Below are 222,710 nucleotides of genomic sequence, written 5' to 3'. Positions count from 1 at the left end.
GAGCACCATGACCTGCACGGAATCCAGCCCGTAAAAGATCAAGTTCTCTTCCGGGTCGAGCTCGGTCTCGTCCTCGACCAGTTCGAGCACGCGCGCCTGCAGCCATTCGCGCGTCGCCTGAGGACGTTCCGCCACGCCCGCCACGCTTTCGGTCGAAACCAGCGCACCGCAGCGCGTCGCGACATAGCGCAGCGCCATCAGATGCTCGGCCTCGGAGAAATCGGCGACGGCGTCACCGACCAGGAAGGGCTGGATATCGCTCATGAAGGCGTCGACCGCCGTCACCATGCAGCCGATATGGGCGTAGACGCCGCCGATCACGAGCTGATCGCGACCGAGCGAGCGCATCCGTTCCAGCAGGTCGGAGCGCTTGAAGGCGCTGTAGCGCCATTTGGTCAGGACGATGTCCTCCGGCCCCGGCGCAAGCTCGGTGACGACCTCCCGAAGATCGGGCGCAGCGACCGTGAGGCCCGGCCCCCACATGTCGTTGAGCAGAGCGCGGTCACCGGCCGGCTGCTCATGCGGCTGGGCCGTATAGACGACCGGCACGCCATTGGCCCGCGCCCAGTCGCGCAGGCGTACGAGATTGCCGACCAGCTGCGGCAGCAGCCGGCCCTTGGCATCGTAGAAGCGCAGGAAATAGCGCTGCATGTCGTGGATCAGCAGCACGGCGCGCTTCGGATCCGGCCGCCATTGCGTGCGGTTGGCCGGAAAGGCGCTCGCCGGCGGCATCGGATAGTCGGTGATCTGCGGAATGGCCATGGAATCTCTCGTGAACTGGATGAGGAGGATCAGACGAGCTCGGCGCGCAGGCGCTTCTTGTCGATCTTGCCGACAGGGGTGAGTGGCATCGTCTCGATGAAGCGGACGCGATCCGGCAGCTTGTATTCGGCGACGCCGAGCTCCAGCAGGTGGCGCCTCAGAACCGGCCCGCGCAGGGCCGCGTCGCGGGCGACGATAAAGGCGCAGCTCTTCTCGCCAAGCAGTACATCCTGCATGGCGACCAGCGCGGCATGCGTCACCTCCGGATGGCGCAGCAGGAGGTTCTCGATCTCCTCGGCCGCGACCTTCTCGCCGCCGCGATTGATCTGGTCCTTGACCCGGCCAACCACGCGCAGATAACCGCCGCGGACACGCTGCACGACGTCGCCGGAGTAGTAGAACCCGTCCGCGTCGAAGACCTTGGCGCTGTGCTCGGGCGCACGGTAATAGCCGCGGAAGGTGTAGGGACCGCGCGTCGCCAGCTCGCCGCTCTCTCCCTCCGGAACGGGGTCGCCATCCTCGTCGACGATCTTGACCTCGTCATCCGGGCTGATCGGCCGCCCCTGGGTGGTTAAGACGATCTCGTCGTCATCGCCGAAGCGGGTGTAGTTCACCAGCCCCTCGGCCATGCCGAAGACCTGCTGCAGCGCGCAGCCGAACACCCCGGGCACCTGCCGCGCCAGCGCCTCGGCGAAGCTGGCGCCGCCCACTTGCATCAAGCTGAGCGAGTCGAGCTTCGGCTTCTCTCTCCCCGCCGCCTCCAGCCAGAGCGCCACCGCCGTCGGCACCAGCGCGACCATGTCGACCTGGTGCTGCTCGATCAAAGCAAAGCAAGCGAGCGGCTCGGGGCTCGCCGCCAGCACGACGCGGCCGCCGGCATGGAAGACGCCGAGCGCGCCTGGGGACGAGAGCAGGAAATTGTGCCCGGCCGGCAGCGCACAGAGGAACCGCGTCTGCGGCGACAGCCCGCAAATCTCGGCGCTCGCCCGGACGCTGTAGTCATAGTCGTTATGGGTGCGCGGGATCAGCTTCGGCGTGCCGGTGCTGCCGCCCGAGAGCTGGAAGAACGCAACCTCGTCGGCGGGCGATGGCGAGCCTGCCGGGGCGGCGCTGGTCTCGGACGCCAGCCAGCGCTCGAGATCGTTGTAGGCGCGGTTGCCGCCGAGCAACAGCACGAGCGACAGGCGCGGCGAGAGTGTGCGCAGCTCGGCGGTGAAATCATCGTCGGCAAACAATTCGTGCGCGCGCGCTCCGATCACCAGCCGCGGCTCGATCTGCTGGGCATAAGAGGTCATCTCCAGCTTGCGGTGGCTGAAGAGCGCATTGATCGGAGCGACCCCGATCTTCAGCAGCGCGAAGAAGACGATGTAGAATTCGGCGCAGTTCGGCAGCTGCACCAGCGCCGTATCGCCTTGGCCAAGCCCGGCTTCGCTCAGTCGGAAGGCCAGATTCGAGGCCCGCCGATCGAGCTCGGCATAGCTGATCTGCCTGTCGCCGCAGATGATCGCGATGGAGTCTGGGCGCTCCTGCCGCTGCGTGTCGAGGATGCGGGTCAAGGGCTGGTCGAGCCAGTAGCCGCGCGAACGATAGCGCGCGGCGAAATCCGCCGGCCAGCGCTGGAAGTCGATGGTCATGCCATGGTCCTTCGATGTCAGGCGGCGAGGCCGCAGGCGCTGAGCATGGTGCCGAGCTTGGCCTGCACTTCCTCCCATTCGGAGGCGGGGTTGGAGGCCTCGACGATCCCCGCACCGGCGAAGAGTTGCAGCGTATCGCGCCGCGCGATGCCGCAGCGGATGGTGATCGCCCATTCGCCATTGCCCTGCGCATCACACCAGCCGACCAGGCCGGTGAACAGCCCGCGCTCGAAAGGCTCGACGTAGCGGATCAGCTTGTGGGCACTCTCGGTCGGGAAGCCGCAGACCGCCGGCGTCGGATGAATGATGCAGGCGAGCTGGAGCGCGGTCATCGCCGGGTCCTTCAGCGCGCCCTCGATCCGTGTCGACAGATGCCACATCGCCGCCGTGCTCATCAGGGAGGGCGCGCCCGGAACATCGAGCTCCGCGCAGAGCGGCGACAGGATCGAGCGGATGTTCTCGATCACCAGCCGGTGCTCGTACTGGTCCTTCTGCGAGCGCTCCAGCTGCTCGGCCGCCGCGCGATCGGCCTGCGGATCGGGCTGCCGCTTGGCCGAGCCCGCCAGCGGGTTCGAGACGATCCGGCCGCCCTCCTTGCGGATCAGCAGCTCGGGGCTGACTCCGACAAGCTCGCCCTCGTCGGGCAAGGGAACCCTGAACAGATAGCCCTGGCTGTTCTGGGCGCGCAGGCTGGCCAGCAGCCGGCCGACATCCATGCTCCCGGCGAAACGCAATTCGCGGATCACCGACAGCACCGCCTTGCGGACATCGCTGTGGCGGAAATTGACGATGGCGTGCTCGACCGCCTTCTTGAAGCCGTCCTCATCCGGAAGGCTGCGCTGGTCGAGCAGGTCGGGAACGTCCAGATGCCCGCCCGCCGCCTCCACCGGAGCGGCCTGCTCGCGCCATTCATAGGCTGCCGGGACATAAAGGCAGGACGGCTCGCGCACATCGAAGGGAATGGCCCCGATCAGGATCGGATTGCCCTGCCCTGCCCGCCTGGCCCGCTCGAAAGCAGCCTCAACCGCCGCGTGCAAGCCCTGTCCGCGATCTTGCCCACCGCGGGCCGGCACGGAAATCCATTCGTGGATTCCAGATGACAACAACTCTCGGCCACTTGATGCGAATAAAGCACCAAATTTGAACTTAAAGTTCTGTTTCAAGGCTAAATTTTCCAGCATTGAAGTTATCCTACTTCTAAAGAGGCTTCATTCACGATGCTGATCGCAAGCATTGACAGCTTCTTGCTTTCGTAAGAAGCAATGTCAACCGAAATCAACTTAAGCATTCCGATTATAGATTTTCAAAACAAATGCCATGAACATAGAACAATTGACCCCTATGCAGGCCGCTTATTGGGTTGGCCGCCAGTCTTCTGACGCTCTCGGCGGGGTGGCGGCGCATCTTTATGGCGAGTTCGACGATTTTGGCCTCGAACCCGAGCGGCTGCGCGACGCCGTTTGCAGGCTCTGCCGGCTGCATCCAATGCTGAGGCTGCGGATCGATGCCGAAGGCTGCCAGCATCTCGATCCGGCAGCCGATCCATTGCCGCTCGATGTCGAGGACATGCGGGAGCTTTCGGCAGATGCGCGGGAAGCCCGCCTCCTCGCCAAGCGCCGGAGCTGGAGCCATCGCCGGCTCGATCTCGCCCGCAGCGAGGCGGCGGCACTCGGCCTCACCCTCCTGCCCGATGGCGCCTGCCGGCTGCATGTCGACACCGACATGATCGCGATCGATCCGAACAGCTTTCGGCTCGTCATGGAGGATCTCGCCCGGCTCTACGAACATCCGGATCAGCCGCAAGCGCCCACCTCTCATGGCTTCTTCGACTGGCTGAACCTGGCAGCTGGCGGAGCCGAAGGCGCAGAACGGCGCGAGCGCGACAGGGCTTGGTGGCGCGCCCGTCTCGCTGACGTCCCCCCGGCGCCCAATCTGCCCGCAACACCTCATGCTTCGGCAGAGCCAGCAAGCGAGCGCCTGGCCGCCTGGCTTTCGCCCGACGAGCGCCGCGCTCTGGAAAGACGCGCCCGCGATCTGCGGGTGACGCCATCCGTATTGGCACTCGGCCTCTTCGCAGCCGTGCTCGGCCAGTCTACGGGGCAGGCCCGCTTCCGCTTGAACGTGCCGAGCTTCTGGCGCGCACCGCTGGTTCCCGAGGTCGAGCGGATCGTCGGCGAATTCTCGAACGTGCTGATCCTCGGCGTCGATCTTGCTGCCGCGACGACGTTGGCCGAGCTGTGCCGCGACATCGGCCGCCAGATGGCCGAGCTCATTGCGCATGACGGCTATCCCGGCGTCAGCGTGATGCGCGACCTGTCGCGATTGCACGGCTCGGTGCAGACCGCGCCGGTCGTCTTCACCGCCGGCCTCGGGATTTCCGGCGGCGAGCTCTTCAGCGAGACCGTCAGGCGCGTCTTCGGCGCGATTAACTGGGTGATCTCGCAGGGGCCGCACGTGGCGATCGATGCCCAGGTCGCAGCCTGCGACGGTGGTATCCTGATCAACTGGGATGTCCGTCTCGACGCGCTGCCGGAGGCCTGGGTCCGCGAGACCTTCGAGGCCTATGTCGCGCTGCTGCGCGAGGTCGTAGCACGTCCAGAGACACTCGACGCCGCGGCGAATGCAGGGCCGAGCCGAGAGCCCGCCAATCCAACCGAAGACATGCTGATCATCCTGCTCGGGCGCCTGTCACCCGGCGAAGCGGTGCACGAGGGCAGCGTGATCAGCGAAGCCGCCCATGCCGAGATCACCCGCTTCCTCGACCGCTATTGCCCCACCGGCGCGCCATCGCGTCCGGATCTCGACGAGGTGGTGACGCCTCGCAGCCTCGCCCGTCTCGTCCGCGCCCGATCGGGCGGCGCCTCCGATGAGATCGCGCGTATATTCCTGGAGACGATCGATGCGGGATGATTTTTCCGATGCCGCGCAGGGCGGAGCCTTCGGCCGGGACGACGCGCCGCTGACCGACCTGCAGCAGGCCTATCTGCTCGGCCGCGAGCGGCATTTGCCGCTGGGCGGCGTCGCCATGCAGGAATTTCGCGAATATCGCGGCGCGATCGATATCGAGGTGCTGCCGCAGCGCCTTCTGGCGTTGGTCGGACGGCATCCCGCCTTGCGCACGCATATCGACGCGCAGCGCCGGGTTTCGTGGGTCTCGTCAGAGCCGGGCATCAATTACGACCAGATCGACCTGCGCGGCCTGTCACAGGCAGAGGCGCTGGCCTGGATCGATGGGCAGCGCGAGGACTACGCCCATCGCCTGTTCGATCTCGCACGCTCGCCCTGGAATTTGACGGTGTTCCGCCTGCCGGAACCGGAAGCGGATGATCCCGACCCGACGACCTGCGTGCTGTTCGCCCGCTTCGATGCCTTGATCCTCGACGGCCGCGCCATCGCTTCGCTGCTGGTCGAACTGCTGGGCGGCGAAGCACCGAGCCTCGGGGCCGCGGCCCTGCCACCGCCGGCCAATGAGGCGAAGCGGCGTGAGGACGCCGCCTATTGGGTCCAGAAGCTCCAGCCCGTCGAGGGGCCACCGCAACTGCCGTGGACGAAGCCGCTGGAGGCGATTCCCGCCTCACGCTACGAGCGCGAGAGCCTGACGATCTCCCGCGAGCGTTTCACCACGATCTGCCGCCTCGCCGCCAGGGAACGCCTGTTCAAGAACACGGCGGTGACGGCGGTCATTCTCGAAACCTTGTCGCATTGGCTGGGCGAAGGCGCGCTCTGCGTCGGTATTCCCGTCGCCCCCGCCACCTCGGCCGAACTCGCCAACCGGTCGAGCTTCATCGCCGTCAACTGGGATGCCCAGCAGGGCGGCTTCCGCGAGCGCGCACAATCCCTGCAGGGCGATGTACTGGAGGGGCTGGAGCATCTTTCGCAATCCGGCGTCCAGATCAGCCGCCTCCTGATGAACGCCCATCCGGGAGGGCCGGCCCTGCCTGTCGTCATCACCAATGGCCTCGGCTGGCCGAAGCTGGCGAAGGATACCGGCATCCGCCGCCATGCCGGCCTGACCCAGACGCCACAGGTCGCCGTCGATATCCGCTTCCGCGACGATGACGAGGGCAACCTTGTCGTCGACATCGACTATGCCCGCGAGGCGATCGACCGCGGAATCATCAGCGACATCCTCGCCGCGCTCGACCGGCAAACCGCCGCGATCTGGGAGCGGAGTGCCTTCGAGATCGTGCGAAGCGAGATGCTCGATCTCGGCCACTACCGGCTCAACGGCTCAGAGGGCGATTTCGCCTGCAGCCGCTTCCTGCAACGCATCGCCGACAATCTCTTCTCCGGAGACAAGGACAAGATCGCCCTGATCTCCGGCGCCAGCCGGATCTCCTATGGCGAGCTCGGCGCGGATGTTGGCAAGGCGCTGGCGGCGCTGCGGCAACGCGGTGTCGGCAGAGGCGATGTCGTCGCGATCTGCCTGCCGCGCGGGCCCGAGCACACCGCGATCACGCTCGCCTGCGCGCTTTCCGGCGCGATCTGGGTGCCGATCGACGCGGCCTCGCCGCCCGAGCGGCGGGACTATCTCCTCGCCAATTGCCGACCGGCACTGGTGGTATCGACGGCCGCGGTCTCGGATCATGAGGCGGCGACGCCCGAGGCCTTGCTGGCGGACGAGCCACCAGCCGATCCGCTGGCGTTGCTGCCGGCGCTCGATGCGCTCTCGGCCAGCGACGAGCCCGCCTATTACCTCTACACCTCAGGCACCACCGGCCGGCCGAAATGCGTGGTGCTCTCGAACCGGGCGACCTCCAACGTCATCGGCCGCACGCTGGAGAACTGGCAGGCCAACGAAAGCGACGTCTTCATCTCGGTGACGCCGCTGCATCACGACATGTCGATCTTCGACGTGTTCGGCTGCCTGACGGCGGGCGCGACCCTGGTCCAGCCGGCGCCGGGCGAGGAGAAAGACGCGATCGCCTGGAACCGGCTTGTCGCCGAGCACAAGGTCACGCTCTGGTGCTCCGTGCCGGCGATCCTGGAGATGCTGCTGTCCTGCCGGCGCGGCGACGAACTGCGGTCGCTGCGCCTGATCGCCCAGGGCGGCGACTACATCAAGCCGGCGGTGATCGCCGAACTGCGCCGTCTCGATCCGACCCTGCGGCTGGTCTCGCTCGGCGGGCCGACCGAGACGACGATCTGGAGCATCTGGCACGAGATCGCGCCTGAGGACATCGGGCAGGTCCCCTATGGCCGGCCGCTGCCGGGCAATCGCTATTTCATCCTGAACGAGCGTGGCGAGCATTGCCCGCCCGAAGTCGTCGGGCGCATTCACACCGCCGGCGTCAATGTCGCGCTCGGCTATCTCCAGGACGGCGTGCTCGGACAGACCGATTTCGTCACCGTCGCGGATGAAGCCGGCAAGCCGGTGCGTGCCTTCCGCACCGGCGACCGCGGCCGCTATCGCCATGACGGCAATATCCTCTTCGCGAGCCGGGTCGACGGCTACGTCAAGATTCGCGGCGTGCGCGTCTCCTTGCCCGATATCGAGGCGGAGCTCGGCGCCCATGCCGGGATTCGCCAATTGCTGGTGGCCGATTGCGGCGTCGAACAGCGCGGCGAGGCCGAGATCGGCGTGATCTATGTGCCGGCGCAAGCAGGCAAGCCGAGCGCCGCCGAATTGCGCGCCCACGCCCGGCGCGTCCTGCCGGATTCGCATGTCCCGACCCGCTTCGTCGAGGTCGAGGCGCTGCCGCTTTCGGCGAACGGCAAGCCCGATCGCCGAAAGGCCCGCGAACTGCTGGCTGCCGCCGCCGAGCGCCGCGAACCGGCCGTGGCTGCACCGCCAGCCAACTCGCGCAGCCGCAGGATTCTCGACCTCTACCTCGCCGTGCTCGGCCAGCCAGCCTCACCGGACATCGACGACACCACCGATTTTGTCCGCCTCGGCCTGCTACCCTCCCACCTCAAATCCGTGACGAGCCGCATCCGCGACGAGCTCGACGCCGATCTGACGCCGCATCAGCTGCTGCGCTGCCGCAATGCCGGACAGGTCGCGCTGCTGCTCCGCGACCAGGAGCGGTGAGGCAACTCGCCGCCGCCCGCATAGTCCGAACAGGAGATTCCTATGTCGCAGGCCGATTCGCGCCGCGCCCTGATGCCACTCACCCTGCCGCAGCTCGATTTCTGGGAGGAGTTCACCTTCCATCCCGATGAGCCGATCGCGACCGTGGCGCATTGCCTCGACATCGACGGTGTCACGGACGAGCAGGCATTGGTCGCGGCCATCACCCAGACCATCGCCGAATCCGACGTGCTCTGCGTGCGCTTCCGCGTCGAGCAGGGCCGCGAGACGCCGCTTCAGAGCTGTGATCCGCAATTGCGGCCTGTCCTCCAGCAATATGACCTGAGGAGCGTCGCCGATCCCCTGCAGGATGCTCGGCTGCGCATGGAAGCGGATGTCGCAGCACCGCTCGACCTGCGTGGCGACGGCCTTGCGGCGACCTGGCTGCTGCGCGTCGATGAGCGGCGTTATCTCTGGTACATCCGCGCCCACCACATCGTCCTCGACGGCTATGGCTTCACGCTGATCGAGCAGCGCTGCGGTCAGCTCTATTCGCAAGCCCTGGCCGGCGGCAAGGCTGGCCCGGCCTTCCACCCCTTCGCCAGCTTCATCGCCGAGGAGGAGGCTTATCGCGCCAGTCGTCGGCACGAGAGCGACCGCGCCTATTGGAGGGACGAGTTCGCCGCGCACTCCCCGCTGCCGGTGCTGCATCGTGGCGACAAGCAGGCCGGCGACGCGCCGCACGAGGTCTATGGCACGCTGTCGGCGGATGTGAGCGCGGGCTTGCGCCGCCTCTCGCAGGAGACCGGCATCGGCTGGCCCGATCTGCTGGTGCTGCTCTCCGGGCTCTATCTCTCGCGCAGCCTGCCACGGCAGCGGATCGACGGGCACGAGGTCCTGGCCTTCTGGCTGCCCTTCATGAGCCGCTGGGGCAGCCTCGCCGCGCACACGCCTGCCATGGTCGTCAACATCCTGCCCTTCCATCTGTCGTTCGGGTCGGAGGAGAGCCTCGAAGACGTCCTGCGCGGAAACGCCGCCACGCTGCGGACGCAGCGCCGCCATGGCCGCTACCGGATCGAAGAGATCGCCATGGACAACGGCATGCCGGAGGGCAGTCGTTATTTCTTCTCGCCGCTGATCAATGTGCTGCCGTTCAGCGCCCCGAGCTTCCATGCCTGCAAGGTGACGCGGGAGGTCATGGGCAGCGGCCAGGGCGAGGGCATCGACCTGACCTTCCGCGGCGAGGACGATGGCAGCGAGCTGTCATTCGCGATGTCGGCCGACCCGGCCATGTTCGCCAGGGAGCCATTCGAGCGGCATGGCGAGGAGCTGCCCCCCTTTCTCGCGCGGGCTCTCGCACTGGAGGCGCTGGCTCGCCCGGTTGCGGAGCTTCTGGAAGAGCTGAGCGAGGATGTGCTCGGCCTAGTCTGAGCGCGACAGTGCCGTCATGCTCGCCCTTGTGGCGAGCATCCACGTCTTGAACACAGCGTAGCTCGAAGGAGACGTGGATGGTCGGGACAAGCCCGACCACGACGAAATGGCGGTGCTGGCGGACGCTCACTGCTCCTGCAAATGCGCGCCCAGCTCGGCCAGCTTCACCTGCGCCCCGCCAGCCTGGCCCATCAGCGTGAAGACAGCGCTGGTCGTCGCCCTGATCCGCTCGACTTCCTGCGGCCCGTAATGCTCGGAGCGATAGCTCATCAGCACGCGGATCGAACGTTCGCCGGCGAGATCGGCCTCCTCCATCACCTCGAAATGCAGGCCGAGCATCGATTCGTGCCGCTCGGGATCGACCTGCCGGAAGGCGATGCTGCGCCCGTCCGGCAGTGCCAGCTCACCGTTCAGCTTGTTCTTGGCGTGGATCTGGATGAAGACCTCGAAGAGATGGTCGCGGCCCGGCGTCATGCCGAGCGCCTCCTCGACCAGGTCAATCGGAATCTCGCTCGACGGCAGCGATTCGTTGATCGTGTTCCTGACCAGGCCGACCAGCCCGCCAAGGCTCATGGTCTCATCGAACCGGATGCGATGGGCGACGACGGTGGTGAAATAGCCGACCGTATCGAAGAAGGCGGCCTCACTGCGGCCCGAAGCTGAGGTGCCGATCACCAGCTCCGGAAGCGAGCCGAGCTGGCGCAGCGAGGCGGCGATGCCGGCATAGACCACGTTGAACAGCGAGGCGCTGCTCTGCCTGGCGAGGGCATAGAGCCCTGCCGTTGCCTCCCGGTCGAGCTTGAACTCCACCCAGCCGCCGGCGGCGGAGGCCGCCTCGCCCGTGGGCTCGGATCGGTCCTGACGCTGCAGGATCGGCTGCGGCTGCGGCGCGCCGCGCAGCATGTCTGTCCAGTAGCCGAGATGCTCCTGGTCGACACCGGCCGCGGCCTGGAGGCGTGCGAATTCGTGGAACGGCGCCGGCGCATCCGACCAGACCGGCATGCCGCCGGCTGCGCGCACGCGGTAGCAATAGGCGATCTCGTCCATCATCAGGTTGACCGACCATTCGTCGAGCACGACGTGATGGAACAGGAAGGACAGCACCTGCCGGCCAGTTGCCGGGTCGATCAGGAAGCGCAGGCGGAAGGGCAATTCCTTCGCCAGATCGAAATGGTGCAACGCCTCGTCTCGCCGATCGACGCCTGCGCTCTCGGCGCTCGTCCAGAACCACTTGTATTGCGAGAGCTCGGCCGCCGGCACGACCTGCTGGACCATGTCCTTGCCTTCCTGCCGGAACAGGCTGCGCAGGCCGGAATGGCGTTCGAGGACATCGGTGAAGGCGCGCCCGTACAGGGCTTCGTCGACCGGTTCGAGGAAATCGAGCGCGAAGGGCAGGTTGAAGATCTCGTTGAAGTCGAAGGCGGCATAGGCCTTCCACAACGAGGCCTGCGCCAGCGACAGCGGCGCGCTCAGCGTCTCCTCGATTGCTGCCGTACGCACTGGCTCCGGGCTGGCCTCGCCAGTGCGGCGCGCCTTGAGCGCTAGTGCGGCGGCGCTCGGATAGCTGAACAGGTCGTTGAAGTGCAACTCGATGCCGTGCTGGCTGAGCAGGCGGCCGATGATGCGCGTCGCGATCAGCGAATGGCCGCCATGGTCGAAGAAATCATCATCCGGCCCCAGCTCCGGCGCGTTGAGCGCGGCGCGAAACTCGGCGAGGATGAGGGCTGCCACGTTGTCAGTTTCCGGCTCCTCGGCTGCGGCCGGGCTTCCGCCTCGCGGCTTGTCGAGGGCAACAGCCGGCGAGACATCCGGCGAGGCGACCTCGCCTTCGTTAAGCCAGCCCAGGAACCGCTCCAGCAGGACGGGCCCGATCCGTGGCGAGAGCCCCTGCCCCGTTACGATCTCGATCGCGACGCCGCCCTGTTTGCTGCGTCCGACGGCGAACGTCAGATCTGGGCGCGTCTCCGGGGTCGGCAGCGGCAACCGTTCGACCGATACGCCGGGAACTCTCAAGCTGCCTGCGGGATCGCCGAGCCAGCTGACGAACAGCACCGGCCGCTCCGCTTTGCCGATGCGTCGCGCCTGCGGCATCGGGGAATTCGCCGTCCGGCCGAGACCGCCCCGGATAGCGGAAACGATCGCCTCCGCCGGCGCCTGTGCGTCCACCGTCAGGACGACAGCGTCTCCACCCGTGACGGATGACGGGGGGTCGCCGATCTGCGCGGCCAGCCTGTTTGGGATCAGCAGGTCGATCTCCCGCTTGCCGGACAGAGCGGACAGATAGCGGGCGAACTGCGCGGCAAGATGGATGAAAACCGCCTGATCCGATGCATCCTGCGCGAGACCGCTCAAGGCCCGAAGCCCAACCGTAGTGCCGTACCGACCAGCCAGCGCCCGCTCTGATCGTGTGGCGCGGAGATTGCCGAAATCGACGATCTCCGAAGCTGCGATCCCAGTCCGGCGCATCCAGCCCGGCAGCATAGCCGAGACTTCACCCGCAGCGAGCAGAGGTGTACCGGCAGCACGTGCCACAAAAGAGGCGGGCGGTATCGGCTCGCCCGCATAGGCCTTGCCCAGCGCCAGCAGGAGTTCGGCGGCGGGGTGAGCCGCATCGAGGACGCGGTGCAGGACCAGCGCGAGAATCGTCTCTTGCGGGCAGTTGATCAGGAGCACCTCGAAAGGCGGCTCGCCATCGCTGTCCCAGCTCGCTCCTTGCCGATCGAGGATCGCCGCGACCGCCTGCTCCAGCGTCTCGGCCCGGATCAGGCTGACGACGCGCCCCTCCTCGCCGGCGAAGCGCTTATGCAGTTCGCCATCCTCGCTGAAGCGAAAACGGGCATTCAGGCCGGGCCAGGCGCGCACGACATCGCGAACGGCGCCGACGAGGCGTGCCAGATCGGGCTCACCGATCAACCGGCAGGCCATGACATGCTTGAGCACCGCGTCGGGAACCTGCTGCTGTGCCAGCCAGACATGCTCCTCGTACTCGCTAAATGCCGGCGCCGCCGCCTCGGTTCGCGCCGCTAACCCTGAGATCTTCTGCAACGCGGCATCGAGGCGCCGCTGTTCGGCGTGCGTCAGCACATGGTCGAAGTCGGCAGCCATTGCTGGTCTCCTCTGGGCTTCGGCAGATGTCGATGGATGGCGGATCGGCCGCCTCACTCGTCGAAATCGTCGTGCACGGCGACGGCGCCGCGGCGCCAGTAGCCGTGGGCGCGGACCCATTTGCGATTGGCGCCGCGCTCGTCGACGAGGACGCTGCGCAGCTGCTTGGCAGCGCCTGATTCACACGCGAGCCAGGCGAAGTAGTCGCCATCGGGGAAAGCCAGGGCCGGCAAGGCCGCGAGCAGCGCCGCACCGGATTGCGCCCCGGCGGCACGATGAGCCCAGATCACCTCGATGCCGGCGGAGCGACGCAGGGGCAGCTCCTCGTCCGCTCCACCGACCTCGACCAAAGCGAGCGCCCGGCTGCCCTGCGGCAGCTCTTCCAGGCGCCGCGCCAAAGCAGGCAGCCCCGTCTCGTCGGCGACGAGCAAATGCCAGTCGAACTCGAAGGGGACGATGAAGGAGCCGCGCGGACCGACGATCCAGGCGGGATCGCCCGGCTTGACCTGCGCCGCCCAGTTGCTGGCCGGCCCGTCATGCAGCAGGGCGAAGTCGATATCGAGTTCGCCCTGCTGCGGATCATGCCGCCGCGGCGTGAAGTCGCGCGCCAGCGGCCGCGGGCCGCTCTCGGGGAAGGCCAGCCCATCCGGGCCGACGATCGGCAGGACTGGTTTCGTCTCGCCGGGCACTGCGAAGAACATCTTCACATGGTCGTCGAAGCCGAGGCTGACGAAGCCCTCGAGTTCCGGGCCGCCCAAGGTCACCCGGCGCATCGACGGGCTGAGATCGGTCACGCGCAGGACGTCGAGGCGGCGCAGCGCTACCTTATGGCGCTGGCGCTTCGGCAGGCGCTCGTCCGGCACGCCTGTTTCAATGGCGTTGGTCATGGTTTCGATCCCTTGCGGTTGCAGGCCCGTCCGCGGCATGGCCGGATCGAGCCGTTACGGCCGCGCGACGCGGCCATGTGTCTGCGGCCATCTGCCAGCGGCGATGCCCCGAGGGCAGACGTCATTTGGTCAGGATCAGCTTTCCCTGCCGCGTGATCCTGAGGCGATAGAGCTCGCCATGATGCTCGATGCCGATCTCCGTCTCGCCCTTGAAGACCGCCGCGCTGGCGACCGTCCTCGCCGGGCGCATCGCCACTGGACGGGGCAAACCACGGGCCCGATCGAGGCATACGGGGCCGGTCAAGACTGACAGAAGAGGCTGGCTGTTCATGGAAAAAGACTCGGAACGATAAGCTGTGGCGAATACGCACCCAGCTTAACCGAGATCAAAAATCCAAGCAATTACAATAGTTTATATGTATAATCGTTCAAAACTCCGGATGAGGCGAGCAAGCACGTCTCATCCGCTGAAATCACGCCCACCTCTGCTCGGCGGGCTGGCGCGACATCGTCAGGCCGTCGCGCGGCGCCCGGCCGCGAGGGCCAGGATCGCAACGAGCAGCGGCGCGAAGGACAGCATCAACACCATGTTCCAGCCGAAGGCGGAGAGCAGGCCTCCGGAGAGGAAGGAGCCGATCGCCATCGTGCCGAACACCGCGAAATCGTTGAAGGACTGCACGCGGGCCTTCTCCTCCGGGCGGTGGCATTCCAGTACCATGGCCGAGGCGCCGACGAAGCCGAAATTCCAGCCCAGGCCGAGCAGGATCAGCGACGCCCAGAAATGCGCGACGTCGATGCCGAACAAGCCGACTGTCGAGGCGGCGCCAGTCAGGACGAGGCCGGCGGCGACAACCTTTGCGGAGCCGAAGCGCGTGATCAGGCGTCCGGTCCAGAAGCTCGGCCCATACATGGCGACGACATGCCATTGCAGCCCGAGATTGGCCGATTCCTGCGAGAGCCCGCACAGCTTCATCGCCAGCGGCGCAGCCGTCATCAGGAAGTTCATCAAGAGGTAGGAGACGACCCCGCAGATCACCGCGAGGGTGAAGCGAGGCTGGCGCACGATGACGCCAAGCGGCCGCCCGCCCGCCTGTTCCGCGGCGGTCGGCATCGGCAGCTTGACGCCGAGCAGGATGAATGCGGACAGGGCGGCGACCACCGCCTGGCCGACATAGGTGGCCGCGAAGAGATAGGGCGGCCAGAGGTTCATCGTGTGCGTCACCAGCTGCGCACCGATGATCCCCGCGAAGACGCCGCCTGCCATCACCGCCGACAAAGCGCGCGGGCGTCGCTCCGGAGCGGCGCAGTCGGTCGCGGCGAAGCGGAAGGAGAGGACGACCGCGGCATAGACGCCGGCACAGAAGGTGGCGAGGCAGAACAGCCAGAACGATGCGACCAACATGGCGAGGCTCGCCAGCACTCCGGCGAGAACGCCGCTGCCGGTGCCCAGCATGAACACCGTGCCGCGGCCTCGGCGCTGCGCGATGGCGCCGGCTGGCAGCGTGCAGAGCGCCATGCCGACGACGAAGATAGAGACCGGCAGCGTCGCAAGGGCCTTGCTGGGCGCGAGCATGTCGCCGACGACCGCGCCCGTGGCGAAGACGACGGTGGCATTGGCGCCGGCGAGCGCCTGGCAGATCGCCAGCCGCACGACATTGCTGCGCTCCTGCCGAAGTGCACTCGCCGCTTCGGCATCAGGAAGAGTCGATATCGTCGTCATGCAGCGACCTGGTGTTTCCAGAGAGCCAAGTGGCGCGGAGGGCCGATGCAGCGTCCCGCTCCCGCATATGCGAGCGGCGAACCGGTTGCAGCAAGCGCATCAGCCCCACCGTCCATTCCCATCGCCTATCAGAAAGCCGGCTGACCTACTTTCGATGCTTTGCCAAAAAATGTAGAACATCAGACAAAGCAGGGAGCGCCATGAGCTGGTCAACCATTACGACCCCGCCGGATGCCCTGCCGCCACGACCGATGACGATGCGGGCGCAATCGATTCCGCCCCGGCACCATTTCCTGGAGCACGCCCATGACTGGCACCAGCTGGTCTATGCGATCGACGGCGTGCTGACCGTCTCCACGGTCGGGCAGACCTTCATCACCTCGCCCGATCAGGCGGCCTGGCTGCCGACTGGCGTGTCGCATCGCGTCGGCTCGCTGCTCGGCGCGGAATTCCGGAGCCTCTGGATCGCGACCGAAGCCGGAAGCGGCCTGCCGCTCGCGCCGACCGTCCTGGCAGTGTCGCCGCTGCTCAAGGCCCTGATCATCGAAGCGGCGGCGATCGAGGGTCAGGGCGACAGCGACGGCTATGGCGGACGGGTGGTAGCCCTCATCCTCGACCAGTTACGGCGGGCCCCGACCTTGCCGACAGCCCTGCCCTGGCCACGCGATGGCCGCCTCGCCGCGCTCTGCGAGGCGCTGTATCTGGACCCGGCCGACGAGCGCAGCGCTGATGACTGGGCCCGGGAACTCGGCCTGTCCGGCCGGACCCTGACACGCCGGTTCGAGGCCGAGATCGGCGCGCCGCTGCGTTCATGGAAGCGCCGCCTGCGCCTGTTCAGGGCGATCGAGTTGCTCAGCGGCGGGATGTCGGTGACGCAGACCGCGATGGAACTGGGCTACAGCTCAGCGTCGGCCTTCATCTTCGCGTTCAAGGCCGAAATGGGTGCGAGCCCGCATGCCTATGGCCGCCAGGCCGGGCGATAGCCTGGTGCTCGAGGCAGCCCACGGCGAGCGTCAGCCCTTCTTCGCCGTCAGCACGAACATCGGCACGTCGCCCGGATAGGGCGAGGCCGAGAACAGGTGCTGCCAGCTCCGCGCCGTGCCGAAGCCGGCTTCGGCGAGCATCGCCCTGGCATCATCCTCGGTCAGCCCGTCATGGCGCGGCAGGCTGGCGGCCAGCGTTTCGGGATAGGTCGAGCGATATTGCGGCGCGATCGACCAGAGTCCGTCCGAGACGAAGACCACCCCGCTTGGGCGCAGGAGGAGGTGAGCCTTGCGCAGCGCCGCCATCGGATCTGGCAGCGTCCAGAGCACATTGCGCAGCGTCACGATGTCGGCCGAACCTGGAGCGAACGAAGCCTCCTCGATCAGCGCCTGTTCGAAGATGACGTCGAGCCCGGAGGCCTCGGCCGCTTGCCGGGCCACGGCGAGCATGCCCGCGGAGCCGTCGCATGCCCGCACGCGGTGTCCGAGCGATGCGGCGATCAGCGCGCAGGCGCCGGTGCCGGTGCCGAGATCGACGACGTCCTTCGCCTCCTTCGCTTCGAAGGCGGTTTCGAGGATGTCGCGCCAGAGCGAAGCTTGGGCGACATGGGAAGCGACGCCGTCGAAGGCCGGCGCGCGCCGGGTCCAGTAATCGGAAACCTCTGCCTGCGCCTCAGCCGCCTTCATGACTGCCTCCGTTCCGGTTCGATCAGATATTCGATGTGCCGGCGTCCCGACGCGCCCTGACGGGTCGAGACCGCAACGCCGAAAATGCGCTGGATCGCCTCGGCGGTGAGGACCTCGTCCGGCGGCCCCGCTGCCTGCAGCTGCCCCTCGTGCAGCAATGCGATCTCGTCGCAGAACATCGCCGCGAGGTTGAGGTCGTGCAGCGCCATGATGCAGGTGATGCCGAGACGGCGGACCAGCCCCAGGATCGAAAGCTGGTGCTGGATGTCGAGATGATTGGTCGGCTCGTCGAGGATGAGCTCGCTCGGCTCCTGCGCCAGCGCGCGGGCGATATGGACGCGCTGGCGCTCGCCGCCGGAAAGCGTGTGCCAGAACTGGTCGTGCCGTTCCGTAAGCCCGACCCGCGCCAATGCCTCGTTCACTGCCGCCTCGTCGGCGCCGTTCCACGATGCCAGCGCGGCGCGATGCGGCGTGCGACCGAGCCGGACGACGTCGCAGACGGAGAGCTGAATCTCGGTCGTCGCCTGCTGCTCGACGAAGGCGAGGCGGCGGGCGAGCTCGCGCCGCGGCACGGCGGCGATATCGCGCTCGTCGAGCGTGACGACGCCGCTCGCGACATTGCGTAAGCGGCAGAGCAGCCGCAACAGGCTCGACTTGCCCGAGCCGTTCGGGCCAATCAGCCCGAGCACCCGGCCGGGCGCGGCCTGCAGCGTCACCCCGTCGACGATCATCCGGCCGGCGGCGCCCCAGCGCACCTCACGCATTGCGAGCGTCATGCCGACCGCCTCGCCCGATAGAGGATCAGCGCGAAGACCGGCGCGCCAAACAGCGCTGTCACCACCCCGATCGGCAGGATCTGCTGCGGGATCAGCACGCGCGACAGGATGTCGGCGAGGATCATGAAGATCGCGCCAACGACGAGGCAGGCCGGCAGCAGACGGGCATGGCCGGAGCCCACAAGGAAGCGGGCGGCATGGGGAATGATCAGCCCGACGAAGCCGACCGTGCCGACGATCGAGACCATCACTGCGGTCATCACGGCGGTGGTGGCGAAGAGCACGACCTTCACCCTTGTCACGGCGACGCCGAGCGAGGCGGCGGCATCGACGCCGAAGGTAAAGGCATCGAGCACCTTGGCGTGCAGCATGCAGATGCCGAAGCCGATAAAGGCGACCGGCGCGGCGATCCAGAGATCCGGCCAGCGCACGCCGCCGAAATTCCCGAGCAGCCAGAACATCACACCGCGCGCCTGCTCGGCGCTGGCCATCGTCGTCACGATCGTCGCGGTCGCCGCGTTGAAGAGCTGCGAAGTGGCGACGCCGGCGAGGATAACGCGATCGCTCGCCCCGCCCGCCCCCGTCGCCAGCAGAGCGACCACGGCGAGCGCGGCGCAGGAGCCGATGAAGGCGCCGGCCGAGACCGTCAGCGCCGTACCGCCGATGCCGACACCGAGAATCAGCACAGCGACGGCGCCGGTCGAGGCGCCGGCGGAGATGCCCAGCACATAGGGCTCAGCCAGCGGATTGCGCAGCAGTGCCTGCAGGATCGCGCCCGAGAGCGCCAGCGCACCGCCGCAGAGCCCCGCCATCAGCGCCCGGCTCAATCGGTAATCGAAGATCACGCCCTGCTGGATCGCGCTGACCGGAAAGTCGAGGCTGAACAACCCATTGCCGAGCGCCCGCAGCGCCGTATCAAACGGGATGCGCATCTCGCCGATCGTCACCGCCAACGCCACCGAGACGGTGAGCGCAGCGAGCGAGGCCAGCGCGATGGCGATCCGCGCCGGCCAGTTCGGGCCGTGGGCAGCGTGACTCAAGGAGAAAGGCCGAAGCCGGCGATCGCCTCGGCGAGCGTCTCGATGCCGTCGACCGTGTCGAGCCCGGCGCGGGTCGCGCCGACGTCGAGGATGACGACGCGCTGGTTCTTCACCGCATCGAGCTTGCTGGCGACGGGGTCGGTCTTGAGGAAATCGAGCTTCTTCTCGATGTCATCAGCCGGGAAGCGGCGGCGATCCATTTTCACCGTGACGATCACCGCGGGGTTGGCGGCAGCGATGCTCTCCCAGCCGACCAGCGGCCATTCCTCATTGGTGGTGATGATGTTGCGGGCGCCGAGCTTCGACAGGATGTAGGCGGGCACGCCGTTCTTGCCGGCCATGAAACCATCGCCCTTGATATCCCGGCTGGAGAACCAGACCACGACCGACACGTCCTTGGCCTTGACGTTCGCGACCGCCTGGACCGCCTTGTCCTCGCGCGCCTTCAGCTCGGCGACGAGCGCATCGGCGCGATCCGAGACGTCGAAGATCTGCCCGAACTCGCGGATGTTGCGGTAGACCAGCTCCATCGTGAACATCTGGGTGCGTACGCCGTCGCCGGCGCCGGAATTGTCCTTGCCGACGCAATCGGTCGGCGAGACATAGGTCGGGACCTTGACCCTCGCGAACTGGTCGCGCTTGCCGACGATGCCGTTCGGCCCGACATGCCATTCGAACATCGCGGTGACGAGATCGGGCTCCTGGGCGAGCACCGCCTCGAAACTCGGATCATTGTCGGCGAGGCGCTTCACCTTGGCGTTGACGGCTTCATAGGGCTTGGCGACCGGCGAGAACCAGACCGCGGTGCCGACGACGCGATCGCCGAGACCGAGCGCATAGAGGATCTCGGTCTGGGTCTGGCCGATCGCGACGACACGCTTGGGCGGTGCATTGAAAGTCACGCTCTCCCGGCAATTCTCAAGGGTCAGCGGATATTGTGTCGGCGCCGCCATGGCGGCACCCGCGATCAGGGTGCCGAGGAGCGCCGCGACGGGTCCCTGCAGCAGGCGGACGAGATGGCGGGTAGCCGGCACGGGACAAGCCTTTAATGTAACAATGTTGCATTTCTGATAGAAGGGTCGGCGCGCAGCCGTCAAGCTCTGCGCGACGGCGCGGACGGTGTTCATGAACATGGGTCTCATCGCTCCCCGAGATGGCAGGCGGGGAACTGCGCAGGGGCGTGGATGGATGGAGGGCATCGCCGCCATCGACACACAGCTCCGGAACACCCCGTCCGAAAGACGTCTTCGACGACCGGGGCAGGTCTCCTGGCTCGCGGGTCGATGCCGGTTCCGCCCGGCCTTCCCAGCGCGATCAGCGCCAGTGGACGATGGACGGAGAGCTCGCCGCTTACAGTTGCGGGGGCAGCCTCGGCTTTGGCGGAATGCGCCTCACCGAATTCCCTCTTAGCTCCGGGAGCAACCCGGAGAACCTCGATCGCGGTCACCCTATAAGGCCGGGCCGCGAGGTCAAGCCTGCCAACCGTGATGGCTCAGGCGAGCCAGGCGGGGAGCCGCGCGGAAGCAGCACCCGTCAGTGCAGCCTCAATGCAGTCGTCGAGCGTCCCCAGCCTGACGGCGCAGCCGGAGAGGCCCGGCCCGTAATGGGCGTATTTGCCGGAGTTGGTCAGCACCACCTTCGCCTGCTCCGGAAAGACCGGGCGGGTGATCGAGCACCAGCAAAGATCGGGGATGACCGCGACGCCGCTCCGCGCAAGCCTGGCCATCGTGCCATCGACTTCAGCCGCGGCGACGACCTCCCGCCCAGCCGTGATGATGACGGCGAGCGCAGCCGCGACGGGGCGGCCGTCGAGCCGTTCTGCGAACGCCCGGCATTCGTCGAGCGAGGCGTGTGGGCTGCCGATAGCGACGAGATCGACATCCGGGGGCCCCTCGCTCAGCTTGCGCCAGCCCGCGGCCAGGTGCTCGCGCGTGATAGCGACTTCGTCCTCGGGAGCGCCGCCGAGGCTGTCCGCTTCCGGCGTGATCCCCTCGATATGGAGCATCGCCGCCGCCGAGGTCGTGCCGAAGGCGGCGCAGAGCGCCTTGAGATCATCTTGCGTCGGCTGCGCCTTCGCCAGGCCCCTGATCAGCGGAATCCGGTCGGGCGAAGCCAAGCCCGTGAGATAGCCGATCAGCGGCCAGGCAGCGCTGTCTGCGCCACCCGGCAATTCGATCCGGACCGCGCGGCGCGCCCGGCGCCCCTCGTCGAGGAAGGCACCAGCGAGCGGGGCGCGGCCGGTGACGGCGATGCAGAAATCGAGGAAGTCCGGGTGTTTGGCGGTGCGGGCGCCGAGCACGGAGTTGGCGAAGATCACCGCATTCGATTCAGACCAGCCGATCGGCTCGCCGAAGCCCGGCGGCTCAGGCAGGGCATAGGGCGCGCAGGTGAAGCTCGCCTGGCAGCCCATGCGGACATAAGCCTCGGCAAGGCGTGCTGCCGGCTCGCCGAATTCAGGCGCGACACCCTGGCGGCGCCAGTTCGCATGGTCGACGGAGATCGCGTTCATCGTCGTCGGGATGCGGACGCGCGCGCCGAGCTCCTCCATCTTCTCGGCGAAGACCAGATTGGCCGGGCCGGCATAGATGCAGCCATCGACATGCGCGCGCGTCACATCGAGGAGCTCAGTCGCTCCTTGCTGGCTCGCCATGGCGACGAGGATGCGCATGGCCTGCTGCGCCGCGATCCCGTCCTTGCCGTCGAGCATGCTGCGATCGGCAGGAGACAACTGCAGCCCGGCGTCCGCCGCCGCGGCGAGAGCGATCCGCACCCGCCCGCCATCGGCTGACACGCCATCCGGTGCGATCGTCGCATGCCGCGCCGAGGAGAGGATGGCGAAAGCCTCTTCGGCCAGGCGGATGACCGGGATGCGGCGCTCGAACATCTCGGAGGCGACGATTGCGCCGAGCGTCAGCGTGTCCTCGGAGCCAGCGAAGATCAGCGCGGCGGGGCTCTTGCCGGAGAGCGCAAGCTCCAGCAGCACGCCGGAGCCCGAACAGGAGCCCCGACTGGTCGGCATCAACACCACTGCGCCGGCGAGCGAGGCGCTATGGGCGGGATGATGCACGTCGATGACCATCCCTGTCGCCGGATCGACGCCGCCCCAGAAGCTCAGGGGCTCACCGAGGGCGACGATCGGTCCGGCGGCGGCCCCGGACACCACCGCGATCCCATTGTCCTGTCTCGAAGCTGAGGTCATGGCGCGGATCGGCGAAGGCTTGCGGGCTGGGAACGGGGCAGCGTGTGATACCGCCCTCCCCTAGGTGATATCACCGAATGGGAGGCGCGTATTGCAGCCCGCCTTTCGTCCAGAGGTTATTGGCGCCGCGCGCCAGCTTCAGCGGGCTTTCGCTGCCGAGATTGCGCTCGAACGATTCGCCGTAATTCCCGACGGCCCTGATGATCCGCACGACCCAATCCTTGCTCAGCCCGATCCCTTCGCCGGCATTGCCTTCGCTGCCGAGCAGCCGGCGGATATCGGGCACCTTGGAATCGACCATCTTGTCGACATTCGCCTTGGTGACGCCGAGCTCCTCGGCGTTCAGCAGAGCGAATTGCGTCCAGCGGACGATGCGAAACCACTGATCGTCGCCGGCCCGGACGAAGCTCCCCAAGGGCTCCTTCGAGATCAGCTGGGGCAGGATCACATGCTCGTCCGGGGCACGGAATTTCAGGCGGATCGCGGCGAGCGAGGAGACGTCGAGGCTGATGGCGTCGCAGCGGCCGGCTTCATAGGCGCCGACGACCTCGTCATTGGTCGCAAAGACCACCGGCTCGAACTTCAGCTCCTTCGACCGGAAGAAGTCGGCGAGGTTCATCTCGTTGCTGGTCCCCTGCGTGGCGCAGACGGAGCCGCCGGCCAATTGCTCGGGCTTTTCGATGCCGAGCTTTCGGGGGACCATGAAGCCCTGGCCGTCATAGTAGTTCACCGCGGTGAAGTTCAGCCCGAACAGGCTGTCGCGCGCGATCGTCCAGGTCGTGGTGCGCGTCAGCACGTCGACCTCGCCGGATTGCAGCGGCGCGAAACGGTCCTTGGCAGAGAGCGACATGAACTCTGCCTTCATCGGATCGTTCAGGATCGCGGCTGCGAGGGCGCGGCACATGTCGGTGTCGAAGCCCTTCCAGACGCCGTTGGCGTCCGGCAGCGAAAAGCCGGGCACGCCCTGGCTTGCCCCGCAGATGATCTTGCCGCGGGCCTTGATCCGCTCGAGGGTCTGCGCCTGTCCGGAGGCGGGCCAGAAACCAACGGCGATGCAGAGCACCGCCAAAGCCGGTGCAGCTTTCATAGAATCCCCCTGATGTTCTTATCTCGCAAACGGCGTGTTTCTACGAACCGTTGCTGTCGAATTTCACCGGTATCGTGGCGTTCAACTTTTCCTTGCATGCCTTCAGCAGTATCTCCCGACCGCCACATGACGATGCCCTGCACCGGCATTTGACATCCGGCGAGCGCGACCCACAAATAAAAATCCGACCGCCATCCATACGCTTCTGATATGGGATCTGCTCTCGCATGGACCTCAATCTGCGAATGATCGAGTGCTTCAAGGCGGTGATGGCGGCAGGTACCGTCACCGGGGCTGCCGAGATGCTGTTCACCTCACAGCCGGCGGTCAGCCGCTCGATCAAGCAGCTGGAAACGGTGACCCGCGCCAAGCTCTTCGACCGGGTCCGGGGGCGCCTCGTGCCGACCGCCTACGCGTTCGCACTCTCCCAGGAGGTCAACACGGTCTTCAAGGGGCTCGACCATCTGCGCCGGGCCGCAGCGAACCTCAAGGACTTCCAGAACGGCAATATCAGCATCGTCTGTGCGCCCGCCTTCTCCCAGGGCTTCATCGCCGATGTCGTCACCGCCTTCGTCAGGAAGCATGGCGACGTCAGCCTGACGGTCGAGACCCATGTGTCCTGGCGGATCGGCGAGCTGATCAACGACCAGAAATTCGATCTCGGCATCGCCGCCTACGACATGACGTCGCTGGGCGTGGAGCACGAGACCTTCTGCGCACCGACCGAAATCTGCGTGATGGCCTGCGACCACCCGCTCGCAAGCCGACGCTCGATCGATCCTGCCGATCTCGACGGCGTCAGTTCGATCTTCATGATCAACCACGACCCCTACCGCAAACGGCTCGACCGCATCTTCGAGACTGCCGGCGTGCAAAGACGGCTCGTGATCGAGACCTCGAACAGCGCCGCGGCCTGCGCGATGGCGCTGCGCGGCGCCGGCGTCGCGATCATCAACCCGTTGACGGCGCTGGACTATGTTTCGTCCGGCCTCGTCATGCGCCGCTTCTCGGCCGGGGGGCCGTTCCATTCGACGCTGCTGCGGGCGCGGCACCGCCCCTCCTCCCCGCTGATCGAGCTGTTCGTGGCTGAGCTGAAATCCGTGCGCGACGACTATCTGGCGCGCTGCGAAACCCATCTGAATGCCTGAAGCCATATCGATAGCGTATGGACTGCCTGCCATTTTCGATTGGTCTGCCGAAGGCTCGGCCGCTAGCAATCCGAAGGCCGGTAGCCGCCACGGGAAGACTTCGAGCCAAGCTCGATGATCGCGAGGCAGGACCGCGATCAGGAGAGGAAGACCATGCACCGGTCGGCATTCATCGATCTCTACAGCGACACCAAGTCGAAGCCGACCGACGGCATGCGACGCTACATGATGTCGGTCGAGGTCGGTGACGAGCAGAAGGACGAGGATCCCAATGTCCTCGATCTCTGCGCCCGCGTCGCCGACATGCTCGGCAAGGAGGAGGCGGTGTTCCTGCCGTCGGGCACGATGTGCAACGAGATCGCGCTCGCGGTCCATTGCCGCCCGGGCGACGAGATCATCGTGCACGAGAGCGCGCACATCATGGTCTCGGAAGGGGGCGGCCCGGCCGCGCTCGCCGGCGTCATGGTCCGCGGCATCAGGGGCGAGAACGGCATCTTCGAAGCCGAGACGCTGCGGCGCGCGATCAGGCCGGAAAGCCGCTATCTCCAGCAATCGCGACTGGTCTCGGTCGAGCAGACCGCGAATTTCGGCGGCGGCGCAATCTGGCCGCTAGCAACCATCCAGGACATCGTCGCCGTGGCGCGCGAGGCCGGCCTCGTCCTGCACATGGACGGCGCGCGCCTGCTCAACGCCGTCGTCGCCTCCGGCGTGTCGGCGAAGGACTATGCCGGGCCGTTCGATAGTGCCTGGATCGATCTCAGCAAGGGCCTCGGCGGCCCGGTCGGCGGCGTCCTCGCCGGTTCGCGCGATTTCATCCGCCAGGCCTGGCGCCTCAAGCAGCGCTGGGGCGGCGCGATGCGGCAGGCCGGCTTCCTCGCCGCCGCCGGCATCTATGCGCTCGACCATCATGTCGAGCGGCTGGCCGAGGACCATGAGAACGCCCGGGCCCTGGTCAGGGGCTTGGCCGCCCTGCCCGGCATCCGGCTGGCGGCGGGCGAGGTCGAGACCAACATCGTCTTCTTCGATGTCGCCGGGAGTGGGAAAAGCCCGGCCGAGATCGTCGCGGCCCTGAAGGCCAAGGGCGTCGGCATGGGCGGCGGCGGCCTCTTCGGGCCGACCATGATGCGGGCGGTAACGCATATCGGGGTGTCACGCGCCAATATCGATACGGCACTCGGGGCGATGCGAGAGATCCTGGCCGCGTAGAGGCCTGCCCTATCGACAGCCATCCCCTGGAGCAGACCTCAATGACAGTGCGTTCGATCGGTTTCATCGGCGTCGGGACGCTGACAAAGGCCATGATCCTTGGCCTGCGCAGACGCTGGCCAGAGCTCGACATCCACCTCTCTCCTCGCTCGGAGCGGCTGTCGTCGGAGCTGGCAGCGGGCGATCCTAGGATCCGTCGCCGGACCACGAATGCCGAGGCCGTCGCGGCGAGCGAGGTGGTCTTCCTCACCGTGCGACCGCCGCAACTCGAAGAGGCGTTGCGTGGAGTGAGCTTCCGGCCCGATCAGCTCATCCTGTCCTGCCTCGCCGGCATCTCGATCGCCGAGATCAGGGAGCGCTGGGCTCCCGCCGAGGTGGCGCGGGTCCTGCCGATCCCGGCTATCGAGCGCAGCGAAGGGCCGATCGTGCTATGCCCACCCGTACCACGGGCGCGGGCGCTCTTTGACGGGCTCGGCGATATCGTCGATATCCCCAATGAAGCAGCCCTTGCGGCGATCTGGCCCTGCAGCGCGTTCATGTCGCCCTATTTCGCCCTGCAAGCGGCCCTGATCGGCTGGACCGTCGAACAGGGCGTCGAGCGCCCGGCCGCCGCCACCTATGTGCGCTCGCTGCTGAAGGCGCTGGCGACGACGAGCGCGCTCACCGACCTTGCGGACCTCGACAGGCTGATCGAGGAGCATGAGACGCCCGGCGGACTGAACTACCGCATCCGGCTGCAGCTGGAGAAGGCCGGCTGGTTCGCGGCTGTCGGGGATGCGCTCGCGATGACATCACGCCTGCGCGGCGCCGAGCTGACGAACCGGGCGAAATCCTGATCGCCAGCCTGGCGACCGCCGCGGGGCCTTAAAGCTTGAACACCTCCCGCGCCGTCTCATGGGCGCGGATATAGTCCCAGTCATAGGTCACGCCGAGGCCGGGGCCGGTCGGGACCGGGAAGCAGCCATCCTTGTCGACGCCATCGAGCTGGTCGCTGTAGCCGCAGGCATAGACCGGCGGCACCGCATTGAGGCAATCGGGCCCGACCAGCGCCAGCTCGTAGAAATTGGTGTTGCGGGTAGCCGCCATGCAGTGACGATGGGCCGGGCCGCAGGCATGGATCTCGACATCGACGCCGAAGGCCTCGGCGAGATGGGCGATCTTCATCGCGCCGGTGATGCCGAGATCGTATTCCGGGTCGGAGCGCAGCGCGTCGGTGCCGCCATTGATCAGGAAATCGGCCTTGGGCTCGAAGCCGCGTAGATATTCGGTCTGCAGGATCGGCGTCTTCAGCATCTCGCGCAGCTTCTTGTGGGCGAAGGCCGAGACGCCGCAATCGCGCATCGGGTCCTCGTACCAGAAGTAGTTGCCCTCGTCGCAGGCGCGCCCGACATAGAGCGCATCGGCGAAGGTCCTGAGCTCGTTGGCCGGATCGAGCATCAGGGTCATCCGGTCGCCGACCGCCTTGGCGACATGCAGGACGTTGGCGGCTTCCTCGCGCGCATCGCCATCATGCCAGCCATGGACCTTGAAGGCGCGGTAGCCGAGATCGTAGCAGGCCTCGGCGAAGTCGACGAAAGCCTCCTTGCTGTCGAGCCCGCCATTGCGGTCGCCGTGATAGGTCGAGGCGTAGGTCTTGAGTTTCGTGCGATAGCCGCCAAGCAGTTGCGAGACCGAGGCACCGAAGCGCTTGCCGGCGAGGTCCCAGAGCGCGATGTCGATCGGGCCGATGCCCATGCCGTCATGCTGGCGCAGCTCACGCTTCATGTCGTTCCAGATCTCCTCGCGATGATCGGGATTGCGGCCGAGGATGTTGGGCGCGAGCGAGAGCGTTTGCGCCATGGTGGCGCGGGTGCCGCCCCAATGCATGACGTACTGCCCCTCGGCACCGTCCTCACTGCGGATGACGACGGCGAACTTGGTCAGCTCCAGCTCTGAATTCGGCTTGTAGCCGATATTGTAGATGGCGCGGGCATTCTCGGCCGAGCGACCGATGTTCCTGGCCTTGAACGAGAACTCGACGATCTCGACTTCGCTGATCCTGGTCATGGGAATTCCTCAGAAGCCGGCCACATGCGGCAGCCAGAGGCTGAGCGCGGGCACGTAGGTGATGATGGCGAGCGCGACGAGGAGCGCGATCAGGAAGGGCCAGAGCTCGCGGAAAAGCGGGCCGAGCCTGACTTTCGTGATCGCCATGGCGACGAAGCAGAGCACGCCGACCGGCGGGTGGACCTGGCCGATGACGAGGTTGACCAGCAGCACGATGCCGAAATGCACGAGGTCGATCTGCAGCGACATCAGCAGCGGCAGCAGGATCGGCACCAGGATGATCATGATGGCGATCGTCTCCATGAACATGCCGGCGATCAGCAAAGCGATGTTCAGGATCAGCAGCACGACCAGCGGATCGGTCGAGATCGAGCTCATATAGCTGGTGACGAGCTGGGGCGTCTGGCCGACGGCGAGGATCCAGCTGAAGGGCGAGGCCGCCGCAACGATGGCGAGGATGGCCGCCGTCTCGCGCGCCGTGCCGACCAGGATCGCCGGCAGGTCGGCGAGCTTGATCGAGCGATAGACGAACATGCCGACGACCAGCGAATAGGCGGCGGCGACGCCGGCGATCTCGGTCGCGGTGAAGAGCCCGGCGCGGAAGCCGACGATGATCAGCACCGGCATCAGCAGCGCCAGCGACGCGTATTTGAACTCCTTCCAGAGATTGCCGAGCGAGAAGGCGCCGGCCGGCCGGAAGTCGCGCTTCAGCGCCAGGATCGCGATCGTCGCCATGATGCAGCCGGCCATGACGAGGCCGGGGACGATGCCGGCGACGAAGAGCTTGCCCAGCGAGACATTGGCTTGCCAGGCGTAGACCACCATCAGGATCGAGGGCGGGATGATCGGCCCGAGCGTGCCGGCGATGGCCGAGAGTGCCGCGCCGAAGGCGCGCGGATAGCCCATCTTCTCGAGCTGCGGCACGAAGACCCGCGCCGCAGCGGCGGTGTCGGCGACCGAAGAGCCGGAGATGCCGGAGAGAAAGACCTCGCCGACGACGAGCGTATGGGCCGGGCCGCCGCGGATATGGCCGACCAGCGCCTTGGTGAAGCTGAACAGCCGCTCGGAGATGCCCGATGCGTTCATCAGCGATCCCGCGAGCGTGAAGAGCGGGATCGCCAGCAGCGGGAAGGACTGCACGCCGGCGACGATGCGTTGCGCCGCCACGGTGAGCGGGATGCCCTCCATCGAGATCGCGAGCAGGGCGGAGCCCGCCATGGCGATCCAGATCGGCGTGCCGACGACGAGCAGGACAGCGAAGGTGAGGAGAAGTGTGGTCACCATGGCCGCTAGTCCCGCGTCGTGATGTYGGACCAGAGCACGCCGGTGACGCCCTCATCGATCAGGTTGCGCAGGAGGTGCAGCAGCGAGAGCACGCTGCCGATGAAGAGCGGCGCGATCGCCCAGCCGGCGGAGATGCCGAGCATCGGCGTCAGGTTCGGCAGCTCGCGCTGGAGATAGCGCCAGGAGAAGAAGGTCAGCGTTCCCAGCACGACCGCAGTGGCTGTGAAGGCGAGCAAGCCGAAGGCGAAGCAGAGCCAGCGCGGCGCGAACAGCACGATCACGTCGATGATGATGTGAGTGCGGGCGTGGAAGGCATTGGCGATGCCGAGGAAGATCATCCAGCCGAACAGGATGAGGATGAGCTCCTCTGACCAGGTCAGCGGGTCGCTCAGCACGTAGCGGAAGACCACGGCGGCGCAGACCAGCGTGGCGATGGCACCGTGGAGCAGCGCCAGCGCAGCGCTCTCCACGCGGCTCGACCAATCGTCGAGCCGCCGGATCAGGGTGAGGCCGGTCATGATTGCCGACTAGCGCTTGCGCTGCGTCTCGATCGCCGCGAGCACGCGGTCGAGATGGGCCTTGCCCCAGCGCCCTTCCATCGCGGTCGCGACGACCTTGGACTTGGCGGCGAAGGCGTCGCGGTCGACGTCCTCGATAATCTTCGAGCGGCCGGACTTGCGGATGTCCTCCAGCATCGAGGCCTCGCGCTTCTGCTGGAGGTAGGTGTTCATCGCCGAGGCGCGGGCTGCCTCCGCGAACAGGACCTCGCGATGCTCAGGCTTCAGTCTGGCAAGGCTGTCCTTGTTGATGACGATCATGTTGTTCTGGAGCATGTGCCGGGTCATCGCGACATAGCCCTGCACCTCGTAGAACTTGCGCGAGAAGATCGTCGGGATCGGGTTCTCCTGGCCGTCGACCGTCTTCTGCTGGAGCGCGGTGTAGACCTCGCCGAAGGGCACCGGCGTCGGCGCGGCGCTGTAGGTCTTGATCATCTCGACCCAGACCGGGCTCTCCGGCACGCGGATCTTGAGGCCGTGCATATCCTCCGGCTTCTTCACGGCGCGGTCGAGCGTCGTCATGTTGCGCCAGCCCCAATACCAGATGCGGGTCACCGGCACGATGCTGTGCTTGTCGCGCAGCTCGTCGAACACGGGATCGAAAGCATCGGAGCGAATGATCGCTTCGGCCTCGCCCCAGTCCTTCCAGAGGAAGGGCGCGCTCGGGATCTCCAGCGCAGGCACCAGCGAGGAGGCCGCCGCCATCGACGGCGCGGACAGGTCGAGCGCGCCTTCCTTGACCTGCTTGAAGAGATCGACCTCCTTGCCGAGCTGCTCGGCCGGGAAGACGTTGATGGTGACCGCGCCGCCCGTGCCCTTCTTCACCCGGTCGGCGAATTCCTGGAAGAGTTCGCCGGCGATCTCGGCGGTGGTGTTGGCGTGGCCGAAGCGCAGGGTCTGCGCCTGCGCCGCGCCGGCGAGAAAGCTGCCTGCGATCAAGGCCGCGGCGGCGATGCGTCTTAAGGTCATGCGTGTCCTCCCTGGTGTTGAACCGGGCCGTTTTCGGCCTCGGGGGGCGTTGCGGCTATTTGATCAGCCGCTCGTAAGAACCTTCGAGATGCAGGCGCATGGCCTCACGTGCCGCATCGGGATCGCCCGCTTCGAGCGCGTCGACGATGCGGAAATGTTCCTGATGGGTCAGGCCGACATCCTGCTCGCGCGTCAGGTAGAGCCGCGAGATGTGCAGGTGGAAGCGCAGGTCGTCATAGCTCTTGAGCGCGACCTGGTTGCCGGCGGCCTGCAGGATGAGGAGGTGGAAGCGGTCGTCCCCCTCGGTGAAGCCGCGATGGCTGCGATATTCGCGCGAAGGCTCGCCCGCCATCATGGCCGCGACCTCCTCGCGCAGCGCCGCGATGACATCGGGGCCAGGCCTGCTCCGCGCCGCCTGCGCTGCGGCCCAAGGCTCGATCACGCCGCGAAAATTGTAGACGTCCTCGTAATAGCGCCGGTCAGGCAGCGGCGCCGTGGCGAAGCCGATGAAGGGCTCGGCCTTGACCAGCCCCTCCGCCACGAGCCGGGCCAGCGCCTCGCGGATCGGCGTCGAGGAGACCTGAAGCTCGCGCGCCAGCCCATCGACATTGAGCTTTTCGCCCGGCGCATAGGCCTGATCGAGGATGCGCTCCTTGATCGCCTCGTAGACCTGGTCGCCGAGCACGACCCGTTCGATCTTGCGTGCGCCGTTCAAAATTCTGCATCCTGCATCTTGGATCGTGCATGATTTTGAAATGAACTCTCATGGGAGTCAATCCGTCCGGTGGCGGACAGCACAGCGCCGATCGCTCGCCCAAGCACCTGAGCTGACCGGGTCGCACGATTCGGCCAGCTCAGGTCCCGTCGGCATCCATCGTCCGGAATGCGCGGACACAGGACAAAGCGCAGCATTCACAACAGCCATCGGCCCTTTCAGGGAGTGGAGGGCCGCAGCAGCGCTCATGCGGCGGGAAGTGCTTCCACAACTGCTCGCCTCGCTGCCCACAGCTTCGCGCTCCGGCGCAGCCAGCATTATATTACATTGATAATAAATGATTTTTTGGATCTCGTTCGGCATCTGGCGAGACGTTTCCTCTGGAAAGCACCCCAAGGATTTACCGCTCGTTAACCATTCGATTCCTACATCTGGGGAACCGAAAATTTACCAAGATGACCGCCGTGTTAACCCAACCCCGGCCGATCCGCCTCAAGGGGCGCTCCTATCTCGCGTTGACGCTGACACCTGAGCTGCCTTTCGAGGACTGGCTGGTGCGGCTCGACGATCTCGCCGGCCGCTCCGCCGGCTTCTTCCTGCGGCGCCCGGTCGTGCTGGATGTCGAAGGGCTGGAGATCGACCGCGCGCAGTTGCGCGACCTCGTCGGCAAGCTCGGCACGCGCAATGTCCGGATCATGGGGATCGAGGGCGCGCGTCCCTCCATGCTCGGGGCCGACCTGCCACCGGCGATGTCTGGCGGCAAGGCGACAGGCGACATCGAGGAACCTGCGGCGACACCGGTCAACGAGACCCCTGCCCCCGCTGCGGTCGAGAGCATGGCCGACATGCCCGCCGCGCCGCGGCCCACCACGGGTGCGCCGGCCTCGCTCGTCGTCACCCAGCCGGTGCGCTCGGGGCAGTCGATCTTCGCCGAGGGCGACATCACCATCATCGGCTCGGTCGCTTCCGGCGCCGAGGTCATCGCCGGCGGCTCGATCCATATCTACGGCACGCTGCGCGGGCGGGCGATGGCCGGCACGCTCGGCAACGCCGCCGCACGCATCTTCTGCCGCAAGCTGGAGGCCGAGATGGTCGCCATCGACGGCTTCTACAAGACGGCAGAGGACCTCGAGTCCAATCTGCGCGGCAAGCCCGTCCAGTTCTGGCTCGAAGGCGAGACCTTCACGGCCGGGTCACTGACCTGAAACGACAGCACGTCCACCGGAACTAGGAGAGGTCAATGGGCAAGGTCATCGTGGTCACATCGGGCAAGGGCGGCGTCGGCAAGACGACGTCCTCCGCCGCCCTGGGCGCAGCTTTGGCGCAGAGCGGCGACAAGGTTGTGGTCGTCGACTTCGATGTCGGCCTGCGCAACCTCGACCTGATCATGGGTGCCGAACGGCGGGTGGTCTACGACCTCGTCAACGTGATCCAGGGCGAAGCCAAGCTGACGCAGGCGCTGATCCGCGACAAACGGGTCGAGACGCTCTATCTGCTGCCGGCCTCGCAGACGCGCGACAAGGACAACCTCACCACCGAGGGCGTCGAAAAGGTCATCGGCGCACTCAGGACGCATTTCGACTGGGTGATCTGCGACAGCCCGGCCGGTATCGAACGCGGTGCCACCCTCGCCATGCGCCACGCCGACATCGCGATCGTGGTGACCAATCCGGAAGTCTCTTCGGTGCGCGATTCCGACCGCATCATCGGCCTGCTCGATTCGAAGACGGTGAAGGCCGAGAATGGCGAGCGCATGGAGAAGCACCTGCTGCTCACCCGCTACGACCCGGCCCGGGCCGAGCGCGGCGACATGCTGAAGGTCGACGACGTCCTGGAGATCCTGTCGATCCCGCTGCTCGGCATCATCCCCGAGAGCATGGACGTGCTGCGCGCCTCCAATATCGGCTCGCCCGTCACGCTGGCCGATGAGCGCAGCGCCCCGGCGCTGGCCTATTTCGACGCGGTGCGCCGGCTCAAGGGCGAGAGCCTCCCCGTCACCATCCCCGGCGAGAAGCGCGGCTTCTTCGGCAAGATCTTCGGAAGGAAAGCGGCATGAACCTGCGTCGTCTCTTCTTCCGCACCCAGTCGGCCCCGGCCGCGCGCGAGCGCCTTCAGGTCCTGCTGGCCCATGAGCGTCTCTCCGCCGATGGCGCCGACCTCGTGACCAAGCTGCGCGACGAGATCCTGCAGGTGATCGCCAAGCATGTGCAGCTCGACAACGACAAGGTCAGCGTCCGGATGGAGCGGGGCGCCCAGGTCTCGACGCTGGCCGTCGACATCGAGATCCCGTTCGACGCGGGCAAGAAGGCGGCCTGAGGGCCGCCTTTTCCTTTCATATTCAAGGCCTTTGCCGGCCTCACATCACCGCCGGCCCGCGGCCGTCATATTCGGCGTCCGAGACCTTATCGAGCCAGTCGACGACCTTGCCGTCCAGGGCCTCCTGCACGGCGATATGCGTCATCGCCGTCTCCGGCCCGGCGCCGTGCCAATGCTTCTCGCCCGGCGGGAACCAGACAACATCGCCCGGCCTGATCTCCTCGACAGGACCGCCCCAGCGTTGCACCCGGCCGAAGCCGGCGGTAACGACCAGCGTCTGGCCGAGCGGATGGGTGTGCCAGGCCGTTCGTGCACCGGGCTCGAAGGTGACGCTCGCGCCCTGCACGCGCTCGGGCGCATGCGGATTGAACAGCGGATCGATGCGGACGGTACCGCTGAACCAGTCGCCCGGCCCTTTCGCCGATGGCCGGGTTCCGGCGCGGATGATGTCCATGGGCTGTCTCCTTGGGCCTGCAGTCGCACTGAAAGCGAGACCGACAATCTAGTCACGCCAGGACCTGGATTGAATGGGCAGGCGGCCTCAATGGAAATCGCGGGATTTCGGCAGGATCCGGACATTGCGGGGATGGCGCGCCCGCGGGATCTGCGGATGCTGGAACTCGTCGGCGCGGGTCAGCACGACCTCGGCGCGGTGCGTGTCGGACAGGCCTAGCAAATCGGCCGAGCGGTCGACGACGCGCTTGGCCATCAGGTGGACCACGCCCTCCGGACTCTTCTGCACCCTGCCCTCGACGAGGAGCAGCCGCGCCGCCATGACCTCGCGGCGAAAGCGCTCGAAATCGCGAGCCCAGAGCACGACATTGGTGATGCCTGTCTCATCCTCCAGCGTGATGAAGATGGCATTGCCCTTGCCGGGGCGCTGGCGCACCAGCACGACGCCGGCGACGCTGGCCCAGGTCCCGTCGCGCACCGCTGAAATCTGCTCGCAACTCGCGATGCGCTCGCGGGCGAACACGGGCCGCAGCAGGCCCATCGGATGGCCCTTCAGCGAGAGCCTCGCCGTCTGGTAATCGGCGACGACGTGTTCGGCGAGCGGCATAGCAGGCAGTGCAGCGGCCTGCTCGGCGCCGAGCTCGCGCGCCTGTGCCACCTCGAACAGCGGCAGCGCCTCGTCATCCGGCAGGCGGCGCACCGCCCAGAGCGCCTCGCGCCGATCGAGCCCCATCGAACGGAAGGCGTCGGCATCGGCGAGCAGGCGCATGGCGCGCGCCGGAAGGTGGGCACGGCGGGCGAGTTCCTCGACATCGCGATAGCCTTCACTACGGGCCGCGACGAGGCGCTCCGCCCAGTCTTCCTTGAAACCATCGAGTTGTCGCAGGCCGAGGCGCAGTGCCCAGGGGCTTTTCCAACCCGGCCTTCCCGGCTCCAGCAGATTGTCCCAGGCGCTGAAGTTCACATCGATCGGCCGCGGCTCGACGCCGCCATTCTCCTGCGCCTCACGGACAATCTGCGCCGGGGCGTAGAAGCCCATGGGCTGCGAGTTCAGCAGCGCCGCGGCGAAGATCGCCGGGTAGTGGCATTTCAGCCAGGAGGAGACATAGACCAGCTTGGCGAAGGAGGCGGCGTGGCTCTCTGGAAAGCCGTAGCTGCCGAAGCCCTTGATCTGCTCGAAGCAACGCTGGGCAAAATCGCGCTCATAGCCACGCCCGACCATGCGCTCGACCATCAGTGCCTCGTAATTGCCGATGGTGCCGACATTGCGGAAGGTCGCCATGGCGCGGCGCAGGCCGTTGGCCTCGGGATCGGTGAACTTCGCTGCTGTCATGGCGAGCTGCATCGCCTGCTCCTGGAAGAGCGGCACGCCGAGGGTACGGTTCAAAACATGATAAAGCTCGTCTTTGTCTCCGTGATCTGGCGACGGTGAGGGGTAACTAACCTCCTCGATCCCCGAGCGCCGCTTCAGATAGGGATGGACCATGTTGCCCTGGATCGGACCGGGGCGGACGATCGCCACCTGAATGACGAGGTCGTAGAATTTGTCGGGCCTCAACCGCGGCAGCATGTTGATCTGCGCCCGGCTCTCGACCTGAAAGACGCCGAGCGACTTGCCCTCGCAGAGCATGTCATAGGTCGCCTTGTCGCCCTGCGGGACATCGGCGAGGCTATAATCCTCACCCTCATGCTGACGCAGCAGGTCGAACGCCTTGCGGATGCAGGTCAGCATGCCCAATGCGAGCACGTCGACCTTCATTAGCCGCAGCGCGTCGATGTCGTCGCGGTCCCATTCGATGAAGGTGCGGTCGTCCATCGCGGCATTGCCGATCGGCACTGTCTCGTCGAGCCGGCCGCGCATCAGCACGAAACCGCCGACATGCTGGGAGAGATGGCGCGGGAAGCCGAGCAGGCGCACGGCGAAGCGCACGGCCTGCGCGATCACCGGATTGTCGGGATCGAGCCCGGTCTGGCGGATCTGGCTGCGGGTGATATCGGAGCCCCAACTGCCCCATTGCGTCGAGGCGAGGCGGGCGGTGACGTCCTCGGTCAACCCCAGCGCCTTGCCGGCCTCGCGCATGGCGCTCCGCGGCCGGTAATGGATCACGGTCGCGGCGATGCCGGCGCGCTCGCGGCCGTATTTCTCATAGATCCACTGGATCACCTCCTCGCGCCGCTCATGCTCGAAATCGACGTCGATATCGGGTGGCTCACGCCGCTCGGTCGAGATGAAGCGTTCGAACAGCACATCGCTCTCGGCCGGGTTCACGGCGGTGATCCCGAGCACGTAACAGACGGCAGAGTTGGCAGCCGAGCCTCGCCCCTGGCAGAGGATGCCCCTGTTCTCGGCAAAGTCGACGATCTGGCGGATGGTGAGGAAATAACGGGCGTAATCGAGCTTGCCGATCAAAGCGAGCTCCTTGGTCAGCAGATCGCGGACCTTCTCCGGCACCCCCTCAGGATAACGGATTTCACCACGCTTCTGGACGAGGTCCTCGAGCCAGGCTTGAGGGCTCCAGCCGGGCGGAATGGGTTCGTCAGGGTACTCGTACCTCAATTCGCCCAGATCGAACTCGATACGGCCGAAGAGATGCTGCGTCTCCTCGATCGCCTCCGGCGCTTCCTTGAAAAGCCGGGCCATCTCCTGCGGCGCCTTCAAATGGCGCTCGGCATTGGCCTCGAGCAGGCGGCCGGCCTTGTCGATCGTCGTACCCTCGCGGATGCAGGTCAGCAGGTCCTGCAGGTCGCGCTGCTCGGGCGCGTCGTAAAGCACGTCGTTGGTCGCGATCAGCGGCGTGCGGGTCGGCGCCGCGCTGCTCCGGAGCCTGGCGAGGCGGCGGCGATCGTCGCCGCGGCGCGACATGCTGGCGGCGAGCCAGATTGCGCCGGGCGCGGCGGCATCGAGCCGGGCGAGGGCCTCGGACAGGCCGTCGAGCCGGCGCTCCGGCATGACGATCAGCAGGAGGTCGCGGGCATCGTTCAGGAGGTCGTCGAGGGAAAGGATGCACTCGCCCTTGGCGCCGCGCAGATTGCCTGTGGTGAGCAGGCGGCAGAGCCGGCCCCAGCCGGCGCGGTTGGCGGGATAGGCGATGATGTCCGGCGTGCCGTCGGCGAAGACGAGGCGGCTGCCGGTGGCGAGCTTGAAGCTCTTCGCCTTCGCCTGGAGCTGGGGCAAGGTGAACGGCAGATCGGCGAAGGCCGGATTCTCGACCCAGATATATTCGCCGGGGCTGCCCCCCTCGCGGATCTTTTCGGGAGCCAGCACGCCGTCCTCGCGCAGGTCACGCAAAGCGCTCCAGGCCCGCACCACGCCGGCGACGGTGTTGCGGTCGGCGATGCCGAGGCCGGCCTGGCCGAGCAGCAGCGCAGTCATCACCAGGTTCGGCCCAGGCGAGGCGCCGCGCAGGAAGGAGAAATTGCTCGCGGCAACGGGTTCGGCATAGCTGGTCATGCGAACAACCCGTGCAGATACCAGCGCGGCGCGGTCGTCTCGTGGCCATAGAGGCCGGCACGGAAGAGCCAGAAGCGGCGGCCCTGCGCATCCTCGACCCGATAGTAGTCGCGGGTGTGCTCGCCCGGCCCGTCGCGCCACCAGTCCGGCGCGATCCGCTCCGGCCCCTCAGCCCGGGCGATCTCGTGCAGCACGCGCCGCCAGCGGAAGCGCAAAGGCGGCCCATCGGGAACCTCGGCCAAGGTCTCGACGGGCTGGGGCGGCTCGAAGAGCTGGAGCGGGCGGGTTGGCGGCTCGTCCGGCTGAGCGACGGGCCAGGGCGGTGCCTCGTCCGACTTAGCTGCAGCCGGGACAAGCGCGGCCTCGCGCTCGGGCTGATGGCTGTCCTGCGCGACGAAGCGCAGCACGCGCTCGCGGCCGAAGCGGGCGACCAGCCGGTCGACGAGATCGGCCACCGCTTCCTCCTCGACGGCGCGCCCGTCGAGGCTCGCCTGCGGCGTGCCGAGCGGCTCGCAGATCGGTACGGAAAGCCTGATCGCGTCATAGCCGAAGCCGGGGTCGAGCGGGTCGGCCAGACTGTCGATGCGCTCGCGATAGAGCCGCAGGATCGCGCCGGCATCGCGCGAAGGCCGGCCGGTCTCTAGCGAAAGCCTTCGCACCGCGCCATCGCTGCGGAAGAAGCTGACCTCGAAGGCGCGTCCCCCCTCGCCACGCGCCTCGAGCAGGCGCCCCGCCTCGCCGAGCAGGCGGGCGACGATCTGCTCAAGCCCGTCGGTATCCTGCAAAGGATCGGGGAAATGCCGCTCGACCACGCAATCGGGCGGCGGCCGCACGGGCGTGATGCGGGCATCCTCATGGCCGAGGATGCGGCGCAGCTTCGTGACGAGCCCCTCGCCGAAGCGGGCGGCGAGCGTATGCGAAGGGCGGCCGGCGAGATCGCCCAATGTCTTCAGGCCGGCGCGCGACAGGGCGATCACCGTCTCCGGCGAAGCCTCCAATGCCGAGACCGGCAGCGGCAGCGTTCGTTGCTCATCCTCGCCGGGGGGCGAAATGGCGCAGCGGCCGAAGCGGGAGAGGGCGCGGGCGGCCTGCGGCGTGCCGGCGATGCTGGCGAAGACGGTGAGGCCGAGCCAATCCATGCTGCGGCCGACACGTTGGCGCAGCACCGCCTCGCCGCCGAAAAGATGGGCGCAGCCGGTGATGTCGAGCACCAGCCCATGCGGCGGATCGAGCGCGACGAGCGGGGTGAAGCGGTCGCAGAGCGCGGCGAGCCATTCGATCAGGCGCTGATCGGCGGCCGGATCGGCCTCGACCACCGTCAGTTCCGGGATGCGGGCGCGGGCATCGGCAAGGGTCAGGCCGCGGGTCAGGCCGAGCGCGACGGCGCGCCTGTCGCAATCGGCGAGGCGCAGCGCGCCGCGATCCTTCTCGACCAGGACGAACGGGCGCTCATCCTGCCCGGCGGAGCTCCGCCGGCGCAGGCGCTCGCTCGCCAGATAGGGAAACCAGAGGGCGAGATAGCGGCGCTGCATCCCTTCTGCCTCCCTCTCTCCCGATCCTGTCCTGGAAACATCGCTCGTCACGGTTCCACTCCACACGCCAATCACGCTCACCCAGGCCGCCGCGATGGCGCAGCAGCCGTAGTCCGAAGGCGGGGTCGCCCGGCGCCTCCGCCTCCCGCGCCCGCGACGGCAAAGCGCGCACCTGCCAGCGCGTGCTGGCGGCGCTGGGCTCCGGCTCGGCCGCCACCCGCAACAGCAGGGTCAGGACGCCGGAGGTCTCCGCCGCCAAAGCGAGGCGCCGGCTGGCGGTCAGGTCGAACTGGCGCGGCGCGCCCCAAGGCTCGATCAGCGCAGCTCCAAGCGCGGCGCAGCGCGCCGCTTCCGCCCCGGCCCGCAACGCCCCCTCGCCGTCCCTGACCCTAACCAGCAGGATCTGTGCAGGATCGAGCCCGAGTTCGGCCAAGCCCGGCGGGTGCAGCCGTCCGGCTTCGGCATCGAGGAAATCCTGCCGGACCCAGAGCACCGGTCGCGAGCCGGCAGCGCGCAGAGCCAGTGCCGCGGCGAAGCCCGTGGCAGCCGGGAGATCGGCCCCGGCCGCGGCGTAGACCTCATGCAAGGCAGCGCGCGCGATCCCTCCCCCCAGCGGCTCATCCAGCGAGGGCGTCCCGAACGCAACCCGCTCCACCGGCGAAAACTCGCGCGCCAACCCCGCCAGAGCGAGGCTCTGCCGCAGGGCAGCCAGGGAGCGTGTGGAGGTGTCTGCCATAGGAGTATATGTTCACTTTTTGTTCCATGCATAAAGCGACTCCAAAACGCTCCGGAGTCAAGTCCGCATCCGCTTCCGCTTGCCTGCGGGCGGCTCGCTGCTGTCATATCGCGGCAAACCGGATCGCCTATCAGCCCCGCGCCGCAAGCCCGCGGCCTCGCCTGGAGACCGCCATGAGTTCGGGACTGTTCGCCCTTCTCGACGACGTCGCCGCCCTGGCCAAGGTCGCAGCGGCCGCGCTCGACGATGCCGCGGCGCAGGCGACCAAGGCCGGCGCCAAGGCAGCCGGTATCGTCATCGACGACGCAGCGGTGACTCCGCGCTACGCGGTCGGCTTCGCGGCTGAGCGCGAATTGCCGATCATCTGGAAGATCGCGCTCGGCTCGCTGAAGAACAAGCTGCTCTTCCTCTTGCCGGCGGCGTTGGTGCTCAGCCTCGTCGCGCCCTGGGCGATCACCCCGCTACTGATGGCAGGCGGCGCCTATCTCTGCTTCGAGGGCTTCGAGAAGGTCTACGAGCTCGTCGTACCGCACGCGCATCACGACGAGGCCGCCGGCGAGGGCGGCACCGATATCCTCGACGCAAAGCAGCTCGAGGACCAGAAGATCGCCGGCGCGATCAAGACCGACTTCATCCTCTCGGCCGAGATCATGGCGATCACGCTCGCCGGGGTCACCGCCTCATCCTTCTGGATGCAGGCGCTGGTGCTGGCCGTGGTCGGCCTCGGCATGACCGTGCTGGTCTATGGCGTCGTCGCCCTGATCGTGAAGGCGGACGATGCCGGCGTCGCCCTGGCGCGCAGCAGTATCCTCCCGATCCGGCTCCTCGGGCGCGGCCTCGTCACCGGCATGCCGCCCTTCCTCAAGGTGCTGAGCGCGGTCGGCACGGCGGCGATGCTCTGGGTCGGCGGCGGCATCATCATCCATGGCCTCGCCGGCTATGGGCTCGCCGGGATCGAGCATGCCATTCATACTGTTGCCGTCGCGGTCGGAGGCGCCTGGCCGGCGCTCACGGGTCCGCTCGAATGGCTGACCACGGCGGCCGCCTCCGCGGTGTTCGGACTCGTCATCGGCGGGCTCTGCCTCGTCGGGATGCATTTCGTCGTCGAGCCGGTGCTGAAGGCGCGGCGCGGCAGCGGCACGAAGACTGCCGCCGCGGAGGCGAAGCGGCATTGAGCGCTGCCCAAGCGCAGGCCCCATGCGTCTGCGGCAGCCGCGCACATTGCTGAAATCTGCTAGCGCGACTGGACAAGCCCGTCGCGCGGGCGACCGGTCCGTTCATGCTGCAATTCCTCGCCACCAGTACGCCCTTCTTCGCCGTGATCGCGCTCGGCGCCTTCACCGCCTGGCGCGGCATGTTCGCGGCCGACACGGTCAGGGTGTTCAACACCTTCGCCTTCATGGTGGCGACGCCGGCAATGGTGCTGCGGGTGATGTCGCGCCAGCCGATCGCGGAGCTGTGGAACGGCGTCTTCTTCGCGGCACTGGCGCTGATCGGGGTCGCGGTGCTCGCGCTCGCGATCCTGTTGCAGCGGCTCCTGCTCGGCCTGCCCTTCACCAACGCCGTGTCGCGAGGCCAGGCGCTGGTCGGCGGCAATTTCGCCTTTCTCGGCATTCCGCTGATGCTCGCCTTCCTCGGCGACAGCGCCGCGGCGCCGATCGCGATCGGCCTGATCTGCGACACCGCCCTGATCGTGCCGCTCTCGATCGGGCTGATCGAGGCCGGGCGCGGCCAGGGCTCGCCGCTTGCGATTGCGCTCAGGCTCGTGCGCGGCACGATCGTCAACCCGTTCATGCTCTCGATCATGGCCGGGATCGCGCTGTCGCTGAGTGGGATCGCGCTGCCGGAGCCGGTCGACCGTTTCCTGCTCTTCCTCGGTGCCTCGGCCGCCCCTGTCGGCGTCTTCGCGCTGGGGATCGCCGCCTTCCAGTGGAGCCGCCAGGGCAGACTGCCTCTGCGCGGCGTCCTGCCGCTCGTCGTCGGCAAGCTCGTTCTGCACCCCTTGCTGACCTGGGTGGTGCTGGCGCTAGTCCTGAAGCTCGACCCGTTCTGGGTCCAGGCCGGCGTGCTCTATGCGGCGCTGCCGATAGCGGCCAATGTCTTCGTCATTTCCGAACGCTTCGACACCGGCAGCCGCCCGATCGCGGCTGCGATCGTGATCTCGACCGTAGCTGCAGCCCTCACCTTTCCCCTCGCGATCTGGCTGATCTCGCCCTGAATCGCCTGCACGGAGATGCCCATGCCAAGCCAGCTCTTCCAGCCCTTCGACCTCGGCGGCCTGCACCTGTCGAACCGGATCGTGATCGCGCCGATGTGCCAGTATTCGGCCGAGGAGGGCTCGGCGACCGACTGGCACCTGATCCATCTCGGCAATCTCGCTTTGTCGGGTGCGGGTCTCCTGATCATCGAGGCGACTGCGGTCGAGCCGGAGGGACGGATCAGCCCGGACGATCTAGGCCTGTGGAGCGATGCGAACGAAGCCGCGCTTGCGCGCGTGCTCGACGGGATCCGGCGCCATTCCGACATGCCTGTTGGCATCCAGCTCGGCCATGCCGGCCGCAAGGCTTCGGTCCATTCGCCCTGGACCGGCGGCGGACAGCGTCCGCTCGAGGATCGCGGCTGGCAGACGCTCGCTCCCTCGGCCTTGCCGATGCAGGCCAAGGACCGGCCGCCGCTGCCGCTCGATGCAGCCGGGCTGAAGCGGATCCGCGAGGCCTTCGTCGCAACGGCACGTCGGGCCGTGCGGCTCGGCCTGCAGGCGATCGAGCTGCATTGCGCCCATGGCTATCTGCTGCACCAGTTCCTGTCGCCGCTCGCCAACCAGCGCGACGATGCCTATGGCGGCTCGCTGGAGAACCGCATGCGCTTCCCGCTCGAGGTCTTCGACGCGGTGCGCGAGGCGGTGCCGGCTGCGATCCCGGTCGGCGTGCGCGTCTCCGGCACGGACTGGGTCGAGGGCGGCTGGGACATCGCGCAGACCATCGCCTTCTGCGAGGCGCTGAAGGCGCGTGGCGTCAGCTTCATCCATGTCTCCAGCGGCGGCGTCTCGGCCGCGCAGAAGATCGCGCTGTCGCCGGGATATCAGGTGCCGCTGGCCCGGGCGGTGAAGGCGGCGACGGGCGTGCCGACCATCGCAGTCGGCCTGATCACCGATTACGAGCACGCCGAGGCGGTGGTCGCCGGCGGCGATGCCGACATGGTCGCCCTGGCGCGCGGCATCCTCTACGAACCGCGCTGGCCCTGGCATGCCGCCGCTCATCTCGGCGCCAGCGTCAAGGCGCCGAAGCAGTATCTGCGCTCGCAGCCGAACCGGTTCCGGACGCTGTTCGAGAGCTGAGCGATCAACTCAACGCATGTCATCCCGGACAAGCGGCGAAGCCGCGCCGATCCGGGATGACATGAAGAAAGATTTGAAGAGTGAGAGAGCCGGGCTCAATCGCCCGGCTGCGCGCCCTCATAGCCCTCGATGATGACGAGATCGACCGGGCCGACCTTGGCGAGATGCTGCACCGCCGCCTGATATTCCGGCGAGTCGTAGCAGGCGCGTGCCGTCTCGATGTCCTTGAACTCGATGACGACGTTGTGCTTGCGGCCCTCGCCGCGGGCGAGCTTGTACTCGCCGCCGCGGACGATGAACTTGGCGCCGTATTTGGCGAAGGCGATGGCGTTGAGCGAGCGGTAGGTGGCGTATTCCGACTCGTTCTGCACGTCGACGCGGGCGATCCAGTAGCCTTTCGCCATGCTCACGCCCCTTCGACCGCAATCAGGTCGATCTCGCCGGCACCCTCGCGCAGCTTGCGTGCCTCGCCATACTCGACCGAGAACAGATAGGCCTTGGCCGCCGCGTAATCGGGGAATTCGAGGACGACGTTGCGAGACCGTCCCTCGCCCTCGCCGACCGACATCTGGCCGCCGCGCACCAGGGGGATGCCGCCATATTGCTTGATCACCTCGGAGGCTTTCGCGGCATAGACCGCCCATTGCGTCGCATTGGTCACCTTGGCGCGACCGATCACATATCCCTTGGGCATTTGCCGTATCCGTATCCGGTGGAAAGGAGGCGGAGCCTAAGCGGCTCCGGCGATCTCGTCCATGACCGCAGCCGCCGCTGCACGCGGGTCAGCCGCGCGGATGATGGGACGCCCGACGACGAGATGGTCGGCGCCGGCGCGGATCGCCTCGGCCGGTGTGAGCGTGCGCTTCTGGTCGCCGACAGCGCTGCCGGCCGGGCGGATGCCGGGCGTGACGATCACCATGTCCGGGCCGATGACGCCACGCACGATCTCGGTCTCGGCGGCGGAGCAGACGATGCCGTCGACGCCGGCGGTACGGGCCTGCTGGGCGCGCATGCGCACGAGATCGCGCACCGCGAGGCCGTAGCCGGCATCCTTCAGGTCGCCATCGTCATAGGAGGTCAAGGCGGTGACGGCGAGCAGCTTCAGCGCCGCCTCGCCGCGCCCTTCGACCGCGCCCCGCATGGTCTGCGGATAGGCGTGCACGGTAAGGAAGGTGACGCCGAGCTTGGTCAGCGATTCCACGCCCTCGGTGACGGTATTGCCGATATCGTGCAGCTTGAGATCGAGGAAGACCTTCTTGCCCTCGGTCACCAGCTGGCGGGCGAGGTCGAGCCCGCCAGCGAAGGCGAGCCGATAGCCGATCTTGTAAAAGCTCGCGCCGTCGCCGAGCGTCGAGACGATGCGATAGGCATCCCAGACCGTCGGCACGTCGAGCGCGACGATCATGCGGTCCCGGAGATCGTTGATCTTCTGCGTCATCGCCCTGCCCTCCGCCTGTTACCGGGTGAAAGGCACGATTCGAGTGCCGGCGCAAGGATTTCTCATTTTTGAGACGGATCTATTTTTCCACCCGGTAGCGAAGACGCCCTGTGGAACGCGTCACTCATCCTCGTCACTAGGCTTCGCCGCCAGCACCTGCGCGAACACTTGCGTCCAGACCTCCGGCGGTTGGGCACCGGAGACGGCGAGCTTGCCGTCGACGATGAAGAAGGGCACGCCGGTGACGCCGACCTTCTGGGCATGCGCCTCGAGCCCGATAATGGTCTCGCGCAATTCGTCATTGACGAGCTCTTCACGCGCCGCCTGTTCGTCGAAGCCCTGCTCGCCGGCGATCGCCACCAACGTTTCGAGGTCGCCGATGTCGCGCCCGTCCTGCCAATAGGCCTTGAACAATGCCGCGGTCATCTCGCCGCCGCGTTGCACGGTCGCGGCTGCGGCGACCAGCATATGGGCCATGCGGGTGTTGACGCTCTTCGTCACCTTCGTCCAGTTGAAGGTGACGCCGCTCTCCAGCGCCGCCTCGGACAGGCGCAGTTCGATCTCGCGGCGCTTGCCCGAGCCGAACTTGCCGTCGAGATAGGCGGTGCGGTCCATGCCCTCGGCCGGCATCTCCGGATTGAGCTCATAGGGCAGCCAGGTGATGGCGACGCGCTCGCTGAGATTGTGATTGGCGAGCGCGGTCTCGAGCCGGGTCTTGCCGATGAAGCACCAGGGGCAAGCGATGTCGGAGACGATCGCGAGCGGCATCTTGTCGGGGGCGGAGGGGGTCAGCATGGCCTTTTCATCCTTCGCGGAACGCCGCGGCGGGGCTGCGTCAGACCGGCGGATAGGCATGGAGGCCGCCATTGCGGTCCTCCGCGAAGCCTCGCGCGCCGGGCGTCTCGCAGCCCGAAAGAAAGGCGGGCCCGACCGGAATCTTGCCGGCGCCACCTGGGATGTCGAGGATATAGGTCGGCTGGCACAGGCCGGAAAGGTTGCCGCGCAGGCTTTTGACGAGCGCCTGCCCCTCCGCCAGCGAGAGCCGGAAATGCGAGGTGCCCGGCGCGAGGTCTGGATGGTGCAGGTAATACGGCTTGACCCGGTTCTCGACGAAGGCGCGCATCAGCGCCGACAAGGTCTCGACATCGGCGTTGACGCCCTTGAGCAGCACGCTCTGGCTGACGAGGACATGGCCGGCGTCGGCGAGGCGCGCCAGCGCAGCCTTCGCTTCAGCCGTGAACTCGCGCGGATGGTTGGCGTGGACGGCGATATAGCTCGCCTTGCCCTGGATGCGCAGCGCGCGGGCATAATCCTCGGTGATACGCTCGGGCTGGACCATCGGCACGCGTGTATGCCAGCGCGCCACCTTGATGTGAGGGATCGCGGCAAGGCGCTTCGCCACCTCGCGCACCCGCCTGCATGAGAGGATCAACGGGTCGCCGCCGGTCATGATCACCTCCCAGATTTCCGGCCGGGAGGTCAGATAAGCGAGCGCGGCATCGAGCTTGTCGCCGGTCAGCGCATCGCCACCGGGGCCGACCATCTCGCGGCGGAAGCAGAAGCGGCAATAGACCGGGCAGGCATGGACCAGCTTGAGCAAGGCCCGGTCCGGATAACGATGGACGACGCCCTCGACCGGCGAATGCGCCTCGTCGCCGATCGGATCGGCGAGTTCTTCGGGCAGGGTCGTCAGTTCGGCAGCGGCGGGAATGAACTGGCGGCCGATCGGGTCGGCTTCGTCGGCGGGATCGATCAGCGCCGCAATCGCCGGCGTCACCGAGACGGCATAGCGCCGGGCGACCTCGGCCAGTGCCTGCCGTTGTTCAGGCGCGACGAGACCACGCTCGACGAGGGCGTCGACCGTTTTCAGCGGCTGGCCGGGCAGCTGGTGGATCGTCATCGCCCTCCCCTGCCCGGTTCCGCGACCGGCGTCCAGAGCACATCCTCGATCCGGCGCGCGCCGGTGGCGAGCATGACCAGCCGGTCGAAGCCGAGCGCGATGCCCGAGGCCTGCGGCATCGCCGCGAGCGCGGCGAGGAAGTCCTCGTCGATCGGATAGCGCTCGCCATAGATGCGCTGCTTCTCGTCCATGTCCGCCTCGAAGCGCCGGCGCTGCTCGGCCGGATCGGTCAACTCGCCAAAGGCATTGGCGAGCTCGACGCCGCAGGCATAGAGCTCGAAACGCTCGGCGACGCGCGGATCGCCGGGCTTGGGCCGGGCCAAAGCCGCTTCCGAGATCGGGTATTCGCACAGGATGGTGGCACGGCCGCGGCCGAGCTCAGGCTCGACTTTCTCGGACAATACGCGGCTGAAGATGTCGGACCAGCTGTCGTCCTCCGCGAGGCGAATGCCGGCGCCGTGTGCCTGCACAGCCAGCGCCGCGCGATCGGCCCTGCCATCGTCCGCGATCGTCGCCATGAGGTCGACGCCGGCATGGCGGCCGAAGGCATCGTGCAAGGTGAGGCGCTCGGGCTCGGCGAAGGGATCGACCTCGCTACCGCGCCAGCGCAGCATCGCGACGTCGGCAGCCCGCGCCGCCTCGGCAAGCAGCGCCGCGCAATCCCGCATCAGCGCCTCACAGTCCTCTCCGGCGCGATACCACTCCAGCATGGTGAACTCTGGATGGTGCAGCGCCGTGCGCTCGCGATTGCGGAAGACGCGCGCGAAATCGAAGATGCGCGGCTCGCCCGCCGCCAGCAGCTTCTTGGCGGCAAATTCCGGCGAGGTATGGAGATAATAGGGGTGGCCGGTGCCGGCATCGTCGATCAGCATGGTCGAAAAGCCGTGCAGATGCGTCTCGTTCCCCGGTGAAAGCTGCAGGATCGCGGCCTCGACCTCGATGAAGTCGCGGGCTTCGAACCAGCGCCGCAGCGCCGCCTTGATCCGCGCCCGCGCCAGTAGCGCGGGACGCCGATCAGCATGGATGTCGGGCCGCCAGAAGGGCGGGAGCGTCAGGCTCATCACATCTCTCTACGGCGAAAGCCGTGCAAACCGGCCTGCGCGCTTCCGTTTACGTCCCGAATGCGGTAGTGGCGCGGCACAGGAATTCGCATAGCGCGCGAACGCAGCCCGCGCCAGCCAGGGAAAATCCACGTGGTCAAGGTCATCGCCTCCTCCGTCCGCAAGGGCAACGTCCTCGAGCTCGACGGGCATCTCTGCACCGTCATCTCGGCCGAGAGCTTCTTTCCGGGCAAGGGCACGCCGACGACGCAGATCGACATGCGCCGCATCTCCGACGGCGTGAAGATGACCCAGCGCTACAAGACGACCGAGCAGGTCGAGCGCGCCTATGTCGAGGATCGCGACTTCACCTATCTCTATCAGGACGGCGAGCAGTACGTCTTCATGAACCCCGAGACCTACGACCAGATCCCGGTCGACGGCGGCGTCGTCGGCGACATGGCGCCCTATCTCCAGGAAGGCATGAAGGTCTCGCTCTCGGTGTTCGAGGACCGGGCCGTCGCGATCGAGCTGCCGCAGCGCGTCACCTGCGAGGTCGCCGAGACCGAGCCGGTGACCAAGGGCCAGACCGCCTCGTCCTCCTACAAGCCGGCGATCCTGACCAATGGCGTGCGCACCGCCGTGCCACCCCATATCGGCCCGGGCACCCGCATCGTGGTGATGACCGCCGACGGCTCCTATGTCGAGCGCGCCAAGGACTGACGTCTTCTGCCGCTGACATCGGCGGGGAAAGGCTTATATCGGCAGACGCAGCGGGCCCTTTCCGGGCCCGTTTTCGTGTCTAGACCATGTCCGCATTTCTCCGAATTGCGGACATGGTCTAGCTCTTTGTTTTGTCGCATTTTCTTCACGCGAACTGGTGTCCACTTCGCTCGAAAATGCTCCAGAGGATCAGCTCATGCCGCTTTCCGCCTACGCCGCCGTCTTCCCGGGTTTCATCCAGACCCTGAAGGCGCTCGACGCGATCCTCGACAAGGCAGGCGCTGAGGCGTCCGAGCGCAAGATCCAGCCGGAGGTGCTGCTGTCGAGCCGGCTCGCCCCCGACATGCTGTCCTTCACCCGGCAGGTCCAGCTCATGTCCGATTTCGCCAAGAACGCCGCGGCGCGGGTGAGCGGAGCGGAGAACCCGCGCTTTCCCGACGAGGAGAAGAGCTTCGAGGAGCTGAAGGCACGGATCGCCAGGACACTCGACTTCATCGCCTCGGTCGACAGGGCGGCGCTCGATGCCGGGCTCGACAGGGACGTGACCTTCCCGCGCGGCCCCTCGGCGACCGTGACGATGAAGGGTGCCGACTACCTCACCCGCTTCGCTTTGCCGAACTTCTATTTCCACGCCACGACGGCCTACGACATCCTGCGCGAGAACGGCTTCCAGATCGGCAAGCAGGACTTCCTGAAGGGCGTGTTCGACGCCTGAGCCGCGACACCGTCATGCTCGCCCTTGTGGCGAGCATCCACGCCTTGAACACTGCGCTGCCTGGGGGAAGACGTGGATGGTCGGGACAAGCCCGACCATGACGACAAGGGCCTGCCCCACATAGCCGTCCGCCTCACAAATAAGGCGAGCAGAGCCAGAGCATCCGGTCGAGCAGGCGCAAAGGGAAGGGCCGTGCGCGCAGCTCCTTCAGCGTGACCGGGCGCGCGCTTGCGATCGCGGCATCGATGCGCTCCTCGATGCCGCGGGCGAAGCCTTCGTCGAGGACTTCGAGATCGATCTCGAAATTCAGTCTGAGCGAGCGCGCATCGAGGTTGGACGAGCCGACATAGGCCCAGGTGCCGTCGATCGCGAGCAGCTTGGAATGGTCGAAGGAGCCGGTAGCGCGCCAGATCCGGCAACCATCCTTCAGCACCTGGTCGAACTGCGCCCGCATGGCGCGATCGACCAGGACGAGGTTGTTGACATCCGGCACGACGATGTCGATGGCGACGCCCCGCCGCGCCGCGGTGACCAGCGCGCTGATCAGCTCGCGATCCGGCAGGAAGTAGGGCGACATGATCCGGATCGACTCGCGCGCCACCGAGAAGGCGCCGATCAGCAGCTTGTGGTTGGTCTCCAGGCTCGCATCCGGTCCCGAGGCGACGGCGCGCATCAGGACGGTAGGGCCGCGCGCTGCGACTTGCGGCGTAACCGTCCACGTGTCGCCGGCCAGTTCCTCGCCCGAAGCAAAGCGCCAATCCTCGGCCGCGACGCCGAACAGGTCCTCGACGACCGGTCCCTCGATGCGGAAATGCGTGTCGTGCCCGGCTGCATCGCCGGCAAACTCGGTGGTGAAGCCCTGGCGGATGTTCATGCCGCCGGCGAAGGCGATGCGCCCGTCGACGATCAGCAGCTTGCGGTGCGTGCGCAGGTTCGCATAGGGCAGCCTGAGGCCGATGATGATGTTGCCGTTGAAGACGTCGACCGGCACGCCGCCCTTCTGCAGGTAGCCGACGATGCTCGGCACCGAATAGCGCGCGCCGACGGCATCGATCAGCACGCGCACCGCGACGCCGCGCTCATGGGCCGCGATCAGCGTGTCGGCGACGCGCAGGCCGAGCGGATCGCGGTCGAAGATATAGGTTTCGAGAATGATCGAGCGGTCGGCCGCCGCGATCGCCGCGATCATCGCGGCATAGGCCTCGTCACCGGTCCTGAGCACGGTGATGGCATTGCCGGTCTTGAGATGGCGGCGGGTCGCCTTGTCGCCGAGCGTCTTCAGCGCGGCGAAGCGGCGCCCGACATCGCCGGCGACCTCGGCATCGGAGACCTCGAATGTCTGCGCCAGCGGAAAGGCCAGCTTCTGCCGGCGCTGCGAGACGATCGAGGCGCGGCGGATGCGGTTGATGCCGCCGACCGCATAGATCAGCGGCCCGATGATCGGCGAGAGCACGATGACGCCGACCCAGCCGATGGCGGCGCGGACCTCGTCCTTGGTCATCGCGGCATGGCTGGCCGCGACGACCGTCAGCGCCAGCGAGACGACGCCAAGGATATGAGGCCAATAAGCCGAGAGAATCTCCCACATGGCCGCGACTATCGCATGGGCAGCGAAACCGGCAACGCGGTCAGGCGCCTAAACACGTGGCCCACTTTCATGGACCTGCCCCTTGCAATGACGGGATTGCAGTCCCATATCGGGATCACGGCAATGTCGAGGGCGTTCCACCGCCCTCCGTTCCGTTGAAGACGGCCATGAACCCGAAGCCAGCGACGCCGGATGTACGCGCGCCCTTCCGGACATGGCCGTTGGCGTTTCTGCAGCCTTAACCCGCGTCATGCTCGGGCTTGACCCGAGCATCTCAGGCCGGAAGAGGCTCCAACCACCACCCTCTCGTCCAGAGATTCTCGGGTCTGCGCTTCGCTCCGCCCGAGAATGACGGCGTTCCTAGAGCGAATTCCCCTGCAGGAACGGATTGGTCTTGCGCTCCTCGCCGAGCGTGCTGGCCGGGCCGTGGCCGGGCAGGAACTGGACGTCGTCGCCGAGCGGCAGCAGCTTGCCCTTGATTCCGCCGATCAGGTCCTTGTGGTTGCCATAGGGGAAATCGGTGCGGCCGACCGAGCTGGCGAAGATCGTGTCGCCGGCGAGCAGAAAGCGCAGCTCCTTCTGGAACAGCGTGACATGGCCGGGCGTATGCCCCGGCACATGCTGCACGGAGAAGGCGATATCGCCGACCGAGACGGCGTCGCCCTCGGCAAGCCAGCGCGTCGGCGTCACCGCCTGTACACCGCGCATCTCGAACATCAGCCCCTGCTGCGGCAAGGCGTCGAGCAGGAACTTGTCGGCCTCGTGCGGGCCGATGATCGGCAGGTTCAAGACGCCGGCGAGCTCGGTCGCACCGCCGGCATGGTCGATATGGCCATGGGTCAGCCAGATCGCGACCGGGGTTACGCCGAGCTCCGTCAGCGCGCCGCGAATGCGCTCGACATCGCCGCCGGGATCGACGATCGCGGCCTCCTTGGTGCGCGTGCACCAGACGATCGAGCAGTTCTGCTGGAAAGGCGTCACCGGCACGACGGCGATGCCGAGCGGGGAGGTCATGTCGTCAGTCATTCCATCATCCCGTAGTCGTTCCAATCAAGACGCCGAAGAGCATACGCAGGGCACCTGCGCGACTGCCATACTCCAAACACCGCCTTGCCCAAACCCGTTTGGCCGGCGGGTCTTCGAAGCCAGGAGACGACGGCATTCACATCCACGAGGCGATTTGGGATGCAGGATGCGGCAACGGACCGACCCGCATCCCGGCACTTTAGCAAAAGCAGCTAAGTTTTCGGCGCAGCGATAGGGCAGGCTATCAGCCATGGTCAGCGATCGAACAGAACAGGATTATCGTGCCCGGGTGGCTCGCGTGGTCGCAGCCATCATCGCCGATCCGATGGCCGAGTTCAGCCTCGATGATCTCGCGCGCCTTGCCAATTTCTCGCCCTTCCACTTTCACCGCGTCTATGCCGGCGTCGTCGGCGAGACCGTGGCCGCCACGGTTCGCCGCGTCCGACTGGCCTTTGCGACCCGCCTTCTGACCGGCTCCCATGAAAGCATTACACAGGTGGCGCTGGCGGTCGGCTATGACAGCCCGCAAGCCTTCACACGTGCCTTTCGCGAGTTCACCGGGCAGTCACCCCGCGCATTCCGGCAACAGATGAAGCAGGCCTTCGTTGCTGCCGAAATGACGCCGCTGCTCCCGGGCGACCCAACCCTGCCGGCGGTCGCGATCGTCGAGCGACCGGCGCGGCAACTGCGTGCGCTGCGGCACGTCGGATCGTTCGCGACCATCCCCCATACGCATCGGCAGCTGCGCCTGCGCGCCGGCCCACGCGTCATCTCGGAGAAATGGGGCGCCTCATTCGGCAGTCCACAACACGCCGGCCGCTTCAGATACTACGCCGCCATCGCCTCGCCCGATCCCTGGCCAGAGAACTCGGACATCGAGACGCTGGAGATCCCCGGCGGCCGCTATGCCGTGCATCGGCTGGTCGGCCCGTACACCCGGATCAACGCCGCTGCACAGGCCATCTATACGAGATGGATGCCGGCCAGCGGCTATGAGCCGGACGACCGGCCGACGCTGGAGCACTATCTCGATACATCGTCGCGCGGGATCGCCCCCGCCGCCCTGCGCACCGATCTGTTCATCCCCATCCGCAACGCGAGCCCAACATGAATCTGCGCCGTCTCGTCTCCTGTATCGCCTTCTGCCTTGCTACCTCATCGACGCAGGCCGCCGGGTTCAAGCCCGTCGAGATTCCCGCCGAGGGAGGACTCCAGCCACTCAAGGGCGCGGTCTGGTATCCATGCAATCAGCCAGTGAGCGAGGTGCGGCTCGGCCCGTTCGTCATGTCCGTCAGCATGAATTGCCCGCTCGTTGGCGAGAAGCGCCCGCTCGTCGTGATCTCACACGGCAGAACTGGCAGCTTCCTCGGGCATCGCGACACCGCGCAGGTTCTGGCCGATGCCGGCTTCGTCGTCGTCGCGATCAATCATCCCGGCGACACCAGCCTGGACCAGAGCCGCACGCGCGAGTTCTCGGTCTTTGTCGAACGGCCGGCCGACATCAAGCGCACGATCGACTACATGCTCGGCTCATGGCCCGACGCAGCCAGGATCGATGCCGGGCGCGTCGGCTTCTTCGGCTTTTCGCGAGGCGGTTATACCGGGCTGGTGGCCATCGGCGCCAACCCTCAGTTCGGCAAGCGTCTCAGGCTCTGCGAGGGCAAAAGCGACCCACTGTGCGAGCAGATCCGAATGGGCGCGTTTCCAGAACTCAGCCATGATGCACGTATCAAGGCGGCCGTCATCGCCGATCCGCTCAGCGTCTTCTTCACGCAGGACAGCTTCAGGAATGTACGGGTGCCGGTTCAGCTCTGGGGTTCCGAGCGCGGCGGCGACGGAGTCACTCCGGCCAGTGTCGCAGACATAGCAGGTTGGCTCCCGACGAAGCCCGATTTCCACGTCGTGCCCGGCTCCCAGCATTTTTCCTTCCTGCCGCCCTGCCCGGCAGTGCTCGCCCAGTCGGCTGGCGAGCTCTGCAGCGATCAGCCCGGCTTCGACCGAGCCGCTTTCCATGCCGATTTCAACGCCAGCGTGCTCGCCTTCTTCAAGACGCAGCTCGGCCAACCGCCCGAGATCAGGTAGTCAGCGGCCCCCGCAGCGATTGGCGAGCAGCACGCGATAGTCGGCGAGCGACTGGTCCATCTGCGCGACGTTCTCCTCGCGCTGCCGGCCACTCTGGCAGGTGGCGAAGACCGAGCGCGCCTTCTGCATGAAGGCGACGTGGTCGCGCCAGGCGGCACATTGCGTCGCCTGGTCGGCAGTCGCGACCTGCTGCATCTTGTACTGGCGCTGGCGCATCGCCGCCTCGTTCTGGAACAGGTCGCGCGTGCACGTCGCCGGAACAGGGCGCGGCTGTGCCGTTGCGAGAGCAGGAGCCAGGGTCAGCAGGACGGCGATGGCAGCGCGAGCGATCATCCGAGGTTCAGCTCCTTGAAGAAGTCGTTGCCCTTGTCGTCGATGACGATGAAGGCCGGGAAGTCCTCGACCTCGATGCGCCAGACCGCCTCCATGCCGAGCTCGGGATATTCGAGCACCTCGACCTTGCGGATACAGTCCTGGGCGAGGCGCGCGGCCGGGCCGCCGATCGAACCGAGATAGAAGCCGCCATGGGCCTTGCAGGCCTCGCGGACCTGGGCCGAGCGGTTGCCCTTGGCCAGCATCACCATCGAGCCGCCGAAGGACTGGAACTGGTCGACGAAGGAATCCATCCGGCCGGCGGTGGTCGGGCCGAAGGAGCCGGAGGCGAAGCCCTCGGGCGTCTTGGCCGGGCCGGCATAATAGACCGGGTGGTTCTTCAGATAGTCCGGCATGCCCTGGCCGTTCTCCAGCCGCTCGCGGATCTTGGCATGGGCCGAGTCGCGCGCGACGATGATCGTTCCGGTCAGCGAGAGCCGGGTCTTCACCGGGTATTGCGTCAATGTGGCGAGAATCTCGCTCATCGGCCGGTTGAGGTCGACCTTGACGACATCGCCGCCGAGCTTGGCCTCGTCGATCTCCGGCAGGTACTTCGACGGATCGGTCTCCAGCGCCTCCAGGAAGATGCCGTCCCTGGTGATCTTGCCCTTGGCCTGGCGGTCGGCGGAGCAGGAGACGCCAAGGCCGATCGGCAGCGAGGCGCCGTGGCGCGGCAGGCGGATGACGCGCACGTCATGGCAGAAATACTTGCCGCCGAACTGGGCGCCGACGCCGAGCGCCTGCGTCAGCTTGTGGACCTCCTCCTCCATCTCGAGATCGCGGAAGGCGTGGCCGCTGGCGGAGCCCTTGGTCGGCAGCGCATCGAGATATTTGGTCGAGGCGAGCTTGACCGTCTTCAGGTTCTGCTCGGCCGAGGTACCGCCGATGACGATGGCAAGGTGATAGGGCGGGCAGGCGGCGGTGCCCAGCGTCAGGATCTTCTCCTTCAGGAACGCCATCATCCGGTCCTTGGTGAGGAGCGAGGGCGTCGCCTGGAAGAGGAAGGTCTTGTTGGCCGAGCCGCCGCCCTTGGCGACGAAGAGGAATTTGTAGGCATCCTCACCCTCGGCATAGATGTCGATCTGCGCCGGCAGGTTGGTCGCGGTATTCTTCTCCTCGAACATGGAGAGCGGGGCGACCTGGGAATAACGCAGATTGCGCTTGAGATAGGCGTCGTAGACGCCCTCGCCGAGCGCCGCCTCGTCGTCACCATCGGTCCAGACCTTGCGGCCCTTCTTGCCCATGATGATCGCCGTGCCGGTGTCCTGGCACATCGGAAGCACGCCGCCGGCAGCGATGCCTGCGTTCTTGAGCAGGTCATAGGCGACGAAGCGGTCGTTCGAGGTCGCCTCGGGGTCGTCGAGGATTTTTGCGAGCTGGGCGAGGTGCCCCGGACGCAGCAGATGGTTGATGTCGATGAAGGCCTGCTCGGAGAGCCGCTTGATCGCCTCGCGGGAGACGCTCAGGACCTCGCGCCCACTGAGCGTCTCGACCGTGACGCCGTCGCTGCCGAGCGAACGATAGGGCGTCTTGTCCTCGCCGAGGGGGAAGAGATCGACATGGGTATAGGCCATCGGCGGGGCTCCGCAGTTCGAAGGCGCCGCGCGCGGCGCCTCACAGCTTCGGCCGCGTCATAGCCGCTCGGGGCAAGGCCTCCAAGCCTAGATTGAGGTGGTTCCAGGGAAGCGGTCCCCTATATTGTGTTCCAATGAAACATGGGTCGTCCCGGGCGGAGCGAAGCGAAGACCCGGGACCCATTCCGGAACCTCTATCGGAAAGGCTCAGGAATGGATCCCGGATCGGCGCCGCTGCGCGGCTTGTCCGGGATGACTCGAATTGAAGAGGAAACGAACTCAGGCTGCCTTGGCGGCGGTCTCCGCCAGAATGGCGTAGATAGCGGCCGGGTCATGCGCGTGGCGCACCTGCTCCAGTACCGCCTGGTTGCGCAGCACGCGGGCGACGCGGGCCAGGGCCTTGAGATGATCTGCCCCCGCCCCCTCCGGCGCGATCAGCACGAAGATGATGTCGACCGGCTGGCCGTCCAGTGCCTCAAAATCGATCGCCTTCTCGGCGCGGGCGAACAGGCCGACGAGCCGGTCAATCCCGGCCATGCGCCCATGTGGAATGGCGATGCCGTCGCCGATGCCGGTCGAGCCAAGACGCTCGCGCTGGAGCAAGGCTTCGAACAGTTCGCGCTCGGGCAGGCCAGTCAGAACGGCGGCATGCTGCGCCAGCTCCTGAAGGGCCTGCTTCTTGGAGTTGGCGCGCAGCGGCGAGATCACCGCATCGGGCCGGAGAAGATCGGTCAGCGTCATAGGCCAATCCATGCATGTCCCGTGCCGGAGCGCGGGCGCCACCAGCATCCCGGCCGGCACCCGAACCCCATCAGCGGCGGGACTTCAAGAAAGAGAAGCCGGCGGATCGATCCAGCCGATATTGCCGTCGCGGCGGCGGTATACGACGTTCATGCGGCCATTGCCAGCATGGCGGAAGATAACCACAGGCGCGCCGGTCAGATCGAGCTCGGCGACCGCGTCGCTTACCGTCATCTGGTGCAGGGATTTGGTCGATTCCGCCACAATCACCGGGTTCTCACCAGCGTGGTCGGCCTCGTGCTCCTCGATATCCTCATCGGGAGCGGCGATCACATAGCTGGGGATTTCCAGGGCGGGCTCACGACCATTGGCGGCAGCGGCGCGATCCTTCAGCCGTCGCTTGTAGCGGCGCAAACGCTTCTCGATGCGCTCGGCCATCTTGTCGAGGCTGGCATAGGGATCATGCGCCGTGGCCGAAGCTTCGAGGGTGATGCCGGAAGAAAGATGCAGAACACCGTCGGTCTTGAAGGCGGTGCCATCCTTGCCGACGGTGACGTGGCCCTGATAGCCGCCCTCATAGTACTTGCCCAACGCTGCGGCGACCCTGGCCTCGGCCTGACCACGAAGGGCCTCGCCGACATCGAGATTCTTGCCGGAGATTCGCAAGCTCATGGAGTGCTTCCCCTTCTTGTCGCCATGGTCAGTAGCCGACCATCCTCAGGAGGTAAGAACGGCCTCATGGGGTTGTCAATGTGCGGAACGGCGCAGTTGCACGGGCGGCAGGGCAAGGTTGCGAGCATCTCATGGAACAGAAGACGATTTGTGCTGCACCGCACGCCGGGCGTGGAAGAGTTCGCCCCTCAGCGTCCCGCCAGCGCCATCGCCGCCTTCTCGCGGCGGCGCTCCATCGAGGAGGGAATGCGCAGCGATTCCCGATACTTCGCCACGGTGCGGCGAGCGATATCGATGCCGCTCTCCTTCAGCTTGGTGACGATGGCGTCATCCGAAAGCACGTCCCGTGGCGGCTCGTCGTCGATCATCTGCTTGATGCGATGCCGCACGGCCTCGGCCGAATGCGCCTCGCCATAGCCGGTCGCTGCGATCGCGGCGGAAAAGAAGTATTTCATCTCGAAGACCCCGCGCGGGCAGGCGAGGTACTTGTTCGAGGTGACGCGCGAGACCGTCGATTCGTGCATGCTGATCGCGTCGGCGACGGTCTTGAGGTTGAGCGGGCGCAGATGCTCGACACCATGGGCGAAGAAGCCGTCCTGCTGGCGCACGATCTCGCTGGCGACCTTGAGGATAGTGCGGGCGCGCTGCTCGAGCGAGCGGGTCAGCCAGTTCGCCGTCTGCAGGCATTCGGCGATGAAGGCCTTGTCCACATCGCTACGGGCCGCCTTCGTGACGCGGGCATGATAGGTCTGGTTGACCAGTACGCGCGGCAAGGTGTCGGGGTTGAGATCGACCAGCCAGGAGCCGTCCGGCGCAGCGCGGATGAAGACATCCGGTACAACCGTCTCCACCGCCGAGCCACCAAAGGCGCGCCCCGGCTTGGGGTCGAGCCGCCGGATCTCGGCGACCATGTCGGCGATGTCCTCGTCATCGACGCCGCAGATGCGCTTCAGGGCGGCAAAGTCGCGCTTGGCGAGGAGCGGCAGGTTGGCGATGAGGGCCTGCATAGCCGGATCGTAGCGGTCGCGATCGCGCAGCTGGATCGCCAGGCACTCGCCGACATCGCGGGCGGCAACACCGCTGGGATCGAAGCCCTGGACGATGGCGAGCACCTGCTCGACCCTGGCAAGATCGACGCCAAGGCGTTCAGCGATGTCGGCAAGCGGCTCGGTCAGATAGCCGGCATCATCGACGCCATCGATGATGTGGCGGCCGATCAGGCGCTCGGCCGGCGCAGTCACGGCCAGGTCGAGCTGGGCGCTGAGATGCTCGTGCAGCGAGAGCTCGCTGGTCAGCCCGCTTTCGAAGCCCTCGGGCCCCTCCTCGAACGAGCCACCAGAGCCGCCATAGGCGCCGCCGATGATCGGCAGGCTGTCGGCTCCTTGCGTCTCCAGCCGCGCTGCCTTGGGCTGCTCGTTCTGGAAGACATTGTCGAGCCCGGTGCCGAGCCGGCCCTCGATACCCTCCTGGGTGTTGAGGCTCTCGGCGCGGGCATAGGCTTCGGCATCGGCGGCTAGCGGGCTTTCGCCGGCGCCGTTGAGCGAGCCGGCATCGGGAGCCTCGTCGCCGCGCTCGAGCAGCGGATTGCGCTCCAGCTCGCCCTCGACGAAGCTCTGCAATTCGAGATGGGAGAGCTGGAGCAGCTTGATCGCCTGCAATAGCTGCGGCGTCATCACCAGGGACTGGCCCTGGCGCAGCTCCATGCGTGGCATCATCGCCATCGCGATCCCGACTCCTTAGCCTGCGGCAATTCGGCACGGTTCTTGCCTGTGGAACAGACTAACGACCGACCGTTGCCGCGTCAAAGCCCTGGACAGGCTTTTGCGCCGGGAAGTTAATGCACCGCAATATAGCCGGTGGGGCGACCGCAGGCCGGACGCCTCAGAGCCGGAAATCCTCGCCGAGATAGACGCGGCGGACATCGGCATTGGCGATGATCTCGGCCGGCGAGCCTTCGGTCAGTACCCGGCCCGAATGGATGATGTAGGCGCGATCGACCAGCCCGAGCGTCTCGCGGACATTGTGGTCGGTGATCAGCACGCCGATGCCGCGATCGGTCAATTGCCGGACCAGCTCCTGGATGTCGCCGACCGCGATCGGGTCGATGCCGGCGAAGGGCTCGTCGAGCAGGATGAAGGAAGGCCTCCCGGCGAGCGCGCGGGCGATCTCGCAGCGGCGGCGCTCGCCGCCGGAGAGCGCGATCGAGGGCGCCTTGCGCAGGCGGCTGATGTTGAATTCGTCGAGCAGCTTGTCGAGCTCGCGCTCGCGCTTCTTGCGGTTCGGCTCGACCACCTCGAGCACGGCCCGGATATTGTCCTCGACCGAGAGGCCGCGGAAGATCGAGGCCTCCTGCGGCAGATAGCCGATGCCGAGCCGGGCGCGCTGGTACATCGGCAGGTTGGTGATGTCGTTCCCTTCGAGCGAGATCACACCCAGATCGGCGCTGACCAGGCCGGTGATCATGTAGAAGATCGTGGTCTTGCCGGCGCCGTTCGGGCCGAGCAGGCCAACCGCCTCGCCATTGCGGACATAGAGCGAGGCCTCGCTCACGACATTGCGGGCGCCATAGGTCTTGCGCAGGCCGCTGACGGCGAGGATGCCGGCGCCACCAACCGCGCTCGCGATCGGGCCAGGCTGCTCGTCGTCCTCGACAGCCTGCTTGTCCTTGCCCCGGCCGAAGAGTCGGCCGAGCAGCCCCGGTGCCGCCGGCGCCTTAGCCGGCCGCGCCGGGCTGGGCTGCGCCTGCGGGCCAGCGTCGGAAGGCGGAGACGTGGATATCGTCACAGGAGGAAATTCGCGCTGCTGGCGTTCGACATGGGTCCGCTCTGGTATGCGAGGCGCGCCGAACTGGCAACGCCTTCCTGCAGCCGCCCCTGCCGAAGAGCAGGATGCGAAAAAGTGGGAACCGGTTTTCCGCTGAAATCCTGCTCTAAGCTCTTAGAACCGATCACGTTTTATGATTCAGGATCGCTTCGATCCAAAATCATCGTGATCTAGGGAAGATCAGTTGGTCGGCGAGGCGGCCGGCTTGGCGCCAGCCTTGCTGTCCTTGCCGTCCTTGTTGTCACCCGAGTTCGGCACAAAGAAGCCTTGGACGCGCCCGCTCGACGTCACGTTGGCGATGCCGGTCTGCGTGTTGTAGACGAGCTTGTCGCCGCGGGTGATGTTCGGGCCGTCGTTCAGCGCGACATTGCCGGTCATGATCACCTGATTGTTGGCGCGGTCGAAGACGGCATTGTCCGAGGTCGCGGCCTGGGTCTTCGAGACGACGGTGACCGGCCCGGTGCACTCGATGCGCTTGATCGCGCCGTCATTGGCGCCCTGCCCCTGCGCCGCAGGCTGCGCCGGCTTCGGCGTCCCACCCTGGCCCCGGCCCTCATAGAACACCGTCATCACCGAGCAGCGCACGGTCGTCTCGCCCTGCACGGCGACGACATTGCCGGAGAAGACCGCCTTATTGTCCTTGTCGAGCACGTCGAGCTTGTTCGCGTCGATCTTGATCGGCTCCTTGCTGTCGCCGCCCATCCCGCCGAAAGGCGAGCTCGAGGCGCCGCCGCGCGACTTGGCCGGCTTGGCGGCCGGCTGCTGAGCAAATGCCGCTGTCGAGAGCGCCGGAGCGACCAGAACAGCGAGAGCGAGAGCGAGAGCTTTCATCGGTGACCTGTAGCTGACCTGCATGGCTGTATGCGATGATCTCATGGCTTGCCGGCCGGGCGAAGAGCTTCGAGATTGGGCGTGCTGCCCTCGCGCTCCGGGCCGGCCAGGCTGCGGGCTGGCGCGTTCTCGATCAGGACATGCACGCGCCCCTCGAAGGTGATGAGCGCACCATTGTCCTTCACGTCAAGCGTATCGGCGTCAACCGTCGTCGTGCCGAGATTGACCTTCACCGGCTCGCGCGAGTTGACGGTTCCGGCCTTGAAATCGACGTCGGCGGTGCGCATGCGGACATCATAGCCCGAATCGGTGCGGATCTTCACGTCGTCGACCAGCTTCAGCTTCTCCTTCGTCTGGTCGAAAAGGCCGCTGCGGGCATTGATGTTGATCCAGCCTTCGGACTTCATCAGCACCCGCGCCACCATCTGCACGAGCTCTATCTGCGTGGGATTGCGGACGTCCTGCAGAGCCGATTCCGCCGTGACCTCGTAAGGGCTGTTGTCCTTGCGGTAGCCGGCGAGCTTCGGCGTTTCCATCACCACCTTGCCGCCCGACAGGCTGATCCCGCCCAGCGAGAAATTGCCGGCATGGCGCAGCGGGTTGAGGAAGGGAACGATGATCAACCCCACCACCGCGGCGATCGCCCCGACCGGAATCAGGCGCCGAAGCAGACGCACGAGCGCAGAATGCCGGCGCGCGGCCTGGAAGGCGCTCTGCCGCATCTGCGCCCGAATCGCCGCCGGACTGCGTGTCTCAGGAGTTGTGATCGCCAAGCTCATGCCCGCCCATTGCCAGCCACCGGCGGCTTTTTCATGTCGAACCGGCGCATGCCGACAGGCAGCAGCGACCGGTCCGGCGACCGCCAGACGGATGACCCTAGCCCAGATACATCAACTTTACGTATGCGCGAAGATGTCGACCTCTGGCCAACCGGCGAGATCGAGCTCGGCGCGCGCCGGCAGGAAGTCGAAGCAGGCCTTGGCGAGATGCGCGCGGCCCTCGCGCTCCAGCATTACGTCGAGCTTCGCCTTCAGAGCATGCAGATGCAGCACGTCCGAGGCGGCATAGCCGAGCTGCGCCTCGGTCAGCGTGTCGGCGCCCCAGTCCGAGGATTGCTGCTGCTTCGACAATTCGACGCCAAGGAGCTCGCGGACGAGGTCCTTCAGCCCGTGCCGGTCGGTATAGGTGCGCACCAGCTTGGAGGCGATCTTGGTGCAGTAGACCGGCGTGGTGACGACGCCGAAGGCGTTCTCCAGCGCGGCGATGTCGAAGCGGGCGAAGTGGAAGAGCTTCAGCACGCTCGCATCGGCGAGGATGCGGCAGAGATTGGCCGGCGCCGGGCCGCCCTTCGGGATCTGCACGACATCAGCGGTGCCGTCGCCGCGGGAGAGCTGCACCACGCAGAGCCGGTCGCGCTGCGGATTGAGGCCCAGCGTCTCGGTGTCGATCGCCAGGACCGGCCCCGGCTCGAACCCATCGGGAAGATCGCCACGGTGCAGACGAATTGTCATACCCAAAACCTCGCTCGGCAGCGCAGCCACGCCGCTCAGTCAACCTGCCACCCGCCGATCAAGCCGAGTGGCCTTCCTGAAAATCCGGAGAACGCTTCGCAGCTAGCGGCGCGCCCGGCCGCATTCAAGCATTTTCTCTGGCGGCACAATCGGTTCGGAGGCATTAACCTTTTATTCACCATGTGCTTCATTCGGACGCCCCGGCGTGCGAGGATATCGGATCGGAGCTTGACACATGTCCGCAATCCGCCTGTTCACCGACCTTGATGGCCGCATCGGCCTGCGCCAGTTCTGGCTCGGCAGCATCGCGCTCGCCCTCTGCCTGCTGGCGGTCCAGTGGGCTGCGCCACAGGTCGCGGACAAATATGCCGCAGCGAAGATCGTCGCATTCGCCAATGCCTTCGCTCTGTTCCCTTGGGCGGCGCTGGCAGCCAAGCGCGCCGCCGACCGGGGCGGCTCGTCGCTGTTCGGCATCCTGCTGGTCTGCGCCATCGTGCTGCCGCGGGAAGTGCAGCCGCTGCTCGGCTATGCCTGGGCACCCTCGCTGATCGCGATCTCGACGATGGCCTGGCTGGTCGCGCTGGTCGATCTCGGGCTGATGCCGGGCGTCGGCCGCGACGCGCCGCTTGCGGAGCAATCCGGGGCTGCTAAACCGGCTCGATGAGCCCAAGCACACCCGCCCCCCTTACCTTCGACCCCACCGATCCGGTCGCCCTCACCCAGGCCCTGGTGCGCTGCGCCTCGGTGACGCCGGCCGAAGGCGGCGCGCTCGCGCTGCTCGATGCCGTGCTGAGCGCCGAGGGCTTCAGCGTCGAGCGACCGACCTTCTCGGAACCCGGCCTGCCGGACATCGAGAACCTCTATGCCCGCATCGGCAGCGAGGGCCCGGTCTTCGTCATTGCCGGCCATACCGACGTCGTCCCCCCCGGCGACCTCGCCGCCTGGACGCATGATCCCTTCGCGGCGGACATCGAAGGCGGCACACTCTATGGCCGCGGCGCCTGCGACATGAAGGGTGGGCTCGCCGCCATGGTTTCCGCCGCGATCCGCTATCGCCGCGCCAATCCGGATGCGCCGGGTTCGATCGCCTTCCTGGTCACCGGCGACGAGGAGGGACCGGCCGTCAACGGCACGGTCAAGCTTCTGGCCTGGGCCGACGCTCGTGGCGAGCGTTTCGACCATTGCCTCCTCGGCGAGCCGACCAATCCGGCGGCGATGAGCGACATGATCAAGATCGGCCGGCGCGGCTCGCTGACCGGCAAGCTCACCGTGCAGGGCGTGCAGGGCCATGTCGGCTATCCGCACCTCGCCCAGAACCCGATCCGCGGCATGGTCCGGCTGCTGACAGGGCTCGAGGCGAGCCCGCTCGACGCCGGCACCGAGCATTTCGACCCGAGCAATCTCGAAATGACGACGCTCGATGTCGGCAATCCCGCGACGAACGTCATCCCGGCGCAGGCGCGGGCCGTGTTCAACATCCGCTTCAACGACCTCTGGACGCCGGAGACGCTCGCGGCCGAGATCGAGCGCCGCCTGCGCGAGGCAGCCGGCAACACCGTGCGTTACGAGGTCAGCTTCGAGCCGACCAATGCGGTGGCCTTCCTGACCCAGCCGGGACCGTTCGTGGCGATGGTCGCCGAGGCCGTCGAAGCCGAGACCGGCAAGCGCCCTGCCCTGTCCACGACCGGCGGCACCTCCGACGCCCGCTTCATCAAGAACTACTGCCCGGTGGTCGAGTACGGGGTCGTCGGCCAGACCATGCACCAGATCGACGAGCGGGTCGCCACCGCCGATCTCGTCACGCTGGAGCGGATCACGCATCGTTTACTGACGACCTATTTCGCTGCAGCGCAGCAGGCTTGACGGAACCAGCTCCGGCGCTCACAATTAGACGAAAGTCTAATGCCGTGACGTCCGGAGGGTTGGGCCATGAGGCTTGCTGCCGACGATGTGACGCGATCGCTCGCTGCCTCCTGGCGCCTACTGCGGGCCGACGCGAAAGCCCTGCCTGATCTCGACCTCAGCCGCGACGGCTTCTGGCGCTCCTATCTCGCGCTGGTGCTGGTCGTGCCCTCGATGGTCCCGGTGCTGGCGGCCGAGCGCACGCTCGCCGGCCTCTCCAACAGCGGGGGGCTGTTCGATGCGCCGGGCCTGATCGCCGCGATCGTCACCGCCGAGATCCTGGCGATCCTCACCGTGCCGGCGCTGCTGGTCGGGCTCGCGCCTGGTCTCACCCGCAATCCCCGCTTCACCAGCTTCGTCATCGCCTGGAACTGGGCCGGCATCCTCTCGGCGGCGTTGATGGCGGTGCCGGCGACAGTGTTCGCGCTGGGCTGGTCGAACCCCGGCATCGCCGGCTTCCAGAGCCTCGCCTTCGCCGCGATCGTGCTCAGGCTGCGCTATTGCGTCGCCAGAGCCACCTTTGGCGCGAAGAGCGGCGTCGCCGGCGCGATCGCCTGCGCCAGCGTGCTCGCCGACTACACGGTGCTGAAGATTTTCGGGCTGGCCGGGTTCTGATCGCTCGCCGTCATTCCGGGGCAGGCCGCAGGCCTGAGCCCGGAATCCAGAACCGATGACCTCTCCGAACAGGCGATCCCATGGTCTCGCCTCGGCGATGACTTGCATCGGTTCTGGGTTCCGGGCCCTTCGCTTCGCGAAGTCCCGGAATGACGACGGAGGTTCCGCGACAGGCCGAAAGCAATGCCGTTCAGTAATCCACGCCTGCCAGATAAAGCCCGCTGGGCGGCGCCAGTGCGGCGCATTGCGAGCGATCGCGCGCCGCCAGCACCTTGCCGACCTTGTTCTCCGGCCAGCGCCCCATGCCGACCATCTTCAGGCAGCCGACCATGGAGCGGACCTGATGATGCAGGAAGGAACGGGCATGGACATAGGCGACGATCTCGGCTCCCTCGCGCCGGCAATCGAACCGGTCGAGCGTGCGCATCGGGCCATTGGCCTGGCATTCGGCGGCGCGGAAGGTGGTGAAGTCGTGATGGCCGATCAGCGCCTTGGCGGCGCGATCCATCGCCTCATGGTCGAGCTTGACCGGGACATGCCAGACCCGGTTCGCATCGAGCGCAGCTTGAGCCCGCCGATCGAGGATGCGGTAGATGTAGTAGCGACGCGTCGCCGAAAGGCGGGCATCGAAGGTCTCGGGCACCGCCTCTGCGCTCAGCACCGCCACCGGCAGGCGCTTCAGCCTGGCATTGCTGGCGTCGCGCACGACATCGGTGCGCCACTCCTTGTCGAGATCGACATGGGCGACCTGATGGGTGGCGTGGACGCCGGCATCGGTACGCCCGGCGCAATGCAACCGCACGGCGTGGCCGCAGAAGGCCTCGATCGCCTCCTCGACGCTCTGCTGCACGGACGGCCCGTTGAGCTGGCGCTGCCAGCCTGAGAAGGGCGTGCCGTCATATTCGATGACGAGCTTGTAGCGTGGCATCGCTACAGTTTCGCTCCGGCAGACAGCCGCGCGCCACGCAGGAACTCTTGCGCGCTCATCGGCCCCTTGCCGGCGCGCTGGACCTGGAGGAGCTTCACCGCCCCGACCGCGCAGGCGATGGTGCCGTCATCGTCGAGCAGCGTGCCCGGCTCGGCCGCTCCGCCGGCGCGGGCGGTACGCAGCAACTTCAAGCGCTCCGGCCCCTTGCCGAGATCGACCTCGACGAAGGCGCCGGGGAAGGGCGAGAGGCCGCGCACGACGTCATGAACCTGCTGCGCCGGCCGGTTCCAGCTCAGCCTGGCCTCGTCATTGCCGATCTTGCTGGCATAGGTGACGCCCTCCTCCGGCTGCGGCGTAAAGCGCAGGCCGCCGCGGCTGAGGGCGGCGAGCGCCCGGACCATCAGGTCGGCGCCAAGGCCGGCGAGCCGATCATGCATGTCGCCGGCCGTGGCGTTGCCGTCGATCGACAATGTCTCGACCATGGCGACGGGGCCGGTGTCGAGCCCCTCCTCCATCTTCATCACGCAGACGCCGGTCTCGGCATCGCCCGCCATGATGGCGCGCTGGATCGGCGCAGCGCCGCGCCAGCGCGGCAGCAGCGAGGCGTGCAGGTTTAGGCAGCCGAGCTCCGGCACCTCCAGGATCGCCTTGGGCAGGATCAGGCCATAGGCGACGACGACGGCGACATCGGCCTGGTGCGAGGCCATGATCTCGGCGGCCTCCGCGCTCTTCAGCGTCTTCGGCGAGAACACCGGGATGCCGAAGCGCTCGGCCGTGACCTGGACCGGCGAGGGCCGCAGCTCCATGCCGCGACCGGCCGGCGCCGGAGCGCGGGTGTAGACGGAGACGACCTCGTGGCCCTGGCCGATGATCTCGGTCAGGGTGGGCACGGCGAAATCCGGCGTGCCCATGAAGATAACGCGCAAGCTCATAGTGTTTTGCCCCGGCCGGTCAGGCCGCGCTCTCCCGTTTCGCCGCCTTGGCGAAGCGCTTGTTGACCCGGTCGCGCTTCAGCCGTGACAGGTAGTCGATGAAGAGCACGCCGTTGAGATGGTCGATCTCGTGCTGCAGGCAGGTGGCGAGCAGGCCGTCGGCCTCGATCTCCTGCGCCTTGCCGTCAAGATCGCGATAGCTGACCTTGACGCGCGCCGGCCGCTCGACCTCCTCGTAATATTCGGGGATCGACAGGCAGCCCTCCTCATAGACATTGAACTCGTCCGAGCGCCAGGTCACCTCGGGGTTGATGAAGACCATCGGCTCACGCTCCTGCTCCTCGCCTTCCTCCGCCTTCTTCGAGACGTCGAGCGTGACGAGGCGGACAGGCTCGCCGACCTGGATCGCGGCGAGGCCGATTCCCGGCGCGTCGTACATCGTCTCCAGCATGTCGTCCGCCAGCTTGCGGATCTCCGGCGTGATGTCGCCGATCGGCGCGGAAACCTTGCGCAGCATCGAGTCGGGCAGGATGACGAGGGGGCGAATAGCCATAGGGCGCTCTAGGACGTTTTCAGGAGTTGCCGCGACATAAGCACTTGTGACGAAGCGGTCAAACTGTTCCGCTTATGTTCTAGATTTACGGCCGAGATCGTGTAGGCTTGCGGCATGAACCAGATCGCCTTCGTGCTGTTGGAACGCCCCGTGAGCTGGGCCGAGGCCGCCTTCGGCTTCGCCGGGCTGACGCTGGCTTTGCTGGCGCTGGCGCTGCTCTCGTCCTGGCGCGCGGCGCGCCGGCGCGAGATCGAGGCGACGATGGCGGCCGAGCGCGCCCGCGAGATGGACGACAAGGTCGCCGAGATGAACCGGCAGCAGGCCGAGCTCAGCGGCCGCCTGCAGACGATGGCCGAGATCCTCTCGACCCGGCAGGGCGACCTCGCCCGCATCATGGCCGAACGGATGGACGGCCTGCGCCAGCAGGTCGGCGCCGGGCTGGAGCAGAACGTCCGCCAGACCAATGAGAGCCTCGGCAAGCTGCAGGAGCGGCTGGCCGTCATCGACAACGCCCAGAAGAACCTGACCGAGCTCACCGGCGAGGTGGTGACGCTGAAGGACGTGCTCGCCAACAAGCAGGCGCGCGGGGCCTATGGCCAGGGCCGGATGGAGGCGATCATCCGCGACGGTCTTCCAGCGGCTTTCTTCTCGTTTCAACCAACGCTCTCGACCGGCAAGCGGCCGGACTGTCTCGTTACCCTGCCAGGCGACGGCCGCGGTCTCGTCATCGATGCCAAGTTCCCGCTGGAGAGCTTCACCCTGCTGCGCGAGGCGCGCGGCGAGGAGGCGAAGAAGCACGCGTCTGCGCGGGTGCGCGCCGATGTCGGCCAGCACGTCAAGGACATCGCCGAGCGCTATTTCCTGCCGGGCGAGACGCAGGACATGGCGCTGCTCTTCGTGCCGTCCGAGGCGATCTATGCCGATCTGCACGAGCATTTCGACGATATCATCCAGAAGGCGCACCGGGCGCGCGTGATGATCGTCTCGCCCTCGCTGCTGGCGCTGGCGATCCAGCTGATGCAGTCGCTGGTGCGCGATGCGCGCATGCGCGAGGAAGCGCAGGTGATCCAGTCCGAAGTCGGCAAGTTACTCGACGATGTCCGCCGCCTCGGCGACCGGGTCGACAAGCTCGACAGCCATTTCCGCCAGGCGCAGGACGACGTCGCCCAGATCAAGACCTCGGCCGGCAAGGTCACCGGCCGGGCTGAGAGGATCGGCGCGCTCGAATTCGACGATGCGAGGCCGAACGAGCCGCAGCTACCCTTCGCCAAGGCTGAGAAGCTGAAGGCGGCGGAGTGACGCGGCGCGACGCTATTCGTCCCGGTCGCCACGGCGAGATCACATTCCGGCGTTGAGTTGCGGGCCTTCCCAGACCGCGCCGGAGGCCGTGAACCTTGCTCGTCCAGATCGGAACGCTCATCGCCGCGACGAGCCTCGTGCAGCTCGCCAACGGTTTCTTCAACACGTTCCTGTCGCTACGGCTGACGAGCGAGGGCTTCGGCGCGACGCTGACAGGCCTGGTGCTCAGCGCCTATTTCATCGGCTTCACCATCGGCGCGGTCGGCTGCGGGCGGGTGATCCAGCGCATCGGCCATATCCGCGCCTATGCCGCCTTCGCCGGCATGGTCGTTGTCGGAACGGCTGCGATGCCGCTCTTCGTCTCGCCGCTCGGCTGGATCGCCTGCCGAATGGCGATCGGCATCGGCTGCGTCGGCCTGTTCATCACCACCGAGAGCTGGCTCAACGCCAAGGCCCCGCCCGAGCAGCGCGGCCGCATCTTCTCGATCTACATGGTCGGCACCTTCCTGGCGCTGGCCGCCGGGCAATTGCTGATTGGCAAGCTCCCGGTCGAGAGCGCGGTCCCGTTCAACATCATCGTCGCGCTGTTCGCGCTGGCGCTGGTGATGGTCAGCACGACACGCGCGGAAGCGCCGACGCTGCCAGCGGAGGCCTCGCTGCCCTATGGCGAGCTGACGCGGCAGGCGCCGATCTCGGTGATCGGCTGCGTGATCGCTGGCATGATCAGCAGCGCCTTCTACGCGCTGTTCCCGGCCTGGATGGCGCGCAACACCATTCCCCAGGAAACGATCGCGCTGTTCATGCTGGTCGCGGTGCTCGGCGGCTTCGCCTTCCAGGTGCCGATTGGCCGCCTCTCGGACCGCGGCGACCGCCGGATCGTCCTCGCGGGGCTGGCACTCGGCTTCTCCACGGCAGCCGTCATGCTCAACCTCGTGCCGCGCCATCTTGGCGCTGTGCTGCCGGTCGCCGCATTGCTCGGCGGCTTCATGTCGACGCTCTATCCGGTCTGCGTCGCGCATGCGCTCGACCGCATGCCGCAGGACCGCGTCGTCGCGGTGAGTGGCCGGCTGATCCTGGTCAGCGGCATCGGTTCCGCGCTCGGCCCGCTGCTCGGCGCCCAGGTGATGGCGCGGCTCGACATCAACGGCCTGATCTACTTCATGGCCGCGATCAGCGCCCTGCTCGCCGCCCTGGCGGCGCTGCGCATACGCCAGCGCGCCGCGCCCGAGCAGATGTCCGAGCGCCCCTTCGCGATCATCGATCCGATGACGGCGCCGATCTCGCAGGAACCCGAAGCGACGGAAGCGGACGGATCATCGCGCCCGCTCCCGGCCTGATCAGGCCCGCGCGAGATTGGCCGAGAGCTCCGGCTTCACATTGAGCGTCTGGAAGACGACGCAGTAGCGCTCGGTCAGCTTGAGCAAGGTATCGAGCTTCTCCTGCGGCGCGTCGGTCTCGACGTCGAAAGAGAGGCGGATCGCCTTGAAGCCCACCGCTGCGTCCTTGGCGACGCCGAGCGTACCGCGGAAATCGAGATCACCCTCGGCGCGGACCGTGCCCTTCTTCAGCTCGATCTCCAGCGCGGTCGCGACGGCCTTCAAGGTGACGCCGGCGCAGGCGACGAGCGCTTCGAGCAGCATGTCGCCGGAGCAGAGCTCGGCGCCGGAGCCGCCCGTGGCGGGATGCAGTCCGGCGAGCGCGATCGCCCGGCCGGTCTCGACCTTGCAGGCGATGTGCTGGTCGTCGAGCTCGCCCTTGGCTTTCAGCGTGATCACCGCCGCATCGGGCGCCTCACGATACTTGTCCTTGAGCGGAGCCTGCAGAGCACGCAGCGCGGTGACGTCCATGATCGTTATCCCTGGCAGAAGAGAAGCTGGTCGCGGCCTGTCTAGCCGCTTCAGGCCGCCGCCTCCACCTCCGGTGCGGCATGCCGGCCTTCCTTGTCGAGTGCCCGGCGCAATTCGCGGCGCAGGGCGACGAAGCCGACCGAGCCCTCCTCACGCGGGCGGGCGAGCAGGTTGTCGAGGCTGAAGGCGACCGGCCCCGGCTGCCGCGGCAGGACAAGGATGCGATCGGCCAGGCGCAGGGCGTCCTCGACCGAGCCGGTAGCGACGACCACGGCAGGACGCCCCTGCGTACAGAGCTCCGGCAGGAAGGCGGCGAGCCGTGCGCGAGCCTCAATGTCAAGCGCGGCGAAGGGCTCGTCGATCAGCAGCAGGCGCGGCCTGACCAGCAGCAGGCGGGCGATGGCGAGCCGCAGCAGCTCTTCCGGCGAGAGCGTCCCGGGCCGCTGCGTCGCCTGCGCGGCAAGGCCGACGCGGACCAGCACATTGGTGATCAGACCCTCGCGCTCAAACGGCGTGGCTTTGGGCAAGGCAAAGGCGAGGTTCTCGGTGAGATCGAGCCAGGGAAAGAAGCGCGGCCGGGCACAGAGCAGGCCGATCTCGGCAGTCGGCACCGTTCCTTCGTCAGCCCTCAGGCCGGCGAACCCACGCAGTACCACCGCACGCACCTCGGGAGCGCCGAGCAGCGCGACGACCTCGCCAGCAGCGGGACGTGACAGGACATGATCGAGAGAACGGGGAAGATCGTGAAGATCAGCCGACATAACTGGCTCCATCCATAGACAAGGCGGAAGGAGCGCCGACGGCTTAAGGCCGTCCCGTCGTCCCGCGCTTTAGCTGCATTTGTTTCGCGCCCGCAAGCTGAGGCTCAAATCGGCGCGTGTCCTTTCATAAGGTCTGATCGTCCGTTTTGTCAAACGGTCGATCGCGCTCGGCGAAGCCGTCCCGGGCGAGCTGATAGCGGCATTGCAGGATCGCCTCGCCGCGTGAGCGCGAGGGTCGCTCGACCCGGTCGAGCAGCCGGAAGCCCAGCCTCACCAGCACCCGGCCCGAAGCCGCATTGTCCGCCGCGTGCCCCGAACGGAGCGACAGCAGGCCGGCAGCAAAGGCGAACCGCACAACCGCCCGTGCCGCCTCGGAGGCGAAGCCCTGCCCCCAGGCCGCCTGCTCGAACCAATAGCCGATCTCGCCCTCGCTATCGGTGATCTCGTCGATGTCGACGAGCCCGATCATCCGCCCGTCCAGCATCGCGGAGAAGCGATAGGCCTTTCCCGCTGCCCATTCGCGTGGGTGATCGGCGAACCAGGCTTCGATCTCGGCCCGATCAGGCGGGAACGAGGCCATCCGCAGCATGCGGGAGACCGCCCAGTCGGATTGGATCTCGAAGGCGCGCTGAGCATCCGCCGCAGACGAGGGCCGCAGGGCAAGCCTCGTCGTCGTAATCGTGGTGCGGGGGATGGCAGAAATCGTCATTGCCGCGAGATTGCCACGGCAAAATGACGACTACCACCACATGCCGGCGCTCTCGGCTGTCTTGTGCTGGCGCGGTTCGCTGTCGGTGAGCGAGCGGTCGAGCGTGCGCAGCGCCTCGCGCTTGATCGCCTCGAAGGCGGGCGAGAGCCGGTCGCGCGGGCGGGTCAGCGGATTGTCGAGCTCGTCGAAGATGCGGCCGGGCCGCGGCTGCATCACGACGATGCGGTCGGCGAGCGTCACGGCTTCCTCGACATCGTGGGTAACCATCACCACGGTCGGCCGGCTCTCCTCCCAGAGCGCAAGAAGATGGCCGTGCAGGCTGGCGCGCGTGGTGGCGTCGAGGGCCGAGAAGGGCTCGTCCATCAAGAGGAGCTTCGGCCGGGTGACGAGGGCGCGGGCGATGGCGACGCGCTGCTGCTGGCCACCGGAAAGCTCGCGCGGCCAGCGCGCCTCATAGCCGGCGAGGCCGACGCGGGCGAGCGCGCCGGCGACGAGGCGATTGCGTTCCGCCGCTGGCAGATGGCTGAGGCCGAAGCCGGCATTGTCCGCCACTGACAGCCAGGGCAGCAGGCGCGGCTCCTGGAAGATCACGCCGACATCGGCGCGCGGTTCGGTGATGGCGGCATCGTCGAGGAGAATGCGCCCTTCGCTCGGCCGGTCGAGCCCGGCAACGAGGCGCAGCAGCGTGGTCTTGCCGCAGCCGGAACCGCCGACCAGCGCGAGGATCTCACCGGCAGCGACGGAGATGTCGATGCCGGACAGAGCGCGGGTGCCGTCGGCATAGGTCTTGGAGAGGTGATCGAAGGTCAGCATCGCGCCCTCAGAGCCTGTCCCTGGCGGTGTCCTGCCAGGCGAGGAAGGGGCGTGTCAGCGCGAGCAGGAGGCCATCCGCCAGCTTGCCGAGCACGGCGAAGGCAATGATCGCGGCGATGATGGTGTCGGGCCGGCCGAGCTGCTGGCCATCGACCAGGAGATAGCCGAGGCCCTCGCTCGCGCCCATGATCTCGGCAGCGACGACGAACATGAAGCCGAGACCGAGCCCGCCGCGCAGGGCCGTGAACCAGTCGGGCAGGATCGCCGGCAGCAGCACGCGCCTGACCATGGCGAGCCGGCCGAGGCGGAAGACGCGGCCGACCTCGACGATCTTGCGGTCGATCGAGAGGATCGCGGCGGCGACGCCGAGATAGACCGGGAAGAAAACGCCGACCGCGATCAGCGCCACCTTCGAGGCCTCGAAGATGCCGAACCAGAGGATGAAGAGCGGCACCCAGGCGATCGAGGGGATGGCGCGCAGGGCCTGCAAGGTCGGATCGAGCAGGCCTCGCGCCAGCGGCAGAGCGCCGGTCAGGGCGCCTAGCGCAGTGCCCACGGCGGCGCCGATACCGAAGCCGGCAGCGACGCGCCAGAGCGTCGCCAAGGCGTGAGTCCAGAGTTCGCCGCTGACGGCGAGCTGCCAGAGCGTTTTGCCGACCACGCTGGGCGGCGGCATCAGCCGGCCATTGGCGAGGCCGGCCCGAACGAGGATTTCCCAGATGATCGCGAGGACGACAGGCAGCAGGAAGCCGGCGAGGCGCAGGCCTGCGCGAGAAGCCGGCCGCGCTTGCGGCGCGACCGGCTTCTCGTCCACGGCTTCTGCGATCTCGATCGTGCTCATCGGCCCGCGATCATGACCGCTCAGTTGGTCGCGGCAAAGCGCTTGTCGATCAGCGCGTCGACCGATGCCTTGACGTCGGCAGTGGCGGGCAAGACGCCTGCCTGCTGCAGGGCAAGGCCCGCGGCGAGGATGGTATCGGCCTGCGCCGCGCCGATCGTGCTGTGGGTCAGTTCGGTGCGGGTGAGCTGGCGCTCGATCACCGCGTCGGAGAGCTTGGTCGCCTCGACCAGCGCCTTCCGGACCTCGGCCGGATTTGCGAGCGCGATGGCGCGCGCTTCCTCATAGGCCTTGAGCACCTTGCGGACGAGCTCGGGGTTCTTCTCGGAGAACTCTTCGCGGACGTTGAGCACGCCCCAGGTGTTGTCGGCGGCCTTGCGGTGGAAGAGCTTGGCGCCGGCCTCGACCTCGGCGGCGGCCATCATCGGGTCGAGCCCGGCCCAGGCCTCGACATCGCCGCGCTCCAAAGCGAGCCGGCCATCGGCATGCTGCAGCAGCACGAGCTTGACGTCCTTCTCGGTCAGGCCGGCCTCGGCGAGCGAGCGGACCAGGAAGATGTGCGGATCGGTGCCGCGGGTGACGGCGACGCGCTTGCCCTTGAGGTCGGCGACCTTGGTGACCTCGCTCTTGGCGCCGGTGACGAGCGCCGTCCATTCCGGCCGCGAATAGACATAGATCGACTTGATCGGATTGCCATTGATCTTAGCGATCAGCGCAGCGGCGCCGGCGGTCGAGCCGAAATCGAGCGAGCCGGCATTGAGGAATTCGAGCGCCTTGTTCGAGCCGGCCGAGAACACCCAGCGCACCTTGATGCCGTCGGCCTCCAGCGCCTTCTCGAGGATGCCGCGCTCCTTCAGCAGCAGACTGACCGGGTTGTAGCTGGCGTAGTCGACGCGGATCTCCTTCGGCGCCTGCGCCTGCGCACTGCCAAAGGCGAGCGAAGCCACGGCAAGGCCGGCGAGCACGGCACGGCGGGTCAGAGCTGAGATGGTCGGCATGACGTTCCCCTTCGATCGATTTTACGCGAAGGGATGGAGGCAGTTGCCCCTTAAGCCCCCGCTTTAGCTGCACTTGTTTCGCGCCCGCAAGCTGCTGGCTCAAATCGGCGCGTGTCCGATTGATAGGTTCGATCGTTCTCTTTGTCAAACAAAACGCCAGGAGATGTGAGACCGATATTTCCACATCAATATCACGTTGAATTATGTTTCCGCGCTTGGCCCCATTCGTGCTAGGGATCGGCTGCCGCCGCGTCTGCCGAAAGTCTCGAAGAGCCTCGTTCAGTGCCGCCCTCTCCCGACAAGCCAGCACCCCGCCTCGCCGAATTCATCGACAATCCCACGGCCGCGGTCGGCAAGCTGGCGCGACAGTTCGACGAGGGCGATCGCGACAACCTGCGCAGTGCGCTGGTCGACGCACTGCGCGACAATCTCGAGGAAGGCCGCCAGTCGGCGCGAGAGATCCTGGCGCGCACCCGCAATGGCCTCGCCTGCGCCAAGCGCCTCTCCGGCGTGATGGACAGCGTCGTCGCCGGCCTGCATGTCGCAGCGACGCGGCATTTCTACCCCGTCGAGAACCCGTCCGCCGGTGAGCGCATTGCCGTCGTCGCGGTCGGCGGCTATGGCCGCGGCACGCTGGCGCCGGGCTCCGATGTCGATCTGCTCTTCCTCTTCCCCGACAAGCAGACCGCCTGGGGCGAGAGCGTGGTCGAGGCCATGCTCTATCCGCTCTGGGACCTGAAGCTGAAGGTCGGCCATTCCGTACGCTCGGTCGACGACTGCATCCGCGAGGGCCGGGCCGACATGACGATCCGAACCGCGCTGCTGGAAGCGCGGTTGATCTGCGGCGATGCGGCTCTGTTCGCCGATCTGCAGTGGCGCTACGGCGCCGAGATCGCCGAGGGCACCGCCGCCATCTTCACCGAGGCCAAGCTCGCCGAGCGCGAGGCCCGCGTCGCCCGCGCCGGCTCGTCGCGCTATCTGGTCGAGCCCAACGTCAAGGATGGCAAGGGCGGCCTGCGCGACCTCAACACGCTGTTCTGGATCGCCAAGTATTCCTATCGCGTCGACGATCCGGCCGAGCTGGTCGAGGCCGGACTGTTCGATGCGCGCGAATTCGCGATGTTCCAGCGCTCGGAGGAATTCCTCTGGCGGGTGCGCTGCTGGATGCATTTCATTACCGGGCGAGCAGAGGAGCGGCTCTCCTTCGACCTGCAGCGCCAGGTCGCAGCCGCGATCGGCTATGCCGGCCGCAGCGGCCAGGCCCCGGTCGAGCGCTTCATGAAGGCCTATTTTCTCGTCGCCAAGGATGTCGGCGACCTCACCGCGATCGTCTGCGCGGCGCTGGAGGCGCGCCAGCAGAAGCCGCGCGCCAGCCTGACCAGCCTGATCGGCTCCTTCACCAAGCGGCGGCGCGTGCGCGCGCTCGGCCATCCCGACTTCACCTTGCAGGGCCAGCGCCTCGCCGTCATCGACGACGAGGCCTTCAAGCGCGATCCGGTCAACCTGCTGCGGCTCTACGAGATCGCCAGCCGCGACGATCTCGCCATCCATCCCGACACCAGCCGGCTGGTGACGCAGTCGCTGCGCCTCGTCACTCCGCAATTGCGGTTGGATCGCGAGGCCAACCGCATCTTCCTGGAGATCCTGACGGCCCGGCGTTCGCCCGAGGCGGTGCTCAGGCGAATGAACGAATCCGGGCTGCTCGGCCGCTTCGTCCCGGATTTCGGCCGCATCGTCGCGATGATGCAGTTCAACATGTATCATCACTATACCGTCGACGAGCACCTGATCCGCTCGATCGGCATCCTCGCCGAGATCGATGCCGGCAAGCTCGAAGCCGAACACCCCCTTGCGAACTCGATCTTCGCGACCATCACCAACCGGCGCGCCCTCTATGTCGCGCTGTTCCTGCACGACATCGCCAAGGGCCGGCCGGAGGACCATTCGGTCGCCGGCGCCCGCATCGCCCGCAAGCTCTGCCCGCGGCTCGGCCTCACCGACGCTCAGACCGAGACGGTGGTCTGGCTGATCGAGAACCATCTGGTGATGTCGACGATCGCCCAGAGCCGCGATCTCGGCGACCCCAAGACGATCGAGAGCTTCGCGGCAATCGTGCAGACGCTGGAGCGGCTGAAGCTCCTGCTGGTGCTGACCGTCGCCGACATCAAGGCGGTCGGCCCCGGCGTCTGGAACGGCTGGAAGGGCCAGTTGCTGCGCACGCTCTATTACGAGACCGAGGTCGTGCTCGCCGGCGGCCATTCCGGCATCGAGCGCAAGGCCAGGGTCGAGCGCAAGCAGCAGGCGCTTGAAGCGCGCCTCGCCGACTGGACGGAGGACGAGCGCGCCGCCTATCTCGCCCGGCACTATCCGGCCTATTGGCTCAAGGTCGAGCCCGAGCGGCAGGAGCAGCATGCCCGCTTCCTGCGCGAGGCGGAGGTTGCCGGCCGCACCACGGCGACGCGGGTCGAGACCGACCAGTTCCGCGGCGTGACCGAGCTCACCGTGCTGGCGCCCGACCATCCGCGCCTGCTCGCCATCGTCACCGGCGCCTGCGCGGCGGCCGGCGGCAACATCGTCGACGCGCAGATCTTCACCACCACCGACGGGCTGGTGCTCGACACGATCTTCGTCTCGCGCGCCTTCGAGCGCGACGACGACGAGCTGCGCCGGGCCGAGCGGATCGCCGCGGCGATCGAGCGCGCCCTCAAGGGCGAGATCAAGATCGCCGACCTCGTCGCCCAACGCCGGGCCCCGCCACCGCGCGGCGGCACCTTCCAGGTCGCGCCCGAGGTCATCATCGACAACGTCCTGTCGTCGCGGCACACGGTGCTGGAGGTGTCGGGCCTCGACCGGCCCGGCCTGCTCTACGATCTCACCACCGCGATCGGAAAGCTCAACCTCAACATCGCCTCGGCCCATATCGCGACCTTCGGCGAGAAGGCGGTCGACGTCTTCTACGTCACCGACCTCACCGGAGCGAAGATCACCTCGACCGGCCGCCAGCTGGTCATTCGCCAGGCGCTGCTCGCCGTGTTCACTCTGGAGCTCGACAAGCAGACCTCGGGCAAGGCGAAGGCCGTGGCCCGCGCTTGATTTCGCCCGGCCGAAGCCCGATATCGGCAGCGAAGCCGGTGCGCCGACAGGCAGCGCCGCAATGATGCATGACGATCAACGATTGGAATGATGGAATGACGCAGAACCCTGCGAAGGACGATCCGAAGCCGGAAACCGAGACCCAGGACGCGACCGAGGCGAACGAGACGCAGACGCCGGACCCTGTTGCCCTGCTCGAAGCCGAGCGCGACGACATCAAGGACAAGCTGCTGCGCACCCTGGCCGAGATGGAGAACCTGCGCCGACGCACCGAGCGCGAGATCTCCGACGCCAAGGCCTATGCCGTGACGAGCTTCGCCCGCGACCTGCTCGGCTCGGCCGACAATCTGCGCCGTGCGCTGGAGAGCGTGCCGGAGACGGCCCGCGCCGCAGCCGACACTGCACTGTCGGCTGTGGTCGAAGGTGTCGAACTGACCGAGCGCGAGCTCCTGAAGACGCTCGAGCGCCATGGCGTGCGCAAGATCGACCCGCAGGGTGAGAAGTTCGACCCGAACCTGCACCAGGCGATGTTCGAAGCGCCCGACGCCGGCATTGCCAAGGGTCTCGTCTCGAAGGTGGTGCAGACCGGCTACAAGATCGGCGAGCGGGTGCTGCGCCCGGCGCTGGTCGGCGTCTCCGCCGGCGCGCCGAAGCCTGTCGCCAACGGTTCGGAGAACCCGGCGGCCGATGCCGGCGACAAGCCGGCGAACTGACAGGTGCTCGAGGCTGCGGGCGTCGTCGTCTTTGCCCTGACCGGGGCGTTGGTCGCCGCCCGCAAGCGGATGGACCCGTTCGGCTTCATCCTGCTCGCCACCGTCACCGGCGTCGGTGGCGGCACCCTGCGTGATCTCCTGCTCGACCGGCGCGTTTTCTGGATCGAGGCGCCGTCCGACGTGATGCTGTGCACGGCCGTCGCTCTGGCAGCCTGGACAATCGCCTACTTCAAGCCCGGCATGCTCGACGGCTGGGGTGCCAAGCGCCTGCTGATCTGGGCGGATGCTGCGGGGCTCGCACTCTTTGCCGTGGTCGGCGCGCAGAAGGGCCTGGCCGCCGGCGTGCCGATCCCCTCCGCCATCGCCTTCGGCGCGATGACCGCGACCTTCGGCGGCATCATCCGCGACCTCCTCGCCGGCGACAGGCCGATGGTGCTGTGGAGCCGCGACTTCTACGTCACCGCCGCAGCCGCAGGAGCTGCCACGACGGTCGGCCTCGCGCAGATGGGCCTTGCCCCGATGCTGGTCATGCTGGGCGGGCTCGCTGCCGGCTTCGGCCTGCGGGCCGGCTCGCTCCTGTTCGGCTGGTCGTTCCCGAAACTGCCGGGCGACGATGCGCCCAAGCCTTCAAACTGAGGGCTTCGTCACCCGCCGCAGGGTTAGGTTGATCCGTCCGGCTTGCGGCAGCAGGCTCGACGAGCCCGCGAGGATGCGGTCGATACCGTGAAAGGCGAGCCGCGCCTCGCCGCCGAAGGCGAGCGCATCGCCCGAGGCCAGCTTCAGCGAGACGGTCTTGCCACCGCGGCTGGTGCCGCCGATGCGGAAGACGGCGGTGTCACCGAGCGAGAGCGAGAGCACCGGCGCGTCGAACTCCTGTTCATCACGGTCCTGATGCAGGCCCATCTTCGCTGATGGCTCGTAGAAATTGACGAGACAGGCCTCGGGCTGGTGCGGATAGCCCGCGAGCTCCTCCCAGGCGCGCAGCAACCGGGCCGGGATCGGGGGCCAGGGTGCTCCGGTCTCAGGGTGAAGTGGCTGGTAGCGGTAGCCGCGCTCGTCCGAGACCCAGCCGAGCGACCCGCAGTTGGTCATTTTGACGGAGAAAGGCTTTCCCGTCTTCGGCATGCGCGGCACATAGAACGGCGCCTGTCGCGCCGCCTCGCGCAGTTCGGTGACCAGCGCCACCTGCTCGGCCGGATCGAGATAACCCGGCCAATGCATCACGCCGGGCGCAACGGCGAGCGCGGTCATCAGAACTTGTCGAGGCCGAGCACGTCAGCCATCGAATAGAGCCCGGGCTTGCGGCCGCGGCCCCAGAGCGCCGCCTTGACCGCGCCCTGCGCGAACAGGCTGCGATCCTCGGCGACATGGGCGAGCTCGAGCCGCTCACCGGCGCCGGCGAAGATCACCTTGTGGTCGCCGACTACGGTGCCGCCGCGCAGCGCGGCAAAGCCGATCGTGCCGGGCTGGCGGGCGCCGACCTGACCGTCGCGCACCGCGACGCGGGCTTCGGCGAGTTCGACAGCGCGGCCCTGGGCTGCCGCTTCGCCGAGCAGGACGGCCGTGCCCGAGGGCGCATCGACCTTCATGCGATGGTGCATCTCGACGATCTCGATGTCCCAGTCGGTGCCGAGCGTCGCCGCGACCTTGCGCACCAGCGCCGCCAGCAGGTTGACGCCGAGGCTCATATTGCCGGAGCGGATGATTGCGGCATGGCGCGAGGCAGCCTCCAGCTTCGCCAGATGCTGTGGCTCCATGCCGGTGGTACCGGCAACATGGACGATGCGGGCCTGGGCGGCGAGACCGGCGAAGGCGACAGTGGCATCCGGCGTGGTGAAATCGAGCACGCCCTCGGCCTCGACGAAGGCAGCGAGCGCGTCGTCGCTGACCAGGACGCCGCTGGCGGGCAGGCCTGCCAGCACCGCTGCATCCTGGCCGAGCGCGGGCGAGCCCGGCCGCTCGATTGCGGCGGAGAGGACACAGCCGGGCGTGTCATGGATCGCTTTGACCAGCGTGCGGCCCATCCGGCCGGCGGCGCCGACGACGACGAGACGCATGTCGCTCATGGTGAAGCTCCAGATAGCCAAGGCAGGCGCCGGACGCCGGCGCTAGAGATGCCTATAGGGCGCTTCTACGCCGGCCGAAACGAAAAACGGCCGGGCGAAGCCCGGCCGTGCAGATTTCGGGTGTCGCGTCGTCGCCGGCTTACTCGACCGGCTGGATTCCCGTGACCTTCCACTCGCCGCCGCGCGAACGCACGAAGGTCCAGTGCTCGGTGACCTCGCGCGGGATCGTGGCATGGCCTTCGACGACCTTGCCGCCATTGCGCTCGACCATGGCGGTGAGCAGGCTGAAGCGCATCGCAACGGTAGCGTAGTCGTAGCCGTCCTCGCGCCAGGATTCGGCGAGGTCGCCCTGCAGCAGCTTGACCTCGGCAGCCTTCTCGATGAGGCCCTTGCGGGCGTTGTCGGCGAACTCTTCCTCGAGAGCGCCGGAGATCTCCGGCGTCGCGATCTGGCGCAGGCGCGCGATGTTCTCATCGGAGATCGCGGCCTGAACCTCGGTGAGCAGGCGCTCGAAGGTGCCGTAATCAGCGCCCTGCAACTCGAACTCGACCGGCTTGGCGGCAGCAGCCGCGGCAGCACCGCCGCCGAGACCGCCCATGGCCGGAGCAACCGGCTGCGGCTGATAGGCCTCGCGGCTCAGCGGCCCACCGGCGCTGGCGAGCTGCGGCTCGCTGCGGCGACGGAACAGGCGCAGCGCCAGCCAGATCAGGCCGCCGACCAGCGCGACCTGGAAGAGCAGGCCCAGCATACCGGCGAGGCCGCCGAAACCGGCGCCCGAGAGCAGGCCGAACAGGCCGGCACCAAGCAAGCCGCCGGCGACGCCCATCATCAGGCTGCGCGCCATGGACGGGCGGGCCGCCTGGGCGGCGGCACCCGCTGCGCCAGCAGCCGGGGCAGCGGCCGACGTGCCGGGCGCCTGAGTCGGGCTGCGCTGGAACGACGAGCCGGGCGCGGTCGGCGTCGGCGCGACCTGCGATTGGCTGCGCGATCCGCGGCTGCCCATGCTACGGCCGCCCGGAGCGGCCTCGGCGATGATCGGCACCAGCAGAAGAGCGCCAGCGATGAGGGCGATTGCACGTCCACGACGGGCGAGCGAAATCAGTGACATGGTTCCTCCCGGAGCCGGGATCGGCTCACTGGACCCGAAATATGGTTGGGTCGTACGACTTTCGCAAGGTGGGTCTGACCTGAACCTTCGACGGACAAGCCCTGATCATATTGGGTTGCCGGCTTCACTATGCTATCATTTCCGCACCGTCACGCTGATCCAGCGAACGACAGGAGCGAGCCATGGTCCGATCCCCTCGGAGGCTACCGCGCTCTGGTGCCGCAACGCTGCTGTTGTCGGCTTTTTCTGCGACGATCCTGTTACTGTCGGCCTCCCCTGTCATGGCGCAGGAGAAAGCCGTCGCCCTCGACAGGCCGCGCCTGGCACAGGCGCCCGAGCCTTATTGCTATTGCTGGAACGACGGCAAGAAGATCGCGGAAGGCAGCATGTCCTGTATCCGCACCACCGTGGGCCGCCGCCTGGCCACCTGCGGCCGCGTCACCAATCTGATGTCCTGGGAAGTGACGGAAAATCCCTGTCCGGAAAGCTGAGCGGCCTCATCGGGCCGCCCCCGATCTGACGAGCCCCAAAGGAAAAGCGCCGCGGGGCCTCTCCCGCGGCGCTTTCCAATTGGCTTATTGGTCTTTTTCGACTCGAGACTGACTTCCCCGTCAGAACGCTCCGATCACGATCGCCAGAACCAGCGCGAAAGCTGCTCCCATGGCCAACCGGTCGAGACTTAGCGTGAGGTTCATGTGAACCCTCCTTTGTCATTGACCTGACATGGAAGCTAGCAGAAATGGCGACCGCCGCAAGTGGCTGCGTCGCCGCAGCGAGCGCCGCACCAGAGAAGCGTCCTTAATCAGCGGTTAAATCATTGAACTGCTTTGTGGATAGTCCCGGACAAGACCTTCCAGGCAGAAGCTTTTAGTATTGGCAAGTGCAGCATAAATCCTTTCCGCCACAATCAAGCCGAAGTTGTTGCAGCGCAATATTGTCCCACGCGGGACCAGAGCCCAGATCTCGCCGAGAGATCGTCATGCCGGCATCAGGATCAGGCGCTCGAGCGCGCGCGCCACCGCGATGACGCGGGCATCGTCGCCGAAGCGGCCGACGAGCTGGAAGGAGACCGGCAGGCCACGCGGGCCTCGCATCAGCGGCACGGTCAGGCAGGGCGTGCCGAGCAGCGTCCAGAGCCGGTTGAACTTGGAATCGCCGGTCGAGGCGAGCGTCTCCGGCGCCTCGCCAGGCGCGGCATAGGTCAGGACGAGATCGACCTCACCGAACCAGCGCTCTGCCGCATGCCGGCCGCGCCGGGCGGTGCCGCGGGCCGTGTCGTAATCGTCGGGCGTGGTGGCGCGGGCTTCATCGAGATAGGCGCGCAGCTTCGGCGGCAGGTCTTCGCGATGATTGGCGTATTCCCAGGCGAGCGCCTGCGTCGCCTCCCAATTCTGCAACGGGCCATGGGCATGGAAGGTCTCGGCGAGCTCGGCCGGCGTCGCGATGTCCAGGACAGTCGCGCCGCCCTTGCGGGCGAAATCGGCGATCCGCTGCAGCGCGCCCTCGCAAGCCGGTTCCGGCCTGTCGGTGAATTCCTGCCGGCAGAGGCCGAGCCTGAGCCCATCGAGCGTGGCTTCGGCTGCGTCGAGATCGGGCCGGCCGGTCAGAGCAGCCAGCGCGAAACCGAGATCGTCGGCGCTGGCGGCCATCAGGCCGAGCGTGTCGAGTGACCAGGAGAAGGGCTTCACCCCGACCGTCGGCAGCAGGCCATAGGACGGCTTGATCGCCGCGACGCCGCAATAGGCAGCCGGACGGATCACCGAGCCGCCGGTCTGGGTGCCGACCGCGAGTGGAAGCAGGCTGGCGGCGACTGCCGCGGCCGAGCCTGCCGAGGAGCCACCGGGACTCGCCGAGGGATCGTGCGGATTGCGGGTCGGGGCGGGATCGAGGAAGGCGAAAGCCGTGGTCTGCGTCTTGCCGGCGACGGTCGCACCGACTGCCTTGAGCGCCATCACGATCGGTGCATCGGCCCTGGGCTGGTTACCGTCATAGATCGCGGAGCCCATGCCGGTCGGCAGATCGGCGGTATCGATGATGTCCTTGACCCCGACGGCGATGCCGGAGAGCGGCCCCTCGCCTGCCGTAAGAGTCTCGGGGCGGGCTGCAAAGGCGCGCAGGTCGCCATCGCGCTCGTCGATTCGCCGCTCGCTGTCGGCAAGGGCAGCCTGGGCGGAAATCGCGCCATTGGCGACGCGGCGAGCGATATCGCGAACCGAAAGCATGGATCTGTTCCTGGAATCCCGCGGCGGGGCCGCCGATGCGGCCATGCTGGCACAGGCCAAGTGCCGAAAGGAAGCCGGGAACGCCCCCCGCAGACGGGGTATGCAGCCGGTGCGCCGCTGGAGCGCGCGGCTCAGTAGGTCGCGCGGCCGCCGGAGAGATCGAAGATGCCGCCGGTCGAGAAGGAGCAGTCGTCGCTGGAAAGCCAGAGCACCAGCCGCGCCACCTCCGCCACCTCGACGAAGCGCCCCATCGGGATGCGCGACATGATGTCGGCGCGCCGCTCGGCCGAAATCTCCTTCGCCATCGCCGTCTCGGCGGCGGCGGGCGTCACCGCTGTGACGACGATGCCCTCCTTCGCCGTTTCCTTGGCGACGCTCTTGGTCAGCGCGATCAAGCCTGCCTTCGAGGCGGAATAGGCAGCGGCCATCGCCATGCCTTCCTTGCCCTGGATCGAAGCGATGTTGACGACATGGCCGCGCAGCGGATGACCGTCCGGCGAGCGCCGGGGTTCCTGTCGCAGCATCCGGCCAACGACAGCCCGCGTCACCAGATAGGCGCCGAACAGATTAACCTGCAGCACGCGCTGGAAGTTGTCGGGCGTCGTCTCCCAGATCGGCCTGACCTCGCCGAGCACGCCGGCATTGTTGACCAGGATGTCGATGCGGCCATGGGCAGAAACTGCGGCATCGGCCGCCGCCTCGACCGCGTTCACGTCGCGAATGTCGAGCTGACGCAGGCTCGCCCGGCGCCCCAGCTCGGCAATGGCCTGCGCCAGACTGTCTCCATCCTGGTCCCAGAGGGTGACGCTGGCACCGGCCTCGATCAGCGCGTGAGCGATGCCGCGGCCGAGCCCGCCGGCACCGCCGGTGACGACCGCATGACGCCCGGAAAGATCGTAGCGCGCGCTCATCAGCCGGCGCTCCAGGCGGTCTTGGTCCGGGTGATCTGATGGCGGTAGAGGCCGAGCGAGAACGGCCCCTCGCCGCCGAGTGCCTGCAACTCCTCGGCCGAAAGTTGCTCGCGCGCCAGCGCGATGAATTCGGCCTCGTCGCCCCAGCCTTCGAGCAGCAGCACCGAGCGCGGCACGGCATTGGCGACGCCGCGAGCCTTCTGCTCGGCGGTGGCAACGCCGCTGGCCTGGGCGTCCGCGGTCAGCAGATGGACACCGGCCACCCCACGCGTCGCGAGCAGATCCGGCACCAGCCCGCGCAGCAGGGCCGCCTTGTGAGCCGAGGCGATGTTGTCAGGCACGTCATAGCGCAAGGTTGCGATCAGCCCGCCCTGGGCCGGACCGCTGGTGTGGGACACACGGCAGATCGCGCGCGCAACCGAGCGGAAATGCTTCACCGCCGAGAAGGTCCACGGCGTCGGCGCGTTGACCCTGGTCGTATAGTCCTGCCCCTTCAGCACCTCGACGGTCTGCGCCTCGTACAGATTGAAGAACTCGAGATCGGCGTCGATCGCGACATAGCGCCGCCCGCGCAGGAAGCCGGGGATGCCGACCCGCTCCGGCATATGCTCCTCGCCATGCCAGGCATAGAACTCCGCCCTGCCCTCCGGCGCGATGTCGTGCCAGATCGCGACCGCTCCCTCACCTGCCAGGCTCATCGTCCCCTCCACCGGGCTCGTCCTGCGGGGCGCGTTGACTCGGCCTCGCCTCGTCTCTATACGAAAACGAAATCCAAATTGGAAATGATTTCCAATTTATACAGAACGGGGCGGGAACGGGTGACGATCGCGGCGGTCGAGCGTGCATTCAAGCTGCTGGAGGCGCTGGCCGACGAAGCCGACGGCGCCGACCTGACCGTGCTTGCCGAGCGGCTCGACCTGCCGGTCAGCGCCACGCACCGATTGCTCGCCACCCTCGCCGAGCGCGGATTCGTCACGCAGGACCCCCAATCGGGCGCCTATGGGTTGACCCTGAAACTGTCGCAGCTCGCCTTCCGCAATCTCGACCTGCGCGGCCTGCCCGATGCCGGCCAGATCGTGCTCGACGGGCTCGCCCGCGCGACCCGCGAATATTGCCGTCTCGCCGTGGTCGAGGGCGAGAGCCTGACCTGGATCGCCCGGGCGCAGGGCGCGACCGCCGGCCTGCGCTACGAGCCGCCGATGGGGATGGGTATCGTCCTGCACGCGACCGCGACGGGCAAGGCCTGGCTCGCTTCCCTGCCTGAGCAGGAGGCATTGCGCATCGTCTGTGCTCGCGGCTTTAGCGGCGAGGGGCGCACCGGCCCGAACGCGCTCGGCGATGTCGATGCGCTTAGGCAGCATCTTGGCGAGACCCGCAGTCGTGGCTACGCGCTGGCGGTCGAGGAGGGTGAGATCGGCACGGTCGCGATGGCGACGACCTTCCGCGCCGGGCCGGACGCAGGCGCCTCCGTCGCCGGCACGCTCAGCGTGGCCGGGCCGCTGCCGCGCATGCAGGAGGCACGTCGCGGAGAGATCGCGGCGGCGCTCGCCACCGCCGCCCGGGAGATGGCAGCGATCTGGCCGCTCCGGCGGCGACAGATCGGCGCTCTCCCCGCCGTTTCGACAGAGGCGGCCCGACGCATGCTGCCGACAGAGACATCAGCATGAGCAGCGACAGCGCAACCACCCCGGCCACGCAACAGGCCTCCGGCAAGGTCGCTGCCTGGGCCTCGGCTATCGCCTGGCCGCTGGCGAGTTTCGCCGTGCTGCTGGTCGCCTGGCAGCTCCTGGTGCCGATGGCCGGCATCCCCGAATACATCCTGCCGGTGCCGAGCGCCTTCTTCGAGCGGCTCTGGCTCGATCGCGCCGACATCTTCCGCCACACGCTGGTGACGGCCAACGAGATCGTGCTCGGCTTCCTGATGGCGGCGGTGATCTCGATCCCGCTCGGCTATGTCATCGTCTCGGTGAAATTGCTGGAGAAAGCGGTCTATCCGGTGATCGTCTTCTTCCAGCTCGTGCCGAAGATCGCGATCGCGCCGCTCTTCGTGGTCTGGTTCGGCTTCGGCCTGTTCCCGAAGGTGCTGCTGACATTCCTGCTCTGCTTCTTCCCGACGCTGGTCGCGAGCATGACGGGCTTCCGCGCCCTGGACGAGCGCGTGCTCTATCTGACCCGTTCGATGGGCGCCTCCGCCTGGCAGACCTTCCGCTATGTCCGGGTGCCGGCGGCGCTGGCCTATATCTTCTCGGGCCTCAAGGTCTCGGCCGTGTTCGCGGCGACGGGAGCGATCGTCGGCGAATTCGTCGGCGCCAATGCCGGCCTCGGCTACCTGCTCCTGCGCGGCACGAGCTTCCTCGACATGCCGCTGATCTTTGCCTGCCTGGTGGCGCTGTCGGCCGTCGGCATCCTGTTCAGCTACCTCGTCGACTGGCTCGAAGTGCTGCTGATGCCCTGGCAGCGCAAGGGCTGATCCGATCGCCATCTCGCCGGAGCCAACCGGCAACCTAGGGAGGAGACAATGATGAAACGCAGGACCTTGCTCACAAGCGCCGCCATCCTCGCCCTGAGCAGCGGCATCGCCTTCGCCCAAACCGGCAAACCGATGAAGATCACGCTGAACTTCCTCGCCGCGGCGCCCAATGCCGGCTTCATGATGGCCAAGCAGATGGGCCTCTACGAGAAGGCCGGCATCAACCTGACGATCGAGGAGGGCAAGGGCTCGGGCACCACCGCGCAGATGGTCGCGACGGGCCAGACCGATGTCGGCTTCGCCGATGCGCCGGCGGCGATGCAATTGCGCACCAAGGGCGCCCCGGTGAAGATCGTCGCCCCCGTGTTGCAGACCAACGGCTTCGCCATCATCGCGCTGGAGGACAGCGGGATTGCCTCGCCCAAGGACCTCGTCGGCAAGAAGCTCGCGGTCCAGCCCGGCACGGCCCAGACGACGCTGCTCGACGCCATCCTCGCCAGCAACGGCATCGACAAGGGCAAGGTCGACGTCATCAACATCGACCCCGGCGCCTTCGTCGGCGCGCTGCTGGAGAAGAAGGTCGACGCCATCTTGGGCGGCGCCGACTTCCACTCGGTGCAGATTCGCGAACGTGGCTTCAAGGTGCGCGACATCTTCTACCGCGATGTCGGCGTGCCGACGGTGGGGCTCTCGATCATCGCCCGCGACGACAAGATCAAGGCCGATGCCGAGCTCTACAAGAAGTTCATCGAGGCGAGCCTGCAGGGCTGGGACGCCGCCCGCAAGAACCCGGATGCCGCCGCCGACGCGGTCGTCGCGCAGTTCCCCTCGGTGAAGAAGGCGCAGGTGCTGGCGCAGTTCGACGTGGTCAACAAGCTGCTCTGCGCGCCCGGCGCGACCTCGCTCGGCAAGGTGCCGGAGAAGAACTGGAGCGTGAGCTTCGACCTGCTGACGCAATATCTCGGCCTCCCCAAGGACAAACCGATCACCGACTACTACACGACCGAGCTGCTGCCGGCCTCGGCGCCGGCCTGCTCGTAGTCAACGAGGGAAAAGCATGACGGCCGCTGCTGCCTCTCCCGCCGCCTCGATCGAGGGGCGCGGCATCGTCAAGACCTTCGGCGGCTTCACGGCCGTCGACGGGCTGACGCTCGATATCAGGAGCGGCGAGTTCGTCAGCCTGATCGGCCCGTCCGGCTGCGGCAAGAGCACGTTCATGCTGATGGCGGCCGGGCTGATCCCGACCAGCGGCGGCGAGCTCCTGGTCAACGGCAAGACGCTGACCGAGCCGCTGACCGATATCGGCATCGTCTTCCAGGACCATCTCCTGCTGGAGTTCCGGACGGCGCTGGAGAACGTCATGCTGCAGGCCGAGATCCGCGGCCTGCCGCTGGCCCCGGCCAGGGAACGGGCGCTCGAGCTCTTCGCCAAGCTCGGCATCAGCCATGCGGCCGACCGCTATCCGAAGCAGCTCTCCGGCGGCATGCGCCAGCGCGTCTCGATCGCCCGCGCGCTGATCCACAACCCGTCAGTGCTGATGATGGACGAGCCCTTCGGCGCGCTCGATGCGATCACGCGCACGCAGATCCGGCACGATCTCGAAATGCTCTGGCTGGAGACAGCCAAGACGGTGGTCTTCATCACCCACTCGATCGAGGAGGCGATCGGCCTCTCCGACCGGGTTCTGGTGATGTCGCCAACGCCGGGCCGGGTCGTCGACGAGATCAAGATCGAACTGCCGAGGCCGCGCCCGGCTCATCTCGGCGACTATCCGAGCTTCAACGCCTATGCCGACCGCATCCATGATGCGTTCCGCCGGTTCGGCGTGATCAAGTATTGAGGTGCAGCACTCACGCGCGCGGCCCGCTACTCCGCCGCCATGCTCGCCCTTGTGGCGAGCATCCACGTCTTGAACACCGCACTCGCCACAAGAAGACGTGGATGGTCGGGACAAGCCCGACCATGACGATGTAGCGCCCTCAGCCCGGCCGCTTCGGGATTTCCAGCCCGCGCTGCACCGCCGGACGCGCGAGGCCACGTTCCAGCCATTTCGGGACGAGCTTGAGCTTGTCATACTCGACCAGCTCGCCAGCACCGTAGAAGCCGACGAGGTTGCGGACCCAGCCGAGCGTCGCGATGTCGGCGATGGTGTACTCGTCACCCATCAGCCAATCGCCCCCGGCAAGCCTGGTCTCGAGCACGCCGAGCAGGCGCTTGCTCTCATTGACGTAGCGGTCGCGCGGACGCTTGTCCTCGTATTCACGGCCGGCGAACTTATGGAAGAAGCCGAGCTGGCCGAACATCGGGCCGATCGCCGCCATCTGGAAGAAGACCCATTGCAGGGTCTCGTAGCGGCGGGCCGGGTCGGTGGGCAGGAACTTGCCGGCCTTGTCGGCGAGATAGACCAGGATCGCACCGGACTCGAACAGGCCGAACGGCTTTCCGCCGGGGCCGTTGGGGTCGATGATCGCCGGGATCTTGCCGTTCGGATTGAGCGAGAGGAATTCCGGCGTCCAGCTCTCGTTCTTGCCGATGTCGATCAGGTGCGGCTCATAGGGGATGCCGGTCTCCTCCAGCATGATCGAAACCTTCACGCCATTGGGCGTCGGCAGCGAATAGAGCTGAAGCCGGTCGGGATGCTGGGCCGGCCAGCGCTGCGTGATCGCGAAAGCGGAGAGATCGGACATCGAGAGACTTCCTCGGATGGCGGGCTTGAAGCCGGCGTTGCCTGGCACGCCCAGTCGGCGGGACGCCAATGGCGCGGGGCCCTGACGTTGCGGCGTAACTTGGTGTGGTCGCCGAGGCAGCGCAACCGCGTTGACCTTGCGCAAACGCCGACTGACCCGGGCAAGAATCGCAAGTCGATGCTAAGCTCCGCGGCATGATCGCCTCTGCGGCCGCAAGGATCTCGCGATGACGCTTGCCCCATTGCTCGCCGCGCCGGCCATCATGCAGCTGCACGCGCTGGCGGCGCTGACCTCGCTTGCGGCAGGGCTCACCGTCCTCGCCATGCGCAAGGGCACGGCGCGCCATCGTCTCGTCGGCTGGATCTTCGTGGTCGGGATGGCCGTGACTGCGGCGAGCTCGGCTTTCATCACCAGCAATGGCCGCTACAGCGCGATCCACCTGCTCAGCGTGCTGACGATCGTCAACCTGCCCTATGCCATCATCATGCGCCGGCGCGGCAACATCGTCGCCCATCGCTCCGCCATGCTCTGGCTCTTCGCCGGACTGGCCGTGGCCGGCGCCTTCACCCTGATGCCAGGCCGCGCGATGAACAAGGTCGCCTTCGGCACCGTCGCGGCGGCAACACCTTAACGCCGCACCGGCAGCGTTAACCCCCGCTTAACGCCACCGGCAAAGTTAATCCGTCCGTGGCTTCCAGGACGCAGCCGGTCAACAAACCGTTCACCCAACGCCTCGCATTTGATTGGTCATGCGTCGCGTTCACCTCACTCTCCTCGCGCTCGGCGTCATCGGCGCCGGCCTTGCCGGCTGCGGCAAGTTCCAGAAGCCGCAGCGCGCGCCCTGGCGTGACCAGGCCGAAGCCCAGTGCCTGTCCTCGGGCCAGGTGCAGCTCTCGGCCTATGTCAGCCTGCGCGGCAAGGCGATCGATGGCCCCGGCACCTGCGGCATGGAGAAGCCGCTCAAGGTCGCGGCCTTCGCCAATGGCAGCGTCGCGCTGACCAGCAATGCGACCCTGGCCTGCCCGGTGGTCGCGACGACAGACAAATGGTTCACCGAGGTGGTGCAGCCGGCAGCGATGAACGTGCTCGGCGCGCAGGTGATCGAGATCCGCGCCGGCTCCTATTCCTGCCGCGCCATGAACAACGGCACCGGCACGAGCCGCACCTCCGAGCATGCCTTCGGCAATGCCGTCGACGTCTTTTCCTTCCGCCTGAACGACAACCGCGTCGTCACCGTCAAGGATGGCTGGCGCGGCGCGCCGGAGGAGCAGGCTTTCCTGCGCGAGATCTTCGTCGGTGCCTGCGAGCATTTCTCGACCGTGCTCGGCCCCGGCGCCGATCCGATGCACTACGACCATTTCCATATCGACCTGGCGCGGCATTCCAAGGGCCGGCATATCTGCAAGCCGGTGATCAAGTACGAGCCCAACTACAACCTGCCGCCGCCGGACCCGGCGCGGCCGGATCGGATGGCGCTGCAACAGCAGCAGCAGGATACGCGTCAGAACCTGCCGCCGCCGATGGTGGCGAGCGGCTCCGGCGGCCTGTTGCGCCAGCCGAGCGGCGGCCTGCGTCCGCCGGGCGCAGTCAGCGGCGGCTATCCGGTCGCACATCAGCAGCATGGCGGGCTCGACGGCCAGCGGCGCTATATCGAGGAGGAGACGCAGCCGCWGATGTCGCAGCGCTACCAGCCGCAGCCGACGCCGAGCGAGATGCGCGGGCCACTGCAGCTGCCGGGCTCGACGCCGCCGACCGAGGAGCTGATCGTCGGCGACGAGGAAGGCAACGGCATCATCGACAGCGCCCAGCCGGGCGAGGAGCCGCCGATCAACCCGCGCAACGATCCGTTCGCCTACCGGCCGCAGGGGCAGCAGACCGGATCGTTGCGACGTTAGCACTGCCGCAGCGACCTGCCATGCGGGTCGCCGCAACCACCCCGCCTCTCAGACCTTGGCAACCTCGCGAGCGGCTTCGTCGATCAGGGCCGCCACCTTGCCTGCCCGCGAAGCCAGGGAGGCGTGGCTGGCATCGAGCGTCAGGATGCGGCGCGGCTTCATCCGCTCGGCCATGCGATACTGGTTGTCCGGATGGATCATCCGATCGTCGGTGGAGAGCTGATACCAGCTCGGCTTCACCTTCCAGGCCGGCGCGGTGATGGTATCGCCGAAGGTCGACGCCAGCGGCGCCTTCTGCGCGACGGCCATGGCGAGCGCCTCGTCGGCGGTCAGGTCCTGGCAGAAGCTCTCGTGGAACCTGTCGTAGTTGATCCAGAGATAGCCGTCGCTGTCGGGAGCGAGGTTGGCGATCGCCGCCGGCGGAGCCGCCTGGCTGATGCCGCCCGGGCTCTCGCCCGCATCCGGCGCGAAAGCGGCGATGTAGACGAGACCTGCGACATTCGGCAGGTCGCCGGCTTCAGTGATGACGGCGCCGCCATAGGAGTGGCCGACCAGCAGCACCGGCCCCGCCTGCTGCTTCACCATCTTGCGGGTGCGCTCGGCATCATCCGCTAGCGAGGTCAGCGGCATCTCGACCGCACGGAGATCTGAATGGCCCATGCGAGCGAGTTCGACGATGACCTTGCTCCAATGAGCGGCCCCGCCCCAGAAGCCATGAACGAGAACGATGGTCGGACTGGCACTCATCACGTCCTCCTCTGTCGGCAGCAAAGCCGTGTGCGACACGCCATGCGCCGCGCTCAGCGAGGCTGAAACAGTACTATGACAGAGGAAATGCGGGTCGCACTATGCCTTAGCGCGACACCAGCACCTGCCGGCACTCGGCCGGAAGTGCGTCCAGCGACATGGGCGGCTTGGGCTTCGGCTTCGGGCCCGGCTTCGGCTTAGGCGGGTTGAAGATCGCCTGATGTTGCTTCTCGACCCAGCCGTTGAGCTCTTCGCCGCAGCCATCGCCGAAATTGGGCGGTTCCTGGCCCTGGCAGCCCTCCATGCCGGGCGGGCAGCTTAGGCGGATGTGGAAATGGTAGTTGTGGCCCCAGATCGGCCGAACCTTGCCCAGCCAGGCCTTGTCCGAGCCGGCCTCGCGGCAGAGCGCAACCTTGAGCGCCGGATTGACGAAGATGCGCTCGACCTTGGGCTCGCTCGCTGCCGCCTTGATCAGGCGGGTATGCGCCGGCGTCCAGTTCTTCGGATCGACGTCGCGCCAGTCGGAGCGAGCCATGTTGATCGCGGACATGTTCTCGCGATCGTCACTGTCGAGCCGCTTCCTGGGCATCGGCGTCAGCCAGATATCGGCATCGAGCCCGATCTGGTGCGAGGCGTGGCCGGTCAGCATCGGCCCGCCGCGCGGCTGCGAGATGTCGCCGACCAGGAGGCCGGGCCAGCCGGCGATCTTCGGCACCTCACGAGCGAAATGCTCGAGGAAGGAGATCAGCTCGGGGTGGCCCCAGTTGCGGTTGCGGGCGAGGCGCATGACCTGCCAGTTCTCGCCATCGACCGGCAGCGCCGTCGCGCCGGCCAGGCAGCCGCGGGCATAGGAGCCGATCGAGCGCGCCCTCAAGGCGGCCGGCGTGACCTTCTGGCCGAACAGGGCGCGGGCGGCATCCGGGTACGCCGCGATATTGGCGGCGCGGGTCTTCGCCTCCGCCTCGCCGGTGGACTGGGCGCGCGCAGCTCCCGCGATCATGAGCAACGGCAGGAGAATCAGGGGGGCGAAGCGACGAAGCGTTTGCATGGTGGCAGAATCGCAGGCCGCTCGCGCCGAGGTCAAGCCACTGCCCGCTCAATGGGCTGGACAGGGCGCGCGGGAGCCGGCAGCGTCTCCACTGCCGAAAAACGGGCGGCAAGCCCACCGGCGAACGTTTCTGGAGGAGACATCCGACGATGAGCCGTTTCACACTCGACCGCCGCGCCTTGCTCGGCGGCCTCGGCGCCGCGCTCACCTTGCCCGCGGCTGGCCGCGCACAGGGCGCCTGGCCGCAAGGGCGCACGCCCAAACTGGTCGTGCCGTTCACGCCCGGCGGCGCCACCGATATCCTCGGACGGCTGGTCGTCGACAAGGTCGGCCAGGCGCTCGGCGCGACCTTCGTGGTCGAGAACCGGGCGGGCGCCGGCGGCAATATCGGCGTCGAGGCGGTGGCGCGCTCCGAGCCGAACGGCGACACCCTGCTGATCGTCTCGGTCGGCCTCGTCGCCAATCCGGCGCTCTACGCCAAGGTCAACTACGACCCGCTGACTGATTTCGCCCCGATCACCATGGTCGCGCTGGTGCCGAACCTGCTCGTCGTCAGCCCAACCCTCAAGGTCAAGGATACGGCCGAGCTGATCGCCTATGGCAAGGCCAATCCCGGCAAGCTGACCTATGCCTCCTCCGGTGTCGGCACCTCGATCCATCTCGCCGGCGAACTCTTCCAGAAGCTGACCGGCATCAAGATGGTGCATGTGCCCTATCGCGGCTCGGCGCAGGCGATGCAGGACTTGATCGGCGGGCGCGTCGACCTGATGTTCGACAACATCACCGCCGCCCTGCCCCAGGTCCGCGCCGGCACGGTGCGCGGCTTCGGCGTCACCACCGCACAGCGCGCGCCGACCGCCTCCGAATTCGCACCGATCAACGATCTCGTGCCGGGTTTCGACGTCTCCTCCTGGTTCGCCCTGTTCGCGCCGGCGAAGACGCCGCAGGCGATCGTCGACCGGATGCAGGCCGAGACCAAGGCCGCGATCGCCGACCCCGTGGTGCGCGGCAAGATGGACCAGCTCGCTGCCCAGCCGGTCGGCAACACGCCGGCCGAGCTCGCCGCCTTCGTCCGCGCCGAGCAGACGAAATGGGTCGGCCTGATCCGCGAGGTCGGAATCAAGGCGGATTAACACGGGAACCTACGGTTCGCGCCCGACGTTCTTCCAGCGCTCGCTCGCCGACAACTGACGAGGCGGGCGGACGGAAGAAGGGGCGCGAACCATGTCCACACTTCTCATCATCATCCTGCTCGTTATCCTGCTCGGCGGCGGCGGGTATTATGGCCATCGGAGCTATGGCAGTGCTGGCCTCGGCGGCGTCGTCGGCCTGGTCCTGACCATCGTGATCGTGCTCTGGCTGCTCGGGGCCCTGGGCGGCCCGGCCGTCAGGGTCTGACGACGCGCTTCAGTTCGCCAGCTTCCAGACCAGCATGGCAGCGGCGAGATCCTCGAGTGCGGTGCCGACCGACTTGAACAAGGTGACGTCGTCGCGTTCGGCGGCGGCGTCATATTCCCCGCGACAGAGACCGGCCAGCGTTCCCGAAATCTGCTCTGCGGTATAGGCCCCAGCCTTGATCGCGACGGCGACGTCGCCGCCCTCGTGCAGCGCCGCTTGCGTATCGACGAAGACATGGGCGCGTTGCAGCGCCTCGTCGTCCGCCTCGCGCATCGACAGGTTGAAGGCTCCGACCAGATCGAGATGGGCGGTGCGCTTCAGCCAGCGACCCTGGATCAGCGGCTCGCGTGACAGGGTGGCGCAGGAGATCAGATCGGCCTGGCGCGCCTCGGACTCCAGATTGTCCGCGACGCGCGCTTCGATGCCGTCGCGCGCGAGTTCGGCCACGACCTCGGCAGCGGCTTCCGGCCGGCGCGCCCAGATCGCGATGTCCTCGAAATGGCGGACGCTGCGATGCGCCTTGACCAGGAAGGTCGAGAGCGCACCGGCTCCGACCATCAGCATCCGCTTGCAATCCGGGCGCTCCAGCATGCGCGAGGCCAGCGCGGAGGCCGCTGCGGTGCGCCACAGCGTCAGGCGCGCGCCATCCAGCGCTGCGAGCGGCGCACCGCTCGCTCCGTCCATCAAGAGATAGCTGCCCATCACGCTCGGCAGACTCACCGCAGCATTGCCGGGGAATACCGTGACGACCTTGGTGCCGAGGAAGGCTGGCTTTTCCTCCGGCGCCGTCCAGGCCGGCATCAGCAGGAGGGTCGCGGCCGCATCCGGGCGTTCGACCTCATGGTGATGACGCACCGGCGTGACGATGTCGCCCCGGAAGGCCTCCGCGAGCGCATCGACCAAAGCGGGGAAATTCAGCAGGCCGTCGATCTCGGCGGCGGAGAAGAAACGCATGATGCTGGCTTCAGACGCGGCTGGTCAGCGCCGGCAGCGCCGAATCCGGCACGGCGGCGCGCAGCGACTGCGCCTCGCCACGCAGCTTGTCGGCCTCGCGGCGATTGACCCTCGCCGCCTTGCGATGCTTGCCCTGCGCCAGCCAGGAGGCGAAGCCGCCGATCAGGATGCCGACGGCGATGGCAGCGAGAATCACGGCGAAGAGCGGCAGGTCGAGGGCGAACGCCGGCGCGTCGCGGCTGATCGGATCGAGCGAGACCCGAACCGGCGCGCGGTTCGCCACCGAGAACAGCACCACGATCAGCGCCACCGGAACGAGCACCAGCGCCTTGAAGAAAGCCTTCATCCCGCTCTCCTCCAGCCCATCTCAGGCCTTGCCGTTCAGCCGCATGCGCAGCTCCTTGCCGGTCTTGAAGACCGGCACGAACTTCTGGTCGACCTTGACGGAATCGCCAGTGCGCGGATTGCGGCCGACACGGGCGGCGCGCTCCTTGGTCGAGAAGGCCCCGAAGCCGCGCAGCTCGACACGATCGCCGCGCGCGAGCGCCTTGACGACCTCATCGAGGATCGAGCCGACGATGTTCTCGATATCGCGCTGGTAGAGATGGGTGTTGCGCTCGGCGATGCGCTGGACGAGTTCTGATTTTATCATGGGTGCAATATAACCGCTTGTAACATCGTCACTTTTCGACGGCAGGCTGCCAGAGCGCCAAGGGCGCGTCAAGCCGCAGTCCAACCGGAGTTTCGGCAGCACGCGCGAGCAGGGCCGCGAGCTCCTCCAGGCCGGCGGCGCGCGCCACCGCCTCGCTTGCGCTCCAGAGCCCGTAGGAGGAGGATTCGCTGCGGCGGCGCCAGTCGCGCACGGGCAGATCCTTGCCGACACCCTTCTCGCGCTCGAGCCAGGTGATCGCCTCCTGCTCGCTGCCGACCTCGTCGATGAGCTTGAGCTTGATCGCCTGGCGGCCGGAATGGACGCGGCCGTCGGACACTGCGGCGATCTCGGGATCGGCGAGCTTGCGGCGCTCGCCGACCAGCCGCTTGAACCAGTCGTAATTGTCGGCGATCACGCGGGCGGTCTCGGCGGCCGCCTCCGGCGAAGTCGGCTCAAGGCCGCTCGGTGCTGCCTTGAGCGGGCTCGAGCGTGTGATCTCGAACTTGACGCCGATGGTGTCGAGAAGCCGGGCGACATTGGGGATCTGGGCGATCACGCCGATCGAGCCGACCATCGAGGTCTGGCGCGCGACGATGCGCTCGCTGCCGAGCGCGACGATGTAGCCGCCGGAGGCGGCCATGCCGTCGACCACCGCGATGACGGGCTTCTTGGCGGCAAGGCGGCGGACCGCATCGTAAACGGCTTCGGAGCCGGTCACCGTACCGCCGGGGCTGTCGATGCTGAGCAACACGGCGCTGGCGCGGCTGCCCTCCAGCGACTTGATCAGCTCGAGCGTGCGGCGATCGCCGGAGATGAAGCCGGAAATGGTGACGCGCGCGATATGCGCCTGGGCGGTGCTGCCCGGCAGGCGCCCGCTCCAGACGAGCGCGCCGGCGACGACCATCACGACGACGCCGGCAAGCGCGAGCAACCGCCAGAGCGAGAGCTTGCGCCGCAGGCTGCGACGATCGGCGAGCAGATCGGCATCGGACGACATGTCGGCGGCTCCGGCTCTCACTTTGCGACAGAGATCACAGTCCGATCGCTTGCGGTGCAAGCTCGTCGGCGCGGGCTCCAGGGGCCCTGTGATGTAGCTCCCCGGTGCGGGACGGGCAAGGCAACAATCGACGCGGCAGGATGCCCGGCTCAGGCCGCGGCGAGCGCCCGCTGCCGGTCGAGCGCGAGCAGGGCCAGGCCGCTGGCGACCGAGCGGAAGGCGTCGCCGATATGGATGCGCTGCGGGCTGAAGCGCCGGTCGAACAAGGCGCGCACCGCCGGCACATAGGAGGTGCCGCCGGTCATGAACACCGCCTCGATCTTGTCGCCGGCGACCCCGGCGGTGGCCAGCGCCTCGTCGAGCGCGCCTTCGATCGCCGCCACATCCTCGGCGATCCAGCGATCGAACAGGGCCCGCGTCACGGTGCGGTCGATGCGCACGCCCATCTGATCGAAGCTGAGCTGCGCCTCCTCCTGCGAGGAGAGCGCGATCTTGGTGGCCGAGACGGCACGATAGAGCTCGTAGCCGAGATCGTATTCGATCACCGTCATCAGGTCCTCGAGCCTGCCGGGCTCGACGGCGTCGCGGATCAGCGCCTTGAGCTCGGTCATGGTCTCCCTGCTCTTCATCAGCGAGAGCCGGTGCCATTGTGCGAAGGCGGCGTGGTAATGCGCCGGGATCGGCAGGCGCTTGCCGAAGGAAAGGTAGTCCGAGCCCTTGCCGAGCAGCGGCGAGACCGCATGCTCGATAATGCGATAGTCGAAAGTGTCGCCGGCGATGCCGACACCGGCATGGGAGAGCGGCACGGCCTGCAAGGTGCCGTTGCCACCGGGCTCGAAACGCATCACCGAGAAGTCGCTGGTGCCGCCGCCGAAGTCTGCGACCAGCATGGTCTGCGGCGTCTTCAGTTCGCGTGCGTACCAGTAGGCAGCGCCGAGCGGCTCATAGGCGAAATCGACCTTGCTCATGCCGGCCTTGCCATAGGCGGCCGCCAGTCGCGTCAGGGCGAGTTGCTCGTCCGGCCGGTCGCCGGCGAAGACGACCGGGCGGCCCGAGAGGACGCTGCGCTCGCCGAGATCGTCCAGCCCGGCGGAAAGGTCGGTCAGGAAGACCGCGATCAGGTCCTCCAGCCGAAAGAGCTTGCCGAACAGGCGCGTCTCCTGGAAGGCGCGGCTCGACAGATGCGTCTTCAGCGATTGCAGGAAGCGGTGCTCGGTGGTCATGCCGAGCGCCATGTCGAGTGCGTCGGGGCCGCTGACATGGGTGACGTGGGCGTGGGGCGGGCGGCCCTCGCGCCAGAACATCAGCGCCGAGCGATAGGCATCGACGGCGCCCTGCCTGGTGGCGAAGCTGCGGGTCGTCACCGAACCATCAGGACGTGCGAGCGCGACCACGCTGTTCGTGGTGCCGAAATCGATCCCGATAGCTGCGTCCTGCATGTCCGTCTCCATCTCATCTCGTCATGGTCGGGCTTGACCCGACCATCTCGGAAACCAGCGCGCTCTGGTCCCGGGATTCCCGGATCTACGCTTCGCTCCGTCCGAGAATGACGACCTCGGGCGAAACAAAAGCCCGCGCGGATTTCTCCGCGCGGGCCGATGGATTGGTCAGGCCGCGAAACGCGGCCTGATGATCACTTCTTGTCGGTCGTCGCCTTCTTGAGGGCGGCGCCGAGGATGTCGCCGAGCGAAGCACCCGAGTCGGCCGAGCCGTAGGTGGCCATCGCCTCGCGCTCCTCGGCCACTTCCAGGGCCTTGATCGAGACCTGGATCTTGCGGGCCTTCTTGTCGAAGAGGATGACGCGGGCGTCGACCTTCTCGCCGGCCGCGAAGCGCTCGGGGCGCTGCTCGGCACGGTCACGCGCGATTTCGGCGCGCTTGATGAAGGTCGTCATGTCCGTGCCGGAGATCTTGACGTCGAGACCACCGTCCTTGACGTCGATGATCTCGCAGGTCACGACCTGGCCCTTCTTGAACTCGCCGGCATCCACGAAGGGATCGCCGCCAAGCTGCTTCAGGCCGAGCGAGATGCGCTCCTTCTCGACGTCGACATCGAGGACGACCGCCTGGAGCATGTCGCCCTTCTTGTACTCCTCGATCACCTGCTCGCCCGGACGGTTCCAATCCAGGTCCGACAGATGGATCATGCCGTCGATGTCGCCCTCGAGGCCGAGGAACAGACCGAACTCGGTCTTGTTCTTGACCTCGCCCTCGACGACCGAACCAGCCGGATGCTGCTCGGCGAAGACTTCCCACGGGTTGCGCAGGGTCTGCTTGAGGCCGAGCGAGATGCGGCGCTTGACCTGATCGACCTCGAGGATCGCGACGTCGACTTCCTGCGAGGTCGAGACGATCTTGCCGGGGTGGACGTTCTTCTTGGTCCAGGACATCTCGGAGACGTGGATCAGGCCTTCGATGCCCGGCTCCACTTCGACGAACGCGCCGTAGTCCGTGATGTTGGTGACGCGCCCCTTCAGGCGGGTACCGACCGGGTAGCGGGCGGCAATGCCATCCCACGGATCGGCCAGCAGCTGCTTGATGCCCAGCGAGATGCGGTGCGTCTCCTGGTTGATCTTGATGATCTTGACCTTGACCGTCTGGCCGATGGTCACGACCTCGGACGGATGGTTGACGCGGCGCCAGGCCATGTCGGTCACGTGCAGGAGGCCGTCAATGCCGCCGAGATCAACGAACGCACCGTATTCGGTGATGTTCTTGACGACGCCGTCGATGACCTGGCCCTCTTCGAGCGAGGCGACGAGCTCGGAGCGAGCCTCGGCGCGGGTCTCTTCGAGAACGGTGCGGCGCGAGACGACGATGTTGCCGCGGCGACGATCCATCTTGAGGATCTCGAAGGGCTGCGGCTGACCCATCAGCGGGCCGACGTCGCGGATCGGGCGGATGTCCACCTGCGAACGTGGCAGGAAGGCGACGGCGCCGTCGAGATCGACGGTGTAGCCACCCTTGACCGTGTTGAAGATGTTGCCCATGACCTTCTCGCGGGCCTCGAACGCCTTCTCGAGCTTGACCCAGCTCTCTTCACGGCGGGCCTTGTCGCGCGAGATGACGGCTTCGCCGAGCGCGTTCTCGATCCGATCGAGATAGACCTCGACCTCGTCGCCGACCTTGAGCTCTTCTTCCCGGCCCGGGCCGGTGAATTCCTTGAGAGCGACGCGACCTTCGGTCTTCAGACCGACGTCGATGATCGCCATGTCCTTCTCAATGGCAACGACCTTGCCCTTGATGACGGTACCTTCGAGGGCCTCGTTCCGGGTGAACGATTCCTCGAGCAGGGCGGCGAAATCCTCGCGACCCGCGTGATAGCTTTCGACAGCTGACATAAATGCTCCTGAATGCCGGCCGCGTATCCCGCGGATGTCCGGCTATGGCGCCGCTTGGGTTGGTGTTGCACGCCGGATCGATCCGCACGGGGCTCCGGTTACGGAGCTTGCCGTCCTTAAGGACGGCGGCGCCTGGCCGCAGGGGCCGATCCGCATCAAAAGGCCCGTTTTTTCAAACACGAAACGGGAGCAGGCCGGTCGGCCGCCCCCGGCTGTGATCGATCACGGCCCTTCGGACGAGGCTGACCTAGCGATTTTCGTAGCGTTTCGCAAGCGGATTGCGGCGCGAAATGCCGGTCGCGCATGCGTGGAGCGGCCTTGCGAGCCGCCGGAAGGCTGCCGATCTTTCGCGACGAAGCCCGGCGCCAAGCCGGAGCGATGCAAGGGAAAAGCCCAATGTTCCCGCTTTCCATTCTCGACCTTGCCTTCATCGCCGAAGGCGCGACCGCAGCAGACGCCCTCCACAACAGCCGTGATCTCGCCCAACATGCGGAAAGGCTCGGCTACACCCGCTTCTGGCTGGCCGAGCACCACAACATGACCGGCATCGCCAGCGCCGCGACCTCGGTCGCGATAGGCTACGTCGCCGAAGGCACCAAATCGATCCGCGTCGGCGCCGGCGGGATCATGCTGCCGAACCATTCGCCAATCGTGATCGCCGAGCAGTTCGGCACGCTGGAAACGCTCTATCCAGGCCGCATCGACCTCGGGCTCGGCCGTGCGCCCGGCACCGACCAGCGCACATGGCGCGCGCTGCGGCGCGAGGCCGACGCGTCCGAGCGCTTCCCGCAGGACGTGCTCGAATTGCAGGCGCTGCTCGGCCCGCTCCAGCCGGACCAGGTGATCCAGGCAGTTCCCGGCACCAACACCAATGTCCCGCTCTGGATCCTCGGCTCCAGCCTGTTCGGCTCGCAGCTCGCCGCCGTGCTCGGCCTGCCTTATGCGTTCGCCTCGCATTTCTCGCCGGATGCGCTGATGGACGCGCTCGCCGTCTATCGCGAGCGCTTCCAGTCCTCGGCCCAGCTCGACAAGCCCTATGCCATGGTCGGCTGCAACGTCATCGCGGCCGAGACGGACGCCGAAGCGCATCACCTCTTCACCTCGGTGCAGCAGCGCTTCGCCGACATGCTGCGCGGCCGGCGTGGCCTGCTGCCGAGGCCGATCAACGACATCGAGGACTATTGGTCCGGCCCGGAGAAGGCGCAGGCGCAGCGCATGCTGGCCTGCTCCTTCGTCGGCTCGCGCGAGAGCGTGCGGGCGCAATTGCAGGCCTTCATCGAGAAGACCAAGGCGGACGAGCTGATCGTCGCCTCGGCGATCTTCGACCATGCGGCCCGCAAGCGCTCCTACGAGATCCTGGCCGAGATCCAGCCGGCGCTGGGATTGGCGGCGGTCGCAGCCTGATCGAGCCGCCGCTCAGGAACGGCGCTCATGCTCGGCTGCGGTGAGATTTCCCCGCAGCCGCACCATCGCTTCGCGCAGATCGCGCTGCTCCTCGGGGACCAGCCCGGTCGTGCGCTGCATGCTGACGCGGACCGCCCTGCCCCGCTCGCGCAGCGCGCGGCCTTGAGCCGTCAGATTGAGGCGCACCTGCCGCTCGTCCTGCGGGTCGCGCTGGCGCGTCACCGCGCCCATCGCCTCCAGCCGCTTCAGCAGCGGCGTCAAAGTACTGGAATCGAGGAAGAGCTTTTCGCCGAGCTGGCCGACGGTCTGATCCGCCTGCTCATAGAGGGCGACCAGCGCAATATATTGCGGATAGGTGATCCCGAGCTCGTCGAGCAGCGGCTTGTAGACGCGGTTGAAGGCGAGATTGGTCGAGTAGACCGCAAAGCAGAGAAATTCGTCGAGCCCCGGCAGCCTGTCGGCCCCGCCTTCCGCCTGTCCTGTCTCACCAGCCATTGCACTCCTCCCGAAAAAGGATCGCTCACAGGTATTTGATGCACGATTTGTTTTCAAGCGATTGAGTGGCGGGATTCGGCCGTTTACATATCGAGCGATTAAATCGCTCGATAAATAAATGATTGGAGCATGACATGGCCCGCATCGTTCCGTTGACCGCCACGGCGGGCGCCCAAACTCAGGTGGGACCTACTTCGGCGCTGCGCCGCCTGCTGGCTGCTGCGATGCTGGCCGCGACCGCGAGCTTTGCGATGACCTGCAGCGCCTTCACTGGCCCGCGCAGCTACGGCCCCAGCCCGATCACGACATCGAATGCTTCGCCACGGCGCGGCGCGGCGCGTTCCTGACGCCCCCGAGGAGATGACACGATGAACTTCGTTCTCGCCTATCTCGCCGGCATGCTGACCATCGCCAGCCCCTGCATCCTGCCGGTCCTGCCCTTTGTGCTGACGCGGACCGGCCAGCCCTTCCGGACAGGCACCTTGCCGATGCTGCTCGGCATGGTGCTGGCTTTCGTGGGGGTCGCAAGCCTTGCCGCCGTCGCCGGCAATTGGGCGATCGCGCTCAACAGCCATGGCCGCAGCATCGCCCTCGGCCTCGTCACCCTGTTCGGGCTGGCGCTGTTGTTCCCAGCTCTAGCCGAGCGCCTTGCCGCGCCGCTGACCGCGCTCGGGGAGAAGCTGGCGCGTTTTACAGGCCCTGACGGCCGCACCGATCTGCGGCCGGCCTCCTCGGCTTTGCTCGGCGTCGCCACGGGCCTGTTGTGGACGCCCTGCGCCGGGCCGGTGCTCGGCCTGATCCTCGCCGGCGCCGCCCTTGGCGGGCCGAGCCTCACCACCGCGCTCCTGCTCTTCGCCTATGCCGCCGGCGCGGCGACAGCGCTGGCTGCCGTTCTCCTGCTGGGCAATCGGCTGCTGGCATGGGCCCGGCGCCCCGCTGCTCTCCTCGAACCCGTGAGGCGCGGCCTCGGCCTCGCCGTGGTCGCGAGCAGTGTCGCGATCACCTTCGGCTTCGACACCAGCGTCCTCACCCGCCTGTCGGCGCCGACCACGGCTGCGCTCGAGCAACGCCTCCTCGATATCACCATGCCGGCTGCCCCGAGCCTTGTCACAACCGCACAGGCACAGCCGGCGTCCAAGCCGCTGTTCGGCGCAAAGCAATGGCTCGACCGCGAGCCGCTCACCGCCGAGAGCGTGCGCGGCAAGGTCGTGCTGGTGAATTTCTGGACCTATTCCTGCATCAACTGCCTGCGCACGCTGCCCTATGTCCGAGCCTGGGCCGAGAAGTACCGGGACCAGGGCCTCGTCGTGGTCGGCGTGCACACGCCGGAGTTCGCCTTCGAGAAGGACCCCGCCAATGTCCGCAAGGCGGTCGCGGCGCTCGGCGTGACCTATCCGGTCGCGATCGACAACGACTATGCGGTCTGGCGCGCCTTCGGGAACCAGGCCTGGCCGGCGCGCTATTTCATCGACACGCAGGGCCGCACCCGCCATCACGAGTTCGGCGAGGGCGACTACGCCGCCTCCGAAAAGGTGATCCAGTCGCTGCTCGCCGAGGCCGGCGGCAAGGTCGAGCCCGGCATCGCCGAGGTCTCCGGCGAAGGCGCGCAAGGAGCGCCCGACTTTGCCAATCTGCGCTCGCCCGAGACCTATCTCGGCCATGCCCGCAGCAATGGCTTCGCCTCGCCTGGCGGCATCCGGGCCGATGCTCCAGCCACCTATGAGGCCGCCACCTCGCCTCGCCTCAACCAGTGGAGCCTGTCTGGCAGCTGGACCGTCACCGGCGAGTTCGCCACGTCGCAGCAGGCCGGTGGGCGGATCAACCATCGCTTCCATGCCCGCGACCTGCATCTGGTGATGGGCCGCCTGCCCGGCAGCCCGCCGGTCCGCTTCCGCGTCACCATCGATGGCGCCGCGCCCGGCAGCGCCAGTGGCGTCGATATCGACGCCGACGGCTACGGCACGATCGGCGACGAGCGGCTTTATCAGCTGGTCCGCCAGGACGGGCCGGTGAAGCCCCGCGACTTCAGCATCGAGTTCCTCGATCCCGGCGTCCGCGCCTACGCCTTCACCTTCGGCTGAGCAGGCTGCCAATCAAGAAGAGACTGGGAGGAAACAATGAAGCTCCATCTGAACGAAGCCTCGTCCGTAACCGCCCGGGTGCGCATTGCGCTCGCTTTGAAGAGTCTCAAGATGGAGTAACCGCTAGTCTATCTCGCCGGCTCGACGCTGGCCGGCAAGCTCGCCGATACGCTCGGCTATGGCACCCTCTCCTCGCTGGCGACCGCGATTTCGGCGGTCGCTGTGATCGCGACGGTCAGGATGATCGCGCGCAACAGCGTCGGAAAGCCGGCCTGACCGACGCAAGGCGCTCGCTGCGAGCGGCGGCAGCTTCCCTATCGTCGCCCTTCATGCAAGGTTGCCGGCGAGATCGCCTGTGCCGCAAGATTGCCTGAGCCGAAGGAGAACACCATGGGTTGGGTCGTCCTTGGACTGATCGTCGTCGTCGTGGTCTGGCTGATCATGACCTATAACGGCCTCGTCGCGATGCGCCAGCGCGTCAACCAGGCCTTCGCCGACATCGACGTGCAGCTGAAGCAGCGCCACGACCTGATCCCGAACCTCGTCGAGACCGTGAAGGGCTATGCCACTCACGAGAAGGAGACTTTCGACGCGGTGATCAAGGCGCGCAACCAGGCCCAGGCCGCGACCGGCCCGCACGACCAGGCCGTGGCGGAGCAGCAGCTCACCGGCGCGGTCGGGCGCCTGCTGGCGCTGGGCGAGGCTTATCCCGATCTCAAGGCGAGCGCGAACTTCCAGCAGCTGCAGCAGGATCTCGGCAATGTAGAGGACAAGCTGGCGGCGGCGCGGCGCTTCTTCAACAATGCGGTCAGCGAGTTCAACGCGGCGATCCAGGCCTTCCCGGCGGTGTTCTTCGCGCCGCAGATGGGCTTCAGCCCACGTGAGTTCTTCGATGTCGGCGAAGAGACGCGCAAGCAGATCGAAGTCGCACCGACCGTCAAGTTCTGAGCGGCGCGGTAGCCTCACAGCGGAGCTGCGGCGATGCCGGGGGAAGCCTTCGGGCTCTACACCCATCAGCGCAACAACCGGACCCGGTCGATCGCCCTGATCATCGGGCTCTTCCTGATGGTCTACCTGACCGTCTGGGGCGTCATGCTGGTCGGCTATGGCTATGTCGGCGTGCCGCGCGGGCGCACGGTGCTGAACTTCGTCGGCCAGCGCTTCTGGTCCTGGCTGCCCTTCATCACGCTCGCCACCGGCGCCTGGGTCCTGATCGGCTTCAAGATCAATGTCGGACTGATCGAGGCTGTCTCGGGCGCCGAAGGCGTGACGCGTGAGGCGCAGCCCAAGCTCTACCGGATGCTGGAGAATCTCTGCATCTCCCGCGGCATGGTGACGCCGAAACTAGCCATCATCCAGAGCGACGCGCTCAACGCCTTCGCCAGCGGCGTCAACGACAAACAGTTCACGGTGACGCTGACCACCGGGCTGATCGAGCAGCTCAACGACGCCGAGATCGAAGCTGTCATCGCCCATGAGCTGACCCATATCCGCAATGGCGACGTCCGGCTGATGGTGATCGCCGTGGTGATCGCCGGCATCATCTCCTTCGTCGGCGAAGTCGTGTTCCGCAATCTCGGACGGGTTCGCATCTCCTCGGACGGCGACAAGAAGGGTAGCGGCTTTGCGATCATCCTCGGCTTTGCGGTGATCGCCGTCGCATGGCTGCTCGCCGTGCTGATCCGCCTGTCGCTGTCGCGGGCCCGCGAATATCTCGCCGATGCCGGGGCGGTCGAGCTGACCAAGAACCCCGACGCGATGATCTCGGCGCTACTGAAGATCTCTGGCCGTGCCGACATCGACAATGTCCCGTCAGGCGTGATGGACATGTGCTTCGAGAACGATCCCGACGATTTCGCCGACCTGTTCTCGACCCATCCATCCGTCACCAAGCGGGTGCAGGCACTGGTGCAGACCGCCGGCGGACGCCTGCCGCCGCAGGCCCCGCCCGGCCCGCCGAAGATCAGCGAAAGGCAGACGCTACCGGAGATCGCCGAGACCTCGGCTGCACATGGGCCCTGGTCGCGCCCGGCGCCGCCGGCGGGCGGCTAGCGCCCGTCCTTCGCCCAGCCGAGCGCTTCCTCGAGCCGGTCGTCGCCCCAGAACAGTTCGCCGTCGCCGGTGACGAAGGTCGGCGCGCCGAAGATCCCGAGCGATTTGGCGAGCTCGGTCTCGGCCTTGAGCCGACCCTTGACCTCCTCGCTGCGCGAGGCCGGGAAAGCGCTGGCGGGATCGGCCCCGGCTTCGCGCAGCGCTGCGTTCAACACCGCCTCCTCGGCGATATTGCGCCCTTCGCAGAATTGCGCACGAAACAGCGCCTTGGAGAAGGCTGGTAGCCAGCCGGCCTCGCGTCCGGCCAGCGCGAGCCGCGCCGCGATCAGCGAGTTTTGCGGGAAGGTCTCGGGCTTGACGATGGTGAGACCGGCCCGGCCAGCGCGGCGCGCCACGTCGCGCCACATATAGCGGCCCTTGTTCGGATAGAGATTGAAGGGGGAGCTGGTCCAGCCCTGGGCTGCGAAGATCGGGCCAAGCAGGAACGGCCGCCAGCGCACCGCCACTCCGGCAGCCTCCGCCAGTTCCTCGATCCGCAGGGCGCTCAGGCAGGAATAGGTCGACGCGAACTCGTACCAGAAATCCAGAACAGGACGATTCGGCATCTGACCCCCAACCAGCAACGCATCGCTCCGCCCGCATTGCGGGCGGCAACCCATCAGCGGATGACGCCAGATCGATCAGAAGGTTCCGATTGCGTCGCCCCGAACCCTGCGATAGTGCCCGGTTACGTCCGAAATGCGGCCGGCCAGGTCGCATTCTCTACTCCAGGCACGAGCCCCCGTGCCGCCACTGCAGGAAGACCAGTCCATGGCCGACAAGCGCGTGAACAAGGTCGTACTCGCCTATTCCGGCGGGCTCGACACCTCGATCATCCTGAAATGGCTGCAGACCACCTATAATTGCGAGGTCGTGACCTTCACCGCCGATCTCGGCCAGGGCGAGGAGCTGGAGCCGGCCCGCCAGAAGGCGCTGCTGCTCGGCATCAAGCCCGAGAACATCCATATCGAGGACCTGCGGGAAGAGTTCGTCCGCGACTATGTCTTCCCGATGTTCCGGGCCAATGCCGCCTATGAGGGCGTCTATCTGCTGGGAACCTCGATCGCCCGCCCGCTGATCGGCAAGAAGCTCATCGAGATCGCCGACCGCGTCGGCGCCGACGCGATTTCCCATGGCGCCACCGGCAAGGGCAACGACCAGGTCCGCTTCGAACTGACCGCCTATGCGCTCAAGCCCGACGTCCATGTGATCGCGCCCTGGCGCGAATGGGATCTGCGCTCGCGCGAGCAGCTGATCGCCTTCGCCGAGCAGCACCAGATCCCGATCGCCAAGGACAAGCGCGGAGAAGCGCCGTTCTCGGTCGACGCCAACCTGCTGCACGCCTCTTCCGAGGGGAAGGTGCTGGAGGACCCGGCGCAGGAAGTGCCGGACTATGTCTATTCGCGCACGATCTCGCCCGAGGAGGCGCCGGACAAGCCGACGGTCATCAGCATCGACTTCGCCAAGGGCGATGCGGTCGCGATCGACGGCGTCCAGCTCTCCCCCGCCAAGCTGCTGGCCAAGCTCAACGAGCTCGGCCGCGACAACGGCATCGGCCGGCTCGACCTGGTCGAGAACCGCTTCGTCGGCATGAAGAGCCGCGGCATGTACGAGACGCCCGGCGGCACGATCCTGGCCGTCGCGCACCGCGCCATCGAGTCGATCACGCTCGATCGCGGCGCCGCGCATCTCAAGGACCAGCTCATGCCGCAATATGCCGAGCTGATCTATAACGGCTTCTGGTTCTCGCCGGAGCGCGAGATGTTGCAGGCGCTGATCGACAAGAGCCAGGAGTTCGTCGCCGGCCAGGTGCGGCTCAAGCTCTACAAGGGCGGCGTCCATGTCATCGGCCGCTCCAGCCCCTATTCGCTCTACGATCAGGACCTCGTCACCTTCGAAGAGGGCGCCGTCGCCTACGACCACCGCGACGCCGCCGGCTTCATCAAGCTCAACGCGCTGCGCCTGCGCACGCTCGGCCAGCGCAAGCGCAAGCTGGGGCTCTGAGACCGACAGGCATCGGCCTGGATCGATTGAAACGCTGGTCACCCCGGGGCTCCCTTCGCCCGCCGGGGTGACCAGCTTTTTTTGACCGGAGATGGCCCGGCACGACGTGCCCCTCTCCGCAGCCACGGCGATCAGATCTCGATCTCGACCCCGACCTCCACGACCTGCTTGGCCGGGATGTGGAAATGCGCGGCGGACCGCTCGGCATTGCGCTGCATGAACGAGAAGAACGCTTCGCGCCACATCGCCATGCCCGCGATCTCCTCGCGCGGAATGACGGTCTCGCGGCCGATATAATACGATATCCCGTCGAGATCGACGCCCCGCAGCAAGCCGTGCTCGACGCCGCAGCGCAAGCCATTGGGGATGTGCGGCGTCTCCATGAAACCGAAATGGATGATCACGCGTGTGACGCTGGGCGCGAGCTCGATCAGCTCGATCCGGTTCTCGTCGGAGACGCGGGGAATCTCCTCGAGCTTGCCAGTCACGAGAAGAATGCGCTCGTGCAGCGCATGGTTGTGGCGAACGAAATGCGTGAGCGAGAGCGGAAGACCGCGAGCGGCAGACGCCAGGAAGGCGGCCGTCCCCGGCAGGCGCAGCGGCGGGTTGGTCGCCAGCATCTCGAGGAATTCCTTCTCCGGCTCGCGCTGGCGAGCGCGCGCCGCCTCCACCAAGGCAAGGCCGCGTCGCCAGGTCAGCATGATCACCGTCAGCGCCAGCGCCAGGACCAGCGGGTACCAGCCGCCCTCGTGCAGCTTCGGCAGGTTCGCCGAGAAGAAGGTGAGATCGATCAACAGGAAGAAGCCGTTGACCGCCAGGACGAGGATCGGGTTGAAGCCCCATTTCAACGCGATCAGCGCTGCCAGCCCGGTGGTGATCGCCATCAGCAGCGAGACTGCGATGCCGTAGGCACCGGCCAGGGCCTCGGATGAGCGGAAGGCGAAGACCGATGTCAGGGTCGCCAGGCAGATCAGCCAGTTGACGATCGGGATGTAGATCTGCCCCTGCTGATCATGGGCGGTGTGCTTGATGCGGACGGCCGGGAAAAGCCCGAGCTGCACGGCCTGACGGGTCAGCGAAAAGGCGCCGGTCAGGATCGACTGCGAGGCGATGACGGCGGCCGCCGTCGCGAAGACGATCAGTGGATAATGCGCCCAGTCCGGGGCGAGCTGATAGAACGGGTTCTCGATCGCCTCCGGATGGACCAGCAGCAGCGCGCCCTGGCCGAAATAATTCAGCATCAGCGCCGGCAGCACGACGGCGAACCAGGCGAGGCGGATCGTCTTCGGACCGAAATGGCCCATATCCGCATACATCGCCTCGCCGCCGGTCACGGCCAGGAAGGTGGCCCCGAGAACGGCGAAGCCGACGAGCGGGGCGGTATGGGTGATGAAGTAGAGGGCGTTGAACGGATTGATCGCAGCCAGGATGCCCGGCGCCATCAGGATGCCCCGGATGCCGAGCAGCGCCAAAGCGAGGAACCAGAGCAGCATGATCGGCCCGAACAGACGGCCGATGAAGCCGGTGCCCTTGCTCTGAACCAGGAAGAGGCAGAACAGGATCGCGGCGGTCAACGGAACGACCGCCGGCGCCAGGAACGGTGCATCGACCTTGAGGCCTTCGATGGCGCTGAGCACGGAAATCGCCGGCGTGATGGCGCCGTCGCCATAGAGCAGCGCAGCGCCGACGAGCCCGACCGCGAGGACATAAGCCCGTGGCGAACCCGGCTTGGCGTGGCGCGCCTTGAGCAAGGCCAGCATCGCCATGATGCCGCCTTCGCCGCGATTGTCGGCGCGCATGATCAGCAGCGAATACTTGATCGAGATGATCAGGATCAAAGCCCACAGGATCATCGAGACGCAACCGACGACCGCCCCCGGCTGCAGGGCGCCGCCGGCGCTTGCGGCCCGGGCCGCTTCCTTCAGCGCATAGAGCGGGCTGGTGCCGATGTCGCCGTAGACGACGCCGAGGGCGCCGAGCGTCAAGGCAGGGAGGGAGCCGTTGTGCCCCTGATGAGACGGCGAGCCGTCCTGTGCGAGAACCCCATGGGCCATGCGCCGTCCTCCCCCTATTGTCGGAGTAGGGCACGCACCGGCAACGACAGCAAGACTGGATCGGCGGGATTGCGCAGTGGGCAGCTGAAGCCGGCAGGCCGGCGAGGAACACCCGCCGGCCTTTTGCCGTACCGCCTTACTTCGCGAGCTTGCCGAAGGCGAAGAACTGGGTCTCGCCGGAGGAATCGTCGACGCCGTCATTATCGGTGACGACGAAGAGGTTGCCGTCCTTGTCGACCGCCATGCCCTCGACCTTGTCGAGCCCGTAGCCACCGAGCTTCATCAGGTCCGGCGTCAGGTCGCGCAGCAGCGTCTTCTCGACCGTCAGGATCTCCGAGGAGCCGAACGGCGCCGGCTTCAATCCCTTGACCGAGAAGGTCGCCAGCGTCTTCACCGCCTTGGCGCCGAACCGGTTGTCGCGCTCGATCACGGCGAAACTGTCGTCGCCGAGATAGGTGAGCTCCGAGAGGCCCATCCAGGCGCCGGCGGCAGGGGCCGTCAGCGGGTAGTAGAGGATGCCCCAGCTCTTGGTGAAGGGCTTGTAGGAGAGGATCTTGACCTTGCCCTTGGGGTCGTCCTTCCACTCGCGCTGGACGGCGATCCAGACGGTCTCGTCCTGCCCGGTTCCGGTGACGGCAACGCCCTCATAGCCTTGATTGATTGCCTTGGCGGCGAACTCCTCTGGCAGGGCGATCTCCTCCTCGATCTCGCCCTTGGCCGAAGCGCGTAGCAGCAGGTTCTGCGTCGGCTTCTCCTTGCGCTCGGGCGCCCCTTCCGAGGCCAGCCAGAAACCGCCGCCGGGACGCGTCGCAATCGCTTCGAGATCATAGGCGGCGGGCTTGCCGTCCCTGGTCACGGTGATTGCGCCGGTGATCGTCGCCGGCTTCCTGGTCGCGTCGATCTCGAGGATGCGCGAGGGCGTATAGGCGCTATCAGTGACGCTGAAGAGCCGGCCCGGCAGCTCGGGATGGGCGGCGAGGCCCGAGAGCGCGCCCCAGCCGAGCGGGACACCATCGACATCGGCCGAGACGATGGTCGGATAGGCGGCCGGCGCTTCGCTGCGCTCATAGATGGTCACGGCCGAACGCGGTCCATCCTTTTCGCCGAGATCGGCTTCAGAAGCGGAAACGAAGAGATTGCGCTGCGGGATGGCGAGCAGGCCCTCCGGCGCGATGCCCGCCGGCAGCGCCTGCAGATAGCGTGGCGGCCGGCCCGGCCCCTCGTCCTTGAAGACGAGGACGAGCGAAGCGCGCTCCAGCCCGACGAAGAGCAGGCGCTCGCCGTTGTAGATGCCGACCTCGATGCCCTCCGGCTCGCTGCCCTTGGCGGCTGAACGGCGCTCCGGATAGTGGCCGAGACGGATGGCGATGTGGTCGACCATGTTGCCGGCATCGAACTCGACCGTGCCGTCCTTGCGGAAGATGGTGAAGCCGCGCGAGCCGCCCTTCCAGTCACCTTCATTGGCAGTGACGAAGCGGTCATTGTCGAGCCAGCGCACCGCATCGGGCTCGCGGCGCACGCCCTTCAGCTCCTCGACCGGCTTGATCTGGCCGTCTCGGGTCTTGTCGATGTTCGTGAGATCGACGGTGCCGGCCGGGAAATGCGCGACGAGCTTGCCGGTCTTCGTATCGACCACGGCGAGGTGGTTGTTCTCCTGCAGTGTCACCACGGCGAGGCCGTCCTGGTTGACGTCGACGAATTCCGGCTCCGGATCGGTCGGCTCGACCGCGGCGATGCCGGTGAGGTCGACGATCTGCTTCGACGCGCAATCGGCCTCGCCATCCTTGATGCCGACCAGCGTGAGGTTGCCGGCGGGGAGCTGCGGCAGGTCGCCCTTGTTCAGCTTCTCGTCGCGCTCGTTCTCGATGACGATGGCGAGCTTGCCCTTGTCCTTGGTCAGCGCGATCGAATCGGGCTGGCCGCCGAGCTCGCATGTGGCTGTGACCTGCTTCGTCTTCAGATCGATGGTGGCGAGATGGCCGGCCGGTTCCTTGAAGTTGTCGCCGGAGCTGACGACGACGGCGAAGGCGCGCTCGCCAAGGATCACGACCGAGGTCGGCTCGCCGCCGACCGGGATGAAGCCGGCGGGCTTGGGCGCATTGGCGGTGGTGATGTCGATCAGGCCGATCGCCTTCTGCTCGGCGTCGGTATAGGCGAGCAGGGTCCCGGCCTCGTTGGCCGAAATGATCTCCGCGACCGTCTTCTTCGCGTCGCGGTCGGCCGGCAGGTTCAACGGCACCTGGAAGGTGGCGATGCGGTTGAAGGTCGGCTCGGCGAGCGCCGTTCCGCCAGCGAGGAGCGTCGCGAGAGCCGCAAGGACAAGGGGTTTGCGCATTGGGACGGTCCTGTTCCGCAGGGTGGGGAGGCAGGCCTTCCGGCTAGTGAGCACAGACGACAGTTTCGTGACAAGCCGTCGCAAACCAAGGCCACCGCGGCGGGAGCCACGGCGGCTTTGGGTAACGAGCCGTCTGGTCAGTGCAGAGCAGCTTCGGCTCCGGCAGCTTCCGTGACCGACTTCTTCAGGCCGATCACCTCGAGCTCGGTGACAACCGCGACCGCCACGGCCTGGGCCAAGACGAAGGCGATGCCGAGCGTGGTCGGCGCGAACCAGCCGGCGACCAGGATCAGCACGCTGTCGGCGATCCAGAGGATGTTGACGCCGATCACGGCGTAGACGGCGAGGCGCGGCAGGCGCAGCCGGCTGGCGAAGAACGCAAGCAGGGCAGCGCAGGGCAGCAGCACCAGGCCAGCGCCACGCAGGAACTCCGCCGGAAGGCCGAGCAGACCGGAGAGCGAACCCGCGCCGACGCTGAGCAGCAGGCCGGTTCCGGCGCAGGCGGCGGCATCGAGGGCAAGGGCATTGCGCAGGAAACGCGAGGACTGGATGAAGGCCATGACTGTTCTCCGGTTCAGGCCCCATCTCAGCCGGGGCGGTTGCTGATGGAGGCCATGCTGCCGAAAGCCCGGCGGCCGGTCGATTAAGCCGGAGGTAATTGGATCACGGCGCGGCTGCGGCTAGCTTGCCCTTCATGAACAAGCACCAGCAGCCCACGATCGGGCACCTCATCCGCGACTGGCGGCAGTTGCGCCGTCTCAGCCAGCTCGACCTCGCGCTCGAAGCCGAGGTCTCGCAGAAGCATCTCAGCTTCATCGAAAGCGGCCGCTCGGCGCCCAGCCGGGATATGGTCCTGCTTCTCGCCGAGCATCTCGGCGTGCCGCTCCGCGAGCGCAATGCGCTCCTGCTCTCGGCCGGCTATGCGCCGGTCTATCTCGAACGCTCGCTGGAGGATCCGACCCTGCAGGCAGCCCGCAGCGCGATCGACCTGCTGCTCAAGGGACACGAGCCCTATCCGGCGGTGGCAGTCGACCGGCACTGGACCCTGCTTGCCGCGAACAAGATGATCGCGCCGATGCTCGCGGTCGTCGAGGACGCCGACCTGCTGCGCCCGCCGGTCAACGTGCTCCGGCTCAGCCTGCATCCGCGCGGGCTCGCCCCGGCAATCATCAACCTAACGGAGTGGCGCCGCCATCTGATCGCGCGCCTGCGCCAGCAGATCCGCGCCACGGCCGACCCGCTACTGGCCGAGCTCCTGGCCGAGCTGCTGAGCTATCCCGTCCCGGCCGCGCCGGTCGTCAAAGGCAAGACGCAGGAAGAGGCGGAGCCACCGATCGTACTACCGCTGCACCTGCGGCTAGGCGAGACCGAGCTCTCGCTGATCTCGACCACGACGGTGTTCGGCACGCCAGTCGACGTCACCTTGTCCGAGCTGGCGCTGGAAACCTTCTTCCCCGCCGATGAGGCGACTGGCCGGGCGCTGCGGGCGATCGCCGAGACCATCACACCGGCTTGAGCGAGGGAACCAAAGCCCGGCCGTGACGTTCTCCCATCCGAACCGGCGCCGAGGCGCCGATCGCGGATCATTCGAGAAGGAAAGCGTCCATGAGCAGCACGACCGACAAGATCAAGGGCCTCGCCAACGAAGCCGCCGGCAACGTCAAGCAGGCTGCCGGCAAGGCGTTGAACAAGCCCGGGCTTCAGGCCGAGGGCATCGCGCAGGAGCGCAAGGGTGAAGCCCAGCAGGCGATCGGCAAGACCAAGGACGCGGTCAAGAAAGTGATCGACAAGGCCTGACTATCAGGCTGGATCCTGATCAAAGAAGAACGGGCGCCGCGAGGCGCCCGTTTTTTCGTCTCAGGCGGAGCCGCCGAGGCCGCCGAGGAAATCCTTGACGCGGCCGAAGAAGCCGGCGGTTTCGGGATGGGTGGCGCCCGAGCTCTCGCGCTCGAACTCCATCAGCAATTCGCGCTGGCGGGCGGTGAGCTTCTGCGGCGTCTCGACCAGGACCTGGATGTAGAGATCGCCCATCTCGCGCGAGCGCAGCACGCTCATGCCCTTGGCCTTGAGCCGGAACTGCTTGCCGGTCTGGGTCCCCTCGGGGATTTTCACCCGGGCCTTTTCACCGTTCAGCGTCGGCACCTCGATCTCGCCGCCAAGCGCGGCCGAAGTCAGGCCGATCGGCACCCGGCAGAACAGGTCGGCGCCGTCGCGCTGGAAGATGGCGTGCGGCTTGATCGACAGGAAAATGTAGAGATCGCCCGCCGRCCCGCCACGCAGGCCAGCCTCCCCCTCGCCGGCAAGGCGGATGCGGGTGCCGTCCTCGACACCGGCCGGGATGTTGACCGAGAGCGTGCGCTCGCGGGTGACGCGGCCGGCGCCCTGGCAGCCGGTGCAGGGATCGTCGATGATCTCGCCGCGGCCGTTGCAGGTCGGGCAGGTGCGCTCGACCGAGAAGAAGCCCTGGCTGGCGCGGACGCGGCCATGGCCGCCGCAGGTCGGGCACTGGCGCGACTTCGAGCCGGCCTTGGCGCCGGTGCCGGAGCAGACCTCACAGGTCACCGAAGTCGGGACGCGGATGGTCTCGTTCTTGCCGGAATAGGCCTCTTCGAGACCGATCTCGAGATTATAGCGCAGGTCGGCGCCACGCTCGCGCGAATTGGCACCGCGCGGGCCGCCACGGCCGCGGCCCTCGCCGAAGAAGGATTCGAAGATGTCGGACATGAAGTCCGACATGTCGGCCGGGCCACCGCCGCCGCCGCCATTGTCGAAGGCCTGGTGACCATAGCGGTCATAGGCCGCGCGCTTCTGGCCATCAGAGAGGATCTGATAGGCCTCGTTGATCTCCTTGAACTTGATCTCGGCCTGCTTGTCGCCCGGGTTCTTGTCCGGATGATGCTGCATGGCGAGCTTGCGGAACGAGCCCTTGAGCTCGATCTCCGTCACCGTCCGGGAGACCCCGAGGATCTCGTAGTAGTCGCGCTTCGACATTCAACCAGCTGCCCCTGCGCCGCCCCGCGCTCCGTGCGCTGGCCGGCGAGTCATGTCCTGCCGACGCCATCGCCTTAAGGGAATGGCCGGGTCAAGCCCGGCCATCCCGTCACGGTCGATGGATGACCAAGTAGCGCGATCAGGCGCTCTTCTTCTTGTCGCCCTTGTCGTCGCTGACATCCTTGAAGTCGGCGTCGATGACGTCGTCCTTCTTCGGCTCCTCGGCAGAGGCACCCTCGGCGGCAGCGCCTTCAGCAGCCTGGCTGGCGGCATACATCGCCTCGCCGAGCTTCATCGACGCCTGCATCAACTCGTTGGTGCGGGCCTGGATCGCCTCGACATCCTCACCGGTGAGCGCAGTCCTGAGCGCCTCGAGCGCGGTCTCGATCGCGCCCTTGTCGGCGGCCGAAACCTTGTCGCCATAGTCCTTCAGCGACTTCTCGGTCGAGTGCACGAGGCTCTCGCCCTGGTTCTTGGCCTCGACCACTTCGCGACGCTTCTTGTCGTCGGCGGCGTTGGCCTCGGCATCCTTGACCATCTTCTGGATCTCGGCCTCGGAGAGGCCGCCAGATGCCTGGATGCGGATCTGCTGCTCCTTGTTGGTGGCCTTGTCCTTCGCCGTCACCGAGACGATGCCGTTGGCGTCGATGTCGAAGGTCACCTCGATCTGCGGCATGCCGCGCGGGGCCGGCGGAATGCCCATCAGGTCGAACTGGCCGAGCATCTTGTTGTCGGCCGCCATCTCGCGCTCGCCCTGGAAGACCCGGATCGTCACCGCACCCTGGTTGTCCTCGGCGGTGGAGAAGACCTGGCTCTTCTTGGTCGGGATCGTGGTGTTGCGGTCAATCAGACGCGTAAAGACACCACCCAGCGTCTCGATGCCGAGCGAGAGCGGGGTCACGTCGAGCAGCAGAACGTCCTTGACGTCGCCCTGCAGCACGCCGGCCTGGATCGCTGCGCCGATGGCGACGACCTCGTCGGGGTTGACGCCCTTGTGCGGCTCCTTGCCGAAGAACTGCTTCACCACCTCCTGGACCTTCGGCATGCGGGTCATGCCGCCGACCAGGACGACCTCGTCTATCTGGCCCGCGGACAGGCCGGCATCCTTGAGCGCCTTGCGGCAGGGCTCGATGGTGCGCTGGATCAGGTCGTCGACCAGGCTCTCGAACTTGGCGCGCGAGAGCTTGATGGCAAGGTGCTTCGGGCCCGAGGCATCCGCCGTGATGTAAGGCAGGTTGATCTCGGTCTGCGCGGTGGTCGAGAGCTCGATCTTGGCCTTCTCGGCCGCTTCCTTCAGGCGCTGGAGGGCGAGCTTGTCCTTCTTCAGGTCGATGCCCTGCTCGCGCTTGAACTCGTCCGCCAGGTACTCGACCAGGCGCATGTCGAAGTCCTCGCCGCCGAGGAAAGTGTCGCCATTGGTCGACTTCACCTCGAAGACGCCGTCGCCGATCTCCAGGACCGAGACGTCGAACGTGCCGCCGCCGAGGTCATAGACCGCGATGGTGCCGGCCGACTTCTTGTCGAGGCCATAGGCGAGCGCGGCCGCAGTCGGCTCGTTGATGATGCGCAGCACCTCGAGGCCGGCGATGCGGCCGGCATCCTTGGTGGCCTGGCGCTGGGCGTCGTTGAAATAGGCGGGAACGGTGATGACGGCCTGCGTCACCGGCTGGCCGAGATAGGCCTCCGCGGTCTCCTTCATCTTGGTCAGCGTGAAGGCGGAGATCTGCGAGGGCGAGTAATCCTTGCCGTCGGCCTCGACCCAGGCGTCACCCGACGGGGCCTTCTTGATCTTGTAAGGGACGAGATCGATGTCCTTCTTGGTCATCGGATCGTCGAAAGTGCGCCCGATCAGGCGCTTGATGGCGAAGAAGGTACGCTCCGGATTGGTGACCGCCTGGCGCTTGGCAGGCTGGCCGACCAGACGCTCGCCGTCATCCGTGATGGCGACGATCGAAGGCGTGGTGCGGGCGCCCTCGGAATTCTCGATGACCTTGGGCGTCGACCCCTCCATCACTGCAACGCAGGAATTGGTGGTTCCGAGGTCGATACCGATGACTTTACCCATGGATGGGATCCCTTTCGATTTAGCAGATCGCCGGAAGAGCGCGCGTAAGACGCCGCCCCCCGGCCCATGGCCCCGGATCGCCCCCACCTTCCGCGGCGAACGAACCCGGGATACCCACGTCTGGCGGCCGAAGCGACGGAACGGAGCTTCAAGCCCCGGCCCGGCCTCACCCGCCGGTTACAACAAAGATCGACCGGCCCTGCGTTTCAGCGTTCGCATGTGAGTGCTGGCGCCTGGCGCAATCCGGCCCCGATGGCCCGTAAAAACCACCGCTTCGCGGCGTATATAGGGAGGGTGACGGCCTGCTTGCAAGGCGCGGAGCCGGATTAAGAATCGGCTTTGTGCAGTATCCCTCACAGAATTCGCGGGGCTGACCATTCCGGGTAAGTGTTGCGCGCATGCTCTTGCGCAACCGGCGTAGCCACTCCATTCAGAATGGACCTTGCGCCACCAGGAAACAGCCGTGACGACGCTCCGCCGCCCGACTGCCCATCGCCTCGCTGCCGGTGCAGCCCTGGCCTGGCTCGGCCTTGCAGGCGCAGCCCTGGCTCAGCCGATGCAGCTTCCCGGAGCGCAGCCCTTCAACCAGCCCGGCGCCCAGCAATCGGCGCCGGCCTCCGTCGGCGGTCAGTCGTCGGCGCCGCGCCCGCGCACCATGCCGGCCATCAAGATTCCCGGCGAAGACTCGGTTCTCGGCAAGACCTTGCGACGCAATGGCCGCTTCGGCGAAGCAACGCTGGAGAAGACCGGCAGCGGCTACGGCCTGAAGCTGCGCGCCGAAGGGTTCCAGTCCAGCAACCTCGTCGAACCCTGCGCCATCTCCTTCGGCGATACACCCGTGCCGGTGACCTCGCTCGGCAAGCCAGCCGGGCTGCCGCGCTACAAGCTGGAAGCCGCTGCCTGCCCGATCGTCTTCGATGTGCTCGAAGGCGCCTTCCTGGTGGTCGAGCCGGAGCAGCCCTGCGTGATCGAGGCCGCCGCCTGCCGCATCGATCCCCGCGGCGTCTGGGGGCCGGACGTCCGCACCCTGCCGGCCCGCGCCAAGGAGACCGAAGCCGAGCGCAGCAAGGCGGAGACCGCGGTGCGGGAGGGCTACCGGGCGCTCTCGGCCAAGGCCAACCTGACCGAGCAGCGCACGATCGCCCGCGAGCAGGCCGGCTTCTCGTCGGAGCGCGAGCAGATCTGCCGCGACTTCCAGCGCGAGGGCTCGCACGGCTTTTGCGGCGCCCGCATCACCGAGGCGCGCGCCGCCTCGATCCGCGCCCGCCTCGGCCTGGCCGAGCCGAAGCCCGAGACGGCCAAGCCGCGTCCGGCCACGGCAAGGCGTACGCCCCCGCCTGCGGCAGCGCCCGCTCCCACCATCCAGTAAGTTTTGGGCTTAGGCGGCCTCGCCGCCTGCGACCTGCCCGGCTTCCCAGCCGAGGATGGCGCGCTTGCGCGTCAGCCCCCAGTGGTAACCGGTGAGCGCGCCGGACTTGCCGATGACGCGGTGGCAGGGGACGACGAAGGAGATCGGGTTCTTGCCGACCGCCGCACCGACCGCGCGAGCCGCCGAGGGCTTGCCGATATGGCCGGCGACGTCGCCATAGGTGGTGGCGCAGCCGACCGGGATGCGCAGCAGCGTCTCCCAGACACGGACCTCGAAATCGGTGCCGATCAGCACGACGCGCAACGGCGTCTGCGGCGACCAGCTGCCCGGCTCGAAGATGCGCGTCGCGTAGGGCGCGGTGCTCTGCGGATCGAAGCGGTAATCCGCATGCGGCCAGCGCCGCATCATGTCGGCCAGCGCCTCGGCCCGGCCGCCGATCACCTTGCCACCATCGAGGCTGTTCGAAACCCAGCCGAGACCGGCGAGCCCACGCTCGGTCACCACGACCAGCGCTTCGCCGAAGGGCGACTGGTGGAAGCCATAGGACATGCGCAACCCCTCGCCGCCGGTCTTCCACTCGCCCGGCGACATCGCCTCATGGGTGACGAAGAGGTCGTGCAGGCGGCCGGGGCCGGAGAGTCCGACCTCGAAGCTGGTGTCGAGGATGCTGGCGGAGGCGGCCAGCAGGCCCTTGGCGTTGTCGAGCGTGATCGCCTGCAGGAAGGCCTTGGGCGTCAGCCCGCACCAGCGCCGGAACAGGTGATGCACATCGGTCGGCGTCGCGCCGGCGGCATCGGCGATCGCCTCGATCGTCGGCTGCTGGCGCCAGTTGTTGGTGATGTAGGCCAGGATGCGGCGCACGGTGTCGTAATCCGAGCCGGGCACTACCGCAGGGAAATCGGCTTCCGAGGGGATGGCCTCGGTGGCGCGGGCGAGCACGGCATTGGAGACTACGATCGGTTTCATCGCCGTCCTGAGACTGGAATGGGCGTTCATCGTTCTGTCCTCGCGATCTGATCTCTCATGCTCACGAAGCTAGTCATGTCAGCATGCGTCTCCCACCCGAAAGCTGACAAGCTCGTCTTCGCCCCCAAGGCCGCGTAGACATCCAAGGATGACCGATTCCGCCGACGCCGTCGTCTCGCTCTATCGACGCCACGCTGCTGCCTATGACAAACAGCGCGGCCGCAAGCTGATGGAGGCGCGCTGGCTCGACCGCTTCCTGTCACTGCTGCCTGCGACACGATCGGTGCTCGATCTCGGCTGCGGCATGGGCGAGCCGATCGCAAGGCATCTGATCGAGCGCGGCTGCACGGTGACCGGGATCGATTCGTCTGCGCCTCTGATCGCACTCTGCCGCGAGCGCTTCCAGCAGCAGAACTGGCTGGTCGCCGACATGCGCGAGCTGGCGCTTGGCCGACGCTTCGACGGGCTCATCGCCTGGGACAGCTTCTTTCATCTGAAGCCCGACGATCAGCGGCGGATGTTCCCGCTCTTTCGCCAGCATGCAGCCGAAGGCGCTGCGCTGCTCTTCACCAGCGGGCCGGCTCATGGCGAGGCGATCGGCAGCTTCGAGGGCGAGCCGCTCTACCATGGCAGCCTCGATCCGGCCGAGTATCGCGCGCTGCTGGACGCGAACGATTTTGCCGTCGTCGAGCATATCGTCGAGGACCCGAACTGCGGCGGGCATACGGTCTGGCTGGCGCAACGGACAGCCTGAGGCCTCCCTCAACCGAAGCGCTGCAGCTTCTCCCGCGTGAGGCGCTGGTTGTTGCAGTACCAGTCGTTGCTGGTCGCGAAGATTGGTGAGCCTTCGTCCCAGCCGCTGCAACTATAGTCCGACTGCTCGGCGAAGAAGGCGACGAAGTCCTCTCGCGAGTGCCATTCGGCAATGGCCGCGCCCGGATGGTGGCCGTCCTGGATATCGCAGAGCTTGACGCCGGCTTCGGTCCGAATCAGGCCGTGACCGCAGTAATCGCGGTGGAATTCGTGAACCAGCCCCTCGCCGACCGGGCGGGTCATCACGCGATCCCAGACCTGCCCTGCCAGCACCGGGCCGAACAGGGCGCGATCGAGCTGGTCGCGCAGGACGAGTGCATAGGCGCGGACGGCCTCCTCGCCACCGTTCTGGCTGGGCAGCGGGTCGCGCCGAGCGCGATTGGCCCGCACCGCCGCGATGACGACGACGATGATCGCCGCCCATGCGATCAGAGGGATGATCGTCGCGGCCATGCTCAGGCGGGTTCGAAATCCGGGCCGCGCTTGGCCTTGGCAAGCGCCGTGCCGAGCGCTTGCGCAAAACCCTCGCGCTCCCCCGGCGACAGCGCAGAGGCGACCACGGTGCGCTGGCCGCGGGAAACCAGAGAAAGCTCGAGCAGGCCGTAATCCTCGTCGTCCTCGCGCTCGAGCTTGGTCCAGGCGGGGTTTGAGCGCCAGATTTTCTCGCGGCCATGATGCGAGACCTTGCGCAACAGCACCTCGAGCGGCGTCACGACGATGCGCTCGAAGGCGCGGGCCGCGTTGAAATTGACCTTGAAGGCGATGAACAGCGCGAGGATGTCGAGGCCGAAGAAGCCTGCGACCGGCCAGGCGCCAAGCACCATGAAAGGAATCGAGGCTGCGACGCTGGTCAGGCAGACCAGCGTCATCACGGTCCGGAAACCGTTCTGGCCGAGCGAGCGATGCGGCGTGATCGTCGCGTCGAAGACCGGCTTCTCGGCCGCTTCGGCAGCATTGTCGCAATCGGGCTTGCCCAAGGTCATCCGCGAATTATAACGCCGCGATGCCCGCGCCGAACAGTCCGAAACGCCGCAGCCCTCTCCCGAAGCGGATCACAAGTCCGAAGCCGCGGAGCGCTGCCGAGGTCTACGAGATCTTCAGCCGATTCCGGCAGCAGAGACCCGAGCCAAAAGGCGAGCTCGACTACGTCAACGCCTTCACGCTGCTGGTTGCCGTGGTGCTCTCGGCGCAGGCGACCGACGCCGGCGTCAACAAGGCAACGAAGCGGCTGTTCGAGCTCGCCGATACGCCGGAGAAGATGCTTGCCCTCGGCGAGGACCAGGTGCGCGAGCTGATCAAGACGATCGGGCTCTACCGCAACAAGGCCAAGAACGTCATCGCGCTAAGCGACAAGCTGATCGCCGAGTTCGGCAGCGAAGTCCCGACCGCACGCGAAGCGCTGGAGAGCCTGCCCGGCGTCGGCCGCAAGACCGCGAACGTCGTGCTCAACATCGCCTTCGGCGAGATCACCCATGCGGTCGACACTCATGTCTTCCGCGTCGCCAACCGCCTGCGCATCGCGCCCGGCAAGAATGTGCTGCAGGTCGAGCTGGGCCTGGAAAAGGCAGTGCCGGCCGAATTCGGCCGGCATGCGCATCACTGGCTGATCCTGCACGGACGCTACACCTGCAAGGCGCTGCGCCCAGCCTGCGAGACCTGCGTCGTCGCCGATCTCTGCGATTCCGCCGACAAGCGGATCGCCTGAGCCTCTCAGTTGATGGCGAGGCGAGCCTGCTTGATGATGCCGGCCCAGCGGCGCGACTCTGCCTCCATCATCGCCGCAAACTCCTCGGGCTTGTTGCCGATCGGTTCGGCGCCCTCGTTCTGCAGGCGCTCGCGGATGAGCGGGCTGTTGATGGTCTCGACCGTCGCCTGACGCAGCTTCGCTGCGACATCTTTGGGCGTGCCCTTGGGCACGACGAAGCCGTACCAGGCCGTCGCCTCGTAGTCAGGCCAGCCGCTCTCGGAAACCGAGGGGACGTCGGGGAAGAGCTTGGCCCGCCCCTTGCCGGTCACAGCCAGCGCCCTGACCTTGCCACCCTCGATCAGGCCAAGCACGGAGGGCACGGTTGTGATCATGAAGTCACTGTTGCCGGCGAGGAGGTCGGTCAGCGCCGGGCCGGCGCCGCGATAAGGCACATGCACCGCCTCGAACTGCGCGGTTTGCGCCAGCAGGATCGTCGCCAGATGGCTGGCGGAGCCGTTACCGGCCGAGCCATAGGTCAGCTTGCCCGGATTTTTCTGGCCCTGTCCGACGAGCTCCGCGAGCGTCTTGTGCGGCGAATTCGGCGCGACGACCACGACGAGCGGCGCCGCCGAGATCAGCGTCAGCGGGTCGAAAGCGGTCAGCGGGTCGACCCGGACATTCTTGAACAGATGCGGGTTGACCACCATCGGGCCCTGATTGGCCATCAGCACGGTATAGCCGTCGGGCGAGGCCGCAGCCGCTTGCGCCGTGGCGAGGTTGCCGCCGGCCGAGCCGTTGTTCTCGACCACCAGCGACTGGCCGAGTCTCTCGCCGACGCCCTGCGCGACGAGACGCGCGATCGCGTCCGTGCCGCCGCCGGCGGCGTAGGGCACCAAGAGCTTCATCGGCTTGTCCGGAAAGGCGACCTGAGCGCGGGCGAAATCAGGCAGGCAGGTGCTGGCCGCAGCGGCCGTGATCAGGCTGCAGAGATGGCGGCGCGTGATCGTCATGGGTCAGTTCTCCTCCCGTTTCCGCCCTCTCTGCAAGCGCGAGGATCGCACTGGCGGGGACGATGACGTTTCCTTCGAAAATGCGGCGCGCGGTGCGCACCAGGCTCGCTCGGGTCACCTGACCGGCTGCGTCGAGGGCAAGATCGACCTGGATGGCACCGCTCGGATGCTCGACCGCGACCAGCGAGCCGATCCCGGAGGAAAGCATCTCGGCAGCAACGCTGCCGGCGATACGGCTCGCTGCTGCGACGCAGAGCGCACCAGTGACGGCATGGCTGCGATGGCAGCGATCCGGCGTGAAATAACGCGAGGTCAGGCTGCCGCCGCGACGTGCGGGCGAAAGCACACCGACCTTGGGGATGACGCGCCCGGCGACATCACCGAGACCCATGCGGCGGCCAGCCTCGCGGCGCAGCTCTTCCAGTCGCGCCAGCAGGTCGGCGTTGGCATCGAGCTCGGCAGGCGTTTCATCGCCGGCAAGGCCGAGATCGCCTGCCCGCAGCAGCAGCATCGGCGTGGCATAGTCGACCAGCGTCACCGGGACGCCGTCGATCGCTTCGCGAGCGCGGCCGGTCGGCAGCAATGCGCCGGTTTTCGAGCCGACGGCTTCGAGGAAACCGAGCTTGATCGGGGCGGCCGTGCCGGCGACACCATCGATCGCGGTCGCTCCGTCATAGGCGACGACGCCACCAGGCGTCTGCACGGCCGCCTCGATCAGCGCGCCGGTGTTGCGGTTGTGGATGCGCACGAGCGTCTCGCCGTCGGCCGCCGGCACAAGACCGGCCTCGATCGCGAAGGGGCCGACGGCGGACAGCATGTTGCCGCAGTTGGGGCCAAGATCGACATGGGCGCGCTCGACCGCGACCTGGGCGAAGAGATAGTCGACATCGGCATCCGGCCGGCTGGAGCGGCTGACGATCGCGACCTTGCTGGTTAGAGAATTGCCGCCGCCGAGCCCGTCGAGCTGCAGCATATGCGGCGAGCCCATCGCGGCGAGCAGGATGCGATCGCGCGCCGCCGGATCGCTTGGCAGGTCGCGCTCCAGGAAGAACGGGCCGCGCGAGGTGCCGCCGCGCATCAGCACGCAGGGGATGCGCAGGGCCTGAGCATGCGGAAGCTGGAAAGGAGCGGACAAGGGCGTCACCCGGCGATTGGCGATGTCCTTTCTTCTCAAACTGAATAATCGCTGTGAAATGCAGAGATCGACGCTATTGATACGCCATGAGCATCAATTTCGAAGCCCTCGATCTGCGCGCCTTCATCTCGGTCGTCGAACTCGGCGGCTTCCACCGTGCCGCCGAGGCGCTCAACATGTCCCAGCCGGCCTTGAGCCGGCGCATCCAGCGCCTGGAAAGCGCGGTCGGGGCGGCGCTGCTGGAGCGCACGACGCGCCGGGTCGCGCTGACCATGGTCGGGCGCGAGATGCTGCCGCTGGTCCGGCGCATGCTCGACGAGTTCGATACCTCGATCTTCGCGATGCGCGATCTCGGCAGCCGTCGCGCCGGGCTGATCGCGCTCGCCTGCGTGCCCACGGCCGCCTTCTACTTCCTGCCCTCGGTTATCGCGCGCTTTCAGGCGCAGTATCCGAACATCCGCTTCCGCATCCTCGACCTCTCGGCCAATGACGGCTTGGAAGCGGTGGCGCGCGGCGAGGTCGAGTTCGGCATCAACCTGATCGGCGGCTCCGATGGCGAGCTGACCTTCGAACCGCTGATCGACGATCCCTTCGTGCTCGCCTGCCGGCACGACCATGCGCTTGCGCAGAAATCATCACTGGGCTGGGCCGATCTCGAAGGCCACCCGCTGGTCACCGTCAGCCGCAGCAGCGGTAATCGCGCCATTCTCGATGCGGCGCTGGTCAAGGTCGGCGTCCGGCTCGACTGGTCGTTCGAGGTGACGCATCTGTCGACCTCGCTCGGGCTGGTCGAGGCGGGCCTCGGCATCTCGGTACTGCCGAAGCTGGCGACGCCGGGAGAGAATCACCCGATCATCGTGACACGGCCGATCCGCGATCCGGAGGTCTCGCGCACGATCGGCGTGGTCAGGCGCCGCGGCGTCAAGCTGGCGCCGGCCGCTGAGCGCTTCCTGGAGATGCTGCTGGGAACCTGGCGCGGGCCCCTGCCCGCTTCAAGCTGAAATCAGCCGAAGACCCAGAGCCCCGCGAGGCCGGCCGAGCCGACGATGATCCGCCACCAGGCGAAGGGCGTGAAGCCGCGCTTCGAGACGAAATCGAGGAAGCTGCGGACGACGATCAGCGCCGAGATGAAGGCGGTGACGAAGCCGATGCCGATCAGCGCGACATCGTTCGTCGTCAGCTCCTTGTAGTTCTTGAGGAGATCATAGGCGAAGGCGCCGGCCATGGTCGGCATGGCCAGGAAGAAGGAGAACTCGGCCGCAGCTCGCTTGTCGGCGCCGAGCAGCATGGCGCCGACGATGGTCGAGCCCGAGCGCGAGACCCCCGGCACCATCGCAAGGCACTGAATGAAACCGATCTTGAGATACATCGGCAGCGGGAATTTGGTGGCGTCGTGATGCTTCACCTCGAGCTCCAATTCGTCGACGACGAGGAGAACGAGGCCGCCGGCGATCAGCGTGCAGCAGACCAGGAAGGGGTTGAACAGCACACCCTTGATGAAGCCGTGCGCCAGCGCGCCGATCACCGCTGCCGGCAGGAAGGCGACGAGCACGCCGATGACGAAGCGCCGCGCGGACGGATCGGTGCGCAAGCGCAGGGCAATGTCGAGCAGCCTGCGGAAATAGACCAGCAGGATCGCCAGGATCGCTCCGAGCTGGACCAGGATCTCGAAGGACTTGCCCTTGGATTCGAAGCCGAGGAAATGCCCGAGCAGGAGCAGATGGCCCGTCGAGGACACTGGCAGGAATTCGGTCAGCCCTTCGACCACGCCGAGCACGGCGGCGACAAGAAGGTCATGCATGGGAGGGTCCTTCCGAGCCTTGCTGGTGCGACGCAACAAAGCTGCGCCACACGCGTTAAAGCTATGGCGCAGGGTCTTTGCAAATTGGTTACCAGACCGGCAAGGATTTCTGCGCAATCCGCCACTTCACCCGGTCCCGGGTTGTTAGGCTTAGCCGGCAGGCCTATACGGGGGCGCTCTATTGCGCTGCATCAGCGCCGGCCTACCCCACCCGAACCGTCCTCAGTTCCAGCAATCGATGGCCACGCTTCACCATTATACGCTCTGTCCGCATTCGCGCTTCATCCGGCTCGCACTCGGCGAGTTCGGCCTCGACGCCACGCTGGTCGAAGAGCGCGTCTGGGAACGGCGGCGCGAGTTCCTTGAGCTCAATCCGGCCGGGACGACCCCGGTGCTGCGCGAGGATAGCGGCCTCGTCGTGCCCGGCCCGGGACCGATCGCCGAATATCTCGACGAGACCCGCGGGCTGGCGCTGGCCGAACGGCGCCTGCTGCCGGAGGGGCCCGGCGGACGCATCGAGGTGCGCCGGCTGCTCGACTGGTTCAACATCAAGTTCAATGAGGAAATCACCGCTCCGCTCGTGCTGGAGAAGGTGATGAAGCGCTTCATGAGCCGGGACGAGGGCGGCGGCCCGCCGGAGATGAGTGCGATCCGCGCGGCGCGCGGCAATGTGCGCTATCATCTGCGCTACATCGCCTGGCTGACGGCGAAACGGAACTGGCTCGCCGGCGACAATCTGAGCTATGCCGATCTTGCCGCGGCGGCGCATCTCTCCTGCGTCGACTATCTCGGCGACGTGCCCTGGGACGAGGACGAGGCTGCCCGCGCATGGTATGCGAGGATCAAGTCCAGACCGAGCTTCCGGCCGCTGCTGAGCGACCGGATTCCCGGCATGGCGCCCTCGGCCCATTACGACGACCTGGACTTCTGAGCGGCGACAAGCTCAAGGCCGCGATCGCCGCGCGCGCAAAGGCCGAGGGGTTTTCGGTGATGCGCGTTGCCTCGGTCGACGCTATCCCCGAAGCGCCCGGGCGCCTCGCCGGCTGGCTGGAGGCCGGCCATCACGGCGACATGACCTGGCTGACCGAGCGCACGGCGGAACGTGCCGACCCGGCGACCTTGTGGCCGGCCGCCCGCTCGATCGTCATGCTCGGGATGAGCTATGCCGGCGAAGGCGATCCGCTGGCCGTGCTGGCGCAGCGCGATCGCGGCGCGATCTCGCTCTATGCCCGCCGGCGCGACTATCACGATGTGATCAAGGGCAAGCTGAAGAGCATCGCCGGCGTGCTGGCGGCGCGCGGAGAGGCCGAGGTCAAGGTCTTCGTCGACACCGCCCCGGTGATGGAAAAGCCGCTGGCGCAGGCGGCAGGGCTCGGCTGGCAAGGCAAGCAGACCGTGCTGGTCTCGCGCCAGCATGGCACCTGGCTCTTCCTCGGGGCGATCTATACCTCGGCGGACTTGCCGCCGGACGAGCCCGAGCGCGACCATTGCGGCTCCTGCACGCGCTGCCTCGACATCTGCCCGACCAAGGCCTTCCCGGCGCCTTATCAGCTCGATTCGCGGCGCTGCATCGCCTATCTGACGATCGAACATCAGGGCCATATCGAGCCTGAATTCCGCGAAGGCATCGGCAACCGCGTCTTCGGCTGCGACGATTGCCTGGCCGTCTGCCCCTGGAACAAGTTCGCGGAAGCCTCGCACGAGACGCGCCTGGCGCTGAAAAGCGAACTCGACGCGTTGCCGCTGGCCGATCTCGCCGGGCTCGACGATGCAGCCTTTCGCACGCTCTTTTCCGGCACGCCGGTGAAGCGCACCGGCCGCGACCGCTTCATCCGCAATGTCCTGATCGCGGTCGGCAACAGCGATGATCCGGCACTGGCCGCAAGCGCCGAAGCGCTTGTCGATGACGCTTCGCCTCTGATCAGGGCGATGGCCGCCTGGGCGCTCTGGCAGTTGGTGCCCTCTCACGCCGCTGAGCTTGCCCAGGCAAGGCTTGCGCGCGAAACCGATCCCGAGGTCAGGGCCGAATGGGCTCGACCTGCTCCGACCCAACTGGAACCTGCATGAAGCTCATCATCTTCGGCCTCGGCTATTCCGCCGGGTTCTTCGCGCGCGCCGCTCTGGCGAAAGGCTGGGAGGTCACCGGCACGGTGCGCTCGGCCGAGAAGGCTGGCGAGCTCAGCAAGCAGGGGCTGCATACGCTGGTCTTCGGCGGCTTTGCAGTGTCGACGCCCCTGGCAAAGCTCGTTGCGGATGCAGACGCGGTACTGGTCTCGGCCCAGCCCGATGAAAACGGCGATCCAGTGCTCGGCGCGCTCGCCGACAAACTCGCGACCGCCGAGAAGCTGCGCTGGATCGGCTATCTCTCGACCATCGGCGTCTATGGCGACCATGGCGGCGCCTGGATCGACGAGGCCGCCGAGTGCCGGCCGACCAGCCGGCGCTCGCGGCAGCGGCTGGAGATCGAACAGAACTGGCTCACCTTCGGCGAACGCAGCGGCAAGCCGGTCCAGATCTTCCGCCTCTCCGGCATCTACGGCCCCGGCCGCAATCCGATCACCAAATTGCGGGCCGGCACCGCCAATCGGCTGATCAAGCCCGGCCAGGTCTTCAACCGCATCCATGTCGACGACATCGCCGGCGTGCTGATGGCCTCGATCGAGGCGCCGCGCGCCGGCGCGATCTACAACGTCACCGATGACGAGCCGGCGCCGCCGCAGGATGTCGTCAGCTTCGCGGCCGAAGTCACCGGGCTCCCCCCGCCGCCGGAAACCCCGTTCGACCCCGCAAGACTCTCGCCGATGGCGGCGAGCTTCTACGGCGAGAACAAGCGCGTCTCGAACGCGCTGGTGAAGCGCGAACTCGGCTATGCCTTCCGCTATCCGGATTACCGGCAGGCGCTGCGCGACCTCGCCGCCGCGGGCGAGTGATCGCGCTCAGGCGGCGTAGCGGCCGGCGTCGCCGTCGAGATACTCGATATAGCGCCGGTCGATCGCAGCGACCGGCAGGATGACCAGCACGTCGGTGGTGCCGAACTGCTTGTCGACCACGGCGCCTGCACCGAAGCGGGCACCGAGGCGCAGATAGCCCTTCACCAGCGGCGGCAGGCATTTCAACGCGAGCTTGGCGTCGACCATGCCGGCCGGCAGGCGATCCATCGCCACATGCCGCTGCGGCTGGGCCACGACGCGCCAGTCGCCCTGGGCGGTGGCGTGGTGGTGGATGAAGCTGAGCGGCAGCGCCAGCATGTCGGGGTCGGTGCCGTCCAGGCTGGCGCAGCCGAACATCGCGTCGATGCGGTGATGCCGGCAATAGGCCCAGATGCCATGCCAGAGCAGCTCAACCGTCTTCTTGGTGCGGTAGGGCTTCAGCACGCAGGAGCGGCCGAGCTCAAGGAAGCGCATGTCGGGATGGCGCGCCAGCAGCGGCGCGATGTCGAATTCGGACTGGGTGTAGAAACCGCCGAGCTTGGCCACGGCCTGCTCGCGCATCAGCCTGTAGGTACCGACGACCTTGGGCTTGATCCCGCCGAAGCGGCCGCGCGCGGCATGGTCGATGACGAGCAGATGATCGCAGACGGCGTCGAATCGGTCGGCATCGCGGCGGAACATGCGCGAGATGACATCGGGCTTGGCCGACATCTCCTGGTAGAACACGCGGTAGCGCAGGCGCTGCGCCCGCCAGATCTCGCGCGGGCCACGCGCCAACCGGACCTCAAGCGTGCCGGAGCGGCCGAGCGTGCCGGAAAGAGCATCAGCGCCGGGGAAAGCGAAGCCGCCAAGCTGCTTGCCGGCAGCCAGCAGGTTCGAGGGGGAGAAACGCTGCAACAGGGCCTGGCCGGCCAGCTTCTGCTTTGCCGGCTGACGGGAACCCTGAAAAACGTCGTGCGTCATAGACGGTCTGGCCCCTGCGATCTCGGATCAGCGCATGACAGCTCTGCGCCGACCGTCTTACGGGATCGCGACAAAACTACGTCACTGTGATGACGAAGCCAACCGCCTGTGGAGCAAACCCTGGCTCAGGCCGACAGCATCTGTGCCGTTCGCAGCTGTGAAAGCCGCTCGATCCAGCCACGCAGCTGGTCGCGTGACAATGGCTTAGCCAGGCAATCATCCATGCCGGCGGCGAGCGCCTCGCGCCTGTCCTCCTCCGCCGTGTTGGCGCTGACGGCGACGATCGGCAGCCGGGCGAGGCCTTGCGCCTTCTCGGCCGCACGAATCCGCCTGCTGACGGCGAGCCCGTCCAACACCGGCATGCGGACATCGAGCAGGGCAAGATCGAAACCTGCCGACCGGCCGGAACGGGCCTCTTCGGCCAGGCGGACTGCCTCGCCGCCATCATGCGCCCAGACGGCGATGCAGCCGAGCCGCTCCAGCGTGCGAGTCAGCAGAAGCGCGTTGATCTCGTTGTCCTCGGCGACGAGAACCCGCAAGCCGGCGGCAGGCTGCTCTGCCGACGCGTCGCCGGCCGGTGCCGTCTCGGCTGCGTGCTGCAACCGCTCGACCGGATCGAGCCGCACCTGCAGCGAGCGCGCCCGGACCGGCTTGACGAGGAAGCCGCTGAAGCCGGCGGCATAGGGAGAGCCGAAGCTGCGGCGCTCAGCCGGCGCCAGCATGATCACGATGTCGGCGACGCCGGCGCGCCGCGCCGCGGCCGCCACCGCCTCGACCTCGCCACCCGGAAGATTGCGGTCGATCAGCACCGCGGACAGGGCCGAATCGCCGGCGAGCGCCGCCAAGGCCTGCGCGTGATCGCCAGCCCGCTGGACCTGCGCGCCCATCCGTTCGAGGCAGGCGGCGATATGGCCTGCGCTGAACGGCGCCGAGGATGCCACCAGGATGCGCCGACCCTGCCAGTTCGGCGAGGCAGGGCGCGCGGTTCCGGCCATCTCAGCTCGCAGCGGCAGGGCCAGCCGGAACAATGCGCCGCCATCGGCGCGATTACCGGCTTCGATCTCACCGCCCATGGCGCGGGCGAGCCGGCGTGCGATGGCAAGGCCGAGACCGGTACCGGCCTGGTCGCGATGACCGGTCATGCCGCCTTGCTCGAACTCCTCGAAGATCGTTGCCAGACGCTCGGCCGGAATGCCCGGCCCGGTATCGGCGATGGCGACGACGAACTGACCGGCGACAGCATCCGCCTCGATGCCGACGCCGCCCGCTTGCGTGAACTTCACGGCATTGCCGACGAGATTGAGCAGGATCTGGCGCAGGCGCTCTGCATCGCCGACGAGCCTCCCCGACAGGGCGGGCCCGAGCAAAGTCGAGATCTCGATGCCCTTGGCCTGGGCGCGCGGCGCCATCAGCTCGGTGACGTCCTCGATCAGCGCGGCGGGATCGAATGGCGCGTCGGCGAGTTCGAGCTTGCCGGCCTCGACCTTGGCGAAGTCGAGGATGTCGTCGACGAGGCCGAGCAACGCCTCGCCCGAACTTCTGAGCGCTTTCACATACGTCGCCTGCTCCGGGTCGAGCCGGGTGTCGCCGAGCAGGTCGGCCATCCCCAGGATGCCGTTGAGCGGAGTGCGGAATTCATGGCTGACGGTCGCCAGGAAGCGCGACTTGGCGGCGCTCGCCTCCTCGGCCCGGCTGCGCGCTTCCTCAAGCGCTGTTTCAGCTGCGATGCGCCCGCTGATCTCGCGGCCGACCCGCTGCAGCACGGTCTGGCCGGCGGCGACCGGAACGATCGTCTCGACCCAGGAGAGCCAGCGCTCGCCCTCTTGCGTCTCGATGCATTCGTCGACGACGCGAGCGCCCCCCGGCAGGGCCTGCACCGGCCGGGCGCTGCGCACGCGCGGCTGTTCGACGCTGCCGACGGCCTCGGTTTCGCTCTTGCCGATCAGCGCCGCATAGGCGGCGTTGGCGTAGATGATCCGGCCCTCGCTGCGGCGCACGATCAGGTCACCCTGCGCCTCGATCAGGCTGCGATAGCGTTCCTCGCTGTCGGCGAGCTCCCAGAGCCGGTCGCTCAGCTTCTCGACATCGGCCGTCAGCGCCCTCGCCTGCCGGGTCACCTGCCGGCGCTCCCGCAGCAGCCGGATCGCGACGATGGCACAGGTGAGCGCCACGGCGATGGCGGCGCCGGTCAACAGGATGAGGGAGGACGGCAGCTCGATCATGCCATCCCATCTATCACGCCCCCTCTTGAGAAAGAGTTCGCCCTCCGCGTGAGGATGCCGGATGGTTTGAATGGTTTCGTTAACCTTTCATCAGGCGGCAATCCTTCATCAGGCAGCCTGTGCCGCCTGATCGATGCGCGAGCGATAGGACAGCGCCTCGGCGAGATGGATACGCCCGAGCTTGTCCTCGCCATCGAGGTCGGCGAGCGTGCGCGCGACCTTGAGCACGCGGTGATAGCCGCGCGCCGTCAACCGCATCGCCTCGGCGGCACTGCGCAGCAGCGCGAGCCCGGCCGCATCCGGCCGTGCGATATCGTCGAGCAACGCAGCGGGACAGCGGGCATTGGTCGTGCCGCCGGGAAGGCCGAGCGCGGCATAGCGCTCCGACTGGCGAGCGCGGGCCGCAGCGACGCGGGCTGCGACCTCGGCCGAGCCTTCGGGCGCTGCGGGCAGAATGAGATCGGCCGCCGTCAGGGCGGGAACGTCGATGGTGATGTCGATCCGGTCGAGCATCGGGCCAGAGATCCTGGCCTGATAGCCCGCCATGCAGCGCTCGTTCGGCTGGCGGCGGCAGGCATAGCCCGGCTCGGTCGCCTTGCCGCAGCGGCAGGGATTCATCGCCGCGATCAGCTGGAACTTCGCGGGATAGACGGCGCGATGATTGGCGCGCGAGATCAGCACCTCGCCGGTCTCCATCGGCTGGCGCAAAGCATCGAGCGCCTGCGCCTGGAATTCCGGCAGCTCGTCGAGGAAGAGCACGCCGACATTCTTTCGAACAGGAGTTTGTCTCAAAGTATAAGATATTGAAATTTTGTAATTTTGCTGAATCTCACTACGCCTTAAAATTAAAGGTGGTCTCAAAGCTTGTCTCATTTTCGGGCCTGAACGCTAGGAGCCGGCGCGGCGCAGCTGGTCAGGGTTGCGCAGCCGCGCCGGCGCCGGACAGGAAATCGCGCGCGAGGGCGCTCCCAAAGCTCCAACCGCGGAACTTCTCCTCAGCAAGCACAGAAATGGCATAAGCCGGCATTCGGAAATTCTGTTCGGCTGCTCGCGGCTCAGCTTCGTGGGCTGCACACTGTGGACGGACTATCGGCTGCTCGGAACGCCCAAGCCCTCGATAATCGTGGCCGGGCAGGAACTCAACGATCACCGCCTCATTCGCTACCGTGAGGAGAGCGGTCACTACAGCCGCTTCATGCCCTGGCATGCGGCTGCCGAGCACCGGCTCGACCTTCCCATCGACCGAAGCGAATCCGGGAAGCCGCACGAGGGACCGACTGCGTGGTGACCCACCATGCGCCGCACCCGCGCTCGCCCCAGCCGAGGCACCTTGGAAGTCCGCTTTCGCCCGCCTTCGTCTCGGATCTCAGCGGGCTGATTGAGCAGTTCCAGCCGGACCTTTGGATCCTCGGACATGATCACGGCTCGAACGACTATCAAGTCGGCCGAACGCGAGTCTTCTCAAATCAGGCCGGCTATCCAAACCTGATGGCTCGCCAGAACAGCAGGTTTGATCCGCGCTGTGTCATCACGGTCGAAAGGCCCGCTACAGGACAATAAAGCAGCCTTGGTTCAACGAGATTTCTTGCTGCTCGGCGAAACACTCTGGCCCCTCTTTCGACCGAGGCCGAGGTTTTTTGCCATTTGCGAGCGGACTTCGGCGTAGTTGGGCGCGACCATTGGATAGTCGGCGGGTAGATCCCATTTGGCGCGGTATTCGTCCGGCGACATGTTGTAGGCCGAGCGCAAATGCCGCTTCAGGGACTTGAACGGCTTGCCGTCCTCCAGGCTGTAAATTGCGTCGGGGGTCACGGATTTCCTGATCGGGACCGCCGGAACAGGCCTTTCGGCTGACGGGGCTGCAGACTCCTGGCCGAGACGGCCCAGCGCCGCGTGCGTCTGTTCAATGAGACCCGCAAGCTCGGTCGGAGGAAGGCGGTTGTGGCGAACAAAGGCCGCAACGACCATTGCAGATAGCTCAAGCAATTCAGTTAAATCTTTAGACATTATGCGTCCTATTGCAAAAGAAGCCGCCGAATCCTTATGTACATAGTATGACCAAGATCAACTGTGATCTCGCGCTTATCCCCGTTTAAGCACAGGTAATCACTCGTATTGCGTGAGATTTACTAAAGAGACGCCTCGAACGGGAGTTTGTCGCCTTTGTGAACGCTTAGGCGCTTTGACCCCTGATAGGCTTCACGATGTCAGATTCAGTCCAGGGCGAAATTGCAGCCGGGGAAACCCGCCTGTCTTTGCTCTGGTGAGGAAGTAGCGTCCGATGGCCAATCATTGGACGATGGGCTTTTGGGATGGCGTGCAACAAGCAGCAATTTCTAGGCTTGCCACGCGCAGTAGCCGACGACATTCTAAATGCGCATGAGGGAGAGCGGCATGGCTACCGGCACTGTGAAATGGTTCAATTCGACCAAGGGTTTCGGCTTCTGGCCTGCTGCCGGTTTCGTGGACAGTCGGTTAGGCTAATCCCACCTTCTTTTCGAACTCGACCGGGCTGATGTAGCCGATGGTCGAGTGCCTGCGAACGGCGTTGTAGAACCGCTCGATGTAATCGAACACGTCGGCGCGAGCATCGTCGCGTGTCCGGTATACCCTGCCTCTGATCCGCTCGGTCTTCAGCGACGAGAAGAAGCTCTCCATCGCGGCATTGTCCCAGACATTGCCAGAGCGGCTCATCGAGCAGGTGACGCCGTTGTCGGTCATGAGCTTCTGGAACTGCTCGCTGGCATACTGACTGCCCTGGTCCGAATGGTGCAGCAGGGCATCAGGCCTTCCCCGACGCCAGATCGCCATCATCAGTGCATCGGTCACGAGCCCTGCGGTCATTTCGGGCTTCATCGACCAGCCCACCACACGGCGGGAGAAGAGGTCGATGACGGCGGCAACGTACAGCCAGCCCTCTGCGGTCCAGATATAGGTGAAGTCGGCGATCCAGCGCTGGTTCGGACGCTCGGCATGGAACTCCCGGCCGAGCGTATTCGGCGCGATGGCCGATCGCTGGCCACCGTCCTTGGGCAAGCTGCGCCGACGCGGCCTGGCACGCAAAGCCTGGGCACGCATCAGCCTCTCGATGCGATGCAGGCCGCAATCGATGCCTTCCGCCAGCACGTCCCGCCAGACACGCCTGGCACCATAGGTCCGATCCGAACCAAGGAAGCTTGCCCGGACCCTGTTGCCGATCTCCTCGTCGTCGCGTGCTCGACGGCTCGGTGACCGGTTGAGCCAGGCATGGAAGCCCGAGCGCGACACATCCAGCGCTTCGCAAAGCCACGCCACCGGCCAGATCCCCCGGTGCTTCGCAATGAACGTGAACCTCATGTCACGTCCTTCGCGAAGTAGGCTGCGGCCTTTTTTAGGATATCGCGCTCCGCCTTGAGCTTGGCCACCTCGCGCCGCAGCTTCTCAATCTCAAGCTGCTCCCGCTTCATCTGGCCGTGGCCGGGAAAGGCTTGCGCTGGATCGGCAGAAAAGAGCTTCACCCATTTGCGCAACTGGTTCTCATGGACATCCAGGTCCCGAGACGCCTGCGCCACACTCACTCCGCGATCCTTGATCAGGCGAACCGCCTCGATCTTGAACTCACGCCCAAACTGTCGTCGCCGCATACGCCACCTCCGGTTTCATGAAACACCCAATCTCGGTGTCCACGAAACCGGCAGCAGGCCACCAACGTGCGGCGATTGTCGAAGTCGTAGCAAGCTGGAGAAGCAGTTCTCATTGCTGCTGCGGCGCGTTGTCCTGCTTTGCTTCCTCCCAGGCTCGGATATCGGCAACTAATCTACCGAGCTCGTCAGCCTGCGGCGTACCCTCGGCGTAATTGGTGAGATCCGCCACTCTTTGCGTCGCCGCCTCATACTGCTCCAGCGAGCTGATTGGATTGGTCATGGCTGCCGTTGCGGGAGAATCCTGCTTCAGCCGATAGGCGTTGACGGCATCGATCAGGCCGACTCTCTCGGCCTCCTCGTCCGAGCCTTCGGGCGCGACAGCCAGCTTGGCGATCCGGGCCTCTGCGGCGAGGCAATCATCGGAGTTCAGAATGGCCCGTCCGCCGAAGCCGACTTCTGGGGTGCTGGGCATGATGGTTTCTCTAGTTGGCTGTCTGAGCGCAACCTTTCGCGCGCCACTGTGTTCCGCCCAGAACGCGACATACCCAACAGGGTTAGGAACCTTCCCGTGCGGCCGGCATTAAACCCGCGGGCTCAGGGAGACAGGGCAACAAGGGAGGATGCCATGAGCAGTCGCAAGCCAGAGCACGACGATACGGTCGGCCAGCCGCGTAGGGCCTCGGATAGCCGGCCGCGCCCCGGATCCGGGACACCGACAGCTAGCGAGCCGGTTAACAAGGATGGACCGAAGCCGCGCAGCTCCAAAGGCGAGCGGAAGCCTTCAGAATCTTCCAGCGCCCTCGACCCTGGGCGGCCCACCAAAAAGGACTGAGCGGTCGCAGATGGCAAGCTGGGGACGTTTGCGTTGGAGATGCATGTGCAAGGACGAGGCCGTTGATGAACCCCAAGATCCCAAGCGGCGCGAGCTCCGCCTGCCGCGAGCTTTACCGTGAGTACTGCCAGGATGAAGGCGGTACCGAGTACACAGTCATCGTCTATCGGCCGTTCCCAAATCTGAGCATAACCGACTATGAGCTAGAGGACGGGACGCCGGTTCGCTTCATCGACGATTGCTTGTTCGAGATCGAAACGACAGGCCGAACGCTTACCCGATGCGACCATCTCCCGAGTGCCTAGGTTAAAATCCACCTTGTTCTATAGTGGATGGCATTTGCCGCCGCTTTGATCTCGCCCGAGTGCGCCGATGCCCGAATCGAACCCAAGCGCCTGGAGCGCAACAAGTCTGCGCCGCGCGATCAGCGCCGCGGGCGTTGCGTTGTGGTCTTGGAACGTCGAAACCGACGCGTTCGCCATGGATGAGCGGGGCTTCCAGCTGTGGGCCGTACACCAAAGCGACGACGTCAAATTTGAAGACCTGTCCGCCCGTATCCACCCTGCGGATCGGGATAGGGTCAGGGCGGCCTTCACGGCGACCCGAGCCATCGTCGGTGCCTACGAGATCGACTTCCGCATTATGATCGGCGACGAGATCCGCTGGATTTCAGCCCGCGGGATCGGTGATGACTCGGGGCTGCACGATCGTTTGGCTTACGGCATCTTCCTTGATGTAACCGGGCGCAAGCAGGCTGAGGAAGGCCACGAACTTCTTGCCGGGGAGATGAGCCATCGCGTCAAAAACTTGCTCGCTATCGCGTCGGGACTAACTCAGATCTCGTCCCGCTCGACCACGACGGCCAAGGAGATGGCCATCGAGCTGACGGGCCGTCTGGCGGCTCTTGGACGGGCCCACGATTTGGTGCGGCCTCTTCCCGGCCATCAAGGCCAGGCGGCGTTACTTGGCGACCTCCTCTCGATCCTACTCTCCCCCTATGAAGATACCGGCGCCTTTAGCGGCAGAATCCGCGTAGCCGTTCCGCGTATGGGTGTCGGCGAGTTGGCCGCAACGACGCTAGCTCTTATCATCCATGAACTTGCGACGAACTCGCTGAAATATGGTGCGCTCTCTGCCGACGTTGGAACGCTTGATGTCTCTGGCAGCCTCGACGACGAGGACGTGAAGATCGTCTGGGTCGAGCGCGGAGGCCCCAGCGTCGAACCCATTAACGGTGCAGGTGGCTATGGCAGCCGCCTGGTCGTGCGCAGCATCTCGGGCCAGCTCGGCGGGTCGATTAGCTATAACTGGTCAGCCGAGGGTGTCATCGTTACCCTCAAGATGAAGACGTCGAAACTGGCGGCCTAGGCGGCATGCCGAACAGCCTCAAGAACGGCGGTCGCACTGTACGGCTTGCGCAAAAACGTAACGGCGGCGGGCATCTCATGTGGATCAGGCCTGATGCGACCCGACGCGATGATAATCAGTATCGGCGGCCATCGGTCTCGCACTGCGAACGCAAGCTTCAAACCGTTCATGGACCCAGGCATCTCAATGTCGGTGAAGACAACTTTGATATCTGCCCGGGCCTCCAGGAGGACGATCGCTTCATCGGCATTTCCAGCTTGGATCGCCTCGAAGCCGGCCTCCTCAATAATTGAGGCGGTATCCATGCGGACAATTGCATCGTCTTCAACAACAAGGACAACTAGGGGCATGAGCAAACTCTTTGATGGATTAGAATTCAACGCGCCTCCCTTACGATAGTTGCGGCTTATCTAAATGAAATGCACATGAAGCTGCCGGACATACGTCTGGTCAGGTTGGTGCCTTTATTATTTTCGGGGCACAGAGTCCGACGGGTTGAAGATGGCGTTCGCGAAAGCCGGAACGCATAAATCTCGGCCTCTCGCCGATGGAGCTGAAGGGCCGGTGGGGTAGCCACCGGCGAGAGGCACGGCGCTGTGGGGAGCGCCGATCTTGGAGTTAGCTCAAACGGCACCGTATCTGTACGGCGCGGCAGTCTCATCGAAGCGGCTCCACCCGCTCTGCCGGTATTCTGCTAGACGAGCCTCACGGTCGATCGGAGTTGCACCGTCCATGATGGCTTCGACTTCCGCCGCCCGGCTATCTTCAGCCCGGACAGAAACGACAGAGCCGCCTCTGCGAACGGTCTCGGCATAGTAGTGCGCGCTGTCCTCGTCCTCTCCGGCGCTGGTCATCGCACCGATGATCCCACCCGTCGCGCCGCCAGCCGCCGCTCCAGCCAGCGTCGAAGCCAGCCAACCGGCGGCGACCACCGGCCCAACTCCAGGGATGGCAAGGAGGCCCAAACCGGCGAGCAAACCGGCGGCGCCACCGACCGCGGCGCCGATGCCCGCGCCTTCGCCGGCGTTACTGTCGTCGTCGGCATTTTCCTGACGTCCCAACAGGCTGATTTCTGAGCTTGCGACGCCAGCGGCCTCGAGCTGGTTCACGACGCCCTGGGCGGACGCATAGTCGTCATAGGCGCGGGTGATTGTGCGGGTCATTTGACTCTCCTCTTCAATTGCGGGTGATGTTGCCGCGGTAGTCGACTGAGACAGTCACCTGCGCGCCCGAATGTGTAGCGGTGCCCTTCCAGACACCGTTGTCGTCCTTCTTGAGCTCGCCGACGTTGGTGTAGCCGTTCGCCTCCAGGCGGCTCTTGGCCTGCCCCTCGGTGAAGCTATTCGCGCCAGGAAGCGGAGCGTTCGCATCGGCGGGCGCATTCGGCGCCGGCGTCGGCGAAGTAGTGCTTGTCTGTGCGATGCCCCCGACCGGAATCAGGGCGCACAGAACCATCGTGAGAAGCGCACGTTTCATGATTATCCCCATTTTTGAAGGCGCCGTGAGGCTGCTAATCAGAACGGCAGGCTGCTCCAGATGTTCCCATAAATGGTGAATTATCAGCTAGGTAGGTTCGCCCAGATCGGCGCGAGAATGCCCTCGCGAAAGCTGATCACCATCTGGCCTTGCTCATTCGTCGAGATGCAGTTTGCCGAGATTTCCCGGCAAACCCGCGACCGGAAGGTCGTCGGGGCTGCGGTTTGTCCCTGGTACGAGATTGGCCTCTGGTCCATGCGTGTTTTCGCGAGCGTGATCCTCGTCCCATTGGCGAAGCGCCGCGACCAAGTTCTTCAGTTCTTCTGCCGCGGATGAACCTTCCGGGGCATCGCTAAGGGCGTTGGCGCGCTTGGCTGTCGCCGCGTATTCAGTATGTGATTGGATCAGCATTGCGATCTCCCCGGTCGGATGTGCCTCGCCGAGGGCTCGGGCACATTTCGCGTTAGGATCGGAACCGCCCGCTACGCCCTTCGTTCCATGGCTCTCAGCCCAGCGAGGTGTCCGACGTTGCGCCTTCAGGTTCGACGTTTGGAGATCGCGGTGATGCCGCGCCCCCAAATTCATCCCGGATGATTTAGAATCCCTCGAACTGATAGAGCGCGAGAGCGTTGGAGGCTCAACATGGGAATGTCCAATGAACGCGATGCGTGAGCACAGCCAATCGGTCTGGATGGATGTCGACGTTGCGCCCGACGCCACGCCGCTTTCCGAAAACTCCCATACAGACGTCGCCGTGGTAGGCGCTGGCATTGCGGGACTATCGATAGCGTTTGAGCTCGCGCTGCGAGGACACTCTGTCACTGTGCTCGATCGCGGGCCGATTGCGGGGGGAATGACGGCAAGGACGACGGCCCATCTCGCGCCGGTTTGCGATGACTCGTTGTCCGCGCTGCTTTCAATGCGCGGCCTGGAACTCGCCCGGGACTTCCAAGTCAGCCAAACAGCGGCCGTCGACCGCATCGAGGCCATTCAGGCGCAGCTCGGCATCGAATGCGAGTTTCGTCGGCTGGACGGCATCCTCTTCTTGGATCCGAAGAGCGAGAAATCCGTGTTGGATGATGAGGTTTCGGCCGCCGGCCACATTGGCGTTGCGGTCGAGCGCGGCAATGGGCTTCCCCTACAAACGCTGGAGGACAGGCCCTACCTGCGCTATCCCGACCAGGCCACCTTTCATCCGCTCAAATATCTACAAGGGATCGCCAAAGCGCTGGAGGACAAGGGCGTCAGTCTGCATCCCTTCTCGGCGGTGGAGAAGATATCCGAAGATCAGAATGGCGTTCAAATCAGGCTGGCTTCCGGACTCACGGTCGATGCTGCCGACGTCGTGGTCGCCACGAACTCGCCAATCCACGATGTTTTCGCCTTGCACACCAAACAGGCGCCGTATCGTACCTATGCCATGGGCTTCGAGATCGAACGTGGCGCGCTGGCCGATGCTCTTTATTGGGATACGGAAGACCCCTACCACTATGTCCGCTTGACCGCCGGTGCGAACGGCAAGGATGTGCTCATCGTCGGCGGTGAAGACCATAAGACCGGCGAAGTTGATGATGCGCCAAAACGTTTTGCAGCCATCGAATCCTGGATCAAAACGCTTATCCCCGATCTCGGCTCTGAACTTTACCGCTGGTCGGGCCAGGTGATGGACACGCTCGACTATGGAGCCTTCATCGGCCGCGAATCGAAGAGGGCGCGCACCTATGTGACGACCGGCGATTCAGGCCAAGGCATCACCCATGGCGTGGTCGCCAGCCTAATTATTCCCGATCTCATCGAGGGCAAAGATAACGCTTTTGCGGCTGTCTATGATCCGGTGCGCAAGCCATTCAAGGCCGCCGCAGCCTTCGTGACCGAGAACAGCACCGCGCTCGCCAACATGGCTCAATATCTAGCACCGGGCGAGCTCGGCTCGGTCGACGAGTTGGAGCCAGGCCAAGGCGCGATCATTCGCGATGGCCTCACCAAAATCGCAGCGTACCGCTCGGAAGATGGCACCCTTTATCAGCGCTCGGCGGTATGCACGCATCTTGGCTGCCATCTGCAATGGAACAGCCTGGAGACCTGCTGGGACTGCCCCTGCCATGGCTCGCATTTTGCTCCCGATGGCAGCGTGCTCAACGGTCCGGCTGTAGCCCCATTGGCGGAGATCGACGGCAACCATCACGGGAAGGCCGCCGAATGAGCTAATTTCCGGTCCGGTCCGCGCGTGCGTTGGCCCTGTCTCTGTTGAGGGGTCCAAGTCGGCCACTTCCGACCAGCAGCATATTTTGGCGGCTCAAAGACATTTACCTACCTGAGCTGCCGCCCACTCGGCATAAGGGGTGACCTTGGCAAAGTGGCGATTGAAATCGGGCGCCCCGTCGCACCACCAGACCGGTCCTCGCTCGCCCAACTCAATCTTGGCCGCGGATACGGCCACTCGAGCAGGTTCGAGATCGCCATCTCCACGCTTCGCATTCTTCACCGCCCGCCTGGCTCCCATCAAATCCCGTACCAAATCCTGCCTGCGCGCTTCGGGGATCGACGGATCAGTGGCTCGCCAGAGCCGTCCAGCGACAAGGAAATAGCGACCATCAGGGGTAAGAGGATAACGGCGGTCCATCTAGCGGAAATCAAGGCGCTGGAATCGTAGCGATCACGCGCGCGCTGCTCGGCACTCCTTTGGTGTCCCGGCCAAGGCTCGCGACGGATGCTTCATAATTCGTGACCCGGTGCGGGCGCACTCGGCAGGTTGTCCGAGGCCCTAAGCGTGATTTCGATGTCATAGGAGCTGTCGTCCCAATCGAAGAGTGATGAGCTGCACGGGGGACAAAATTGCCTACCTCTCGCTCGGCTTCGATCCGAGTTAGCCAGTCGGCGCCGCAATCTAACGCGGCGCCGACAACACGACTGAGCGACGATAGATTCTGGAGACTAGCGGGATCCAAACAATGCGGTGAGATCGATCTCTTCATCGCGATGCTTCCCGCCCAGTACAGCCGCAAACCAAGCTGCTGCGGCGCCAGCCAACAGCGCGGCCGCGGTCAGGAATGCGGTTATGACGCCCATCCTGCGCGCGCGTTCGGCAGCCTGCTTCGCAGTTTCCTTCGCCTGGTTCAGTTTCGCATACGCATCGTCGATGCGCTTCTCGGCGTCTTGTTGAGAGACGTTTGCGCGCGCCGCGAGGCGGTTTGCGATGTAGGTGCGGTCAGCCGGATCGAGGGCACCGCTCGCCAAGCTGCGACTTAAGATTCGTGAAGCCTCCTCGCGCTCTCCCGCCGACACGGGTTCGCTACCGGTGGAACGCATCACCGAGTCGAGTGCTGAGCCGAGGGGGTCGGCCTGTTGGCTGATCAGCGCACCCGCGCCCGTCGCGGCTGCAGTGACCCCTGCCGCAGCGGTTTTGGCAGCCCCGGTCAGCACCGAACTCGTGAGCATCGCAACAAGCAAGGCACCAGCTGCCCAGACGACTAGTCCGTGCGCGCCATCGCGCACATGACGTTCATGATCAGTGGCATCGAGGGTTGGCCGGCGCATCCGTCCAGCCAAATATCCACCAGCAGCGCAGGCAGAAATCGTCACCCAGAGCGCCCAGATCCCGCCCGCGATCGCTAATGCGGTCAGACCGGAGGAGCGAGAGGTGTCGGCGGAGACCATCGAAAGCCCGATGGCAGAACCGAATGCCGCCATGATCGTGGTGATGGCGGCGGCGATCACCGCGCCGCCGATGATCGGACTCCAGTCGAGATAAGACGAGCTGTTGCCGGTGCTTGGGGCTACGACAACCACATCCGTTGTGTCCATTGTCATGACATCAACTCCTAGCGGAGGCCGAGGAAGGACAAGATGGCCAGAACGACCACGACAAGGCCGACGATATAGATGATGCCGTTCATAGGAACTCTCCCGCCAAGCGCGCCAAAATGGTCACGCGGCAAGAAAACGAGGGCCTCTGCGGGATGTTCCGATCGAGCCAGCGGTCGAGATCAAACGGACGTCGCCCTCAGCCAAGGGGCATTCGGAATGTGAACTGTGTTTCGAGTTCAGAGGAATCGACAACTATCGTGCCCCCATGCGCCTTGGCGATTTCCGAAGCGATGTGCAGGCCCAAGCCCAACCCCTGTAGGTTGGCGCGCACCTCGCCGCGGAAGAACGGTTGAAACAGTTTGGCCATCGCTTCGGGCGGAATGGGATCGCCGCTGTTGGCAATGGATACGTGCAAAAACCCCTCGGCCGTTTGAGCGCGCATCCGGATCGGCTGGTCTACCGCTCCATGCGCAATCGCGTTGCCAAGCAGGTTTGAGACGAGCTGAGCGATGCGGGCGCGGTCGCAATAAACTGGTTCAGCGATGGCGAATTGAAGCTCAATCCGTCGATCCGGATACGTCGACGTTAGCTCGTCAACGACCTGCTGCAACGCCGGGGTAAGAGGCTCGGCTGCGTTGCGATCGAGTGTGATGCCGTCGCCAAGCCGAGCTTTTGCAAAATCCATGACATTGTCGATCAGCTCGGACATGCGCGCGATGCTGCCCATCAGAAGGGGCGGGATCTTTGCCCCTTTTTCACTCAGATTTTCGCGCGCGAGAAGACGCACACCTCCGGCAAACCCCGCGAGGGGATTGCGCAGATCGTGTCCGAGCACGGCAATGAATTGCTCACGAAGTTCAGCGGTGGCCCGCTCAGAGCGCAGATTTTCTTGAGCGGCAGCTCGCGCTTTCAAGAGGGATTGCTCGAACTGTCTGCGTTCGGCCGCCTTAAAGATCGCGAGCTTGACGGTGGGGGCGTCGCCAGCAGATTCAACTGCGCTGGCGAAACAGGGAATCGTCTCTCCTGCGGCGCTCAAGAAATCGAGCGCAACGCCGTCGATATTACCCTGAATCTTCAGCAGCGGGCGCAGGTGGGTTTCCCAATAGACCCTGCCAGTGAAGGGGAGGACATCGTAAAGACGCTTGCCGCTGAGCGCCGCCGCGTCGTGCCCCAGCCACGTAGCGAGCGTGCGGTTGGCCAGCACAATCTCGCCGGTCGAGGCTATGGAGAGATATCCGCAAGGTGCGTTGTCGAAGAAGTCCTTGAGCTGGTCGCGCCGAGGGTCCAAGGCGGTCATGTCAGACAAAGGCGCGGATCGCCCTGACAACCTCGTCGGGCGCGCTCAAGTTCGGGCAATGGCCGGTAGCCTCCAGCAGCACGAATTGGCTGTTGGGGATATGGTCTCGCACATACTCGCCCACTTCGATCGGGGCGATGATGTCCTCGCTGCATTGAAGCACCAGTGTCGGAACCGCGACGCGCGGAAGATCTTCTCGGTTATCCGACATGAAGGTCACGCGCGCAAAATCCTTGGCGATATCGGGGTCTGCACGACAAAAACTGTCTGTCAGCTCTATGCCGAGTTCTGGTCGATCGGGGTTGCCCATGATCACTGGGGCCGTGGCGACCGCCCAGCCCTGATAGTTGATCAACAAGAAATCCAGAAGCTCAGCGATCTACGTCTCTGAGAACCCACCGCGATAGGCGTCGTCGTCGATATAGCGCGGTGATGGGCCCACCATCACCAGCTTCCCAAAGCGCGTTGGCGCCTTGATGCAGGCCAGGGCGCCTATCATGGCGCTCACTGAGTGGCCCACGAGAATGACGTCGGACAGGTCGAGGTCTTCTGCAATCTCGACCAGGTCCTGCGCATACCCGTCGAGCGTGCTGTATTTTGTAGGGCTGTAGGCGAAGATGTGCGAAGCGCCGGCGCCGACATGGTCGAAAAGGACGATCCTGAAGCGATCTTGGAAATGCGGCACGACATACCGCCACATCGTCTGATCACAGCCATAACCGTGGGCGAACATCATGACGCGTTCGCCCGAGCCAAACACCCGGACATTGTTTCGGAGAGCTGGCGACACGATGATCTCGATCCATTGGAAAGGAGGCCGCAACCTATATCACCGGGCTAGTGACAACTATGTCGTTTCACGTCGCCTATATGTTTGGCCGACCACTGAGCCATAGCCTGCTCCTCGGCAAGGATGCGCTGCCTGACCCAACTTCCCTTTCCGGATCGACACAAGCAGCCTAAGCCAGTGGCCAAGGCAGCGTTGTGCCACAACCTGACATCGCGCTTCTCCCGAGAGCGGACGCGAGCGGTTCTGGTGCGAGATGCCGGCTCTTGAACTCCAAGTCTAGCGAAGTTTGGCGATACCGATGCCGTCGAGTTTCGCGCGGTCCTTGATTGATTCTTCGCTACGAGTCATCGCTTTCGCAATCGCCTTCAAGGCCATGCCCTTTCTAGCGAGCAATTTCAGCTTCTGGAGCTCCTCAGAGGTCCAGGGTTGGCGGTGCCGTTCAAATCGCTCGGTCACATTTGCTCCTGCATTGGGCTCACACTTGAGGAGCCGATCTATGCAACAATAGCGATGAAATTGAGCGACATGTGCCGAGGTCGACCGCCGCGTCGCGCCAACTCCGGACATTCGAGGCCTGCCGGAAAGCGGACTTTCAGCCCAGGCCAGAAGACCGTCCTGATCCTGCCTGGCTTCGGTAGCGCAAAGCGTCGACAACGACCTTGAAGGCGGGAAGGTTCTGGCGGCGGCTGGGATAGTAAAGGAAATATCCGTCGAAGAAGGGCGACCAGTCGTCCAGCACCTGGGCCAGCTCGCCCGATGCGATCTGCCGTTCCACGATGTCGTTGGGGACATAGGCGATGCCATAACCGTTCACCGCCGCATCGATCATGGCGTAGGAATTGTTGAAGGTGAGCTGGCCGGGCACCCGGACGCGCAACTCCTGCCCGTCCTTCTCGAATTCCCAGGCATAGAGCCCGCCTGCGGTCTCGTGGCGCATGTTAATGCAGACATGCCGGACCAGATCCTGCGGATGCGCCGGCACGCCATGCGCAGCGAGATATTCAGGCGAGGCGACCGCGACCAGCCGCCAATCCGGGCCGATGCGGACCGCGATCATATCCTTCTCGACGCTCTCGCCCAGCCGGACGCCGGCGTCGAAGCCCTCCTCGACGATGTTGCGGAAGGTGCTGTCGAGGATCAGTTCGACATGGATGTCGGGATAGTCGCGGAGGATCGGCTTCAGCTTCGGCCAGACGACGCTTTCGAGCGCATGATCAGATAGCGTCAGCCTGACCGAGCCCGAGGGCTTGTCGCGCAACGCCGTCAGCGCCGCGATCTCGTCCTCGATCTCTGCGATCCGCGGCGTAATCGTCTGGAGCAACCGCTCCCCCGCGGTCGTGGTCGCGACATTGCGCGTGGTGCGGGAGAGAAGGCGAACGCCCATGCGTTCTTCGAGCTGCTTGATCGCGTAGCTGAGGGTCGATTGCGCGACGCCGATCTTTGCCGCGGCCCGGGTAAAGCTGTGCTCCTCCGCCACGATCTGAAACCACCGGAGCTGGTTGAGATCGGTCTTGTCCATGAGATCCCTCGGCATCTGCCCGCCGAGATTAATCGATCACATCGATCAGTGCATTCCAATTTCGGCGGGTAATCGTTCCGAGGCTGAACCGCTATTTTGCACCGCATCAACAGATGCAGGAGCGACCCAACATGGCGGTTACCGCCGTATCGGAGGAAGGAACCAAGCCGACCGCCGCTTGGGGCGCCGTCTTCTCGATGGCGCTTTGCGTGGCGATGCTGATCGCCTCGGAATTCTTGCCGGTGAGCTTACTGACGCCGATGGCCGAGGGGTTGCGCGCGACCGAGGGACAGACCGGCCAGGCGATCTCGATCAGCGGCCTCTTCGCGGTGGCGGCGAGCATGGTCATCACCACGGCCGCTGGGACGCTGAACCGCAAGTGGGTCCTGGTCGCGATGACGGCCTTCATGCTGGTCTCGCTGGTGCTGGTCGCGGCCGCTCCGAATTTCACGGTGCTGATGCTCGGCCGCGCCCTGCTCGGCATCTGTATCGGTGGCTTCTGGGCGCTGGCGACCGCCGTCATCATGCGGCTGGTCCCCGAGAGCGAGGTGCCCCGCGCGCTGGCCCTGATGTATGGCGGCCAGGCTATCGCAGCCGCCTTCGCCGCGCCTGTCGGCAGCTATCTCGGCGGCCTGTTCGGCTGGCGCGCGGTGTTCTGGGCACTGACGCCGATCGTCGCCGTCAACCTCGTTTGGCATGTGATCGCCCTGCCGTCGCTGCCCGCGCGCCAGCGGCAGGATTTCCGGACCATGGTCGGCCTGCTGAAGCGCCCGTATTTCCTGCGCGGCCTCGTCGCGTCGATGCTGTCCTGGGGCTCGGCCTTCACGATGTTCACCTATCTGCGCCCGTTCCTGGAGCAGGTGACGGGTGCGGACGTGACGACGCTCTCTGCCCTGTTGCTCGTGCTCGGCTGCGCCGGATTCGTCGGAACCTGGGCCTCCGGCCACTTCCTGCATGGCAGCGTCGCGCCTCTCCTGAAATTGCCCGCGCTGCTGATGGGCGGCTGCACGCTCGGCCTCCTGCTGCTCGGCGGCTCGGTCGCCGCGGTGGGCCTCTTCCTGGCTGTCTGGGGCGCGATGAACACCGCCATGTCGGTGATCTGGATGACCTGGATGTCGCAGAACGTCGACGATGCGCCGGAGGCCGCCGGAAGCCTGATGGTGGCCGCGATCCAGGCCTCCATCCTGCTCGGCGCCGTGGTCGGCGGGATGCTGCTCGATGGCCTGTCGATCGTCGCGACCTTCACGGGGAGCGTCGTCCTGGCCGCCATCGGTATCGCGCTGATCGGCAATGGAAAACGTCTGCTGAAGCCCGAATAGACACAGAGAACGGGGAGATATCGATGGATTCCAACAACACAGCCGCCGCGTCGTCCGCACGACTGGACCGTCGCGGCTTGATGAAGCTGACCGGTGCGGGTGTGGCCACCTTGGCAGCCGCCCCCCTCTTCCACCTCTCCAATGCAAAGGCTCAAGGCATGACAGCGGACTGGGACAAGACCTTCCCGAGGAGCGACAAGGTCGATCACCGGAAGATCACCTTCAGGAATCGCTACGGCATCACCCTGGCGGGCGATCTGTATCTGCCCAAGGACCGCGCCGATCGGCGGCTGGCGGCGCTGGCCGTGGGCGGGCCGTTCGGAGCGGTGAAGGAGCAGTCGTCTGGCCTCTACGCGCAGACGATGGCGGAGCGCGGGTTCGCGGCGCTGGCTTTCGACGCGGCCTTCACCGGTGAAAGCGGCGGCGAGCCCCGCAATGTCGCCTCGCCGGATATCAACACCGAGGATTTCAGCGCAGCCGTCGATTATCTCGGTCTGCACCCGTCCGTCGATCGCGAGCGGATCGGCGTCATCGGCATCTGCGGTTGGGGCGGCATGGCCCTGAACGCCGTCGCCGTGGACAAGCGGGTCAAGGCCGTCGTCGCCAGCACGATGTATGACATGACCCGGGTGATGTCGAAGGGCTACAACGACAGCGTAACGCTCGAACAGCGCACGCAAACGCTGGAGCAACTGAGCCGGCAGCGCTGGGACGACGCCGCGAACGGAGCCCCAGCCTATCAGCCGCCCTACAACGACCTGAAAGGCGGCGAGGCGCAGTTCCTGGTCGACTATCATGACTATTACAGGACGCCGCGCGGCTACCATGCGCGCGCCGTCAATTCCGGCAATTCCTGGACCCGGACCACGCCGCTGTCGTTCATGAACATGCCGCTCTTGAGCTACATCAAGGAGATCTCGCCGCGCCCGGTCCTGCTGATCCACGGCGAAAAGGCTCACTCGCGTTATTTCAGCGAGACCGCCTATGCGGCCGCCGCGGAGCCGAAGGAGCTCCTGATCATCCCGGGCGCCAGCCACGTCGATCTCTACGACAAGGTCGACGTGATCCCGTTCGACAAGTTGGCCAGCTTCTTCGGCCGGCATCTCGTCGCCTGATCTCGACCGGACACGAGGCGATGGGGCCGCCGCCCTCGGGTGTCGGCCAAAGGCTCGCAGGCCGAGCTCCCGCCGCTGGACCGGCGGGAGCTCGGTGAACGACAGTCCTACGGAGGATCGGACAATGCCGCTCAAAGCCATTCGGATCGCCGGCGCCATACTCCTCGCAACGATCGGAACAGCCATGGCTCAGGAACGCATCAAGATCTCGTCGGAGTGGGGTTCCGTTACGGCGGAGCTCGCCGATAACGCCACGACCAAGGCGCTGCTTGGCATGCTGCCCCTGACCATTCCGATGACGGACCACCTTCGTCAGGAAAAAACGGGAAGCCTGCCGTCGGGTCTGCCCGCCGCAGCGCGGCAGCGCGCCTTCAAGAACGGGACGATCGGGCTTTGGGGCCCGGACCACTTCGTCGTCTACTACCGTGATGGCCAGGTCCCTCAGCCCGGTATCGTCATCCTCGGCGAAGTGAATGGCGGAGCTTCGATCTTCGACCGACCCGGCTCTATCTCGATGCGGGTCGAGCGCGCGGATTAGATGGCTGGGAGGCGGCAGTGACCAGACTGATGGCTTGAGCCAAAGCTGCGGACAACCTTAGGCCACTCCGGAGCGCATCATCGAACGATATCGGCGGCCGAGCGCCAAGAGTTGACATGACGTCACTGCCACAAAGCAGACGCAGAACATGTGACTGCGCCCGAGGCGATTTCGCTGTTTCACCGTTTGACGCGCAACGCATCCACCAGCAAGGCAAAGGCCGGCGTAGGCTGACGTCGGCTGGGATAGTAGAGGTGATAGCCTGGATAGGTTGGGCACCAGTCCTCCAGCACGCTGACGAGGCGCCCGGATTTCATGTGCTCCCGCACCTTATCACGCGGCAGGAATCCCAACCCGAAACCATCCAACGCGGCCTTCTCGATCAACTCGATCGTGTTGAACGCCAGCGGCCCGTCGGCGCGAACCTTGAGCTCGCGTCCGTCCTTCTTGAAGTCCCAGACGAAGTGCCCCCGCGACGGCGAGAGGCGTAGGTTCAGGCATCGGTGACGCACCAGGTCCTGAGGGACCATCGGCGGCGGCCGGTCGGCGAAATAGGCGGGCGAGCCGACCATCGTCATATGCAGGTCCGGCGCGATGCGGACGGCGATCATGTCCTTGTCGACGTGCTCGCCGAGTCGGACGCCAGCATCGAGCCGCTCGGCCACGATGTCGACCAGGCCGTAATCGGAGACGATCTCCACGCTGACGTCCGGGTATTTCGGCAGGAACGTCTTCAGCACCGGATAGATGATGGTGTCGGTCGCATGCTCGACCGAGGTGATGCGGATCGTACCCGCAGGCTTCTCCCGCATCTCGCTCAGGGCGGCCAAGCTCGCGTCCAGACTGCTCAAGGCCGGGATCAGCGTCTCCAGCAGCCGCTCGCCCGCATCGGTCGGCGAGACGCTTCGGGTCGTGCGACGCAGCAGTTGCAGTCCCAGCCGGCCCTCGAGTCGCCGCACGATCTGGCTCAGGGCGGATTGCGACATGCCGAGCCTCGACGCCGCCAGCGTGAAGCTGCCGGCCTCGGCCACGGCCAGGAACGCCGACAGATCGGCCAGGTCCTCGCGTTTCATTCAGTGCGCCTGCTTCTAAGTTCATGCACTCCATAGCGGCTAATCGCTGGGAGTGACAGCGCGTATGTTCGAGACATCGGAACAGCGCTGGCCCTTGGGCACCCCAATGGCAGCCTCCATCGGAAGGAATGGCCATGACCGACGCGTCCGTCGCGACACCCACCGCCGACATTCGTGGCAGGCGCGAATTCCTGAAATCGACGGCCCTTCTCGGCGCCGCCACCGCTCTCGCACCGCTTTGGGGCGCCGGCACTGCCCACGGGCAACGAGCCGCAACGAAAGGCACGACCATGAAAACCCGCAAGCTCGGCAACCTGGAAGTCTCGGAGCTCGGCTTCGGCTGCATGAACCAGAGCGGCAACTACAACGGCCCCGTCGCCAAGGACCAAGGCATCAAGACCATCCGCGCCGCCTTCGAGAACGGGGTGACCTTCTTCGACACCGCCGAGGTCTACGGCCCCTACATCAACGAGGAACTCGTCGGCGAGGCGCTCCAGCCGTTCCGCGACAAGGTCAGGATCGCCACCAAGTTCGGCTTCGCGATCGACGGCACCGTCGCCCTGGACAGCCGGCCCGAGCGCATCAAGCGCGTTGTCGAAGAGTCCCTGAAGCGCCTGCGGACCGACCACATCGATCTCTACTACCAGCACCGCGTCGACCCCGCCGTGCCGATCGAGGACGTCGCCGGCGCCGTCAAGGACCTGATCAAGCAGGGCAAGGTCCTGCATTTCGGCCTGTCGGAGCCGAGCGCGAGGACCATTCGCCGGGCCCATGCCGTGCAGCCGGTGACGGCCGTCCAGAACGAGTATTCGATGTGGACCCGCAACGTCGAGCTGAACGGCATCCTCGACACCTGCAACGAGCTGGGCATCGGCCTTGTGCCGTGGTCGCCGGTGGCGATGGGCTTCCTGACGGGCAAGTACGACCCGTCGACCAAGTACGACGAGAAGAACGACTTCCGCGCCGGCTTCCCGCGGTTCTCGAAGGAGTTCATGCCGCTCAATATGCCGATCGTCGAATGGCTGAAGGACTACGCCGCGAAGAAAGGGGCGACGCCGTCCCAGGTCGCGCTCGCCTGGCTCATGGCGAAGAGCCCCAACATCGTCCCGATCCCGGGTACCCGCAGCGAGACCCACCTCGTCGAGAACCTCGGTGCCACCCGCCTGCAGCTCAACGCCGCAGACGTCTTAGCCATCGACACCTCGCTGACGCGGTTCCCGGTCTATGGCGACCGCATGGGCAAGGACCACATGCTCTCGATCGACTACTCGGTCTGATCGGAAGGAGGGGCCATGACCAAGGTTTGGTTCGTCACCGGCGCCGGCCGCGGCCTGGGCATCAACATCGCACGCAAGGCCCTCGCGGCCGGCCATCGCGTCGTCGCCACGGGACGCGAAACGGCATGACGATCCACCGCCTGGCCTTGGCCGCGATCGCGGTCCTGATGTTCTCGATCGCGCCGGCGGGCGCCCAGACCAATCGGGCGACCTTCCCGAAGGACTTCGACAGGTACGTGCTCTACGCGACGTACGATCGGGGCTTAAACAAGGAGGAGGCGTTCGCCCTTCCCGAGACCTTGGCGCTTGCCAAAGCCGGCAAGCCGCTCCCGCTGGGCACCCAGCTCGTCCTGGGCATCTGGAGGGCCCGCCAGCTTGCCGAGTACTTCGTGATGGAGAAGGGCGTGAACTGGGGCGCGGACTTCCCAGCCGATGTCCGCACCGGCGACTGGCATTTCCAGCAGTTCGATACCAGCCGCCAGATCAGGCGCACGGCCTTCGCCGATCGGTGCCAGTCTTGCCATAGCTCGCAGTCGCGCGACGACTATCTTTTCACGATCGGCCGGATGCGAGCCTATGTTCCCTAGATCTTGCCCTGGGGATAGCGATGTTGCGCCAACTGCGGACATTAGGACTTTGTCTGGAAGCGGACCTTCCGAGCTCTGGTTCGGGCGCCAGCTCGCGTCCCCTTGCCGACGAGCTCAAGGCCTGTTGCCGAGAGGTTCCTACATGTATGGACGACGCACCATCGCCGCCAAGCTGCACGCTGACACACTGCTGGTTGTAATTGGAAAGCACTCGACTTGCCGGTGCTGTCTCACCTTGTGTAGCTTCCAGCATGTGGCGAGATCATCGTGAGCGGCCAAATTAAATGTCATCACAGCATTATCTGCCACGCTGGACCCGTGATCTCGTTCGCTTCCTGCCCTTAAAAGGCCAGTTCCTTCTGACCGGCAACGTAAGGGATCTGCAGACCCGCCAAGCTGGCACCCAAATCATTGCCCAGCCGATGGGCGCCGTGCTCTCCGCGACGCTCACCGAGTCCGGGTATGCCAGCGTCGTCGGCTTTGACCCGATAAACGGCTTCTCTGTCCTCCAAACCTCCGAATCCGACGGCCCGGACGCGGTGCTCTCGAGGCTGGGGCTCACGCCGGTCGATGGCCGTGCTCCCGGAGGCCTCGACCTCCTCGGAATGACATTGGAGAGGCTCGTCGGACAACCAGGCGAGCCAATTGCGCTGGTCGCCGATTTCGCCGCGCGCTTGACGATTCGCCCAGACGCCCTCTCGGCGGCCGAGCATCACCTTTTTACGCGAGCCCTTATCCTCAGCCACACCGCCAGCGCACGTCCCTGGGGGCCGAGCCGCGTTCCTCGATTCAACACGGTGATCTGGCTCGCAGACAGGGAAGGAGACCTTCCCGATTGGCTGATTGTCGGGAATCCTAGGCTCCGACATATTCCCGTTGCCGCCCCTGACAGCGCAGCGAGAAGGGCCGTGGCCCCGTCTCTTGTCCGAGGTCTGCCTGGTGCGCGAGAGGCCTCGCCAGAGGACACTCGCAAGGCCGAGGACGACATGGTTGGGTCGACGGAGGGAATGCTTCTCAGCGATCTCAGCGCCGTCGTGCAGTTGGCTCGTGCCGAGGGGGTCGCCGTCGGTGACGTCTCGGAGGCCGTCCGCCGTTACAAGGTTGGCGTGACCGAGGACGCTTGGCGGAAGATCGAGACCGGCCGCATCCGTGGCGGCGCAGAGACCCTCGCTCGCCGGGTCATGGGCCAGGACCATGCGGTCGTCCACATGCTGGATATCGTCAAACGCGCTGCCATCGGCATCGGGGGCCGACGAGGCTCCGGGCGACCCCGGGGAATCGCTTTCCTCGCCGGCCCGACGGGTGTTGGAAAGACCGAACTCGCCAAGTCGGTGACGGAGCTGCTCTTCGGCGACGAGACCGCCTACATCAGGTTCGACATGTCCGAGTTCAGCGCGGAGCATGCGGACCAGCGCCTCATTGGCGCTCCGCCCGGATATGTCGGCTACGACGCCGGCGGCGAGCTTACCAACGCGATCCGGGAGAAGCCCTTCAGCGTCGTGCTCTTCGACGAGATCGAGAAAGCACACCCCCGCATCCTCGATAAGTTCCTCCAGATCCTTGACGACGGCGTCCTCACATCTGGGCGGGGCGACCGGGTCTATTTTTCGGAGGCCCTCATCGTTTTCACCTCGAATCTGGGTATCTACTCGACGGCGGCGGATGGGAGCCGTGTCGCCAACGTGCTGCCAGAGCAGCCGTATGAAGAGGTCCGATCCCGCGTGCGCGTCGAGATCGCGAACCACTTCAAGCTCGTCCTGAACAGGCCGGAGATTCTGAACCGCTTCGGCGAGAACGTGATCGTATTCGACTTCATCAGGCCGGAGGTGGCTGAGCGCATCTTCGCGTCCATGGTCGACGGCGTGCTCCGGGACGCCACGGCGGCCGGGCATTCGGTGACCCTCGGGAACGAGGCGCGTGAGACCCTGCGTCGCCTCTGCACGGCCGACCTCTCGAATGGCGGGCGCGGTATCCGCAATATGATCGAGGCGCACTTGATCAACCCTCTTGCCCGCGCCCTGTTTGACCGCGACGCCAAAGGACCGGTGCAGATCGTGGCGATCAGGACCGGCCCCGTGACCGAGCTGGAGGTCATGGACGCGTGAAGGTCGCAGTGTCGCGCTTGCATTTTCCGGTCACGGCGCTAGGGCCTGGACAGCGCGTCGGTCTGTGGTTGCAGGGTTGCTCGCTCCGCTGCCCCGGCTGCATCTCCGTGGACACCTGGGACGCAAGCCTAGGTGGCACCACGGTCGCCGAACTGCTGGGCGCCATGGGGCCCCTCGTCCCGGACGCATCCGGCCTGACCGTCTCCGGCGGCGAACCGTTCGAGCAACCAGCGGCACTGGCGGAGGTGCTGCGCTTCTGGCGCCGGCGCTCGGCGACGTCGATCCTGGTCTTCACCGGTTACGAGATCGAAGACGTCGCGCCCTGGCTCGGCCGGAACCCCGGCCTCATCGACGGTCTCATGACGGGTCCGTACCGGTCAGGGCTCAGCCAGACGATCGCAATGCGTGGCAGCGACAACCAACGGCTGCACAAGCTCACCCCCCTTGGGCAGGAATTCGGGGCGTTCGACCGGCCGCTGACGCCCGCTGACCGGACGTTGGATGTGATGTTCGACGAGGACGGGTCAGCCTGGTTTGCCGGGATTCCCGCCCGCGGGGACTTCGCACGCCTCAGGCGCGCGCTGTCGGCCGCCGGCCATGACGTTCAGATGTCGGACTCGATCCGGAACTTGGCACCATGATGCGCTTCTGCCCCAACTGTGAGACCGAGCGACCGGTTGCCGAACTCCTGTGCGAGGGAGAGACCAACGGGCATCCCTGCGGCTGGGACCTATCCGGGCTGACCATCCGGCCAGAGGGCTGGCGGCCGGAAGCGGCAAAGCCTCCAGCTCAAGCCGCGCCCGCCCAGTCCTGCCCGAACGGGCACCCTGTCGATCCAGGGGACTTGATGTGCCCCGAATGTGGCGCCGACCTCGATGTTGGGGTTGATGCTCCCTCCGCCTCCGAGCTTTCCGGTTCGGATGAAAGCAGCCAAACGGGAGAGGTCGCCGGGCTTCCATCCGCGCCGGATGGATGGCGCATCGTGCGGCGGCTGCCGCCTGCCGGACATGTCCGTGAGAGCTTCGTCGTCGAACGCGCCAGCGACTGCAGGAGCGGAATCCTCTCGATCTACGCCTCCGAGAGCGACCCTGACCCGGAGATCTACCTCGCGCTGAGGACCGTCTCAACCGGTCACGTGCCCGAGGTTCTCGAGACCGGCCGCGTCGGCGAGCGGTCATATGAAATCACCGAGTTCATCAGTGGCGGGACGCTGGCCGATGTCGGCGTTGCCGCAGGTGACATCGCCCACCTCCGGCAGGTCCTGTCGGAGGTCGGGACGGCGCTCGCGGCCCTTGGGGAGTGCGGCCTGCGCCACCGGGACCTACGGCCGGACGCCATTCTGGTCCGTTCGCGACAGCCGCTCGACCTCGTCATCGCCGACTTCGGCTCAGCTCGGCTCTCGGACTACGACCTCGATGTCGTCTCGCCGCTTGAGACGACCCGCTACACCGCCCCGGAAGCGCTCGCGGGAGGTGTTGCGGCAGCGAGCGACTGGTGGAGCCTCGGCATCATCCTGCTCGAGCTGATGACGGGCGGCGACTGCTTCGGCGGGGCCGATGACCAGACCTTCCTCATCAGCGTGATAACGAACGGAGCTCCGATTCCCGAAGGGCTCCCGCCTGACGTGGAAGCGCTGTTGCGGGGCCTGCTCTCCCTCGATCGCAGGGCGCGCTGGTCCTGGCCGGAGGCACAGCGGTGGATCGCCGGGGACATCCCGGACGCCCCCTCGGCGCGGCGTGAAACCGAAACCGCTGAAGGCCGGCGCTCGATCACTCTGGGCGGAAGCCGCCACTCGTCGCCCCAGGCATTCGCCCTCGCCGCCGCCGAAGCGCAGCGCTGGGACGAGGCAAAGGACCTTCTGGAGCGCGGGGACCTGTCGACGTGGTTGGAGGAGGCCGGCCATGACCCCGTGCTTCGCCGCGCCGTCAGGGCGGCCGCTACCTTGGAAGAGGCGTCACCCGACCTGCGCCTGTCCCTGGCGCTCAAGGCGATGAACCCGCTGATGCCGCTCGTCGTCCGGGGGGAGATCGTCACGCCCGGATGGCTTCTGGAGCATCCCGAAGAGGGATATGCGCTCGTCACCGGGCCGATCCCCGAGCGGCTTGAGCGCGAGGGAAGCGAGGGATGGCTTCGACGGCTTCAGCGGAGGGAGGCCCGTGTCCGCGAGCGGGCGCGCCAGCTCGACGTCGAGATCGACGAGGCCGAGTTGCGCGTCGCCGCCCTCTCGACCTCCAGAAGCAGGCTCGCGGCGGTCTGGGATGAGAAGCGCCGGATCCTCCCGGATACGGACCATGCTGGGCTGGCAGCTCTGACAGAGCGTCGCGTCACCGAGGAGGAGGACCTGATCCTGCTCCTCAGCGCCGCCGTCGGCCAATTCAGGTCTGCCGACGCGATCGTCGACGAGGCCGCCACGACCGCGGGACGCGCCGGCGTCACCACTTTCGACAGGGACGCCGCTCTCGCGCTAATCGCCCGTCCACGGCGAGACATCCACTCCGAGATCGAGCGCCGGCTCGAGGGCTTCTCGCGATGCGGGCTCGATCGTGTTGACGAGTGGGCCGACCAGTTCCGCCTGGAGCGCCGTCTGCCGCTGGCCAGGGCGCTGTCGCTCTTGGCGGTGCCGGAGGACGCGTGGCGCCAGCCTCCTCGCCAGATCTATGTCGCGACGCTCCTCGACTTCTTCGCCAAGCGCATCACCGGGGCCATCATGCGGGGGCCGCTGACGCGCATGGTGATCGGCAAGGCGTCCGCGAGGATCGACCTGCCCGAGATCAACGGGGAGAGGCGCTCCGCTGCGAGCATCCTCGACCACATCCTGCTCCGCAACGACCAGGCCATCGACATCGACCCGGCTGTGTTCGCGGCGAACCCTCAGGTGGAGCGCCGGATCCGCACCTTGCACTCTCACGCAACCCTCTACCGGCGCGACACGGGCATAGACGGCCTCTACATGGGCTTCCCCTTCCTGGTCATGCAGGAGGCTAGGGCGACGACCCGGCCGCGGATCGCGCCAATCATGCTGTGGCCGATCAAGGTCAATCCCGAGGTCGGCGCCCGCGGGCGCATCTCGGTGTCCTTCGACCGCGACCGCGAGGAAGTGCGGCTGAATCCCGCCCTTGAGGCGCTGCTTGGAGCCGAGGAGGCGCGGCGGTGGCAGGAGGTCTGCGACGACGTCCTCCGCCGGGCGACGGTCACCGCCTCGGAGGCAGTCGAGGCATTCTCGGGCTTCGTCACCGTGGGCAGCGATTCGCTCCGACCACTTCCCGGGTCGGATTTCCGTCTAAAGCCTGGGGAGGACCGGGTCGAGGCATGCGCGGCGCTGTTCCACCTAGGCTTCATGGGCCAGGCCGTCATGGAGGACCTCCGCCAGCTCAAATCCAGGCCGCCTGAAGGCACGAGCCTCGAAACGGCGCTGAGGATGAGCGAGACCGCGCCTGCCGAGGAAGGCCCGTCGGAGCGGGTGCCAGAGCGATCCCGGTTCTTCACCTCGGAAAGCGACCCGTCGCAGGAGGCGGCCGTAATTGAGGCCCGCGCCGGCAAGGGCCTGCTGGTCGAGGGACCGCCGGGAACGGGCAAGAGCCAGACCATCGTCAACATGGTCGCAGACGCGATCGGCACCGGCAGGACGCTCCTGGTCGTCTGCCAAAAGCAGGCCGCGATCGAGGTCGTGCACAAGCGCCTCGAGGCGGCCGGCCTCGGCGGGCGCGTCGTGATGGTCAACGACGTCAACAAGGACCGGGAGCCGACCCTGCGGGCGGTGCGCGATCAGCTTGAGGAGATCTTCCAGCGGCCGCGCGGCCCCGCCGGATGGCAGCAGCAGCGCGAGCAGGCCGCAGCCCGCGTGGAGGCGCTGGAGCGTAACCTGGACGAGCACCACGGGGCTCTGCACGCACTCGACGAGCCGACGGGGCTATCCTACCGCTTGATTCTCGGCGACCTCATAGACCTCGCGAGCGAGGGGGCGGCGCCGTCCCTGCCGGCGCTCCGCCAACACCTCGCGGCGCTGGACGTGGGCGGCTTGACGATGCTGCAGGAGGAGCTTGCGCCGACCGCACGGCTCTGGTTGGCCGCTCGTTTCGAGGGCAGCCCATTGGCGAACACGCGCCCGTTCGCCGCGGACTCCGGAACGGTCGAGGTCTTCTCCGCCGCATTGCGCGGCTTCGCCGAGGCCGAGGTTGAGCGGGCCGCCGTTATCGAGAGGACGCCGGGCGCCCTCGCGATCAGCGAACCGGAACCCTACCGGAACTTCGCGGCGAGCCATGGGGCCGCTCTGCGCCAGCTTGACGAGATTCAGCGGTCACTCCTCGCACGTTGGATCGACCTCCTGGCGGGCGTTGGCGAACGCGGGCCCGGAAAGACGTCTGTCCAGGTCGAATTGACCTCCCTTCAGCAGGCACTTGCCGAACTGCCTCCCGACGACACCTCCGACGACGCCGTAAACCTCGCCCGTTCGCTCAATGACGCCGACCTCCGAATGTGGCAGGCCATCTCCGACCGCCTCCTCGCGCCCCCGACCTTCCTTCAAAGGCTATCCCCTGGCCGTTGGATGGCCGCGTCCCGGCGCCGCTCCCTCTTGAAGTCCGCAGGTCTATCTGACCCGCGCGCCTTCGGCAGTGCCCTCCATCGGGAGACCAGTCTTCGGCCGCTGCGCGCCCGCATCATGGTCGCCCAACAGCAGATCGGCGAACCAGACAGCCGTCTGCCCTTGCGCCGGGTCCCCGAGCTCGCCGAAGCCGTCACCAGCGCCATCGCGCGCCTGTCGGCCAGCGAGGCGGTCGTGGCCAGGTTGGAGGACTACCCCTCCCGCGAAGCGGCCTTCGCGGTCGCCCGCAAGGCAGATCCCGCTGCGGTGGACGAGCTCCTCCTCGCGATCGGCCGAGGCCTCATGAGGCACGCATCGAGGGAAAGGAGCCGCGAGGCGCTCGCTGCGCTCGGCCCCTGGATGACCGACGACTGGCTGGATGCCTCGGCCTCCGCCATTACGGCAGACCAACCGAATGCCGGTAGGATCGACCCCGTCGTCGGCGTCATCGCCCGGACGTCGTCCTATCAGCGGTTCCGGGCCCGAGCATCCCAACTCGGATCGCTGACGATGGCGACGTTCTCGAGGCTGTCGACGATCAGGGAGACCCTTGAAAGCCTCCCTGCGGATCAGCTGGAGGCCGTCGTCCGAAGAATCATCGGGACGGAGGGCAGGCTCGCCTGGAAGGGACGCCTTGAGCAGGCCCACCCGGCACTCCTTCTCGATGCCGGTGAGCTCGAGGGCAAGGCGCAGCTCCTCGCGACGGCCGACCGTGAACTGAGGGCCTTCAACAAGCGCCTCCTAGTCGAAGGCATCGACGTCTCGAAGCTACGCCCGCTTCGCGATTGGGAGGATATAACGCGGCTCCGGGGAGCCCGCGCGCGTCGCATGCGGGAGTTCGTGGAGCGCGGGGCCGACCTGGGGCTGATGGCGCTGCGCCCAGTCTGGCTCGTGAACCCTGACGTCGCAAGCCGCCTCCTGCCGCTCCGCAAGGCGTTCTTCGACACGATCATCTTCGACGAGGCGTCGCAGATGCCGATCGAGTACGCGCTGTCGGCCCTGTTCAGGGCCCGGACGATGATCGTCAGCGGCGACGAGAAGCAGATGCCCCCTACGGCCTTCTTCTCGAGTCGCGTCGAGAATGACGAGGCTGGGATCTTCGAGGGTGCAACGGCCGAGGAGGATCTCGACGACGAAGAGCGGGAGGCCGCGCAGGAGACCTGGAACCGGCGCGAGATCAAGGACTGCCCCGACCTGCTGCAGTTGGGCAAGATCGTACTCCCGAGCCGCACGCTGGAAATCCACTATAGGTCGGCCTTCCGCGAGCTCATCCAGTTCAGCAACGCGTCCTTCTACGCCGGCCGCTTGAACGTGCCGGCACGCCATCCGGCGGAGGAGATCCGCCGCATTCGGCCTATCGAACTTATCCGCGTCGACGGTGTCTATGGTGACCAGACCAACCCCGCAGAGGCAGAGCGCGTCGTCGACGTCGTCCGCGACATTTGGCTCAGCGCCGCGGGAGCGCCGCCGACCGTCGGGATCGTGAGCTTCAATCGGAAGCAGGCCGACCTGATCGAGGAGGCCCTTGAGGCGCGAGCCGAGGCCGACCCAGCCTTCCGGACGGCGCTGTCGCGGGAGCGGGACCGGGTCGACGGCGGCGAGGATATGGGCTTCTTCGTCAAAAACGTCGAGAACGTGCAGGGCGACGAGCGCGACGTCATCGTCTTCTCATCGACCTTCGGAAAGAACGCGCAAGGGACCTTCCGACGGTCATTCGGCGTGCTCGGTCAGGTCGGCGGGCAGCGGCGGCTCAACGTTGCCGTCACCCGGGCGCGCAAGAAGGTCATCCTCGTGACCTCGATGCCCATAGGGTCGATCTCGGACTTCCTTTCGACGAGGCGGCAAGCCTCAAGCGCGCGGGACTTTCTTCAGGCGTACTTCGAGTATGCCGCCCTGGTGTCGAGCGGCGACCTCGACAGCGCGCAGTCGCTCCTCTCGCGCCTCAGCCCAGAGCGATCCCGGCAAGCGGCCTACGGCGGTGGACGGGACGGCCTCGAGGCGGCCGTCACGGAGGAGCTTAGGGCATTGGGCTGGGAGCCAACGAACGTCAGGGAGGACGGCGCCTTCGGGATCGACCTCGCTGTCGAGGATCCACGTACGGGTCTGTTCGGCATCGGCATCGAATGCGATGCGCCGCGCCACCCGCTCCTTGAGCGTGCCCGGGCCCGTGAGGTCTGGCGCCCGCAGGTCCTGCGGCGGTCGGTGCCGGTCTTGCACCGGGTTTCGTCCCACCGCTGGTTCCACGAGCCCGACATCGAGCGGGCACGGCTTCGGGAGGCCGTCACGCATGCCTTGGGAGAGCGGAATTGAGTGGCCCCAAAGTCGTTAGGATCGTCACGCGGGAGGAGAATGAGGCGATCTGCAAGGGCATGCTGGCGCGGATCGACGCCGCGCTCGCGGAGTGGGCAGAGGCAGGACGCCGAAACGATTGCCTTGACGCGGCGACAGTTGAAGCTGCCCGGCGGCGCCGTGACGCCCTGGCTGCGCTCGCCGCCAATGGGAAGTTCGCGGAGATGCAGGCGCAGGCTCCTGCGGAGGAAGCGTTCCTGCGGTCGGACATGCGCTTCCGGCTTGAAAAGGCGGCCGCCGCCAAAGCTGCGGCACGCACTCACGCCCGTCGACGTGGCGAGGCGGCCGCCACGCTCTTGAGGTCCGCTGCCGCCGTCGGTGTCGTCCTGTCGGATAGGGTCATGCGCGGCCTCGAGCAAGGCGACGAGGCCGCCTTCGCGGAGGGGTTCCGAGCTCTTGCCGAAAGCAGGCCGGCCTCCGAGGCCAAGAGCCCGTTGGCGGAGCAACTCCGCCACTCCGACAAAGCCTTGTCATTCGGCGACTGGCTTGCCGCACAGCGGGCAACGCCCGCAGACCAAGATGTCGATCGGATCGAGGTCCGCCTCGAGGAACTGCGAGCCCTTGGCTGGACTGGGGCTAGCGAGCCCCTGCTGAAGAGACTGGACGAAGCCAGGGAGGCCCAGTCACCCCGCCGCGGGCTCCTCCTCGATGGGTTGGAGGTCGAGACAGGTCGCGTGCTCGCCGAAGCACGAAGGGCCGCCGACCTCATGTCTGCCCTCCGCGCTCTGCTCGCGGAGTTGGCGCAGGCAGGGCTTCCGGCAGCCTCCTTTGCGGTCTCCGAGGGGGCGGTGGCCGCAGAAGAGATCCAGGAACGTCTTGTTGCGGCGGAGGCAGTGCTGGCGAAACACCGAGCCGACGAAGCCGCAGCGGCGCGGCGGGCGGCGGTGATGAAGGGCCTTGCTGGCCTTGGGTATGAAGTCCGTGAGGGGATGAAGACGACATTTGCGGCGAGCGGGAGGCTCGTCGTCGCCGATGCTGCCCGCCCGGGGTATGGTGTAGAGGTTAGCGGGGCCGCCGACGGACGGCAATTCCAGATGCGGCCCGTCGCGTTCAGCGCGCCAGGCGAGCCCGCCGATACCTCTCGTGACAGGGACGCGGAGACGATCTGGTGCGGCCAGGTGACGGCCCTTTCGAAGTCTCTGGCCGACGGGGGCGATGGGCTGGAGATTGTACGGTCACTCCCCATTGGTGCGACCCCATTGAAACGGGTTGTCGCACCCGATCAGGCTATCGCCGACGAGGCAGAGACTAGGGGAGGGAGAGAGCGCTCACTGCCGAGGATTTAACTTATGGAGAGATGCGTCCGCTTCTCGGCAGAGCGCCAGTTCGCTCTCGGCCCAAGCCGGTGTAGTGTCTGGTAGAGGTCGCGCGGCGCCAGGTGCTGACGTCGGATGGTCGCCAGGAAGCAGACACTTGTTGGCGCGGCATAGAACATCCAAAGCGGGAAAGTATATTGGAACAGCCATCTCAGGCCGGTCACATACTCCGCGGGGAAGCCCTGCCAGCCATCGACATTGCGGCTCGCGATCCTTGGTCAACAATAGATGCCATCGCATGTTTGGCCGAAGCCGATACGTCGCTCATAGTCGAGCGGTACGATGCGCCGTTCGGCTACAAAGACTGGTGCATCGTGAACTTCCGGTCGATACGCCCGAGTCCGCATGAAGAGGGTGGCGGACAATTGATAGCTCGACCCGACCGGCCGGGACGGGCCGTGGTGGAAATGCGTGCCAAGCGCTGGAGCCCCAATCCGCCAACGCGCGAGGTTTATGTTGCGGCCGCGCGCGAGCTCTTCGGGCCTTTGTTGCGGGCATACAATCGGGCGCATGCCTGCACTTCTCGTCTGCGTATCGCTCGGTCTCGCAAGCTCGGTAGCCGTGTGTCACCGAAGACCCGGGCACTGATTGATCGGTTCGCCATCCTCGCTAATAGGACCTCATTGCATCCGCGCGACTGGGATCGCTTTTATCGGATCGTGAAGGAAAGCCGCCGGGAAGCTCCGATGGAAGATGTTCGCGCCATGCTCATCGAGCATGGGTTCACCAGTAAGCGAGGCGACGAACTCGCGGAACTCTACGAGCGGCTATGGGCCTACAAGAATACGTCTTAAGATCGGGCTTCCCGTCGAGCCTGATTGGAGCGGATCATTGCGCCACAACCAGACATTGGGCTATCGCCGCGACGCCAACGCTCCGGATCAGTTCGGCAGTGTCAGATGGCGATCCATCTCGGCTCCCTACTTGCGAAGACCATGGTCCACGCGACTGGCCATCCCGAATATGTGACGATGCCCGTGTTAACGTGTTCGATTACATCGAGCGGCTCTACAAATGCCGTTCGCAGGCATTCGGCCATCGGCTGCATCAGCCCGGTCGAGTTCGAAAAAAGGTGGGGTTAGGCTAACGCCCTGTCCACGAAACCGGCAGCAAGGCATAGCTTTAGTCTCCACGCAACCAACTGGGTGGGATCAGCGCGTCGTCGCTGCGCCAATTGCCTACCTCCTCGATGTTCTCGATGTCGCCCCAGGTGTTGCGATCAGCGTGGTCAAGAATAATTACCTGAAGCCCGCCGAGTGCCTTCTGGACGTGAGCGATTGCCTTAAAAATCTGTCTGGTGCGCTGCAGATCCGAGCTGCGGAGGGATAAATCCTGATCCCCGTCCTTCTCAACTAACTGTTTATAGGTATCGCTAGGGAAATAGACCTGGCTTGGCTGGTCGATAACCAAGAAGCTCGGCACCGGGCTCTGCGAGCCTCGTCGCAGGAAAAGGGCGTGCAAGGAGAAGATCGCAGCAAGGTGGTATGCCATCCAGTTTTCGCCGCTCCCGATCTCCCAAAGGAAATCGGGTTTCTCGCCTTCTGAACGTTGGAACTTGATATTGAGTTCGCGCTGATCAAGGCTTGGCGTGCCATCGGCACCATCGATTTCGAGTAACTCTATGAAGCGCGATATGCCCTTAGAGATGCTCGAGTGAATTTGGATTTCGCGCTCTCGCTGCCGATTTTGGTCAAGCGCGCGATCGAGCTCCGTAATGCGATCGTGCAGGTCTTCTACCTGCTGCCTCAGGCCACCTTCGCTTTCAACTTCTCCGACCATTCTGAGCGCTTGCTCGGTGCTGCCGAGGAAACGATACACATTCTCAAGACTTTGCGACCGACCGTGCTCGGCGTCGACTGTTGCCTCCGCCGCGATACGAGTGCGGCGCAAGGTCAATAATGACTGCTCATCCTTTATGAGTTGCGCCTCAACATCCAAAATTTCCCGGTCCACGACCGGGGGAGTTGCCATCGTGCCTGCAATCAAATCTTCTAGCTCGGAGATCGGTCCTTCCAATTCCTCGAGCGCGCGACGTGCCGCACCGGAGTCAGATCCACATAGGATGCATTCATGCGCGACTATAGCTTCTTTGAACCAGCCGACGCCACGAATGCGCTGCTTCTGATCGGCGAGAATGTCGCCATAGTCAGCGACGGAACTCCGGAGGCTGCGCAGGCGCCGTAAGCGTCTCTTGCCATCGGAAATGCTCCGGTCCGACGCACGCTCCCTTTCTCGGAATTCCCGCAAGCGGTCGACCGCTACTGAAACACGTCCTGATGTGGCGATCGTCTCCCCTCCGTTTGCAACAACCTTCTTGAGAATGTCGATGACTTCGTCGAGGGACTCAGGCAGTGGTCCGCTCGGGAGCAGGCTGAGCTCCTGTGCGTGGTAGAACGCAACAGTTGCATTTCCCCGCCAACGTTCGAGGGCTTCCCGCCGAAGATTCAGGTCCGCCTCGACCCGCCTGAGCTCGTCTCGCAAAAGTCGACGCGTGTGCAGTTTAACGAGGTCCTCGTTCGTGAGAATCCCCAATGCCAGCGGCATGACGTTTCGAAGCTTTTCTCGGTGCTGAGAAGTGTCGGCTTTGAAAAACAGCGTATACGGGTTGGCCACAACGTGCTGCGGGAGGAAGTTGAAGGCCGCCATATCCCTGAAGCTCGCGCGTCCGCCAAAGCCACGTCCACTGGCATCGGCATCAAGATTTGACAGTTGCGACAGATCGTCGAACAACTGCTTGATGCGTTCAGTGCGAGCGTTGGGGCGAGGTCTCCGTGGAAGCGATTGCGAGACTTCCTCGCCTTGCGATAGCCAATATTGGTCTGATACTTGCCGGATCTGGGGCTTCTCTCGGGCAAGCCGCATCAGGCCTACGTCGGTGTCCAGAGTGAGGCCGTACCACGATACCTTGTCCCTGATTACACCTACTGGAATTGCGCTGCTCCCGGCACCGAGCACATAGTCGATGATCGAAATCATTGAGGACTTGCCAGTCGAACTCCACCCCGAGATCACGCTAAGTTTCTCTGGGTCGAAAGGAATGGTTCGTGGCTCGATATTCGGGTCTTCAGGCCAGATAATAACCTCTTTGATGTGCAATTTCACTAGAAGCGCACTCCCATACGGCTTCGAACGGTTGCTAGATCGTCTTGGGCGAACCAGGCGCCTAAACGCCTGGCAGCTGAGATGCCTGGACCTGTAGCGGCCTCGGCGTCACGAAGAGGCTTCGGCAGGTTCATCCCCAAAGCAAGAAAGGTGGGAAACCCGTGCCCGTTCTCCTTACGAATGATTCCAGAAGCTACCCCTAACTGCAGTGCCTGAAGGCATGAAGGTAGTGATGCCTCAAGTCTAGTTTGGCCGCCGGCAACAAGTTCCGGGACATCGGAAAGAGCTTTCAGCAATCCGCTGTCGAATTTCATTGCGCGGATTTTTTCCACGCTCGCGGCATGAAAAAGCATGCTCGTGCCAATTACCATATGCGTGAGGTTGGGCGATCGACCACTGCCATTATCGGCGAAGGATCGTGCCAAGTTCCACAATAAGCACGCTAGGTAGGCAGGGTTCCGTAGAATGATCTCTTCAAAATCATCGCGCATTTTAGTCTCCCCGGAATTCCGGGTCCCACCAGACCAGGTTGTCGTCAGCTAGTCTGTGGTAATGACCTGAAGTCATGTAGAGTTCGTCGCAAGGATAACCGGAAAGTGCCTCTCGATGGTGGTACGTGGTTTCCGCAAATACATGTTTTCCGCGCTGAATGCGGCTCTTGTCTGAATGATTGAGGTGAACCTGCCGGGTAACATTCTGCCAGCGCTGTTTGAGGCGGTTCCCCCGATCGACCCATTCTTGAGGGGGAATTTCGCCTTCATTGGCCAGGCGATGCCGCTCTGCGTTGAACTGAACGAAGTGCTCGATTGCTTGTAGCACCTCATCGTCTTCAACTTCGATGCGGCCTAGATGATCAACGAATTGCCGGCCCCTGGCATGTACGACCTCCGCGTCCCCGACTGAGACCTCAGACGAGGGCCTGGGCAAGAATCTGCGGCGAACCATTCTCCTCTCGATTGCGTCGATCTGGCGAAGGCACGCTTCCTTTGTGATTATCCCTAGATCGCCAGTATCCCAGGCGGTTTTGAGCGTTTCGACCACCCAACCCAGGAGTTCGGTCAGAACGGCATCGCGCTCGACATCCGGGCTGATTCCCAGGCGTGTGGCAAGTTCTTGCCGCATACCATTGTAGTCGAAGCCTTCTACTATCTCGATCCTGGACGCGAGATTTTGCAAGTTATCGCTTGGCAGGGTCATCACATCGTCGATGATTGCCTGAATCTTGGACGGCTCCTTGCGCTTCCGCCGTTTACGCTCGGCCTGCGCAGCATCATGCATCGCGGTTACGATCGCCGCTGCACGATCGGGTAAGCTAACAGCTACACGCAGCGCGTCCGCGATCCTGCCGGTGGCTTGGGTGTTCGTTACGAGTAGATAGTGGGAACAAAAGGTACCTGAAGCTCGGAAATCCGTCGTCCAGATCTGAAGCGTCCGCCATAGGTCAAAGCTGCGATCAGCAAACATCCCTCTGTCGCCATCGAGCGTGTTCTTATCTTGCTCACGCGTAGTGGCTTTGCCATTTTTATGTCGCGAAACGTCATCTACCAGTTCCACCGCCACGGCCTCTCCGTGACCGCAATGGCTCAAATGGAAGAGGGCGCGTTCTAATTGCAGGAAAACGCCTTGGATCATCGGTTCTGCAGAATGAGCGGATTGCTTCGCCACGATGACCGATTCCCCCGTTCCGAAAACGTGTGTCGATTATCTGTACTTTCGGAGAAATTTGTAGCGTGCTGCCTACTGGTCCACAAATATTGGCGGTCTTGCGCTAGCTCCACGTAAGGCAATGTTGTTGCCAGCTGCCATTAGGCCCGGCCAGCTTTCCCGGGCGCTATCGATAGCGCGTTCGCCTGCTGATGCACCTCAAATCCTTACTCGGTCCCTTCGGTTTCGGCCGGAGGGGCTTTGCATTCCAGTCAAGCGAGGACTGCAGCCGAGGCGAGAAACAAGCCGGGGAGTAAACAACCGCTGATATTGATCAGAAGCTCGATCGACCTGACAAATCGGCGGGGGTCTTCACTCTGGGTTCAATCGAGGCGCAGCAGCGACCTGCCTAACGAAGCGAGGAAAGTTGCTTTTCGCCTCGACTGGAAACCGAGGTTCTGCAACAAAAGGTTGAGTGATTTGACTGGGGGGATTGATGACGCTCAACTTCAACAACCTGTCGCGACCGAAAAGCGGGACAGCTTCCACAGATCCATTCGAGATTTTCTCGAAGACCCCTAATCTTCCGAACGTTCCGAACGACCTTTGGAAAGGTCAAGCTGAGGCTCTAAGCCGTTGGCATGCGAATCGAACCTCTGAGGAGAATGTGATCCTGCTCAACACCGGAGCGGGGAAGTCGATTGTTGGCGTTCTGATGGCCCAGAGCCTGGTCAACGAGGGCATCGGACCGATCATCTTTTGTTGCAGCACCATCGACCTGGTCGAGCAGACAGCCCGCGAGTGTGAGCGGCTAGGAATCCAGTACACCAAAAGGGCAGCAGGCAAGTTCTCGAATGACCTGTTCGAGACCGGCAAGGCCTTTTGCATCACGACATACCAAGCCCTTTTCGCCTCAATCAGCACGTTCAAGGGCGAGAAAGCTCCGGCAGCCGTCATTTTCGATGACGCGCACGTCGGTGAACGAACCATCCGCGACGTCTTCACTCTCTCGATCGAGAAGGAGAAATTCCCTACGCTCTTCAGCGAACTGATCGAGATTGTGCGCCCTGAGTTTACAGCGCTCGGGAAGGGGCAACACCTCAGTTACGTGCTGGAACAGATCGGTCAGCAGGTCGTGACGATGTGTCCGCCGTCGACGGCATTTCGACATCGGGAAGCGATCACCGAGGCGATCAAGCGCGTGAAGGATTGGCGCAATACGGAACTGATGTTTCCGGCGCTCCGTCTCTGGGAAAACATCGGGTCCTGCGCAATCTTCGTTTCGCCGACTGCAATCGAGTTGACGCCGCCGTTCATTCCCACGGGCGTCTATGACTTCCTCGGCAAGGGCGTGCGTCGAATCTACCTATCGGCCACGATGGAATATGAGACGGATTTCGTCCGCGGCTTCGGTCGGCGCATGAAATCACCGATCGTTCCGGATAACGATGCGGGCAACGGCGAACGCCTGATCCTTCTCAGCAGCCGCTTCGCCGAGAAAACCGACAAGAAGGACGTTGCCACCGAGGTTCTAAAGAACCATAAGCTCGTTATCTCGGTCCCGTCCTATCCCAAAGCCGCTCAATGGAAGTCGCACGGGACTCCGCCTCGGCGCGACAGTTTCACGGACGAGCTGCAGGAATTCCGAAAAGCGAAATCCGGAACCTTTGTCTTGGTTTCGCGAATCGACGGTATTGATCTTCCTCAGGACACGTGTCGGGTGATGTTGATTGATGGAGCCCCGGCAGGCTCTAGCTTGATGGATCAGTATCTCTTCCATCAGGTCGCGCTTGTGAACCTCTACTCGACCAAGATGGCGGGACGGATCACCCAGCTCCTTGGACGCATCAATCGCGGGCGAAGCGACTACAGCACGTTCATAATCTGCGGGTCCGATATCAACACGTGGCTCAAGACCGACCGGAACATTGCCCTTTTGCCACCTCTTATCCGCAAGCAGGTCATCCTGAGCCAGACCGTGCAGGAAGGGATGACGAACCCGGGCGCGGCGGACGTGGCCAAAGTGATTTCGCAAGTCCTATCGCGAGATGCCGGGTGGCTTTCGTTCTATCGGGACACCGTCGATGGGCTCGAAGTGTCGAATGATGCTCTTCAGAAGGTGAAAGATCGCGAGCAACAGCTGGCAGCTTCCGCCGAGGCTGAGTGCAAGTTCATGACGCGATGGTGGCAGGGCGATCTCGATGGTGCTCGGAAAGCTCTACTGGATGTCCTTGACGACACAGCACTCGCGGACGCCAAACTGGCCGGTTGGTATTCTGTGTGGCTCGGTGCGGCCTTCGAGGCTGAGGGCGATGCCGTTACCAGCATCGCTCACTTCAAAAAGGCCAGATCTAGGCTCTCGATGTGGCTGAACGTGCCCAACAAGTCCGTCTCCGATATGAAGGCCGATGCTGAGGGTGCAAAAACGACGCTGCAAAGGAAATTGCTCGCCGTCAATCATGATGGCCCCCAAGCGCTGGGCGATCTGATCGCCAAACTCAGGATCCACGCCAGGACGCTGGGGGATCAAACCGCTTCGTCAGGCGCCAAAGAGGAAGCAGTCCGTGCCTATGGCGAGCTTCTGGGCTTCTCGGCGTCTCGTCCAGACAACGAGGTTGGCTTTGGTCCGGATGTCGTTTGGAAGGACGAGGAAGATTCTACGCTGATAGCTTTCGAGCTTAAGACCGAGAAGAAAGATCCTGCCGAGTACAACAAGGCAGAGGTCGGGCAGGCCCACAATCACATTCAATGGGCCTCGGACAACGAAACCAAATCGACGTGCCAAGGGCTCCTTCTCGTCGGCCCGAAAGGCATTTGTAAAGCCGAAGCTAGCCCCTCCGAATCCATCTTCCTTGTCGAGACAAGCCTTCTGGTCGATCGCATGATGGCCTTTGCCGCCAAGATTGACGACACTCGCGGTCGGACGGTTATGGAGCGATGGACCCTGCTGAGCGAGCTTGGCACGCTGGGCGAATGGCAGTTGCCCGGCTGGTTCTCAGTGTTAGCCCGAGTTCCGTTGAAGTCACTTCGCGCGAACTGACATCTGGCGAAAATGATCGGTAAAGCGTGGGGCGGCGTGATGCCGTCCTCCAGCGCCTGCCGCCGCCGCTTACCGTGCAGTCCGTATGCATGGTCTGGCGGTAAGCGCCCGGTGATGGCCGCCTTCCGCGGAGGTGTTCGGATCGGTTAGCGGTTGGGCCCTGGACGCTGAAGATAGTGTCCAGGAGCGGGGCTTAATGGACACGATCGCGACGGATGGAGTGGGTGGCGAAGATTCTGGGATAGCGCCCGCGCCCCGGCGCCGGTCATACACCCTCGAAGAGAAGCAGCGGCTGGTGGCGGAGAGCTATCTGCCAGGGGCGTCGGCGTCACTGGTGGCGCGGCGGCACGACATCAATGCGAACCTGTTGTTCACGTGGCGCCGGCAGATGCGCTCGCCGGCGTCGGCGGCTTCGCCGCTGGAATTGGTTCCGGTCGAGATCCTCAGCAGCGTGCCTGCTGCTGCGCCCACTGCGGCGGGTGGAGTGGAACATCGCGGTGTCATCGAGGTGTCGCTGGTTGGTGGCGTACGGGTGGCGAGCACCCTGAAGCGACGACCGTCCGAGATCGTGTCGGACAGAAAATCGAGGCTCCAGCGCGCATTGGCCCGATCAGGCACGAGCATGGGCCTGCGCGTGCCCAGTGCCCGTTTGCGGCCGCCACGCCGGCGCACCTGCAGCTTCTCTTCGCGATAGAGCCGTCGCAGCTTCTTCTGGTTCATCACGATGCCCTGGCGGTCCAGCATGATGTGGATCCTGCGATAGCCGAACCGCCGGCGCTCCGCCGCCGCGACCTTCATCGCCTCGCGCAACAGGGCATCGTCCGGCCGGGTGCTTGTGTAGCGCACCGTCGAGCGGTCGATCGTCAAGGCCAGGCACGCCCGACGCTGGCTCACCGCATGCACCGTGCAGGCATGAGCCACCGCCTTCCGCTTCGCATCGGGCGTCACCATTTTTTTGCGGCGACATCCTTCAGGATCGCGTTGTCGAGCATCTGTTCGGCCAGCAGCTTCTTGAGGCGGGCGTTCTCATCCTCGAGGGTCTTCAGCCGACGCGCATCCGACACGTCCATCCCGCCATACTTCGCCTTGAACTTGTAGAAGGTCGCCGAGGAGATGCCGTGCTTGCGGCAGACATCCACTGTGGCAGCTCCAGCCTCCTGCTCCTTCAGCATCCCGATGATCTGCTCTTCCGTGAATCGTGAGGGGCGCATCGTCCGTCTCCGTGAGTGACGGACTCTACTCAAATCTGGAGGAAGATCAGGGTCTCAGGTCAATGGCGACCAGCGTGTCACCGGTGAGAGGTAACTCGTATGCATCCAGGTAGGCCCGTTCTGCTAGGTAGACGAGCTTGGCCACCTTGAGCACATCGATGGAGCCTCCTTCGCGCAGAGCGAAGTATGCTGTTACCTGTGCTGCCTTTTCGACGTTAAATGTGTTCATTCGACACCTTTGTCGATCAGCTCGACTCACGCCGAGCGATCTCATGAGTTGAAATAGCGTGTGTACGCAACGGTTGCTAGGCCTCGGCGCCGCAATCAGGCTGCCGGAGCGGGAGAGCGCGTTTACGACGTCGCTCCCAAGCGCTGAAATTTCTCGGGGATTATCCCTCAAGGGCTACAATTCAAAGACCTAAATCTAAAACTCAAACTTAGCGTCACTTGTTCGTAAATTTGAACCATCATGCAAGCTGGCTGCGCTGGCACCTCATGGGCCTGTGACTCGGCACACCCAACTTCATCTTCGTTCGATTCAAACAAAAAGGACGCCCGGCATTGCCGGGCGTCCAACTCCGATTGCGGAACTTTTCCTGCAATCGCGGCAACACTATGCCTCTCTTTTCATTTCAATTCACCCCGGATCCAGCACGGTGTCGCCGGTCGTCGGTCTACGCGTTTTGCTCATTAAGCAGGTACCGATCCGCGCCAGTGACAAATTGGACGCGCCGCGGCGACAGAATACGCGTTCTAGTGACCAACTCTTTGCCTATTGAGAACCCTCGACCTGACTCCTGGATCAAACCTCGACGACACGGGCGGGATTGAACCCCGGATTTTCTCGATCTCCGCGAGCACTAGGATAGCCGGCCTGGTTGGCTAGGACACGTGTGCGCCCCACCCGGTAGTCGTGAGATCCGTGATCATGCCCGTGGATCCAGAGTTCAGGTTGGTACTCCTCGATCAAAGCGCTGAGGTCCGATACGAAGGCGGGCGAGAGCGAACTCCCTTGATGCCGGGGCTGCACGGAGCCCGGATGCGGCGCATGGTGGGTGACGAGAACGGTTGGTCCGTTGTGCTGTGTTCCCAGTTCGCTGCGGATGAACGCCAGGTCGAGCCTGTGTTCCGCGGCAGCGTGCCACGGCATAAACCGACTGTAGTGGCCGTCATCCTCGCGATACCGGATCAAACGATGGTCGTTGAGTTCTTGCCCGGCTATGACCATTGATATCTTGGGCTTGCTGAGCAGCCGATAATCCGTCCAGAGAATGCAGCCGATAAAGCGCACGCCGTCGATCACGACGGACTGGCGGGCAAGCAGATTGACATTTGCCAACTCTGCCGCGGCTCTGCCGTGGGCAAGGGCAGACTTCATCTCACTACCGTAGAATTCGTGGTTGCCGGGCACATAGACGATCGGACAGTCCCTCAGGACCTGTTTTCGCTCTGACTGCATCCATTCGACCGCGGCGGTGATCGACTTGCTGACATCTCCGGCGAACACCGCGACGTCGAAGGCCGGTAGAGGCGAAGGAAATGTGAACGGGCCGAATTCGAGGTGGAGATCTGAGATCACGAGCAGGCGCATTGGTGCAATCGATCGAGTAGCTGGCGGATTGGAAGAGATGGCGTCTGGGCAAGAGTGGACCCGGACGACAGTCCGGCTAAAGCGGCCTCGAAATCCGCGATGCTCATCGAGGGCATGCCGATCGCTCGCGGCCCCAGAATGTCCGCCTCCATCGTGTCGCCGACGAACAGGATCTGGTCCGCAGCAAGGCCGAACCGCGAACATACGAGGTGAAAGATTTCCGGCTGCGGCTTAATGAGGCCGACATCGCAGGACAGAACCAGCGCATCAGGAATGCCTGGAAGGCTTGCCAGAAGAGGCTCGGCGTAGGGCTGAGCTAGATTCGAACAGACTCCGATCTGTACATCCGCTTGACGCAACATGGCCCACACAAGTTCCATGCCCGGACGGAGACGAACCGATGCGCACTCAGCAGCGAGATCGAGTTCCAAGTTTCGCAGGCGCGCCTCACCAATGACAATGGCAAGGTCTCTTGCAACCTCGCGCAGGCCGAGAGGTTGGGTTAGCGCATCAATTGTGCGATGCCGCGCCGGCTGCCCGCTTAAAAGCGTTTGGAATGGCTGGCGTTTGTCAACGATCTCAACGAGCGTTCCGAATGCGTCGAAGCAGATGGCGTGGATTTTTGACCTCACCGGCCCGCCCCTCACACCCACTCGATGGTATACGGGCGCAAGTCGCGATCAGTTTCATTGGGCGCTGGCGGAAAGCCAAATGCGTCAACTTCGGCCGAACGTCGGACCGACAGGCGGTTCTCGTAAGAACCGCTCGTCAGTATCTCCATGGGCGTCCGCCCTAGAAACGGCGGATCAGAACGCTTGCGAGACAACCAATCGCGCTCGTGTTCGATGGAAGTGAGAAACTGACGAAGTGCACAGAAGATGCCGAGCACGATGGAGATTCGCATGAGCACCTCCATCGGCAGAACAAGGCGGCTGTGATTGCGGGCAGCAGCCTCCCAACTCCTGAACCGATCGACAGAGTCAGCCCCAATCAATTCGACACGCTGCTTCACTGAGAGCTCCCAGCGGTTCGCGATATTGAGAAATGTGCGAAGGCCTGGACCGCTCACTCGGGCCTGCTCCTTGGCACTTACCGCTGGCCAGTCCGAATGCCCTTTCATCGAACGGCACCACTCAATCGAGCAAATGCCGCCAGCCGCGTGCTGTACGTCTGTCGCGGCTGCCGGCTGCTAGCCACGCTTTCGTTGAGATTCTCGGATTGGCGAAGGCGTTCTTCGAGGTTGGCTATTTTCTGGCGGAGCGCAGCAATCCTCCACCCTGTGTGTGGCGCCAACGCATTTCTACCTTGGCGAGCGCACAGTTGCCAATCGTCGCCCATCCACTGGAAGAGGAACGCGGGAATTGACGGACCACATGCCACAAGCATGCGTGTCGCGGTTCTATGGGTTCGTGAATTGCCGTGAATAATCTCTGGTTCCAAGGCATGCAGGTCGCACCAGCACTTAAAGGCCTGGAGCCATCTCTGGCGATCATCGCGCGGCCCTGCCGCGCTAATGAACAATTCAAGACTCGTTCCCGGCTCTGTCTGCGCCATCTGAAAATCGAACCTCAAACCGCCAAAGCCTTTGAGTGTGTGTGGATGACCGGTCACTGCTGATGGTCCCAGTTTCGTCGTCGCCGACGGCGTCCCGCGCGGCCGGTCGGTGCGGAGAATAGTTCACAATGTGCGGTAAAGCGCAACGCCTTATACCGCGTCGCGCTAAACGGCACATCCGCCGTATCAGCGTAGCCATGGATATTCGCTTGATTATCGGCGCCAACGCCCGTGCGTTGCGGCTGGCGAAGGGCTTGACGCAAGCACAAGTCGCAGCTCGCCTTGGTGTAGATCGTGCGCATGTCAGCGCGCTCGAGAAGGGTTTGCGCAATCCTACGGCGTTGAGCCTTTGGCAAATCGCGCAAGCCCTAAACGCGTCTGTGAGCGACTTGGTCGTTGAGCCCTCCGAGCCTTCGGAAAGGACCTGACGGCGAGGTGGGCGATACAAACAGGGCAATCACGGGAAGAGCGGGCCTGGCACCTGAATTGTTGCGAAGCCCGGATGCTCTCAACGCAGCATCAACAACGGCCCGTCCGCACCATAGGCCAAAGCCAGAAGCGATGCTTAAGCACACAGCGCGCACTAGCGTACGTTAGAGCAACCATTGCCCAAGGCCAACGTGACACATATTGTGAGTATACGTACTTGCTGCATAGCCCCGGATCGCTTCCTTTCGTACGAAGAATCATCCTTTCGCGTTTAAATTGACGCTGCCATATTCTTTTCGAAGGCACTCAATCTCTGACTCAAGGGCAGCGATTTTCTGGTCTCTTTGCCGAACCGCCAATGTCAGAGCATACAATTTCGCCGCGAGTGAGGATATTGCCGTCCATTGACTGGCGCGATCCTTGATATGTGGAACACCTGACGTGATCGTAGATTTTATTTCTTCCCATTCATTGCGTATAGCAGCAGGCATCAGCGAGAATGCTTTCGCGTCTATTCGAGCTTCGCGAAGCAGGTCCGCGTCTGAGAGAGGCTCGTCCGAATTCCCCACGTCACGGCCGCGGAAAGCGGACATAGCTTCCGAAACAGCTTGAAGTTTAACATTACGCCATCGGTCCATGACCTCGGCGTTGCGGGCTAAGGTCGCCCGAGACAATCCGGATTCGATCGCTAGATTTCGATCAACCAACTTCGCGTTGTCTGCCCGAATGGGACATCTGGACTCTAGGCGCGCAATCGCCTCCAAAGCTGCCCTTTCTGTCGAAGGCTTAGTCGGCATCGCCAATAATCTCCAGAGCCCTCTCGTACTTCGAAATTTGTTGATCCAACGCAATACGCTGGTTCCGCGACAGATGCGGAACTTTTCGTTCCTGGCGAGCGTCGTCCAGGCTCAATTGGAATGCAGCCCGATGCTTTCCCCAAAAACAACTATTGGGGCATTTGATCCAGTCACAACGAGAAAATATCGGGCCACTATTTTCGACAGAATGAGCACCCCGTAGGCACAGAGCCGTAGCGGCGTCGAAAAAACAATCATTGAGGATACCGGGATAGATGTCGCGCGCCAGATTTCTAAGCATGGACATCAGCCGGCGTTCATCAACAACTTTGCCAGGGAGGTCGCCGATCTTCGCAGCGATGGTTGAGAGCTCGCCCTCCAGCTGACGTCCTTTTCCTCCCCCGAGCTCAGCCCCTCCTTTAACTTTCTCGTAGAGGTCTAAGATATCGCGCATTTGCCCAACACGCTGCATCCGTTCGACTTCGTCCCGAAAGCCGCCTTCTGGAGAGCCGGCGTAGCCTAGGAACGTGACCTCTCGCACCTGGCCGAACTGACGCATTCCTGCGACAGTGCCAAACGGCTCAGTCGCAATATACCAAGCGATCGTCCTCCGGAATTGCCTAGTGCACAAGCGCCACGGTCGGCCGTTTTCGGTCAGAGCCACCGTGTAATTCGCCACTACCTCGTTCGTGGGGGATTTGTAACGTTGGCAAACGTCCTTCAGATACGCCGAAATACTTCTTTGAAATGCATTAAGACAACGAGTTACACTAAGTTGAAGCGAGGCGTTGAGCTGCTGCCCGGGAGCGGCACGCTCGGAGCCAAAGAAATACCGCCTGAAAAGCAACTGCCCATTCCGGATGCCGCTTGGGTCTCCAATGGTCCTGGCCATCAGGTCCGACAACTCGGTTAGGCGTTCAATCGCGCTGTGAACCTCCGGTAGGACGATCCAAGTCCGCTCAACCGGCGCTCCTTCAGTTTTGAACGTGGTTGCTTTGATGCTCCAGCGATAGGGAACGCCATATTCATCCCGCTTAACCCCTAAGCAGTCACGCGGAATACTTTGAATCTCACCGTCTCGCATTCCCGAGAGATATGCAGTAACAATATAGCAAGCGATCGACAAATTTAGAACTTCCTTGCGCGGATCAAAATCCACGCCAGAATGCCACGAAATGTCAGAGTTCTCGAAATTTGAGAACCTGAAACATCCGTTCAATTGAAGGCACTGGCGACCTTTCAACTTACCAGCAGACGCTTCTTCTATGATACGAAATATATCTTTAGACGCTACGTTTACATAGAACATAGCCCATCGAAACAGAGGGTCTATTATCTTTCGGGGAATCCGATCGGTGATATTCTCATCTGGCGAGCGATATTTTCCTATTAACTCAAGTGTCGTTCTTCCTGCCCAGGGGTGACAATTAGAGACAGAGCATGGCATATATGCCTTGTACCAGTGAACTCGCCGCGGAATGTTCGCCGCTCTCAATCGCGAGGAGTAAGAGAGCTCCTCAAACTGCGCGAGCCAGAGCGCATTCTCTTCAATTGTTGCAGAGGATAAGGATGCACCAAGTTCTTCCAAGAAATCTAGATACCTTTTAAAGAGACCCAACTCCTTCACGATTCTATCGGGCGAGACTGCTTCAGTCTTTGAATCAAGCGATGCATGATCGACATTCATCGCGCACCATGCAAAGGTCCGCATTAAATCTCGGATTCGTTCGTCATAGCGCGTAAAATCGATAGAAAGCAGGAAGTCCGATACGTTGACCTGACCAATTCCGATACGCAGATCAATGATATCGTCCTGGAAACGGGAATAGTTATCTGTGTTCGCAAACCGTAGCCATCGATGCCGAGGGACGAAGGGCATTCCGGCGTCGATCTTTATAGCCACCGTGTTGGATGGGGCTGGCTGGGCGGTAGCGTCTGTCGTCAAAAGCTGGCCTCCCGAATCTCAACAGGAATGAAAGGCGGACCGCTATCGGGATCCTCGGCTACGATGGTTTGTGCCGCCGCAATTTGTTCTGGCGTAAAGCGAGGCAGGATTTGATGATCGATCCGGGCCAAGGTCGGCGCGTAGAGACTCTGCCACTCGATGTCAGAACAAACGGCGCGCCGCTTACTCAGCCATGCCCGATAGCGCAGCAAGTTGGGCAATTTTCGCGCTGTGAACACCGCATTCTCGCAGTGAACGCACGCAGTGAATGGGATCGGGCATGGCTCTCCGGGGGTCCCATAGGGACTGTCGAAAAACTTGAGGCAACTTGTCAGCCAACTATCTTCGTCTCCAGCTAGTACTGATTTACACACATCGAGTGATACGCCTGTAAGTTCGCTGAGTTCGCTCGCGGCATCAACGCTATCCGACTCCTGAATTACCTTCACTTGGGCGTCATCGCGAGCTCTCCGAAGAGCTCGATCGACTGCTTGGTCATGGTACTCATCAGCCGACGGAATATTTGCGTAGTGGTTGCGCGCGATAGCGGGCGTATGGTCGTCTGCTATCGCGTAGACATCACCATGTCGCTTCGTGTACTTGATAAATTTTACCGTCTTCCTGAAACGGCTAGGTTCAATTGCGTGCATGCGCGCACCGTCATCGCGCAGGACCTCATGTCGATCGCAAAATCTCCACCACGGCTTATAGATCGGGTGGGAGAACGTGCAACGCTGAAAGCGGCCCGTATTAAAGTATCCAAGCCACAACATGCCAGCATCCGGATGGTTGGCTTGCTTGAGAGCTTGACTTGCGACGTCGGTCAACTCAAGCACCCGTCGGATCAATCCACCCGGTGTTTCAAGACTGCCGTCGCGCTCCCTGATTGATTTGGAAGTCGGAATCGGCCGCCGCTTGACGTAGACGATGTCGACTTTTCCGTTTGCTTCATTGCGGAGGCAGTCTCGCTTCAAATTCTTCAATGATCCGTAGTCGATCTGGCACATTAGCGCTAGCTTTGCAAAGAATGACGTCAGCTCATCTTGCGTTGGGCACAGGAGGGGACCGAAAACATGTGGCGGCCTCGTTGCTTCCTGCGCAGTTCTTGGGCCGACGAGGCGCTCGCGCGTTAGAATGCCGCGAAGTCGGCATTGAATGCGCAGCCCTCGAATGAGCCTTTCGACCCACTGGATGGCATAACCGTACCTAGGGTGAGTGGAAGTGGATGCCACATACCCTAGCGACTCAGCGCCAAGGGAAGGATCTTCCCATGCCTTGAAATGCTCAAGCGTAAACTCGAAATGTGCGAGCCGATCCTCTGGCAGTCCGTCAACGACGAAAGCCTCCAGGATCTCAATTTTCTTCAATAGTCTAGGCACTGCGCCAAACAAAAACATTCTGCCGTAGACCGATGATAAGTCGGCTATTAGGTCCGAAAGGGTGTGGATCTGTACCTTGAACCGCGCAGCAATTGGATTGGAGCTGAACAAGTTTCGCAAGGGCAAGATACCGAGGTCAGGATCGCTCCAATACTCGACAGCCTTGGGAGTAAAATTTACCGAGCCATACTTTTCGCGAGGGTACTCGCCTTCTCTCCAACTGGTGAGCGTCGCAATCCTCCGCGCGAGCTGTTCTGACCACCACCTCTCGGTCCCGTACCGCCCCTTCCGGGTCACGGCCTCGTGTTTGAGACGTTCGATCTCCTTCCTATTCGCCAGGTAGATTTCGTATCTTGTTCGCCAAGCATTGCGCTCCGCCTCAATGCTATCCACGATCGAAGCCAACTCGCGCTCCTCAGCAGCCTCGACGAGCTGCACAAAGGGCGCGTCATTCCGGAGCAGGTGACCGAGTGACAGCGGCGGCCAGCCGAGGTCTTCCTCGATGCAGCGCTGATCATAGCCTTTGGCAAATTTCTCGGCCGCAATTTCGGCCTCGCCAGCTGCAAAGTCGTTGATAGTTCGGAGATGCTGAAGCCGTACTCTCGAAAGGCCCGCGCTCGCCATGCTTCGTTCGAACGCAGCGAAATCTACGCAACCAGACTGCGACAGTTGTAAGATACTCGCTTCGGTGGGCGTGAGAATATCACTCGCGCCGTGAGCCATCGAATACTTCTTCCTGATTTCGGAGAGCTGTCGAATTCCCAATCTTACTCGCTCAGTGACGGAATGCACTTCACTGTTCGCGGCATTTTTTATTTGGTCTGCGACATAGGGACTGTACGCATCTCGTGGCGACGTCCGTGGCTTCGGGTGCCGGCTTACATATGAGAGCCGGTCGCCAGCGATGCCGTCGACTAGATTCGTGGAAACTAGATTTTTGCTAAAAAAGCGAGCGCATCGCAGAGAAATAGTAAGGCAATTAAGTCTTTTCCACTCCGCAATAGTCATGTGCGGTCTATCGAGATGATTAATGAACTCGATCCCCATATCGTGCGTGTTATTCACAAAGCCGCTTGGGTCATGTTTGTCAATATTACTGAGCAAAGAGCCGATGCAATGACGAAAACTAAGGAACGAATGGTAAGAATCGGAAAAATAATGTCGAGAAAACATACTCTCTACGATATGCATAAAATCGATCGATAGGCTTCGACGCGAATATCTCGCGAAGTGCCACGTAATTGACCGCCCTTCAAATGTCGCCCTGAGTGTTAGCTTATCTAAATCGATGCAGCACTCGTGAGACGCTTTAGTTTCGAGGTAAGCGACTTCCTCAGAAGAAAAATCCAACGGCCTCCGTCCTCCGCGAGCAGAGGGTGAAGGTAGCGCCAGGATATTCAGCGGCTCTGCCATTGGCATTTCAACTCGGTTTGGTCGCGCGCAAGGCCCTTATATTGAGTAACTCGTCCCATTGATCGATGGTGGACTCAATTATGTCAAAATTGTCTTTGACATACCGCAAGTATTTCATGGTTGTCTTTTGATTACGATGACCCATGAGGCGCTGAAGCGTAAACATTGGATCCCCTACGAGCCGTTCGTAAAGCTCGCTGCTCGCCTCTAGGACCTTCCTCCGGGATCGGACATCCAACAAGCCTCTCAGCAGGTGATCCAAGGTGTAAGCGGCGAACGTATGGCGTAAGGTATGGGGAGTTATCTTTGGTTTCACCCCGCCACCGCTGCCCAGCCGCAGGCAGGCCTGCGAAAAGATGGAGTTCCAGGCGCCTGTGGTAGGGGACGGCCCCTCGGAGCTCAGCCATAAGCTCGCAAAATCAACTATCTCATACGCGTTCGCGCTGGCTGCAGGTTTGACCTCCACAAGCCGGCGACGCTCGTCAGGCCTCAAGTTGGCCAAGCGAACAATTGGCGCACGTTCCGAGCGGCTCAGAATTCGAATTGTGTCCGAGTCTGCCGAAATATAGTATAACCAATATGACTGCTCTAGCAAAGCCGACTTAGTGTAAATCCGAGCTGGAAAAAGCTCACCTATAAGTCTATGAGATACATGGCTACGCTCTTCGTTGATATAGGCATCGATATACTCTTTTGCAACCCGCCTGGAATAGTGAACAGTCCGACTTCTAAGACCTTTACTGATCGAATAAGGCATATTCAGCTCTGTCGAAAGGCGCGGTCCGAAATCTCTTGCTGGCGGCAGTTCCGACTTGAGGAGTGAAGAGCACTCGGAGCAGCGCATTCCAGTGGTGATCATTATCTCCGCGAAAGCTTTATTCCTAAGATAGAACCGAGAAGGGCCCAAGCCGATCTCTCTAAATCGAATGTAAGTTGGTATGTCTACCATCCTGACGGCGTCATCATCCTCTCGGGCGGCTGAGAAATTGGACCAATACGTGTCAGCGAAATTCAGTTTGCTGTATTCGGTGTATCTCAGCAGCGTAGCGGCTGTCTTGTTCCAGCTACTAGGGCTCAATCTAAGATTATATGGGCCGCTTAAACGCAGTGCCCGGTAGGTCCAGAGATCCGCCTCTGCGACGTCCTCAATTGTCTTTCCCAGGCGCTGGTTCAGAAATCGATTGAAGGCGGCAAGCTCCTGAGAATAAGTACGCGCTGTCCTATACGACGTATCGACGTTCATCACGTGCTTCGCAAAAGCCGTCAGATCCTCATCAAATTCCCATGTGTCGCTAAAAATGAGCGGCGTCAGTTCCTGAATGTTGCCGCGCTCCAGCGCTGTCACGGCAACCTGCCGCATATGGCTATCGAAGCAGGCCGCGGAGATGTCGCCGCTCGTGCGATCAAGATGGTTGCGGCGGAAGAGGACAATGGGCATCAGGCCCTCGCTCTCGGTGGCAGCTCACTCTACCGACGAAGGAGGCATTGAGACAAGCCTTCCCTATGCAGCCATGAAGGACGCGGCAAATTGACCGATGCCATTGATCTGGTGGCCGAACGCCGCTGTTGAGACAACGTATTCTCTCTAAAGAGAACCGTGATGGGCGAGCGAGATTTCGCCGGGCCGGGCCTGCAGGCCTCCTCCTACGAGCGCCGCCATCGAGGCCGAATGATGCGGGGCGCGGAACGGGCGCCGGTCGGTCAACTTGCCATCGGCGAGATGGCCGGCGACCGAGAGCACCATCGAGACTTCGAGCAATTCGCGTGGATCGAGCGGCGGCAGGATCGAGGGCAGACGGCTCGCCAGCATCGACTTGCCGGCGCCGGGTGGCCCGTTCATCAGGAGATTGTGGCCGCCGGCAGCGGCGATGTCGAGCACGCGCTTGGCGCTCTCTTGGCCCTTGATGTCGCGCAGGTCGGGCAGCAGCCCGCTCTGGCGGGCGACAGCCGGCTCAGGCCGCGCCATCACCTGCGTGCCCTTGAAATGGTTGGCGAGCTGGATCAGCGAACGAGGCGCGAGGATATCGAGATCACCAGCTGCCCAGGCCGCTTCCGACCCGCTGGCGGCGGGGCAGACCAGCCCCTGCCCTCGGCCATAGGCCGCGATCGCGGCCGGCAATACACCGGCAACCGGCGCGATCGAGCCATCGAGGGCAAGCTCGCCGAGGACGGTGTAGCCGGCGAGCGCGTCGGCCGGGATCGCGCCGATCGCCGCCATGACGCCGAGCGCAATCGGCAGATCGTAATGGCTGCCTTCCTTCGGCAGGTCGGCCGGAGCGAGATTGACGGTGATACGCTTGGCCGGCAGGGCCAACCCCGAGGCGATCAGCGCGGCACGGACCCGCTCCTTGCTCTCGCCGACGGCCTTGTCGGGCAGGCCGACGAGGATGAAGGCGACGCCGCCGGGCGTGACCTGGACCTGGACATCGACGGCGCGCGCCTCGATGCCTTCGAACGCCACAGTCGCGACTCGCGTCACCATCCAAGCCCACCCCAGCTCCGCGCAATGACGCTAGCGGAAGCGCGTCAGGGTTGCAAGAACAGATCGGGAACTTATAGTGCCCCTCGCAGGACTGCGTTGCGGACGATCGCCTGCCGCAACAGGACCGGCGCCGCGGTGACACGGCCCATCAAGATGCTCACCGTCGCGTGACGATGCCGATCACGGATTTGGGCGCCGCACCGAGCCAGAGGAGGAAGAAGCCGAGCAGCAATCCGGCCGCTGCGGTCGGCACCTGCAGCAGATGGACCAGCACCGGGTCCCAGAGCATGGGATGGAGATTGCGTTCGACCGCAGGCTGCAGCTGGCGGAAGCGCTCGCCGAGAAACGTCAGCGCGGCCTCGCCGAGCGGCGTGAAGCGCAGGGCCGAATTGGCGATCGAGCGCGCGCCATCGGTGAGCAGCGCGACGAAGCCGCCGGCAACGAGAAGGTACCCCAGCATCCTGACGAGAACCCGCAAGCCTTCCCCCATTCCCGCCACAGCCGGCGCCGCGAGAGCCTCGATGGGCCGCACCGGCACATCTGCATGTGTCCCCTCGCCCGCGATCATGCAACGGCAAAGGACAATTGCACGCAACCCTGTGCAGCCGACGGCTTTAGGCCTTGAAAGTCGCGCGCATGGACGCCATAAGCAGCGCGCCGGACAGGTGGCCGAGTGGTTGAAGGCGCACGCCTGGAAAGTGTGTATACGGGAAACCGTATCGCGGGTTCGAATCCCGCCCTGTCCGCCATTGATCCTTACATAAGCAACCGCATCGCCTCACTAAAGGCTTGAAATCTCGCTGATTTTTCGCGACATTTCTGCGCATGATTGCGCATTCAATCTCATCAAGCCGCGAAAATCCCGGGTACAAAACCGGGTACCGTTTCCGGAAAACCGGGTATCGGCGGGCGCTATGGCTGGCCTGACTGACACGGCGATTCGGAAGGCGAAGCCTGCCGGCAAGGGCTATAAGCTCACAGACGACGGCGGTTTGCACGTCTTCGTCAGCGCCGCCGGCGGAAAATCGTGGCGCTGGCGCTATGAATTCGCCGGAAAAGAGAAGCTGCTGACGCTCGGCCAATACCCGGTCATGGGCCTCGCCGATGCCCGGGCTGCCCGCGATGAAGCCCGCGCCGCGCTGAAGGCCGGCCGGGATCCGGCGGTGGTGAAAAAGCAGCAGCGGCTGGTCGCCGCGGTGCAGTCGGGCGAGACATTCGAGGTGATCGCGCGCGCCTGGCACACGGTGAGCCTGCCGCGCTGGTCGGCAGTCCATGGGCAGGACATCCTCGAGGCGCTGGAGCGCGACGTCTTCCCCGCGATCGGCAGCTCGCCGATTCGCGAAGTCACGGTGCCGCAGGTCCTGGCAGTGGTTCGGGCGGTCGAGGCCCGCGGCTCGCTAGAGACGGCGCGGCGAAACCGTCAGCGCATGGAAGCGGTCTTCGCCTTCGCCATTGCCGAGGGCAAGGCGGCGGAAAATCCCGCCATGATCGTCACCGGCGCGATGGCGCCGATGCAGCGCGGCCGGCATCCGGCAATCACCGAGTTGACCGCGGCGCGCGAGATCCTGCAGCGGCTCGAAGCGCAGTCGGGCCATCCGCTGACGAAGCTGGCGCATCGCCTGCTGGCGCTGACGGCCGTCCGGCCGGGCATCGTGCTCAACCTGCCATGGACCGAACTGCCCAAAGGCGAGGCGGTGTGGACCGTGCCGGCGGCGCGCATGAAGCTGTCGACGCAGGAGAAGCTGAAGGGCGAGCGCGACCACCTGGTGCCGCTGCCCAAGCAGGCGCTCGAGGTGATCGCGGCGACGCGCCATCTCAGCGGGCTCGGCCCCCTCGCCTTCCCGAACTATCGCAATGCGCACCGGCCGATGACCGAGGGCGCGATCCGGACCCTGCTCAACAAGGCCGGCTATCGCGATCGCCATGTCGCGCATGGCTGGCGCGCCACCTTCTCCTCGATCATGAATGAGCTCTACCCGGCCGATCGGCAGATCATCGACCTGATGCTGGCGCACAAGCTGAAGGACGAGACGGAAGCTGCCTATAACCGGGCGCTGCATCTGAAGCGCCGGACCGAGCTGGCGCAGCTCTGGGCCGATCTGATCAGCGAGGGCCTGCAGCCGGCGAAGAACCTACTGCCTGCCCGCTGAGCCCGCCGACTCGGCAATGCGCGCGAGGATCCACGCGTCGATATCGCTTTCGCGCCAGCGCACGCATTTCTCCGCGAGCTTGATCGCCTTGGGGAAGCGTTCCTTGCGGATCTGCTGATAGATGAAGGTCGAGCCGAGCGAGGTCTTGTGGCAGACCTCGCCGAGCTTCAGCAGACGCTCCGGGCGCAGGTCTTCACTCATGATCGGCTCCGGGGAATTTGGCGTCGATGTTCCGGCGCTCGACTGTGAAGGTGTAAGCCAGCACCCACGGGTTCGTCGTGCAGGCGAACGGCCCATGAATGCTATTCCAGAGGCAAAAGAAGTCCTCAATGATCGGGCCGCCGCCGAACCCGGGCGTGACACCTTCCGCCCTCGCATCCTCCTCACTGATGTCCAGCAGCCGCTGCACGCGGACATCGGTGACGGTCAGCGTCAGGCGGGAGGCCCAGCGCGGCATGAAGATAGAGGGCCGCACTTTCCAGCGACCGCTGCGGATCATGCTCTCGCGCGTGATCGCCTCGCTATAAGAGGCGCCATACCGACCGCCATCAGCGTCGGTCCAGTACCGCCCACGAACCGCATCGTGCGCAAACAGCTTGACCGACGACGACATGAGCTCGATGCCGCTCTCCCGCACCCACAGCCGATCGCCGGGCTGGACGATCGGATAGACGCGATGGATCGTATCCTCGGCGGACCATGGGGCCTTAAGATAGGGGCCGGGATTGCCTGCAGGCGACGGGCCGTCGTCGATCCATGCGCGATCCCATGCGAGCGCTTCGAAGGGTGCCCATTGCTTCGACCAGCGGTGCCCATCACGCAGCGTGTTCTGCGGCGACAGGATCCGGCGCGTCTGCGTCTTGCCGGCGCCCGGCGCATCCGCCTCGCGGATAAGCGCATGCACCATCGGCGCGCTGAACAGGGTTGGGAAGTCAGTCAAGGGAGACCTCCGGCATTGCGTCGTGCTGGACGCCGTCGAGCAGGCGGCCGGCGCGCTTCTTGCCGACGCGCTGCAGCATGCAGCCTGCACCGCCGTGCTCTTCCATGCGACCGTGGCCAATCGTGCCATCGGGCCATGCGACCTCGCCAGCGCCCGAGCCTTGCGACCACTCGACGGACGGCAAGTAGCCGGGCGGTGGCACCCACTCGCCCCACTGCTTGAAGAAGAACGCCGTGCCGGCGGCGGCGCACTGGTCGCGGATTTGGCGCGCCCAATCGGGATGCATCGGCCGGGCCTCGCGCCCGCTCTCACCGCCGACGATGATCCAATCGAGCGTGACCCTGGTGGCCGTGACCCATTCCGGATGGCCTTCGGCTTCGTCCCATGGTCCTTCTTCGACGTGGTAATGAGCCTTGCCTTGTGGGCAGGATGGGCAGCCGTCGTCGCAGCCTTGGCAGCCCCAGGACTTGCCGTCGACCTCAGCTCCGAGGTCCTTCCAGTTCAGCCATGGTTCAAAATCGATCGGCGCGAGCAGCGGCTCGGCGCTGACGAAGCGGATCGCCGCCGGCGTCGCCAGCAGATCGGGAATTCGCTCGTCGGCGCGCTGCTGATCCTCGGCGCTGACCCCGAGCCAGACGTTCGGCAGGGGCCACCTATCGAGATGCACTCGCCGTCCGGGAGGGGCCTGACGTTCGTCCGTGCCGGGGGCGATGAGGACCACGTCCAGCCGGAGGTCGATCGCCATGTCGCATATGAGTGCACCGATCCGGCGATAGGCGCCGGGAGTTGTACAGTAGCTCCTCATCCGCGCGCTGCGCTTCGTCAGCACCTGGTAGGTGTGATGGGGCGTCAGCGCCATCACGGCAAAGAGCTTGTCGATCCACTCGTCGGGCACGAAGTCGGCGAAGAGGTCCGTCATCGAGCAGACGAAGATCATGCGCGGCTTCTTCCAGCGCAGGGGCGCGAGCAGCATCTCCTCGTCAAGGAAGAGCTCGATCTCGCCGGCATGGCCGGGCTTGAAGGCCAAGCCGGTGCCGAGGCGCTTGTTGAGGCCCTCGGCATAGCAATTGACACAGCCGGGCGTGGCATGGGTGCAGTGCCAGCCGACCTTGCCGGTCGCCTTGTGCTGGGCGCGGATCGGCGTCCAGCTGGCATCCGTCCATTCGATGTTGCTGCGGTCAGCCATGGCGGGCTTCTCCCTTGCAGTGCAGGAAGCGGATGAGGCTGCCGTCCGGCTCGCGCGCGCAGGGCGGCTGGCGCAGCCGGGCGATCAGCAACGTGAAGGCGACAGTCAGGACGAAGGCGAGCGCCAAAGCGACGATGCGGCGGGGCTCAGGCATCGGGACGCCTCGTGACGTCGCCATGCGCCTCGCCGTAGGGGTCGGTGTCCGCGACTGCCTGCCGGCGCCCCCGCCCGTTGAGATCGAGCGCTGCGCATGCGACGGCGGCGACGACGATGAGGAAAAGCAGCCAGAGCCCGATCGTCGGATCGAGCGGCGGCAGCGCTGCGTCGAGCCATGCGGTCATTGGCGTGCACCAAAGCTGGAGGTGAGCCGGAAGCGGGCGCGAGGCTTTGCTGCCGGCCCGTAGAATTCGGCCAAGCCGAGATCGGCGAGCGCGTTCCATGTCGAGCGCATGAATGGCGCTCGCTCCCCGGCGGCAACGAGCACGCCGTCCCGGTCGAACAGGCCGTCGCCATTATGATCGGCCAGCCAATTGAATGCTTGGCGCTGGGCCTCGGTCATTTCGGCACCTCGCCGACATCGATCATGACCGGCGGGTGCTGTGTGCCGAGAATACGCAGGACGATTGGCGCACCGCAGACGATCCGAGCGATCTCGTCAGGCGTCGGAAGCCACGCGGTTTCCATGGCCGGCGTATCAGGACCGCCGACGGTGCAGTTGATCACGACGTCGCGCAGAGGGAGGCCAAGATAGCCCTGGCTCTGGCCGAGCACACGTGTCGCGCCCTCGATGCGGCCGATCATCATGGAACCAGGTCCTTCATGGAGACCTCAAGCGCTTCTGCAAAGCGCGCGAGCGTGCGCAGCGGCATGTCGCTGCGCCCGACTTCGATGTTGGCGATCTGGGCGCGCGACATGCCGACCCGGCTGGCGAGGTCCAACTGGGTCAGGGACTTCGCCTTCCTCATCGCAAGGATGAGCATGCCGGGATGGATGCTCTCGGCGGACAGCGAGCCCGTTCCGTTGCAGTGAGGGCACTTCACAGCCCGCCCTCCAGCTGCGGCTCGGCGCCGACCTCTCTAAGCTTGCTCCGCAGCTCGCCCAGGACATGGATCGCCCCACTGAAGTAGCCGTCGCCGAAGGTCTTTCGCTCGTCGGTCTCGGGCCGCAGCCGCCTTATCCATTGATGGGCCCAGTGATCGAGTGCGGCGGCGTCGACGACGATGCCAAGCTCGACATGCCCGACGATCAGGCCCTGATCCTGGCCGGCGGGATGGCGCAGGGCCGGCATGGCGGCCTTGCCGGCGCCGACCCAGCCGAGCGCTTCCCAGCCGTTCGTCTCATGCCAGCGCAGCAGATAGAGGTTGCCGTGCGCGTCGCGGCCGATGAAGGCGGAGGAAGGGCCGGCCGGCGGCAGGCCGGGCGTGAAGGGGGCGTGGAGCGGACGCATCAGAATTCGTCCCGCGTTGGAACGCGACCGGCAGCCGCATCGGCGATGCGTTGCTCGATTGCCTTGCGCACGATGGCGAGAACGTCATCGGTCAGCTCCGGCATTTTGGAGCCCGTCGCCGCGATCATGGTGCCGACCATCTGGCCGTACCATTCCGACAAGGCCGCTGCTGCGAGCCCGTAATCCCGGCTCCGGCGTGACTCGTCCTCGAACCAGCCGACATAGCTTTCATGGATAGCGGAGCCGAGCCGCGCCATGCAGCGGGCATAGGCGCTTCGGCTGCCGAGATGGTTCTGGATCTCGGCGATGTTGCTGCGAATGTTCGGGTCAGAGCTCATGCGACCTCTCCCACTGCCTGCAGATACAGATCGAGGATCGCCTCTTCTTCCTTGCGCTCATCGAGATCGCGGCGGCGCAGCACGATGACCTTGCGCAGGATCTTGGTGGCGTAGCCGTTGCTCTTGGCCTCGGCGTAGACTTCCTTGATGTCGTCGGCGATCGTCTTCTTCTCCTCCTCCAGCCGCTCGATGCGCTGGACGATGGACTTGAGCTGATCGCCCGCAATCGGATCGTCGCCGCCGTCGTTCTGCGGATAAGCCATGGCTCAGCGCTCCCCCAGCGCTGCCAGCCGGGCATTCTGCTCGGCGACGATGCGAGTGAGATCGGCGATGCGGGCATCGAGCCGGCGGCGCGCCAGGACCAGCACCTCGAGGCGGGTGGCGCGGCTTTCGATCTCGCCGGCGAGATGCTGCTCCTGAAAGAGCAGCGCCTCGCGCTGGCGCTCGACCTCGGCGGCCGCCTCTTCCAGCTCGGCGAGGACGCGCTCTGCCTGCGGGGGTGACGGGCGGGCCGTGGCCAACCGGCCACCGAGGCGGATGTAAAGGCTGCGGCCGGCGGCGGTCTGCGTCGCGCATGCGCGCTCCTGCCCGTCGATGCCGGCATAGGTCTGGACGTCAGCCCAAGCGCGGGTGGCAAGCGCCTGCACAGTCGCATCCCGCACAAGCTGCTCGGGAAAGGCGCGGCAGCGCCACTGCCCGCCCGCTCCGCCATGGCGGTAGAGCGCGCCGGTGCAGAGCAGGCCGAGCGCGACACGCTGATGCAGCGAAGGCTGCTCGGCCTGCGGCACGCCGGCCTTGAGGGCGGGCAGAGCGCCCATCAGTGGACGCCCTTCTCGCGGGCGATGTCGGTGGCGGCGTCGAAATGCTTGTCGATCTGCGCGTCGCTGAACTTCAGCTTCAGCGTGTCGCGGTCAACCGAGCCGACGGCGGCGACGCGGTCGATGATGTAATCGGCCATCGCCTCCGGAACGGGGACGGGCGCAGGCTTGGGGAAGGACTGGGTGCGGGACACGGGCGTGCTCCATCGGGTTGCGATGGAGTTACTAGTTGCGCAACTTGCAACTAGTGTCAATGCGCTTCGCGCAACTACCTCATCAAGCCGCGTGAGCGGAATGCAGCTTCCATAGTACCCAACGCGCCTAGCACGTCAGGGCATCCGGTAGCGCCGGCTGATCGCTGGTAGTCAACGCCCGATGCGACCATTTGGTCGCGGAGCGCCATTGTCTTCGAGTCGCCGCCGGAGAGCTGCTCAATCAATGCCGCCTGGGCGGCCATGATCTCAACGAGTCGATCCCTGGAAGCGCCGCAAACAAGCGCGCGCCCAAGGGTAAGACTCGCGGTCAGGGCAACCTTCAAGGTGCTGGGATCGCTTTGTGCCGCAGCGTGTGGCCAGTTGCCGCCGGCCAACAAAAGCACCGCTGCGATAGGCGCGAGTCTCATGCAGACTTGCGCGGAAAAGCGGTTTCGAGTGTTGCCTTGATGCGCTCGATCTCTTCACGGGAGCGACGATCGAGGAAGCGCTTCAGCCAATCGTCGTCCGGATGGCGGAACAACGATTCGGGGTCGGTGTGGAAAAGCGCCGCAAGCTTCTCCTGCCAGTCCGCGCCTGGCGTTGTGCCATTAAACCAGCGGGACACGACGCTCTTATCGGCGCCGGTCTCGCGAACGATATCGGCTTGGCTGAGCCCGCGCGCCTCGGCCCAATCTGGGATGTGGTGCGGGCGCCGCGGCTGTTTGCTGCGGTGGATTTCGGTGACGTTCGGCATGGGCTGAACGCTACGCCCAGCCGGCCTGTGGGTCGTTATCGTGTTGAGCAAGGGTGAGGTTTGACTTTTGTTGCGAGTTGCGCAACTAGTCAACTCATGCGCGATACTCACCTGACCCGAACCCTTCTCAGTCGCGGCCTCCGCCTCGTCGAGTTTGCGCGCCTCGTCGGCGTCGACAAGGGCACCGTTAGCCGCTGGTCTGCGAGCCGCATTCCGGCCGAGCGCGTCATCGACATTGAAGCGGCCACTTCAATCCCCCGATCGGACCTGCGTCCGGACCTCTATCCGCCAGCCGCTAACGACCGCTCGACTTCCTAACCAACGTCGCCCGCCGGCGCGATGCGTATCGCGCTGCGCCGCACACCAGAGGCCCCGATGCGCAAGTTCGACACGGACTTCTACAGCCTGAAGGCCGCCACCACCGACCTGATCTCGCGATGCGGCGGCCAGGCGCGCGCCGGCGAGATCGTCGGCGTGACGCAGCAGCACATGAGCCGGATCGCCACGCGCGACGACGGCTCGATGCTGACGATCGTCGGCAAGCTGGCGCTGGAAGCCGAATGCGGCGAGCCGCTGCTGACCCGGGCCGAGGCCAAGCTGCTCGGCTATCGGCTAGAGCGCGAGGGACCGGCGCCGACCGACCCCGACACCTGCGCGCTCTCGGCCCATGCCGCGGTGATGCAGGAGGTCGGCGATCTCTGCGGCGCCTTCGCCGAGGCGCAGCGTGACGGGCGCTATTCGCGCACCGACGCCCTGACCGTCGGGCGCGACCTCGCCGATCTGCGACGCGCGATCGAGCGCTTCGAACGCGTCAACGCCGCCGTCATGGCCGGAGGCGCGGCATGAGCGCCTATCCTCCCTGCCGCGGGCGCGGCTACCGGATCATCACGCAGGACGGCACGCGCCCGGCCTGCATCACCTGCGCCGGCTCCGGCCAGCTTCACGTTCCCCCTCCGGCTGCCGCGGCGGCGGCCGGACACCTGCCGCCGGCCCGCGCCCCCTCGGGCCGGCAGCCTTTCCTTCTGGCCGGAGGGCGCGAGCATGCTTGACCGCGCCGTGCGTACCGAAGCGCGCTTCGCCTGCAGCAATTGCAGCGTAGTCGCCCCGATGGTGCGCCTGCCGATCGCCTCGCTCGCACCCGGCGAGCTGCAGAGCAGCGAAGGCTGGCTCGCCACCGCCGCCATGCTCGAGGCGACGGCCGCGCTGCTGGTGCTACGCACGCGCGGCGATGGCCGCTTCAGCCAGGCGCAGGCCGCCGACACCGCCGGGCGGCTGCGCGAGGCCGCCGCCGAAATCCGCGCCAACCTTGCCCTTGAGGAGATGGTCGTATGTCGCACGCGCTGACGGGCGGGCCGGTCATGGTCCGCATCGCCCTGATCCGGCGGGACGGCGGTACGCAGCCGCGCGCCTCGCTCGACCCGGCCACGGTCGAGACCTATGCCGAGGCGGCGCGCGAGGGCGTGCGCTTCCCGGCGATCGGCCTCGTCTATGACGGCACCGATTACTGGCTGTGGGACGGCTTCCACCGCACTACCGGCTTCGAAGCGGCCGGGATCGACGAGATCGAAGCCGACGTCATCGCCGGCACGCGGCGCGACGCCGTGCTGCTGGCGGCCGGCGCCAACGCCACCCATGGCCTGCGCCGCACCAGCGACGACAAGCGCCGGGCCGTGCTGCTGCTGCTCTCCGACGAGGAGTGGGGCAAGTGGAGCGACCGCGAGATCGCCCGGCGCGCCAATGTCGGCCATCCGCTCGTCGCCGATCTGCGCCGCCTCACTGGAAGTTCTTCCAGTGAGCGCACCTTCAGGAGCAAGCACGGCACCGTTTCGACCATGGAAACGGCGGCGATGGGCAAGCGCGCCGCCGATGTCGCGACCATCCGCTCGCTGCCTGTGCAGGCGTTCTACGACGTGCTTGCCGACCAGCGGGCGAAGCGGCAGGCGGACAAGGTCGAGCGGCGCGAGGCCAAGGAGCGCGCGCTCGGCGAGAAGATCGCCGCCGCCAATGCCGCCCTGCCGGCGATGGCCGCCGCCGGGCGGATCTTCCCGGTCATCCTCGCCGATCCTGAATGGCGCTTCGAGCCGTGGTCCCGCATCACCGGCATGGATCGCGCGCCGGAGAACCACTATCCGACCAGCGCGACCGACGTGATCGCCTCGCGGCCCGTCCACCTGATCGCCGCGCCGGACTGCACGCTGTTCCTGTGGGCGACGGCGCCGATGCTGCGCCAGGCGCTGGAGGTGATGGCGGCCTGGGGCTTTGCCTACAAGACACATTGCATCTGGGCCAAGCGCCGCAAGGGCAAGGCGCGCGGGCCGGGATACTGGTTCACCGGCGAGCACGAGATCCTGCTGCTCGGCACCAAGGGCAGCCCGCCGGCGCCGGCGCCGGGCGCGCAGTTCCCGAGCTTCTTCATCGCCGATGTCGGCGAACACAGCGAGAAGCCGGCCCGCGCCTATGAGCTGATCGAAAGCTACTTCCCGACCCTGCCGAAGATCGAGCTCAACGCTCGCGCCCCGCGCGAGGGCTGGGAGAGCTGGGGCGCGGAAGCGCCGGAAGGGGCGGTGGCGTGATGGCGATCCTGATCTCCGATCTCTCAGTCGACGAGCGCGCCGTGCTCGCGTCGATCGCCAATTCAGATGATGACGAGTGGCGCGCCGTGACCTTTGCCGGGCTGGAGCGCTTGACCGGGCTGCCGCGCAAGGCCGTGCGCGCCGCCTGCCGCGCGCTGCGCGACAAGGGGCTGGCGCGCCATGAGCGCGGGCTGATCAGCGAGTATGACGGCAGCTTCGTCGGCTCCGGCTACACCGCGACGGCGCAAGGCAGCCATCTCCACTGGGAGGCGACCGCCGATGCGTGAGCTCATCGTCGATTCCTTCGCCGGCGGCGGCGGGGCTTCCACCGGGATCGAGCTAGCGCTCGGCCGCTCGCCCGACATTGCCATCAACCACGATGCCGAAGCGCTGGCGCTGCACCGGATGAACCATCCCGAGACCTGGCACCTGCCGCACAATGTCTGGAAGGTCGACCCTGTCGCGGTGACGCGCGGCCAGCCTGTCGGGCTGCTCTGGGCCTCGCCGGACTGCAAGCACTTCTCCAAGGCGAAGGGCGGCAAGCCGGTCAAGCGCAACATCCGCGATCTCGCCTGGGTGGTGGTGCGCTGGGCCAAGCAGGTCAGGCCCCGCGTGATCATCCTCGAGAATGTCGAGGAGTTCCGCGACTGGGGGCCGCTGCTACCTGATGGCCAGCCCTGCAAGGAACGCAAGGGGCAGGAGTTCAAGCGCTGGGAAGGCGAGCTGAAGCGCCTCGGCTACAAGGTCGAGCATCGCGAATTGCGCGCCTGCGACTACGGCGCCCCGACGATCCGCAAGCGGCTCTTCCTGATCGCCCGGCGCGACGGCGAAAAGATCGTCTGGCCGAAGCCGACGCATGGCCGGCCGGACAATCCCGACGTCATTGCAGGGCGCAAGCTGTCCTGGCGCACGGCCGCCGACATCATCGACTGGTCGCTGCCCTGCCATTCGATCTTCCTCAGCCGCGAGGACGGCCGCGCCGTCGGCGTCAATCGCCCGCTGGCCGAAGCGACCATGGCGCGCATTGCCCGCGGGGTGAAGCGCTATGTCATCGACGCGGCGAAGCCCTTTGTCGTCAGCTATTACGGCGACGGCTCTGGCGGCCTTGATCGATCTAGCCCAGTCGACGAGCCTGTCAGAACCGTTGTCACCGAAAACCGCCATGGGTTGGTGACGCCCTTCGTCACGAAGTTCCGGGCCAACAGCGTCGGCTCGCCGCTCAATGAGCCGCTGCACACGGTGACCGCCAATGGCGAGAACCGCGAGCGGCCAGGCGGCGCCGCGCCGCTTGGTCTGGTCGCACCGATTCTCGCCGGATGCGGCGGGCGGGCCGGCCAATCGCGAGAGCGCTCCGCCGACGAGCCGACTGCGACCGGCACGGCAAAGGCCGATGTCTGCCTGGTCGCGCCGGTGCTGACCTATGCCCAGCAGGGCGGCCTCAACCGCTCGCCGGAAGAGCCGCACTCGACGATCTGTGCCTCGACGAAGGACCAGAACGCCCTGATCGCCGGCACGCTGATCCAGACCGGCTATGGCGAGCGCGAAGGCCAGGAGCCGCGCGCGCTCGACCCCGCCATGCCGCTTGGCACCGTCGTCGCCGGCGGCGTCAAGCATGCCGCGGTCGCCGCCTTCCTGGCGCAGCACAATACCGGCGTCGTCGGGCATTCGCTCGACAAGCCGGTCTCGACCCTGACGGCTGGTGGCGCCTTCGGCATGCCGCAGCAGGCGCTGGTCGCCTCGCATGTGCTCAACATGAAGGGTTCAGAGCGCGCCTCCAGCGGCCCGCATGATCCGATCCCGACGATCTGCGCCGGCACAACCCATGCGACCGAGGTCCGCGCTTTCCTGTCGAAGTATTACGGGCCGGCCATCGGCCAGGATGCGCAGGACCCGCTGCACACTGCGACCGCCAAGGCCCGCTTCGGCCTCGTCACGGTCGATATCGGCGGCGAGCCCTATGTCATCGCCGATATCGGCATGCGCATGCTCGCGCCGCGCGAACTCTACCGGGCGCAGGGCTTCCCCGACAGCTACATCATCGACCGCGGCCTGCGCGTCGCGCCGCGCGAAGGCATCGGCGAGGATGACGGCGAGGCCGAGGTCATCCCCATCACCAAAACCGCTCAGGTCCGCATGTGCGGCAACAGCGTCTGCCCGCCGCTGGCGCAGGCGCTGGTCGCCGCCAACTATCAGCCGCGCGATGTCGAGCGCCCGACAGCGCCGGCGGACATGCCGCTATTCATGGAGGCGGCGGAGTGATGTCATCGGATATCAATTCGAGTTCCGAACGCACGAAAGCTCTCCGGAAGCGCAAGGCTTCGCTCCTCTGCTTCGTCGTCGCTCTGCGGAAGCTTACGGTCAAAATTAAGCTGCTGAATGTCGGCGGCGCCGAATCCCTGCCGTCTCATGATCGCGTAGTGCCGCAAATCTTCGAACTCCTTTGCGAGCGCTTTCCAGTCCGCGATCACTTCGTTTGTGCGCAGCACCTCGTAGATCGCTGGCGTGCCCTGCCTGGCAAGATTTGCCGTCTGGTCGAGATCGATTGCAGAGAGCTTGGGATCAGGCTGCCGAAATTTAAGCAGCTCGACCAAGATTTCGTACGCTGCCGTTTGATACTGCTCGATCGCAACAACGGCTCGTCCGCAGGCTACGCGATAGCTGGCATCAAGTTCCGATTGGTGCGCCGCCAGTTGCTTAGAGATCAGCTTGTTTTGCTCAATCAGTTGGGAAATCTGTCGGACAACAAAATAGAGACCTGCGCCGCCCAGGAGAAAAGATGCGATTGTCTGGACGGTCGTCTGGTAACGGTTGAGCCAGAACTCGATACAGCCGTTTGCTTCGACGATCTTCATTCCGGCTCGCTTGTTGACGTTCGCGCAGGCAATGCCAGCCTTGTGGATCGCGACGATCAACACAGCCGCCAAAACGGTTGCGGCGCCGACGAGCGCGATCTTCTGCCACTTCTTCATGCCTATCCCCCTGCGCGCATTCTAGCGGCGCGCTCGCATTTGGCGAGGGCGGCATGAGGCTTGTCGTTCGCGAAAGTCCTAATGACGATGCTGTTGTGACCAGAATCGCCGGCGCGACCCGCATTTGTTCATTTGGCGAGAGTGCGGCCGTCCGAGATTTCCTCCAGCCGCCGAATTTCTGTCGATATCGAAGAGAGATCGAGCTCGATCATGAGCGTGAGATCAAGAGCTGCCATCTGAACCTGATGGCAAGGGCCTTGCAGGTCGGCGCGGGTCTGACTGACGCGTGCTCTGCGGGTCCTGAGCCAATGCTCAGTTCTCGGTACCCCCGCTGGCTGATAGGCTCGAATTGCAAGGCCAATCGCGTTTTCGAGCACCGCAAGCTTTGGGAGCAAATTATTGCGCGATTGAAGCGCATCAGCGCCAGCGCGATCGATTGTGCGGCTCATGATGAATTCGCGCATGCTCTTCAGTTTGCTTTGGGCTTCGAGAAGAACCGGGGGGGGGCCAGCATCAAGGTCTTCCTCGCCGAGGTGCATGAGCATTTCGAGCGCGGCCTTACCCAACTCCTCAACCTCCACAGCGAAGTCGGCGAGGCGCTTACGTTCGCCGTGAAAATCAGCGACGCGGTTGCGCAGCAAAGCTGCTGCGGCAGCGGCTACCTGAACCTCTGTCAGTTCCACCTGCCTGTTGGCTGCTTTGGCTTGCGAATCTGCGGCCCTTGCGGATCTCTTTGCGGCGTCGGCCTGGCTGCCCGCGTACCAAGCCGCCAGCGCCGCTATAATCGCAGCAATCATCGCGACGATCAGCGTCACGACCGCAATCGAATTCCCCCCGGCGTCCATGCACGTCTCCCGTTCTTTGCGAGTGATAGTCGCAACTATCGCTATTTGGCGAGGGCGGTATGAGCGCGGCCCTTCTCGGCCTGGCGCTGAAGGCCAAGCTGCATTCGCAGATGCGCAAGATGGTGCTGATCAAGCTGGTGGATTGCTGCCAGGAGGACGGCACGCGGATCTATCCCTCGCTCGCCACCATCGCCGAAGACGCGGAATGCTCGGTGCCGACGGCGCGGCGGGTGATGCAGACGTTCTGCCGCGTCGGCCTGCTGCGCAAGGTCAGGGACGGCGGCTCGGGCGCCAAGTCGACCAATCATTACGAGATGGATGTCGAGATGCTGGCGCGCCTGCGCCGGCCCGAACTGTGGCCGGCGCTGGAGGCGGCGGCGCTGCACGATCCCGCCCCGGATTCCGACGAGGACGACGTTAGCGGCCATGCGTCGGACGCTGGGTCAGGCCAGCAGGACGAAGCCAGCCCCAGCGCAAATAAGGGTATCACGGTGGAAGGGTATCACGGTGATAGCCTTCCAAATCCGGCGGAAGGGTATCACCCAGATGATACCCAACCCCTTAGTAGAAACCTTAGTTATGAGAGAGAGGGCGCAGGCGCGAGCGCATCCGGGCCAGCGAGCGAGCGAGAGCCTGACGCCCGGCCGGTGCCGAGCTTCGACGACTTCCTCGAGGCCTATCCCTTCGCCCGAGGCGACAATCGGGTGAAGCAGCGCGCCGCCTGGGAAGCGATCGCCTTCGACCAGCGGGCTGCGGCCATCGACGGGATCGGCGCCTTCATCACCGAACGCAAGGCGGGCGGCATCAAGGGCAGGTTGTCCAGCGAGGCCTATCTGCAGGGCCGCAGCTGGATAGGCCTCGAAACCAAAGCGGCGCAGCGCAGGACGAGCGAGGCCACCGGCGCGCCTGTCGTGGTGAACGGCTGGACCCGCGACTGGTGGCTCTTGCTGTTCGACCGGATCAAGGCCGGCAAGCCGCCGGGCTTCTGGGTGCAGCAGGCCGATGCCGGCAAGCCGCTCGGCTCCAATGGCGGCGAGCTTGCCGCTGCAGCCAAGCGCATCGGCGATCTCGGGGCCTATCGCTGCGACGGGCCGGAGATCGACGCATGGCGGCCCTGGCTGGCGGCGCGCGGCGCCCGCATCCCGCCGTTCAAAGGCGAATTCCGCGTGTTCCTGCCATCCCCCATGCCGCCCGGCGGCCGAACCGAGAAAGGCGATGACGATGTCGCGTTCTGACGAAGCCAAGCGGATCGCGCAGATCGACCGGGACGAGCGGGCCAAGCGGCGCGAGCGGCAGGAGGCCTTCGCGGCCGGACGCGCCGAAGCCAAGGCGCAGGCGAAGCGGGCCGGTGAGCTGAAGCTGCTCGACGATGTCAGGGCGGCGAAGGCCGCCGGCGCGATGCCGTCGCTGGCGAAGGTGAAGCATCGCCCTGTGGTGAAGCCGGGCAAGGCCCCGGTGCTCGGCACGCGCACGGTCGATGATCCCATGGAGGCCGGATCGAAGCTCAAGGCCACGGTGAACCTGGCCGAGCATCCGCTCGAGATGATGCTGGCACGCCGGCGGCTGACGCAGGCGCAATACGAGGCCGGCATCCGCTTCCGGGCGATCTATGAGCACGCCATGATCGGGCCGGGCCGCGGCATCGATCCCGGCAAGATCAAGGTCGATGGCGGCAAGATGGGCGATCCGCTGTCGGATGCGGTGTTGCATGCGCATTTCGAGTTGAAGCGACTGGCGCGAGAGCTTGGTCAGGTCGGCGAGCGGATCGTTTCCTCAATCTGCGGATCGGGTCTCACCGTGTCCGAGCTGGCGAAGCGGTGGCCTACACCCGATGCCGAGCGTGCACGCATGGACTATCTGACGATCCGCTTGCGCGAGGCGCTCGACCAATTGGCGGAAGAGGTATGGGGTGCGAAGGGACCAGTGAGAGGCCGCATCGTGGGCCTGCGCGGTCTCGGCACTGGCATCGTCGACGAACGGGCAACCGCCGTGGCCAACCAGACCTATTTGCAGAAGCGCGGGATACAATTGTAGTCTTCGTGCCGCCACATTTATGCTTAGAGTCACGGCAATTGCGATGTTTCGATGCCTATTCTTATCGCTATGAACTTATGAAACTAAGAAAGTTGTTTTAATGCCCCCATTTGCAAGATTTGTTCGTATCTCTGATATTAATGGTACTTCAACCCCTCTCCCACTCGAACTATGCCAGGCTTCTAATGAAGTGGAGGCCAAGATTGAGACACAGGCGTTGGTCGATCGCGAGCATGCCCGGCTGCGACGCAGAGTTTCCGCACGCATCGTCGGGAGCGATGGATCAGGCAAGTGCATCTCCGTCAGCGCTGGATAACTCAGTTGTGCCACGCATAGAGATACAAGTTGACGCTTGACGACTGCGCAGCTGCGTGCCCCTAAATAGATATCAGAACGAATCGCGCCCGGAGCCGGAATCGGCCTCCGGGCGTTGTCGTCAGAGGGCGGTGCTTGGGCAGGCTGAAGTCGATCGGCAGTCGCGTGGCTTCTGTGGCTGCCAGGACTGCGCCGCCGCAGAAGGTGGCCGATCCCTTCTACCTCTCGGCTGAGTGGCGTGAGTTTGCGCGCGCGGTGAAGCAGGCTCGCGGCTACGTCTGCGAGAACCCGGACTGCAAGCGTGATTGCAGTCATGCGCCGCGTGGCCTGATCGCCGACCACGTTGAAGAGCGGCAGGACGGTGGTGCTGACTTCGAGATCACCAATGTGATGCTGCTCTGCATCGCCTGCCATAACAGCAAGACGGCAGTCGAGCGGACGAAGCGGCATCGCCGACCCGTCTGAGACCCATGGGGGGCGGGTCAAAAGTCCCCAAGCGGCTAACCATCCTCACCGGCTATGGACTCATTCGGAGTTTTTTTTCTTGGACGACGCGAATCCCAGCGGCGGAAAGAAAGAAAAGCGTCCTGGCCGAGCTGCCTTCGTTCCGAGCGACGAGCAGCGCGCGACGGTGCGGCGGATGGCATCGGAACGGCTCGTCCATCCGGTGATCGCCGACGAGATCGGCATCAGCGTGCCGACGCTGCGCAAGGTCTTCGCCGAAGAGCTGAGGGACCGCGTCAGTTCCGGCGGACTGTTCGGCGACGGCGCCGACTTCGCCCAGACGCCGGTCCCGGCGACAGAAAAGCCGAGGCGGCGGGGTTCCGGGGGGCGCAAGCCCTGGCGGCCGTCGAGTGCCGATCATGAGAAGGCGGCGGTTCTGGTTGCTGCCGGCATGGGCGCCGAGCAGCTGGCCCGGATCTTCGACAAGGCCGAGCCGACGATTCGGAAGCACTTCGCGGCCGAGATCGACACGGGCGCCCTGCGCAAGCGGGCCGAGGTGATCGCCGCGATGCACCGCAATGCCCTGAAGGGCAACGTTGCAGCCCAGAAGGAAATGCTGGCGATCATGGATCGGGCTGACCTGACGGCGCTGCAGGACCAGGTGCGCGGCAAGTCGTCGGCAAAGCCGGAAGCGCCCGCGCCCGATCCGGTCGGCAAGAAGGAGCAGGCGCAACTCGATGCGCACGGCGTCGTCATGCGCGGCCCCTGGTCCACTCTGGTACGGCGCAAGCGCAGCTGATGTCCTATCACTTCGCGCAACCGGGCTGGGAGAGCACGCTCCTCGCCGGGCGGTCTCTCGTCCCGGTTCTGCCACTGGACGAGCTGGAGGCCGACCGTGCTGCGGCGATCTTCGACCGCCTGCACCTGCCCGACGTGCCAGGCCAGCCGACTCTCGGCGAAGCCGCTGGTGATTGGTTTCGCGATGTCGTGCGCGCCGTGTTCGGCTCGATCGACGAGGCGACCGGCATTCGGCAGGTGCCGGGCGTCTTCCTGCTCGTCCCGAAGAAGAACTCAAAGACGACGAACGGGGCGGCGCTGATGCTGACGGCGCTGCTCATGAATGAGCGGCCCAATGCGGCCTTCGCCCTGTTCGGCCCGACGCAGGAGATCGCAGACCTCGCCTTCGCCGCCGTGTCCGGCATGGTGGCGGCGGACAAGGATCTCGACACGCTCCTGCATGTGCGGGATCACCTCAAGACGGTGGTCAACCGGGTGACGGGCGCCAGCCTGAAGGTGATGACCTTCGACATGAAGGTCGCGACCGGCGGGAAATATGCCGGCTGGCTGCTCGACGAGCTGCACCTGCTCGGCAAGGTCGCTTATACCTCCCGTGTCATCGGCCAGCTGCGCGGTGCCCGCGTCGCGATCCCGGAAGCCTTCGGGATCATCATCACGACGCAGTCGGACGAGCCGCCGGCGGGGGCCTTCAAGGCCGAGCTCGACTACGCGCGCAGCGTGCGCGACGGCCGGATCGAGAATGCAACGATCCTGCCGGTGCTCTACGAGTTCCCGGAGGCGATGCAGACCGATCCCGCCAAGCCATGGCGGCAGGTCGAGAACTGGGCGCGGGTGCTGCCGAACCTCGGCCGCTCGGTCTCGCTGCCGGTGCTGACGCAAGATTACGCCACGGCGCGCGAGATGGGCGACGAGGAGGAGCGGCGCTGGGCCTCGCAGCACCTCAATATCCAGATCGGCCTTGCCCTGCATTCGAACCGCTGGGAAGGCGCCGATCATTGGGAGCGCGCCGGCAGCGAAAAGGCGACGCTCGAATTCATTCTGGCCGAATGCGAGGTCTGCACGATCGGCATCGATGGCGGCGGCCTCGACGACCTGCTCGGCCTCGCCGTGCTCGGCCGCCACCGCGTGACCAAGCGCTGGTATCATTGGGGCCACGCCTGGGCTGATCGCGGCGTCAAGCTGCTGCGCAAGGAGATCGCTTCGCGCCTCGAGGACTTCGAGCGCGACGGCGACCTGACCTTCGTCGACATCGCTGAACAGGAAGATGGAGCGAATGCCGACGTCTCCGGCGTCGCCGATATCGTCGAGCGCATTTTCAAGGCCGGGCTGCTGCCTGAGAAGGCCGGGATCGGCGTCGACGCGGTCGGCATCGCCGCGATCCTAGATGAGCTGTCGCTGCGCGAGATTCCAGACGACTGCATTGCGGCGGTGCCACAGGGCTATCGCCTCTCCGGCGTGATCAAGGGCGCGGCCCGCAAGCTGAAGGACGGAACCTTGAAGCACGGTGCGCGCCCGATGATGGCCTGGGCTGTCGGCAATGCCCGTTCGGAGCTGCGCGGCTCGGCCGTGCTGATCACCAAGCAGGCCTCCGGTACGGCAAAAATCGACCCGCTGATCGGGCTCTTCAACGCCTTCGATCTGATGAGCCGCAACCCGGAGGCCGCCGGCGGCCCGTCCGTCTACGAAACTCGCGGCGTGCTGGTGATCTGACGTGGCGCGCGCTTCAGTCCCTTCTGTGGTTTCCGCCGGCTGCTGGCGTATTCCGGCTCCGACTGCGATCACCCCGCCATCTGCTTCCGCTCCGCGCGCCGCATATCAGGACGCCGGCCCCGGCATCCTGATCCAGTCCTCGGCGGATCTAGAAGACTATCTGCGTGGCGGTCGCGAGAGCGCGTCCGGAGCGATGATCAATGCCGACAGCGCAATGCGGACCGCTGTCGTCTATGGCTCAGTCCGTCTGATCACCGGCGCGATCGGCAACACGCCGCTGCAGCTGAAGCGGCGGGTCGATGCCCGCACCCGCGAGGATGCGAGCGACGATCCGCTGGCCAAGGTACTCTGCCGGCCTCGCAAGGGCCGCCTGACGCCCTCCGCTTTCCGGCGCATGCTCACAGCGCATCTGATCCTGCGCGGCAACGGCTATGCTCTGATTGTCCGGTCGATGGGGCGGGTGATCGACTTGATCCCGATGCACCCTGACCGGGTCAAAGTCGATCAACTCGACGACCTCAGCCTCGTCTACACCTACACCCGGAAGAACGGCGGCCAGATCGTGCTGCCGCAGAGCGACGTTTTCCACCTCCTCGGGCTTAGCCTTGACGGCTATCGCGGCGTGACGCCGCTCACCTATGCCCGAGAAGCAGTCGGCATGGCGCTCACGACAGAGCGACACGGTGCCTCGGTCTTCGCCAATGGTGCTTCTCTCGGCTTGCACTTCTCGCACCCGAACAAGATCGGCAACGAGGCGAAAGATCATCTCAAGGCCAGCCTCGAAAGCTATCGTGGCGCTGAGAACGCCGGCAAGTCGATCATCACCGAAGAGGGCATGACGATCGCGCCGATCGGTATGACGGCGGAGGATGCGCAGTATATCGAGACGCGCCAGTTCACCCGCACCGAACTGGAGATGTATCTGGGCGTGCCTGGCTTCATGCTCGGCGACACCGAGAAATCGACGTCCTGGGGCACTGGCCTGGAGCAGCAGCGGAGCGGCTTCGTCGCTTATACGCTCGAGGACTACTTCACGGCTTGGGAAGAAACGATCACGCGCGATCTCCTGCCGGATGAATCGCCGCTCTTCGTTCGCTTCAATCGCAATGCTGTGGTGCGCGGCGACCTTAAAACCCGCTGGGAAGCCTATGTGAAGGCGCTGCAATGGGGCGTCTACAGCCCCAATGAGGTCCGCGCGCTCGAGGACGAGAACCCGCGCGAGGGTGGCGACACTTACTACGATCCGCCGAACACCGCCGGTCTTGGCCACAACGGCGGCCCTTCTCTCGACAAGGAAGATGGCAATGAGCCTGCGCAAACTGCCTGAGGCCCAGGCCTTCCACCGGCCCGAAGCGTTCTCTTGGGACGCGCCTTCGGATGCGCTCGACCGCTGGTCCAGTCTCTCGCCGCAAGCGGCCGAGGCCGATGATCCGAATACGATCTCGATTTATGATGTGATCGGCGCGGATTACTGGACGGGTGGCGGATTCACCGACAAGCGCATGGCGGCGGCCTTGCGCGCCATTGGCCCGAAACCGGTGACGGTCAATCTCAATACGCCCGGCGGCGACGTCTTCATGGGTCTGGCAATCTACAACCAGCTCCGCGAGCATCCCGCCGAGGTCACGGTGCGCGTCATGGGTATCGCGGCGTCGATCGGCTCGATTATCGCCATGGCTGGTGATCGGATCGAGATGGGCATGTCGAGCTTCCTCATGATCCATAACTCATGGGGCGTCGTCATCGGCAACCAGAACGACATGCGCGAAGCGGCGGATGTCTTCGCGACAATCGATACCGCCATGAGCGACATCTATGTTGCCCGCACCGGCCTGAAAGCGAAGGACATCGGCGACATGATGGACGCCGAGACCTTCATCACCGCGAAGGAAGCGGTGAAACTCGGCTTTGCCGATGCCACCACCAATGAGCCGGAGCCCGCGAGCAGCGGGCAGGCGCGGGCCGAGCTTTCGGCGCGGCGCCGGCTCGATTCCATTCTCGCTAAGCAGGGGGTGCCGCGCTCCGAGCGTCGTCGCCTGCTGCGTGAAGCCTCCGGCACGCGTGACGCTGCCGACGATGAGCCCATGCCCGGCGCTGGACTCGACCTCGCTGCCGCCCGGCAGCTGCTCGCAACCTTGAAGGCCTAAGCGGCCTCGATCCGGAGAACATCCATGAAGATTCGTTACCTGTTCGCGGGCCTCGCGCTCGCGGCGCTCGCTGTGCTGTGCCTTCCGGTCGGCCTTTCCGATGCCCTGCACCACGCCGTGGCGTCCGGGCCTGCGCCCGCCGTCATGGCCATGGGCATGATGACCGGCTCCTTCCGCGGCCTGCTCTTGGCGCGCGCCGACGCCGGCGACGCCAACAAGATCCTGGCCGAGTTGAAGACGACTTTCGAGGCCTTCAAGGCCGCCCATGAGGAAGAGCTCAAGGGCATCAAGAAGAACTTCGCGGACGTCATCACCACCGAGAAAGTGGCGAAGATCAACTCGGATATCAGCGACCTGACCAAGGCACTCGACGCCGTCAATGCGGCACTCGCCGCTGCCAAGCTCGGCGGCGGCGCCGGCAACGGGCTCGACCCAGCCAAGGCAGAACACAAGGCGGCCTTCGAAAGGTTCTTCCGCAAGGGTGCCGATGCTGGCCTGCGTGATCTCGAGGTCAAGGCGAAGCTGACGACGCAGTCGGATCCTGACGGCGGCTATCTCGTGCCGGAGGAGACTTCGGCCACCATCGACCGCGTACTCGGCACGATCTCGGTCATGCGCCAGCTCGCGACCGTGATGCCGGTCGGCACCTCGACCTACAAGAAGTTGGTCAACATGGGCGGCGCCGGCTCCGGCTGGGTCGGCGAGGAGCAGCCGCGTCCCGAGACTGGCACGCCGACGCTGCGCGAGCTCGTCTTCAACGTGATGGAGCTCTACGCCAACCCGGCAACCACGCAGACCATGCTCGACGATGGCATCATCGACATTGCGGCCTGGCTCGCAGACGAGGTCCAGATCGCCTTTGCCGAGCAGGAGGGTGCGGCCTTCATCTCGGGAAATGGTGTAATGCGTCCGCGCGGCCTCCTCACCTACGACACCGTCGCCAACGCCAACTACGCCTGGGGCAAGCTCGGTTACGTTCCGAGCGGCGCCGCAGCGGCCTTCGCCACACCGTCCGTCTCGGTCTCCCCTGCCGATGCCTTCATCGACCTCTACTATGCGCTGAAGCAGGGCTATCGGGCGAACGCCTCCTGGCTGATGTCCGACGCCGTCATGTCGAGCGTGCGCAAGTTCAAGAACGCCGAGGGCAACTACATCTGGGCACCTCCGACCGGAGCCGCCGAGGTGGCCACGATCCTCGGCAAGCCCGTCTACAATGACGACAACATGCCGGCTGTCGGCGCCGATGCCTTCCCGATCGCCTTCGCCGATTTCAAGCGCGGCTATCTGATCCCCGATCGCCAGGGTGTCCGGGTTCTGCGCGACCCCTTCACCAACAAGCCCTACGTGCACTTCTACACGACCAAGCGCGTCGGCGGTGGCGTCGCCAATTTCGAGGCGATCAAGCTGATGAAGATCGCCACGTCCTGATCGGACGCAGCGCGACGAGCATCTGAGCGGGCGGCCGGATCGGTCGCCCGCCCCCATCTGGCCTTCCATCCCATCATTCGAGAGGACCTTCCGATGAAGGACATCCATTCCGCCTTCAAGGCGGTGGTGGCGATTGCCGCCGCCTCGCTCAATGCCGACCCGACTCCGCCGGCAATCGATCTTCGCGGCTACAATGCCGCGGAGTTCCTGCTCGCCATCGGTGTCGGCGGCATCGCCTTCGACGCCACCAACAAGATCGAGTTCAAGCTCACGCACTCCGACGACAACGTCACCTATGACGCCGTCACGCAGTCGGACGTGCTGGGCGTGACCGTCGGGGCGAACGGCATTGTCAAGGCGCTGACCTCGGCCCATGCCGCCGCTGCCGCCTATCGCTTCGGGTACAAAGGCGGGCGGCGCTACGCGAAGCTCTTGCCGGACTTTTCCGGCACGCACGGCACCGCCACGCCGATTTCGGCGATCGCGCTGCTCGGCTACGGCCACGACAACCCGCAGCCGCACCAGGCCTGACCGCCTGCCGGCGGTGCGCCGCCGGCGCCTTCCCCTCTATAGACCTGGAGATCGATCATGCGTCTGACCAAGGCGTTCAAGGGCTGCCGCGCTGGCGAAGTCCATCCCACGCAGTTCCAGCCGGGTGATGAGTGCCCGAAGGAGCTGGAGCACGCCGCCGAAGAGCTCGGAATTCTCGAAACCGCTGCCCAGTTCGAAAAGCGCCAGAAGGCGGAGCGGGCCGAAGAGCACAAGCGGCTGAAGGCCGAGCGGGCTGCCGAGCAGGAGCGCCTTGAGGCCGAAGAGGCCAAGGCCGAGCAGCGCCTTGCGGCTCTCAAGCAGGCGGCCGAGGCCGGCAATGTCGATATCTCAGCGGCGACGACTGCCGAAGAGATCGAGACTCTGCTCACTGCCGCCGGCGTGGCCCTCCCGCAGGCCTGATCGCCATGCACTCCCGCGTCGTCGTGATCACCCCGCCGCAGCCGGTGCTGACGGCCGTCGCCGTCAAGGCTGCCATCCCCGCGCTTGCCGGCGTGGCTGATGGGCTGCTCGAGGGGTTGATCGCGGCGGCGACGGACGAAATAGATGGCCCGACCGGCTGGCTCGGCCGAGCCATCGGCCGGCAGACGCTGGAGCTGCGCCGCTCCGCCTTCCCTTGCCGCGGCGAGTGGCTGCGGCTGCCTTTGCCGCCCTTCGTCGACGTGACCGAGATCGCGTTCACCGCGCCGGATGGAACCGATGGCGTCGTGGCGAGCGAGGTCTATCGCGCCCGCGATGGCAGTGTCGGGCTTGCGCCAGGCAAGTCCTGGCCCGCCGTCGCCTGCGAACCCGGCAGCGTCCGGATCCGGTACCGGGCCGGTTATGAGCCCGACGCCGTTCCCGCCAAGGTCAAATCGGCCCTCGCGTTGCGGGTCAGCGAGCTCAGCCATGTCGGCGCCGGCGATCCCTCCCTGAAGAAGGAAGTGGTCGAGGGTGTCGGCTCGCAGGAGTGGGATCGCGGCATTGCCCGTCCCGCCATCAGTCAGGCCGTCGAAAGCCTGCTCTCCGGACTCAAGGTCTATTCGCTGTGACGCCGTCGATCGCTATCGCGATGCTCGATCGCCAACTTGCAGCCCATGGCACCACGGTGACGCTCACGCGCGCCGGCGGCGCTCCGGCTGATCTGACCTGCCGCGCCTTCGTGCGCGACTTCAAGCCCGACGAGCTGATCGGCTCGATCCAGCAGGGCGACCGGCTGGCGATCCTGTCGCCGACGACGCTGACGCCGGCTGGCTGGATCGCTCCGAAGGAAGGGGATCGCGTCCGCAGCAACGGACAGTGGTTCCGCGTGCAGGCGCCCGACCCGATCGCGATCAGCGACGTCGTCGTTCGCGTCGAGCTTCATCTGCGGGGGATGTGATGGCGCAGCAGCCGATAGCCCTGCAGTTCAGGGCCGCGCAGCTCGCGGCAGTGGCCGCCTGCCAGCAGGACCTGGCCGCCTTCGCCAAGCGCGAGCACGGCAAGGTGATGAAGGCGCAGCCGCAGCCGACGGCGTTCCGCCGCACGGTCGATGGCCGCCTCGGCGCGGCCGAGGAAACGGTCAAGCCCTTCGGCGTGATCGAGTATCGCTATCAGCGCCTCGGCGAGGTCGTGCAGTTCGCGATGGAGACGCTGTTCGCGCTGTCGCCCGTTCTCTCAGGCGACTACCGGATCTCGCACACCCTGTTCGCCGGCGGCGTTGCAGTGCGCAATCTGAAGGGCTGGGAGGCGCGCGAGGGCGAAGAGGTCTTCATCGCCAATCCGTTGCCCTATGCCCGCAAGATCGAGCTCGGCAAGATGACGATGCGCGTGCCCGGCAGCGACCGCGTCTACCAGCAGGCCGAGCTGATGCTGCGCCGCCGCTTCGGCAATGTCGCCGCGATCAAATTTACCTACATGCCGGTATTCGGACTGGTGCAGACTGGCCGAGCGCGAGGCCGCACTGCCGGGAAGCAGGCGCAGGATCTGCGCCGCCCAGCGCTGGTGATCAGGCCGCTCTGATGGCTGACTTTGCCGGCGCGAAGGCCGCCATCAAAGCCTACCTTGCCGCAAACTGGTCGGCGTTCGCGGTGGCTTGGCCCAATGAACCTCGACCGAGTCTGATCGATGGTTCCGGCAATCCGGTCGCCTGCTGGGTCTATGGCGAGATCGCCGGGGCCGGCGGCAAGATCCACGGGGTTGGTGTGCCCGGCGATCATGTCGTTGTCGACGATGGCTTGATCCAGTTCACCGCCTTCGTCCCGGCCGATACCGGGACCGATTTCGCAGACGTCCAAGCAACAGCGCTCGGCGAGGTCTTTCGGGTCAAGCAGTTCTACGACGCAGAGCCCGGATGCTGCGTCCGCACCTGGACACCGTCCGTCGGCACCGACACGGCCTCGGCCGATAGCGGCATGTGGGTCGGCATCACCGTCACCATCCCCTTCGAGTTCTGGCGCCGAGCCTGACCTCGCCAACGCCTCAGCAGCAGGAGCAGAGCCATGGCCTATCAATCCGGCCGGAACATCCTTGTCGCCTACAAGCCTGAAACCGCCTTCGGCGTGCTGCCGGACGGTGCGACTGGGTCAAAGGTCATTCGCCTGAACAGCGGTGGAATCAACCTGACGAAGGAGCCGATCCGCTCCAATGAGGTTCGGCGCGATGGGCAAGTCACGCGTGGACGCCATGGGTCTCGCTCCGCTTCCGGCTCCTATGTCGGCGACCTCTCGCTCGGAAGCTATGACGACTTCATTGAAGCCGTCTTCCGGGGCACGTTCGACGCGCCGCTTGCGCTGTCGGGGCTGGCTGTTACGGCCAATGCGGGGGGCAAGACCTTTACGCGGGCGTCCGGCTCCTGGATCGCTGACGGGGTGCGGGTCGGCGACGTCGTGCGCTTCGGAGGCTTTACGGCCGGCGGTGCTGCAAACAATAACGCGAACCTGCGCGTCGCCGGCTTGACGGCCACCGTGATGACGGTCGCTGACGACGTCACCACGATCGCAGAACAGCCCGCGATTACGCTATCGCGGCCGAAGAAGCTGCTGATGGGAACGACGCCGCGCTCATTCGCCATTGAAGAGCGCGAGATCGATATCGATGGCTCCGAGCTCCATCTTGGGGATCGGATAGGCTCTCTGCAGTTGCAGCTGCAGCCGAACGGTATGGCGATCGTGACTTTCGGTGTCATCGGCCAGAACATGGATGTGAAGACTGGCGTGGATTCGCCCTACTTTGCGTCTCCGGTCGCGACCACGTCGACCGGCATGACCGCCGTCGAGGCGATGATCCGACTGGGCAGCGAGGATGTCCTCGACATCACCGCGCTCAACCTCAACATCAACCTCAATGCCGCCGGCGTGCCCGTCGTCGGCTCGGTGCTGACGCCTGACGTCTTCACCAATTCGGCGACCGTCGAGGGCTCGATCACCGCCCTGAAGAAGGACATCAGCCGCGTGCAGCAGTTCCTCGACGAGGAAGTCCTGTCGCTGCACCTGCTCTTCACCGAGAACGAAGGTCAGCCGAAGGATTTCTGCTCCTTCTTCATTGGAAATCTGACGCTCGGGACGATGCAGAAGTCCGAAATTGGCGGCGACAATGCTCGCACCCAGACCATGAACCTGCTGATCGGCAAGGACGAGCGCGGCGGCGCCTATTCCGACTCCACCGTCGTCTATCAGACCTCGGCGGCCTGATCGGCTGGGGGGACCAGCAGGAGCAACACCATGAGCAAAACACAAGATGCCGAGCGGGCGATCCGCTCGGCCGCGCAGGCGCTCGCCGACGCGGTCGACCAGGGCCGCAAGGCGGGGCTCGCTGTCGCATGGCCGAGCCGGCCCGAGGATCTGGCCGCGATCGCGATCAGCGCGACCGGCAAGGTTGTCGAGCCCGAGCCGACGAAGCCTGTGCTCGCCCGGCCGGCCAAGGCCGGCTGATCCGTTCCGTCCGACAGCGGTCAAGCTCGCTCCGGCGAGTGTCGCGACAGGTGGGGCGGTGTGTCGGCGCCGCCCCGCCACCTTCCGACAGAGGTTCATCATGAAAACCCAGGACACGGCCGCCGTTGCGGTCGATCTCTCCGCCTTCCAGCCCGCCGATGTCGATGTGCTCCATGTGCTGCAGCCCGGCAGCGGCAAGCCGACCGGCTGGGTCATCACCTTCGCCGGGCCGAGCCATGACAAGACGCTGGCCTGGGCGAATGCGAATGCGCGAGAGGAGCTGCGCAAGCAATCGCTGCTCGAGGCGCAGATCCGCAACGGCCGCAAGATCAAGCCGGAAGAGACGGACGTCGAGCAGGTCCGCCGCGAGAACGTCGCCCGCGTCGTCGCCCGCATCGTCGACTGGACGCCGGTCAATCTCGTGTCGGGCGGTCCGGTCATCACCTTCAGCGAGAAGGCGGCGACCGAGCTGTTCCTCGATCCGAGTTTCGGCTGGGTCTATCTGCAGGCGCTCGAATTCCTCAATGACGAGCGGTCTTTTACGAAGGCCTCGGCGAAGAGCTGATCGCCTACGCCGAGGCGGAGTTCCGGCTGTCGGCGCGTGACAAGGATGGCTTCAGCCACCGCGAGACGCTGCAGACCCTGCTCGACCGGGTGCGGGACGGCGAGCGCCGGGCCGAGATCGAGGCCGAGCTCGCCGTGCCGCCGTTCCCGTCGGCGCTGGGCTATCTCTGGCAGGCCTTCAACCGGCTGGCGTCGCGCCGCGGCTCGACCGGCTGGGGGCCTGCGGCATTGAGCTGGCAGGATCTCGATGCGTTCTGCCGGATGACGGGGTTTCGGTTCGCGCCGTGGGAGATCGAGATTATCGAGGCGCTGGACGGCGCGGCTTTGAATAGCTTCGTCGCCAGACAGGAGAGTTAGGCGCTGCGCCCGCAACTCTCGATCTTCGACCACATCTGCTCGGGCCAGCTGCCTGCCCTTGTTCTGATTTCGACCCTTGATCGCCTATCGGCGAGTTTGCGGACATAAGCTTCCAACTGACGAACTGTCAGCACGCCAAGTGGTCCATAGGTCGTTACGTCGAAGGAAAGCCGGACAGCGTTGTCGCCCCTCAGGTCGACCAGTCGTATTTCATTCGGCCAGGTCTCTTCCAGTTTCTGAAATGCACACGCTGCGAAGCGCGTGTACTCGACCTCTACTTCCCGAGAAAACTGAACTTCACCTTCCGGGACAGTTGAGCAAGCGGCCAGTGTCAGGGCCAAACTAAGTATTCCAGCCAAACGCATCGTCGCAGCCTCCTGTAGAGCGGGACCATAATCGCATGTCTCAGGTCGTCACAACTCTGACGGTCGATGCTCGCGGCGCCGAGGCCGGTACCGCGCTGTTTATCCGCCAGATGGACGCGGCGCAGGCGGCATCTGACCGCGTGCTGCAGGCCGAGCGCAAGACAGCCGAAGCGCGCGAGCGCGGCACGCTGATCGCGATGAAGTCGGCGGATTCGATCACGGCGATCAGTCGGCGGTGGACGACGCTGTCTGCGTCGATCGACCCGGCGGTGCGCGCGACGCAGGCGATCGAGCGGGCGCAGTTGCTCGCCGATGCGGCTTTTCGCGCGGGTGTGGCGACCCAAGCCGAGGCGGCGCGCGCGGTTGACCTGGTCCGCCAGAAACATGATCTCGCGGCCGGCGCGGCCAATGACAATGCGACGGCCTTTGCGCTGTTGGCGCAGCGCGCCGAAGCGTTCAGCCGTGCGGTCGATCCGGCCTACGCGGCTCAATCGAGGTTCAACGCGGCTGTCGAGGAAGCTGAAGACCTCTATACGGCCGGCGCGATCTCGCTGGAACGCTATCGGCTCGGCCTTGCGAAAGCGGCTGCCGACATGAGCGTGGTGACGCAGGCCGGTGCGCGGCAGGCATTGGCGCAGCGCCAGGGTGCGCAGGATGGCTTCAACCGGCAGCTCGGAGTCCGGACCGACTTCGGTACCGATGCGCGCGGGGAGGATATCGCCGCCTACGGCGCGGCGCTGGACGCTGTGCGGGCGAAGTACGATCCGCTCTTTGCCGCGCAGCAACGCTACCGCGCCAGCCTGACCGATCTGCGGGACGCGAGGAAGGTCGGCGCGATCGATGAGACGGTCTACGCCGCTCGGCTTGCCGAGACGAAGCAGGCCTTCGCCGAACAGATTCGCGTCATGAACGGCACTGCGACCGCAACGGATGGCCTCACCCGCGCTCATGGCCTTGCCCGGCATGAGCTGATCAATCTCAGCCGGCAGGCGCAGGACGTCGTCGTCTCGCTGAGCTCCGGCCAGGATGTCATGACCGTGCTGATTCAGCAGGGTTCGCAGGTTGCGGACGTCTTCTCCAGCTCCGAGGGCACTGTCAGCGGCTTCTTCCGCCAGGTCGGCGGCTGGCTGGTGCGGATCGCGCCCTGGGCCGCGGCTGCCGCGGCGGCGATGACGGCGCTCTATTCGGCGATCAGCGTCGCGGGCGAGCGTCGGCAGCTCGACACCTCGCTGTTGGGCTCCGGCCGCGGCGTCGGATTGACCGGCGGCCAGTTCGACCAGCTGGCGAAGGCGAGCGCCGACACCGCCCAGATCACGGTATCGAATGCCCGGCAGATTGCGGCGGAGTATGCGCGCCTCGGCCAGCTGGCCGCGACGCAATTGCCGCAGTTGACTCGACTGACGAAGGACTATGCCTTGATCACCGGCCAGGGCATGACCGACGCGGCGCGCGAGCTTGCGACGGCCTTCGCCGATCCCAGCCGCGGCGCCGAGCAGCTCGCCGGCAAGGTCGGCAATCTCGACAGCGTGACCGTGCGCTCGATCAGGACGGCAGAGATGTACGGCGATCGGCTGCGGGCGCAGAAGCTCCTGATCGACGGCCTGGCGCAGTCGATGGATGGCGCTTCGAATGCCCAGAGCAAATGGGATCGCTTCGTCGAGCAATATGTCAGCCGGCCGGTAGATCGCACGAAGAACGCCATTGCCGAACGATTTCTGCCGCCGGAGTTGACCGAGCGACTGGAGCGCAATCGCCAGGCGCAAGCGGCAATGCAGCGCACGCTCGACAATGCGATCCCCGGCGACGATTCGCCGATGATCCGCCGGACTCGGTCGGATCTCGCCACGCTCCAGGAGCGCGCTGCGGCGATCGATGCCGAGATCCAGAAAACGCAGGCCCTGGCCAAGGCTCGGGGTGAGGCCAATGAAGCGAACCGAAAGATCGCTGGCGCGGAAACCGTGAGCCGCGAGGTCCGCCCCTTCGGGCCTGAGCTGCAGGAACTGGAGAAGCGCAACAGGCTGCTGCAGGAGAGCCGCGACCTTGCCGAGAAGAACGCGACGGCGACGCTGCTCGACCATAGCAAGCCGCTCGACAACCAGCGGCATGAGGAACAGCTGAAGCAGCTCGCGGATCTCGAAGTGGCCCTGAAGGTCTCGACGCAGCAGCTGAACGAATACCGCGAGGCGCAGTCCGCTGGCTCGATCGAGGCCGATAAGGCGGCGCGGGCGCAGGAGATCCAGAAGCGCTATCTCGGTCAGGTCTCGGCGGAATCGAAGGCGGCACTGGCGGCCGAGCTCGCGCTCAACGATGCGCGTGGCTCGACCATGACGGCGGCCGAGCGGCAGGCCTCTGCGGAGCGGGCACGCATCGACGCCATCATTCAGACGACGCGGGCTCAGGAGGAGGCCAAGCGCGCCAGCAATGACAACATGTCGTCGCTGGAGGCGCAGGCCAAAGCCGCGAAGTCGGTGGGCTCGGAGTTTGCCGAGGCGGCACGCCTGCGAAAGGAGGCGGAGCAGTTCGCCGAACGCAATGGCGGCAATGCCGAGGAGATCTATCAGCGCCGCCTCGCCGAACGGCTGGCCGAGGTCAACAAGGAACTGGCGGTCAAGACGGCGCAGACGCGGGAATCGGCTGCAGTCGAGAACGCGGTCAATGGCCGCTCCGGCAATCTCAGCGAAACCGAGCGTGCCCAGCTGCTGCAGCGTCAGAACGCGCTGATGCAGGAGCGGCAGCGCCTGCTCGCCGCCGGCGCAACGGATCAGGCCGCCGTCAACGCCAAGCTCGACGAGTATGGCCGAGCGCTCGACAGCGTCGTCTCAGCCCAGACGCGGGCTCGCGCTCAGGGCATGGTCTTCGGCCAGCGCGAGCAGATCGCTGCGCTCGAGCAGGAAGTCGCGCTGATCTGGCAGTCGGCCGATGTGCGCGAGCGCCTCGTCGCGGTGATGCGGGCCGAGCAGGAGCTGAAGCGCCAGGGCATCCCGTTGACCAGCGCGGAAGGGCAGGCCTATGTCGCCAACGCGGCGACGATCGCCGGCCTCAACACGGTCAAGGACTCGCTGGTCGATATCCAGTCGCTTGGCCGCGATGCGCTCAAGGGCTTCATCGGCGACCTGCGCGCCGGCAAGTCCGGTGCCGAGGCGCTGCAGAATGCGTTGAGCCGCGTTCTCGATAAAATGCTCGACATGGCGTTGAACAGCCTGTTCGGGAGCAAAGGCGGCTTCAACCTCGGGTCGCTGTTCGGCAGCTGGTTCGGCGGTAATGGCACCGGTGGCAGCTCGGGCGGTAGCGGCGTCACCGATGTCGGTGGCACGGCCGGCTTTTGGCCCTTCGCTAGCGGCGGCTACACCGGCGCCGGCGGGAAGTACGAGCCCGCCGGCGTCGTGCACCGTGGCGAGTATGTGTTCTCGAAGGCGGCGACGGACTATCTCGGCGTCGGCAACCTCGAAAGCCTGCATCGGCAAGGCAAGCGCGGCTACGCCGATGGCGGTCATGTCGGCATGCCGGCGAACAGCAACGCGCCGGCGGCAGCCAACTCAAACCGGTCGACGCGGGTCAACGTCCAGATCATCAATCAGACCAGCGGCGAAGTCGAAGGCGAGGCCGAGCAGGTCCAGAATTCCGACGGCTCGACCGACACGATCGTGCGCCTGGTCGAAAGCCGCATGGGTCAGCGCGCCGGCCGCGGCCAGGGCAGCCTCAGCGCTGCCACGCGCGCCCGTGCCGCCAACAAGCATCTGCAGGGCTGACCATGGCCGTTCCCATCTGGCCGAGCACGGTCCCGCATCAAAGCGAGGCCGAAGGCGCAACCGCGTCCGGTTCGTTCACACCGCCGGCGGTCTTCAAGACCAATGCCGGCCCCTCGATCAAGCGCCCGCGTCCGGGTCCGCGGGTCACCACGATGAGCTGGCGCAGCATCCCACTGACCGGCGCGCAATGGGCGGCTCTGGATGAGTTCCTGCGGGTGACGCTGCATGACGGGACGCTGGTCTTCGACATGCCGGTCTATCGGCCGGATCTCGGCTACGTGACGCGAAAATGCGAGATCGCTGAAGGCACGCTGTCGAGCGACTTCAGCGCACCACCCTGGACGCGCGTCGCCTTCACCCGCCTCGTCTACAACTGGTGATGCGATGACCATGTCGGTTGCCCTGGTCGAGGGCTACGCCGCGGCCGATGTCGATGGCGACGTCTGGGAGACGGTCCAGTTCGACAATGCCGTCCTGATCGAGCCGCTGCGCTTCCTAAACGCGGTCCCGGTCAAGGACGTCTTCGAGACCAAGGGTTTCCCAGTGACGTCCGGCGGGCCGCTGCTCCCGTTCCAGGTCATCCCGTTCAGCTGGACGCCGCCGAGCCAGGAGGAGGATGGGCCCGGCCAGGCGCGCCTGCGTGTCAGCAACATCTCGGGCCATCTGCGCGAGCCGCTCGAGTTGGCGGTCACCTCGGATCAGCCCTTCCTGGTCACCTACCGAGCCTATCATTCGAAGGATCTCAGCAATCCCGACGTCTGGACCGGGCTGCGACTGAAGCGTGTTTCGGTCAATGCGTTCTCGGCCAGCGGCGAGCTCACCTATGTCGAGATCGCGCTGAAGGCCTTCCCCCGCAAAACCTATGATCTCCAAACCTACAAGGCGCTCCATGCCCTGTGATCCCGCCGATTTCGTCAACCGGATGATCGGCCGCCCCTATGAGCCGACCGGGCTGCATTGCTGGGAACTGACCCGGCTCTGTCAGCGCGAGGTCTTCGGCCGCGAGCTGCCGATCGTGGTGGCGGCGCCGCAGAGCAGGCGCGAGCTGGTCGGTATGATGGCCGAGCGCGACCGGCATGACGACTGGCGCGAGGTCTCGGCGCCGTCGCATGGCGCGGTCGTCTTCATCGGGCGCGAGAGCCTTGGCCGGGTGCGCGCCGCAATTCATGCCGGCGTCTTCCTGGCGATCGATGGCGGCGGCGTTCTGCACACCGACGATCCGCACGGCGTTGCCTTCGAACCTCTCGCCGTCCTGGCCGCGCGCGGCTGGGCTGCCCCCAGCTACTACCTGCCTGCCTGATGACGACAATTCTCTTCGAACGCCTCGACGGAAAAACCGACCGCAGCCCGATCGTGCTCGATCGTGGCCGGCGGCGGCTGTCTGCGATCATGCGCCGGCATGCCGATCGCGCGCGCCCGCATATCGTCTGCGTCTATCGGGCTGGCCAGCCCTGGGCGGCGACCGACTTCAGCGTGCGCCTGCGCAAGCAGTGGCGCCATACCCGGGTCGGGCCGAACGACACCGTCGCGATCATCTACGCGCCGCGTGGCGGGTCCGGTGCCGGGAGCAGTCGAGGCGGCAAGGCGGCGGGCATCGGCATGCTGGTCGCGACAATCGCGCTCGCAGCGCTTGGCCAGTTCTGGGCGATCGGCGCGATCGGAGCGGCGCTTGACGTCAGCGCAAAGGTTGCCGGCTTCCTCTATGCGGCCGGCTCGGCGGCATTGCTCGCCGGCGGCGGCTACCTGCTGTCTCGCGCGACGCAGTCCAAGGCCAACAAGGAAGAGGGCAATCGCCCGCTCTATGGCGTCTCCGGTGGCGGCAATCTGGCGCGGCCCGGTGATCGCATTCCCGCCCTCTTCGGCCGCTGCTGGACGACGCCGGACCTGTCGCAGCCCGACTTCACGGTCTTCGAGGGTGACGACCAGCTCCTGTACAAGCGAATGACAGTCGGTCTCGGCAAGCATTCGATCAAGAAGATCCGCATGGGCGGGGCGGTGATCTGGACCCCGGCAGGCGTGCAGCCGCCCTTCACCGGCGCGCAGGTCGAGATCATCGACCCGGGCGGCTTCTCCGACCTGGTGCCCGGACAGGTCGCGCAGGCGCAGGCCGTGGCGAGTATGGAACTGCCGCGCCCCGGCGACAGCCCGGATTGGGCCGGCCCCTTCACCTTCGGCAGCAATGCGGCGCCGCAGTCCCGGGTGCAGCTCAACTGGACCTTGCCGGCAGGCATCTATGCGATCGGCAGCGGCAAGTACGAGGGCAAGCAGTTCCCGACCGACTGGGGGGTGCTCTTTCAGTACGCCCACGTCAACGAGGATGGCGATCTCATCAGCGACTGGTCGGAGCTCTATCGCGAGGAGGGCAATACCCAGACGACGCAGCCGCGCCGGGTGACGACCTTCGTGGATATCCCGGCCGGCCTCTATGCCTATCGCGCCTGCAATCTCGGCCAGCAGCCGCAGAACGGGAAGATCGTCAACACGGTGACGTGGGAGGGGCTGTTCTCGCACATCCCCGAGGGCATCTACCGCCCGCATGTGACCGAGATCGCGATGCGGGTGCGCTCGGGGCCCGGCGTCGGCGTCACCGCCTATGCCAATATCGAGGTCGAGGCCGCGCGCATCCTGCCGGTCTGGAACGGAAGCGCCTGGATCGACACCGAGACGCGCAAGGCGGTCTGGGCGGCGGTCCATATCCTGCGCGACGAGGTTGCCGGCGCCGGCCAGCCCGACAGTCAGATCGATATCGCGACCTTCGCCAGCTATGCCGCGAGCGTCAACCAATACGACACCTATGATGGCGTGATCCGCGGGCCGATCTCGGTCTATGAGGCGCTGCAGACGGTGCTCGGCGTGATGCGCGCCTCGCCGCTGCGCCTCGGCAATCTCTGGACGATGGTGCGCGACGACCAGAAGCTCGTGCGAAAGCACGTCATCACGCGGCGCCAGATCCTGGAGGACAGCGACAGCGAGGACTTCAATCTCGACCTGTCGGACGGCGCGGCCGACGTTATCGTCGAATGGGACGATGACGGCGACCCGCGCAAGCATCGCGACTATCCGGTCCGGTTCGGCGTCGACACCGGCAACCCGCGGCGGATCAAGCTCGAAGGCGTCACCGAGGGGGCGCATGCGATCCATCTTGGAACCTGGGCGGCTTCGACCGCTTATCGGCGCCGGCGGACGCGGACCTTCACGCTCGAGTTCGCCGGCCGCCCGATCCTGCCGAACGACAAATGCCTGATCGACAGCTGGTATTTCGACGAGCAGGACACGGTAGGCGTCTACGGCGGCAGCGGTCTCAACCTGCAGATCGACAAGCCCTTCACTCTGCCGAGCGCAACCTGCTTCGGCTATCTGCGCGCCCGCGACGGTCGATCCTGGGGACCGGTGCAGCTGTCGCAGGTCGATGAATACACGCTGGCGATGAACCCTGACGACGTCGCCGCGGCGCAGGCGCAGACGGGGCTTGCAATCGGCCAGGTGCTGAGCACGGCGACGCAGGCGCCGACCTCGATGGTGATCGGCGAACTCGACGTCATCAGCAAGGACTGGCTGGTCCGCGCGATCCGCTTCCTCGATTCCGAGCGGGTCGAGATCGAGGCGACGTTCGACGCGCCCGGCGTCTGGAGCGATCTCGGCGAGGCGATCGTCGCGCCGCCGCCGCCACCGTCCTCCGGCCTGGTCAATCAGGCGGCGATCGACATCGCCTACATCTTCGCCGATGCGCGCCAGAGCGGCACGCAGATGTACATGGACTGGTCGGCCGGCCGGCCGCGGGTGCCGGTCAACTATGTCGTGCGGATCTCCTACGACAATTGGGAGACCTATGAAGACGCCTATCACGGGCCGGCCTCATCCGGCCGTTATCCGGTTCGCGATACCAACGACTTCATCCAGGTTCGCGCCTTTGCCTATGCCGACGATGGCCAGCGCAGCGCGATCCGCTCGACACAGTTCAGCGCGCCGCAGGCCGTCATTTCCGGCAAGACCAGCATCATGCGGGTCGACTATGACGAGCTCGTCGCCGGCATCCGCTACCGCACGCAGCAGATCCCGAGTATCGATCCGCTGTTCTCGACCGTGCTCGAAGGGCTGGTCGACGGCTTCAACGCCAATCGTCTTGCCGAGACGGGCCTGCGTCGAACCGAGGAGGTCAGGACCGAACTGACGCAGGCGCTGGTCACCACCAGCTACGAGCTCAGGACCGAGTATCAGCAGGGCTTCGCCACGGTCTACGAGCAGACCGCCGCCCTGGCGCAGCAGGACCAGGTCATCGCCGGGCAGCTCACGCAGTTCAACACGCGGCTTGGCGACAACGAGGCCGCTCTCGACACCGAGATCTTCGTCCGAACCAACCAGACGTCGGCTCTGGCGCAGCAGATCACCAGTCTGACGGCCACCTTCAACGGACACGCTGCAGCAACCAACCTGTCCCTGCAGGCGCTGGCGACGGCGGACCAGGCGATCGCGCAGCAGGTCAGCACCGTCTCGGCCCGGCTCGGCAACCTGATGGCCGAGGGGCTGGTCCAGTTCGCGGCCGTCGCGGCGCCGGCAGGGGTATTTGCCCGCTTCGCCGTCCGTCTGCGGGCCGAGGCCGGCGGCGCGGCCTACGAGACGGGCTTTTATCTGGAGCTGATCCAGCAGGGCACCACCTTCTACAGCCAGCTCTTCATCGATGTTAACCGGTTCATTCTCGGCAACCCGTTGACGCGCACCGTGCCGTTCTCGGTCGTCGATGGCGTCACCTATATCGACGACGTCGTGATCCGCACCGGCACGATTTCCCGCCATGCCAGCGCCGACAGTGGTGGGCGCAACGCGGTGATCGCCCTGCCGGTACGCGTCGGCTCGCGCGTCAATATCACCGGCGTCTACCAGGGCGGCCAGACGGGCGTGAACGGCTCGGCAGCGCTGATGCGCATCAGGCGCAACGGCTTCGATATCAAGGTCGTGCCGGTCAGCTACGTCACCTACATCGTCAACAACGGCGCCTCGCTCGCGCACTACAACTGCACGATCGCCATGGCCTCCTATGACGTCGGCTACACCGGCACAGACGTCATCGAGGTCGTGACTGATCAGGCGGGAGTTTTGGGCGGCGTGCAAGACTTGAACGGCGTCAGCGTTCAAGGCGTCTGCTTCAACAAGTGAGGCCGGGATGAGCTTCGGAAACGTTATCTTCGCCGAGAATCTGTTCTTTCAGGGCGGCCTGGTCACGGTGGTCAACGGCAGCGTCACCGTTATGGGCTCGCTGAACGCGGTCGACGGCACCTTGACCGTGTTCACCTCGGCGGCGCTGGAAGGCGACACGATCGCCGTTGGCTCGACCCGGCACTACATCAAGCGGATCGTCTCGGATTCCGAGGTCGAACTGACGGAAGGCTGGAGCGGGCCGAGTGCGAGCAATGTCGCCTATACCGGCGCGCGCCAGCCCTGGCATCTCGCCGATCGCGCCCTCGCCTACAAGTTCGCCAAGTTCCTCGAGCAGGACGCCACTGCATCGACCACGGCTCGTCAGGCAGCTGACGATGCGCTGGCCTATCGCGACCTCGCTGCGGCATGGG

The 222,710-nt window shown here is 65.5% G+C and carries 215 protein-coding genes, 1 tRNA gene, 5 pseudogenes and 1 riboswitch (2 of these 222 running past the window's edge); of the genes and pseudogenes, 98 read left to right on the top strand and 123 right to left on the bottom strand.

The genetic code is table 11. The annotated features are described in order from the left end of the window. The 3 genes in view from AC1DS0_RS12915 to AC1DS0_RS12905 are tightly spaced (at most 29 nt apart) and all read right to left on the bottom strand, a layout consistent with a single transcriptional unit that may run on beyond the window. A protein-coding gene (locus tag AC1DS0_RS12915; RefSeq protein ID WP_476814736.1) for an isochorismatase crosses the window boundary here: on the bottom strand, window positions 1–762 show its 5' portion. The gene continues 111 nt to the left of window position 1, outside the view; the window shows 762 of its 873 coding nt (coding positions 1–762); the start codon lies at window positions 760–762; its stop codon lies off the left edge, out of view. A 29-nt stretch (window positions 763–791) separates the two neighbouring features. Then, complete coding sequence (locus AC1DS0_RS12910; protein ID WP_476814735.1) at window positions 792–2,396, bottom strand: (2,3-dihydroxybenzoyl)adenylate synthase; 1,605 nt, start codon at window positions 2,394–2,396, stop codon at window positions 792–794. A gap of 17 nt (window positions 2,397–2,413) precedes the next feature. Beyond that, window positions 2,414–3,577 (bottom strand): isochorismate synthase, encoded by a 1,164-nt coding sequence (locus tag AC1DS0_RS12905; protein WP_476814734.1) that lies wholly within the window; start codon window positions 3,575–3,577, stop codon window positions 2,414–2,416. A 136-nt stretch (window positions 3,578–3,713) separates the two neighbouring features. On the opposite strand from AC1DS0_RS12905, the gene AC1DS0_RS12900 reads away from it, so the two are divergent. Genes AC1DS0_RS12900 through AC1DS0_RS12890 form a run of 3 tightly spaced genes read left to right on the top strand, consistent with a single transcriptional unit; the run spans window position 3,714 to window position 9,837 of the window. Then, window positions 3,714–5,306 carry a condensation domain-containing protein gene (locus tag AC1DS0_RS12900; protein WP_476814733.1) on the top strand — a complete coding sequence of 531 codons (1,593 nt, stop codon included), beginning with the start codon at window positions 3,714–3,716 and terminating at the stop codon, window positions 5,304–5,306. Further along, window positions 5,296–8,427 (top strand): amino acid adenylation domain-containing protein, encoded by a 3,132-nt coding sequence (locus AC1DS0_RS12895; protein ID WP_476814732.1) that lies wholly within the window; start codon window positions 5,296–5,298, stop codon window positions 8,425–8,427. Before AC1DS0_RS12900 ends, AC1DS0_RS12895 begins: the two co-directional genes overlap by 11 nt. A 42-nt stretch (window positions 8,428–8,469) precedes the next feature. Further along, the gene (locus AC1DS0_RS12890) at window positions 8,470–9,837 is read left to right on the top strand and encodes a condensation domain-containing protein (RefSeq protein WP_476814731.1); all 1,368 of its coding nucleotides are present in this window, start codon (window positions 8,470–8,472) and stop codon (window positions 9,835–9,837) included. A 126-nt stretch (window positions 9,838–9,963) separates the two neighbouring features. Here AC1DS0_RS12890 and AC1DS0_RS12885 read toward each other — a convergent pair whose 3' ends face one another. The 4 genes from AC1DS0_RS12885 to AC1DS0_RS12870 form a co-directional block, all read right to left on the bottom strand. Continuing rightward, complete coding sequence (locus AC1DS0_RS12885; protein ID WP_476814730.1) at window positions 9,964–12,942, bottom strand: condensation domain-containing protein; 2,979 nt, start codon at window positions 12,940–12,942, stop codon at window positions 9,964–9,966. A 53-nt stretch (window positions 12,943–12,995) separates the two neighbouring features. Next, window positions 12,996–13,829 (bottom strand): siderophore-interacting protein, encoded by an 834-nt coding sequence (locus tag AC1DS0_RS12880; protein ID WP_476814729.1) that lies wholly within the window; start codon window positions 13,827–13,829, stop codon window positions 12,996–12,998. Window positions 13,830–13,950: 121 nt separating this feature from the next. Then, the gene (gene hemP / locus AC1DS0_RS12875; protein ID WP_476814728.1) at window positions 13,951–14,097 is read right to left on the bottom strand and encodes a hemin uptake protein HemP; all 147 of its coding nucleotides are present in this window, start codon (window positions 14,095–14,097) and stop codon (window positions 13,951–13,953) included. A gap of 243 nt (window positions 14,098–14,340) precedes the next feature. After that, window positions 14,341–15,549 carry an MFS transporter gene (locus AC1DS0_RS12870; RefSeq protein ID WP_476814727.1) on the bottom strand — a complete coding sequence of 403 codons (1,209 nt, stop codon included), beginning with the start codon at window positions 15,547–15,549 and terminating at the stop codon, window positions 14,341–14,343. 200 nt (window positions 15,550–15,749) lie between these two features. Between AC1DS0_RS12870 and AC1DS0_RS12865 the strand changes: the two genes are divergently transcribed. Beyond that, a complete protein-coding gene (locus AC1DS0_RS12865) occupies window positions 15,750–16,532 on the top strand; it encodes an AraC family transcriptional regulator (protein ID WP_476814726.1) in 783 nt (260 codons plus the stop codon). Window positions 16,533–16,562: 30 nt separating this feature from the next. Here the strand turns inward: AC1DS0_RS12865 and AC1DS0_RS12860 are convergent, their stop codons facing one another. The 6 genes from AC1DS0_RS12860 to AC1DS0_RS12835 all read right to left on the bottom strand — a co-directional run bounded on the left by AC1DS0_RS12860 (window position 16,563) and on the right by AC1DS0_RS12835 (window position 23,321). Then, complete coding sequence (locus AC1DS0_RS12860; protein WP_476814725.1) at window positions 16,563–17,219, bottom strand: class I SAM-dependent methyltransferase; 657 nt, start codon at window positions 17,217–17,219, stop codon at window positions 16,563–16,565. Beyond that, window positions 17,216–17,995 carry an ABC transporter ATP-binding protein gene (locus AC1DS0_RS12855; RefSeq protein ID WP_476814724.1) on the bottom strand — a complete coding sequence of 260 codons (780 nt, stop codon included), beginning with the start codon at window positions 17,993–17,995 and terminating at the stop codon, window positions 17,216–17,218. The genes AC1DS0_RS12860 and AC1DS0_RS12855 overlap by 4 nt, the downstream gene beginning before the upstream one ends. After that, complete coding sequence (locus tag AC1DS0_RS12850) at window positions 17,992–19,035, bottom strand: FecCD family ABC transporter permease (protein ID WP_476814723.1); 1,044 nt, start codon at window positions 19,033–19,035, stop codon at window positions 17,992–17,994. The genes AC1DS0_RS12855 and AC1DS0_RS12850 overlap by 4 nt, the downstream gene beginning before the upstream one ends. Beyond that, window positions 19,032–19,988 (bottom strand): ABC transporter substrate-binding protein, encoded by a 957-nt coding sequence (locus AC1DS0_RS12845; protein WP_476814832.1) that lies wholly within the window; start codon window positions 19,986–19,988, stop codon window positions 19,032–19,034. Before AC1DS0_RS12845 ends, AC1DS0_RS12850 begins: the two co-directional genes overlap by 4 nt. A 288-nt stretch (window positions 19,989–20,276) precedes the next feature. Then, window positions 20,277–20,486: riboswitch (cobalamin riboswitch) on the bottom strand. Window positions 20,487–20,527: 41 nt separating this feature from the next. Next, window positions 20,528–22,234 (bottom strand): cis-3-hydroxy-L-proline dehydratase, encoded by a 1,707-nt coding sequence (gene lhpI, locus AC1DS0_RS12840; protein ID WP_476814722.1) that lies wholly within the window; start codon window positions 22,232–22,234, stop codon window positions 20,528–20,530. 70 nt (window positions 22,235–22,304) lie between these two features. Then, a complete protein-coding gene (locus AC1DS0_RS12835; RefSeq protein ID WP_476814721.1) occupies window positions 22,305–23,321 on the bottom strand; it encodes an amino acid ABC transporter substrate-binding protein in 1,017 nt (338 codons plus the stop codon). A gap of 227 nt (window positions 23,322–23,548) precedes the next feature. Between AC1DS0_RS12835 and AC1DS0_RS12830 the strand changes: the two genes are divergently transcribed. From AC1DS0_RS12830 to AC1DS0_RS12820, 3 genes are all read left to right on the top strand, one after another. Then, window positions 23,549–24,469 carry a LysR family transcriptional regulator gene (locus AC1DS0_RS12830; RefSeq protein ID WP_476814720.1) on the top strand — a complete coding sequence of 307 codons (921 nt, stop codon included), beginning with the start codon at window positions 23,549–23,551 and terminating at the stop codon, window positions 24,467–24,469. A 153-nt stretch (window positions 24,470–24,622) separates the two neighbouring features. After that, a complete protein-coding gene (locus AC1DS0_RS12825) occupies window positions 24,623–25,675 on the top strand; it encodes a threonine aldolase family protein (RefSeq protein WP_476814719.1) in 1,053 nt (350 codons plus the stop codon). A 41-nt stretch (window positions 25,676–25,716) separates the two neighbouring features. Continuing rightward, window positions 25,717–26,511, top strand: a complete 795-nt coding sequence (locus AC1DS0_RS12820) for an NAD(P)-binding domain-containing protein (RefSeq protein ID WP_476814718.1) — start codon at window positions 25,717–25,719, stop codon at window positions 26,509–26,511. 28 nt (window positions 26,512–26,539) lie between these two features. Here AC1DS0_RS12820 and AC1DS0_RS12815 read toward each other — a convergent pair whose 3' ends face one another. Genes AC1DS0_RS12815 through AC1DS0_RS12795 form a run of 5 tightly spaced genes read right to left on the bottom strand, consistent with a single transcriptional unit; the run spans window position 26,540 to window position 31,246 of the window. Beyond that, window positions 26,540–27,721, bottom strand: coding sequence for an enolase C-terminal domain-like protein (locus tag AC1DS0_RS12815; protein WP_476814717.1), 1,182 nt, complete (start codon window positions 27,719–27,721; stop codon window positions 26,540–26,542). 9 nt (window positions 27,722–27,730) lie between these two features. Then, entirely contained in the window at window positions 27,731–29,005 is a 1,275-nt protein-coding gene (locus AC1DS0_RS12810; protein ID WP_476814716.1) for a TRAP transporter large permease, read from the bottom strand. Window positions 29,006–29,010: 5 nt separating this feature from the next. Continuing rightward, window positions 29,011–29,523, bottom strand: coding sequence for a TRAP transporter small permease (locus AC1DS0_RS12805; protein WP_476814715.1), 513 nt, complete (start codon window positions 29,521–29,523; stop codon window positions 29,011–29,013). Window positions 29,524–29,532: 9 nt separating this feature from the next. Continuing rightward, the gene (locus tag AC1DS0_RS12800) at window positions 29,533–30,531 is read right to left on the bottom strand and encodes a TRAP transporter substrate-binding protein (protein WP_476814714.1); all 999 of its coding nucleotides are present in this window, start codon (window positions 30,529–30,531) and stop codon (window positions 29,533–29,535) included. A 55-nt stretch (window positions 30,532–30,586) separates the two neighbouring features. Then, on the bottom strand, window positions 30,587–31,246 hold the full coding sequence (locus AC1DS0_RS12795) for a GntR family transcriptional regulator (RefSeq protein WP_476814713.1): 660 nt from the start codon (window positions 31,244–31,246) through the stop codon (window positions 30,587–30,589). 455 nt (window positions 31,247–31,701) lie between these two features. On the opposite strand from AC1DS0_RS12795, the gene minC reads away from it, so the two are divergent. Genes minC through minE form a run of 3 tightly spaced genes read left to right on the top strand, consistent with a single transcriptional unit; the run spans window position 31,702 to window position 33,562 of the window. Continuing rightward, complete coding sequence (gene minC, locus AC1DS0_RS12790) at window positions 31,702–32,451, top strand: septum site-determining protein MinC (RefSeq protein WP_476814712.1); 750 nt, start codon at window positions 31,702–31,704, stop codon at window positions 32,449–32,451. A gap of 35 nt (window positions 32,452–32,486) precedes the next feature. Further along, window positions 32,487–33,302: a septum site-determining protein MinD gene (gene minD, locus AC1DS0_RS12785; protein WP_476814711.1), complete on the top strand. Its 816-nt coding sequence runs from the start codon at window positions 32,487–32,489 to the stop codon at window positions 33,300–33,302. Beyond that, window positions 33,299–33,562: a cell division topological specificity factor MinE gene (minE, locus tag AC1DS0_RS12780; RefSeq protein WP_152016594.1), complete on the top strand. Its 264-nt coding sequence runs from the start codon at window positions 33,299–33,301 to the stop codon at window positions 33,560–33,562. The genes minD and minE overlap by 4 nt, the downstream gene beginning before the upstream one ends. A gap of 40 nt (window positions 33,563–33,602) precedes the next feature. Here minE and AC1DS0_RS12775 read toward each other — a convergent pair whose 3' ends face one another. The 4 genes from AC1DS0_RS12775 to AC1DS0_RS12760 form a co-directional block, all read right to left on the bottom strand. Further along, on the bottom strand, window positions 33,603–34,016 hold the full coding sequence (locus AC1DS0_RS12775; protein ID WP_152016593.1) for a (R)-mandelonitrile lyase: 414 nt from the start codon (window positions 34,014–34,016) through the stop codon (window positions 33,603–33,605). Between the two features lie 87 nt (window positions 34,017–34,103). Next, a complete protein-coding gene (locus AC1DS0_RS12770; protein WP_476814710.1) occupies window positions 34,104–37,466 on the bottom strand; it encodes an error-prone DNA polymerase in 3,363 nt (1,120 codons plus the stop codon). Next, entirely contained in the window at window positions 37,463–38,998 is a 1,536-nt protein-coding gene (locus AC1DS0_RS12765; protein WP_476814709.1) for a Y-family DNA polymerase, read from the bottom strand. Before AC1DS0_RS12765 ends, AC1DS0_RS12770 begins: the two co-directional genes overlap by 4 nt. Further along, window positions 38,916–39,734 (bottom strand): ImuA family protein, encoded by an 819-nt coding sequence (locus AC1DS0_RS12760; RefSeq protein ID WP_476814708.1) that lies wholly within the window; start codon window positions 39,732–39,734, stop codon window positions 38,916–38,918. The genes AC1DS0_RS12765 and AC1DS0_RS12760 overlap by 83 nt, the downstream gene beginning before the upstream one ends. A gap of 173 nt (window positions 39,735–39,907) precedes the next feature. On the opposite strand from AC1DS0_RS12760, the gene AC1DS0_RS12755 reads away from it, so the two are divergent. The 3 genes from AC1DS0_RS12755 to AC1DS0_RS12745 all read left to right on the top strand — a co-directional run bounded on the left by AC1DS0_RS12755 (window position 39,908) and on the right by AC1DS0_RS12745 (window position 43,071). Continuing rightward, complete coding sequence (locus tag AC1DS0_RS12755) at window positions 39,908–40,909, top strand: DUF808 domain-containing protein (RefSeq protein WP_476814707.1); 1,002 nt, start codon at window positions 39,908–39,910, stop codon at window positions 40,907–40,909. 104 nt (window positions 40,910–41,013) lie between these two features. Beyond that, window positions 41,014–41,952 carry an AEC family transporter gene (locus AC1DS0_RS12750; protein WP_476814706.1) on the top strand — a complete coding sequence of 313 codons (939 nt, stop codon included), beginning with the start codon at window positions 41,014–41,016 and terminating at the stop codon, window positions 41,950–41,952. 21 nt (window positions 41,953–41,973) lie between these two features. Beyond that, complete coding sequence (locus AC1DS0_RS12745; RefSeq protein ID WP_476814705.1) at window positions 41,974–43,071, top strand: NADH:flavin oxidoreductase/NADH oxidase; 1,098 nt, start codon at window positions 41,974–41,976, stop codon at window positions 43,069–43,071. A 95-nt stretch (window positions 43,072–43,166) separates the two neighbouring features. Here the strand turns inward: AC1DS0_RS12745 and AC1DS0_RS12740 are convergent, their stop codons facing one another. The 6 genes from AC1DS0_RS12740 to epmA all read right to left on the bottom strand — a co-directional run bounded on the left by AC1DS0_RS12740 (window position 43,167) and on the right by epmA (window position 47,470). Beyond that, a complete protein-coding gene (locus tag AC1DS0_RS12740; RefSeq protein ID WP_476814704.1) occupies window positions 43,167–43,475 on the bottom strand; it encodes a DUF1330 domain-containing protein in 309 nt (102 codons plus the stop codon). A 2-nt stretch (window positions 43,476–43,477) separates the two neighbouring features. Further along, entirely contained in the window at window positions 43,478–43,765 is a 288-nt protein-coding gene (locus AC1DS0_RS12735; RefSeq protein ID WP_476814703.1) for a DUF1330 domain-containing protein, read from the bottom strand. A gap of 36 nt (window positions 43,766–43,801) precedes the next feature. After that, a complete protein-coding gene (gene pyrF / locus AC1DS0_RS12730; RefSeq protein ID WP_476814702.1) occupies window positions 43,802–44,509 on the bottom strand; it encodes an orotidine-5'-phosphate decarboxylase in 708 nt (235 codons plus the stop codon). Between the two features lie 120 nt (window positions 44,510–44,629). Next, window positions 44,630–45,304, bottom strand: coding sequence for a DsbA family oxidoreductase (locus AC1DS0_RS12725; RefSeq protein ID WP_476814701.1), 675 nt, complete (start codon window positions 45,302–45,304; stop codon window positions 44,630–44,632). Window positions 45,305–45,344: 40 nt separating this feature from the next. Continuing rightward, on the bottom strand, window positions 45,345–46,409 hold the full coding sequence (locus AC1DS0_RS12720) for a lysine-2,3-aminomutase-like protein (RefSeq protein WP_476814700.1): 1,065 nt from the start codon (window positions 46,407–46,409) through the stop codon (window positions 45,345–45,347). After that, window positions 46,406–47,470: an EF-P lysine aminoacylase EpmA gene (epmA, locus tag AC1DS0_RS12715; protein WP_476814699.1), complete on the bottom strand. Its 1,065-nt coding sequence runs from the start codon at window positions 47,468–47,470 to the stop codon at window positions 46,406–46,408. Before epmA ends, AC1DS0_RS12720 begins: the two co-directional genes overlap by 4 nt. Window positions 47,471–47,602: 132 nt before the next feature. Between epmA and efp the strand changes: the two genes are divergently transcribed. Together efp and AC1DS0_RS12705 are read left to right on the top strand one after the other, a co-directional pair. Continuing rightward, window positions 47,603–48,172 carry an elongation factor P gene (gene efp, locus AC1DS0_RS12710; protein ID WP_152016579.1) on the top strand — a complete coding sequence of 190 codons (570 nt, stop codon included), beginning with the start codon at window positions 47,603–47,605 and terminating at the stop codon, window positions 48,170–48,172. Window positions 48,173–48,368: 196 nt separating this feature from the next. Continuing rightward, window positions 48,369–48,887, top strand: coding sequence for a DUF1993 domain-containing protein (locus AC1DS0_RS12705; RefSeq protein WP_476814698.1), 519 nt, complete (start codon window positions 48,369–48,371; stop codon window positions 48,885–48,887). 133 nt (window positions 48,888–49,020) lie between these two features. Here AC1DS0_RS12705 and AC1DS0_RS12700 read toward each other — a convergent pair whose 3' ends face one another. Both AC1DS0_RS12700 and AC1DS0_RS12695 read right to left on the bottom strand, forming a co-directional pair. Next, entirely contained in the window at window positions 49,021–50,475 is a 1,455-nt protein-coding gene (locus AC1DS0_RS12700) for a phospholipase D-like domain-containing protein (protein ID WP_476814697.1), read from the bottom strand. A 360-nt stretch (window positions 50,476–50,835) separates the two neighbouring features. Next, window positions 50,836–51,501 carry an MBL fold metallo-hydrolase gene (locus tag AC1DS0_RS12695; RefSeq protein ID WP_476814696.1) on the bottom strand — a complete coding sequence of 222 codons (666 nt, stop codon included), beginning with the start codon at window positions 51,499–51,501 and terminating at the stop codon, window positions 50,836–50,838. Between the two features lie 250 nt (window positions 51,502–51,751). Between AC1DS0_RS12695 and AC1DS0_RS12690 the strand changes: the two genes are divergently transcribed. Further along, window positions 51,752–52,612 (top strand): AraC family transcriptional regulator, encoded by an 861-nt coding sequence (locus AC1DS0_RS12690; protein ID WP_476814695.1) that lies wholly within the window; start codon window positions 51,752–51,754, stop codon window positions 52,610–52,612. Next, entirely contained in the window at window positions 52,609–53,583 is a 975-nt protein-coding gene (locus tag AC1DS0_RS12685; RefSeq protein WP_476814694.1) for an alpha/beta hydrolase family protein, read from the top strand. Before AC1DS0_RS12690 ends, AC1DS0_RS12685 begins: the two co-directional genes overlap by 4 nt. Here the strand turns inward: AC1DS0_RS12685 and AC1DS0_RS12680 are convergent, their stop codons facing one another. The 9 genes from AC1DS0_RS12680 to AC1DS0_RS12640 form a co-directional block, all read right to left on the bottom strand. Then, window positions 53,584–53,916 (bottom strand): hypothetical protein, encoded by a 333-nt coding sequence (locus tag AC1DS0_RS12680; protein ID WP_476814693.1) that lies wholly within the window; start codon window positions 53,914–53,916, stop codon window positions 53,584–53,586. Next, complete coding sequence (locus AC1DS0_RS12675) at window positions 53,913–55,529, bottom strand: fumarate hydratase (RefSeq protein ID WP_476814692.1); 1,617 nt, start codon at window positions 55,527–55,529, stop codon at window positions 53,913–53,915. The genes AC1DS0_RS12680 and AC1DS0_RS12675 overlap by 4 nt, the downstream gene beginning before the upstream one ends. Before the next feature lie 279 nt (window positions 55,530–55,808). After that, window positions 55,809–56,270, bottom strand: a complete 462-nt coding sequence (ptsN, locus tag AC1DS0_RS12670) for a PTS IIA-like nitrogen regulatory protein PtsN (RefSeq protein WP_152016572.1) — start codon at window positions 56,268–56,270, stop codon at window positions 55,809–55,811. Window positions 56,271–56,354: 84 nt separating this feature from the next. Then, entirely contained in the window at window positions 56,355–56,942 is a 588-nt protein-coding gene (gene hpf / locus AC1DS0_RS12665; protein ID WP_129156085.1) for a ribosome hibernation-promoting factor, HPF/YfiA family, read from the bottom strand. 188 nt (window positions 56,943–57,130) lie between these two features. Next, complete coding sequence (gene rpoN, locus AC1DS0_RS12660; protein WP_476814691.1) at window positions 57,131–58,663, bottom strand: RNA polymerase factor sigma-54; 1,533 nt, start codon at window positions 58,661–58,663, stop codon at window positions 57,131–57,133. A gap of 160 nt (window positions 58,664–58,823) precedes the next feature. Further along, window positions 58,824–59,720 carry an LPS export ABC transporter ATP-binding protein gene (gene lptB, locus AC1DS0_RS12655; protein WP_476814831.1) on the bottom strand — a complete coding sequence of 299 codons (897 nt, stop codon included), beginning with the start codon at window positions 59,718–59,720 and terminating at the stop codon, window positions 58,824–58,826. 225 nt (window positions 59,721–59,945) lie between these two features. Beyond that, complete coding sequence (locus AC1DS0_RS12650) at window positions 59,946–60,596, bottom strand: LptA/OstA family protein (RefSeq protein WP_476814690.1); 651 nt, start codon at window positions 60,594–60,596, stop codon at window positions 59,946–59,948. A gap of 41 nt (window positions 60,597–60,637) precedes the next feature. Next, the gene (gene lptC, locus AC1DS0_RS12645) at window positions 60,638–61,318 is read right to left on the bottom strand and encodes an LPS export ABC transporter periplasmic protein LptC (protein ID WP_476814689.1); all 681 of its coding nucleotides are present in this window, start codon (window positions 61,316–61,318) and stop codon (window positions 60,638–60,640) included. A 174-nt stretch (window positions 61,319–61,492) separates the two neighbouring features. After that, entirely contained in the window at window positions 61,493–62,107 is a 615-nt protein-coding gene (locus tag AC1DS0_RS12640; RefSeq protein ID WP_476814688.1) for a ribonuclease D, read from the bottom strand. A gap of 235 nt (window positions 62,108–62,342) precedes the next feature. Here AC1DS0_RS12640 and AC1DS0_RS12635 point away from each other — a divergent pair, with 235 nt between their 5' ends. The 3 genes from AC1DS0_RS12635 to AC1DS0_RS12625 all read left to right on the top strand — a co-directional run bounded on the left by AC1DS0_RS12635 (window position 62,343) and on the right by AC1DS0_RS12625 (window position 64,624). Next, window positions 62,343–62,771 carry a DUF805 domain-containing protein gene (locus tag AC1DS0_RS12635; RefSeq protein WP_476814687.1) on the top strand — a complete coding sequence of 143 codons (429 nt, stop codon included), beginning with the start codon at window positions 62,343–62,345 and terminating at the stop codon, window positions 62,769–62,771. Beyond that, window positions 62,768–63,970 (top strand): succinyl-diaminopimelate desuccinylase, encoded by a 1,203-nt coding sequence (gene dapE / locus AC1DS0_RS12630; protein ID WP_476814686.1) that lies wholly within the window; start codon window positions 62,768–62,770, stop codon window positions 63,968–63,970. The genes AC1DS0_RS12635 and dapE overlap by 4 nt, the downstream gene beginning before the upstream one ends. Window positions 63,971–64,036: 66 nt before the next feature. Continuing rightward, on the top strand, window positions 64,037–64,624 hold the full coding sequence (locus AC1DS0_RS12625; protein WP_476814685.1) for a hypothetical protein: 588 nt from the start codon (window positions 64,037–64,039) through the stop codon (window positions 64,622–64,624). Between the two features lie 190 nt (window positions 64,625–64,814). Here the strand turns inward: AC1DS0_RS12625 and truA are convergent, their stop codons facing one another. Genes truA through def form a run of 3 tightly spaced genes read right to left on the bottom strand, consistent with a single transcriptional unit; the run spans window position 64,815 to window position 67,037 of the window. Next, complete coding sequence (gene truA, locus AC1DS0_RS12620; RefSeq protein ID WP_476814684.1) at window positions 64,815–65,552, bottom strand: tRNA pseudouridine(38-40) synthase TruA; 738 nt, start codon at window positions 65,550–65,552, stop codon at window positions 64,815–64,817. A gap of 2 nt (window positions 65,553–65,554) precedes the next feature. Next, the gene (fmt, locus tag AC1DS0_RS12615; protein ID WP_476814683.1) at window positions 65,555–66,484 is read right to left on the bottom strand and encodes a methionyl-tRNA formyltransferase; all 930 of its coding nucleotides are present in this window, start codon (window positions 66,482–66,484) and stop codon (window positions 65,555–65,557) included. Window positions 66,485–66,503: 19 nt separating this feature from the next. After that, window positions 66,504–67,037: a peptide deformylase gene (def, locus tag AC1DS0_RS12610; protein WP_476814682.1), complete on the bottom strand. Its 534-nt coding sequence runs from the start codon at window positions 67,035–67,037 to the stop codon at window positions 66,504–66,506. Window positions 67,038–67,151: 114 nt separating this feature from the next. Here def and AC1DS0_RS12605 point away from each other — a divergent pair, with 114 nt between their 5' ends. Continuing rightward, on the top strand, window positions 67,152–68,336 hold the full coding sequence (locus AC1DS0_RS12605) for a DNA recombination protein RmuC (protein ID WP_476814681.1): 1,185 nt from the start codon (window positions 67,152–67,154) through the stop codon (window positions 68,334–68,336). 95 nt (window positions 68,337–68,431) lie between these two features. Continuing rightward, complete coding sequence (locus AC1DS0_RS12600) at window positions 68,432–69,673, top strand: MFS transporter (protein ID WP_476814680.1); 1,242 nt, start codon at window positions 68,432–68,434, stop codon at window positions 69,671–69,673. Here the strand turns inward: AC1DS0_RS12600 and AC1DS0_RS12595 are convergent, their stop codons facing one another. The 6 genes from AC1DS0_RS12595 to AC1DS0_RS12570 all read right to left on the bottom strand — a co-directional run bounded on the left by AC1DS0_RS12595 (window position 69,674) and on the right by AC1DS0_RS12570 (window position 74,293). Next, window positions 69,674–70,183, bottom strand: coding sequence for an OsmC family protein (locus AC1DS0_RS12595; RefSeq protein ID WP_137884437.1), 510 nt, complete (start codon window positions 70,181–70,183; stop codon window positions 69,674–69,676). A gap of 50 nt (window positions 70,184–70,233) precedes the next feature. Further along, on the bottom strand, window positions 70,234–70,944 hold the full coding sequence (locus tag AC1DS0_RS12590) for an ATP-binding cassette domain-containing protein (RefSeq protein ID WP_476814679.1): 711 nt from the start codon (window positions 70,942–70,944) through the stop codon (window positions 70,234–70,236). Window positions 70,945–71,068: 124 nt separating this feature from the next. Beyond that, window positions 71,069–71,653 carry a GNAT family N-acetyltransferase gene (locus AC1DS0_RS12585; RefSeq protein ID WP_476814678.1) on the bottom strand — a complete coding sequence of 195 codons (585 nt, stop codon included), beginning with the start codon at window positions 71,651–71,653 and terminating at the stop codon, window positions 71,069–71,071. A 30-nt stretch (window positions 71,654–71,683) separates the two neighbouring features. Continuing rightward, complete coding sequence (locus tag AC1DS0_RS12580) at window positions 71,684–72,466, bottom strand: ABC transporter ATP-binding protein (protein WP_476814677.1); 783 nt, start codon at window positions 72,464–72,466, stop codon at window positions 71,684–71,686. A 7-nt stretch (window positions 72,467–72,473) separates the two neighbouring features. Beyond that, on the bottom strand, window positions 72,474–73,307 hold the full coding sequence (locus AC1DS0_RS12575; RefSeq protein WP_476814676.1) for an ABC transporter permease: 834 nt from the start codon (window positions 73,305–73,307) through the stop codon (window positions 72,474–72,476). A gap of 20 nt (window positions 73,308–73,327) precedes the next feature. After that, window positions 73,328–74,293 carry an aliphatic sulfonate ABC transporter substrate-binding protein gene (locus tag AC1DS0_RS12570; RefSeq protein ID WP_476814830.1) on the bottom strand — a complete coding sequence of 322 codons (966 nt, stop codon included), beginning with the start codon at window positions 74,291–74,293 and terminating at the stop codon, window positions 73,328–73,330. A gap of 336 nt (window positions 74,294–74,629) precedes the next feature. On the opposite strand from AC1DS0_RS12570, the gene AC1DS0_RS12565 reads away from it, so the two are divergent. The 3 genes from AC1DS0_RS12565 (at window position 74,630) to AC1DS0_RS12555 (ending at window position 78,744) form a co-directional block, all read left to right on the top strand. Then, window positions 74,630–77,395, top strand: coding sequence for a [protein-PII] uridylyltransferase (locus tag AC1DS0_RS12565; RefSeq protein WP_476814829.1), 2,766 nt, complete (start codon window positions 74,630–74,632; stop codon window positions 77,393–77,395). 95 nt (window positions 77,396–77,490) lie between these two features. After that, a complete protein-coding gene (gene grpE / locus AC1DS0_RS12560) occupies window positions 77,491–78,108 on the top strand; it encodes a nucleotide exchange factor GrpE (protein ID WP_476814675.1) in 618 nt (205 codons plus the stop codon). A gap of 3 nt (window positions 78,109–78,111) precedes the next feature. Next, window positions 78,112–78,744: a trimeric intracellular cation channel family protein gene (locus tag AC1DS0_RS12555; RefSeq protein ID WP_476814674.1), complete on the top strand. Its 633-nt coding sequence runs from the start codon at window positions 78,112–78,114 to the stop codon at window positions 78,742–78,744. Here AC1DS0_RS12555 and AC1DS0_RS12550 read toward each other — a convergent pair. The 3 genes from AC1DS0_RS12550 to AC1DS0_RS12540 form a co-directional block, all read right to left on the bottom strand. Then, window positions 78,736–79,359 carry an alpha-ketoglutarate-dependent dioxygenase AlkB family protein gene (locus AC1DS0_RS12550; protein WP_476814673.1) on the bottom strand — a complete coding sequence of 208 codons (624 nt, stop codon included), beginning with the start codon at window positions 79,357–79,359 and terminating at the stop codon, window positions 78,736–78,738. The genes AC1DS0_RS12555 and AC1DS0_RS12550 overlap by 9 nt on opposite strands. After that, the gene (gene dapB / locus AC1DS0_RS12545; protein WP_476814828.1) at window positions 79,359–80,165 is read right to left on the bottom strand and encodes a 4-hydroxy-tetrahydrodipicolinate reductase; all 807 of its coding nucleotides are present in this window, start codon (window positions 80,163–80,165) and stop codon (window positions 79,359–79,361) included. The genes AC1DS0_RS12550 and dapB overlap by 1 nt, the downstream gene beginning before the upstream one ends. A 148-nt stretch (window positions 80,166–80,313) precedes the next feature. Continuing rightward, window positions 80,314–81,282, bottom strand: coding sequence for a TIM44-like domain-containing protein (locus AC1DS0_RS12540; protein WP_476814672.1), 969 nt, complete (start codon window positions 81,280–81,282; stop codon window positions 80,314–80,316). Between the two features lie 182 nt (window positions 81,283–81,464). Here AC1DS0_RS12540 and AC1DS0_RS12535 point away from each other — a divergent pair, with 182 nt between their 5' ends. After that, window positions 81,465–81,773 (top strand): hypothetical protein, encoded by a 309-nt coding sequence (locus AC1DS0_RS12535; protein ID WP_476814671.1) that lies wholly within the window; start codon window positions 81,465–81,467, stop codon window positions 81,771–81,773. 486 nt (window positions 81,774–82,259) lie between these two features. On the opposite strand, the gene AC1DS0_RS12530 is transcribed toward AC1DS0_RS12535, so the two are convergent. The 3 genes from AC1DS0_RS12530 to AC1DS0_RS12520 form a co-directional block, all read right to left on the bottom strand. After that, window positions 82,260–83,504 (bottom strand): amidase, encoded by a 1,245-nt coding sequence (locus AC1DS0_RS12530; protein ID WP_476814670.1) that lies wholly within the window; start codon window positions 83,502–83,504, stop codon window positions 82,260–82,262. Between the two features lie 131 nt (window positions 83,505–83,635). Further along, window positions 83,636–84,415 (bottom strand): SDR family NAD(P)-dependent oxidoreductase, encoded by a 780-nt coding sequence (locus tag AC1DS0_RS12525; protein WP_476814669.1) that lies wholly within the window; start codon window positions 84,413–84,415, stop codon window positions 83,636–83,638. After that, window positions 84,415–85,113, bottom strand: a complete 699-nt coding sequence (locus AC1DS0_RS12520) for a hypothetical protein (protein ID WP_476814668.1) — start codon at window positions 85,111–85,113, stop codon at window positions 84,415–84,417. Before AC1DS0_RS12520 ends, AC1DS0_RS12525 begins: the two co-directional genes overlap by 1 nt. Window positions 85,114–85,233: 120 nt before the next feature. Here AC1DS0_RS12520 and AC1DS0_RS12515 point away from each other — a divergent pair, with 120 nt between their 5' ends. Genes AC1DS0_RS12515 through AC1DS0_RS12500 form a run of 4 tightly spaced genes read left to right on the top strand, consistent with a single transcriptional unit; the run spans window position 85,234 to window position 88,725 of the window. Beyond that, window positions 85,234–86,082, top strand: coding sequence for an IclR family transcriptional regulator (locus tag AC1DS0_RS12515; protein WP_476814667.1), 849 nt, complete (start codon window positions 85,234–85,236; stop codon window positions 86,080–86,082). Continuing rightward, a complete protein-coding gene (locus AC1DS0_RS12510) occupies window positions 86,079–86,885 on the top strand; it encodes an ABC transporter permease (protein ID WP_476814666.1) in 807 nt (268 codons plus the stop codon). Before AC1DS0_RS12515 ends, AC1DS0_RS12510 begins: the two co-directional genes overlap by 4 nt. A 51-nt stretch (window positions 86,886–86,936) precedes the next feature. Further along, window positions 86,937–87,926: an ABC transporter substrate-binding protein gene (locus AC1DS0_RS12505; protein WP_476814665.1), complete on the top strand. Its 990-nt coding sequence runs from the start codon at window positions 86,937–86,939 to the stop codon at window positions 87,924–87,926. Window positions 87,927–87,942: 16 nt separating this feature from the next. Next, window positions 87,943–88,725 (top strand): ABC transporter ATP-binding protein, encoded by a 783-nt coding sequence (locus AC1DS0_RS12500; protein ID WP_476814664.1) that lies wholly within the window; start codon window positions 87,943–87,945, stop codon window positions 88,723–88,725. Between the two features lie 139 nt (window positions 88,726–88,864). Here AC1DS0_RS12500 and AC1DS0_RS12495 read toward each other — a convergent pair whose 3' ends face one another. Further along, a complete protein-coding gene (locus AC1DS0_RS12495; RefSeq protein WP_476814663.1) occupies window positions 88,865–89,572 on the bottom strand; it encodes a glutathione S-transferase N-terminal domain-containing protein in 708 nt (235 codons plus the stop codon). 226 nt (window positions 89,573–89,798) lie between these two features. Here AC1DS0_RS12495 and AC1DS0_RS12490 point away from each other — a divergent pair, with 226 nt between their 5' ends. Together AC1DS0_RS12490 and AC1DS0_RS12485 are read left to right on the top strand one after the other, a co-directional pair. Then, on the top strand, window positions 89,799–90,203 hold the full coding sequence (locus tag AC1DS0_RS12490; protein ID WP_476814662.1) for a DUF2306 domain-containing protein: 405 nt from the start codon (window positions 89,799–89,801) through the stop codon (window positions 90,201–90,203). A gap of 118 nt (window positions 90,204–90,321) precedes the next feature. Continuing rightward, a complete protein-coding gene (locus AC1DS0_RS12485; protein ID WP_476814661.1) occupies window positions 90,322–91,467 on the top strand; it encodes an extensin-like domain-containing protein in 1,146 nt (381 codons plus the stop codon). Between the two features lie 48 nt (window positions 91,468–91,515). Here the strand turns inward: AC1DS0_RS12485 and AC1DS0_RS12480 are convergent, their stop codons facing one another. Both AC1DS0_RS12480 and mepA read right to left on the bottom strand, forming a co-directional pair. Next, entirely contained in the window at window positions 91,516–92,214 is a 699-nt protein-coding gene (locus AC1DS0_RS12480; protein ID WP_476814660.1) for an alpha/beta hydrolase, read from the bottom strand. A gap of 106 nt (window positions 92,215–92,320) precedes the next feature. After that, window positions 92,321–93,262: a penicillin-insensitive murein endopeptidase gene (gene mepA / locus AC1DS0_RS12475; RefSeq protein ID WP_476814659.1), complete on the bottom strand. Its 942-nt coding sequence runs from the start codon at window positions 93,260–93,262 to the stop codon at window positions 92,321–92,323. A 149-nt stretch (window positions 93,263–93,411) separates the two neighbouring features. Here mepA and AC1DS0_RS12470 point away from each other — a divergent pair, with 149 nt between their 5' ends. Together AC1DS0_RS12470 and AC1DS0_RS12465 are read left to right on the top strand one after the other, a co-directional pair. Further along, window positions 93,412–94,395, top strand: a complete 984-nt coding sequence (locus AC1DS0_RS12470) for a Bug family tripartite tricarboxylate transporter substrate binding protein (protein WP_476814658.1) — start codon at window positions 93,412–93,414, stop codon at window positions 94,393–94,395. A 91-nt stretch (window positions 94,396–94,486) separates the two neighbouring features. Further along, window positions 94,487–94,660 (top strand): DUF3309 family protein, encoded by a 174-nt coding sequence (locus tag AC1DS0_RS12465; RefSeq protein ID WP_476814657.1) that lies wholly within the window; start codon window positions 94,487–94,489, stop codon window positions 94,658–94,660. A 9-nt stretch (window positions 94,661–94,669) separates the two neighbouring features. Here the strand turns inward: AC1DS0_RS12465 and lhpI (AC1DS0_RS12460) are convergent, their stop codons facing one another. The 6 genes from lhpI (AC1DS0_RS12460) to rpsA form a co-directional block, all read right to left on the bottom strand. Further along, window positions 94,670–95,614: a bifunctional Delta(1)-pyrroline-2-carboxylate/Delta(1)-piperideine-2-carboxylate reductase gene (gene lhpI / locus AC1DS0_RS12460; RefSeq protein WP_476814656.1), complete on the bottom strand. Its 945-nt coding sequence runs from the start codon at window positions 95,612–95,614 to the stop codon at window positions 94,670–94,672. Between the two features lie 10 nt (window positions 95,615–95,624). Further along, window positions 95,625–95,960 (bottom strand): lipopolysaccharide assembly protein LapA domain-containing protein, encoded by a 336-nt coding sequence (locus AC1DS0_RS12455; RefSeq protein WP_476814655.1) that lies wholly within the window; start codon window positions 95,958–95,960, stop codon window positions 95,625–95,627. Between the two features lie 21 nt (window positions 95,961–95,981). Continuing rightward, window positions 95,982–96,266, bottom strand: coding sequence for an integration host factor subunit beta (gene ihfB, locus AC1DS0_RS12450; RefSeq protein ID WP_091833512.1), 285 nt, complete (start codon window positions 96,264–96,266; stop codon window positions 95,982–95,984). A gap of 28 nt (window positions 96,267–96,294) precedes the next feature. Then, on the bottom strand, window positions 96,295–97,263 hold the full coding sequence (gene sppA / locus AC1DS0_RS12445) for a signal peptide peptidase SppA (RefSeq protein WP_476814654.1): 969 nt from the start codon (window positions 97,261–97,263) through the stop codon (window positions 96,295–96,297). Window positions 97,264–97,412: 149 nt separating this feature from the next. Then, entirely contained in the window at window positions 97,413–98,702 is a 1,290-nt protein-coding gene (locus AC1DS0_RS12440; RefSeq protein ID WP_476814653.1) for an Hsp70 family protein, read from the bottom strand. 194 nt (window positions 98,703–98,896) lie between these two features. Next, entirely contained in the window at window positions 98,897–100,603 is a 1,707-nt protein-coding gene (gene rpsA / locus AC1DS0_RS12435) for a 30S ribosomal protein S1 (RefSeq protein WP_476814652.1), read from the bottom strand. A gap of 396 nt (window positions 100,604–100,999) precedes the next feature. Here rpsA and AC1DS0_RS12430 point away from each other — a divergent pair, with 396 nt between their 5' ends. Continuing rightward, entirely contained in the window at window positions 101,000–102,007 is a 1,008-nt protein-coding gene (locus AC1DS0_RS12430) for an LLM class flavin-dependent oxidoreductase (protein WP_476814651.1), read from the top strand. A gap of 12 nt (window positions 102,008–102,019) precedes the next feature. Here the strand turns inward: AC1DS0_RS12430 and AC1DS0_RS12425 are convergent, their stop codons facing one another. Further along, window positions 102,020–102,502: a MarR family winged helix-turn-helix transcriptional regulator gene (locus AC1DS0_RS12425; RefSeq protein ID WP_476814650.1), complete on the bottom strand. Its 483-nt coding sequence runs from the start codon at window positions 102,500–102,502 to the stop codon at window positions 102,020–102,022. 134 nt (window positions 102,503–102,636) lie between these two features. Here AC1DS0_RS12425 and AC1DS0_RS12420 point away from each other — a divergent pair, with 134 nt between their 5' ends. From AC1DS0_RS12420 to AC1DS0_RS12405, 4 genes are all read left to right on the top strand, one after another. Further along, the gene (locus tag AC1DS0_RS12420; protein ID WP_476814649.1) at window positions 102,637–102,849 is read left to right on the top strand and encodes a hypothetical protein; all 213 of its coding nucleotides are present in this window, start codon (window positions 102,637–102,639) and stop codon (window positions 102,847–102,849) included. 21 nt (window positions 102,850–102,870) lie between these two features. Next, a complete protein-coding gene (locus AC1DS0_RS12415; RefSeq protein ID WP_476814648.1) occupies window positions 102,871–104,583 on the top strand; it encodes a cytochrome c biogenesis protein DipZ in 1,713 nt (570 codons plus the stop codon). Window positions 104,584–104,973: 390 nt separating this feature from the next. Then, window positions 104,974–105,531 (top strand): LemA family protein, encoded by a 558-nt coding sequence (locus tag AC1DS0_RS12410; RefSeq protein WP_091833473.1) that lies wholly within the window; start codon window positions 104,974–104,976, stop codon window positions 105,529–105,531. 33 nt (window positions 105,532–105,564) lie between these two features. Continuing rightward, window positions 105,565–106,635, top strand: coding sequence for a M48 family metallopeptidase (locus AC1DS0_RS12405; protein ID WP_476814647.1), 1,071 nt, complete (start codon window positions 105,565–105,567; stop codon window positions 106,633–106,635). On the opposite strand, the gene AC1DS0_RS12400 is transcribed toward AC1DS0_RS12405, so the two are convergent. Further along, window positions 106,632–107,240: a DsbA family protein gene (locus tag AC1DS0_RS12400; RefSeq protein ID WP_476814646.1), complete on the bottom strand. Its 609-nt coding sequence runs from the start codon at window positions 107,238–107,240 to the stop codon at window positions 106,632–106,634. The two genes, AC1DS0_RS12405 and AC1DS0_RS12400, sit on opposite strands and share 4 nt — an antisense overlap. 205 nt (window positions 107,241–107,445) lie before the next feature. Here AC1DS0_RS12400 and AC1DS0_RS12395 point away from each other — a divergent pair, with 205 nt between their 5' ends. Beyond that, window positions 107,446–108,678 carry an argininosuccinate synthase gene (locus tag AC1DS0_RS12395; RefSeq protein ID WP_152016525.1) on the top strand — a complete coding sequence of 411 codons (1,233 nt, stop codon included), beginning with the start codon at window positions 107,446–107,448 and terminating at the stop codon, window positions 108,676–108,678. 131 nt (window positions 108,679–108,809) lie between these two features. Here the strand turns inward: AC1DS0_RS12395 and AC1DS0_RS12390 are convergent, their stop codons facing one another. The 3 genes from AC1DS0_RS12390 to AC1DS0_RS12380 form a co-directional block, all read right to left on the bottom strand. Next, on the bottom strand, window positions 108,810–110,663 hold the full coding sequence (locus AC1DS0_RS12390; RefSeq protein WP_476814827.1) for a potassium transporter Kup: 1,854 nt from the start codon (window positions 110,661–110,663) through the stop codon (window positions 108,810–108,812). Window positions 110,664–110,868: 205 nt separating this feature from the next. Beyond that, complete coding sequence (locus AC1DS0_RS12385) at window positions 110,869–113,067, bottom strand: esterase-like activity of phytase family protein (RefSeq protein ID WP_476814645.1); 2,199 nt, start codon at window positions 113,065–113,067, stop codon at window positions 110,869–110,871. 137 nt (window positions 113,068–113,204) lie between these two features. Beyond that, on the bottom strand, window positions 113,205–113,627 hold the full coding sequence (locus AC1DS0_RS12380; RefSeq protein WP_476814644.1) for a hypothetical protein: 423 nt from the start codon (window positions 113,625–113,627) through the stop codon (window positions 113,205–113,207). A 134-nt stretch (window positions 113,628–113,761) separates the two neighbouring features. On the opposite strand from AC1DS0_RS12380, the gene AC1DS0_RS12375 reads away from it, so the two are divergent. Then, the gene (locus tag AC1DS0_RS12375) at window positions 113,762–114,583 is read left to right on the top strand and encodes a helix-turn-helix domain-containing protein (protein ID WP_476814643.1); all 822 of its coding nucleotides are present in this window, start codon (window positions 113,762–113,764) and stop codon (window positions 114,581–114,583) included. Between the two features lie 89 nt (window positions 114,584–114,672). Continuing rightward, window positions 114,673–114,864, top strand: coding sequence for a CsbD family protein (locus AC1DS0_RS12370; RefSeq protein ID WP_476814642.1), 192 nt, complete (start codon window positions 114,673–114,675; stop codon window positions 114,862–114,864). 60 nt (window positions 114,865–114,924) lie between these two features. Here AC1DS0_RS12370 and dnaJ read toward each other — a convergent pair whose 3' ends face one another. Further along, entirely contained in the window at window positions 114,925–116,058 is a 1,134-nt protein-coding gene (dnaJ, locus tag AC1DS0_RS12365; protein ID WP_476814641.1) for a molecular chaperone DnaJ, read from the bottom strand. 139 nt (window positions 116,059–116,197) lie between these two features. After that, entirely contained in the window at window positions 116,198–118,123 is a 1,926-nt protein-coding gene (gene dnaK, locus AC1DS0_RS12360; protein ID WP_476814640.1) for a molecular chaperone DnaK, read from the bottom strand. 463 nt (window positions 118,124–118,586) lie between these two features. On the opposite strand from dnaK, the gene AC1DS0_RS12355 reads away from it, so the two are divergent. Continuing rightward, on the top strand, window positions 118,587–119,492 hold the full coding sequence (locus AC1DS0_RS12355) for a hypothetical protein (RefSeq protein WP_476814639.1): 906 nt from the start codon (window positions 118,587–118,589) through the stop codon (window positions 119,490–119,492). 9 nt (window positions 119,493–119,501) lie between these two features. On the opposite strand, the gene AC1DS0_RS12350 is transcribed toward AC1DS0_RS12355, so the two are convergent. Beyond that, window positions 119,502–120,488 (bottom strand): methylated-DNA--[protein]-cysteine S-methyltransferase, encoded by a 987-nt coding sequence (locus tag AC1DS0_RS12350; protein WP_476814638.1) that lies wholly within the window; start codon window positions 120,486–120,488, stop codon window positions 119,502–119,504. Window positions 120,489–120,606: 118 nt separating this feature from the next. Between AC1DS0_RS12350 and AC1DS0_RS12345 the strand changes: the two genes are divergently transcribed. After that, window positions 120,607–121,212, top strand: a complete 606-nt coding sequence (locus AC1DS0_RS12345; protein ID WP_476814637.1) for a class I SAM-dependent DNA methyltransferase — start codon at window positions 120,607–120,609, stop codon at window positions 121,210–121,212. 8 nt (window positions 121,213–121,220) lie between these two features. Here AC1DS0_RS12345 and AC1DS0_RS12340 read toward each other — a convergent pair whose 3' ends face one another. Both AC1DS0_RS12340 and AC1DS0_RS12335 read right to left on the bottom strand, forming a co-directional pair. After that, complete coding sequence (locus AC1DS0_RS12340; protein ID WP_476814636.1) at window positions 121,221–121,724, bottom strand: hypothetical protein; 504 nt, start codon at window positions 121,722–121,724, stop codon at window positions 121,221–121,223. Between the two features lie 2 nt (window positions 121,725–121,726). Next, window positions 121,727–122,254: a DUF2244 domain-containing protein gene (locus AC1DS0_RS12335; RefSeq protein WP_476814635.1), complete on the bottom strand. Its 528-nt coding sequence runs from the start codon at window positions 122,252–122,254 to the stop codon at window positions 121,727–121,729. Between the two features lie 20 nt (window positions 122,255–122,274). Here AC1DS0_RS12335 and nth point away from each other — a divergent pair, with 20 nt between their 5' ends. Beyond that, window positions 122,275–122,976, top strand: coding sequence for an endonuclease III (gene nth / locus AC1DS0_RS12330; RefSeq protein ID WP_476814634.1), 702 nt, complete (start codon window positions 122,275–122,277; stop codon window positions 122,974–122,976). A gap of 5 nt (window positions 122,977–122,981) precedes the next feature. On the opposite strand, the gene AC1DS0_RS12325 is transcribed toward nth, so the two are convergent. Then, on the bottom strand, window positions 122,982–123,968 hold the full coding sequence (locus AC1DS0_RS12325; protein WP_476814633.1) for a Bug family tripartite tricarboxylate transporter substrate binding protein: 987 nt from the start codon (window positions 123,966–123,968) through the stop codon (window positions 122,982–122,984). Further along, window positions 123,901–125,103 carry a 4-oxalomesaconate tautomerase gene (locus tag AC1DS0_RS12320; protein WP_476814632.1) on the bottom strand — a complete coding sequence of 401 codons (1,203 nt, stop codon included), beginning with the start codon at window positions 125,101–125,103 and terminating at the stop codon, window positions 123,901–123,903. Before AC1DS0_RS12320 ends, AC1DS0_RS12325 begins: the two co-directional genes overlap by 68 nt. An 86-nt stretch (window positions 125,104–125,189) precedes the next feature. Between AC1DS0_RS12320 and AC1DS0_RS12315 the strand changes: the two genes are divergently transcribed. Further along, a complete protein-coding gene (locus AC1DS0_RS12315; protein WP_476814631.1) occupies window positions 125,190–126,104 on the top strand; it encodes a LysR substrate-binding domain-containing protein in 915 nt (304 codons plus the stop codon). Window positions 126,105–126,106: 2 nt separating this feature from the next. On the opposite strand, the gene AC1DS0_RS12310 is transcribed toward AC1DS0_RS12315, so the two are convergent. Further along, the gene (locus tag AC1DS0_RS12310; protein WP_476814630.1) at window positions 126,107–126,904 is read right to left on the bottom strand and encodes an undecaprenyl-diphosphate phosphatase; all 798 of its coding nucleotides are present in this window, start codon (window positions 126,902–126,904) and stop codon (window positions 126,107–126,109) included. A 238-nt stretch (window positions 126,905–127,142) separates the two neighbouring features. On the opposite strand from AC1DS0_RS12310, the gene AC1DS0_RS12305 reads away from it, so the two are divergent. From AC1DS0_RS12305 to AC1DS0_RS12295, 3 genes are read left to right on the top strand one after another with little or no spacing between them, the layout of a single operon-like run. Continuing rightward, window positions 127,143–127,835, top strand: coding sequence for a glutathione S-transferase family protein (locus tag AC1DS0_RS12305; protein ID WP_152016508.1), 693 nt, complete (start codon window positions 127,143–127,145; stop codon window positions 127,833–127,835). After that, on the top strand, window positions 127,733–128,971 hold the full coding sequence (gene queG / locus AC1DS0_RS12300; RefSeq protein WP_476814629.1) for a tRNA epoxyqueuosine(34) reductase QueG: 1,239 nt from the start codon (window positions 127,733–127,735) through the stop codon (window positions 128,969–128,971). Before AC1DS0_RS12305 ends, queG begins: the two co-directional genes overlap by 103 nt. After that, window positions 128,968–129,834 (top strand): SDR family oxidoreductase, encoded by an 867-nt coding sequence (locus AC1DS0_RS12295; RefSeq protein WP_476814628.1) that lies wholly within the window; start codon window positions 128,968–128,970, stop codon window positions 129,832–129,834. Before queG ends, AC1DS0_RS12295 begins: the two co-directional genes overlap by 4 nt. A 6-nt stretch (window positions 129,835–129,840) precedes the next feature. On the opposite strand, the gene olsB is transcribed toward AC1DS0_RS12295, so the two are convergent. From olsB to AC1DS0_RS12280, 3 genes and pseudogenes are all read right to left on the bottom strand, one after another. Next, complete coding sequence (olsB, locus tag AC1DS0_RS12290; protein ID WP_476814627.1) at window positions 129,841–130,797, bottom strand: l-ornithine N(alpha)-acyltransferase; 957 nt, start codon at window positions 130,795–130,797, stop codon at window positions 129,841–129,843. Between the two features lie 125 nt (window positions 130,798–130,922). Further along, complete coding sequence (locus AC1DS0_RS12285) at window positions 130,923–133,019, bottom strand: response regulator (protein ID WP_476814626.1); 2,097 nt, start codon at window positions 133,017–133,019, stop codon at window positions 130,923–130,925. A gap of 108 nt (window positions 133,020–133,127) precedes the next feature. Continuing rightward, window positions 133,128–133,781, bottom strand: a pseudogene (locus AC1DS0_RS12280) (ATP-binding protein); the annotation flags it as partial. A gap of 157 nt (window positions 133,782–133,938) precedes the next feature. Between AC1DS0_RS12280 and AC1DS0_RS12275 the strand changes: the two are divergent. Beyond that, window positions 133,939–134,307: a hypothetical protein gene (locus tag AC1DS0_RS12275; protein WP_476814625.1), complete on the top strand. Its 369-nt coding sequence runs from the start codon at window positions 133,939–133,941 to the stop codon at window positions 134,305–134,307. A gap of 284 nt (window positions 134,308–134,591) precedes the next feature. Here the strand turns inward: AC1DS0_RS12275 and AC1DS0_RS12270 are convergent, their stop codons facing one another. The 3 genes from AC1DS0_RS12270 to AC1DS0_RS12260 form a co-directional block, all read right to left on the bottom strand. Beyond that, window positions 134,592–135,026 carry a Ros/MucR family transcriptional regulator gene (locus tag AC1DS0_RS12270; protein WP_476814624.1) on the bottom strand — a complete coding sequence of 145 codons (435 nt, stop codon included), beginning with the start codon at window positions 135,024–135,026 and terminating at the stop codon, window positions 134,592–134,594. A gap of 468 nt (window positions 135,027–135,494) precedes the next feature. Next, window positions 135,495–136,642 (bottom strand): IS3 family transposase gene (locus AC1DS0_RS12265; RefSeq protein ID WP_476814623.1). Its coding sequence is split into 2 segments (ribosomal slippage): window positions 135,495–136,393 and window positions 136,393–136,642, totalling 1,149 coding nucleotides; the frame shifts between segments, so codons are not numbered across the junction. Window positions 136,643–136,751: 109 nt separating this feature from the next. Then, window positions 136,752–137,114 carry a hypothetical protein gene (locus tag AC1DS0_RS12260; protein ID WP_476814622.1) on the bottom strand — a complete coding sequence of 121 codons (363 nt, stop codon included), beginning with the start codon at window positions 137,112–137,114 and terminating at the stop codon, window positions 136,752–136,754. A 732-nt stretch (window positions 137,115–137,846) separates the two neighbouring features. Between AC1DS0_RS12260 and AC1DS0_RS12255 the strand changes: the two genes are divergently transcribed. After that, window positions 137,847–138,842: a sensor histidine kinase gene (locus tag AC1DS0_RS12255; protein WP_476814621.1), complete on the top strand. Its 996-nt coding sequence runs from the start codon at window positions 137,847–137,849 to the stop codon at window positions 138,840–138,842. Here the strand turns inward: AC1DS0_RS12255 and AC1DS0_RS12250 are convergent. The 4 genes from AC1DS0_RS12250 to AC1DS0_RS12235 form a co-directional block, all read right to left on the bottom strand. Further along, entirely contained in the window at window positions 138,839–139,192 is a 354-nt protein-coding gene (locus tag AC1DS0_RS12250) for a response regulator (RefSeq protein ID WP_476814620.1), read from the bottom strand. The two genes, AC1DS0_RS12255 and AC1DS0_RS12250, sit on opposite strands and share 4 nt — an antisense overlap. 273 nt (window positions 139,193–139,465) lie before the next feature. Further along, the gene (locus AC1DS0_RS12245; protein ID WP_129160490.1) at window positions 139,466–140,005 is read right to left on the bottom strand and encodes a hypothetical protein; all 540 of its coding nucleotides are present in this window, start codon (window positions 140,003–140,005) and stop codon (window positions 139,466–139,468) included. Between the two features lie 13 nt (window positions 140,006–140,018). Then, window positions 140,019–140,318 (bottom strand): hypothetical protein, encoded by a 300-nt coding sequence (locus tag AC1DS0_RS12240; RefSeq protein ID WP_476814619.1) that lies wholly within the window; start codon window positions 140,316–140,318, stop codon window positions 140,019–140,021. Between the two features lie 153 nt (window positions 140,319–140,471). After that, on the bottom strand, window positions 140,472–140,729 hold the full coding sequence (locus tag AC1DS0_RS12235; protein ID WP_476814618.1) for a hypothetical protein: 258 nt from the start codon (window positions 140,727–140,729) through the stop codon (window positions 140,472–140,474). Window positions 140,730–140,973: 244 nt separating this feature from the next. On the opposite strand from AC1DS0_RS12235, the gene AC1DS0_RS12230 reads away from it, so the two are divergent. Next, the gene (locus AC1DS0_RS12230) at window positions 140,974–142,521 is read left to right on the top strand and encodes an FAD-dependent oxidoreductase (RefSeq protein ID WP_476814617.1); all 1,548 of its coding nucleotides are present in this window, start codon (window positions 140,974–140,976) and stop codon (window positions 142,519–142,521) included. A gap of 731 nt (window positions 142,522–143,252) precedes the next feature. Here the strand turns inward: AC1DS0_RS12230 and AC1DS0_RS12225 are convergent. The 5 genes and pseudogenes from AC1DS0_RS12225 to AC1DS0_RS12205 all read right to left on the bottom strand — a co-directional run bounded on the left by AC1DS0_RS12225 (window position 143,253) and on the right by AC1DS0_RS12205 (window position 147,731). Beyond that, complete coding sequence (locus AC1DS0_RS12225; protein ID WP_476814616.1) at window positions 143,253–144,128, bottom strand: hypothetical protein; 876 nt, start codon at window positions 144,126–144,128, stop codon at window positions 143,253–143,255. Window positions 144,129–144,321: 193 nt separating this feature from the next. Next, window positions 144,322–145,422 carry a sensor histidine kinase gene (locus tag AC1DS0_RS12220; RefSeq protein ID WP_476814615.1) on the bottom strand — a complete coding sequence of 367 codons (1,101 nt, stop codon included), beginning with the start codon at window positions 145,420–145,422 and terminating at the stop codon, window positions 144,322–144,324. Between the two features lies 1 nt (window position 145,423). Next, a pseudogene (locus AC1DS0_RS12215) lies at window positions 145,424–146,158 on the bottom strand (alpha/beta fold hydrolase). 330 nt (window positions 146,159–146,488) lie between these two features. After that, complete coding sequence (locus AC1DS0_RS12210; protein WP_476814614.1) at window positions 146,489–146,668, bottom strand: Myb-like DNA-binding domain-containing protein; 180 nt, start codon at window positions 146,666–146,668, stop codon at window positions 146,489–146,491. Window positions 146,669–146,804: 136 nt separating this feature from the next. Next, complete coding sequence (locus tag AC1DS0_RS12205) at window positions 146,805–147,731, bottom strand: LysR family transcriptional regulator (RefSeq protein ID WP_476814613.1); 927 nt, start codon at window positions 147,729–147,731, stop codon at window positions 146,805–146,807. A gap of 131 nt (window positions 147,732–147,862) precedes the next feature. Between AC1DS0_RS12205 and AC1DS0_RS12200 the strand changes: the two genes are divergently transcribed. From AC1DS0_RS12200 to AC1DS0_RS12190, 3 genes are all read left to right on the top strand, one after another. After that, window positions 147,863–149,050, top strand: coding sequence for an MFS transporter (locus AC1DS0_RS12200; RefSeq protein WP_476814612.1), 1,188 nt, complete (start codon window positions 147,863–147,865; stop codon window positions 149,048–149,050). A 23-nt stretch (window positions 149,051–149,073) separates the two neighbouring features. After that, entirely contained in the window at window positions 149,074–150,165 is a 1,092-nt protein-coding gene (locus AC1DS0_RS12195) for an alpha/beta hydrolase (protein WP_476814611.1), read from the top strand. Window positions 150,166–150,289: 124 nt separating this feature from the next. Further along, the gene (locus tag AC1DS0_RS12190; RefSeq protein WP_476814610.1) at window positions 150,290–150,703 is read left to right on the top strand and encodes a cyclophilin-like fold protein; all 414 of its coding nucleotides are present in this window, start codon (window positions 150,290–150,292) and stop codon (window positions 150,701–150,703) included. A 179-nt stretch (window positions 150,704–150,882) separates the two neighbouring features. Here AC1DS0_RS12190 and AC1DS0_RS12185 read toward each other — a convergent pair whose 3' ends face one another. Next, a complete protein-coding gene (locus AC1DS0_RS12185) occupies window positions 150,883–151,776 on the bottom strand; it encodes a LysR family transcriptional regulator (protein ID WP_476814609.1) in 894 nt (297 codons plus the stop codon). Window positions 151,777–152,066: 290 nt separating this feature from the next. Between AC1DS0_RS12185 and AC1DS0_RS12180 the strand changes: the two genes are divergently transcribed. The 7 genes from AC1DS0_RS12180 (at window position 152,067) to AC1DS0_RS12150 (ending at window position 164,786) form a co-directional block, all read left to right on the top strand. After that, a complete protein-coding gene (locus tag AC1DS0_RS12180) occupies window positions 152,067–153,053 on the top strand; it encodes an aldo/keto reductase (protein WP_476814826.1) in 987 nt (328 codons plus the stop codon). 125 nt (window positions 153,054–153,178) lie between these two features. Beyond that, window positions 153,179–153,640 carry a cytochrome P460 family protein gene (locus AC1DS0_RS12175; RefSeq protein ID WP_476814608.1) on the top strand — a complete coding sequence of 154 codons (462 nt, stop codon included), beginning with the start codon at window positions 153,179–153,181 and terminating at the stop codon, window positions 153,638–153,640. A 422-nt stretch (window positions 153,641–154,062) separates the two neighbouring features. After that, entirely contained in the window at window positions 154,063–155,745 is a 1,683-nt protein-coding gene (locus AC1DS0_RS12170; RefSeq protein WP_476814607.1) for an AAA family ATPase, read from the top strand. Next, a complete protein-coding gene (locus AC1DS0_RS12165; protein WP_476814606.1) occupies window positions 155,742–156,386 on the top strand; it encodes a 4Fe-4S single cluster domain-containing protein in 645 nt (214 codons plus the stop codon). The genes AC1DS0_RS12170 and AC1DS0_RS12165 overlap by 4 nt, the downstream gene beginning before the upstream one ends. Before the next feature lie 206 nt (window positions 156,387–156,592). Then, the gene (locus tag AC1DS0_RS12160) at window positions 156,593–162,637 is read left to right on the top strand and encodes a protein kinase domain-containing protein (protein ID WP_476814825.1); all 6,045 of its coding nucleotides are present in this window, start codon (window positions 156,593–156,595) and stop codon (window positions 162,635–162,637) included. Further along, window positions 162,634–163,962 carry a hypothetical protein gene (locus AC1DS0_RS12155; RefSeq protein ID WP_476814605.1) on the top strand — a complete coding sequence of 443 codons (1,329 nt, stop codon included), beginning with the start codon at window positions 162,634–162,636 and terminating at the stop codon, window positions 163,960–163,962. The genes AC1DS0_RS12160 and AC1DS0_RS12155 overlap by 4 nt, the downstream gene beginning before the upstream one ends. A gap of 272 nt (window positions 163,963–164,234) precedes the next feature. Next, the gene (locus AC1DS0_RS12150; RefSeq protein ID WP_476814604.1) at window positions 164,235–164,786 is read left to right on the top strand and encodes a hypothetical protein; all 552 of its coding nucleotides are present in this window, start codon (window positions 164,235–164,237) and stop codon (window positions 164,784–164,786) included. A 328-nt stretch (window positions 164,787–165,114) separates the two neighbouring features. Here AC1DS0_RS12150 and AC1DS0_RS12145 read toward each other — a convergent pair whose 3' ends face one another. The 3 genes from AC1DS0_RS12145 to AC1DS0_RS12135 are packed head-to-tail and all read right to left on the bottom strand — an operon-like array spanning window position 165,115 to window position 168,759. Continuing rightward, window positions 165,115–167,094 carry a DUF3732 domain-containing protein gene (locus AC1DS0_RS12145; RefSeq protein ID WP_476814603.1) on the bottom strand — a complete coding sequence of 660 codons (1,980 nt, stop codon included), beginning with the start codon at window positions 167,092–167,094 and terminating at the stop codon, window positions 165,115–165,117. Continuing rightward, window positions 167,094–167,585 (bottom strand): three component ABC system middle component, encoded by a 492-nt coding sequence (locus tag AC1DS0_RS12140; RefSeq protein WP_476814602.1) that lies wholly within the window; start codon window positions 167,583–167,585, stop codon window positions 167,094–167,096. Before AC1DS0_RS12140 ends, AC1DS0_RS12145 begins: the two co-directional genes overlap by 1 nt. A 1-nt stretch (window position 167,586) precedes the next feature. Then, window positions 167,587–168,759 (bottom strand): ABC-three component system protein, encoded by a 1,173-nt coding sequence (locus tag AC1DS0_RS12135; protein WP_476814601.1) that lies wholly within the window; start codon window positions 168,757–168,759, stop codon window positions 167,587–167,589. A gap of 475 nt (window positions 168,760–169,234) precedes the next feature. On the opposite strand from AC1DS0_RS12135, the gene AC1DS0_RS12130 reads away from it, so the two are divergent. After that, window positions 169,235–171,778, top strand: a complete 2,544-nt coding sequence (locus AC1DS0_RS12130) for a DEAD/DEAH box helicase family protein (protein WP_476814600.1) — start codon at window positions 169,235–169,237, stop codon at window positions 171,776–171,778. 196 nt (window positions 171,779–171,974) lie between these two features. Then, window positions 171,975–172,256, top strand: a pseudogene (tnpA, locus tag AC1DS0_RS12125) (IS66-like element accessory protein TnpA); the annotation flags it as partial. Between the two features lie 59 nt (window positions 172,257–172,315). Here the strand turns inward: tnpA and AC1DS0_RS12120 are convergent. The 5 genes and pseudogenes from AC1DS0_RS12120 to AC1DS0_RS12100 all read right to left on the bottom strand — a co-directional run. Further along, window positions 172,316–172,989: pseudogene (locus AC1DS0_RS12120) on the bottom strand (transposase); the annotation flags it as partial. Between the two features lie 46 nt (window positions 172,990–173,035). Beyond that, window positions 173,036–173,218: a hypothetical protein gene (locus AC1DS0_RS12115; protein WP_476814599.1), complete on the bottom strand. Its 183-nt coding sequence runs from the start codon at window positions 173,216–173,218 to the stop codon at window positions 173,036–173,038. A gap of 573 nt (window positions 173,219–173,791) precedes the next feature. Next, on the bottom strand, window positions 173,792–174,580 hold the full coding sequence (locus AC1DS0_RS12110; RefSeq protein WP_476814598.1) for a metallophosphoesterase: 789 nt from the start codon (window positions 174,578–174,580) through the stop codon (window positions 173,792–173,794). After that, entirely contained in the window at window positions 174,565–175,212 is a 648-nt protein-coding gene (locus tag AC1DS0_RS12105; protein WP_476814597.1) for an HAD family hydrolase, read from the bottom strand. The genes AC1DS0_RS12110 and AC1DS0_RS12105 overlap by 16 nt, the downstream gene beginning before the upstream one ends. Before the next feature lie 11 nt (window positions 175,213–175,223). Then, window positions 175,224–175,592: a hypothetical protein gene (locus AC1DS0_RS12100; RefSeq protein ID WP_476814596.1), complete on the bottom strand. Its 369-nt coding sequence runs from the start codon at window positions 175,590–175,592 to the stop codon at window positions 175,224–175,226. A 670-nt stretch (window positions 175,593–176,262) separates the two neighbouring features. Here AC1DS0_RS12100 and AC1DS0_RS12095 point away from each other — a divergent pair. Next, a complete protein-coding gene (locus AC1DS0_RS12095) occupies window positions 176,263–176,562 on the top strand; it encodes a helix-turn-helix domain-containing protein (RefSeq protein WP_476814595.1) in 300 nt (99 codons plus the stop codon). A gap of 258 nt (window positions 176,563–176,820) precedes the next feature. Here AC1DS0_RS12095 and AC1DS0_RS12090 read toward each other — a convergent pair whose 3' ends face one another. The 6 genes and pseudogenes from AC1DS0_RS12090 to AC1DS0_RS12065 all read right to left on the bottom strand — a co-directional run bounded on the left by AC1DS0_RS12090 (window position 176,821) and on the right by AC1DS0_RS12065 (window position 185,039). Continuing rightward, window positions 176,821–177,360 carry a hypothetical protein gene (locus AC1DS0_RS12090; RefSeq protein ID WP_476814594.1) on the bottom strand — a complete coding sequence of 180 codons (540 nt, stop codon included), beginning with the start codon at window positions 177,358–177,360 and terminating at the stop codon, window positions 176,821–176,823. Next, window positions 177,350–179,305 (bottom strand): hypothetical protein, encoded by a 1,956-nt coding sequence (locus tag AC1DS0_RS12085; protein WP_476814593.1) that lies wholly within the window; start codon window positions 179,303–179,305, stop codon window positions 177,350–177,352. Before AC1DS0_RS12085 ends, AC1DS0_RS12090 begins: the two co-directional genes overlap by 11 nt. Further along, window positions 179,302–181,407 (bottom strand): hypothetical protein, encoded by a 2,106-nt coding sequence (locus AC1DS0_RS12080; RefSeq protein WP_476814592.1) that lies wholly within the window; start codon window positions 181,405–181,407, stop codon window positions 179,302–179,304. Before AC1DS0_RS12080 ends, AC1DS0_RS12085 begins: the two co-directional genes overlap by 4 nt. 697 nt (window positions 181,408–182,104) lie before the next feature. Beyond that, window positions 182,105–183,535 carry a tyrosine-type recombinase/integrase gene (locus AC1DS0_RS12075; protein WP_476814591.1) on the bottom strand — a complete coding sequence of 477 codons (1,431 nt, stop codon included), beginning with the start codon at window positions 183,533–183,535 and terminating at the stop codon, window positions 182,105–182,107. A gap of 150 nt (window positions 183,536–183,685) precedes the next feature. Then, window positions 183,686–184,579: pseudogene (locus AC1DS0_RS12070) on the bottom strand (YifB family Mg chelatase-like AAA ATPase); the annotation flags it as partial. Window positions 184,580–184,736: 157 nt separating this feature from the next. Beyond that, window positions 184,737–185,039, bottom strand: coding sequence for a PetM family of cytochrome b6f complex subunit 7 (locus AC1DS0_RS12065; RefSeq protein WP_476814590.1), 303 nt, complete (start codon window positions 185,037–185,039; stop codon window positions 184,737–184,739). A 199-nt stretch (window positions 185,040–185,238) separates the two neighbouring features. On the opposite strand from AC1DS0_RS12065, the gene AC1DS0_RS12060 reads away from it, so the two are divergent. Beyond that, a tRNA-Ser gene (locus AC1DS0_RS12060) sits at window positions 185,239–185,328 on the top strand. A gap of 165 nt (window positions 185,329–185,493) precedes the next feature. Further along, complete coding sequence (locus tag AC1DS0_RS12055) at window positions 185,494–186,729, top strand: tyrosine-type recombinase/integrase (protein WP_476814589.1); 1,236 nt, start codon at window positions 185,494–185,496, stop codon at window positions 186,727–186,729. On the opposite strand, the gene AC1DS0_RS12050 is transcribed toward AC1DS0_RS12055, so the two are convergent. From AC1DS0_RS12050 to AC1DS0_RS11985, 14 genes are all read right to left on the bottom strand, one after another. After that, the gene (locus AC1DS0_RS12050) at window positions 186,712–186,930 is read right to left on the bottom strand and encodes a helix-turn-helix transcriptional regulator (RefSeq protein ID WP_476814588.1); all 219 of its coding nucleotides are present in this window, start codon (window positions 186,928–186,930) and stop codon (window positions 186,712–186,714) included. The two genes, AC1DS0_RS12055 and AC1DS0_RS12050, sit on opposite strands and share 18 nt — an antisense overlap. Further along, window positions 186,923–187,669: a hypothetical protein gene (locus AC1DS0_RS12045; protein WP_476814587.1), complete on the bottom strand. Its 747-nt coding sequence runs from the start codon at window positions 187,667–187,669 to the stop codon at window positions 186,923–186,925. The genes AC1DS0_RS12050 and AC1DS0_RS12045 overlap by 8 nt, the downstream gene beginning before the upstream one ends. Beyond that, the gene (locus AC1DS0_RS12040; protein ID WP_476814586.1) at window positions 187,662–188,855 is read right to left on the bottom strand and encodes a DUF5131 family protein; all 1,194 of its coding nucleotides are present in this window, start codon (window positions 188,853–188,855) and stop codon (window positions 187,662–187,664) included. Before AC1DS0_RS12040 ends, AC1DS0_RS12045 begins: the two co-directional genes overlap by 8 nt. Next, a complete protein-coding gene (locus AC1DS0_RS12035) occupies window positions 188,848–189,009 on the bottom strand; it encodes a hypothetical protein (RefSeq protein WP_476814585.1) in 162 nt (53 codons plus the stop codon). Before AC1DS0_RS12035 ends, AC1DS0_RS12040 begins: the two co-directional genes overlap by 8 nt. Then, window positions 189,002–189,196, bottom strand: coding sequence for a hypothetical protein (locus AC1DS0_RS12030; protein WP_476814584.1), 195 nt, complete (start codon window positions 189,194–189,196; stop codon window positions 189,002–189,004). Before AC1DS0_RS12030 ends, AC1DS0_RS12035 begins: the two co-directional genes overlap by 8 nt. Continuing rightward, window positions 189,193–189,414, bottom strand: a complete 222-nt coding sequence (locus AC1DS0_RS12025; RefSeq protein ID WP_476814583.1) for a hypothetical protein — start codon at window positions 189,412–189,414, stop codon at window positions 189,193–189,195. Before AC1DS0_RS12025 ends, AC1DS0_RS12030 begins: the two co-directional genes overlap by 4 nt. After that, window positions 189,411–189,659, bottom strand: coding sequence for a hypothetical protein (locus AC1DS0_RS12020; protein ID WP_476814582.1), 249 nt, complete (start codon window positions 189,657–189,659; stop codon window positions 189,411–189,413). The genes AC1DS0_RS12025 and AC1DS0_RS12020 overlap by 4 nt, the downstream gene beginning before the upstream one ends. Further along, window positions 189,656–189,835, bottom strand: coding sequence for a helix-turn-helix domain-containing protein (locus tag AC1DS0_RS12015; RefSeq protein ID WP_476814581.1), 180 nt, complete (start codon window positions 189,833–189,835; stop codon window positions 189,656–189,658). The genes AC1DS0_RS12020 and AC1DS0_RS12015 overlap by 4 nt, the downstream gene beginning before the upstream one ends. Before the next feature lie 56 nt (window positions 189,836–189,891). Further along, on the bottom strand, window positions 189,892–190,302 hold the full coding sequence (locus AC1DS0_RS12010) for a hypothetical protein (protein WP_476814580.1): 411 nt from the start codon (window positions 190,300–190,302) through the stop codon (window positions 189,892–189,894). Beyond that, window positions 190,302–190,640: a hypothetical protein gene (locus tag AC1DS0_RS12005; RefSeq protein WP_476814579.1), complete on the bottom strand. Its 339-nt coding sequence runs from the start codon at window positions 190,638–190,640 to the stop codon at window positions 190,302–190,304. The genes AC1DS0_RS12010 and AC1DS0_RS12005 overlap by 1 nt, the downstream gene beginning before the upstream one ends. After that, window positions 190,637–190,903 carry a DUF2312 domain-containing protein gene (locus AC1DS0_RS12000; protein WP_476814578.1) on the bottom strand — a complete coding sequence of 89 codons (267 nt, stop codon included), beginning with the start codon at window positions 190,901–190,903 and terminating at the stop codon, window positions 190,637–190,639. Before AC1DS0_RS12000 ends, AC1DS0_RS12005 begins: the two co-directional genes overlap by 4 nt. Window positions 190,904–190,906: 3 nt before the next feature. Beyond that, entirely contained in the window at window positions 190,907–191,458 is a 552-nt protein-coding gene (locus AC1DS0_RS11995; RefSeq protein WP_476814577.1) for a hypothetical protein, read from the bottom strand. After that, window positions 191,458–191,652, bottom strand: coding sequence for a hypothetical protein (locus AC1DS0_RS11990; protein WP_476814576.1), 195 nt, complete (start codon window positions 191,650–191,652; stop codon window positions 191,458–191,460). Before AC1DS0_RS11990 ends, AC1DS0_RS11995 begins: the two co-directional genes overlap by 1 nt. 424 nt (window positions 191,653–192,076) lie before the next feature. Next, window positions 192,077–192,406, bottom strand: a complete 330-nt coding sequence (locus tag AC1DS0_RS11985; RefSeq protein ID WP_476814575.1) for a helix-turn-helix domain-containing protein — start codon at window positions 192,404–192,406, stop codon at window positions 192,077–192,079. A gap of 96 nt (window positions 192,407–192,502) precedes the next feature. Between AC1DS0_RS11985 and AC1DS0_RS11980 the strand changes: the two genes are divergently transcribed. The 7 genes from AC1DS0_RS11980 to AC1DS0_RS11950 are packed head-to-tail and all read left to right on the top strand — an operon-like array spanning window position 192,503 to window position 197,238. Further along, complete coding sequence (locus tag AC1DS0_RS11980; protein ID WP_476814574.1) at window positions 192,503–192,724, top strand: YdaS family helix-turn-helix protein; 222 nt, start codon at window positions 192,503–192,505, stop codon at window positions 192,722–192,724. A 57-nt stretch (window positions 192,725–192,781) separates the two neighbouring features. Then, entirely contained in the window at window positions 192,782–193,252 is a 471-nt protein-coding gene (locus AC1DS0_RS11975) for a hypothetical protein (protein ID WP_476814573.1), read from the top strand. After that, entirely contained in the window at window positions 193,249–193,455 is a 207-nt protein-coding gene (locus tag AC1DS0_RS11970; protein ID WP_476814572.1) for a hypothetical protein, read from the top strand. Before AC1DS0_RS11975 ends, AC1DS0_RS11970 begins: the two co-directional genes overlap by 4 nt. Next, the gene (locus tag AC1DS0_RS11965; protein ID WP_476814571.1) at window positions 193,448–193,750 is read left to right on the top strand and encodes a hypothetical protein; all 303 of its coding nucleotides are present in this window, start codon (window positions 193,448–193,450) and stop codon (window positions 193,748–193,750) included. The genes AC1DS0_RS11970 and AC1DS0_RS11965 overlap by 8 nt, the downstream gene beginning before the upstream one ends. Beyond that, complete coding sequence (locus AC1DS0_RS11960) at window positions 193,735–194,979, top strand: MT-A70 family methyltransferase (RefSeq protein ID WP_476814570.1); 1,245 nt, start codon at window positions 193,735–193,737, stop codon at window positions 194,977–194,979. The genes AC1DS0_RS11965 and AC1DS0_RS11960 overlap by 16 nt, the downstream gene beginning before the upstream one ends. Beyond that, window positions 194,979–195,266, top strand: a complete 288-nt coding sequence (locus AC1DS0_RS11955) for a hypothetical protein (protein WP_476814569.1) — start codon at window positions 194,979–194,981, stop codon at window positions 195,264–195,266. The genes AC1DS0_RS11960 and AC1DS0_RS11955 overlap by 1 nt, the downstream gene beginning before the upstream one ends. After that, the gene (locus AC1DS0_RS11950; protein ID WP_476814568.1) at window positions 195,259–197,238 is read left to right on the top strand and encodes a DNA cytosine methyltransferase; all 1,980 of its coding nucleotides are present in this window, start codon (window positions 195,259–195,261) and stop codon (window positions 197,236–197,238) included. Before AC1DS0_RS11955 ends, AC1DS0_RS11950 begins: the two co-directional genes overlap by 8 nt. 2 nt (window positions 197,239–197,240) lie before the next feature. Here AC1DS0_RS11950 and AC1DS0_RS11945 read toward each other — a convergent pair whose 3' ends face one another. After that, on the bottom strand, window positions 197,241–197,948 hold the full coding sequence (locus AC1DS0_RS11945; protein ID WP_476814567.1) for a hypothetical protein: 708 nt from the start codon (window positions 197,946–197,948) through the stop codon (window positions 197,241–197,243). Window positions 197,949–198,076: 128 nt separating this feature from the next. Continuing rightward, window positions 198,077–198,793, bottom strand: a complete 717-nt coding sequence (locus tag AC1DS0_RS11940; protein WP_476814566.1) for a hypothetical protein — start codon at window positions 198,791–198,793, stop codon at window positions 198,077–198,079. Window positions 198,794–198,852: 59 nt separating this feature from the next. On the opposite strand from AC1DS0_RS11940, the gene AC1DS0_RS11935 reads away from it, so the two are divergent. The 18 genes from AC1DS0_RS11935 to AC1DS0_RS11850 all read left to right on the top strand — a co-directional run bounded on the left by AC1DS0_RS11935 (window position 198,853) and on the right by AC1DS0_RS11850 (window position 213,029). Further along, the gene (locus AC1DS0_RS11935) at window positions 198,853–200,028 is read left to right on the top strand and encodes a hypothetical protein (protein ID WP_476814565.1); all 1,176 of its coding nucleotides are present in this window, start codon (window positions 198,853–198,855) and stop codon (window positions 200,026–200,028) included. Next, complete coding sequence (locus AC1DS0_RS11930; RefSeq protein WP_476814564.1) at window positions 200,015–200,827, top strand: hypothetical protein; 813 nt, start codon at window positions 200,015–200,017, stop codon at window positions 200,825–200,827. The genes AC1DS0_RS11935 and AC1DS0_RS11930 overlap by 14 nt, the downstream gene beginning before the upstream one ends. Window positions 200,828–201,277: 450 nt before the next feature. After that, complete coding sequence (locus AC1DS0_RS11925; protein ID WP_476814563.1) at window positions 201,278–201,607, top strand: HNH endonuclease; 330 nt, start codon at window positions 201,278–201,280, stop codon at window positions 201,605–201,607. Between the two features lie 79 nt (window positions 201,608–201,686). After that, a complete protein-coding gene (locus tag AC1DS0_RS11920; RefSeq protein WP_476814562.1) occupies window positions 201,687–202,385 on the top strand; it encodes a hypothetical protein in 699 nt (232 codons plus the stop codon). Then, the gene (locus tag AC1DS0_RS11915; protein ID WP_476814561.1) at window positions 202,385–204,094 is read left to right on the top strand and encodes a terminase large subunit domain-containing protein; all 1,710 of its coding nucleotides are present in this window, start codon (window positions 202,385–202,387) and stop codon (window positions 204,092–204,094) included. The genes AC1DS0_RS11920 and AC1DS0_RS11915 overlap by 1 nt, the downstream gene beginning before the upstream one ends. A gap of 214 nt (window positions 204,095–204,308) precedes the next feature. After that, the gene (locus AC1DS0_RS11910) at window positions 204,309–205,421 is read left to right on the top strand and encodes a phage portal protein (RefSeq protein ID WP_476814560.1); all 1,113 of its coding nucleotides are present in this window, start codon (window positions 204,309–204,311) and stop codon (window positions 205,419–205,421) included. After that, window positions 205,399–206,241, top strand: a complete 843-nt coding sequence (locus AC1DS0_RS11905) for a head maturation protease, ClpP-related (protein WP_476814559.1) — start codon at window positions 205,399–205,401, stop codon at window positions 206,239–206,241. Before AC1DS0_RS11910 ends, AC1DS0_RS11905 begins: the two co-directional genes overlap by 23 nt. A 24-nt stretch (window positions 206,242–206,265) precedes the next feature. Next, window positions 206,266–207,669 (top strand): phage major capsid protein, encoded by a 1,404-nt coding sequence (locus AC1DS0_RS11900; protein ID WP_476814558.1) that lies wholly within the window; start codon window positions 206,266–206,268, stop codon window positions 207,667–207,669. Window positions 207,670–207,762: 93 nt separating this feature from the next. Further along, window positions 207,763–208,200 (top strand): hypothetical protein, encoded by a 438-nt coding sequence (locus tag AC1DS0_RS11895; RefSeq protein WP_476814557.1) that lies wholly within the window; start codon window positions 207,763–207,765, stop codon window positions 208,198–208,200. A 57-nt stretch (window positions 208,201–208,257) separates the two neighbouring features. Beyond that, on the top strand, window positions 208,258–208,620 hold the full coding sequence (locus AC1DS0_RS11890; protein WP_476814556.1) for a hypothetical protein: 363 nt from the start codon (window positions 208,258–208,260) through the stop codon (window positions 208,618–208,620). A gap of 5 nt (window positions 208,621–208,625) precedes the next feature. Continuing rightward, window positions 208,626–209,249 (top strand): hypothetical protein, encoded by a 624-nt coding sequence (locus AC1DS0_RS11885; protein ID WP_476814555.1) that lies wholly within the window; start codon window positions 208,626–208,628, stop codon window positions 209,247–209,249. Between the two features lie 20 nt (window positions 209,250–209,269). Beyond that, the gene (locus tag AC1DS0_RS11880) at window positions 209,270–209,578 is read left to right on the top strand and encodes a head-tail joining protein (protein ID WP_476814554.1); all 309 of its coding nucleotides are present in this window, start codon (window positions 209,270–209,272) and stop codon (window positions 209,576–209,578) included. Then, window positions 209,578–210,198, top strand: a complete 621-nt coding sequence (locus AC1DS0_RS11875) for a hypothetical protein (RefSeq protein WP_476814553.1) — start codon at window positions 209,578–209,580, stop codon at window positions 210,196–210,198. The genes AC1DS0_RS11880 and AC1DS0_RS11875 overlap by 1 nt, the downstream gene beginning before the upstream one ends. Then, a complete protein-coding gene (locus AC1DS0_RS11870; RefSeq protein ID WP_476814552.1) occupies window positions 210,198–210,644 on the top strand; it encodes a hypothetical protein in 447 nt (148 codons plus the stop codon). Before AC1DS0_RS11875 ends, AC1DS0_RS11870 begins: the two co-directional genes overlap by 1 nt. Window positions 210,645–210,677: 33 nt before the next feature. Further along, window positions 210,678–211,868 carry a phage tail tube protein gene (locus tag AC1DS0_RS11865; RefSeq protein ID WP_476814551.1) on the top strand — a complete coding sequence of 397 codons (1,191 nt, stop codon included), beginning with the start codon at window positions 210,678–210,680 and terminating at the stop codon, window positions 211,866–211,868. 30 nt (window positions 211,869–211,898) lie between these two features. Beyond that, complete coding sequence (locus AC1DS0_RS11860; protein ID WP_476814550.1) at window positions 211,899–212,108, top strand: hypothetical protein; 210 nt, start codon at window positions 211,899–211,901, stop codon at window positions 212,106–212,108. Window positions 212,109–212,208: 100 nt separating this feature from the next. After that, a complete protein-coding gene (locus tag AC1DS0_RS11855; protein WP_476814549.1) occupies window positions 212,209–212,673 on the top strand; it encodes a hypothetical protein in 465 nt (154 codons plus the stop codon). Between the two features lie 89 nt (window positions 212,674–212,762). Then, on the top strand, window positions 212,763–213,029 hold the full coding sequence (locus AC1DS0_RS11850; protein ID WP_476814548.1) for a phage tail assembly chaperone: 267 nt from the start codon (window positions 212,763–212,765) through the stop codon (window positions 213,027–213,029). On the opposite strand, the gene AC1DS0_RS11845 is transcribed toward AC1DS0_RS11850, so the two are convergent. Continuing rightward, window positions 213,026–213,394, bottom strand: a complete 369-nt coding sequence (locus tag AC1DS0_RS11845) for a hypothetical protein (protein WP_476814547.1) — start codon at window positions 213,392–213,394, stop codon at window positions 213,026–213,028. The genes AC1DS0_RS11850 and AC1DS0_RS11845 overlap by 4 nt on opposite strands. Window positions 213,395–213,429: 35 nt before the next feature. Between AC1DS0_RS11845 and AC1DS0_RS11840 the strand changes: the two genes are divergently transcribed. The 6 genes in view from AC1DS0_RS11840 to AC1DS0_RS11815 are tightly spaced (at most 10 nt apart) and all read left to right on the top strand, a layout consistent with a single transcriptional unit that may run on beyond the window. Further along, window positions 213,430–217,143 carry a phage tail length tape measure family protein gene (locus tag AC1DS0_RS11840; RefSeq protein WP_476814546.1) on the top strand — a complete coding sequence of 1,238 codons (3,714 nt, stop codon included), beginning with the start codon at window positions 213,430–213,432 and terminating at the stop codon, window positions 217,141–217,143. Between the two features lie 2 nt (window positions 217,144–217,145). Beyond that, window positions 217,146–217,523, top strand: a complete 378-nt coding sequence (locus tag AC1DS0_RS11835) for a hypothetical protein (protein WP_476814545.1) — start codon at window positions 217,146–217,148, stop codon at window positions 217,521–217,523. Window positions 217,524–217,533: 10 nt separating this feature from the next. After that, window positions 217,534–218,043 (top strand): DUF1833 family protein, encoded by a 510-nt coding sequence (locus AC1DS0_RS11830; RefSeq protein ID WP_476814544.1) that lies wholly within the window; start codon window positions 217,534–217,536, stop codon window positions 218,041–218,043. Next, window positions 218,033–218,443, top strand: a complete 411-nt coding sequence (locus AC1DS0_RS11825; protein WP_476814543.1) for a glycoside hydrolase — start codon at window positions 218,033–218,035, stop codon at window positions 218,441–218,443. Before AC1DS0_RS11830 ends, AC1DS0_RS11825 begins: the two co-directional genes overlap by 11 nt. Continuing rightward, a complete protein-coding gene (locus tag AC1DS0_RS11820; RefSeq protein WP_476814542.1) occupies window positions 218,443–222,297 on the top strand; it encodes a host specificity factor TipJ family phage tail protein in 3,855 nt (1,284 codons plus the stop codon). The genes AC1DS0_RS11825 and AC1DS0_RS11820 overlap by 1 nt, the downstream gene beginning before the upstream one ends. A 7-nt stretch (window positions 222,298–222,304) precedes the next feature. After that, window positions 222,305–222,710, top strand: partial view of a hypothetical protein gene (locus AC1DS0_RS11815; RefSeq protein WP_476814541.1) — the start only. The gene runs 539 nt beyond the window's last position; the window shows 406 of its 945 coding nt (coding positions 1–406); it begins with the start codon at window positions 222,305–222,307; its stop codon lies beyond the right edge, outside the window.

The sequence above is a fragment of the Allobosea sp. P4_H5 genome (assembly GCF_056400825.1).
The sequence above is the reverse complement of the archived record's forward strand: the minus strand, read 5'-3'. Positions and strand labels throughout refer to the sequence as shown.

Excerpts from the sequence above, each read along its gene's own strand:
- AC1DS0_RS12910 (WP_476814735.1), bottom strand. The coding sequence starts at position 2,396 with ATGACCATCGACTTCCAGCGCTGGCCGGCGGATTTCGCCGCGCGCTAT.
- AC1DS0_RS12905 (WP_476814734.1), bottom strand. The coding sequence starts at position 3,577 with ATGCTGGAAAATTTAGCCTTGAAACAGAACTTTAAGTTCAAATTTGGT.
- AC1DS0_RS12900 (WP_476814733.1), top strand. The coding sequence starts at position 3,714 with ATGAACATAGAACAATTGACCCCTATGCAGGCCGCTTATTGGGTTGGC.
- AC1DS0_RS12895 (WP_476814732.1), top strand. The coding sequence starts at position 5,296 with ATGCGGGATGATTTTTCCGATGCCGCGCAGGGCGGAGCCTTCGGCCGG.
- AC1DS0_RS12890 (WP_476814731.1), top strand. The coding sequence starts at position 8,470 with ATGTCGCAGGCCGATTCGCGCCGCGCCCTGATGCCACTCACCCTGCCG.
- AC1DS0_RS12885 (WP_476814730.1), bottom strand. The coding sequence starts at position 12,942 with ATGGCTGCCGACTTCGACCATGTGCTGACGCACGCCGAACAGCGGCGC.
- AC1DS0_RS12880 (WP_476814729.1), bottom strand. The coding sequence starts at position 13,829 with ATGACCAACGCCATTGAAACAGGCGTGCCGGACGAGCGCCTGCCGAAG.
- AC1DS0_RS12870 (WP_476814727.1), bottom strand. The coding sequence starts at position 15,549 with ATGACGACGATATCGACTCTTCCTGATGCCGAAGCGGCGAGTGCACTT.
- AC1DS0_RS12865 (WP_476814726.1), top strand. The coding sequence starts at position 15,750 with ATGAGCTGGTCAACCATTACGACCCCGCCGGATGCCCTGCCGCCACGA.
- AC1DS0_RS12860 (WP_476814725.1), bottom strand. The coding sequence starts at position 17,219 with ATGAAGGCGGCTGAGGCGCAGGCAGAGGTTTCCGATTACTGGACCCGG.
- AC1DS0_RS12855 (WP_476814724.1), bottom strand. The coding sequence starts at position 17,995 with ATGACGCTCGCAATGCGTGAGGTGCGCTGGGGCGCCGCCGGCCGGATG.
- AC1DS0_RS12845 (WP_476814832.1), bottom strand. The coding sequence starts at position 19,988 with ATGGCGGCGCCGACACAATATCCGCTGACCCTTGAGAATTGCCGGGAG.
- lhpI (WP_476814722.1), bottom strand. The coding sequence starts at position 22,234 with ATGACCTCAGCTTCGAGACAGGACAATGGGATCGCGGTGGTGTCCGGG.
- AC1DS0_RS12835 (WP_476814721.1), bottom strand. The coding sequence starts at position 23,321 with ATGAAAGCTGCACCGGCTTTGGCGGTGCTCTGCATCGCCGTTGGTTTC.
- AC1DS0_RS12830 (WP_476814720.1), top strand. The coding sequence starts at position 23,549 with ATGGACCTCAATCTGCGAATGATCGAGTGCTTCAAGGCGGTGATGGCG.
- AC1DS0_RS12825 (WP_476814719.1), top strand. The coding sequence starts at position 24,623 with ATGCACCGGTCGGCATTCATCGATCTCTACAGCGACACCAAGTCGAAG.
- AC1DS0_RS12820 (WP_476814718.1), top strand. The coding sequence starts at position 25,717 with ATGACAGTGCGTTCGATCGGTTTCATCGGCGTCGGGACGCTGACAAAG.
- AC1DS0_RS12815 (WP_476814717.1), bottom strand. The coding sequence starts at position 27,721 with ATGACCAGGATCAGCGAAGTCGAGATCGTCGAGTTCTCGTTCAAGGCC.
- AC1DS0_RS12810 (WP_476814716.1), bottom strand. The coding sequence starts at position 29,005 with ATGGTGACCACACTTCTCCTCACCTTCGCTGTCCTGCTCGTCGTCGGC.
- AC1DS0_RS12800 (WP_476814714.1), bottom strand. The coding sequence starts at position 30,531 with ATGACCTTAAGACGCATCGCCGCCGCGGCCTTGATCGCAGGCAGCTTT.
- minC (WP_476814712.1), top strand. The coding sequence starts at position 31,702 with ATGACCGCCGTGTTAACCCAACCCCGGCCGATCCGCCTCAAGGGGCGC.
- minD (WP_476814711.1), top strand. The coding sequence starts at position 32,487 with ATGGGCAAGGTCATCGTGGTCACATCGGGCAAGGGCGGCGTCGGCAAG.
- minE (WP_152016594.1), top strand. The coding sequence starts at position 33,299 with ATGAACCTGCGTCGTCTCTTCTTCCGCACCCAGTCGGCCCCGGCCGCG.
- AC1DS0_RS12775 (WP_152016593.1), bottom strand. The coding sequence starts at position 34,016 with ATGGACATCATCCGCGCCGGAACCCGGCCATCGGCGAAAGGGCCGGGC.
- AC1DS0_RS12770 (WP_476814710.1), bottom strand. The coding sequence starts at position 37,466 with ATGACCAGCTATGCCGAACCCGTTGCCGCGAGCAATTTCTCCTTCCTG.
- AC1DS0_RS12765 (WP_476814709.1), bottom strand. The coding sequence starts at position 38,998 with ATGCAGCGCCGCTATCTCGCCCTCTGGTTTCCCTATCTGGCGAGCGAG.
- AC1DS0_RS12760 (WP_476814708.1), bottom strand. The coding sequence starts at position 39,734 with ATGGCAGACACCTCCACACGCTCCCTGGCTGCCCTGCGGCAGAGCCTC.
- AC1DS0_RS12755 (WP_476814707.1), top strand. The coding sequence starts at position 39,908 with ATGAGTTCGGGACTGTTCGCCCTTCTCGACGACGTCGCCGCCCTGGCC.
- AC1DS0_RS12750 (WP_476814706.1), top strand. The coding sequence starts at position 41,014 with ATGCTGCAATTCCTCGCCACCAGTACGCCCTTCTTCGCCGTGATCGCG.
- AC1DS0_RS12745 (WP_476814705.1), top strand. The coding sequence starts at position 41,974 with ATGCCAAGCCAGCTCTTCCAGCCCTTCGACCTCGGCGGCCTGCACCTG.
- AC1DS0_RS12740 (WP_476814704.1), bottom strand. The coding sequence starts at position 43,475 with ATGGCGAAAGGCTACTGGATCGCCCGCGTCGACGTGCAGAACGAGTCG.
- AC1DS0_RS12735 (WP_476814703.1), bottom strand. The coding sequence starts at position 43,765 with ATGCCCAAGGGATATGTGATCGGTCGCGCCAAGGTGACCAATGCGACG.
- pyrF (WP_476814702.1), bottom strand. The coding sequence starts at position 44,509 with ATGACGCAGAAGATCAACGATCTCCGGGACCGCATGATCGTCGCGCTC.
- AC1DS0_RS12725 (WP_476814701.1), bottom strand. The coding sequence starts at position 45,304 with ATGCTGACCCCCTCCGCCCCCGACAAGATGCCGCTCGCGATCGTCTCC.
- AC1DS0_RS12720 (WP_476814700.1), bottom strand. The coding sequence starts at position 46,409 with ATGACGATCCACCAGCTGCCCGGCCAGCCGCTGAAAACGGTCGACGCC.
- epmA (WP_476814699.1), bottom strand. The coding sequence starts at position 47,470 with ATGAGCCTGACGCTCCCGCCCTTCTGGCGGCCCGACATCCATGCTGAT.
- AC1DS0_RS12705 (WP_476814698.1), top strand. The coding sequence starts at position 48,369 with ATGCCGCTTTCCGCCTACGCCGCCGTCTTCCCGGGTTTCATCCAGACC.
- AC1DS0_RS12700 (WP_476814697.1), bottom strand. The coding sequence starts at position 50,475 with ATGTGGGAGATTCTCTCGGCTTATTGGCCTCATATCCTTGGCGTCGTC.
- AC1DS0_RS12695 (WP_476814696.1), bottom strand. The coding sequence starts at position 51,501 with ATGACTGACGACATGACCTCCCCGCTCGGCATCGCCGTCGTGCCGGTG.
- AC1DS0_RS12690 (WP_476814695.1), top strand. The coding sequence starts at position 51,752 with ATGGTCAGCGATCGAACAGAACAGGATTATCGTGCCCGGGTGGCTCGC.
- AC1DS0_RS12685 (WP_476814694.1), top strand. The coding sequence starts at position 52,609 with ATGAATCTGCGCCGTCTCGTCTCCTGTATCGCCTTCTGCCTTGCTACC.
- AC1DS0_RS12680 (WP_476814693.1), bottom strand. The coding sequence starts at position 53,916 with ATGATCGCTCGCGCTGCCATCGCCGTCCTGCTGACCCTGGCTCCTGCT.
- AC1DS0_RS12675 (WP_476814692.1), bottom strand. The coding sequence starts at position 55,529 with ATGGCCTATACCCATGTCGATCTCTTCCCCCTCGGCGAGGACAAGACG.
- ptsN (WP_152016572.1), bottom strand. The coding sequence starts at position 56,270 with ATGACGCTGACCGATCTTCTCCGGCCCGATGCGGTGATCTCGCCGCTG.
- hpf (WP_129156085.1), bottom strand. The coding sequence starts at position 56,942 with ATGAGCTTGCGAATCTCCGGCAAGAATCTCGATGTCGGCGAGGCCCTT.
- rpoN (WP_476814691.1), bottom strand. The coding sequence starts at position 58,663 with ATGGCGATGATGCCACGCATGGAGCTGCGCCAGGGCCAGTCCCTGGTG.
- AC1DS0_RS12650 (WP_476814690.1), bottom strand. The coding sequence starts at position 60,596 with ATGAAAGCTCTCGCTCTCGCTCTCGCTGTTCTGGTCGCTCCGGCGCTC.
- lptC (WP_476814689.1), bottom strand. The coding sequence starts at position 61,318 with ATGCGGCAGAGCGCCTTCCAGGCCGCGCGCCGGCATTCTGCGCTCGTG.
- AC1DS0_RS12640 (WP_476814688.1), bottom strand. The coding sequence starts at position 62,107 with ATGACAATTCGTCTGCACCGTGGCGATCTTCCCGATGGGTTCGAGCCG.
- AC1DS0_RS12635 (WP_476814687.1), top strand. The coding sequence starts at position 62,343 with ATGTCCGCAATCCGCCTGTTCACCGACCTTGATGGCCGCATCGGCCTG.
- dapE (WP_476814686.1), top strand. The coding sequence starts at position 62,768 with ATGAGCCCAAGCACACCCGCCCCCCTTACCTTCGACCCCACCGATCCG.
- AC1DS0_RS12625 (WP_476814685.1), top strand. The coding sequence starts at position 64,037 with ATGAGGCTTGCTGCCGACGATGTGACGCGATCGCTCGCTGCCTCCTGG.
- truA (WP_476814684.1), bottom strand. The coding sequence starts at position 65,552 with ATGCCACGCTACAAGCTCGTCATCGAATATGACGGCACGCCCTTCTCA.
- fmt (WP_476814683.1), bottom strand. The coding sequence starts at position 66,484 with ATGAGCTTGCGCGTTATCTTCATGGGCACGCCGGATTTCGCCGTGCCC.
- def (WP_476814682.1), bottom strand. The coding sequence starts at position 67,037 with ATGGCTATTCGCCCCCTCGTCATCCTGCCCGACTCGATGCTGCGCAAG.
- AC1DS0_RS12605 (WP_476814681.1), top strand. The coding sequence starts at position 67,152 with ATGAACCAGATCGCCTTCGTGCTGTTGGAACGCCCCGTGAGCTGGGCC.
- AC1DS0_RS12595 (WP_137884437.1), bottom strand. The coding sequence starts at position 70,183 with ATGGACGTCACCGCGCTGCGTGCTCTGCAGGCTCCGCTCAAGGACAAG.
- AC1DS0_RS12590 (WP_476814679.1), bottom strand. The coding sequence starts at position 70,944 with ATGTCGGCTGATCTTCACGATCTTCCCCGTTCTCTCGATCATGTCCTG.
- AC1DS0_RS12585 (WP_476814678.1), bottom strand. The coding sequence starts at position 71,653 with ATGACGATTTCTGCCATCCCCCGCACCACGATTACGACGACGAGGCTT.
- AC1DS0_RS12580 (WP_476814677.1), bottom strand. The coding sequence starts at position 72,466 with ATGCTGACCTTCGATCACCTCTCCAAGACCTATGCCGACGGCACCCGC.
- AC1DS0_RS12575 (WP_476814676.1), bottom strand. The coding sequence starts at position 73,307 with ATGAGCACGATCGAGATCGCAGAAGCCGTGGACGAGAAGCCGGTCGCG.
- grpE (WP_476814675.1), top strand. The coding sequence starts at position 77,491 with ATGACGCAGAACCCTGCGAAGGACGATCCGAAGCCGGAAACCGAGACC.
- AC1DS0_RS12550 (WP_476814673.1), bottom strand. The coding sequence starts at position 79,359 with ATGACCGCGCTCGCCGTTGCGCCCGGCGTGATGCATTGGCCGGGTTAT.
- dapB (WP_476814828.1), bottom strand. The coding sequence starts at position 80,165 with ATGCGTCTCGTCGTCGTCGGCGCCGCCGGCCGGATGGGCCGCACGCTG.
- AC1DS0_RS12540 (WP_476814672.1), bottom strand. The coding sequence starts at position 81,282 with ATGTCACTGATTTCGCTCGCCCGTCGTGGACGTGCAATCGCCCTCATC.
- AC1DS0_RS12535 (WP_476814671.1), top strand. The coding sequence starts at position 81,465 with ATGGTCCGATCCCCTCGGAGGCTACCGCGCTCTGGTGCCGCAACGCTG.
- AC1DS0_RS12530 (WP_476814670.1), bottom strand. The coding sequence starts at position 83,504 with ATGCTTTCGGTTCGCGATATCGCTCGCCGCGTCGCCAATGGCGCGATT.
- AC1DS0_RS12525 (WP_476814669.1), bottom strand. The coding sequence starts at position 84,415 with ATGAGCGCGCGCTACGATCTTTCCGGGCGTCATGCGGTCGTCACCGGC.
- AC1DS0_RS12520 (WP_476814668.1), bottom strand. The coding sequence starts at position 85,113 with ATGAGCCTGGCAGGTGAGGGAGCGGTCGCGATCTGGCACGACATCGCG.
- AC1DS0_RS12510 (WP_476814666.1), top strand. The coding sequence starts at position 86,079 with ATGAGCAGCGACAGCGCAACCACCCCGGCCACGCAACAGGCCTCCGGC.
- AC1DS0_RS12505 (WP_476814665.1), top strand. The coding sequence starts at position 86,937 with ATGAAACGCAGGACCTTGCTCACAAGCGCCGCCATCCTCGCCCTGAGC.
- AC1DS0_RS12500 (WP_476814664.1), top strand. The coding sequence starts at position 87,943 with ATGACGGCCGCTGCTGCCTCTCCCGCCGCCTCGATCGAGGGGCGCGGC.
- AC1DS0_RS12495 (WP_476814663.1), bottom strand. The coding sequence starts at position 89,572 with ATGTCCGATCTCTCCGCTTTCGCGATCACGCAGCGCTGGCCGGCCCAG.
- AC1DS0_RS12490 (WP_476814662.1), top strand. The coding sequence starts at position 89,799 with ATGACGCTTGCCCCATTGCTCGCCGCGCCGGCCATCATGCAGCTGCAC.
- AC1DS0_RS12480 (WP_476814660.1), bottom strand. The coding sequence starts at position 92,214 with ATGAGTGCCAGTCCGACCATCGTTCTCGTTCATGGCTTCTGGGGCGGG.
- mepA (WP_476814659.1), bottom strand. The coding sequence starts at position 93,262 with ATGCAAACGCTTCGTCGCTTCGCCCCCCTGATTCTCCTGCCGTTGCTC.
- AC1DS0_RS12470 (WP_476814658.1), top strand. The coding sequence starts at position 93,412 with ATGAGCCGTTTCACACTCGACCGCCGCGCCTTGCTCGGCGGCCTCGGC.
- AC1DS0_RS12465 (WP_476814657.1), top strand. The coding sequence starts at position 94,487 with ATGTCCACACTTCTCATCATCATCCTGCTCGTTATCCTGCTCGGCGGC.
- lhpI (WP_476814656.1), bottom strand. The coding sequence starts at position 95,614 with ATGCGTTTCTTCTCCGCCGCCGAGATCGACGGCCTGCTGAATTTCCCC.
- AC1DS0_RS12455 (WP_476814655.1), bottom strand. The coding sequence starts at position 95,960 with ATGAAGGCTTTCTTCAAGGCGCTGGTGCTCGTTCCGGTGGCGCTGATC.
- ihfB (WP_091833512.1), bottom strand. The coding sequence starts at position 96,266 with ATGATAAAATCAGAACTCGTCCAGCGCATCGCCGAGCGCAACACCCAT.
- sppA (WP_476814654.1), bottom strand. The coding sequence starts at position 97,263 with ATGTCGTCCGATGCCGATCTGCTCGCCGATCGTCGCAGCCTGCGGCGC.
- AC1DS0_RS12440 (WP_476814653.1), bottom strand. The coding sequence starts at position 98,702 with ATGCAGGACGCAGCTATCGGGATCGATTTCGGCACCACGAACAGCGTG.
- rpsA (WP_476814652.1), bottom strand. The coding sequence starts at position 100,603 with ATGTCAGCTGTCGAAAGCTATCACGCGGGTCGCGAGGATTTCGCCGCC.
- AC1DS0_RS12430 (WP_476814651.1), top strand. The coding sequence starts at position 101,000 with ATGTTCCCGCTTTCCATTCTCGACCTTGCCTTCATCGCCGAAGGCGCG.
- AC1DS0_RS12425 (WP_476814650.1), bottom strand. The coding sequence starts at position 102,502 with ATGGCTGGTGAGACAGGACAGGCGGAAGGCGGGGCCGACAGGCTGCCG.
- AC1DS0_RS12420 (WP_476814649.1), top strand. The coding sequence starts at position 102,637 with ATGGCCCGCATCGTTCCGTTGACCGCCACGGCGGGCGCCCAAACTCAG.
- AC1DS0_RS12415 (WP_476814648.1), top strand. The coding sequence starts at position 102,871 with ATGAACTTCGTTCTCGCCTATCTCGCCGGCATGCTGACCATCGCCAGC.
- AC1DS0_RS12410 (WP_091833473.1), top strand. The coding sequence starts at position 104,974 with ATGGGTTGGGTCGTCCTTGGACTGATCGTCGTCGTCGTGGTCTGGCTG.
- AC1DS0_RS12405 (WP_476814647.1), top strand. The coding sequence starts at position 105,565 with ATGCCGGGGGAAGCCTTCGGGCTCTACACCCATCAGCGCAACAACCGG.
- AC1DS0_RS12400 (WP_476814646.1), bottom strand. The coding sequence starts at position 107,240 with ATGCCGAATCGTCCTGTTCTGGATTTCTGGTACGAGTTCGCGTCGACC.
- AC1DS0_RS12395 (WP_152016525.1), top strand. The coding sequence starts at position 107,446 with ATGGCCGACAAGCGCGTGAACAAGGTCGTACTCGCCTATTCCGGCGGG.
- AC1DS0_RS12385 (WP_476814645.1), bottom strand. The coding sequence starts at position 113,067 with ATGCGCAAACCCCTTGTCCTTGCGGCTCTCGCGACGCTCCTCGCTGGC.
- AC1DS0_RS12380 (WP_476814644.1), bottom strand. The coding sequence starts at position 113,627 with ATGGCCTTCATCCAGTCCTCGCGTTTCCTGCGCAATGCCCTTGCCCTC.
- AC1DS0_RS12375 (WP_476814643.1), top strand. The coding sequence starts at position 113,762 with ATGAACAAGCACCAGCAGCCCACGATCGGGCACCTCATCCGCGACTGG.
- AC1DS0_RS12370 (WP_476814642.1), top strand. The coding sequence starts at position 114,673 with ATGAGCAGCACGACCGACAAGATCAAGGGCCTCGCCAACGAAGCCGCC.
- dnaK (WP_476814640.1), bottom strand. The coding sequence starts at position 118,123 with ATGGGTAAAGTCATCGGTATCGACCTCGGAACCACCAATTCCTGCGTT.
- AC1DS0_RS12350 (WP_476814638.1), bottom strand. The coding sequence starts at position 120,488 with ATGAACGCCCATTCCAGTCTCAGGACGGCGATGAAACCGATCGTAGTC.
- AC1DS0_RS12345 (WP_476814637.1), top strand. The coding sequence starts at position 120,607 with ATGACCGATTCCGCCGACGCCGTCGTCTCGCTCTATCGACGCCACGCT.
- AC1DS0_RS12340 (WP_476814636.1), bottom strand. The coding sequence starts at position 121,724 with ATGGCCGCGACGATCATCCCTCTGATCGCATGGGCGGCGATCATCGTC.
- AC1DS0_RS12335 (WP_476814635.1), bottom strand. The coding sequence starts at position 122,254 with ATGACCTTGGGCAAGCCCGATTGCGACAATGCTGCCGAAGCGGCCGAG.
- nth (WP_476814634.1), top strand. The coding sequence starts at position 122,275 with ATGCCCGCGCCGAACAGTCCGAAACGCCGCAGCCCTCTCCCGAAGCGG.
- AC1DS0_RS12325 (WP_476814633.1), bottom strand. The coding sequence starts at position 123,968 with ATGACGATCACGCGCCGCCATCTCTGCAGCCTGATCACGGCCGCTGCG.
- AC1DS0_RS12315 (WP_476814631.1), top strand. The coding sequence starts at position 125,190 with ATGAGCATCAATTTCGAAGCCCTCGATCTGCGCGCCTTCATCTCGGTC.
- AC1DS0_RS12310 (WP_476814630.1), bottom strand. The coding sequence starts at position 126,904 with ATGCATGACCTTCTTGTCGCCGCCGTGCTCGGCGTGGTCGAAGGGCTG.
- AC1DS0_RS12305 (WP_152016508.1), top strand. The coding sequence starts at position 127,143 with ATGGCCACGCTTCACCATTATACGCTCTGTCCGCATTCGCGCTTCATC.
- queG (WP_476814629.1), top strand. The coding sequence starts at position 127,733 with ATGGTATGCGAGGATCAAGTCCAGACCGAGCTTCCGGCCGCTGCTGAG.
- AC1DS0_RS12295 (WP_476814628.1), top strand. The coding sequence starts at position 128,968 with ATGAAGCTCATCATCTTCGGCCTCGGCTATTCCGCCGGGTTCTTCGCG.
- olsB (WP_476814627.1), bottom strand. The coding sequence starts at position 130,797 with ATGACGCACGACGTTTTTCAGGGTTCCCGTCAGCCGGCAAAGCAGAAG.
- AC1DS0_RS12285 (WP_476814626.1), bottom strand. The coding sequence starts at position 133,019 with ATGATCGAGCTGCCGTCCTCCCTCATCCTGTTGACCGGCGCCGCCATC.
- AC1DS0_RS12270 (WP_476814624.1), bottom strand. The coding sequence starts at position 135,026 with ATGTCTAAAGATTTAACTGAATTGCTTGAGCTATCTGCAATGGTCGTT.
- AC1DS0_RS12260 (WP_476814622.1), bottom strand. The coding sequence starts at position 137,114 with ATGCCCAGCACCCCAGAAGTCGGCTTCGGCGGACGGGCCATTCTGAAC.
- AC1DS0_RS12255 (WP_476814621.1), top strand. The coding sequence starts at position 137,847 with ATGCCCGAATCGAACCCAAGCGCCTGGAGCGCAACAAGTCTGCGCCGC.
- AC1DS0_RS12250 (WP_476814620.1), bottom strand. The coding sequence starts at position 139,192 with ATGCCCCTAGTTGTCCTTGTTGTTGAAGACGATGCAATTGTCCGCATG.
- AC1DS0_RS12245 (WP_129160490.1), bottom strand. The coding sequence starts at position 140,005 with ATGACCCGCACAATCACCCGCGCCTATGACGACTATGCGTCCGCCCAG.
- AC1DS0_RS12240 (WP_476814619.1), bottom strand. The coding sequence starts at position 140,318 with ATGAAACGTGCGCTTCTCACGATGGTTCTGTGCGCCCTGATTCCGGTC.
- AC1DS0_RS12235 (WP_476814618.1), bottom strand. The coding sequence starts at position 140,729 with ATGCTGATCCAATCACATACTGAATACGCGGCGACAGCCAAGCGCGCC.
- AC1DS0_RS12230 (WP_476814617.1), top strand. The coding sequence starts at position 140,974 with ATGAACGCGATGCGTGAGCACAGCCAATCGGTCTGGATGGATGTCGAC.
- AC1DS0_RS12225 (WP_476814616.1), bottom strand. The coding sequence starts at position 144,128 with ATGACAATGGACACAACGGATGTGGTTGTCGTAGCCCCAAGCACCGGC.
- AC1DS0_RS12220 (WP_476814615.1), bottom strand. The coding sequence starts at position 145,422 with ATGACCGCCTTGGACCCTCGGCGCGACCAGCTCAAGGACTTCTTCGAC.
- AC1DS0_RS12205 (WP_476814613.1), bottom strand. The coding sequence starts at position 147,731 with ATGGACAAGACCGATCTCAACCAGCTCCGGTGGTTTCAGATCGTGGCG.
- AC1DS0_RS12200 (WP_476814612.1), top strand. The coding sequence starts at position 147,863 with ATGGCGGTTACCGCCGTATCGGAGGAAGGAACCAAGCCGACCGCCGCT.
- AC1DS0_RS12195 (WP_476814611.1), top strand. The coding sequence starts at position 149,074 with ATGGATTCCAACAACACAGCCGCCGCGTCGTCCGCACGACTGGACCGT.
- AC1DS0_RS12190 (WP_476814610.1), top strand. The coding sequence starts at position 150,290 with ATGCCGCTCAAAGCCATTCGGATCGCCGGCGCCATACTCCTCGCAACG.
- AC1DS0_RS12185 (WP_476814609.1), bottom strand. The coding sequence starts at position 151,776 with ATGAAACGCGAGGACCTGGCCGATCTGTCGGCGTTCCTGGCCGTGGCC.
- AC1DS0_RS12180 (WP_476814826.1), top strand. The coding sequence starts at position 152,067 with ATGAAAACCCGCAAGCTCGGCAACCTGGAAGTCTCGGAGCTCGGCTTC.
- AC1DS0_RS12175 (WP_476814608.1), top strand. The coding sequence starts at position 153,179 with ATGACGATCCACCGCCTGGCCTTGGCCGCGATCGCGGTCCTGATGTTC.
- AC1DS0_RS12170 (WP_476814607.1), top strand. The coding sequence starts at position 154,063 with ATGGGCGCCGTGCTCTCCGCGACGCTCACCGAGTCCGGGTATGCCAGC.
- AC1DS0_RS12160 (WP_476814825.1), top strand. The coding sequence starts at position 156,593 with ATGTGCCCCGAATGTGGCGCCGACCTCGATGTTGGGGTTGATGCTCCC.
- AC1DS0_RS12140 (WP_476814602.1), bottom strand. The coding sequence starts at position 167,585 with ATGCGCGATGATTTTGAAGAGATCATTCTACGGAACCCTGCCTACCTA.
- AC1DS0_RS12130 (WP_476814600.1), top strand. The coding sequence starts at position 169,235 with ATGACGCTCAACTTCAACAACCTGTCGCGACCGAAAAGCGGGACAGCT.
- AC1DS0_RS12115 (WP_476814599.1), bottom strand. The coding sequence starts at position 173,218 with ATGAACACATTTAACGTCGAAAAGGCAGCACAGGTAACAGCATACTTC.
- AC1DS0_RS12110 (WP_476814598.1), bottom strand. The coding sequence starts at position 174,580 with ATGCGCCTGCTCGTGATCTCAGATCTCCACCTCGAATTCGGCCCGTTC.
- AC1DS0_RS12095 (WP_476814595.1), top strand. The coding sequence starts at position 176,263 with ATGTGCGGTAAAGCGCAACGCCTTATACCGCGTCGCGCTAAACGGCAC.
- AC1DS0_RS12090 (WP_476814594.1), bottom strand. The coding sequence starts at position 177,360 with ATGCCGACTAAGCCTTCGACAGAAAGGGCAGCTTTGGAGGCGATTGCG.
- AC1DS0_RS12080 (WP_476814592.1), bottom strand. The coding sequence starts at position 181,407 with ATGGCTCACGGCGCGAGTGATATTCTCACGCCCACCGAAGCGAGTATC.
- AC1DS0_RS12075 (WP_476814591.1), bottom strand. The coding sequence starts at position 183,535 with ATGCCCATTGTCCTCTTCCGCCGCAACCATCTTGATCGCACGAGCGGC.
- AC1DS0_RS12065 (WP_476814590.1), bottom strand. The coding sequence starts at position 185,039 with ATGCTGGGGTACCTTCTCGTTGCCGGCGGCTTCGTCGCGCTGCTCACC.
- AC1DS0_RS12055 (WP_476814589.1), top strand. The coding sequence starts at position 185,494 with ATGGCTGGCCTGACTGACACGGCGATTCGGAAGGCGAAGCCTGCCGGC.
- AC1DS0_RS12050 (WP_476814588.1), bottom strand. The coding sequence starts at position 186,930 with ATGAGTGAAGACCTGCGCCCGGAGCGTCTGCTGAAGCTCGGCGAGGTC.
- AC1DS0_RS12040 (WP_476814586.1), bottom strand. The coding sequence starts at position 188,855 with ATGGCTGACCGCAGCAACATCGAATGGACGGATGCCAGCTGGACGCCG.
- AC1DS0_RS12035 (WP_476814585.1), bottom strand. The coding sequence starts at position 189,009 with ATGCCTGAGCCCCGCCGCATCGTCGCTTTGGCGCTCGCCTTCGTCCTG.
- AC1DS0_RS12030 (WP_476814584.1), bottom strand. The coding sequence starts at position 189,196 with ATGACCGCATGGCTCGACGCAGCGCTGCCGCCGCTCGATCCGACGATC.
- AC1DS0_RS12025 (WP_476814583.1), bottom strand. The coding sequence starts at position 189,414 with ATGACCGAGGCCCAGCGCCAAGCATTCAATTGGCTGGCCGATCATAAT.
- AC1DS0_RS12020 (WP_476814582.1), bottom strand. The coding sequence starts at position 189,659 with ATGATGATCGGCCGCATCGAGGGCGCGACACGTGTGCTCGGCCAGAGC.
- AC1DS0_RS12015 (WP_476814581.1), bottom strand. The coding sequence starts at position 189,835 with ATGCTCATCCTTGCGATGAGGAAGGCGAAGTCCCTGACCCAGTTGGAC.
- AC1DS0_RS12010 (WP_476814580.1), bottom strand. The coding sequence starts at position 190,302 with ATGCGTCCGCTCCACGCCCCCTTCACGCCCGGCCTGCCGCCGGCCGGC.
- AC1DS0_RS12005 (WP_476814579.1), bottom strand. The coding sequence starts at position 190,640 with ATGAGCTCTGACCCGAACATTCGCAGCAACATCGCCGAGATCCAGAAC.
- AC1DS0_RS12000 (WP_476814578.1), bottom strand. The coding sequence starts at position 190,903 with ATGGCTTATCCGCAGAACGACGGCGGCGACGATCCGATTGCGGGCGAT.
- AC1DS0_RS11995 (WP_476814577.1), bottom strand. The coding sequence starts at position 191,458 with ATGGGCGCTCTGCCCGCCCTCAAGGCCGGCGTGCCGCAGGCCGAGCAG.
- AC1DS0_RS11985 (WP_476814575.1), bottom strand. The coding sequence starts at position 192,406 with ATGCCGAACGTCACCGAAATCCACCGCAGCAAACAGCCGCGGCGCCCG.
- AC1DS0_RS11980 (WP_476814574.1), top strand. The coding sequence starts at position 192,503 with ATGCGCGATACTCACCTGACCCGAACCCTTCTCAGTCGCGGCCTCCGC.
- AC1DS0_RS11975 (WP_476814573.1), top strand. The coding sequence starts at position 192,782 with ATGCGCAAGTTCGACACGGACTTCTACAGCCTGAAGGCCGCCACCACC.
- AC1DS0_RS11970 (WP_476814572.1), top strand. The coding sequence starts at position 193,249 with ATGAGCGCCTATCCTCCCTGCCGCGGGCGCGGCTACCGGATCATCACG.
- AC1DS0_RS11965 (WP_476814571.1), top strand. The coding sequence starts at position 193,448 with ATGCTTGACCGCGCCGTGCGTACCGAAGCGCGCTTCGCCTGCAGCAAT.
- AC1DS0_RS11960 (WP_476814570.1), top strand. The coding sequence starts at position 193,735 with ATGTCGCACGCGCTGACGGGCGGGCCGGTCATGGTCCGCATCGCCCTG.
- AC1DS0_RS11955 (WP_476814569.1), top strand. The coding sequence starts at position 194,979 with ATGGCGATCCTGATCTCCGATCTCTCAGTCGACGAGCGCGCCGTGCTC.
- AC1DS0_RS11950 (WP_476814568.1), top strand. The coding sequence starts at position 195,259 with ATGCGTGAGCTCATCGTCGATTCCTTCGCCGGCGGCGGCGGGGCTTCC.
- AC1DS0_RS11945 (WP_476814567.1), bottom strand. The coding sequence starts at position 197,948 with ATGAAGAAGTGGCAGAAGATCGCGCTCGTCGGCGCCGCAACCGTTTTG.
- AC1DS0_RS11940 (WP_476814566.1), bottom strand. The coding sequence starts at position 198,793 with ATGGACGCCGGGGGGAATTCGATTGCGGTCGTGACGCTGATCGTCGCG.
- AC1DS0_RS11935 (WP_476814565.1), top strand. The coding sequence starts at position 198,853 with ATGAGCGCGGCCCTTCTCGGCCTGGCGCTGAAGGCCAAGCTGCATTCG.
- AC1DS0_RS11930 (WP_476814564.1), top strand. The coding sequence starts at position 200,015 with ATGTCGCGTTCTGACGAAGCCAAGCGGATCGCGCAGATCGACCGGGAC.
- AC1DS0_RS11915 (WP_476814561.1), top strand. The coding sequence starts at position 202,385 with ATGTCCTATCACTTCGCGCAACCGGGCTGGGAGAGCACGCTCCTCGCC.
- AC1DS0_RS11910 (WP_476814560.1), top strand. The coding sequence starts at position 204,309 with ATGCGGACCGCTGTCGTCTATGGCTCAGTCCGTCTGATCACCGGCGCG.
- AC1DS0_RS11905 (WP_476814559.1), top strand. The coding sequence starts at position 205,399 with ATGAGCCTGCGCAAACTGCCTGAGGCCCAGGCCTTCCACCGGCCCGAA.
- AC1DS0_RS11900 (WP_476814558.1), top strand. The coding sequence starts at position 206,266 with ATGAAGATTCGTTACCTGTTCGCGGGCCTCGCGCTCGCGGCGCTCGCT.
- AC1DS0_RS11895 (WP_476814557.1), top strand. The coding sequence starts at position 207,763 with ATGAAGGACATCCATTCCGCCTTCAAGGCGGTGGTGGCGATTGCCGCC.
- AC1DS0_RS11890 (WP_476814556.1), top strand. The coding sequence starts at position 208,258 with ATGCGTCTGACCAAGGCGTTCAAGGGCTGCCGCGCTGGCGAAGTCCAT.
- AC1DS0_RS11885 (WP_476814555.1), top strand. The coding sequence starts at position 208,626 with ATGCACTCCCGCGTCGTCGTGATCACCCCGCCGCAGCCGGTGCTGACG.
- AC1DS0_RS11880 (WP_476814554.1), top strand. The coding sequence starts at position 209,270 with ATGCTCGATCGCCAACTTGCAGCCCATGGCACCACGGTGACGCTCACG.
- AC1DS0_RS11875 (WP_476814553.1), top strand. The coding sequence starts at position 209,578 with ATGGCGCAGCAGCCGATAGCCCTGCAGTTCAGGGCCGCGCAGCTCGCG.
- AC1DS0_RS11870 (WP_476814552.1), top strand. The coding sequence starts at position 210,198 with ATGGCTGACTTTGCCGGCGCGAAGGCCGCCATCAAAGCCTACCTTGCC.
- AC1DS0_RS11865 (WP_476814551.1), top strand. The coding sequence starts at position 210,678 with ATGGCCTATCAATCCGGCCGGAACATCCTTGTCGCCTACAAGCCTGAA.
- AC1DS0_RS11860 (WP_476814550.1), top strand. The coding sequence starts at position 211,899 with ATGAGCAAAACACAAGATGCCGAGCGGGCGATCCGCTCGGCCGCGCAG.
- AC1DS0_RS11855 (WP_476814549.1), top strand. The coding sequence starts at position 212,209 with ATGAAAACCCAGGACACGGCCGCCGTTGCGGTCGATCTCTCCGCCTTC.
- AC1DS0_RS11845 (WP_476814547.1), bottom strand. The coding sequence starts at position 213,394 with ATGCGTTTGGCTGGAATACTTAGTTTGGCCCTGACACTGGCCGCTTGC.
- AC1DS0_RS11840 (WP_476814546.1), top strand. The coding sequence starts at position 213,430 with ATGTCTCAGGTCGTCACAACTCTGACGGTCGATGCTCGCGGCGCCGAG.
- AC1DS0_RS11835 (WP_476814545.1), top strand. The coding sequence starts at position 217,146 with ATGGCCGTTCCCATCTGGCCGAGCACGGTCCCGCATCAAAGCGAGGCC.
- AC1DS0_RS11830 (WP_476814544.1), top strand. The coding sequence starts at position 217,534 with ATGTCGGTTGCCCTGGTCGAGGGCTACGCCGCGGCCGATGTCGATGGC.
- AC1DS0_RS11825 (WP_476814543.1), top strand. The coding sequence starts at position 218,033 with ATGCCCTGTGATCCCGCCGATTTCGTCAACCGGATGATCGGCCGCCCC.
- AC1DS0_RS11820 (WP_476814542.1), top strand. The coding sequence starts at position 218,443 with ATGACGACAATTCTCTTCGAACGCCTCGACGGAAAAACCGACCGCAGC.